The organism is Streptomyces durocortorensis (assembly GCF_031760065.1).
Classification (GTDB): Bacteria; Actinomycetota; Actinomycetes; order Streptomycetales; family Streptomycetaceae; genus Streptomyces.
Genome location: NZ_CP134500.1, coordinates 1,936,198 through 2,166,883 on the forward strand (window position 1 = coordinate 1,936,198; position 230,686 = coordinate 2,166,883).

Consider the following 230,686-nt stretch of genomic DNA (forward strand, 5'->3'; position numbering starts at 1 on the left):
CGTTTGTCGAAGACCACCGCGGTGACCCGGCGGTCCAGGGTCGCGCGGTGGTCCTCACCGATCTTTCCGGCGAGGACGTAGGCCACCAGGGCGAGAGACGCGCCGACGAACAGGGAGACGAGACCCATCAGCGCCGTCAGCACACGATCGGCGGACGGTTTGCGCATGCTGCTCCTCCAGGGCTTGTCCGGCTTGCGCACGATCTGCTCGCTGTTCGGCGTCGCGCCTCTGGGTCCCAAGGACCCGCTCCGGGGACCTGGTCGCCGTGTCCGAGCGGCGCCTGGGCTACTCCACACCGTGGTGGCCACCGAGAACGACACCGTCATGAACGGGGTGCCGGAGGGCCGGCCCGGCGGCGGCACGGCGATCGTCGTCCCGGCCGTAGCCAGAACGCAGGACCGTCGTCGTCATCTCATCTGCCGGGCTCGGCCCGCTGCCTGTACCGGGGGCCCGCCACCGCACCGGCCGCACCACGGAGCGGGAGATCGCCCCTTCTCGGACGCCACGTCGAAGACGCCCAGCAGGGCCGGTCCCGGAGCGCCGCGCCCCGGCACCTCCGGCGCACGTCCGGCGTGGCCGCAAGAGCGCTGCGGCGGAGCCCGCCCTGCACACCGATGTCGTCAGCCCGCCGCCACACCCCATCCGGGGTCTCCTCGTCGGCCGTGCGGGGGCCGGCACGTACGGTGATATCGCCCAGAGGTTGCTGTCATGCCTCGCAGCGTACGGTCGGCCCTTCTGCGAGAACACCCCTCCGAGTTCGTTCTCACGAAGCGCAATCCACCACGCCTGCCATGACCTAAGCGGTCGGTTCGTCAGTTGATGCCCGTTTCTGGCGGCTAGTCCATCAGGGGTCGGTGGCGGCCGATTTCTCTGCGCGCGGTGGAGTCGGCAGACTCGGGAACTGCGAGACGGGCTGTGGCGTCCGACCTGTCGTGAAGGAAGAAATCAAGGGTCTTGCTGGTTTCCTTGTCGCCGGTCTGGGTTCCTCAGTGGCGCTGCTGGCCTGGGCACCGCTGGCGAGGGTCAGTGTGGAGGGCGGATTCGATGGGCGTCATCAGGACCTCAGCGTGCTCTACGTGGACCTACCGCTCGTCGCCGCGGGGGGCGCCCTGGTGGCGCTCGCCTTCTGGTCGCTCGCCTTGCGCCGGTTCCATCGCCCGTGGCTCGCCGCCCTGGTCTCGGTCACCGCGATCGCCCTGGGGATCTGGGGTCTGACGAGCTGGTGGGCTCCCTATCAGGCACCCGAGTTCGCCTACTGAGGCCGTGATTCATGTTCCTTTGTGCCTATTTTGACCTCGCCTGACTGTGTGGGTTCGGGCGGACTCTGCCGGTCCGCAGCCGAAGCCGTGAAGGGACGAGCAGGCCTACGGGATCCTGATACTGCACCGGCGCCTGGTCCACGACTACGAGCACCGCCCGGCCTCCTCCACCTCCCACGCCTACTGGGCGATGACCCACGTCACGGCCCGCCGTCTCACCGGCGCGAACACCCCACCTGGCGCGACGCGCGCAGACGGTGACCGTGAACATCCAGCCCCTGCTCGACGCGTCGGCATCCAGGAAGACGCCGCCCGGGCCATGGCCGACGACCTCCACCCCCGGATCGGCGAGCTTCAGGCCCGGCTGCGGAAGGCCGAGATCCACCTCGAACACCTCGCGATCACACGGAAGACCGTCACCGCACTCCCGGACCGGCTCCCGGTCGCCCCGCCGGACCTGCCGAGCACCCGGACTACCCCCGCATCCTCGCCGTCTTCGATGAGGCCGGACCACTACGGGCCCGCGACGTCTGCGAGGCCCTCGACCACGAACTACTGCCGAAGAACATCGAAGGCACCCGCGCCGAACTGAAACGCCTGCTCAACCTCGACATCCTCACCGAGGCCGACACCGACAGCTTCACCAGGAAGCAGTAGCCGGCCGAATTTCGCGACGAGCGGCACTCCCGTTCAGATATCCCAGGGGAGGCCTGTAGAGGGGTCGAGGCCCTGGTCCAAGAGGTGGTCGTATTCGCGCCAATGCATGAACTGCATCGCTTCCTCGGTGAGGCCGGAGGCAGGGGTGCACCAACGTCGCACGTAGGCGGCGAACCCGTCTTCGTGGACAGTGAGGGGGCCGCCGTCCTCGTCGAGGTCGGCGATGGGCCAGGCGTCACTGTCGTTGCCTGTCATCAGCCAGAACAGGTGGGTGCCGTCCTCTATGAAACCCCACCGAAGCAGCATGTCGGCGCCTACTTCGGCGGGCAGCCAACGGGAGTAGAACTCGGGGGCCTGTTCCCAGAAGAGTTCGGCCATGGCGACCACACTGTCGCCTCCGGCTGCGCGGTACGGCGGGGGTATCCACAGCGAGTCTCCGCCGATCCCGCCAGCCCCGTAGGTCTCTATGAAGGCGATGTAGTCCGAGGGCAGCCGTATCCTGAGCCGCCGTTCAGCTTCTGCTACTCCGGCCACATCATGGGGGGCTCCTTCGCTGCTTTGTCTGCACGGCGTGAGCAGGCCTGACAGCGCGCGTACGCCGGGATGGCTGGACACTGAACCTCCGGTCGTTTGGTGTGCTGACCAGCCTACGAACCCTCTCCAAGGGCTGTTTCCCACGGAGTGCGCAGGCCATGTCGGGTTCGGTCACCGCATGCAGCCGCAGATCGTCCCCGCCCTGCGGCATCCGGAGGGGGTGTTACTCGTGGGCGGCCAGGAGGGTTTCCAGGCTGGCGTCGGGGAACTGCCGCTGGAAGGAGTTCGCCTGCCAGCGGTCGGGGAACAGCGCGAGCTGTGCCTTGTCGCGGATCCTGGTCAGCGCCTCCCCCTTGACGAGCTGGGAGCGGTTGAGGGTGTCCGCTCCGGCCGCGTCGGTGGCCCGCGCCAGGTGGTAGGGCAGCACTTCCAGGCGTACGGGTGCGGAGAACTCCCCCGCCATCCGGGCGGAGACGACGTCGAACTGCATCGGCCCCACCGCCGCCAGGACCGGGGCCTGGTCGCCGCGTGCGTCGCTGACGAGGACCTGCACGACGCCTTCCTCGTCGAGCTGGGCGATGCCACGGCGGAACTGCTTGGAGCGGCTGATGTCGACCGGTCGTGCGACCGCGAAGTGTTCGGGGGCGAAGGTCGGCATGGGCGGGAACAAGGCCGGCGGACCGTCGTAGAGGGTGTCCCCGACGCGCAGGGCCGCGGCGTTGACCAGTCCGACGACGTCGCCCGGGTAGGCGGTGTCGACCATGGAGCGGTCCTGGCCGAAGACGCTGTGGGCGTACTTGGTCGCGAACGGCTTCCCGGACGAAGCGCGGGTGACGGTCGCGCCTCTCTCGAAGACGCCCGAACACACGCGCAGGAAGGCGATCCGGTCCCGGTGGGCCGGGTCCATGTTCGCCTGCACCTTGAACACCAGCCCGGAGAACGGGGCGTCGACGGACCTGCTGCCACCGCCTTCGAGTTCTCGCGCCCCCGGTGGCGGGGCGAGGTCGACGATGGCGTCCAGGAGGAGCCGTACGCCGATGTTGGAGACCGCGGCGCCGAAGAACACCGGTGTGGAGCCGCCCGCCAGGAACGAGGCCCGGTCGAACTGGGCGCCGTCCGCCTCCAGCAACTGGAGCTCCTCCACGGCCTGTTCCCAGTCGGCACCCTCCTCGAACGCCGCCCGCTCGGCGGGAACCACCTCTTCGGAGGCTTCGTGCGCGCCGCCGGGGGTGCGGGTGTAACGCAGCATCCGCTCCGGCTCGCGTACGTCGACCAGACCGCGCAGGTAGCCTGCCGTGCCGACCGGCCAGTTCACCGGGGTGGGCCTGAGCCGGAACTCGCGCTCGATCTCGTCCAGCAGCTCAAGGGCCTCACGGCCGGGCCGGTCCCACTTGTTGATGAACGTGATCACGGGGATGCCGCGGTGGCGGCAGACGTCGAAGAGCTTGCGGGTCTGCTCCTCCAGGCCCTTGGCCGCGTCGATCAGCATGACCGCGCAGTCCACGGCCGCCAGCACCCGGTAGGTGTCCTCGGAGAAGTCCGCGTGCCCCGGAGTATCCAGCAGGTTCAGCACGCGGTCCCGATAGGCGAACTGCAGAACGGCGGAGGTCACGGAGATACCGCGGGTCTTCTCCATCTCCATCCAGTCCGACGCCACACCGCGCCGCCCGGACTTGCCGTGCACCGCCCCCGCCGACGTGATCGCGTGGGCGTGCAGCGCCAGCGCCTCGGTCAACGTCGACTTGCCCGCGTCCGGGTGACTGATCACCGCGAACGTACGCCGCCTGGCCGCCTCACCGGCGGCCCACTCACTCGTGGCGTTCACCGCGCCACCTCCGATCCTCATCAGCCGTTCGCCCACGGCTACGCCGCCTCGCGTCGCCCGTCCGGCATCTTCACCGTCCATAAATCTACCGTGACGTGAGAGTAGATTGGTGATCGCCGCAACGAGCGCTGCCCACGGGCCGCCACCGCTGTCACGTCGCCCCGCCCCGGCTGGGCCGAGGGCCGCGTTCGCCGCACCTCCGCCCAGCGTCCGTTGCGCGAGAACGTCCCGGAAAGCACGGCAAGCGGGACTCGACCCAGCAGGGTGGCGCCGCTCACCTGCGGTGACGTCGAAACGGCGGGCATAGCCGCCCGTTTCCGACCGGCTGCGTCCCCTTCCATCTCCACGCGGCACCTCAAAGCCGGCCACGTGGCGTTGAAGGGTCTCTTCCAGACGGTCACGCAGTTCGCTTCTGTGTAGCCATTACGGACCCGCAGTCGATTTCTGAGCGTACTTCCTGGCGCATGCAGATGAACCAGTTCCAAGCGACAGCCGTGCTGTTCGTCCAGCTCCGGTGGGAGTTCGGCCGCACCTCGGCCGATTCGCGGCCGTCCCGGTAGTGACTCCACAGGTCGTAGAGCGGGATCGACGCCTGGTCCCGTCCGGGTCGGTTTCACGGGATCGGTCCAGTGCACCAGCAGGGCCAGGGGTACGGCGGGGCGCACGATCCCACCCTCCCGCGCCTGGACACCCGGCGCCCAGGCGAACACCTCGGCCGGGATGGTTCGGTCGCCGGTGATGCCGCGCAGTTGGTGCAGGCTGGTATGGCGAAGGCCGGAAGTGACCATGAGGTAGTTCAAGGGCGCTTGTTCAGCGTCAGGTTTCATGTGTGGCGCGAGGGCACGTGCCGCGGGCAGTGCGGCGAAAGCTGTTGAGGAACGCGGTGGCCAAGTCGACGATGCCGTCGTCGGCCAGGAAGTACACGCCGCGTTTGGCCGACACGGAATGTCGTCCTCCTCGTTCAGGAATACCGGATCACGAATCGGGGTGCGGGGTGAGGGGTTCGCTGCGGTCGGCCTCGCGGGCGGCCGGGGTGCTGGGGACGGAGGCGGCGGCGTTCTTCCCGACCGGCACGATGGCCCAGCAGGTCGCCCTGCGGTGCTGGGCGGGGCGCACGCGCGACGCGACCGTGGCGCTGCATCCCCTGTCCCACCCGGAGCTGCACGAGGGCGGGGCGCTCGGCTCGGTGAGCGGGCTGCGCACGGTGCATCCGACGTCCGCGCCCCGGCTGCCGAGCGCCGAGGAGGTACGGGAGTTCCCCGAGCCGTTCGGGACGCTGATGCTGGAGCTTCCGTTGCGGGACGACCTCCTCACCGCCGGGGCCCAGCCCGCCGTGTCGCTCGGCACGATCCCGACCACCGCGTACCGCGAGCAGTGGCCGCGTGAGACGTTCCACGTCTACGACAACTCACTCGTCTCCGTCGAGCTGCTCTCCGCCCGGGTCCGCATCACCCAGCCCAGCGTGATCGCCCTGTACGCGAAGGCGTTCGAGGAGCTGCGGCAGACCGCCGTGTACGGCACGCCCTGATCGTGAAGGCCATCGACGCCCTCGGCTGACCCGGGGCACACACGAGCGCTGCTCCCACTCGGACCGGCCATGGTCGAGGCGCCGCGGGAGCACCGGGAGCGCCAGGCTCTGGAGCGGGCCGTGTGCGAGGAGAAGCGGCTGCCGTGGACGGAGACCCGAAGGGTGTTCGTCCAGGACGGGACGTGGCTGCGCCCGGAGAAGGCGCCGGACGTCTTCCGCCGGCTGACGCGGGAGGCGGACCTGCCGCCGATCAACCTGCGGGACCTGCGGCACGTGGCGGCCACGCTGACCCACGCGGGCGGCGGGGGCCTGCACGCGATCAAGGAGACGCTGCGGCGCGGGACGATCCAGCTGGCAGGTGACACGTGCACGGGCCTGCTGCCTCAGGTCGACCAGGAGGTGGCCAGGAAGGCCGAGTCGGCCGCTCCCCGCGCCCGCCCCGTTCGGGGGGGGGCTCCGACACAGCCGCTCACGCACCGCTCACGCACCGCTCACGCGGGGCCCCTGAAACGCGGAAGCGCCCCACCCTGGTCCAACCCAGTTGGGGCGCTCCGATGCTGGTGGGAACGTTCCTGCCAGCGACCGCTTGTGTGGGGCGGGTGGGACTCGAACCCACGGCCGACGGATTATGAGTCCGCTGCTCTAACCGGCTGAGCTACCGCCCCGTTTCGGCGTGGCGCGTACAAGTGTGCGCCCCGTCTGCCGCAGCATAGCCGGTCATACGATCTCTTGCTTCGGATGGCCGACTTCGCCTGATCTTGAGGACGGCGCTGCGTGCTGCCCGGTTCCGGGTGAGGGCGAGGTGACCCGAAAGTGTCATTCCGCGGGGCTCGGGGGTCGGCAGGCGGCGAGTGGGCACGCGAAAAAGGACCCCGAAGGGTCCTCTTCCGCATCGCTCCCCCGACTGGACTCGAACCAGTAACCCTCCGGTTAACAGCCGAATGCTCTGCCAATTGAGCTACAGGGGATCGCGCTCCCCCGACTGGACTCGAACCAGTAACCTGCCGGTTAACAGCCGGCTGCTCTGCCAATTGAGCTACAGGGGATTGCTGCGGTGCCTCGAATCGTACCTGCCTGGCGGCTGCCGGGCGGCGCGCGTTCGCTGCGACACATACATTAGCGCAAGCAGGGGGGTGCTCCGCCAATCGGTATCGCCCGGGATGATCTCGGGTGCTCACGGGTAGGCGGGCTGCACACGTCGCACCAAGCGCAGGAAGGGTGGCAGCCATGCGGTACCGGCTCACGTTCATCGCCGGAGTGGCGCTCGGATACGTGCTCGGCACGCGAGCCGGGCGCGAGCGTTACGAGCAGTTGAAGAAGTCGGTCCGGCAGTTCGCGGAGAACCCCGCCGTGCGCAACGCCGCCGAGAGTGCCGCGCACAGCGGCCGGGACATCGCGGGCAAGGCGTACCACTCGGTCAGCGACAAGGTCGGGGACAAGGTGCCCGCCTCCGTCGCCGACCGCGTCCGGTCGCTGCGGGACCGCAGCAGCCAGAACGGTGAGGACGACTGGGGGACCACCAACACCTAGCTCAGGGGCCCCGGGCCCGCGGCGGTCGTTACGGGAAACTCGCGGCGTGCGGCAGAATCTCCCCATGGGCATAGTCGCGGGGCTGGACAGTTCTTCCGCCTTCACTCACATCGTCGTCTGCGACACGGACACGGGCGCCGTGCTGCGGCAGGGGTATGCCGCGCATCCGGTCGAGGCCAAGGCCGCCGAGGTCGATCCGCAGGCCTGGCTGCTCTCACTCGGCGAGGCGGCCTCCGGCGGGCTGCTCGAAGGGGTGCAGGCCATCGGGGTCGCCGCCCAGCAGCACGGGCTCGTACCGCTGGACCAGCAGGGCAACCTCGTACGTCCCGCGCTGCTCGGCAACGACCGGCGGGCGCAGGTCGCGGCGGCCGATCTGGTCGACTCGCTGGGCGGGCGGCAGGCCTGGGCCGAGGCCGTCGGGGCCGTGCCGCAGGCCGCGCAGCCCGTGGCGAAGCTGCGGTGGCTGGCGCGGACCGAGCCGGAGAACGCCCAGCGGGTGGCCGCCGTGCTCCAGCCGCACGACTGGCTCGTGTGGCAGCTGCTCGGGCGGCCCGCCCGCCGGACCACCGACCGGGGCGCCGCCTCGGGTACGGGGTACTGGTCGGCCGGGTCCGCGTCCTACCGGCCCGATCTGGTGGAGCTCGCCCTCGGGCACTCCGCCGCGCTGCCCGAGGTGCTCGGGCCCGCCGACTCCGCCGGGACGACGCCCGAAGGGCTGCTGATCTCCGCGGGCACCGGCGAGATCATGGCCGCGGCCTTCGGGCTCGGGGTCGCGGTGGGCGACGCGGTCGTGTCGCTGGGGGCCTCCGGGTCCGTGATGGCCGTGCACCACGAGGCGCTCGCCGACTCCACCGGGATGATCACCTCGTTCGCCGACGCCACAGGGCTGCATCTGCCCGTCGTCCACACGTCCAACGCCGTACGTGCGCTGCGCGGGACCGCCGAGATGCTGGGGGTGGAGGGGCTGGACGAGCTGTCCGCGCTGGCGCTGAAGTCCACGCCCGGGGCTTCCGGGCTGGTGTTGCTGCCCTATCTGGAAGGCGAGCGCACCCCGCAGCTCCCCCACACCGCGGGCACCCTCAGCGGGCTGCGGCGCGAGTCGATGAAGCCCGAGCATCTGGCGCGGGCCGCGTTCGAGGGGATGCTCTGCTCGCTGGCCGACGCCATGGACGTCCTGCGCGGGCGGGGCGTGGAGGTGCGGCGCGTGTTCCTGCTGGGGGCCGCCGCCGAGCTGCCCGCCGTACAGGCGCTGGCTCCCGCCGTGTTCGGCACGCAGGTCGTCGTACCGCAGCCCGCCCAGTACGCGGCGATCGGCGCGGCCCGGCAGGCCGCCTGGGCGCTCGGCGTCTCGCAGGGCGCCCTCGATCCGCGTACGCCCCCGGCCTGGCAGGGCGCTGCCGCCCAGGTGCTGGAGCCGGGCGATGAGCTGGCGGTCGGCGGGGCCGTGCGTCAGCAGTACCGGGCCACCAGGGATCAGATCCACCCCGGGGCCTTCGGGGGTGCGCGCCCGGAGTGAGACCGGCGTGGGCACGCGGCCGTCCGCCCCGGGTTTGACCCCGGCTTGAGGAAAACGGCTCGCTCTCGGAGTACGGCGTACGCGAAACTGGGGCGGCCTCTGCCCTCCGCCGATTCCGAGAGACCCGCGTGCTCATAAAACTCCTGCGGGCCCATCTGGGCCCGTACAAGAAACCCATCGTGCTGCTGGTGCTCCTCCAGCTGCTCCAGACCTGCGCCACCCTGTATCTGCCCAGCCTCAACGCGGACATCATTGACAACGGTGTCGTCAAGGGCGATACCGGATACATCCTGGAATTCGGCGGTCTCATGATCGCCGTCAGCGTTCTTCAGGTCCTCGGCAACGTGGGGGCCGTGTACTACGGGGCCCGGACCGCCTCCGCCCTCGGGCGCGATGTGCGGGCCGCCGTCTTCGACCGGGTGCAGTCCTTCTCCGCGCGTGAGCTGGGGCGCTTCGGGGCGCCCTCGCTGATCACCCGGACCACCAACGACGTCCAGCAGGTCCAGATGCTGGTCCTGATGGCGTTCACCCTGATGGTGTCCGCGCCGATCATGTGCGTCGGCGGCATCGTCATGGCGCTCGGGCAGGACGTTCCGCTGTCGGCCGTCCTGCTGGCGGTCGTGCCGGTGCTCGGCGTCTCGGTGAGCCTCATCGTGAAGAAGATGCGGCCGCTGTTCCGCACGATGCAGGAGCGGCTCGACGGGGTGAACCGGGTGCTGCGTGAGCAGATCACGGGCAACCGGGTGATCCGCGCGTTCGTCCGTGACGGGTACGAGGCGAGGCGGTTCCGGGGGGCCAACACCGAACTGACCGATGTGTCGGTGGCGACCGGGCGGCTGATGGCGCTGATGTTCCCGACGGTGATGACGGTGGTCAACCTGTCGTCCGTCGCGGTGGTGTGGTTCGGCGCGCACCGCATCGACAGCGGCGGGATGCAGATCGGTGCGCTGACCGCGTTCCTCGCCTATCTGATGCAGATCGTGATGGCCGTGATGATGGCCACCTTCATGTTCATGATGGTGCCGCGCGCCGAGGTGTGCGCCGAGCGCATCGAGGAGGTGCTCGGCACCGATTCGAGTGTGGTGCCGCCGCTCTCCCCCGTCACGGAGCTGCGGCGCCACGGGCATCTGGAGGTGCGCGGCGCCGAGTTCCGCTATCCGGGGGCGGAGGAGCCGGTGCTGCGGGCGGTGGATCTGGTGGCCCGGCCCGGGGAGACCACCGCGATCATCGGGTCGACCGGCAGCGGGAAGTCCACGCTGCTCGGTCTCGTACCCCGGCTGTTCGATGTGACGGGCGGCGAGGTGCTGGTCGACGGCGAGGATGTGCGCGGGATCGATCCGGTGCTGCTGGCGAAGACCGTGAGCCTGGTGCCGCAGAAGCCGTATCTGTTCTCGGGGACGGTGGCGACGAACCTGCGGTACGGGAATCCGGACGCCACCGACGAGGAGCTGTGGCACGCGCTGGAGGTGGCGCAGGCCAAGGGGTTCGTGGAGGGGCTGGAGCACGGGCTCGACGCGCCGATCGCGCAGGGCGGCACCAATGTGTCGGGCGGTCAGCGGCAGCGGCTCGCCATCGCGCGGACACTGGTGCAGCGGCCGGAGATCTATCTCTTCGACGACTCGTTCTCGGCGCTGGACTACGCGACCGACGCCGCCCTGCGGGCCGCACTCGCGCGGGAGACCGCCGGGGCGACCGTGCTGATCGTGGCCCAGCGGGTCTCCACCATCCGCGAAGCGGACCGCATCCTGGTGCTGGACGAGGGGCGGGTCGTGGGCAGCGGTACCCATCACGAGCTGATGGACGGCAATGAGACGTACCGGGAGATCGTGCTCTCCCAGCTGACGGAAGCGGAGGCCGCGTGATGGCCGGTCCTGGCGGACGGATGATGGCCGGGGGCGCGCCCACCGAGCGGTCGATGGACTTCAAGGGGTCCACCAAGCGGCTGCTGAGACGCTTCGGCCGCGAGAAGGCCTCGCTGTGGCTGATGCTGGGCGCGGTGACGTTCAGCGTGGCGCTCTCGGTGGTGGGCCCGAAGATCCTCGGGAAAGCGACCGACCTGGTCTTCGCGGGGGTCGTCGGGCGCGGGATGCCGGAGGGCACCGGTAAGGAACAGGCGATCGAAGCGCTGCGCGAGGAGGGCAACGGCTCGATGGCCGACATGCTCTCGGGGGTGGACTTCACACCGGGCGAGGGCATCGACTTCGGCGCGGTGGCGGATGTCCTGCTGCTGGCGCTGACGGTCTACGTCGGGGCCGGGCTGCTGATGCTGGTCTCGACGCGGCTGTCGATCCGCGTGATCAACCGGATCGTGTTCCAGCTGCGCGAGGACCTCCAGACGAAGCTGGCTCGGCTGCCGCTGTCGTACTTCGACCGGGCCAAGCGCGGTGAGGTGCTCAGCCGGGCGACGAACGACATCGACAACATCTCGCAGACGCTCCAGCAGACGATGGGCCAGCTCATCAACTCCCTGCTGACCATCATCGGCGTACTGATCATGATGTTCTGGATCTCGCCGCTGCTGGCTCTGGTCGCCCTGGTGACCGTGCCGCTGTCGGTGGTCGTGGCCACGCAGGTCGGCAAGCGGTCGCAGCCGCAGTTCGTGCGGCAGTGGCGGGTGACGGGGAAGCTCAACGCCCACATCGAGGAGATGTACACCGGGCACAACCTCGTGAAGGTCTTCGGCCGGCAGGAGGAGTCCGCGCGGGACTTCGCCGAGCAGAACGACGCGTTGTACGAGGCCGGGTTCAAGGCTCAGTTCGCCAGCGGGCTCATGCAGCCGCTGATGTTCTTCATCTCGAACATCAACTACGTGCTGGTGGCCGTCGTCGGAGGTCTGCGGGTCGCCTCGGGCACCCTGTCGATCGGTGACGTGCAGGCGTTCATCCAGTACTCCCGGCAGTTCTCGATGCCGCTGACGCAGGTCGCCTCGATGGCCAACCTGGTGCAGTCCGGCGTCGCTTCGGCGGAGCGGGTCTTCGAGCTGCTGGACGCGGAGGAGCAGGGCCCGGACCCGGTGGACGCGGAGCGGCCCGAGGTGATGTCGGGGCGGGTCTCGCTGGAGAAGGTGTCCTTCCGCTACGAGCCGGACAAGCCGCTGATCGAGGACCTGTCGCTGAGTGTGGAGCCGGGGCAGACGGTCGCGATCGTGGGCCCGACGGGTGCGGGCAAGACGACGCTGGTCAATCTGCTGATGCGGTTCTACGAGGTGACCGGCGGGCGGATCGCACTCGACGGCGTCGATGTGGCGAAGATGTCCCGGGACGACCTGCGCTCATCGATCGGCATGGTGCTCCAGGACACCTGGCTGTTCGGGGGGACGATCGCGGAGAACATCGCGTACGGCGCTGCGCGCGAGGTCAGCCGGGAGGAGATCGAGGAGGCGGCCCGGGCGGCGCATGCCGACCGCTTCATCCGGACGCTGCCCGACGGGTACGACTCGGTGATCGACGACGAGGGCACCGGGGTCAGCGCGGGCGAGAAGCAGCTGATCACCATCGCGCGGGCGTTCCTGGCCGAGCCGGTGATCCTCGTCCTGGACGAGGCGACCAGCTCGGTGGACACCCGGACCGAGGTGCTGATCCAGAAGGCGATGGCCCGCCTGGCCCACGGGCGTACGTCGTTCGTGATCGCGCACCGGCTGTCCACGATCCGGGACGCGGACGTGATCCTGGTGATGGAGAGCGGGTCCATCGTCGAACAGGGCACGCATGACGAGCTGTTGGCGGCCGGGGGCGCCTATGCCCGGCTGTACGCCGCCCAGTTCGCGGATGCCCTGGCCGAGGTGGACTGAGGTGGCCGCGGAGGCCGGTCAGTCGAGATAGCCGCGGAGTTGGTCGGCGAAGGCGTGGTCCCGCAGCCTGCTGAGGGTCTTGGACTCGATCTGGCGGATGCGTTCGCGCGTCACGCCGAAGATCCGGCCGATCTCCTCCAGGGTGCGGGGCCGCCCGTCGTCCAGGCCGTAGCGGAGTTGGACGACCTTGCGTTCGCGTTCGCCGAGGGTCGAGAGGACCGCCTCCAGGTGCTGGCGCAGCAGCAGGAAGGCGGCGGACTCGACGGGGGAGGCGGCGTCGCCGTCCTCGATGAGGTCGCCGAAGGAGACGTCGTCCTCCTCGCCGACGGGGGCATGCAGCGAGACCGGTTCCTGGGCCAGGCGCAGGACTTCGGTGACCCGCTCCGGGGTCAGGTCGAGCTGGGCGGCGACATCCTCGGCGGTCGGCTCGAAGCCGCGTTCCTGGAGCATCCGGCGCTGCACCCGGACGACGCGGTTGATCAGCTCCACGACGTGGACCGGGACGCGTATGGTGCGGGCCTGGTCGGCGAGCGCGCGGGACATCGCCTGGCGGATCCACCAGGTCGCGTACGTGGAGAACTTGTAGCCCCGGGCGTAGTCGAACTTCTCCACCGCCCGGATCAGGCCGAGATTCCCCTCCTGGACCAGGTCGAGCATGGTCAGCCCGCGGCCGACGTAGCGTTTGGCCACGGAGACGACGAGGCGGAGGTTGGCCTCGATGAGGCGGCGTTTGGCCGTGCGGCCCATGACCACGAGGCGGTCCAGGTCCACGGCGAGCCGGGAGTCCAGGTCCGGGGTGGTGGCGAGGCGTTCCTCGGCGAAGAGCCCGGCCTCGACGCGGCGGGCCAGCTCGACCTCCTCGGCGGCGGTGAGCAGCGGAATGCGGCCGATCTCGCGCAGATACTGCCGGAAGAGGTCGGAGGTGGGGCCGCCGGAGTCCGCCCGGCCGCGGGGCTCCGGGGGGTCGGGGAGGTGCGCCGATTCCACCATGACTGCCTCGGGTGCGTCTCCGGGCGGGCGGGCCGCCGTCTCCGGATGGTGCAGGGCCCTGTGCTGCGCCGGGATGGCCGCGATGGGCTCGGTCGTGGTCGTCACGGTCCGGGTCTGCACGGGGGCGACCTCCAGGTGATCGCTGCCGGATGACGGGGTGGGGGCCGACCGGTCCGGGCCTCGGGGTCTCCCCCGCGGACCGCGTGCTCCGGGTGGCTCGGACACCGCCGGGTGTCGGGCACCCTCCAGTGTGGGGTACGACACACGACCGCCACGAGGGGCGTGCGGTGACTTTTTGAGTCCGGTCGGTTACCGGGTGATTACCCGACCGGGCGGACGGTGCGCCGGGTCAGAGCGCGGCGGCGCCGTGGGTACGCAGGGACTGGGCGTACTGCTGGAGCACCCAGACCTCGTTCTGCGCGGCGGCCAGCTCCGGGGGGGCCACGTGGCTGCCGAGGCGGGCGAGGCTGCCCTGCACGTCGTTGATGCGGCGGTCCACGGCGCGCAGCCGGACGTGGACGAGCTGGACGCCCGCGTAGGTCTCGTCGATGGTCCGGCCGTGGAAGATCTCGACGGCCAGCTCGGTGACGAGGTTGCGGACGGTGTCGTCGGGGGCGGCGTCCAGGACGGCGCCCAGGTAGGCCCGGTCGTCGACAAGGCCCTGCTCGGCGCCGCCCGCCTCCTCGATGCACCGGCGCACGGCCGCGTAGGGCGGGGCGGTGAACTCGTCAACGCCGTACGCGTCGAAGGCCGGGGAGACCAGGGCGGGCTTCTGGAGGGCGAGCTTGAGCAGCTCGCGCTCGGTGCGGTGGGCGGGGCTGCGGAGGTTGAGGGCGGGGCCGGAGAAGCCGGCGGGGGCGGCCGGAGCGGTGTGCTGCGGTGACCCGCCGCGTTGGCCCTGGGGTCCGCCGCGTGCGCCCTGGGGGCCGCCTCGGCCGCCTCGGTCCCCGTGGTCGCCGCCCCGGTCGCGGGCCCAGCGGGCGAGCTGGGCGACACGGCGGACGACGAACTCCTGATCGAGGATGCCGACGAACCCGGCGAGCTGGACGGCTACCTCGCGCTGCACGCTGCTGGTCTTGATCTTGGCGACGACGGCGGCGGCCTCGTCGAGCGCGGCCGCGCGGCCCGCCGGGGTCTCCAGGTCGTAGCGGCCGACGATCTGGCGCAGGGCGAACTCGAAGAGCGGGGTGCGCGGCTCGACCAGGTCGCGCACGGCGTCGTCGCCCTTGGCGAGCCGCAGGTCGCAGGGGTCCATGCCGTCCGGGGCGATGGCGATGTAGGTCTCGGCGGCGAACTTCTGGTCGTCCTCGAAGGCTCGCAGGGCGGCCTTCTGGCCCGCCGAGTCGCCGTCGAAGGTGAAGATCACCCGGGCGCTGCCGTTGTCCATGAGGAGGCGGCGCAGGATCTTGATGTGGTCGTTGCCGAAGGCGGTGCCGCAGGTGGCGATGGCGGTGGTGACCCCGGCCAGATGGCAGGCCATGACGTCGGTGTAGCCCTCGACGACGACGGCCCGGCTGGCCTTGGCGATGTCCTTCTTGGCCAGGTCGATGCCGTACAGCACCTGGGACTTCTTGTAGATCGGGGTCTCGGGGGTGTTCAGGTACTTCGGGCCGTTGTCGTCGTCGCGCAGCTTGCGGGCGCCGAAGCCGACGATCTCCCCCGCGGTATCGCTGATCGGCCACATCAGCCGGCCGCGGAAGCGGTCGATGGGGCCGCGGCGGCCGTCCTGGGAGAGCCCGGAGGTGATCAGCTCCTTGTCGCTGAAGCCCTTGCCGCGCAGATAGCGGGTGAGGTGGTCCCAGCCGGCCGGGCTGTAGCCGACGCCGAAGTGGGCGGCGGCGGCCTGGTCGAAGCCGCGCTCGGCGAGGAACTTCCGGCCGATCTCGGCCTCGGGGCCGTCCAGCTGGGCGACGTAGAACTCGGCGGCCGCCTTGTGGGCCTCGATCAGCCTGATGCGTTCGCCACGCTGGTGGGAGGGGTTGTAGCCGCCCTCCTCGTAGCGCAGGGTGATGCCCGCCTTGGCGGCGAGGCGCTCGACCGTCTCCGAGAAGGAGAGATGATCGATCTTCATCACGAAGGCGATCGTGTCGCCGCCCTCCTGGCAGCCGAAGCAGTGGAACAGGCCCTTGCCGGGGCTGACCTGGAAGGAGGGGGACTTCTCGTCGTGGAAGGGGCAGAGGCCTTTGAGGTTTCCGCCGCCCGCGTTGCGCAGCTGGAGGTATTCGGACACGACGGAGTCGATCGGGACCGCGTCCCGTACCGCCTTCACGTCGTCGTCATTGATCCTGCCAGCCACGCGTGAAGTCTACGGGTGGGCTCGGACAGCCGGACGCACGGCGGGCGGGCCGCCCGGGGTGCGGGCTCCGGGCCCGCACCCCGGGCGCCGTCCTCAGAGCAGGGAGCCCAGCGGGATCGACGGGTCGGCGAGGGCCTCCGGGTCGTGCTGCTGGCGGGCCCGGATCAGCTCCTGGATCGTCTCCGTGACATCCCACACGTTGACGTTCATCCCTGCGAGGACGCGGCGGTCCTTCAGCCAGAACGCGATGAACTCCCGCTTCCCGGCGTCGCCACGGATGATCACCTCGTCGTAGGAGCCGGGCGGGGCCCAGCCGGAGTACTCCAGGCCCACGTCGTACTGGTCGGAGAAGAAGTACGGCACCCGGTCGTACGTCACGTCCTGGCCGAGCATGGCGCGGGCGGCGGCCGGTCCGCCGTTCAGGGCGTTCGCCCAGTGCTCGACGCGCAGCCGGGTGCCCAGCAGCGGGTGCGCGGCCGCGGCGACGTCCCCGGCGGCGTAGATGTGCGGGTCGGAGGTGCGCAGCGAGGCGTCCACCGCGATGCCGCCGCCGTGGGCACGCTCGGCCATCTCCAGTCCGGCGGCCTCGGCGAGGGCGGAGCGCGGGGCGGCGCCGATCGCGGCGAGCACGTCGTGGGCGGGGTGCTCCTCGCCGTCGTCGGTGCGGGCCGCGAGGACCATGCCGTCCTGGCCGGTGATCTCGGTGAGGCGGACGCCGAAGTGGAAGCGGACGCCGTGCGCGCTGTGCAGTTCGGTGAAGATCTGGCCCACTTCGGGGCCGACGACCTGGTGCAGCGGGGTGGCTTCCGCCTCGATGACGGTCACCTCGGCCCCGTAGCCCCGGGCGGCGGCGGCGACCTCCAGACCGATCCAGCCCGCTCCGGCGATGACGAGGTGGCCGTTGTCGCGGCCGAGGGCGGCCAGCACGTTGCGCAGCCGGTCGGCGTGGGCGAGGCGGCGCAGATGGTGGACGCCCGCCAGGTCGGTGCCGGGGATGTCGAGGCGGCGCGGTTCGGAGCCGGTGGCCAGCAGCAGCTTGTCGTAGTGGATGACGGTGTTGTCGCCCAGCTGCACCGTCTTCGCGTAGCGGTCGAGCGCGGTGACCGGCTGGCCGAGGTGCAGCTCGATGTCGGCGCCCGCGTACCAGGGGCGCTCGTGGGTGAAGACGCTGTCGCGTTCGGACTTGCCCTCCAGGTAGCCCTTGGAGAGCGGCGGGCGTTCGTAGGGGTGGTCGCGCTCGTCGCCGATGAGGATCACTCTGCCGGTGAATCCTTCGGCACGCAGTGTTTCGGCCGCCTTCGCCCCTGCGAGTCCTGCTCCGACGATGACGAACGTCCGATGTGCGTCGACCACTTGATGCCTCCTCAGTACTGTGCTGCGCTGCGCCCCCGGCTGCGAGCGTCCCGCACGCAGCGTGATGGCGAAAGAGGGTGTGCCCCGGACAGGTCACACCCAGTGGTCAGATGTCCGGCCCCTTCCAGTCTGCCGGTCAGCGGTGGCGTGTGGTGAGCGCGGCGTGCAGGGATCGTGCGGAGGCGTCGGTGAGCGCGGCGATCTGGTCGACGAGGACCCGCTTGCGGGCGTGGTCGTCGGGCGCCTGGTCGAACAGGGCGCGGAAGTGCGGCTCCAGGCCCTCCGGGGCGCGGGCGGTGAGGGCGGCGGCCAGCTCGGCGATGACGATGCGCTGGTCGGCGCGGATGGCTTCCTGTTCGGCGCGCTGCATGACGTACCGGTCGGCGACCGCCTTGAGCACCGCGCACTCGTGGCGGACGGTGCGCGGGACGACCAGCTGCGCGCCGTACCGGCCGAGGCGGCCGGGGCCGTACACCGCGCGGGTGGCGGTCTCGGCCTCGGTGCAGAAACGGCCGATGAGCTGGCTGGTGGCGTCCTTCAGGCGGGCCTGGGCCACGGCGGAGCCGTCGTAGCCATGCGGCCACCACTCCTGGTCGATCAGCCGGTCCAGGGCCTCGGCCAGCTCCTGCGGGTCGGTGTCGGCGGGGACGTACCGGCCGATGGCGACGCCCCAGATCTCCTCGCGCTCCGGCTCCGCTTCGAGGCAGTTGGGGTCGATGTGCCCGGCGTGCAGGCCGTCCTCGAAGTCGTGCACCGAATACGCCACGTCGTCGGACCAGTCCATCACCTGGGCCTCGAAGCAGGTGCGGTCCTCGGGGGCGTCCTCGCGGGCCCAGGCGAAGACCGGGAGGTCGTCCTCGTACACCCCGAACTTCGCCGAGTGCGGGGCGGTGGGGTGCGCGCCGCGCGGCCAGGGGTACTTGGTGGCGGCGTCCAGGGCGGCCCGGGTCAGGTTGAGGCCGACGCTGACCAGCTCGCCGGTGCGCGGGTCGCGGACGAAGCGCTTGGGCTCCAGGCGGGTCAGCAGGCGCAGCGACTGGGCGTTGCCCTCGAAGCCGCCGCAGTCGGACGCGAAGTCGTTCAGGGCCTGTTCGCCGTTGTGGCCGAACGGGGGGTGGCCCATGTCGTGGGCGAGGCAGGCCGTCTCGACGAGGTCCGGGTCGCAGCCGAGGACGGCCCCCAGCTCCCGGCCGACCTGGGCGCACTCCAGGGAGTGGGTGAGGCGGGTGCGGGGGCTGGCGTCCCAGGCGAGGGAGCGGGTGCCGGGCGTGACCACCTGGGTCTTCCCGGCGAGCCTGCGCAGCGCGGCGGAGTGCAGGACCCGGGCCCGGTCGCGCTGGAAGGCGGTGCGGCCGGGGCGTTTGTCCGGCTCGGTGTCGAAGCGCTCGGTGTCGGCGGGGCCGTAGGGGCTCACCGGGCCTCCGCCCTGCGCCCCGCGCACCCCGGATGCCCGGTGCGTGCCGTGTGTCTGATCTGCCCCGTGCGCGCCCTGTGTGCCGTCCATGGTCCCGACAGTAGCGACCGCGACCGACAACGGCGGGTGAGCGGGCCCGCAAGTCAGGCGGAAGCGAGCAACCTCACCGCGTCGGCGGGGGCGGTCGCCGAGACCGCCTGGTCGTAGCGGTGCAGCAGCAGGCGGGCCATCGCGGGGTGGGCGCCGAGGGGAGCGGCGGCGATGCGGGGTGCGGCGTCCGTGGCGGCGGCGCTCGCGAAGCGGCCGGGGGCGGTGAAGTACGAGGCGACGGCGGTCCGGTGGCGGCCCCGGGCGGCCAGCGCGCGCAGCGCTGCGGGAACGGTGGGGGCGGCGGAGGCGTACGCCGGGACGACCGGGACCCCGAGGCGTTCGGCGAGCATCCGGGCGGTGCGACGGGTGTCCTGGGCGGAGTCGGGGTCGCGGGACCCGGCGGCGGCGAGGACCACGGCGGCACCCCGGCCGCCCCGGTCCGCGGGGTCCCAGCCCGCCTCGACGAGCCGTCCGTACAGCGCCTCCACCAGCAGCGGGTGCGGCCCGAGGGGGGCGGCGATCCGGGTGCGTACGGCGGGGGCGGCGGCGGTCGCCGCGGGCAGGTCGTGCTTGACGTGGTGGCCGCGCCCCAGGAGCAGCGGTACGAGGACGGCGTCGGCCCCGCGCAGGCCGTTCAGGGTGTCCGGGAGCAGGGGCTCGTTGAGCTCGATGTGGCCGAGGGTGACGTCGAGGCCGGGGCGCAGCTCGCGGACCCGGTCCAGGAGGGCCAGCACGGTGCCCAGGGCCGCCGGGTCGCGGCTGCCGTGCGCGACGGCGACCAGGGTGGGGGCGGTCGAACCGCCGTGCTCGCCCGGGGCGGGGCGGTGGGGCTGCCGGGTGCGGTGCATGGGCCTGCGGGTTCCGTTCCGGGAGACGAGGCTGAGCTGGGTGCCGAGCTGGGCGGTGATACGGGTGAGGAGTTGCGCCGTGCTGTCGAGGACAGGCCCGGGGGCGGGGAGGACTGGCGAGGCAGTTGCTTGGCCGGCTCCGTCATGGACCGATGGTGCCGGGCGGAGGTTGCGGGGCCGTTGCGCGAGGGTCACAGGGGTTTTCCGCCGCCTCACGGATGCGGCGGGAGTGGTGTGCGGTGTCGGACGCCACAGCTGGGGTGCCGGGCGAACCTTTGCGGCCCTCCGGTCGTCAGGTCAGGTGGGGACACGACGAACGGACGGACGAATGATCAGGGGGGCGCTTGTGCGCGCGAAGGCACGGAAGAGGCTCGGCCGACGGGGTCGGCGTCGGCTCGTACAGGGGCTGATGGTCGCCTGCGTGCTCGCGCTCGTGCCCGCCACCTGGATGCGCCTCGGCGCCGGTGACCGGGTGGGGACGACGGCCGACGCCCCGGAGCGGGAGGTCGCCGTGGTGTTCGGCGCCGGGCTGTGGAAGGGCCGCCCGACCCCGTATCTCGCCCACCGCCTGGACGCCGCGGCCGAGCTGTACCGGACGGGGAAGGTGAAGGTCGTCCTGGTCACCGGGGACAACAGCCGAGTGGAGTACGACGAGCCGGACGCGATGCGCACGTATCTCACCGAGCGCGGGGTGCCCGACGGGCGGATCGTGAGCGACTACGCCGGGTTCGACAGCTGGGACTCCTGTGTCCGGGCCCGGAAGATCTTCGGGGTGGACCGGGCGGTGCTGGTGACCCAGGGCTTCCACATCCACCGGGCGGTCACGCTGTGCCGTTCCGCCGGGATCGACGCGTACGGGGTCGCGGTCGACGAGCCACGGGACGCGACCTGGTATTACGGCGGGGCCCGGGAGCTGGCCGCCTCCGGCAAGGCGGCCCTGGACGCCCTGTTCCGGCCCGACCCGCGGTTCCTGGGGCCCGAGGAACCGGGCGTGGCGGAGGCGCTGGCCGCCGGGGGCCGTTGACGGCGGAAGCCGGGACGCGATGACGGCGGGCGGCGGTGCGCCCCGTCCGCCGCCCGGGTGACGTGCGCTGTCAGGGGGTGTCCGGGCCGCCCGGGGCTCGTCCGGTGATCCACCGCCCCTCGGGGATGAGGACGCCGCCGGTCCGCAGCGAGCGGGTGACGGCGGCCGCGGCGAGGTAGACCCAGGCCTGCACGGACTCCCCGGTCCCGCCGGTCGGCCCGCCCGCACCGCCCGCCGCCGGGTCGGGCGCCGACTCGACCTCGCGGACGACCCGTTCGTACAGGTTGCGCGGGTGGCCCGGGCCGAGGAACTCCTCCAGGTGGTCCAGGAGCCCGAGCAGCTCCCCGTACACCCCGGGCGCGGCGACGAGCAGCGTGCCGTGGACACGGCCGTGGCCGTCGATCGCGTACGGGTAGCCGGGCCCGTCGTAGAGCAGCGCCCGGGGCAGCACGGCCGGGCGCTCCCCCGTCGTACGGCCGCGGAGGAACAGGTCGTGGTTGGGTTCGCCGGGGAGCAGCGTCCCGTACACGAAGAAGGGCCGTTCGACGGCGGGCGGGGAGTCGGGGGCGGTCGCGCTCATGGCCGCCGTCACAGGGCGGCTTCGGGGGCCGTCTCCGCCGTCACCCAGCCGAGGTAACGGGCGCTGCCGCGGATCACCGGCAGGGCGATGATCTCCGGCGTGTCGTAGTCGTGCTCCCGCTCGATGAGCGCTTCCAGTTCGTCGTAGCGCTCGGCGGTCGTCTTGAGGAACACCTGCCACTCCTCGGTCGACTCGATGGCGTGCTGCCACCGGTAGACCGAGGTGACGGGGGCGGAGATCTGCGCACAGGCCGCCAGCCGGGCCTCCACCGCGGACCGGGCCAGCTGACGGGCCTTGTCCTCGCTGTCGGTCGTGGTCAGTACGGTCAGCCATGCCGGCGGCGCTGTCATCGTCGGTCTCCTCGGAGTACGGCGGGCCCCTGCCCCGGGGCCCTGACCCGATTGTCGGTCCCCTGCGGTTCAGCCGCCGTACGGACGGAGATTCCGGGCGTCCCGCAGCGCGGTTCCCCACCACACCAGCTGGTCCAGCATCGTCTTGGCCGCCGCGTCGGCGTCGGCCGGGTCCCGGTGGCGTCCCTCGTCGTCGAAGAGGGCGCCCGCGTTGTGGAAGGAGACGGTGTCGCGGACGGTGACGGTGTGCTGTTCGGCGAAGACCTGGCGGAGCTGCTCGACGGCCCGCAGGCCCCCCGAGACGCCTCCGTACGAGACGAAGGCGACGGGCTTGGCCTGCCACTCCTCGCGGTGCCAGTCGATCAGGTTCTTCAGCGGGGCGGGGAAGGAGTGGTTGTACTCGGGGGTGATCACGACGAAGGCGTCGGCCGCCGCCAGCCGGGTGGAGACCGCTTCGAGCCGGGAGGCTTCCTCGGGGCCGGGGCTGAAGGAGAGGGCGGTGGGGAGGTCGGCCTCCGCGACGTCCACGAGGTCGGTCCCGATGCCCGGGTGACGGGCCGCGCGGCCCAGGAACCAGTCGGCGATCACGGGTCCGAAGCGGCCCGTGCGGTTGCTGCCGAGGATGACGGCCACATTGAGGGGGGTCGGAGCGGATACGGGAGATACCGGTGTGGTGTTCATGAGGTCGAGCTTTCAGCCTCAACCACGGTTCAGGTCAAGCCCTCCGGTCGAACCCTGGCCGGAACGTTTTACCGTGGCCGGATGAGGACGCAACGATTCGCCGTCCGTGCCGAGTTCGACGGGCACCCGGCCACCGAGGACGATCTGCTGATTCCCGCACTCCACGGTTTCGGCCACTTCACCGCCCTACAGGTGCGGGACGGCGGAGTGCGGGGGCTCGGTCTGCATCTCGCCCGGCTGGACGCCGCGAACCGGGAGCTGTTCGGTCAGCCCCTGGACGGCGGCCGGGTGCGGGAGCTGATCCGGCACGCCCTGGACGGGGCGGGGGTGCGGGACGCCTCGGTGCGGGTGAACGGATACCTGTCGCCCGGGGGCGGCCGTACGCGGGTGATGGTGACCGTTGACGAGCCCGCGCGGCCGTCGACCGGGGCACGGAGCCTGAGGTCGGTGCCGTACGCGCGCACCGCCCCGCACATCAAGCGGCCCGGCGACTTCGGGCAGGCGTACCACGGGCTGCTGGCCGGGCGGGCGGGCTTCGACGAGGCGCTGCTGACGCTGCCCGGCGGGGTGGTGGCCGAGGGCGCGACCACCAGCATCGGCTTCTGGGACGGGGCCTCGGTGGTGTGGCCCGACGCCCCGGCGCTCACCGGCACCACGATGACGCTGCTGGATCAGGGGTTAGAGCGGGCCGGGCGGCCGTCGGTGCGCCGCCCGGTGACGCTGGAGGGCCCGGACGGCGTGGGCCGCTACCGGGCGGCCTTCGTCTGCAACGCTCGGGGCATCGCGCCGGTGGGGCGGATCGACGACCGGCGGTTCGCGGTCGACGAGGAGCTGCTGAAGCAGCTGGACCGGGCGTACGGGAGTGCCCCGCGGGACGCCCTGTGACGCCCGCGCTCCCGGGGTCGGGGCTGGTGTCCTGGGCGGTGCCGGACCATGGGGGCATGCAGATGCAGATCCATATCGAGGCGTCGGACCTTCCCGGCCGCGCCTGCGGCCCGGAAACCGACTTCCCCGGTTTCGCGAACATCCACGTCGGCGTCCAGCGCAAGGACCGGCCCGGCGAGCTGCTCGGCCTGCACCCGGGGGACGCCCCGTCGGCCGCGTGGACGCTCGACTGCACGGCCACCCCGACGGCCGACGGGATCGAGGTGTCGGGACCGTACGTGCAGAACCGGCTGGGCGGGCGGTTCGTCTATCTGTCCTGGGGCACGGTGGACGACGCCGGGGTCTTCACCATGTTCCGGCGCGCCAAGCTGATGTTCGGCGACATCGGTCCGGACGTCCTCGAAGCCGCCGCGCGCACCGGGCATCTCACCGGGCGACTCGGACTCACCGACGCCAAGGGGCAGCCGCTGTGCGCCCGGGTGCGCCCGCCGCAGATCACCTGGAGCGCCACGGACGGGACGTGACCACACCGGTGGTCGGCCGGAGGCGGATCCGGCCCCGCCCCCCACCGGACCCCGGGGGCAGAGGGTCCGGTGGGTGCGGGTGCCGTGGGGGGCGGGAATGAGTCCCATGGGGGGTTACTTGCGTGTGCCCGGACCCCGCGAGGCCATACATGTGAGCTGCGTCACACCCTGCCCGTCCAGTCGCCCACCCGGTCACCCGATCGGCACCCGGGCGGCCGGCGCGGACCGAACGGCCCAGTCGCACCCCCATGACCTGCGGTGATCCATTCCGGCAAGGGTGCCGCGCCGGTCCGTACGAGTGAAAGCTGATTCGACGTCAGAAGGCGCGGGCGGCCCGGCCCCCGTTGTCTCGGGGACAGGACACACCTGCTCGCGCCGTCTGCCCGGAGGATCCCCATGCGCAGTCCTGCCCGCCTTGTGACCGGCACCGTCGGTGCCGCGTTCACCGTCATCGCGCTCGGTCTCACCACCGCCGCCCCGTCCGCGTACGCAGGCGACGTCGGCCGGCTGGAGATCACCCCGTCGACCGCAACCCCGGGGGCCACCGTCACCGTGAACACCACCCTCTGCGGCCCGAAGGGGGGTGACGGCGACGCCAGCGACCTGAACGCCGAGGACTTCAGGGTGCGTCCCGGCACCCACAAGGAGGACTCGGTCGGCCAGTTCACCGTGCCGCACGACACCAGGCCCGGCACCTACGAGGTCTTCGTCTTCTGCCACAACGGCAAGGACGCGGCAGGCAGCCTCAAGGTGATCGGCGGCGGCAGGCACGAGAAGCCGTCCGGCCATGTGCGGACCGGGGTGGGCGGCAGCGTCGAGCCGGACTCCACACAGGTCGCACTCGGCGTCGGCGTGATCGGCCTGGCGGCCGTCGGGGGCCTGTGGCTGCTGCGTCGCCGCTCCGAGGGCACCGAAGGAAGCTGAACCACCGCTTCCCCACCGACCGGGCGGGGCACGTCCCCGAGCGCGCTCCGCCCGCCCTCCTAGCGCCGCCCTCGTCACGCAGAACGACGAAGAACGACGAAGAACGACGAAGAAGACGAAGGACCACCCGGGCAGACGAAGGACGACGACGTGTCCCAGAGCGCACAGAAGGCCAAGGGGTGGCTGGTGGGCATCGCCGTGCTGTGCGGCATCTGGCTCGTCCAGAACGGCTCCGGCGCCCAGCTGATCCCGCCGCAGCCCTCCAGCGCCCAGGCCTTCGCCGCCGGGCCCGAGCTCCAGCCCGGCTCCCCCGTCGCCGCGCCGCTGCCTTCCTCCGAGCCGGTCCGCATCCGCATCCCGAGCATCGAGGTGGACGCGCCGATGACGCGGCTGGGGCTGGCCGCCGACGGCAGCCTCGACGTGCCGTCGGACGAGGACCGCAACCTCGCGGGCTGGTACGGGGGCGGGGTGCCGCCCGGCGCGCAGGGCACCGCGATCGTGGCCGGGCACGTGGACAACGCCGAAGGCCCGTCCGTCTTCTACGCCCTGGGCGCCCTGACCAAGGGGGCCCGGGTCGAGGTGGTCCGCAGGGACGGGCGCGTCGCCGTCTTCTCGATCGACGCCATCGAGGTCTACGACAACGACGACTTCCCCGACCGGCGCGTCTACGGCGACTCGCCGCACGCCGCGCTGCGGCTGATCACCTGCGGCGGCGGCTTCTCCAAGGAGACCGGCTACCAGGGCAACGTGGTGGCGTACGCGCACCTGACCGACGTGCGCTGAACGCGACCCGCCCCCTACGCGTTCCACTGGTCGAAGCCGAGCTTGGCGACCAGCGAGAACACCACGGTCAGCAGCACCGCGCGAACGAAGCCGCTCCCCCGGCTCAACGCCATCCGGGCCCCGACCATCCCGCCCGCGAGGTTGAAGACGGCCATCACGGCCGCCAGCTGCCACAGCACCGTGCCCTGGTACGCGAACATCGCCAGCGCCCCGCCGTTGGTGCACACGTTGACGATCTTCGCGGTGGCCGACGCGGTCACCAGATCCAGGTGGAGCACGGCGGTCAGCGCCAGCACCAGGAAGGTGCCGGTGCCCGGCCCGAACAGGCCGTCGTAGAAGCCGATCCCGCCGCCGGCCAGCACGATCGCGGTGACGATCCGGGCTCGGCCGGCCGGCCGTCCGGTGCCGTCGCCCGCCGCGGCCGTGCCGAACGAGGGGCGCAGCATGACGAACGCCGCGACCCCGAGCAGCACCACCATGATCACCGGGCGGAGCGCCTCGCTGCTGATCCCGGCGGCGAAGAACGCCCCGGTCATCGACCCGGCGAGCGCCATCAACCCGACCCGTACCGCGAGCCCGACCCGTACCGGGGCCTTGCGTACGAACGTCACGGCCGCGCCCGTGGTCCCGACGATCGCGACGGCCTTGTTGGTCCCGAGGACGTGGGCCGCCGGTACGTTCGGCAGGCCGAGCAGGAGCGCGGGCAGGAGCAGCAGTCCGCCCCCGCCCACCACGGCGTCGACCCAGCCCGCCGCGGCCGCGGCCAGGCAGAGGAGAACGAGGACGGTCAGCGATATCTCGGGCACGGCCCGACACTAAGGGGTGTCTCGGACGGTCTTCGAGAAGACCCCCGCACACCCGGCCGGCCCGCCGAAGGCCCTCACACATCCCGGTCGGCCCTCCGAAGGCCTCCCACGCCCCCGGCCGGCACTCCGAAGGCCCCTCACACACCCCCGGCGGCGACGCTGAGCGCAAGGTTCCGCCCGGGAAACCGGAGGGATGCGGCCGGGTAACACCTGCCGCCCAGGCTCATGGCATGAGGACAACCGACGGAGGCCACTGAGATGCCGGAGCCCACCACCCCGAACTCCCCGGCGCACACCGCCGTACCGACGATCGTGGTCGTCGGGCACGGCATGGTCGGCCAGCGGTTCCTGGAGGCCCTGGCCGGGCGCGGACTGACCCCGGCGGCCGGCGGGGCCCGGGTCGTCGTGCTCTGCGAGGAGCCCCGGCCCGCCTACGACCGGGTACAGCTGACCTCGTACTTCACCGGGCGCAGCCCCGAGGACCTCTCCCTGGTGGAGCCGGGGTTCATGGAGCGGCACGGCTTCGAGCTGCGCGTGGGCGACCCGGCACAGAGCGTCGACCGGGCGGGGCGGACGGTGACCGCGCGGTCCGGGGCGGTGTTCCCGTACGACACGCTGGTGCTGGCGACGGGCTCGTACCCGTTCGTGCCGCCGGTGCCGGGGAAGGACGCCCGGGGCTGCTTCGTGTACCGGACCATCGAGGACCTGCTCGCGATCGAGGAGTACGCGAAGGGGGCGGCCACCGGTGCGGTGGTCGGCGGCGGACTGCTCGGCCTGGAGGCGGCGGGGGCGCTGAAGGGGCTCGGGCTGCGCACCCACGTGGTGGAGTTCGCGCCCCGGCTGATGCCGGTCCAGGTGGACGAGGGCGGGGGCGCGGCGCTGCTGCGGACGATCGAGGAGATGGGGCTGACCGTCCACACGGGGGTCGGTACTCAGGAGGTCCTCGCGGACGCGGACGGGGCGGTGAGCGGGATGGCGCTGTCGGACGGGTCCTCGCTCGCCACCGACCTGGTGGTCTTCTCGGCGGGCGTACGGCCCCGGGACCAGCTGGCCCGCGACTGCGGTCTGGCGGTCGGCGAGCGCGGCGGGATCGTCGTGGACGAGCAGTGCCGGACGTCGGACCCGGCGGTGCTCGCGATCGGTGAGTGCGCGCTCGCCGCCGACGGCCGGGTGTACGGGCTGGTGGCGCCCGGCTACGAGATGGCCGAGGCGGCGGCCGAGGCGCTGGTGGGCGGGCGGTCCGCGTTCACCGGGGCGGACCTGTCCACGAAGCTGAAGCTGCTCGGTGTGGACGTGGCCTCGTTCGGGGACGCGCACGGGGCGGCCGACGGCTCGCTGGACGTGGTGTACTCCGACGCCCGCTCGGGGGTGTACAAGAAGCTGGTGATCGCGCCGGACGGCACCCTGCTGGGCGGGGTGCTGGTCGGGGACGCGGACCAGTACGGCACCCTGCGGCCCATGACGGGCGCGGTGCTGCCGGTCGCCCCCGAGCAGCTGGTGCTGCCCGCCGGGGCGGGCGGTCCGGTGGCGCTCGGCCCGTCCGCGCTGCCGGACGAGGCGGTGATCTGCTCCTGCCACAACGTCACCAAGGGCGCGGTCTGCGAACACACCACGCTGCCCGAGGTGAAGAAGTGCACCAAGGCCGGTACGGGCTGCGGCGGCTGCCTCAAGGTGATCGGCCAGCTGCTGCCGCCACCCGAGGACGCGGGGCTGTGCGGCTGCTTCCCGTACAGCCGCAGCGAGCTGTACGAGATCGTCCGCACCCTGCGGGTCACCTCCTTCGACGAGCTGCTCGACTCGCACGGCCGCCAGGAGGCACGGGGCGGGGACGGCTGCGAGGTCTGCAAGCCGACGGTCGGCTCGGTCATCGCCTCGCTGGCCCCGGCGGTCGGCGCGAGCGGCTATGTGCTGGACGGCGAGCAGGCCGCGCTCCAGGACACCAACGACCACTTCCTCGCCAACCTCCAGCGCAACGGGTCGTACTCGATCGTGCCGCGCATCCCGGGCGGTGAGATCACCCCGGAGAAGCTCATCGTGATCGGCGAGGTGGCCCGTGACTTCGGCCTCTACACGAAGATCACCGGTGGCCAGCGCATCGACCTCTTCGGCGCCCGGGTCGACCAGCTCCCGCTGATCTGGACCCGGCTGGTGGACGCGGGCTTCGAGTCCGGCCACGCGTACGGGAAGTCCCTGCGCACGGTCAAGTCCTGCGTGGGGCAGACCTGGTGCCGCTACGGCGTCCAGGACTCGGTGAAGATGGCGATCGACCTGGAGCTGCGCTACCGGGGCCTGCGCTCCCCGCACAAGCTGAAGTCGGCGGTCTCCGGCTGCACCCGCGAGTGCGCGGAGGCCCGGGGCAAGGACTTCGGGATCATCGCCACCGCCCAGGGCTGGAACCTGTACGTCGGCGGCAACGGCGGGGCCACCCCGCGCCACGCCGACCTGCTGGCCCAGGACCTCTCGGACGCCGAACTGGTGCGGCTGATCGACCGGTTCCTGATGTTCTACATCCGTACGGCGGACCGGCTGGAGCGCACCTCGGCCTGGCTGGAGCGGATCGACGGCGGCCTGGAGCACGTCCGGGACGTGGTCGTCCACGACTCGCTGGGGATCTGCGAGGAGCTGGAGCGGCTGATGGCCGGGCATGTGGCGGGCTACCGCGACGAGTGGGCCGAGACCATCAACGACCCGGAGCGGCTGCGCCGCTTCGTCACCTTCGTCAACGCGCCCGAGGCCCCCGACCCCTCGGTGAGGTTCGTTCCGGAACGCGATCAGATCAAGCCGGATCTGGAGCTGCTGGCCGGTCCGGTGCTCGCCGTCCGCACCCTCGAAGGGACCGCATCCTGATGACCACGGAAACGATCACCACGAAGACGACGGCCTCGGAGGCGACGGCCTCGGGAACGGTCCGGCTGTCCTGCGCGGACGCGTGGCTGCCGGTCTGCGACCGGTCGCTGCTCACCCCCGGGCGGGGCGTCGCGGTGCTGCTGCCGGACGGCGACCAGGCGGCCCTGTTCATGGACCGCTCCGGGCAGGTGTACGCGATCGGCAACCGGGACCCGTTCACCGGGGCGTACGTCCTGGCGCGCGGGCTGCTCGGCTCGGTCGGCGGGCGGCCGTTCGTGGCCTCGCCCCTGCTCAAGCAGCGCTTCGACCTGGCCACGGGGGCCTGTCTGGACGACGAGGGGGCGGCGGTGCCGGTGTTCGCGGTGCGGACCGACTGAGGGTGCGGGGCGGGTGTGTACCGCTTCGCACCCGCCCCTCCCCGGACGTTCATCTGCCATTGACGGGCCGTCAACTCCGTACTCCTACAGTCGCGATGCGCGACCCGCCGGTCCGTCCGGAGCGGGGGGCCCTCAGTCATGCGTGGAGTGATCGTGGAACGTCGGACCTTCTTGCGCACCGCGGTGATCGGCAGCTCGGCGGCGGCCTTCGGCGGCACGCTGTGGCGAGGGGCCGCCTTCGCCGACCCGGCCCAGCCGGCCCCCGGCCCGTACGGCGCGCTCCAGTCGGCCAACGGCAACGGCATCCGGCTGCCGAGCGGCTTCACCAGCCGCATCGTGGCCCGTTCCGGGCAGACCGTGCCCGGCACCTCCTACCGCTGGCACAGCGCCCCCGACGGCGGGGCGGTGTACGCCGACGGCTCGGGCTGGATCTACGTCTCCAACGCCGAGGTGTCATCGTGGAGAGGCGGCGGGGCGAGCGCGGTGCGTTTCGACTCCTCGGGGACGGTGACCTCCGCCTACCGCATCCTGTCCGGGACGAACAACAACTGCGCGGGCGGCGCGACCCCGTGGAACACCTGGCTGTCCTGCGAGGAGGTCACCCGCGGATACGTCTACGAGACCGACCCGTGGGGGGTGAACGCGGCGGTGCGGCGGCCCGCGCTGGGCCGTTTCAAGCACGAGGCGGCCGCATCGGACCCGGACCACGGTTACGTCTACCTCACCGAGGACGAGTCGGACGGCCGCTTCTACCGCTTCCGGCCCACGACCTGGGGCGACCTGTCGAGCGGAACCCTTCAGGTGCTGGTGGCGGGCTCGGGCACCTCGACCCCGGTGACCTGGGCGGACGTGCCGGACCCGGCCGCCTCCTCCACCCAGACCCGGCACCAGGTGCCGGGGGCGAAGGTCTTCAAAGGCGGGGAGGGCTGCTTCTACGCGGCGGGCACCTGCTGGTTCACCACCAAGGGCGACAACCGGGTGTGGGCGTACGACGCGGACAACTCGTCGATCACGCTCGTCTACGACGACTCGCTGGTGACGGGCGGCTCGGCCCCGCTGACCGGGGTCGACAACGTCACCCGGTCCGACTCCGGCGACCTCTACGTGGCGGAGGACGGCGGCAACATGGAGATCTGCCTGATCACTCCGGACGACACGGTGGCGCCGTTCCTGCGGATCACCGGCCAGTCCGGTTCGGAGATCACCGGGCCCGCGTTCTCGCCGGACGGCAGCCGGCTCTACTTCTCCTCGCAGCGCGGCACGAGCGGAAGCTCGTCGGGCGGCATCACCTACGAGGTGACGGGCCCGTTCCGGGGCTGACCGCACCACCCCGACCCCTCCGGGCCCCGGAGGGGTCGGACACCCCCGGGCGGCCCGGGGTGTCAGGCGCCGCCCTCGACGGCCGACGGGTCCATCCACATGACCTCCCAGATGTGGTGGTCGGGGTCCTGGAACGAGCGGCCGTACATGAAGCCCATGTCCTGCGTCTCGCCCGCCGGGGAGCCGCCGGAGGCCAGGGCCGCTTCGACGATCCGGTCCACCTCCTCGCGGCTGTCGGCGCTCAGGGCGAGGATGGCCTCGGTCGTCTTCGAGGCGTCGGCGATGTCCTTCTTGGTGAACTCCTTGAAGCGCGGCTCCGTCAGCAGCATGACGAAGATCGTGTCGCTGATCACCACACACGCCGTCTTGTCGTCGGTGAACTGCGGGTTGGCCGTGAAGCCGAGCTTCTCGAAGAAGCCCTTCGCGGTCTCCAGGTCCTTCACCGGCAGGTTCACGAAGATCATCTGAGCCATGGTCGGTTCCTCTTCCCTCTGTCCCGTCGCGCCCCGGTCGATCCGTCCGGCGCTTTCGATGGTTAGACGACGGTGCCACGCGGAACTCATCGGTGTTCGGGGAAGCAGATTCCGCTCGCGTCCTCGCTCCCGTTCGCACCGGCCCCCCCGCGAGCCCGGCCTGACCCGAACGACAGGCCCCGGCGCCGAACCCCCGGGGCGCCCCGGGGCCCGGAGGCCCTTCGCTCAGGGCAGGGCCAGCGGCGCGCCGCCGCGGAGGAGGGAGCCGCCCAGCGGGGTCAGGGTGTGCAGCACCGAGCTGCCGTGGCGCAGGGTCAGGACCAGGCCCGCCTCGCGCAGCACGGAGGCGTGCTGGCTCGCGGAGGCCAGGGACACCCCGGCCCGGCGGGCCAGTTCACTCGTGGTGCAGCCGTTGCCGATGGACTGGAGGACGGCCGAGCGGGTGTGGCCGACGAGGCGGCCGAGCCAGGGGCCCGGCTCCGCGAACTCCGGGGCGCCGGGGTGCGTCACCGGGTAGACGAGCACCGGCGGGAGGGACGGGTCCCGGTAGACGACGGGCGTGCCCCGGCAGAAGAACGAGGGCTGGAGCAGCAGCCCGCGCCCGTCCAGATGCAGGTCGCGGTCGACCGGGTAGTCGGCCTCCAGCACGGGTGAGCGCCAGCGGATCATCGGCGGCAGGGTGGCCAGGAGCCCGTCCGCGCCGCCGTCCAGCAGCGCCCGGCCCCGGACGGCCCGGTCCGCCTCGATACTGGCCCTGACGTGCGGCCAGTACGGCTCGACGGCGGCGTGGTGGTAGCTGCGGAGGGCCCCGATCAGCCGGCCGAGCGGCTCGGCACGGCCCTCCAGGAGTGCGGCGGGCAGTGCCGCGCTCGCTCTCCCCGGGGGCCGTTGCCCGGCCGGGCGGCCCGCCCGCTGCCGCTGCCGCCCGGCGGCCAGCAGCTCCAGCTCCTCGCGGACACGGTCGGCGGGGGTGTCGCGCAGGGCCTCCATTCCGGTGTCGAGACCGAAAGGCTCGGCCCCCTCCTGGGAGGGCGTCAGAAAATCCGGGAAATAGCCGCGGGGCGGGACGACCGCCGCCAGCAGGTGTACTTCGCCATTCAACCGGGTCCGGGTTTCCGTACGCCATTTCCCGAAGATGGTCGAAGCACGCCGGTCCCTCAGCCGGTGAAAGCTGAGAATCGTTTCCCACAGCGCGTCCGGCCTCGTGGCCATCCGCACCCGCGAAAGGTCCAGCCTGGACACATGGATACGCAGCACTACTCCCCCACCTGTTGCATCCGCAATTGCCCCCACCGAAGGGTATGCGGGCCGTCACAGGAGGTCACCACGGGGTTTCGGCCAGAAGTGAAACGTCTCGCCCCGTTCCGCTTCACCCGAAAGGCTGTACGACGTCGGGTACGCATCCGGTGCCCACCGGATGAGCACGTGAAGGCCGTGGGGGGCTTTGTGTGTTCGGCGGCGGTGGGCGACGGTGCGGCTCCGTACCCGACGGGGGTAAGCCGGGTGCGGTCCATGGGTGGGGATCCATGGACCGCACCCCGGTCCATCGGCCCCCGGAGGGTCGCCCGTCACCCGAATTTCTTTGCGCATTAAACGAAGCAATGTGCTCTGCGCCACATTCTCCGGGCGGTATTCCGTGCTCGCTTCTGACGACTCTCCCCTACCGCCGGTCACATCCGTGCACGCCGGTCCCCGTACCCGCCGATCATTTCCGGGCATCCCGGCTCCCGGAGCGCCGATCGCTCCCGGGCGCCGGGGCCGCTTCCGCAGGGCAGGGCGAAGCGGCGGCACCCCCGCACAGGGTGCCGCCGCTTCCGGGTGCTCCGGGGCCGCCGTCGGGCCGGTCGAGCCGGTGAGGGTCCTGGCTCGGTCTTCGGCGGCGGCCCCGGAGGGACGGGCCGCTCTGCGGCCCTGGTCGGTGGGCAGGGCCGTTCGTGCGGCCCTGCCCAGGAGATCCGGGGTGTTCGTGCACCCCGGACCGGTGAGTCCGGGTCAGCGGCTGTCACTGCCCCGGGACTCGGCTGCGGCCCGGCCGGCCTCAAGGCGGGCGACCGGGATGCGGAACGGCGAGCAGGAGACGTAGTCCAGGCCCACTTCGTGGAAGAAGTGCACCGACTCCGGGTCACCGCCGTGCTCGCCGCAGACGCCGAGCTTGAGGTCCGGGCGGGTGGCCCGGCCCGCCTCGACGGCGCTGCGGACCAGCGCGCCGACGCCGTCCTTGTCGATCGTCTCGAACGGGGAGACCCCGAAGATGCCCTTCTCCAGGTACGCGGTGAAGAACGAGGCCTCCACGTCGTCGCGGGAGAAGCCCCACACCGTCTGGGTCAGGTCGTTGGTGCCGAACGAGAAGAACTGGGCGGCCTCCGCGATCTGGCCCGCCGTCAGCGCGGCGCGCGGCAGCTCGATCATGGTGCCGATGGTCAGCTTCAGGTCGGTGCCGGTGGCCGCCTGGACCTCCGCGATGACATGGTCGGCCTCCTCGCGGACGATCTCCAGCTCCTGGACCGTGCCCACCAGCGGGATCATGATCTCGGCGCGCGGGTCGCCCTTGGCGTTCTTGCGGTGGGCGGCGGCCTCGGCGATCGCCCGCACCTGCATGGCGAACAGGCCGGGGATGACCAGGCCCAGGCGCACCCCGCGCAGACCCAGCATCGGGTTCTGCTCGTGCAGCTTGTGGACGGCCTGGAGGAGGCGCAGGTCGTTCTCGTTGGCGTCCTTGCGCGACTCCGCGAGCGCGACGCGCACCGACAGCTCGGTGATGTCGGGCAGGAACTCGTGCAGCGGCGGGTCCAGCAGCCGTACGGTCACGGGCAGCCCGTCCATCGACTCGAACAGCTCGATGAAGTCGGCCTTCTGGAGCGGCAGAAGAGCGGCGAGCGCGCTCTCGCGCTCGTCGTCGGTGTCCGCCAGGATCAGCTTCTCGACCATCTCGCGGCGCTCACCGAGGAACATGTGCTCGGTGCGGCACAGGCCGATGCCCTGGGCGCCGAAGCGGCGGGCGCGCAGGGCGTCCTCGGCGTTGTCCGCGTTGGCCCGCACGCGCAGTCGGCGCACCCGGTCCGCGTACGCCATGATCCGGTGCACGGCGGCGACCAGCTCGTCGGCGTCGTCGGCGCCCGCGTGCATCCGGCCCTCGAAGTACTCGACGACCGGGGACGGTACGACGGGTACCTCGCCCAGGTAGACCTTGCCGGTGGAGCCGTCGATGGAGACGAGGTCGCCTTCCTCGATCACCGTGCCGCCGACGGTCATCCGGCGGCGCTTGGTGTCGACCTCCAGGTCCTCGGCGCCGCAGACGCAGGTCTTGCCCATGCCGCGCGCCACGACCGCCGCGTGCGAGGTCTTGCCGCCGCGCGAGGTGAGGATGCCCTCGGCGGCGATCATGCCTTCGAGGTCGTCGGGGTTGGTCTCGCGGCGGATCAGGATGACCTTCTCGCCGGAGCGGGACCACTTGATCGCGGTGTACGAGTCGAAGACGGCCTTGCCGACAGCGGCACCCGGCGAGGCGGCGATGCCCCGGCCGAGGAGCTCGGTCTTGGCGTCGTCGTCGAAGCGCGGGAACATCAGCTGCGCGAGCTGGGCGCCGTTGACCCGCTGGAGGGCCTCGGCCTCGTCGATCAGGCCCTGGTCCACGAGCTGGGTGGCGATCCGGAAGGCGGCACCGGCGGTGCGCTTGCCGACCCGGGTCTGGAGCATCCAGAGCTGGCCGCGCTCGATGGTGAACTCGATGTCGCAGAGATCCTTGTAGTGGTTCTCCAGCGTCTCCATGATCTGCATGAGCTGGTCGTACGACTTCTTGTCGATCGACTCCAGATCGGCGAGCGGCACCGTGTTGCGGATACCGGCGACGACGTCCTCGCCCTGCGCGTTCTGGAGGTAGTCGCCGTAGACGCCCTGGTGGCCGCTGGCCGGGTCGCGGGTGAAGGCGACGCCGGTGCCGGAGTCGGGGCCCAGGTTGCCGAAGACCATCGAGCAGACGTTGACGGCCGTGCCGAGGTCGCCGGGGATGCGCTCCTGGCGGCGGTAGAGCTTGGCCCGGTCGGTGTTCCACGAGTCGAAGACCGCGTTTATGGCCAGGTCCATCTGCTCCCGCGCGTCCTGCGGGAACTCCCGTCCGGCCTCGGTCTCGACGATCTTCTTGAACTGCTTGACGAGCTTCTTGAGGTCGGCCGCCGCCAGGTCGGTGTCGACCGTGACCTTCTTGGCGTGCTTGGCCGCCTCCAGGGCCTCCTCGAAGAGGTCGCCGTCGACCCCGAGGACGGTCTTGCCGAACATCTGGATGAGGCGGCGGTAGGAGTCCCAGGCGAAGCGCTCGTCACCGGACTGGGTGGCGAGGCCGGCCACCGAGGCGTCGGAGAGGCCGATGTTGAGGACCGTGTCCATCATCCCGGGCATGGAGAACTTGGCGCCGGAGCGGACGGAGACCAGCAGCGGGTCGTCCGCCTGGCCGAGCCGCTTGCCCATCCGCGCCTCCAGCGCGGCCAGGTGCGCACTCACCTCGTCGCGCAGCGCGGTCGGCGCCTCGCCGCTCTCCAGGTAGACCTTGCAGGCCTCGGTGGTGATCGTGAAGCCGGGAGGCACCGGCAACCCGAGGTTGGTCATCTCGGCGAGGTTCGCACCCTTGCCGCCCAGAAGATCCTTCAGATCCTTGTTGCCCTCGGTGAAGTCGTAGACGAACTTCTGGGGATCGTTGTTTTCCGACACGGGTCTCGACTCCTCGAGGACGCGGTGGCTGCCCTGACGGCGAGGAACATACCCAGATCGAAGGTGTCTGGGTACGTCCACTTGGTCGTCATGCGGCCGCAACCACCCGTCCGCCAGCAGATCGAAAGGACCGCTCTACGGAGACGAGCGAAGTCATTCATTCATCTCTTGAAGGCCGCATGGCCGAAACTTGACCATTCTCGCTCATCTGAGCTTCTCAAGTGGCAAGTGAGTCCACTTCTCGAAATCAGTGACGTGGCACTGAGTGCCAGGTCTTCCAGAAGTGCAGCCACTCATATTCCGCTCATCTGAGCGCAACCCCGATCAAGGGTGGCGCGAATCACGCTCGATTCGGACCCCGAATTTCAGGATTCGGACCTCATGAGCACCTCATCAGCACCTCATCCGGACCGCAGACAGCCGCTCAGCACTCCGAGGTCGACCTCTTCCAGGCTACGGGCGAAGGTGCGCCCCCGCGCGGGCTCCACCGGCAGCAACGAGGGCACCACCAGCACCGCACACCCCGCGGCATCGGCGGAGGCCGTGCCGTCCGGGGAGTCCTCCACGGCGACACAGGCCGAGGCCGGGACGCCGAACCGCAGCGCAGCCGCCCGGTAGGGATCGGGATGCGGCTTGGTCCGTACGGTGTCGTCGGCCGACAGAGTGAAGGCGAAGCCCGCCCCGGCCAGCGAGCCTCCCACCACGGCGTCCACGACACTCCGCGGCGAGGCGCTGACCAGGGCGTACGGCACTGCGGCGCCCTTCAGCGCGGCCAGCAGGGCGGCGGCCCCGGGGCGCAGCGGAGCGCCCGCGTCGACCTTGCGGAAGAACGAGCCGGTCAGTTCGACGGCGATGCCGGGGAGCGCGGACGCGGCCCGGTCCGTCACGGCGATCAGATGAGCGGCGGTGTCCTCGACGGCCCGGCCGACGACCTCGGGCGCATCGGCGGCGGTGAGCTCGTGGCCGAGCCCGGCGGCGACCTCCCGTGCCGTCTCCCACCAGAGCACCTCGGTGTCGACGAGGGTGCCGTCCATGTCGAAGAGCACGGCGGCGGGGGCGTTCACGCGTCCACCCGGCGCTCGCCGGCGTCCATGGCTTCCGGCGCCGCCGTTTCCCGTGCAGGCACGACCAGCACCGGGCGGCGGACCGGGGTGACCCGTGCCCGTACCCCGGGAGCAAGCTCCGTGGCGTCCCGGGAGGGGAGGTCGGCCTTGGCCGCGACGCCGTCCGGGAGGTCGAGGAGGACCCGGGTGACCGAGCCGAGGAAGGAGGCGGAGACGACCGTGGCGGTGCCGTCCGGGTCGGCGGTGACACCGATGCTCTCGGGCCGGATGAGGACCTCGACCGGGCCCCGGCCCGCGGGAACATCACCGTCGACCGGGAGGGCGGCCCCCGCGACCTCGACCGAACCGCCGCCCGTCAGCCGTCCCGGCAGCCGGTTCATGGTGCCGACGAACTCGGCGACGAACGCGGTGGCGGGGCGCTCGTACAGCTCGGCCGGGGGCGCGCACTGCTCCAGGCGGCCCGCGTTGAGGACGGCGACCCGGTCGGCCATCGAGAGGGCCTCCTCCTGGTCGTGGGTGACGAAGATGGTGGTGATGCCCAGCGAGAGCTGGAGGCGGCGGATCTCCTCGCGGAGGGAGAGCCGGACCTTGGCATCGAGTGCCGAGAGCGGTTCGTCGAGCAGCAGCACCCGGGGCCGCAGGGCGAGCGCGCGGGCCAGGGCGACCCGCTGCTGCTGGCCGCCGGACATCTGGTGCGGGAAGCGGCCGCCGTGGTCGGGGAGTCCGACGAGGTCGAGGAGTTCGGCGGCGGTGGCGTGCCGCTCGGCCGCGGGCACCTTCCGTACGCGCAGGCCGAAGGCCACGTTGTCGCGGGCGTTGAGGTGCGGGAAGAGGCTGTAGGACTGGAAGACCATGCCGGCGTCGCGCCGGTTGGCGGGGATGCGGGTGATGTCCTCGCCGTCCACGAGGACCTCGCCGGAGTCCGGCTGCTCGAATCCGGCCAGTACCCGCAGCGCGGTGGTCTTGCCGCAGCCGGAGGGGCCGAGGAGGGCGAGCAGTTCGCCGGGTTCGGCGGTGAGGTCGAGTCCGTCGAGGGCCACGGTCGGGCCGAACGCCCGGCGCAGCGAGCGGAACTCCACTCGCGCTCCGGTGGCGGCGCGCCCGTCGGCGGGCGACCCGGCCCCGGCGGTCCGGGGCGGCTCGGGGCGTTGGGCGGCGGCGGTGGGCAGGGCTGACATGGGTGGCTACTCCTTGCCGGGTACGGAGGTGGTGGAGGCGGCCGCCGGGACGGCGGTGGAGGACCCGGTTCCGGCGCGCGAGAGGACGAGCAGCAGGGCCCAGGTGATCAGCAGGGAGAGCAGGGACACGGCGACCGACATCCGGGCCTCGGCGCCGGAGACGGTGACGATCCACACCGCGAAGGGGCGGAAGCCCAGCAGCGAGGCGACCGTGTATTCGCCGAGCACCAGCGCGAGGGTCAGGAAGGAGGCCCCGGCGAGCGAGGAGCGCAGGTTGGGCAGGATGACGCGCGCGATGACGTACACCCGGCCCGCTCCGCAGTTCCGGGCCGCCTCCACCAGCGTGGGCACGTCGACCGCGCGCAGTCCGGCGTCCAGCGAGCGGTGGACGAACGGCAGTGCCAGCACGGTGTAGGCGAGCACCAGCACCACCGGGAACGACTCGTTCTGCACGGCGAGGAAGGTCTGGTAGAGCGGGGTGCGCGAGAAGTGTTCGGGCCCCCAGCGCAGCACCGTGGCGATCCCGGTGACCAGCGCGATCGGCGGCACCACCAGCGGCATCATGCAGACGATCTCGACGACGGCGCGCAGCCGGGGCGGCCCGAGCCGGACCGCGACGAGGGCGGGCACGACGAGCAGCAGGGCCAGGGCGATGGTGGCGACGGCGAGGGAGAGCGAGAGGAACAGGCTCTCGGTGAAGCCTTCGGCCGACAGAATCCCGCTGTACGCCTGGAAGGAGACGCCCTGCCCGGGGACGTGGACGGTGAAGACGAACGAGGAGACGAGGGGGGTGATGAAGTACAGCCCGGCGATCGCCAGCACGGCCCCGCGCCAGTAGCGCGGGCGCGGGCGGCGGGCCTTCTTCACCGTGGTGGGGACCGAAGCGGTGGAGACAGGGGTCAGTGCAGCCATCGGGAGCTCCGTCGCTGGAGGGGCAGGTAGACCGCCATCACCAGTCCGGCGATCACGATCATGTCGAGGCTCAGCGCGAGCGCCACGTTCTCCTGGCCGACCAGGACGTTCCCGGCGAGCGCATCGGCGATCTTGAGGGTGACCAGCGGGACGGAGCCGCCGACGAGGGCGGCGGCCGTGGCGTGCGCGGCGAAGGCGCTGCCGAAGAGCAGGACGAAGCCGCCGAGCAGCGAGGGCGCGAGGACCGGCAGGCCCACGTGGCGCCAGAACTGCCAGGTGCCGGCCCCGGTGTTGAGCGCGGCCTCCCGCCACTGCGGGCGCACCCCGTCCAGCGCCGGGACGACGACCAGCACCATGAGCGGGACCAGGAAGTAGAGGTAGATGACGGTGAGCCCGGTGAAGGAGTAGAGGTTCCAGCCGAGCGCCTCCAGGTGCCCGAGCTCCGTGACGACCCCGGAGATGCCGAGGGTCGCGACGAAGGCGAAGGCCAGGGGAACCCCGCCGAAGTTGGCGAGCACCCCGGAGGCGGTGAGTACCGCCCCGCGCAGTGCGCCACGCCGGGAGGTGACGACGGCCTGGGCGATCAGCACCCCGAGCACGGTGGCGAGCGCGGCGGTCAGCGCGGACAGCTGGACGCTGCCGGTGAGCGAGGTGAGGTAGGGCCCCTGGAGCGAGCGGGACAGGTGTTCGCCGGTGACCTCGGTGGTGCCGGCGACCGGGTCGGTGCGGGTGACGGCCCCGTACAGCAGGGCGCCCGCGGGCAGTCCGAAGCAGAGTCCGGCGAAGACGAGCAGCGGGAGCGCGCCGAGCCAGGCGCGGGGCGGCCGGCGGCGGGCGGTGCGGCCACCGGCCTTCACGGCGGCCGCCCCGGGTCCCGGGGCGGCGGACGGGTGGGGAACGGTCATCAGGAGACGGCCTTGTCCCAGTTCTCGGAGAGCGTGGTGTTCGCCTTGTCGAGCTCTTCGGAGCTCGGGAAGGTCGGGGTGCCCTCGACCTTCGGCAGCTTGGCGACGAAGGTCTTGTCGGCGGTGCCGTCCTCGGTCATCGCGGGCAGCAGCACGGGCCGGGCGTAGCCCTTGAGCCAGAGGTTCTGGCCCTCGGCGCTGTAGAGGTACTCCATCCACAGCCGGGCGGCGGCCGGGTGCGGGGCGTCCTTGTTGACGGCCTGCGAGTAGAACTGGGCGTAGACGCCGTCGCTCGGCACGGAGACCTGCCAGTCGACGCCCTTGCTCTTGAACTGGTCGGCGTACCCGGCGTTCAGGTAGTCCCAGTCGATGCTGATCGGCGTCTCGCCCTTCTCGACGGTCGCCGGGGTGGACTCGACGGGGATGAAGTTGCCGCTCTTCTTCAGCTTGCCGAAGAAGTCGATGCCGGGCTGGATGTCCCCGAACGAGCCCTTGTTGGCCAGGGAGGCCGCGTACACCCCGCCGAACGCGGAGCCGGACTTGGTCGGGTTGCCGTTGAGGGCGACCTTCCCCTTGTACTCGGGCTTCAGCAGGTCGGCGAAGGTCTCGGGGCAGTTCTTGATGCGGGCGGCGTCGCAGCCGATGGAGACGTAGCCGCCGTAGTCGTTGTACCAGCGGCCGTCCGCGTCCTTCTGGCTGTCGGGGATCTTGTCCCAGGAGGCGACCTTGTACGGGGCGAAGAGGTTCTCGGCCGCGCCGCTGCGGGCGAAGGCGATGCCGAGGTCGAGGACGTCGGGGGCGCGCTTCTGGCCCTTGCGGGACTTGACGGCGGCTATCTCGTCGGCGCTGGAGGCGTCCGGCGTCTCGCTCTTGATCTTGATCTTGTACTTCTCCTGGAAGGCCTTGATCAGCTCGCCGTAGTTGGCCCAGTCCGGCGGCAGAGCGATCACATTGAGCTCGCCCTCCTTCTCGGCGGCGGCGACCAGCTCCTCCAGCCCGCCGAAGTCGGCGGCCGAGGTGGCCTCGGTCCACTTCACCCCGTTCGCGCCGGTCTCGGCCTTCTCCTCGGGTGCGGCGCCGCAGGCGGTGAGCGCGGTGAGGGCGGCGGTGGAGAGGGCGAGGGCGGCAACGGCACGGCTGTTGGCGCGGATACGGGGGCGGGGTCGGGCTCTGCGCACGGTAGGTCTCCCAGGAGCGAAACGTGAGGGCCACTTGTTCATACAAGCTGGCACCAGTTCGCCCGGACCAGGTGTCCGGGAAGTAAACGTCCCATGTCCACTGCCGCAAGAGGGTGGGAAGAGGAAAGCCCGTCATCCAGGGGCTGTGCTAGATAACGACCGCGCATCGAAACGCTCCGCGACGACGTTAGAGTGAGCGGCAGGACCGTCACCGAAGAGCGGACCTGTACACAGCCACGATCCGCATCAGCCGGCCGAGGGGGGCGCGTGGGCCATTCGCGTTATCGGGAGATCGCCGAGTCGCTGCGCCAGGCGATCCGCAGCGGCGCCTATCCGCTGGGCTCCCGGCTGCCGTCCGAGAGCGACCTCGCCGCCCGCTGGGAGGCCTCGCGCGGCACGGTCCGCCAGGCGGTGGCGCTGCTCGCCTCGGAGGGCCTGATCGGCTCCAGGCAGGGGGCCCGGCGGGTGGTCCTGCGCCAGGAGCGCCGCCAGAGCTTCCAGCAGCTCAACAGCTTCGCTCAGTGGGCACAGGCGATGGGGTGCGAGGTCACCAGCCGCATCCTGACCCGCACGATGCGCACCGCGACCGCCGAGGAGGCCGAACGCCTGGACACCGAGCCGGACAGCGAAGTGCTGTACGTGCTGCGGCTGCGGCGGCTCGACGGCGAGCCGGTGATGGTCGAGCGGACCGTGTACGCGGACTGGGTGGCCCCGGTGGTCCTGGCGCTGCCGGAGGACTGCGTCTCGATCATGGACAGCATCGCGGAGCGGGCGGACATCGTCGCGCACTACGGCGAGCACCTGATCGACGCGGTCGCGGCGGGCAGCGAGGACGCCCGGCTGCTGAGGGTGCGCCGGGCCAGCCCGCTGCTGCGGCAGCGCCACCTGACGTACACGGCGGCGGGCCGGGCCATCGAGTGGACGGACGACCGCTACCGGGCGGGCAGCGTGGTCTTCAACGTGATGAACTCCGCGGCGGCGGCCCCGCTGGAGAGACGGGCGGGCCCGGACGTAGGGGGGTGAGGCCCTTCCCGTGCGGATTCGTACGGCGTCAGCCGCCCGATCCCATGCGGCTTCGTACGGCGTCAGCCGCCCGAGGTGTCCAGCTCCGCGTCGGCGCTGACGCCCGAGCAGTCGTACGGGTCCTTCAGCCAGCCGTCCGGCAGGACGACCCGGTTGTTGCCCGAGGTGCGCCCGCGCGGCCCGTCGGCGCCGTCCGGCCAGGGCTGGTCGAGGTCCAGCTCGTGCAGCTGTCCGGCCAGCTCCTCCAGCGAGGAGGTGACCGCCAGCTTCTTGCGCATCTCGGAACCGACCGCGAAGCCCTTCAGATACCAGGCGACGTGCTTGCGGAAGTCGATCACGCCGCGCGCCTCGTCACCGATCCACTCCCCCAGCAGCGTGGCGTGGCGCACCATGACGTCCGCGACCTCGCGCAGGGCGGGCGCGTGCCGGGTCGGGCGCCCCTCCATGGCGCTCACCAGATCGGCGAAGAGCCAGGGCCGCCCCAGGCACCCGCGCCCGACGACAACGCCGTCGCACCCGGTCTCGCGCATCATCCGCAGGGCGTCATCGGCGCACCAGATGTCCCCGTTGCCGAGGACGGGAATCTCGGGGACGTGTTCCTTGAGCCGGGCGATGGCGTCCCAGTCGGCGGTGCCGCCGTAGTGCTGGGCGGTGGTGCGGCCGTGCAGGGCGACGGCGGTGACGCCCTCCTCGACGGCGATGCGGCCCGCGTCGAGGAAGGTGAGGTGGTCGTCGTCGATGCCCTTGCGCATCTTGATGGTGACGGGCAGATCCCCGGCGTTGGAGACCGCCTGGTTCAGGATGGCCCGCAGCAGGGGCCGCTTGTACGGCAGCGCGGAGCCGCCGCCCTTGCGGGTGACCTTGGGAACCGGGCAGCCGAAGTTCAGGTCGATGTGGTCGGCGAGCCCCTCGTCGACGATCATGCGGACGGCCTTGCCGACGGTGACCGGGTCCACTCCGTACAGCTGGATCGAGCGCGGGGTCTCGGTGGCGTCGAAGTGGATCAGCTGCATGGTCTTCTCGTTGCGCTCGACCAGCGCCCGCGTGGTGATCATCTCGCTGACGAAGAGCCCCTTACCCCCGGAGAACTCCCGGCACAGCGTCCGGAACGGGGCATTGGTGATGCCGGCCATCGGGGCCAGCACGACCGGCGGCTGCACGGTGTGCGGGCCGATGCGGAGCTGCGGGAGGGCGGGGGCGAGCGTGGTCATTGCTCCATTGTCGCGTACGCCGGACGGGGGACGGCCCGGCTGCCGCGCACGGTGACCTGATGGGTGTGACCGGGTACCGCAGCCGACTTTCCGCAGGGGAAGACGCCGATGCCCGTCCACACCGCCCCCGCCACACGGTGCCGCCACGAGATCGTCAATAATCGAACATGCGCGAGTGCCGTATCCGTCATCGCGACCGCCAGCGGGGGGCCATGTCTTTCGAAGAGGAATGGGCTGGTCTCAAAGCAGACGCCACAGCCCGGATGCAGCTGAATCAGGTACCGATGTACGACCCGGGCGCGTCACCGACCGGCGCGGACCTCATCGTCCACGACGACGAGCTGGGAAAGATCGGTCACTTCGCCTTCCGGCTGCACAACGACCTGAAGGCCGACGGCACACATGCCCGGACCACGACCAACGCAGCAGGAACCAGTCTGACATCGGACGGGTTCGAGATGGGCGAAGCGCTCACCTCCGCAGCCACAGCGTGGGCGAAGCAGGTCGGAACGCTGCTCGACGCCTGTGCGCACATTTCCAATCATCTCGATTACACGCAGGCGTCGAGGAAGAAAGACGACGAGTGGGTCGTCGCCCAGGTCGGCGTGTCCAAGATCTCCGAATACTTCGACGTACCCGACAAGAACGCGGCGCCTTCGGTACCGAGACCACAAGGCCCGATCATCTGACTGATCTCCCTTCCCGTTCCTTCCCCACTCAGACGAGGTGCCCGGTGCTGGTGTTCCAGCAGCTCCTGAATCTCAGGACGAAACCACTCGACTCGGCGATCGACGACTGGGTCGCCATGACGAAGAAGCTCAAGGAACTGGCCAAGGACGCCGGAGACATGAGCGCCTTCGCGAAGGGGACAGCCTGGAAGGGGCAGAACGCCGGCGTCACCAAGCCGTTCGTCACGAGGACGGCGGGAGAGTTCCAGGACGCGGTGACCCAGGCCGAGAGCATCACCAACCTGCTCAAGGACGCCTACAGCGAGTTGACGAAGGCCAAGGCCGAACTCGTGGAGATCTACGAGAATCCGCCCTACGGCCTCAGGATCGACCCGTACGGGGTCGTCATCCATCTGGAGGTCTCCGGTCCCGGCAAGGGCGACGCCGATGCTCTCATCACCCGCATAAAGGCCGTACTGCAACGCGCGGCCGACGCGGATGCCCGCTGCGCCGGGGGTCTGGCGGTCCTCACCAAGGACCCGCGCCAGTTCAGCTCCGTGCACTACGAGTCCTTGAAGGACGCGAAGACGCTCAAGGAGCAGGCCGCGCAGACGAAACTGGACGTGGCCGAGTACGTGCGCCCCGAGAAGTGGGGCAGCAGCACCATCAAGCCGATCGCTGAATTCCTCAGCTACCGCTCCTGGATCGGCGGCGGCGAGGCGGCCCTGCGCGGAGACTTCAACGGGGCGGCTCAGGGACTCATCGGCGGCTCGCCCGCCTACGCTGCCGGCCAGGCGAGCAAATACCTTGAGAAGGGCTCGATCCTGAGCGACGTCAACGGAAAACACCACCGCCCCGGGGTCGTGAACACGGTCGGCAAGTTCGGGGGGAGAATATTCGGCGCGCCCGTCTCCATCGTGGCGACGATGGTCGACTACGGCTACACGCCCTCGGACCAGAAACCGGGTGACAGCCATGTGGAAGCGCCGGCAGCACCGGGAAAGGTGAGATACCGATGAAGCACCCCGGGAGCAGGCCGCCTTCCGGCCGCCGCCGCGCAGGCCCGCCGTCGCCCCGACGTCGGAGCCGGAGCAGGTGGTATGCGCAACCCCAAAGTTCGCAAGGGTTCGTCCTCGGTGGGATCATGTCTGTCGGTGGACTCATCGGCGGGGTGCGCGCCCTGCTGGACGGGACCGAGGCCCGGACGACCCTGGGGCTGTTCGGCATCGGGGCCCTGGGGCTCGCTATGACCATCTCGGGGGTCGTGGCGTACTTCCGCGAGCACTGAGATCGCCATCCACCGTCCGGCCCGGAGGTAGCGGCGGCCCGGACGGGCTGCGCGCATTCCCTGTCCTGCCGTTCGACCGCCCTGGTCAGAGACCTAAGGTGCCCGCGAGACCGCCGGTGGGGGCGCGGAGGAACTCTTCGGGGTCACGCAGCGTATCCGCCGCACACTGGCCGAGGGCGTGCTGTTCGACGTGGAGCACAACGCCTTCTGGTCACCGCACCGGGAGGACGAGTCCCGGCCGCGCTCGACCGTGGCCTGCTGGCGCGACCTGGTGGACTGAGCGAACCGGGTGGGCCAGGTGGGGTCGGGGGGGCGCGGCAGCCGGGCCGCCGCCGACCGGCCAGACGCCGTACGCCTCGACGAACCCCGCGCGGTCCCTCTCGCTGTGATCTAGGCCGAGCGGATCGTCTACACGGAACACCGGCTGCGGCGCGAGGGCTTCTCGCCGCGCCAGTCCTGGACCGAGTCGCCCCCGCAGCACATCAGAAGACGGACAGCCCGGTGAGCGTGGTGAAGCGGTCAAGGGCCGACACGCCCGCCACCGAGTTGCCGCGCCGGTCGAGGCCCGGGCTCCATACGCACAAGGTGCACACCCCGGGCACGATGGCGATGATCCCCCCGCCGACACCGCTCTTGCCCGGCAGCCCCACCCGATAGGCGAAATCTCCGGCGGCGTCGTACGTCCCGCAGGTGAGCATCACCGCGTTGACCTGCTTCGCCTGGCTGCGGGTCAGCAGCGCGGAACCGTCGGCCCGGACCCCGTGCCGGGCCAGGAACCCCGCCGACAGGGCCAGGTCCGCGCACGACGCCTCGATCGAGCACTGGCGGAAGTAGGCGGAGAGCAGCTCGGGCACCGGGAGCGTGATGTTGCCGTAGGCGGCCATGAAGTGAGCCAGAGCGGCGTTGCGGTCACCGTAGGCCGCTTCGGAGGCTGCGACTTCCGGCATGAAGTCGATGGCGGGATTGCCACTCTCCGAGCGCAGCAGCTCCCGCACCTGACCGGCGGCGTCCCCGGTCAGGGCCTGTAGCCGGTCGGTCACGACCAGAGCGCCGGCGTTGATGAACGGGTTCCGGGGGACACCGTTCTCGTATTCCAGCTGCACCAGGGAATTGAAGGGGTTGCCCGAGGGCTCGCGGCCCACGCCCCGCCAGAGCTGCTCGCCGTCCAGGGAGAGCGCCAGCGCCAGGGCGAACACCTTGGTGATGGACTGCGTCGAGAACGGCTGCTGCCAGTCGCCGACACCGTAGACCGTCCCGTCCGGCTCCGCGACGGCCATGCCGAACCGCCGGGGGTCGGCACCGGCGAGCATCGGTATGTAGTCGGCAGGGCTGCCGTGGTCGGTGAGGGTGGCCATCTCCTCGGCTATGCGGCTGATCACATCGCTGAAGCGGTGAGTGCCGGCGCGCTGGACCGGGCTGCCTGGCCGGGGGGCGGCGGAGGTGTGGGACACGGCAATTCCTGACGGGGAGAGAAAGCGAGGAGGCACGGCGGGCGGAGTCGAAGCGGAAGGTCGCCCATAGTCTGACCCGCCCACCGGAATCAGCCAACAAGACCCCCCGCGCTACGCGCCCCGGACGCTTCACGGGCCAGGCACACCTCGCCCTGGTCCACCACCAGGTCCCGCCCCGCGAGATCCGCCACCCGGACAGATCGGCCGGTCCCCCACTGTTCGCCAGCCAACCGCTGAATCCCACGGCGCGTGAGCGACCCGCCGGTACTCAGTGCATGCGCGATCCGTCGGCGCTCGGGCTCAAGCCCGCTGTGTCGATCGCGGCCACCAGAACGTTCCCCGCTCCCCGCCCCCGCTCCCCGAACAGCAGGATCGCCCCACCATGCACGGCACAGTGGGGCGGTCCTGGCTCGGCTCGTCAGACGGCGTCGAACTTCCCGGTCCGCACGCCCCCGACGAACGCGGAGAACGCGGCGACCGGAACGTCGACCACCGGGCCGTCCACGCTCTTGGAGTCACGGACCGGCACGATGCCGCGCGAGGCGACGAGGTTGGCGGCGACCTCGACGCAGTTGCCGCCGTTGTTGCTGTACGAGGACTTGAACCATCGGGGGGATTCGGTCGTCACTGGGTGCCCTTTCGCAACTGGCTGATCTTGGCCACAGACGCCGTCTGCGACAGCGACGCGCCCTGAAGCTGATGGTAGGCCGTCAACATGGGCAGCACGAACGAGCTTTCCCGGTCCAGATGGCCCTGGGTCTGCGATTCCGCGTAGCAGATCACGGACCGGTCCGGCAGCGTCAGGATGTTCACCGGCAGATCGAAGGTCCGCTGCTCGCCGATCTCGTACGGAGCCACCTGGAGCAGCGTGTTGGGCAGTTCGGAGAACTCGATCAGACGGTCCAGCTGAGCGTTCATGACGGCTGAACCACCCACAGGGCGACGGATGCAGCTCTCGTCCATGGTCACGAACAGCATGGGCGGTCTGGGCCTCACCAACGCCGCCTGCCGCTCCGCGAGGAAGGACACGCGTTCGTCGGCCTGCTCCGGCGTGATCGCCCCTCGCCGTACGGCGCTGTCGGCAAGTACCCGTGCGTACTCCGGGGTCTGCAACAGCCCCGGAATGATCCCAACTTCGTAGAGCCGGAGCTCAACCGCACGCCCCTCGTACCCCACGTACTCCGGGAAGCCCTCCAGCAAGCTCCCGTGTTTCATCTCCTGCCACTCGCGCTCGAACGATTCGGGCGATCCGATGAGATCAAATACCCGGTCAGTTTTCCTCGCGAATGGCAGAGTTGCCGGTTTGCGGCCAGTTTCGATCGCCGAGACATGCCTGCCCGAGCAGCCGACCAGCGTCGCCAGCTGATCCTGAATCCACCCACGTTCCTCACGCATCCTGCGTAAACGCGCGCCGAAGGCTGCCTGCGGGCTCGCCTCCGGATTCAGCTCCTTACGGTTTACCAACGTGCCCTCCCGTATCCCCACGTTGAAGACAACTCGACCCTAGGTCACGCTGAATCGCCCCGGTAGCCGAACAGCTACGGAGAGGAGCGATCGATGTACGGCGAGAACATGCGCCCGAATACTCAAGAGCCCCCAGAACCCCCCACCCCCGGAACCCTCCTGGTCGACACCAGCCGCGGCGACCGCGTCGGTGAGTTCCGTGGGGTCGCCGGTCCCTACTGGTCGCTCCGCCCCGTCGGCGGCGGCGCCGAATGGGAGGCCGAGCCCCGCCGACTACGGCCCGCGCTCGTCAGCGAGCAGCTTCGCGCCCGTACCGCACGGCTCAACGCCCGTAGCCGGGGCGAGGTCCTGTGAGGCCACTCGCCCGGTTACAGGTCCGACTCCCCCCGCCGCCTCCGGGCCCTGGTCCAGCACGGCGACCGCAGGCGTGCCATAGGACGCGAACCGCGACGGGTTACGCGGCCGAGGTCACCCTGTCCGACGGACAGCGGTCCGCCTCCCTCGGCGGGGTCAGCGTACGGAACCGACGGCTCGCCCTCCTGTGGCTGCGCCGACAAGCCCTCCGCCTCGCCAACGGGCACGGACTTCCTGACGCGGCCGACCGTTTCCGGCCGCCGACCGCCGACGTACGACCGGTTCGCTTCCACGGGTCCGGCGCTCCGGAGAGGCTGCGCCTCTGGGCCACCGACGCCGCGCACCAGGATCACGCGATACGGGCCCTGGAGGCGGGCCTTCCCGTGCTGTTCACGGCCCTCGACCCTGCCGTCGGGCTGAGTCTGACGCTCGCCGGGTGGCAGGAGACGACACGGAGATGAGCGACGTGCTCCAGTGCACCGCCGTAACCCCTGCCCCTCCGTACCTCACACACCACTTGCACCTCCCCTGCCTCTCGCACCTCTCGCACCTCTCGTACCTCCTCTGCGAACTCGGCGAGCACGACCAGCGCACCGAGCACGCCGCGCGCCTCGGAGCGGCCGAGACGCCGGACGCACCGGCCCCGTGGTTCTTCTGGACCGGCGCCGGACCGGAACGTGTCCACCGGGCCGAGGCCGTCCCGTGGTGTCCCGCCGTCCTCCGGCACCTCGGCACAGGCGTCGTGCGGCGGTGCACGTTCTTCGACCACCACACCTCGTCCCACTCCTGGGGCGTGACCGACCCGCTCGGTGATCTGATCGCCGAGGGGCTCGTATCCGGCGAGGACCCGAAGGGGTGGGCTCAACCGTGAACCAGCGCACGGCCGTTGCGCCGCTTGCCGGACCGGCTGCGCCGGTGGGCGGCAACGTGGAGGCGGCCCGACATGGGCAGGTCAGACCCCAGTGAGAGCGGCGGCGACGATCCGGCCGAGCCGTTCGGCCAGGCCGTCCGGGGAACGGTTCTGGAGGTAGACCGTGGCGAAGACCGGGCCGGCCACCAGCGCGTGGACAAGGTCGACGTCCGGAGAAGACGGGAGCTCACCGCGGGCGACCGCTCGGCCGAGCAGTTCGGCGAGGCCGGCCTGCTGGACGGTGACGAAGGCGTCGCGGAAGCGAGCGGCGAGCTCCGGCGAGCTGCGTATGTCGGCGAGCAGCCCGGGGATAGCGGCGGCGGCGACCGGTGTGGTGACGTGGTCCACGATCTCCTGGACGAGCACCGTCAGGTCCCCGAGCAGGCTTCCCGTATCGGGGGGCGGGGGCAGGTCCACGCTGTGCACGGCTGCCGCGAACACCATCTCCTGCTTCGTCGCATAGCGCCGGTAGATCGCCGCCTTGCCGATCCGCGCGCGCTCGGCGACAGCGTCAACCGTGAGCCCGGCGTATCCGCTTTCCGCCAGGAGGCTGCGGGTGGCGGCGAGGATCGCTTCGTCGACCCGGCTGTCTCTAGGTCGTCCCATGAGGCCATGTTACGGTACCCCCGGTTCCGAAACTCACGGTCTCGAAAAGGGGGAGCGGTAATGGGGCGCTGGGCAGGACGAATCCTGATGATCCTGGGAGCGATGCACCTCATCGGACTGGGCGTGCAGAACGTCCAGTACCTCGACGAGTGGTTCACCGGGGCACTGTGGGGGCTGCCGCGTGACGAGTTCGTTCACCCCCGTGGCGCGAACGGTGCCTTCTGGATCTCACTCGGCAGCTTCGCCGTGCCGATGATGCTGCTGGGTGCGCTCGTATCCGACCTGGCCCGGCGGAACATCGCGACGCCCGCGTCCATCGGCTGGGGGCTGGCGGCGTGGTCCGTGGTGTCGGCAGCTGTTCTGGAGCCGACGCCGCTGCTGCTGGGGCTGATCCCGGCGGTGCTGCTGATCCGAGGCGCGCGGGCCGCTCGTTCGGCCTGAGGCGCCTTCGGTCCCTCCGGCGCACCGACGCGCCCCACCTGAACCGGCCTGCCGGGGCACGCGGGGGGCCCGGATCACGGATGATCCGGGCCCCCGTCGTACGAGATGGAGCTCAGGTGTCAGCTCTGCGCGGGGCCGCCCTGCTCACCCGGCTCGGCAGTGGTGGCAGCCTGGGCCTCGGCGCGCTCGCGCATCTTGCGGACCAGCTCCTGCTTCTTGCTCTCGGCGGCCTTGCGGTCGGCGTCTCGCGCGGAACCCGCGCCCTGCTGTTCGGCGCGGGACAGCTTCTTGCGCTGTCCGCCGACACCGAGGAGGTTGTTGCGGCTCTTGGCCACGGCGTTCTCCCATTCGTGGTGAGAAGTGAGGAAGGAAGTGATCGGGTGATCGGTGATCGCAATCGATCCGATGGGCGGCGGGGGAAGTCGCACCCGCCGCGCTCTCACTCGTAGATCTGGAAGAACGAAGACATGCCGGAACCGTACCCCGCTCCCGGAGCGCGCCGCACCAGGTTTTCGGGCCGCCGGGGGAGCTCAGGCCGTCGGGTCGACCGTCGCCTGGTGGGCCTCGGTGAGGTGCTCCTCGGCCTTCAGCCACGGCAGGAACTGCGCCGAGCGCCGCCACCCGCAGGTGGCGCACGTCAACTGGCGCGTCATGCCCGACTTCCTTACCCGTACGACGTGTTCACGGCCGTGCTGGTCCCATCTGGTGACCTTGCTGGTGGTGATCGACGGCATCGCGTACCTCCCGGATCGGCGGGGCTCCGGTGGACGACGAAGCCCCCGGTTCCGTACCCGGAACCGGGGGCCTCACGCGCGTACGGAAGCGTACGGAGCCGTCAGCAGCCGAGCAGACGGGCGCCCAGGTACGCCTGGATCTGGTCCAGGGAGACGCGCTCCTGCTTCATGGTGTCGCGCTCGCGCACGGTCACCGCGTTGTCGTCGAGGGTGTCGAAGTCGACGGTGACGCAGAACGGGGTGCCGATCTCGTCCTGGCGGCGGTAGCGGCGGCCGATGGCGCCCGCGTCGTCGAACTCGATGTTCCAGTTCTTGCGCAGGTCGGCCGCCAGGCCCTTGGCCTTCGGCGAGAGCTGCGGGTTGCGGGAGAGCGGCAGGACCGCGACCTTGACCGGCGCCAGGCGCGGGTCGAGGCGCATCACGGTGCGCTTCTCCATGACGCCCTTGGCGTTGGGCGCCTCGTCCTCGACGTAGGCGTCCAGGAGGAACGCCAGCATCGCGCGGCCGACACCGGCCGCGGGCTCGATGACGTACGGCGTCCAGCGCTCGTTGGCCTCCTGGTCGTAGTACTGGAGGTCCGTGCCCGAGGCCTTGGAGTGCGCCTTGAGGTCGTAGTCGGTGCGGTTGGCGACGCCCTCCAGCTCACCCCACTCGCTGCCGCCGAAGCGGAAGCGGTACTCGATGTCGGCGGTGCGCTTGGAGTAGTGGGACAGCTTCTCCTGCGGGTGCTCGTACCAGCGCATGTTCTCCTCGCGCATGCCGAGGTCCGTGTACCAGTTCCAGCGCTGGTCCATCCAGTACTGCTGCCACTCCTCGTCCTCGCCCGGCTTGACGAAGAACTCCATCTCCATCTGCTCGAACTCGCGGGTCCGGAAGATGAAGTTGCCCGGAGTGATCTCGTTCCGGAAGGACTTGCCCATCTGCGCGATGCCGAACGGCGGCTTCTTGCGCGAGGTCTGCTGCACCTGGCCGAAGTTGGTGAAGATGCCCTGGGCGGTCTCGGGGCGCAGGTAGGCGACCGAGCCGGAGTCCTGGGTCGGGCCGAGGTGGGTGGAGAGCAGACCCGAGAACTGCTTGGGCTCGGTGAAGGTGCCCTTGTTGCCGCAGTTGGGGCAGTTGAGGTCGGCGAGGCCGTTGACCGGCGGCTTGCCGTGCTTCTCCTCGTACGCCTCCTCCAGGTGGTCGGCGCGGTAGCGCTTGTGGCAGGAGGTGCACTCGGTGAGCGGGTCCGAGAAAGTGGCGACGTGGCCGGAGGCGACCCAGACCTCGGGGGCCAGGATGACCGACGAGTCGATACCGACCACGTCCTCGCGCGCGGTGACCATGTAGCGCCACCACTGACGCTTCAGGTTCTCCTTCATCTCCACGCCCAGCGGCCCGTAGTCCCAGGCGGCCTTCTGGCCACCGTAGATCTCACTGCAGGGGTAGACGAAGCCACGGCGCTTGCTCAGGCTGACGATGGTGTCGATCTTGTCGGCGGCCACGGTGCTCTCTTCATTACGACGGCGAAATTGGACAGGTGCGGCGCGTAGCGCCTCGGTGGGGGGTGGTGGTCGGGAGACGGGCGGGCGAATGCTTCAGATTACCGGCGCGCGCACCCCCTGGATCAAATCGGTGGGGGCGCGCAGGACTCCGCCGCCTCCGCTATGTGATCTTCCGGGCATCTCATCTGCCTTGTTGACAATCGTTTCCACGTTTGTTGAAAATGACTGTCATGAACGTACGTCGTCTGATACCCACCACCGCCGTCGCCGGAGCAGTCGTCCTCGGTCTGACCGCTCTCTCGGCCTGCTCCACCTCCGACGCGGCGGACGGGGGCAGCGGCGGCAGCGGTGACAAGCTGAAGGTGACGGCGTCCTTCTACCCGATGCAGTTCCTGGCCGAGCGGATCGGCGGCGAGCACGTCGCCGTCACCAGCCTCACCAAGCCGGGCGTCGAACCGCACGACCTGGAACTCACCCCGCGCCAGATCGGCTCCATCAGCGACTCCGACTATGTGCTGTACCTCAAGGGCATCCAGCCCGTCGTGGACGACGCGATCAAGCAGTCCGGTGTGAAGAACACCGTCGACGCCGCGACCCTCACCGCGCTGGAGAACCACGGAGCCGAGGTCGGCGGCCACGACCACGGCCACGAAGGCGAAGAAGAGCACGGCCACGAGGACGAGCACGGGCACGAAGAAGACCACGGCCACGAAGAGGAAGCCCACGAGGAGCACTCCGAGGGCGACGGCCACAACCACGGCGAGGAGGGCGGCGACCCCCACGTCTGGCTGGACCCGGTGAAGTACGCCGAGGTCGCCAAGGGTGTCGGCAAGTCCCTGGAGAAGGCCGACCCCGACCACGCCGCCGACTACCGGAAGAACACCGAGGCCCTGGTCACCGAGCTGAACCAGCTGAACGCGGCGTACGAGACCGGGCTGAAGAACACCGCCACCAAGACCTTCATCACCACCCACTCCGCCTTCGGCTACCTCGCCGAGCGCTACGGGCTCACCCAGCAGGGCATCGCGGGCATCGACCCCGAGGCCGAGCCGACCCCGGCCCGTATCCAGGAGCTCCACACCATCGCGGAGAAGGAGAAGGCCACCACGGTCTTCTTCGAGACGCTCGCCAGCGACAAGACCGCCAAGACCCTCGCGAAGGACACCGGGCTGAAGACCGACGTCCTGGACCCGCTGGAGGGAATCACGAAGAAGTCCAAGGGCGCTGACTACTTCGAGGTCATGCAGTCCAACCTGACCGCGCTGAAGAAGGCGCTCGGCGCGAAGTGACCCGCACCACCACCGGGCCCGGCACCGCCACCGGGCCCCACACCACCATCAGGGCCCGCACCACCACCGGATCGGAGGCACTCATGGCAGAGGGTGAGAGCACCACCCGCGAGGCCGTCCTGAGCCTGCGCGGCGCCACGGCCACCCTCGGCGCGCGCCCCGTCCTGCGCGGGGTGGACGTCACCGTGCGCCGGGGCGAGGTCGTCGCGCTCCTCGGGGCCAACGGGTCCGGCAAGTCCACCGCCGTACGGTCCGCGATCGGCCAGGTCCCGCTGACCGGCGGCACCGTCGAGCTGTTCGGCACGGAGCTGCGCCGCTTCCGCCAGTGGGGCCGGGTCGGCTACGTCCCTCAGCGCACCACGGCCGCGGGCGGGGTGCCCGCCACGATCCGTGAGGTCGTCGCCTCCGGGCGGCTCGCCCGTACGAAGCTGCGGTGGCCGGGAAAGGCGGACCGGGCAGCCGTCGACCGGGCCATCGAGCTGGTGGGCCTGGCCGACCGCGCCAAGGACTCCGTGAGCGCCCTCTCCGGCGGCCAGCACCAGCGGGTCCTGATCGCCCGTGCCCTGGCCGCCGAGCCGGAGCTGCTGATCATGGACGAGCCGATGGCCGGGGTGGACCTGGCCAGCCAGGCGATCCTCGCCTCGACCCTGCGCGAGCAGGTGGCGCTGGGCACCTCCGTGCTGCTGGTGCTGCACGAGCTGGGCCCGCTGGAGCCCCTCATCGACCGGGCCGTCGTCCTGCGCGACGGCTGCGTCACGCACGACGGCCCGCCCCCCGAGGCACTCGGCCAGCACGCCCTGCCCGGCCACGACCACGTACACCCCCATGCGGCCGCCGAGCCGGTCCGGACGGGACTGCTGACCTGATGATGCTGGAATTCCTGAACCCTCCCTTCATGCAGCGGGCGCTCATCGCGGCCGTCCTGGTCGGCATCACCGCGCCCGCCATCGGCATCTACCTGGTGCAGCGCCGGCAGGCCCTGATGGGCGACGGCATCGGGCACATCGCGATGACCGGGGTCGGCCTCGGCTTCCTGCTCTCCACCAGCCCCGTGTGGATGGCCACCGCCGTCGCCGTGGCCGGTGCGGTCGTCATGGAGCTGATCCGCTGGTACGGACACACGCGCGGCGATCTCGCCCTGGCGATGCTGTTCTACGGCGGTATGGCGGGCGGCGTGATGCTGATCAACCTGTCCGACACGGGTTCCAACGCCAACCTGACCTCGTACCTCTTCGGATCGCTCTCCACGGTCTCCGACGAGGACGTCATCGCGATCTGCGCGCTGGCCGCCTTCGTGGTGCTGATCACCGTGGGGCTGCGGCGGCAGCTGTTCGCCGTCAGCCAGGACGAGGAGTTCGCCCGGGTGACCGGGCTGCCGGTGCGGGTGCTGAACCTGCTGGTCGCGGTCGTGGCCGCGGTGACCGTGACCGTCGCGATGCGGGTCGTCGGGCTGCTGCTGGTCAGCGCGCTGATGGTGGTGCCGGTGGCGGCCGCCCAGCAGATCACCAAGTCCTTCAAGGTGACCTTCGTGCTTTCCGTGGCGATCGGCACGGCGGTGACCCTGACCGGCACCGTGACCTCGTACTACCAGGACGTTCCGCCGGGGGCGACCATCGTGCTGCTGGCCATCGCGGTGTTCGTCGCGCTGACCGCGCTCGCCGCTCCGCTCGCGAAACACCGGGCCCGGGCGAGCGCGGCGAGGGAGGCAGAGTGCACCCTGGAGGTACCGGCCGCCCGCCGGGGCACGGACGACGTGCACGTGTGACGACGTCCCGCCGTGCACGTGTGACGGCGTCACACCGTACGTGTGCGCCTGAGGCACCCGGGCGGGCTGGCACAATGGCCCGACACATGTACGGGCGACACGAGGAGGCACCTGTGGCCACGGCGCCGATCAGTGGCACGAACGCAGCGCCGGTACGCGGCCGGTCCACCCGGCAGCGGGCGGCGGTGGCGGCGGCGCTCGACGAGGTCGACGAGTTCCGCAGCGCCCAGGAGCTGCACGACGTCCTCAAGCACCGCGGCGACTCCGTGGGCCTGACCACGGTCTACCGGACCCTTCAGTCCCTCGCCGACGCGGGCGAGGTCGATGTGCTGCGCACCACCGAGGGCGAGGCCGTCTACCGGCGCTGCTCGACCGGTGACCACCACCATCACCTGGTCTGCCGGCTCTGCGGCAAGGCGGTGGAGGTCGAGGGCCCGGCCGTCGAGCAGTGGGCCGAGACGATCGCCGCCCAGCACGGCTATGTCAACGTCGCGCACACTGTCGAGATCTTCGGGACGTGTGCGGAGTGCGCCGAGAAGAAGGCGTAGGAGACATCAGGAAGGGGCGGGCCCGGTACGCGTACCGGGCCCGCCCCTTTCCGTGATCACTTGGCGGCTTCTACCTGATCACTTGGCGGCTTCCGCCTCCACCGCACCGCCGAAGCGGCGGTCGCGCTGGGCGTACTCCAGGCAGGCCCGCCACAGGTCCCGACGGTCGAAATCCGGCCACAGAACGTCCTGGAAGACCATCTCGGCGTACGCGCTCTGCCAGATCAGGTAGTTCGAGGTGCGCTGCTCGCCGCTGGGGCGCACGAAGAGGTCCACGTCCGGCATGTCCGGGTAGTAGATGTACTTCTGGAACGTCTTCTCGTTGACCTTCGACGGGTCGAGCTTCCCGGCCGCCACGTCCTGCGCGATGCGCTGCGCGGCGTCCGCGATCTCGGCGCGGCCGCCGTAGTTGACGCAGAAGTACAGCGTCATCGCGTCGTTGTCCTTGGTCTGCTCCTGGGCGACCTGGAGCTCCTGGACGACGGACTTCCACAGCTTGGGCATCCGGCCCACCCAGCGGATGCGGATACCGAGCTCGTCCATCTCGTCGCGGCGGCGGCGGATCACATCGCGGTTGAAGTTCATCAGGAACTTCACCTCGTCCGGCGAGCGCTTCCAGTTCTCGGTGGAGAAGGCGTACAGCGAGAGGTTCTTGACGCCCATCTCGATACACCCCTTGAGAACGTCCATGACGACGCCCTCACCGACCTTGTGACCCTCGGTGCGGGGCAGACCCCGCTCCTTGGCCCAGCGGCCGTTGCCGTCCATCACGACGGCGACGTGCCGGGGCACCAGCTCTCCGGGGATCTTCGGAGGCGTCGCGCCCGAGGGGTGCGGCTCGGGGGTCTTGTACGTGCGCCGGTTACGGCCGCCGAGGATCCCGCGTACTGCCATGAGCTTCTCAGTCTCCCTGTGTCACTTGGACCCACCGGCAATTGAGGGGGTGGGTCCTATCCACGCACCGCGTCGTCCGCCCGACGCACCGCGTCACTTCTCCACGTACCGCAGCGAGCGCAGGCCGCGCTCCAGATGCCAGTGCAGATAGGCGGACACCAGCCCGCTCCCCTCCCTGACATGACGCGCCTCGCACGCGTCCGCCGTCGCCCAGTCGCCGCTGAGCAGCGCGCTCAGCAGGCCGAGGGCCTGTGCCGAGGGTACGACGCTGCCGGGGACCCGGCAGTCACCGCATATGACGCCCCCCGCCGCGACGGAGAAGAACCGGTTCGGACCGGGCATTCCGCACTTGGCGCAGTCCTCGAAGCTGGGCGCGTACCCGTTGACCGCGAGCGAGCGCAGCAGGAACGCGTCCAGGATGAGGTGGGGGGCGTGCTCGCCCCGGGCGAGGGTCCGCAGGCCGCCGACGAGCAGCAGATACTGCTGGATCGCCGGCTCCCCCTCGTGGTCGGTGAACCGCTCGGCGGTCTCCAGCATCGCGGTGCCCGCGGTGTAGCGGGCGTAGTCGGCGACGATGCCGCCGCCGTACGGGGCGATCGTCTCGCTCTGGGTGCAGAGCGGCAGCCCGCGGCCGACGAGCTCACTGCCGCGCGCGAAGAACTGGACGTCGACGTGGGAGAAGGGCTCAAGGCGGGCGCCGAACTTGGACTTGGTGCGGCGCACCCCCCGGGCGACGGCGCGGACCCGGCCGTGGCCGCGGGTCAGGATCGTGATGATCCGGTCGGCCTCGCCCAGTTTCTGCGTACGCAGCACGATGCCGTCGTCCCGGAACAAGCTCATGGGCCCATTGTCGCCCACCGGGGACCGGTGGCGGAGGCCCCTGGGCCGTTCTCCCGGTCCACGAGGGGTGTACGGGCGCTACGAGGGCGTGCGGGCGGCCGCGGCCAGCAGGCGGGCGGTGTCGTCGGCGGGGAGCTGGAGGGCGCGGCCGACCGTGGTCAGCACCTGGCGTTCGGCGGCGCAGTAGGGGCCGTCGGCGAGCGCGATCCGGGCTCCCTGGAGGAGTACGGACTCGCGGCCCGCGGTGGCCAGATGCGGGGCGAGGGGGGCCAGCACCTCGTGCAGCTCGATGGCGAGGGTCGGGCCGCACGCCTCGGCCGCCGGGTCGGCCCCGGAGCCGTGGCCGGTGTCGGCGGCCAGCACCTCCACCACGGTGTACAGCTGCTCCTGGGTGCAGTCGTCGAGCCCGGCGTCGCGCACGGTGGAGACCGCGGCCTCCAGGACCGTACGGGAGGTGGTGCCGCCGGCGGCGAGGACGGCCAGCGTGACCGTGTGGACGGCCTCGCGGAGCATCGCGGAGAACCGGGTGGTGGTGGGGTGGTCCAGCGCCTGGGGGGCGTGGTGGGCGCGGCAGGCGGCGCACTCGACGACGGGCCCGGTCTCGCCGCGGCGGAGCAGCGGGACGCCGAGGACGGTGAGGCGGCGGTGGCCGGTGAGCCGACGGTAGTTGCGGTCTCCCCCGCAGCCGGGGCAGAAGAAGGAGCCGTCGCCGACGGTGTTCCAGACGGTGCGAACGCCGCAGAGGACCGGCCTCAGAGCGCGTTGTCCTTTGACTGATCGCACGTCGCACACCTCCGTAACGCTCCGGCAACACTGCCGTGGGTTGGACGTGATGTTAGCCACATCCGTGATGTGGCGTCAGCCTCTCGGACGTCACAACCCTCGGACATGGCCGAACCCCGACCGCCCGGAGAGGGCGATCGGGGCTCGGCAATGCGGCCGTACAGGGTCGAACCGGACGTCCGTACGAGGAGGTCCTCAGCCGGTCAGCGGGCCGCGCGGTTGACTGCGGAGACGACCGCCTTGAGCGAGGCGCGGGTGGTGTTGGCGTCGATGCCGATGCCCCACAGGACCTTGCCGTCGATCGCGCACTCGATGTACGAGGCGGCCTGGGCGCTGGCGCCCTCGCTCATCGTGTGCTCGGTGTAGTCCAGCAGCCGGGCGTCGATGCCGATGGCCTGCAGCGCTTCGAAGAACGCGGAGATCGGGCCGTTGCCGGAGCCCGTCAGGACGGTGTCGGAGCCGTCCACGACCGCCTCGACGGTCAGGGTGTCGGTGCCGTCGGTGTCGGAGGTGGTCTGGCCGGAGCGCAGCTGGATGCGTCCCCAGCGGGCCTCGGCGTCGTCCGGGTTGGGCAGGTACTCGTCCTGGAAGGTGGTCCAGATCTGGGCCGGGGTGACTTCGCCGCCCTCGGCGTCGGTCTTGGCCTGAATGATCCGGGAGAACTCGATCTGCATCCGGCGCGGCAGGTCCAGCTTGTGGTCGTTCTTCAGGACGTACGCGATGCCGCCCTTGCCGGACTGCGAGTTGACGCGGATGACGGCCTCGTAGGAGCGGCCGACGTCCTTCGGGTCGATCGGCAGATACGGCACGGCCCACTCGATGTCGTCGACCGTCCTGCCCTGGGCGGCCGCGTCGGCCTCCATGGCGTCGAAGCCCTTCTTGATGGCGTCCTGGTGGGAGCCGGAGAAGGCCGTGTAGACTAGATCGCCCGCGTAGGGGTGGCGCGGGTGGATCTCCATCTGGTTGCAGTACTCGCTGGTGCGGCGGATCTCGTCGATCTGCGAGAAGTCGATCTGCGGGTCCACTCCCTGGCTGAACAGGTTCATGCCCAGGGTGACCAGGTCGACGTTGCCGGTGCGCTCGCCCTGCCCGAACAGGCAGCCCTCGATGCGGTCGGCACCCGCCATGATGGCCAGCTCGGCGGCGGCGACGGCGGTGCCCCGGTCGTTGTGCGGGTGGACCGACAGGCATACGTGCTCGCGGCGGGTCAGGTGGCGGGACATCCACTCGAAGCGGTCCGCGTGGGTGGAGGGCGTCGAACGCTCCACGGTGGCGGGCAGGTTGAGGATGATCTCGCGCCCCTCCTCCGGCTGCCACACGTCGCAGACGGCCTCGCAGACCTCCAGGGCGAAGTCCAGCTCGGTGTCGGTGAAGATCTCCGGGCTGTACTGGTAGCCGAAGACCGTCTCGGGGCCCAGGATCTTCTCGGCGTACTCCATGACCAGCCGGGTGCCGTCCACCGCGATCTGCTTGACCTGCTCCTTCGAACCCCGGAAGACGACCCGGCGGAACGTGGGGGCGGTGGCGTTGTACAGGTGCACGGTGGCCCGGCGGGCGCCCACCAGCGACTCGACGGTCCGCTCGATCAGCTCCTCACGGGCCTGCGTCAGGACGGAGATCGTCACGTCCTCGGGGATCGCGCCCTCTTCGATGATGGAGCGGACGAAGTTGAAGTCGGTCTCGCCGGAGGACGGGAAGCCGACCTCGATCTCCTTGTAGCCCATCTTGACCAGCAGGTCGAACATCTCGCGCTTGCGGGCCGGGGACATCGGGTCGATCAGCGCCTGGTTGCCGTCGCGCAGATCGGTGGACAGCCAGCGGGGCGCCACGGTGATCCGGTTGTCGGGCCAGGTGCGGTCGGGGATGTCGACGGCCTCGTATCGGCCGTACTTGTGGACCGGCATCCCGGAAGGCTTCTGCAGCTGCGTCGCGTTGGTGATCGGCGTGGGGCGGCCGACAGCGTTACCGGCGGGATTCACGGTGGTCATGACGTAGGGCTCCTCGGGGTCCGACAAGGGGTCGGCCGACTGTGTCGCTGCACACCAGACTCCGCGGGGAGGGGGTCGGCCTACGACTACAGGCCCTCGCCGCGGCAGCTAAGGAGAAGCAGCCCGAAACGCATGATGCGACGAGCGTAACCGAGTGTGGCCCGTGGTGTCGGTGCGTATCAGTATGCGGGACCGGCCGCCGATGACGGGTAAACAGTGACTCATCACTCCATTTCGTCAATCGTCGTCGCAACCAGTGACAGCATGGTGACGTACTGCCACAGTCGTAGGCATGCACCTTCGAACCGACGGCGAGCTCCACCCCGTCTTCTGCACCATCGTTCCGCCCCACGTCCTCGACCACCTGGCCCGGTCCGCCGACGCCCGGCTCGCGGAGCCGGCCCGCCGCACCCTGGAGGCCGACGGCCTGCGACGCGACCGCCGCCGGACGACGGCGCTGGCCGCCGCCCCCGCCGCCCCGAGCGCGGGCGCCGTCCCGACCAGGCCGCACCGCACGGTGTACGACTGCGAGAACCGCACCGCACTGCCGGGCGTCACGGTCCGCGACGAGGGCGACAAGCCCACCTCCGACGCCAGCGTCAACCGCGCGTACGCCGGGCTCGGCGCCACTTTCGAGCTGCTGCTCTCCGCATACGGCCGCAGCTCCATCGACGGCAAGGGCCTGCCGCTGATCGGCTCCGTGCACTACGGCCAGGAGTACAACAACGCGTTCTTCGACGGCGAGCAGATGGTCTTCGGGGACGGCGACGGCGAGATCTTCCTCGACTTCACCGTCGCGGTCGACGTGATCGCCCACGAACTGGCCCACGGACTCACGCAGTACACCGCCAACCTGCGCTACGAGGGCCAGTCCGGCGCGCTCAACGAGTCCGTGTCCGACGTCGTCGGCGCGCTGGTCAAGCAGTACTCGCTGGGCCAGAGCGCGGAACAGGCCGACTGGCTCATCGGGGCGGGGCTGCTCGCGCCCCGGGTGAGCGGCGTCGCGCTGCGCTCGATGAAGGCCCCGGGCACGGCCTACGACGACGACCTCCTCGGCAAGGACCCGCAGCCGGGCTCCATGGAGGACTACATCGAGACGGACCGGGACAACGGCGGCGTCCACCTGAACTCCGGCATCCCCAACCGCGCCTTCTACCTCCTGGCCACCGCCCTCGGCGGCAACTCCTGGGAGCGCGCCGGACAGATCTGGTTCGACGTGCTGACCGGCGGCGAGCTGACGGCCACCGCGGACTTCGCGGAGTTCGCCCGGCTGACGGTCGCGGCGGCGGGGAGTCGCTTCGGCGAGGGCGACGAGCGGGAGGCGGTCCTCAAGGCCTGGTCGGAGGTGGGCGTCCCGACCCGGGCCTGAGGAGCGCCGCGAGGCGGTCTTGAGCGTTCACCCGGCCCCGGCTAGACAGGACCCCATGCGTATTCAGGTCACCCGGACCGGCGGCTTCGCCGGCATCGCCCGCCGCCGCGAGGTCGACACGGAGGGCCGGGCGGACGCGGCGGAGTGGGAGTCGCTGGCCGAGGAGGCGCTCGCCGACGCCCCGGACGCGCCGCCGCCCGGGGTGCCGGACGGATTCCGGTACGAGATCACGGCCGGGGACCGCACCGTGTACTGCGCTGACCCCGATCTGACCGGGGCGCAGCGCACGCTGATCTCACGCGTCCTGAAGGAGGGCGCGTGAGATCGGCACCCGTGCCGTACGAGAGCGGGAACCCCAGCTCGCGCGGCTGCTTCGGGGCCATTTCCCGGGGCCGCACTCGCACCCTTCGGCCCCGGGGAGTCTCAGCGGCTCCGCACGGCCGCGGCGTCCTCCGAGCCCCGTGGCGTTGAGCCACCGGTCCCGGTCCGGCTCAGAACCCGAGCTTGCGCAGCTGCTTGGGGTCCCGCTGCCAGTCCTTGGCGACCTTCACATGCAGGTCCAGGAAGACGGGTGTGCCGAGCAGCGCCTCGATGTGCTTGCGCGACTTGGTGCCGACGTCCTTCAGACGCTTGCCCTTCGGGCCGATGATGATGCCCTTCTGGCTGGGCCGCTCGATGTAGACGTTGGCGTGGATGTCCAGCAGCGGCTTGTCCGCCGGCCGGTCCTCGCGCGGCAGCATCTCCTCGACGACGACCGCGATGGAGTGCGGCAGCTCGTCGCGTACGCCTTCCAGCGCGGCCTCGCGGATCAGCTCCGCGACCATGACCATCTCCGGCTCGTCGGTGAGGTCACCCTCCGGGTAGAGCGGCGGGCCCTCGGGCAGCAGCGGGGCGATGAGGTCGGCGAGCAGGGCCACCTGGCCCGCCCCTCGCCCGTCATCACCCTTGCCCTCGCCCGAGGGAGCGCGTCCGGCCCCCTGCTCCTCCTTGACCGCCGAGACCGGAATGATCTCGGTCCACTCGAAGCCCAGCTCCTCGGCGAGCGCGGAGACGGCGAGGAGCTGTTCGGCCAGCGCCTTGGACTCGACCAGGTCGGTCTTGGTGATGATGGCGATCTTGGGGGTCTTCTTGATCCCCGCGAGCTCCTTGACGATGTACTTGTCGCCGGGGCCGAGCTTCTGGTCGGCGGGCAGGCAGAAGCCGATCACGTCGACCTCGGCCCAGGTGGTCCGTACGACGTCGTTGAGCCGCTCGCCCAGCAGCGTGCGCGGCTTGTGGAGGCCGGGGGTGTCGACCAGGATCAGCTGCGCGTCGTCACGGTGCACGATGCCGCGCACCGTGTGCCGGGTGGTCTGGGGGCGGTTGGAGGTGATCGCCACCTTCTGACCGACGAGAGCGTTCGTGAGGGTGGACTTGCCCGCGTTGGGACGGCCCACGAAGCAGGCGAAACCGGCCCGGTGGGGGGAGGTGTTCTCCGCCTGCGGGGCAGCGGCTTCTTGGTTCGGTCGAGCGCTCATGGCGACCATTCTCCCCGATCGCGGCGGCGCTCCGGCACAGTGGGCCCGCGGGGGCGCGCCGGAGCACCGGGCGCGCCCGCCCCGAACCTCCTGTCTCAGCCCGCCGAGACCCGCAGCCGCAGGGTGCCGTCCGGGCCCGCGAGCAGCACCGGGGTCTCCGGTCCGCCCAGGTCGCGCACCGCGGCCCGGTCGTCGTCGGAGGGCGTCTCGGCGGCGGAGACGACCGCCGCGGCCTCCAGGGAGGTGGCGCCGCTGGCGACCGCCATGGCGACGGCGGTCTGCAAGGCACTGAGCTTCAGCGAGTCCAGCGCCACCGTGCCCGCCACATACGTACGCCCCGTCTCGTCCCGTACGGCGGCGCCCTCGGGCACCCCGTTGCGGGCCCGGGCGCTGCGCGCCAGTGTGACGATCTTGCGGTCCTCGGCGTCGAGGTCGGTGGTGCCGGTGGTGTCGGTCATGGCACGAGCATACGAAGGGCCCGGCGGGCCGGGCGCCCTCACCCCTGATCAGGGACCGCTTCTCCGGGGCGCTACGGGCGGTCCAGCCGCAGCCGGTCCGCCTTCGGGAGTCCGGCGACCACCAGGTCGTAGGAGTCCTCGATCATTTCGCGCAGCAGCTTGTCCGGGACTCCGGAGACGGTGACCGTGTTCCAGTGGCGCTTGTTCATGTGCCAGCCGGGCACGACGGCCGCCGGATGCACCCCGCGCAGCCGGATCGCCTCGTCCGGGTCGCATTTGAGGTTGACCGTCAGCGGGCGCGCGTCGAGCGCGGTGAGGGCGAACATCTTGCCGAGGACCTTGAAGACCGAGGTCTCGGGTCCGAACGGGAACTCCTCCACGCTCGCGTTGAACTCCAGGCAGAAGGCCCGCAGCCGCTCCGGCGTCATCCCGTCTCCCTGTCCTCGCCCTCGGGGCCCTTCTCCTGCGGCTCCACCAGCACCGTGACGATCTTGTTCCGGCGGCCGGCCGTGGACTCGGCGGTCAGCCGGAGCCCGCGTCCGTCGGGGAGGTCGACGACGGCCGACGCACCGGCGATCGGGACCCGGCCGAGCGCCTTGGCGAGCAGTCCGCCGACGGTCTCCACGTCCTCGTCGTCGTACTCGTCGAGCCCGAAGAGGTCGCCGAGGTCGCCGATGTCGAGGCGCGCGGTCACCCGGTAGCAGCCGTTCGCCAGCTCCTGGACGGGTGGCAGCTCGCGGTCGTACTCGTCGGTGATCTCGCCGACGATCTCCTCCAGGATGTCCTCGATCGTGACGATGCCCGCCGTGCCGCCGTACTCGTCGATGACGACGGCGACATGGCTGCGGTCCCGCTGCATCTCGCGCAGCAGGTTCCCGGCGTTCTTGGTGTCGGGGACGAAGGCGGCGGGGCGCATCGCGGTGGAGACCGGATCGGCCTCGGACTCGCGGTTGATGTGCGTCTTGCGGACCAGGTCCTTCAGATAGACGATGCCGACGATGTCGTCCTCGTTCTCGCCGGTGACCGGTATCCGGGAGAAGCCGGAGCGCAGGGCGAGGGTGAGGGCCTGACGGATCGTCTTGTAGCGCTCGATGGAGACCAGGTCGGTGCGCGGCACCATGACCTCGCGGACCAGGGTGTCACCCAGCTCGAAGACGGAGTGCACCATGCGGCGCTCGTCGTCCTCGATCAGCGACTCCGCCTCGGCGAGGTCGACCATGGCGCGCAACTCGGCCTCGCTGGCGAAAGGCCCCTTGCGGAACCCCTTGCCCGGGGTCAGGGCGTTGCCGACGAGGATCAGCAGCTGCGGGATCGGCCCCATGATCCGGGCCAGCGGCAGCAGGACGTACGCCGAGGCCGTGGCCGTGTTCAGCGGGTGCTGGCGGCCGATGGTGCGCGGGGAGACGCCGATGGCGACGTAACTGACGAGGACCATCACGCCCATCGCGACGGCCAGTGCCTCCCAGGTCTCCGGGAACTCCTGGAGGCAGACGTACGTCACCAGCACCCCGGCCGACATCTCGCAGGCGACCCGCACCAGCAGGGCGACGTTGAGATAGCGGGTCGGGTCGGCGGCGATCTGCGCCAGCCTCGCGCTGCCGCGCCGACCGGCCCGGACCGCCTCCGCCGCCCGGAAGCTGGAGGTGCGGGCGATGCCCGCCTCGGCGCAGGCGGCCAGCCAGCCGACCATCACCAGCAGCACGGCACCGGTGATCAGGGGCGCGCTCACGAGACGGTGGGGGCCGGGGACGCGCCGGTGAGCCCTTGCTCCCCGCGCCAGCCGTCCACGATCGCGGCCTGGAGACCGAACATCTCGGCCTTCTCGTCGGGCTCCTCGTGGTCGTACCCCAGCAGGTGCAGCACTCCGTGGACGGTCAGGAGCTGGAGCTCCTCGTCCATGGAGTGCTGGGTCGGCGCCTCCTCACCCTGCTTCTTCGCGACCTCCGGGCAGAGCACGATGTCACCGAGGAGCCCCTGCGGGGGCTCTTCGTCGTTCTTCGCCGGCGGACGCAGCTCGTCCATCGGGAAGGACATGACATCGGTCGGACCCGGGAGGTCCATCCACTGGATGTGCAGCTGCTCCATGGCGTCGCTGTCCACCACGATCACCGAGAGCTCGGACAGCGGGTGAATCCGCATCCGGGCCAGTGCGTAGCGGGCGATGTCGAGGATCGCCTGCTCGTCGACCTCGGTTCCGGACTCGTTGTTGACGTCGATCGACATGGTGCGCTGCGACTACTTCCCTTTTCGGCGGTCACGTCGGCCGTCGGCCCGGCCCTCTGCCCGGCCGTCCGACTCACCGTCCCGTTGACCGTTTCGGCTGTCGTACTTCTCGTACGCGTCGACGATACGGCCGACGAGCCTGTGCCTGACGACATCCTGGGAGGTGAGCCGGGAGAAGTGCACGTCGTCCAGGCCCTCCAGGATCTCCTGGACCTGCCGCAGCCCGCTCTTGGTACCGCTCGGCAGGTCGACCTGGGTGATGTCACCGGTGATGACGATCTTGGAGTCGAAGCCGAGACGGGTGAGGAACATCTTCATCTGCTCGGCGCTGGTGTTCTGCGCCTCGTCGAGGATGATGAAGGCGTCGTTGAGGGTGCGGCCCCTCATGTACGCCAGCGGCGCCACCTCGATCGTGCCCGCCGCCATCAGCCGCGGGATCGAGTCGGGGTCGAGCATGTCGTGCAGGGCGTCGTAGAGCGGGCGCAGATACGGGTCGATCTTGTCGAACAGGGTGCCCGGCAGGAAGCCGAGCCGCTCCCCCGCCTCGACGGCGGGGCGGGTCAGGATGATGCGGCTGACCTGCTTGGACTGGAGTGCCTGGACCGCCTTGGCCATGGCGAGGTAGGTCTTGCCCGTACCGGCGGGGCCGATACCGAAGACGATCGTGTGCTGGTCGATCGCGTCGACGTACCGCTTCTGGTTGAGCGTCTTGGGGCGGATGGTGCGGCCGCGGTTGGAGAGGATGTTCTGTGTGAGCACCTCGGCGGGCGTCTCGCCCTGGGGCTCTCCCTGTCCGTTGCCGGCCGCCCTGAGCATGGCGATCGACCGTTCCACTGCGTCCTCCGTCATCGGCGCTCCGGTGCGGAGCACGAGCATCATCTCGTCGAACAGGCGCTGGATGAGAGCGACATCGGCCGCCTCGCCCGTGGCACTGATCTCATTGCCCCGGACATGGATGTCGGCCGCCGGGAAAGCCTCTTCGATCACGCGCAACAGCGAGTCACCCGATCCGAGGAGCATCACCATGGGGTGTGCGGCCGGGATCCTGATCTGGGCACGCGCCTGCGGCTGTGTGGGTGTCTGAGTCATGGGCCGGCCCTCGGGCCTGCGCATACCTCCCGTTGCAGGGTTCTCGCTGCTCGACAACCTCTGGATTACCAAGCCTACGACCTGCCGCTGACAACGCAGAGTGGTTTTACCGGCCGTGTGTGCGACACGGCCCGCGCCCGTTCACTGCCGGAAGTACCCGCTCACTGGCGGAAGCCGATCGTGGGCACCGCGCGCCGCAGGGGCCAGGCGCGGGCCGTGGTGGGCAGCAGGTCGTCCAGGAAGGCGTAGCGCTCCAGGGCGGCGGGGTCCTGGTCGTCGCAGGTGCGGATCTGCTGCCACCAGGCGGCGACCTCCGCCCAGCCGGGTGCGGAGAGCGAGCCGCCGAACTCCTGGACGGAGAGGGCGGCGGTGAGTCCGGCGAAGGCGAGCCGGTCGGCGAGCGGCCAGTCGGCGAGGGTGCCGGTGACGAACCCGGCGACGAAGACGTCCCCCGCGCCGGTGGGGTCGAGCGCCTCCACCTCGATGGCGGGCACCTGGGCACTGACGCCGGTGCGCCCGTCGACGGCGTACGCGCCCTCGGCGCCCAGGGTGACCACGGCGAGCGGGACGCGTCCGGCGAGCGCGTGGGCGGCGGCGAGCGGGCAGTCGGTGCGGGTGTAGCGCATCGCCTCCTCGGCGTTGGGCAGGAACGCCTCGCAGTGCGCCAGGTCGGGCAGGGCGTCCAGATCCCAGCGGCCGGTCTCGTCCCAGCCGACGTCGGCGAAGACCCGGGCACCGGCCTGGGCGGCGGTGGCGACCCAGGGCTCGCTCCGGCCCGGGGCGAGCGAGGCGATCGCGGCGCGGGCGCGCGGCGGGCACTGCGGGAAGGCCGGGCCGGGCGCCCCGGTTCCGGTGGGCGGCGGAGCCTCGTGGCCGTGCGAGACCATCGTGCGCTCGCCCTCGTACGCCATGGAGACGGTGACCGGGGAGTGCCAGCCGGGGACGGTGTGCGACATCGACAGGTCGATGCCCTCGCCCTGTTCGAGGGCGTCCCAGCAGTATTCGCCGTAGTGGTCGTCGCCGAAGGCGGCGGCGAGCGAGGTACGCAGGCCGAGCCGGGCGAGCGCGGTGGCCATGTTGGCGACGCCTCCGGGGCTGGAGCCCATGCCCCGCGCCCAGGACTCGGTGCCGCGCACGGGGGCGCTGTCCAGGCCGGTGAAGATGATGTCGAGGAAGACCGGGCCTGTCAGGAAGACGTCGCAGAAGGGGTCCCGGGGGGCGCGCAGCGCCAGCAGCGGGTCGATGCCCGGAGTGTCTGTGCTCACCGTGCGCTCCCGGTCGTGCGGCGGATCTCGGGGTGATCCGGACAGTGTGAGGTGCGGCCAGTCTGCCCGATCGGGCGCCGCGAACGGGGGTGCCGTCGCCGATCCGCTCCGCCCGGTCCGACCTGCATAAACATGCGCGACTACCCCGGCCCCCCCTGCATAAACGCATAAGTGATCCAGATCACATCTGACGGGCTTTCGTGGGGCTGGAAGCGCTTGATACAAATTGCCCCGCGCGCACCTTCGGGGACGTTGTCCGACGAGAGCCGCATCTCCCAGCACCTCGCTGCGAACCTCCGCGTTCCGCATTCCCCGCTCGCTTCGCTGTGCCCTCCCCTGCCCTGCTCCGCCCTTCCGCTGTGCCCTCGCCGCTGTACCCCTCCCCTCCCCCTGCCTGCTCAGGCATGTCTTCAGGAACGCCCATGTCCTCGCGCCCCCGCGCCGCGTGGCCCCTGGTCGCCGTGTTCACCGCCGGTTACCTCGCCGCCTATCTGCTCCCCACCGTCGTCGGCCGGCTCAGCGCCCATCTCGGGCTGAGTCCCGCGCAGGCGGGCCTGGTCGGGAGCGCCCTGCTGCTGAGTTCGGCGAGTGCCGGGTTCACCCTGGCGGGCCGGGTGGAGCGGTACGGGGCCCGCACCCCGGCCCGGGTCGGCCTTGTGCTGGCCGCCGTGGGATACGGCTGCGCCGCGCTGGCCGGGTCCGTGCCGCTGGTGGTGGCCGGCGTGGTCGTCGGCGGCTTCGGCTCGGGGACCGCGACGGCGGTCGCCGCGGCCGGGATCGCCGCGCAGCGCGACCCGCACCGGACGTCCTCGCTCGGCCTGCTCACCGTGTCGGCCACGGCGGGAGCCCTCTACCTGACCATCCCCCATCTCGGCGGCGGGCACCGGCTTCCGTTCGCCTCGATCGCCCTGGCGGCCCTGCTCGTCTGGCCCGCGACCGCCCGGCTGGGCGGTGCGACGACGGCCGGGGAATCCCCCTCGCAGACCACCGGGCGGCTGCCGCACCGGCGCTCCGGTCTCGTACTGGCCGGCGGCATGCTCGTCTGGTCCATGGCACAGAACGCGCTGTGGGGCGTCAGCAGCCGCATCGGCGTGGTCCAGGCGGGGCTGTCCGAGGTCACCGTCGGCGCGGTGTTCGCGGCCGCGCTCGGCGCGGGGCTGCTCGGAGTGATGGGCGCCGGGATGCTCGGCGCGCGGCTCGGCCGGGCGGTGCCGATCGGGCTGGGGACGATGGTCATCGCGGGGAGCATCGTGCTCAGTTCCTCTGCCCGGGACCTCGCCTCCTTCGCGACCGGCGAGGTCCTGTGGAACTCCTTCTACCCGGTGGTCCTGTCCTATCTGATCGGTCTGGCCGCCTCGCTGGACGTCCGCGGCCGCTGGGCGGTCCTGGCGGGCTCCGCCTCCTCCCTGGGGGTGGCCTGCGGCCCGTTGCTGGGCAGCGTGCTCTCCGAGGAGGCGGGCTACCCGGTGATGGGGCTGATCCTGGGCGCGGCCACTCTGCTGGTCGCCGCGCCCGTCACCGCGGTGGCGCTGCACGTCGGTGGCCGTCCGTTGGTGCCCGGTTCGGTGCGCCGCCGCGGTGGCGCACCGGCCGCCCTGCTGGCCGCCACCACCGGCAGCCTGTCCGGCGCCGTACCGAAGCTCGGTTCGCCGGAGCAGCCCGTCACGGAGCTTCGCGTACCGGCCCTGCGGCGCAGGCGGCTGGTGCGCAGCGCGATCCGGACGGCCGGTCCGGACGGCGGGCCCGGTCAGTCGAACGCGTACGCCTCGACTTCGGAGAGGTAGCGCGCCCGGCGCTCCTCGTCGTGGTCGAGGAAGGCCGCCTCGAAGGAGTTGCGGGCCAGGGTGCGCAGCTGCTCCCGGTCCAGGGCGAGCGCGTCCCGTACGGCGTCGAAGTTGTCCCCGGCGTACCCGCCGAAGTAGGCGGGGTCGTCGGAGTTCACCGTGCACAGCAGGCCCGCCGCCATCATGTCCGGCAGCGGATGGTCCTTCAGCGTGTCGACCGTCCGCAGCCTTACGTTGGAGAGCGGGCAGAGCGTGAGCGGCACCCGGTCGGCGACCAGCCGCGCCACCAGCTCCGGGTCCTCCAGGCAGCGCAGCCCGTGGTCGATGCGCTCGACGCCGAGGACGTCGAGGGCCTCGCGGATGTACGCGGGCGGGCCCTCCTCCCCGGCGTGGGCGACCTTGCGCAGGCCGAGCGCGGCGGCCGCCTCGTACACCTCGCGGAACTTGGCGGGCGGGTGGCCGACCTCGGCGGAGTCCAGGCCGATCGCGCTGATCCGGTGCAGATACGGCTTCGCGGCGTCCAGGGTGCCGAGGGCCGATGCGGCGGAGAGGTCGCGCAGGAAGCACATGATCAGCTGGGTGGAGACGCCGTGGGTCTCCTCGCTGCGCTCCAGCGCCCGGCCGAGGCCCTCGATGACCGTGCCGATCGGGACGCCCCGGGCGGTGTGGGCCTGCGGGTCGAAGAAGATCTCGGCATGCCGCACGCCCTGGGCGGCCGCGCGGGCGAGGTAGGCGTCGGCGAGTTCGGCGAAGTCCTCCTCGGTGCGCAGGACGGCCATCAGCGCGTAGTAGAGGTCCAGGAAGGACTGGAGGTCCTCGAAGCGGTAGGCGGTGCGCAGCTCGTCGGCGGTGGCGTACGGCAGGGTCACCCCGTTGCGTTCCGCGAGGGCGAAGGCCAGCTCGGGTTCGAGGGTGCCTTCGATGTGGAGGTGGAGTTCTGCCTTGGGGAGGTGCACGGTGTCTCGCAAACGGTGGTGCGGGTGTTCTCAGTGGTGGTGCGGTTGATCTCAGTGGTGGTGCCGGGTGGGGAGCGGGACCCTGATCAGGTCCTGCGCGACGGTGAGTTCGCCGTCGAACCCGGCCGCGCGGGCCTGGGTTTCGAAGAGATCCGGGTCGCTGTAGCGCTGGGAGAAGTGGGTCAGCACGAGGTGGCGTACGCCCGACTCCTTCGCCACCCCGGCGGCCTGTCCGGCGGTCAGGTGGCCGTGGTCCGCGGCCAGTTTCGCGTCCTCGTCGAGGAAGGTCGACTCGATGACGAGCATGTCGCAGCCCGCGGCGAGCGCGTACACCCCGTCACAGAGCCGGGTGTCCATGACGAACGCGAACCGCTGCCCGCGCCGGTGTTCGGAGACCTCCTCCAGCGTGACGCCGCCGAGCGCGCCCTCACGCTGGAGGCGGCCGACATCCGGTCCGGTGATGCCGTGCTCCTTGAGGAGGGCGGGCAGCATGCGGCGGGTGTCGGGCTCGGTGAGGCGGTAGCCGTAGGACTCGACGGGGTGCGAGAGCTTGTGGCTGTCCAGGGTGTACGAGCCGGCGGTGGCGAGGACTCCGCCCGCTCCGGCGGCCGGGGCCTCGGTCAGCTCGACGGCCTCGCGGTAGGCCGTGGCGTACCGCAGCCGGTCGAAGAAGTGCTGCCCGCTCGCCGGATAGTGCGCGGTGACGGGGTGCGGCACCTGGTCGAGGTTGATCCGCTGGATCACCCCGGCGAGCCCGAGGGAGTGGTCGCCGTGGAAGTGGGTGACGCAGATCCGGTTGATGTCGTGCGCGGCGACTCCGGCCCGCAGCATCTGGCGCTGGGTGCCCTCGCCGGGATCGAAGAGGATGCCCTCGCCGTCCCAGCGCAGCAGATAGCCGTTGTGGTTGCGGTGCCGGGTGGGGACCTGGCTGGCGGTGCCGAGCACCACCAGCTCGCGTACGGACATGGCGAGAGACTCCTACGGGGCGGGCGTTATCCGGGGGGCCACTGGAGGCCGCGGCCGCCCAGGACGTGGGCGTGGGCGTGGAAGACGGTCTGTCCCGCGCCGGAGCCCGTGTTGAGGATGATCCGGTAGCCGCTGCCGTCGACCTTCTCGTCGGCCGCGACCGCTCCGGCCTCACGCAGGACGTCGGCGGCGATCTGCGGTTCGGCGGCGGCCAGCGAGGCGGCGTCCGGGTAGTGGACCTTGGGGATGACCAGGACGTGGGTGGGGGCCTGGGGGTTGATGTCGCGGAAGGCGACGGTGGTCTCGCTCTCGCGGACGATGGTCGCCGGGATGTCTCCCGAGACGATCTTGCAGAACAGGCAGTCGGTCTGCGGCTCTCCCGCCATGGCCGGGGCCTCCTCGTTCGCTCGTGGTCGGTTCGCTTCTCCGAAGATCAGTACACGGGCATGCTAACGCCGGGCGCCCGGCACCGAAGGTGGTCCGGCCGACGGGGCGCGGTTCAGCGCTTGCGCGGGCGGTCGGACCGGACCGTCAGGAGGACGGGTATGAGACCGGTCCGGAACAGCACCTGCGGCAGGCCGCGTTCGCTCCACGGGACCAGGGCGATCACGACGGCGAGCAGCGGCCCCCAGACCGCCTGGGCCAGCACCACCGGACGCCGGGGGCGGCGGCCTGGATCGCGGCGAGCTCCTGCCGCGCCCAGGTGCTGTCGGGTTCCAGGCGGACACCGCTTCGGTCGGCGCTCCTGCCAGGCGGACACCGCTTCGGCCGGCGCGATGTGGGCGGCCCCTCGGGCCCGGCCCCGGGCGCGCCCGGCCCCGACGGCCTTGCCGTCAGGGCCTGTTCGCCCCCCGGCGCCCCGTTCACCCCCAGCGGCCCGTGCGTCCCAGCAGCAGCGCCGTCGCGGCCGTCCCCGCGGTAGAGGTACGCAGCACGCTGCGGCCGAGACGGTAGGGGCGGGCGCCCGCCTCGGCGAAGGCGGTCAGTTCCTGCGGGGAGACGCCGCCCTCGGGGCCGACCACGAGCACGATCGTGCCCTCGGCGGGGAGTTCGGCGGTGGCCAACGGGGTGCTGTCGTGGTCGCGGTCCTCGTGCAGGACCCCGGCGAAGTCGGCGTCGGCCAACAGGGCGGCGACCTGCTTGGTCGTCAGGGCCTCGGCCACCTCGGGGAAGCGCACCCGGCGGGACTGCTTGCCCGCCTCGCGTGCCGTACTGCGCCATTTCGCCAGGGATTTGGCGCCCCGATCGCCCTTCCACTGGGTGATGCAGCGGGCGGCCTGCCACGGCACGATCGCGTCGACGCCGGTCTCGGTCATGGTCTCCACGGCCAGCTCGCCGCGGTCGCCCTTGGGGAGCGCCTGGACGACGGTGATCCGGGGTGTGGGCTCCGGCTCCTCGTGGATGCTCTCCAGACCGGTGACCGTGAGGCGGTCCTTGCCCTCGGCGGCGCGTACGACACCCTCCGCCCAGTGGCCGAGGCCGTCGGTGAGGACGACGTCCTCGCCGGGCTGGAGGCGCTTCACGGAGACGGCGTGCCGCCCTTCGGGTCCTTCCAGGACGAACTCCGGCCCGGTGGGCATCCGTTCGACGACGAAGACCGGTGCGGTCACCGGGGGCTCCTCATGCTCAGGGCCGACCGGGCGGCCTCCAGTTCGGCGGCGAGCAGTTCGACCAGCTCGCCCGCGGGCAGTTCACGGGCCATCCGGTGGCCCTGCCCCGCCCACAGGGCCATGCCCTGCGCGTCCCCGGCCTTGGCGGCGGCCTGGCGCAGCCCGCTGGTGACGTAGTGGACCTGGGGGTAGGCGGCGGGGGCGTACGGGCCGTGCTCGCGGATGAAACGGTTGACCAGGCCGCGTGCGGGCCGCCCGGAGAAGGCGCGGGTCAGCTCGGTGCGGACGAACAGCGGGTTGGTCAGGGCCTGCTTGTGGAGCAGGTGCGCCCCGGACTCGGGGCAGATCAGGAAGGCGGTGCCGAACTGGGCGGCGTCCGCGCCCGCCGCGAGGACGGCGGCGATCTGGGCGCCGCGCATCAGGCCGCCGGCGGCGACGAGGGGGATCTGCACGGTCTCGCGGACCTGGGTGACCAGGGAGAGCAGCCCGGTGCCGGTGTGGTCGGCCTGCGGGTCGTCACGGTGGGTGGACTGGTGGCCGCCCGCCTCGACGCCCTGGACGCAGACGGCGTCGGCGCCCGCCCACTGCGCCGCCTGGGCCTCTTCGGCGGAGGTGACCGTGACGATGGTCAGCGTGCCCGCCCTGGCGAACGCGTCGAGGGTGTCGCGGGTCGGGCAGCCGAAGGCGAAGGAGACGACGGGGACCGGGTCCTCCAGCAGGATCGCGACCTTCGCCTCGTAGCCGTCGTCGCCGCTGCTGTCCGGGTCGCCGAGCGGCGTCTCGTACCAGGCGGCCTCACCGGCGAGCTGCTGGCGGTAGACGTCCACGGCGCTGGGGTCGGCGAGCGCGGGCTGCGGCATGAAGAGGTTGACGCCGAACGGCCGGGAGGTGAGCCGCCGCAGCTGTTTGATCTCGTTGTACATCCCGTCCGCCGTTTTGTACCCGGCGGCCAGAAACCCGAGCCCGCCCGCTTCGGCGACGGCTCCGGCGAGCTGAGGTCCGGACGCGCCGCCCGCCATCGGGGCCTGCACGATCGGATACCGGCAGAGATCGGTCAACTCGGAGGACATGACCGCATCGTGCCACGTCCCGTGCACAGGGCCGAATCAGCCAGCCGACGACCTGACCGGTTCTTCCGCCGCACGCCGCACCGCCCGCCGGAAGAAGACCGGCGGGCGGTGCGGTGAAAGGCGAAAAGCGGCTCAGCGACCGTTGAACGCGTCCTTCAGACGGGAGAACAGACCCTGCTGACCTGGCTGGAACTGGCCGGTGGGCCGCTCCTCACCCCGCAGCTTCGCCAGCTCCCTCAGCAGCCGCTCCTGCTCCGGGTCGAGCTTGGACGGGGTGATCACCTCGACGTGCACGATCAGGTCGCCCCGGCCGCCGCCGCGCAGATGTGTGATCCCGCGCCCGTGCAGCGGCACGGACTGGCCGGACTGGGTGCCGGGCCGGATGTCGATCTCCTCCAGGCCGTCCAGCGTCTCCAGCGGGCACTTGGTGCCCAGGGCCGCCGCCGTCATGGGGATGGTGACCGTGCAGTGCAGGTCGTCGCCGCGCCGCTGGAACACGGAGTGCGGCAGCTCGTGGATCTCGACGTAGAGGTCGCCGGGCGGGCCGCCGCCGGGGCCGACCTCGCCCTCACCGGCGAGCTGGATACGGGTGCCGTTGTCGACGCCCGCGGGGATCTTGACCGTGAGCGTGCGGCGCGAGCGGATGCGGCCGTCACCGGCGCACTCCGGGCACGGCGTCGGCACGACCGTACCGAAGCCCTGGCACTGCGGGCAGGGCCGCGAGGTCATGACCTGGCCCAGGAAGGACCGGGTGACCTGCGAGACCTCGCCGCGGCCGCGGCACATGTCACAGGTCTGGGCGGAGGTGCCGGGGGCCGCGCCCTCGCCGCTGCACGTGTTGCAGACGACCGCCGTGTCGACCTGGATGTCCTTGGTGGTGCCGAAGGCCGCCTCGGCGAGGTCGATCTCCAGCCGGATCATGGCGTCCTGGCCGCGCCGGGTGCGCGAGCGGGGCCCGCGCTGCGAGGCCGTTCCGAAGAACGCGTCCATGATGTCGGAGAAGTTGCCGAAGCCTCCGGCACCGAAACCGCCCGCGCCGCCGCCACCGCCGTTGGCGGAGAGCGGGTCGCCGCCGAGGTCGTAGACCTGCTTCTTCTGCGGGTCCGACAGCACCTCGTAAGCGGCGTTGATCTCCTTGAACCGCTCCTGGGTCTTCGGGTCCGGGTTGACATCCGGATGCAGCTCGCGGGCGAGCCGACGGAATGCCTTCTTGATCTCGTCCTGCGATGCGTCGCGGCGTACGCCGAGTACGGCGTAGTAGTCGGTGGCCACTTACGACTCCGCCAGGATCTGTCCGACGTAACGTGCCACTGCGCGTACCGCTCCCATCGTTCCGGGGTAGTCCATGCGGGTCGGTCCGACCACGCCGAGTTTGGCGACTGCTTCGTCGCCCGAACCGTAGCCGACCGCGACGACGGACGTGGAGTTGAGCCCCTCGTGGGCGTTCTCGTGCCCGATCCGTACGGTCATGCCCGAGTCCGTGGCCTCACCCAGCAGCTTCAGCAGGACGACCTGTTCCTCCAGTGCTTCCAGCACCGGCCGGATCATCACCGGGAAGTCGTGTCCGAAGCGGGTGAGGTTGGAGGTGCCGCCGATCATCAGCCGCTCCTCCGTCTCCTCGACCAGGGTTTCGAGAAGAGTGGAGAGAACCGTGGAGACCGTCCCCCGGTCCTCGCTGTCGAAGGATTCCGGCAGCTCCCGCACCAGCCGCGGGACATCCGCGAAGCGTCGTCCGACGACCCGGCTGTTGAGCCGGGCCCGCAGATCCGCGAGCGATGCCTCACCGAACGGCGCGGGACAGTCGATCATACGCTGCTCGACCCGGCCGGTGTCCGTGATCAGGACCAGCATCAGCCGGGCGGGGGCCAGCGACAGCAGCTCCACGTGCCGCACCGTCGAGCGGGTCAGCGAGGGGTACTGCACGACGGCGACCTGCCGGGTCAGCTGCGCGAGCAGCCGCACGGTCCGGCCGACGACATCGTCGAGGTCGACCGCGCCGTCCAGGAAATTCTGGATGGCCCGGCGCTCGGGCGAGGACAGCGGCTTGACGCCCGCGAGCTTGTCGACGAAGAGGCGATACCCCTTGTCGGTCGGGATGCGTCCCGCGCTCGTGTGCGGCTGCGCGATGAAGCCCTCGTCCTCCAGCACCGCCATGTCGTTGCGGACGGTGGCCGGGGAGACGCCCAGCCGGTGCCGCTCGGTGAGCGCCTTGGAGCCGACGGGCTCCTCGGTGCCGACATAGTCCTGGACGATGGCGCGCAGCACTTCGAGTCTGCGTTCGCTGAGCATCGCGCACACCTCCAGCTGTCGTTCTCCGGTCCCTGTCTGGCACTCGGTGCGTACGAGTGCCAGCAATCCCCCGGTCAGTGTACGGGGGCGGGGTGGGGCGTGGGCAAGGGCGACCGGCCAGGTCCCGGCGGGAGACCGCAGGTCGTTGCCGATAGCGTCGCCGTATGGACGTCGCTTGGGAAGACTTCGGCTGGGAGCGGTTGGGCAACGGTATCGGCCGACGGCGGCTCCCCGGCTGGGACGCCACCGTCGCGCTGGTCGCCGGGACGGAGGGCGTGCTGCTCCACGACACGGGTTCGACGCTGCGCGAGGGCGTCGAGCTGCGGCGGCAGGCCGAGGCGCTGCTCGGTCGCAGGGTGACGCATATCGCACTGAGCCACCCTCATTTCGATCACGTACTGGGCACGGCGGCGTTCGCCGGGGCCCAGGTGTACGGGTCGGCGGGCCTCACGGCCCTGCTGCGGGACAGGGGGCAGGAGCTGTACGCGTCGGCGGTGCACCACGGGGTGCCGGAGGACGAGGCGGCCGGGTCGGCGGACACGCTGGTGGCCCCGCGCCACGAGGTGCACGGCGAGCGGACGCTGGATCTGGGCGGCGGCCGCCGGGTGCTGCTGGCCGACCTGGGCCCCGCGCACAGCAGCCACGACCTCGCGGTGCTGGTGCCGGGGGCGGGCCCGGACCCGGCGGTGGTGCTCTGCGGTGATCTGGTCGAGGAGTCGGGCGAACCGCAGGCGGGCCCGGACGCGGTCACCTCGCGCTGGCCGGCCGCGCTGGACCGGCTGCTGGAGCTGGGCGGCGAGGACGCGGTGTACGTACCGGGGCACGGGGCGGCTGTCGACGCGGCGTTCGTCCGGGCGCAACGGGCGGCACTGGCGGAGCGGTTCGCGGTGGCGTGAGGTCGTGGCATGCGGCTGCGGCGTGAGGATTCCCACGGTGGCGGAACGGCTCCCTGAGGGTCGCGGCGTGAGGTTTGTCGCGCCGGTGTGACGATTATCGTCGGGGCATGCGCAGCTACCAGCCGGACCTGACCCCGCCGTGGAAGCGGTCCGCCCCCGTGCCCGAGGTCCCCGCCGAGCCCGATCTGGTCGTGGAGGAGGTCGCCACCGGCTTCTGCGGGGCGGTGATCCGCTGCGAGAAGACGGCCCAGGGGCCCACGGTCACCCTGGAGGACCGCTTCGGCAAGCACCGGGTGTTCCCGATGGAGGCCCGCGGCTTCCTGCTGGAGGGCAAGGTCGTCACACTGGTACGCCCGTCGGCGGGCGGTCCGGTGCGCCCCGCCCGTACGGCCTCCGGTTCGGTGGCGGTGCCCGGTGCGCGGGCCCGGGTGGCGCGGGCCGGGCGGATCTATGTGGAGGGCCGGCACGACGCGGAGCTGGTCGAGCGGGTGTGGGGCGACGACCTGCGCATCGAGGGCGTGGTCGTGGAGTACCTGGAGGGCATCGACGACCTTCCCGCGATCGTCGGGGAGTTCGCACCGGGTCCTGACGCGCGGCTGGGGGTGCTGGTGGACCATCTGGTGCCCGGCTCCAAGGAGTCCCGGATCGCCGAGCGGGTGACCGGTGCTCATGTGCTGGTGGTGGGGCACCCGTACATCGACGTGTGGGAGGCGGTGAAGCCGTCCTCGGTCGGGATCGGCGCCTGGCCGGTCGTACCGCGCGGGCAGGACTGGAAGACGGGGGTGTGCCGGGCGCTGGGGTGGCCGGAGAACACCGGGGCGGCCTGGCAGCACATTCTGTCGAAGGTGCACAGCTACAAGGATCTTGAACCACAACTCCTGGGCCGCGTGGAGGAATTGATCGACTTCGTCACCCTTCCGGCCTGATGTCCAGGGCCTGACACCGGTCTGATGTGGGCCTGACCGCGCCCCCTCCAGGACGATCATGTGCCGATCCCTGTGAATGCCTGCGCCCCACGCGCACCATCGGTTATTGAGGGTGGGGACACGGGCTCATGGACACACGGGGGAAGGGCACGGGGCGATGGCGCGCGAGGTCTGGCGGGACAGTGCGGACAATGAGGCGGCCTCCGCCGTCTTCCACCTGATGCAGCAGCTGATCGACCGGTACCGGGTGAACCGGCCGGTGATGCCGCTCGTGGTCGCCCAGGCGGCGGACGCCGGGGCCGGGCCGGAGATCGACGCCCGGGTCGAGCGGCTCGTCCACCAGGTGCATCAGGCCAACGAGCTGCGCCGGGTGCCGGTGCGGCTGCTGGACGGCGACGGGGCCACACCGTACGAAGCGGCGCTCGACATGGTGCGCACGCTGTCCGAGAAGCCGTGGGAGACCCGCGAGAACGCCCAGTACAAGCCGTTCCCCTTTCCGCGCTCCCGGCTGCTCGGGGCGGTCGAGCAGGCGACCGCGACGGTGGTCGAGCAGTCCGGCGGCGGCGCGGAGGGGGTGCGCGAGGAAAGGATTCTGGAGCAGCTGAGCCGGTTGCGCTGGCGGGCGGACCGGCCGCGCCGGGGCAACTGGTGGGACTCGCTGCGGGATTCGGTGCGGCCGGAGACCTTCGTCGGCGCGCTGTTCATCGCGCTGCTCAGTGTGCTGTTCGGGGAGATCGACTGGCTGCTGACGGCCCTGGTGGCGGCGGGCGCGCTGATCGCCCTGGCCGTCGCGGGGCTGCTGACCCGGGCCGCGCCGCCGCTGCTGTGGCTGCGCCGGGCCAGCCGCTGGTTCGCCACCACCTCCTCACTGGCTGCCTCCAGCACCGGCTATCCCTCGGACGGCTGGTCGTGGTTCTCGCCGAGCGGTTCGTGGCGGGTGATCCGGGCTCGGGCGGCGGCGGTCGCGGAGCGGGTGGCGGACGCGGGGGCGGGCGACGAGCACGCGCGCCAGTTCCATCTGGAGCTGCGGGTGCAGGCGCTGCTGGAGGACCTGCGGCACGCCTACCGGCCGCACGCGCTGGACTGGCGGCGCAGCAAGCGCACGGTGCCGCCGGTGGTGTTCCTGCCCCGGGCCACCCAGGACGACGGCGGCATCCTGCTGATCAACGCGATCAACAACGTACGGTCGCGGCGCAGTGAGGTCGATCCGCTGCTGCTGCTCGCCTCGCTGCCGGCCGCCGAGATCATGCGGCACACTCCGCCGCTGCCCCCGGAGCGGCCGGGTCCCGGCGCGCCGACCGGTGCGTCGGGGGCCCGGGCCAGATACGAGCGATGGGTCGACGATCTGAGCCTGGGGCAGTCGCCGGTGGCGGCCGCGACGCTGGCGTGGGTGCTGCGGCTGCCGCTGTCCACGGAGAAGCTGACCCACGAGCACGCCCACGCCCAGCTGGTGACCTACCGGGTGCGGCGCACCTGGGCGTGGTGGGTGATGTCGCGGGCGAGCATCGCGCTGGTCGTGGTGGGCAGCCTGCTGGGGGCGTTCCTGTGGGCCGGGCACTGGCGGGAGACGTACTGCCACGGCCCGCTGACCGACCGCAACACGGACGCGATCTGGGCCGGGGCCGACGGGGACCGGGAGTGCGTCGGGGTGGCGACCGCGCCCGAGGTGCGGTTCGCACGCGGCAACGGCCTGGAGCTGAACGGGGCCGGGAAGGGGATCACGTTCGACCGGATCGAGCGGGCGATCCGCGAGGAGAACGCGGACATCGAGCCGGGCGACCGGTACGTCACGGTCATCTACGCCGGTCCGCTCACCTCCACGGGCAGGGACCGCGAGGAGACCCGCAAGGGCCTGGAGGAGCTGACCGGCGTCTACCTCCAGCAGCGGGCGGTGAACAAGACCGTGCGGCGGTCGGTCAAGCTGCGGGTGCTCACCGCCAACGGCGGCGAGGACATGCTGCGGCAGCTCACCGCCGTCCGCAAGATCATCGAGGTGGCGGAGCGTGACCCCACGGTGGTCGGCGTGGTGGGCCTGGGCCGTAACACCGACGAGAGCGACGACGCGGCGGCGCTGCTGCGCGACGCCGGGCTGCCGCTGGTCAACACGACGAACTCCAGCAGCGACCTCCCCCGCCGGTACCCCAACTACTTCGGTCTCGCGGCGACGGACGAGGAGCAGACGTACGCGCTGGGGCTGGTCGCCGGGCAGATCGCGAAGACCATGGAGGCCCCGCACTCGATCGTGCTGTCGCGCCGGGCCCGGAACGGGGACAAGGACCGCTACACCGCCGAGCAGCGGGCCGCGGGCAAGGAGATGCTCCGGGACGCGGGCTTCACGCTGGGCCGGGACGTGGAGTACGGCCTCGCGGGCGGCGCCAGTCTCAACGCCCCGCTGACCACCATCTGCCAGGCCGAGCGGGTCCCGGACGCGCTGTACTTCGCGGGGCGCGTCGAGGACGTACGGACCCTGATGCGGGGCCTGTCGGAGACCACCGGGTGCTCGGACCGGCGGATGACGGTGTTCACGGGCGACGATCTAACGAAGAGCACGTTCAGCGACAGCACGTCCATCGCGACGAACGTCACGCTCTACCACAGCTCGCTCGCCCCGCTGGACCGGGGAAAGAACCTCGGCTTCTACGGGGACGCGCACCGCACCCTGCGGGCCCTGCACCCGGAGGGCCAGGTCACGAGCCTGGCCTCGGGGCGGCCTGCGTACGAGGACGAGCTGTTCGCCAGCGGGCAGACCGTCATCGCCTACAGCGCGACGGCGGCCCTGTACGACGCCGCCGCACGCGGGGACGCCCCCCGGAGCGCCGCCGAGACGTGGGCGACGCTGCACACGGTGGACCTGAACAACATGCCCACGGGAACGATCTCGTTCAGCCGGGCGAAGGCCTCGGTCTCCGACAACGTGCACGGCCTGAACATAGTCAAGGTGGTCCGCCCCGGGCCGACCGCCGAGCGGACCCTCGTCTGCGGCAAGCCCGCCGGGGTCGCACCGCCGCTGACGGCGAAGGACTGCAAGCCGTGAGAGGGCGCGCCGGGATCAGTCGACGAGGTCGCGGACGACGGCGTCGGCCAGGAGCCGCCCGCGCAGGGTGAGGACCGCGCGGCCCTCTTCGTACGGCCGCGGCTCCAGCAGGCCGTCGGCCAGGGCACGGTGGGAGGCGGCGAGGCCGTCGGGTTTCAGGAGGGAGAGCGGGCAGCCCTCGCGAAGCCGCAGCTCCAGCAGGATGCGCTCGACCCTGCGGTCCTCATCGGCGAGGATCTCGCGGCCCGCGCCGGGCGACCTGCCCTCGGCGAGCGCCTGCGCGTACGCGCCCGGGTGCTTCACGTTCCACCAGCGGACCCCGCCGACGTGGCTGTGGGCTCCGGGGCCCGCGCCCCACCAGTCGGCGCCGCGCCAGTACAGCTCGTTGTGGAGGCAGCGGCCCGCCTCGGTGGTGGCCCAGTTGGAGACCTCGTACCAGTCGAACCCGGCGGCGGCGAAGGCCTCGTCCGCGATCAGATAGCGGTCGGCGTGGGCGTCGTCGTCGGTCATGGGGATCTCGCCGCGCCGGATGCGGCGGGCGAGCTGGGTGCCCTCCTCGACGATGAGCGCGTACGCGGAGACGTGGTCGGGGCCCGCGCCGATCGCCGCGTCCAGGGTGGCCCGCCAGTCGTCGTCCGACTCGCCGGGGGTGCCGTAGATCAGATCGAGGTTGACGTGGTCGAAGCCCGCGGCCCGCGCCTCGGCGACACAGGCCTCGGGGCGGCCGGGGGTGTGCGTGCGGTCCAGGATCTTCAGGACGTGCTGCTTGGCGCTCTGCATTCCGAAGGAGACCCGGTTGAAGCCGCCCTCGCGCAGCGCGGAGAGATAGGCCGGATCGACGGACTCCGGATTGGCCTCGGTGGTGATCTCCGCGTCCTCGGCGAGCCCGAACTCGTCCCTGATCGCCGCCAGCATCCGTACGAGGTCGGCGGCGGGCAGCAGGGTGGGGGTGCCGCCGCCGACGAAGACCGTACGGACAGGGCGGAGGTCGTCGCCGAGGACCTCGCGAGCCTGGCGGACCTCCTCGATCAGGTGGGCGGCGTAGTTGTCCCGGGAGGCCAGGGCGCCGCCGGAGCCGCGCAGCTCGGTGGCGGTGTAGGTGTTGAAGTCGCAGTAGCCGCAGCGGGTGGCGCAGTACGGAACGTGCAGGTAGAAGCCGAGCGGGCGGTCGGCTGCGCCTTCCAGGGCATGGCGGGGCAGCGCCCCGTCGTCGGGCACGGGCTCACCATCGGGCAGTACGGAAGGCATAGGGACCATTGTCGCTCGCCGCGGGAGTCCGCCGGACCGGGCCGCCTTTCACCGGCACGCTTCAGTCCGCGTGCAGCACCAGCAGGGCCACGTCGTCGTCCGGCGGCTGCTCGGCGAACTCGTGAACCGCACGTCGGATGCGCTCGGCCGTCGCGTCGGCGGGCAGCCCGGCGCACCCTGCGAGCACCCGGGCCAGCCCGTCCCCGTCGTCGAACATCAGCGGGCCCGACCGCCGCTCGGTCACCCCGTCGGTGACGCAGAGCAGGCTGTCCCCGGGCGCCAGGTCGAAGGTCTGGCTCTCGTACGCCACCTCCTCCAGCACCCCCAGCAGCACCTGCGGCTCGGCCGCCGGGCGTACGGAGCCGTCGGGCCGCAGCAGCAGGGGCAGCGGATGCCCGGCGCTGGCCACCGTGCAGCGGACCCCGCCGCCGGCCAGCGGCACGACCTCCCCGTACAGCAGGGACAGGAACCGGGACTGCGAGCCGTCGTGGAGCTGCTGTCCCCCGGCGGCGGCGACCATCAGGGCGGCTGCCTCGGCGGCCTCCATGGCGTCGTCGAGGAGCAGCCGGTTGAGCCGGTCCAGCACCTCTCCGACGCCGAAGCCCTCCCGGGAGAGCAGCCGCAGCCAGGGGCGGGCGAGGCCGGTGACGACGGCGGCCTCGGGGCCTGAGCCCTGGACGTCGCCGAGGACGAAGCACCAGCGGTCGCCGGGGCACGGGAAGACGTCGTAGAAGTCGCCGCCGACCACTCCGTCGTCGCTCGGTTCGTAGACGAGGGCGCTGGTGACGCCGGGGATGTCGGCGACCTTGCTGGGGAGCAGGCCGCGCTGGAGGATGCGGCTGATGGTGGCCTGCCGGGTGTACGCGCGGGCCGCGCCGACGGCGAGGCCGAGGCGACGTACGAAGTCCTCGATGAGTGACGCGACCGCCTCCGGGACCTGGGCGACGCCTTCACGCCCGACTAGGACGGTCCCGAGCGCGCGGCCGCCGGCGGTGATCCGGAAGGCGAGCGCGGCGCCGTCGCGGCTGCCGGGGTGCGAGGGCGGGGTGTACTCGCGGACCGCCTCGGCGTGGTGGGCGTCCCAGGCGTGGTGGATGTCGTCGCCGTGACGGGCGTCCTCGGTGTGGCGGGCGTCCCCGGCATGGTGGATGCCTTCGCCGTGACGGGCGTCTTCGCCGCGGTGGGCGGGCCAGGGCACGGGGACGGATACAGGGCCGGAGCCTATACCGGCCGGGAGGCGTAGGGGTTCCCTCTCCAGGGCCGTACGCAAGGGCTCGGCGCCGGTCTCGTCGCTGTGCCAGACCCGGGCGAGCCGGGGTTCGGCGGCCGGTCCCCCGCCCTCGGCCTCCAGCCAGATCGCGCACCAGTCCGCGAGGCGGGGCACCAGCAGCTGGCCCGCTATGGCGGCCACCAGGTCCTCGTCGAGCTGCCCGGCGAGCAGGTCGGACGCCTCGGCGAGGAAGGCCGGGGCGCCCCGGCCGTCCCAGACCGCGTCGTCGCGTTCGGTGCGCCGGGCGGCGGGGGCGAGGATCCGGGCGGCGCGCAGACCACGCCGGAGGGCGTCCTGGTCGGGCCGGGCGGGCGGGCCACTCCAGTCGTCGACGGGGAGGCGGGCCCAGACGGTCTTGAGGCCGGTGCGGTAGGTGATGCCCCAGGACTCGGCGAGGGAGGCGACGAGCTGGAGCCCCCGGCCGTACTCGGCGGGGTCGGGCGGGGCGGCGGGGGCCTCGACGGGCGGTTCGTCGCCGCTCACCGGGCGGGCCGGGTGGTGGTCGGTGACCTCCAGCACGAGGGCGGCCGTCGGCTCCTCGCCACCCGCCACCTCCGGCCCGGGGACCTCAAACCTCAGCACGAGGTCGACCGTGGTCCCGGCGTGCACGACGGCGTTGGTGACCAGCTCATTGGTGACGGTCACGGCATCGTCCGCGAGCCGGTCGTTGAAGCCCACGGCAGCGGGCACCCCGAGCCCGGTCCACTCCGCGAGCGCCGCCCGCACGAACCGGCGGGCGGCGGACGGGGCGAGGGGTGTTCCGGGCAGGCTGGTGCGGCTGACCGGGCACGGGCCGTGTGCGTACCCGGCACGAGTGGTACCGGGACGCTGCACGGTGTCCCGCTGCAAGGGGATGGGTGCCACAGTGCGGCTCCTACGGGTCCGACGACTCCGACAGAGTGACAGACCGGACGCACCCATAAGCACCGAGTTACCGAAGTGGTCGGAAAATCGAGCGGGGTCGAACGCAAGGCTTCGCGAAAGCTCGCACGGCCGAACACCGGAGCAGCAGCCGCGCGGCTTTCGGCGACCCTCGGCCGCACTCGCCGCGGCGCGCGCAGGATGCCCGCACGCCAAAGCCGGTACGGGCGGGGTCGCCGCACGTGGACCGTCGTGCGAGCGGTGCCGCGCGTGGCCGGTCTCACCGTCCCCGCCGGGCCTGAAGCGCCTCGGGGGACCGTGCGGTGCACGTGCAGCGGGCGGGGAACCCGGGCCCGTGAGGGTCCGGACTCCCCGCCCGTGCCGGTCCGGGGCCGAGCCCCCGGACGGTTCGTGGTGGAGCCGACGGCTCCTACGCCTCGCGCGAGCCCGCGTACATCTCGTCGATGAGCCCCTGGTACTCCCGCTCGACGACCGGCCGCTTCAGCTTGAGGCTGGGGGTCAGCTCGCCGTGCTCGACGTCCAGGTCACGCGGCAGGAGGCGGAACTTCTTGATGGTCTGCCAGCGCTGAAGGCCCTCGTTGAGACGCTTGACGTAGCCGTCGATGAGCTCGACGGTCTTCGGGGCGGCGACGACCTCCGCGTACGACTTGCCCTCCAGGCCGTTCTCGGCGGCCCAGCCGAGGATGGTGGGGCCGTCGAGGGCGATGAGCGCGGTGCAGAAGTTCCGGTCCGCGCCGTGCACCAGGATGTTGGAGACGAACGGGCAGACCGCCTTGAACTGGCCCTCGACCTCCGCCGGGGCGACGTACTTGCCGCCCGACGTCTTGATCAGGTCCTTCTTGCGGTCGGTGATGCGCAGGTAGCCGTCGGCCGAGAGCTCGCCGATGTCCCCGGTGTGGATCCAGCCGTCCGACTCCAGGACCTCGTCGGTCTTGTCGGGCAGCTTGTGGTAGCCCTCCATGACGCCGGGGCCGCGCAGCAGGATCTCGCCGTCGTCCGCGATGCGCACCTCGGTGCCGGGGAGCGGCTTGCCGACGGTGCCGGTGCGGTAGGCCTCGCCCGGGTTGACGAAGGAGGCGGCGCTGGTCTCGGTGAGGCCGTAGCCCTCCAGGATGTGGACCCCGGCGCCCGCGAAGAAGTAGCCGATGTCCGGGGCGAGGGCGGCGGAGCCGGAGACGCAGGCGCGCAGCCGGCCGCCGAAGGCCTCGCGGATCTTGGAGTAGACGAGCGCGTCGGCGACCTTGTGCTTGGCACCGAGCGCGAAGGGGACGGACGCCTTGCCGGTGCGGCGGAAGTTGTCCTGGGAGACCTTGGCGTACTCGCGGGCGACCCCGGCCGCCCACTGGAAGATCTTGTACTTGGCGGCGCCGCCCGCACGGGCCTTGGAGGCGACCCCGTTGTAGACCTTCTCGAAGATCCGGGGCACGGCGGCCATGTAGGTCGGCTGGACGACCGGCAGATTCTCGATGATCTTGTCGATGCGGCCGTCGACGGCGGTGACGTGGCCGACCTCGATCTGCCCGGAGGTGAGGACCTTGCCGAAGACGTGGGCGAGCGGCAGCCAGAGGTACTGCACGTCCCCCGCGGTGATCAGCCCGGTCGCCACGGTGGCCTTGGCCATGTACGACCAGTTGTCGTGCGGCAGCCGTACGCCCTTGGGGCGACCGGTGGTGCCCGAGGTGTAGATGAGGGTGGCCAGCTGGTCGGACGTGATGGCGGCGACCCGCTCGGTGACCGCGTCCGGCGTCTTGGCGAGAAGCTCGGCGCCCCGGGCCTCCAGGTCGGCGAGCGTGATGATCCAGCCCTCGGGGTCGCCCTCGGCCGGCTCGACCCCGGCCGGGTCGATGACCACGACATGGGCGAGGTTCGGCAGGTCGGCGCGGGTCTCCCGGGCCTTGGCCAGCTGCTCGGCGTCCTCCGCGATGAGCACCCGGCTCTCGGAGTCGGCCAGGATGAACGCGGACTCCTCCGCGTTCGTGGACGGGTAGATCGTGGTGGTCGCGGCGCCCGCGCACATCACCCCGAGGTCGATGAGGATCCACTCCACCCGGGTGGCGGAGGAGAGGGCGACCCGCTCCTCCGACCGTACGCCGAGCGTGATCAGACCGGCGGCGATGGCGTAGACCCGCTCGGCGGCCTGTCCCCAGGTCAACGACTTCCAGTCGTCGGGACCCTCGCCCGAAGCGGACGGCACCGGATAGCGGTACGCCTCCCCGTCGGGGGTGGCCGCCACGCGGTCGATGAAGAGGGCCGCCACGGAGGGCGGCCGGTTATCGATCAAAGTCTGTGTGTCGCTCACGACGTCCTCCGGGCCTGCGGCATTGCTACGACCGGCTTCTTTGATACGGCGACTGCTGATGTTCCTGTGCTGCGCAACCTGCTTGTTCGGCTTGTTTAACTGGCCAGTAACCATCGAGTCGTGATCAGAGTAGAGCGCACTCGTCCACCACGTAAGAGGCAACGGGCCGCCGCTTTCATAACGAAAGGGCCCTCACCACCGCACGGTACTGCGGTGATGAGGACCCTCGGGCTTCGACGCGGGGCCGCATTCCTGCCTTGTCCCCGGCTGCTTCCCGCCCTTGCTCTCCCGGCTTCTTCGTGCCTTGCTCTCCCGGGCTACTTCTTGCCCTTGCTCTCCCCGGCGGACTCGTCGGTGGACAGGACGGAGATGAAGGCATCCTGCGGCACCTCCACGTTGCCGACCATCTTCATCCGCTTCTTGCCCTCCTTCTGCTTCTCCAGCAGCTTCCGCTTACGGGAGATGTCACCGCCGTAGCACTTGGCGAGGACGTCCTTGCGGATGGCGCGGACGGTCTCACGGGCGATGACCCGGGAGCCGATGGCCGCCTGGATCGGCACCTCGAAGTTCTGCCGCGGGATGAGCTTCTGGAGCTTGGCGACGAGCCGGACACCGTACGCGTACGCCTTGTCCTTGTGGGTGACCGCGGAGAACGCGTCCACCTTGTCGCCGTGCAGCAGGATGTCGACCTTGACGAGGTGGGCCGACTGCTCGCCGGTGGGCTCGTAGTCGAGGGAGGCGTAACCCCGCGTCTTGGACTTCAGCTGGTCGAAGAAGTCGAAGACGATCTCGGCGAGCGGCAGGGTGTAGCGGATCTCGACCCGGTCCTCGGAGAGGTAGTCCATGCCGAGCAGGGTGCCGCGCCGGCTCTGGCACAGCTCCATGATCGCGCCGATGAACTCGCTGGGGGCCAGCACCGTGGCGCGCACGACCGGCTCGTGCACCTTGTCGATCTTCCCCTCGGGGAACTCGCTCGGGTTGGTGACGATGTGCTCGGTGCCGTCCTCCATCTCGACCCGGTAGACCACGTTGGGCGCGGTGGCGATCAGGTCGAGGCCGAACTCGCGCTCCAGCCGCTCGCGGACCACGTCCAGGTGGAGCAGGCCGAGAAAGCCGACGCGGAAGCCGAAGCCGAGCGCGGCGGAGGTCTCCGGCTCGTAGACCAGGGCGGCGTCGTTGAGCTGGAGCTTGTCGAGCGCCTCGCGCAGGTCGGGGTAGTCCGAGCCGTCCAGCGGATACAGCCCCGAGAAGACCATCGGCTTCGGGTCCTTGTAACCGCCCAGCGCCTCGGTCGCCCCGTTGCTCAGCGAGGTGATCGTGTCACCGACCTTGGACTGCCGTACGTCCTTCACACCGGTGATGATGTAGCCGACCTCGCCCACGCCGATGCCGTCGGCCGGGGTCATCTCCGGGGAGGAGACGCCGATCTCCAGCAGCTCGTGGGTGGCGCCGGTCGACATCATCCTGATGCGCTCGCGCTTGTTGAGCTGACCGTCGACGACACGGACGTAGGTGACGACACCGCGATACGGGTCGTAGACCGAGTCGAAGATCATCGCGCGGGCGGCGGCGTCCGCGACCCCGACCGGGGCCGGAACATCCCGCACGACCCGGTCGAGCAGCGCGTCCACGCCCACGCCGGTCTTGGCGGAGACCTTGAGCACGTCCTCGGGCTGGCAGCCGATGAGGTTGGCCAGCTCCTCGGAGAACTTCTCCGGCTGTGCGGCCGGCAGGTCGATCTTGTTGAGCACCGGGACGATGGTGAGGTCGTTCTCCATCGCCAGGTAGAGGTTGGCCAGTGTCTGGGCCTCGATGCCCTGAGCGGCGTCGACCAGCAGGACCGTGCCCTCGCAGGCCGCGAGCGAACGGGAGACCTCGTAGGTGAAGTCCACGTGGCCCGGGGTGTCGATCATGTTGAGGACATGGGTCCGGCTCTGGTCCTCGCCCTCGGTGGGCGCCCAGGGCAGCCGGACCGCCTGGGACTTGATGGTGATGCCGCGCTCGCGCTCGATGTCCATCCGGTCGAGGTACTGAGCACGCATCTGCCGCTGGTCGACCACTCCGGTCAGCTGAAGCATCCGGTCGGCGAGGGTCGACTTGCCGTGGTCGATGTGCGCGATGATGCAGAAATTGCGGATCAGCGCCGGGTCGGTACGGCTCGGCTCTGGCACGTTGGAAGGAGTCGCGGGCACGCAGGGTCCTGATTCTTGAGACGCCGAACGCCGTGTCTCGGGTCGATGTCGGGTCGGTCGGATCGATACGTAGGCTCCATCGTCCCACGCCTGCGGGACAGCGACCGGTTTGGGCCGGTCCGAGGGCGACTGCTACCGTGGACAGCTGTGCCTCGTGGCTCTCATCAGCGGCGTGGCGCACATAGAAGATCCAACGAACCTGAAAAGGCTCTTTCGTGGCGAACATCAAGTCCCAGATCAAGCGGAACAAGACCAACGAGAAGGCGCGCCTGCGCAACAAGGCCGTCAAGTCGTCGCTCAAGACCGCGATCCGCAAGGCCCGCGAGGCCGTCGTCGCGGGTGACGTCGAGAAGGCCACCACGGCCGTCCGCGACGCCTCCCGTCAGCTCGACAAGGCTGTCTCGAAGGGTGTCATCCACAAGAACGCCGCCGCCAACAAGAAGTCGGCGCTGGCGTCCAAGGTTGCCTCCCTGCAGGCCTGAGCTTCATCCCGAAGCTCACTGATGTGACCGCCGGAACGGACTCGACGGGCCCTCTCTCCCGTCCCTGACCGGCACCCCGCGCCGCACACCGAACCTGCGTTCGCCACGCGGGTGCGGCGCACCAAGAGTGTGACCCGAAGCCCCGGTCTTCGATCTCCCCAGATCAAGGACCGGGGCTTCGGCATGTGCATATCGGGCCCCGGGGTTGCCCCGGGATATACCTCCGGGGCAACCCCGGGGGGATATCCAGGCCGTCCGGGGGGCCTCCGGACGACGCGGGGACACCCAGCCCGCCCCGGGACACCCAGCCCACTCGGGGCATGCCCAGCCCGTCCGGCGCTTGAGGACGGAACCGGCGCTCACACGAGAGCCCGCACGCAACGGCGAACCCTATGGCGAACCGCCCACCGCGCCCCGAGAGGGCTACCGCCCCGACCTCGCCGCGCGGGCGACCACGACGACGGCCTTCTCCAGGGCGTACTCGGGATCGTCCCCTCCACCCTTCACTCCCGCATCCGCCGCCGCCACGGCCCGCAGGGCCACCGCGACCCCGTCCGGCGTCCACCCCCGCATCTGCTGCCGCACCCGGTCGATCTTCCACGGAGGCATCCCCAGCTCCCGCGCGAGGTCGGCCGGCCGCCCGCCCCGCGCCGAGGACAGCTTCCCGATCGCCCGCACCCCCTGTGCCAGCGCACTGGTGATCAGCACGGGCGCGACCCCGGTCGACAACGACCACCGCAGTGCTTCCAGCGCCTCCGCCGCCCGTCCCTCGACCGCCCGGTCGGCGACGGTGAACGACGACGCCTCCGCCCGCCCCGTGTAGTAACGCCCGACGACCGCCTCGTCGATCGTGCCCTCGACATCCGCGATCAGCTGGGACACCGCACTGGCCAGCTCCCGCAGGTCGCTGCCGATGGAGTCGACCAGCGCCTGACAGGCCTCCGGTGTCGCGGACCGCCCATGGGTCCGGAACTCCGACCGTACGAACGAGAGCCGCTCGGCGGGCTTCGTGGTCTTCGGGCAGGCGACCTCCCGGGCACCCGCCTTGCGCGCCGCGTCCAGGAGCCCCTTGCCCTTGGCCCCGCCCGCGTGCAGCAGGACGAGCGTGATCTCCTCGACCGGCGCACCGAGATACGCCTTGACGTCCTTGACCGTGTCCGCCGCGAGGTCCTGCGCATTGCGCACGATCACGACCTTGCGCTCGGCGAAGAGCGAGGGGCTGGTGAGCTCGGCGAGCGTGCCGGGCTGCAACTGGTCGGACGCCAGATCCCGTACGTCCGTATCGGCATCGGCAGCGCGCGCGGCCGCCACCACCTGCTGCACGGCACGGTCCAGGAGGAGGTCCTCCTGGCCCACAGCGAGCGTGACGGGGGCGAGCGGATCGTCGGTGGAATTCTTCCTGGTGGCCATCGCGATCCAGCATCCCACGGCCCACTGACAGCCGGGGCGCCCCGTCGCCCGGGGGCCCGTGTCCGAGAATGGGCGGGTGAGCGATGTGAGACACGTACTGGTGCTGCCCGACCGCGACGCCGCGGAGGAGGTGGCCGGGGAGCTGGCCGACCGCTTCGGGGTCACCGAGGAGCCTCAGCTCGTACGGGATGCCCTGGCCGGTGAGGACGACGCCGAGGACGCCCAGTGGCTGGTGGTCGTGGAGGACGCGGCCGGGCGCCTGGACCCGGCCGCGCTGGACGCGTTCGTCGCGGAGTACGAGGGGTGGCTGGAGGCCCCGTAACCGGAGCCCCCGTAAGACCTCCCCGGGACTCCGCAGGGCCCGGCCCTCACCCCCTGCCCGCACCCCGGCCCCTCACCCCCGGGGAACGGTCTGGATGTCCAGGTCGATGGCGATGCTGGAGCCCACCGCGGCGATCCCGCGCGCCAGCATCGTCTGCCAGGTGAGCGTGAAGTCCTCGCGGTGCAGTTCGGTGGTGGCCCGGCAGGCGGCGCGCGGATCACCCTCCAAACCGTTGCCGAGACCGAGGTACCTCGTGTCCAGCGTCACCGTGCGGCTGACCCCGTGCAGGGTCAGCGCCCCGGTCACCCCCCAGCGGTTGCCGCCGCGGTGGACGAAGCGCTCGCTGTAGAACTCCAGCGTCGGGTAGCGGCCGACGTCGAGGAAGTCGCCGGAGCGCAGGTGGTCGTCGCGCATCTGCACATTGGTGTCGATCGACGCCGCGTCGATGATCACGTGCATGGCGGAGTCCTCCATGCGGTCGGCGATCCGGACCGCACCGGCGAAGGTGTTGAACCGGCCGTGGATGCGCGCCAGGCCGATGTGCCGGGCGGTGAAGCCGATCTGCGAGTGGTTCGGGTCGATGTCCCATTCGCCGGGAGCGGGCAGCTGCTGAGGCTGGGCCACTTGAAGGGTCACATCTCCCAGGGTGGCGTGCGCCCCTTGGCCGACCGTCGCCGCTCCGTGGAACGGGGTGAAGCCCTCGGCCGTGACCGCGAGCCGGTACTCGCCCGCCGGGACCGTGGCCAGCACGCTGCCGAAGGGGTCCGTCTCGCCACCCACCACCTTGCGCCCCGCCCCGTCCGTGACGACGAACTCGGCCTGCTGGACAGGTTCGTTGACCGGGTCCAGCACCCGGCAACTGAGAACGCCCGCGGAACGGTGCACCCGGACTCCCGCGAGCGCCCCACCGCGCCCCGCGCCTGCCTGGCTCCGGCTTCCCTTGCTTCCCAGCCAACGGCCGAACATCTTCTCCGTACCCCCAGGGGCGCTTCGCACTTCAGGGCCCCTGACAGATGGACGTCGTTGTCGGAGCAGCGGCCCGCCGACGAGCATGCATTCGATCACTGTTGCGGCGTTCGAGGCAAACGGAGTGCATCGTAAGGTCTTGTGCCGAGCTGTACGCAGGTGTTACCTAAGGTCCGAATTTCCGTCCCCCAGGAAGCGTCCCCGGACCTCGGGAACCCGGGAGAGCCGCAGCCCGAAGTGGTCCCGGTAGGCGGCCAGCACCTCCTCGTCCGTGGCCAGCTCCGTACGGTGCCGCTCGCCGCCGACCGTGGTGATCAGGGCCCGTCGGCTCAAGGTCACCCGCCCGGTATCCGTGCACCGTGAGCACACCAGGGAGCGGGTGAAGTGGGAGTCCGGCGAGGTGCGGTGGTACCAGGCCCCGCCCCGGAACTCCGTCAGCGTCCGCGGCCGCAGGTCCAGCCGGAACTGCCGCGAGCCGCCGCGCAGCAGATCCAGGTCCCCCTCCGGCGCCGCCCGGAACCGGAACACACCCCGGGGGTCCTCCTGTTCCGTCAAGTCCGCCAGCGCCAGCGGCCTCAGCGCGTGGTCGCCGAACCCGACGTCCGCCAGCCAGGGCCCCGTACCGTCCTCGGTCTCCACCCGCAGCGCCATGTGGTCGTACGGGATGCCCAGGCGGCCGCCGTCACCGAAGACGCGGGCCTGGAGCAGGCTCACCCGGAAGCCGAGCGCCCGCAGCAACGCGCCGAACGCGCCGTTCAGTTCGTAGCAGAAGCCGCCCCTCCCACCGATCACCTTGTCCAGAAGCGCCTGTTCCTCCAGCACGATGTCCTCACCGAGGTGAATCGACAGATTCTCGAAGGGCACGGACAGCAGGTGCCTGCGCTGGAGCTCGCGCAGCGCCTCGATGTCGGCCCGCGCCGGCCGGTCCGCGCCGATCCGGTCGAGATAGGCGCGGACCGTGCCGTCCGTGACACCGTCGGCCCCGGAGCGGTCGGGGCCCCTGGTCGACGCGAGCGAGGCTGCCGAGGCAGTCGAGGCATCGGAAGCGGCTGAGGTGGTCGACGCAGCTGAGGCGCCTGAGGTGATCGAGGCATCAGAGGCAGCTGAGGTGGTCGAGGCATCGGAGGCCGGGTGTGGCTGTGGCAAGGTCATGGTCCCAGTCTGGTCCGTCCAGAACTCGCGCGCTCGCCTGGTGCTCCGGTCCTAGGCCCCCCCGCCCGAGGCGCCGCACGGTGATCGCTGTCTAGCGTGTCGGCCATGACCGACCACGATCCCGCACGCACCCGGGAACAGCGCAAACAGGACGTCTTCGACCACCTCCGGCAGGACGAGGACGCGTGGGTGGCTACGGCGTCCTCGGACGGCGTCCCCACGCTGGTGCCGTTGTCGTTCCTCTGGGACGACGCCACCGGCACGCTGGTGATGTCGACACGACGGACCAACCCGACCGCCGTCAACGTGACCCCCGGCGGCCCGGTCAGGGTGACCCTCGGCCCCACCCGCGACGTGGTGCTCATCGAAGGCGAGGCGGAGATCGTGGAGGGGGCAGACCTCCCCACAGCCGTGGGCGACGCCTTCGCCACGAAGCTCCGGTGGGACCCGCGCCCCCGCTCCCCCTGGGTGTTCCTGCGCATCACCCCCCAGACCGTGCGCGCCTGGCGCGAGGTGAACGAACTCGCCGACCGCGACCTCATGCTCGCCGGGAAGTGGCTGGTCTGACCCGCACGGTCCGGCCCCGCAGGCGGCGCGGGGGCACAACGCGCGAGCGGAGCGGCGGGCGGACGGCCGACGAACGGCGGGCGGCGGGCGAACAGCGGGTGGGCGGCAGGCGGACGGCGGGACAGACTCCGGCGGTGTCATGACCGGCCCACCGCCCGCAGCTCCTTCCCGGCGCCCGTCACCGCGATCGGGCCGTCGGTGTCGGTGCGCAGGACCCGGGCCCCGGCGACCCTGAGCGCATCGACCGTACGGGGCGCGGGGTGGCCGTACGGGTTGTCCGCCCCGCAGGAGATGAGCGCCAGTCTCGGCCGTGCTCTGTGCAACAGCCCCGCGTCCTGGAACGCCGAACCGTGGTGGGCCACCTTGAGGACATCCACTCGGCCCGGTACCGCCCGGCTGCGCAGCAATTCCCGCTGGGCCGGGGGCTCCAGGTCCCCCAGGAGCAACAGGGTCAGCCCTCCTGCCGCCCGTACGTGCAGGGTGACGCTGGAGTCGTTCGGTTCGCGCACGGCAACTGCCCCGGCCCCCTTCCGCCCCGCTCCCCCGGGTCCGTCGCGCGGCCACAGCACCCGCCAGTCGACCGGGCCCGCCCGGCGGTGCTCACCGGCCACAGCCCGCACCGTCTTGACCCGTGCCGCGGCCGCTGCCCGCCGCACGAACGCGGCCTGTTCGGGCGGTTCTTCGAGGCTCGTCGTCTGGATCGCGCCCACCGTCCTGCCCCGGAGCACACCGGGCAGCCCACGCACATGGTCGGCGTGGAAGTGGGTGAGAACCACGAGCGGCACCCGGGTGACTCCGAGATCGCGCAAACACCTGTCGACCGCACGGGGGTCGGGCCCGGCGTCGACGACCACTCCCGTGCCCTCCCCCGCCGCGAGCACCATCGCATCGCCCTGCCCGACATCGCAGAGCGCGAACGCCCAGTCCGGCGGCGGCCATCCGGTCATGATCCGGGTGAGAGGGACTGGTCGAAGCACCACCAGGACGAGGAGCAGCCCGACGGCCGCACACAGCCAGGGGCGACGGGCAAGCCGGGGTAGCACGAGCACTGTCAGGACCGTGAGACCGGCCAGCAGCGCCGCGCCGGTCCAGCCTCCGGGCCACTCCGCCTCGGCCCCGGGCAGGCCCGCCCCCGTACGGGCGACCGTGGCGATCCAGCCGACCGGCCAGGCCGCGACCTCGGCCAGCAACTCGGCCACCGGCATGGAGACCGGGGCGACCGCGAGGGCCGCGAACCCGAGCACCGTCGCGGGCGCCACCGCGAACTCCGCCAGCAGGTTGCACGGAACCGCCACCAGGCTGACCCGCGAGGCCAGGACCACCACCACCGGCGCGCACACGGCCTGCGCGGCCGCCGCGGCTGCCAGCACCTCGGCGAGCCGGCCCGGCACCCGCCGGGCCTGGAGTGCGGCACTCCACCGGGGCGCGAGCGTCAACAACGCGCCGGTCGCCAGGACCGACAGCAGGAACCCATAACTCCGGGCCAGCCACGGGTCGTACAACACCAGAAGGACAACCGCCGCCGCCAGAGCGGGGATCAGGGACCTCCGGCGCCCGGTCCCGATCGCGAGAAGGGTGATGAGGCCGCACGTGGCCGCGCGCAGCACGCTCGGCTCCGGGCGGCACACCACGATGAACATCAGCGTCAGCGCACCGCCGATCACTGCGGTCCCCCGCAAGGTGATGCCCAACCTGGGTGCCAGGCCACGCCGTTCACTGCTCAGCGCCGCCCCCGGAGGACCGATGAGGAGGAAGAGGAGAATCGAGAGATTCGCCCCGGAAACGGAGAGCAGGTGCGTCAGGTCGGTCGCCTTGAAGGCGTCGTGCAGCTCGGGCGAGACCCTGGAGGTGTCACCGACGACCAGCCCCGGCAGCAACGCCCGCGCGTCCGTGTCGAGACCGTCCGCCGCCTCCCGCAGTCCGGCGCGCAGCTCCCCCGCCGCGCGCTGGATCCATGTCGGCGGCCCCGTGATCCGCGGCACGCCCGCACCGTCCACCCTCAGGACGGCGGCGAGGCGTTCACCCTCGTGCAACGGTGGCGAGAGCCGACCGCTGACCCGGAGCCGGGTGGACGGCAACACCTGCTGCCAGTCCTCCCGGTGGTCACCCGCCGGAACCATGAGCAGCACCGGCGTACGTACCCGGGAGCCCCGGCCGTCGGGCGCCACCATCTCAATGACATCGGCGTCGATCAGGAGAAGGGCCGGGGCGCTGTGGTTGCCCCGCACCGCCGGACGGGCCGGGCGCGGATCGGCGGTCACCCGCACTTCGGCCTCGACCCGCGCGTCCTTCTGCGCCAGCCCCGGAACGGGACCGCGCCGCACATCGGCCCCATGGAACCCCGCCACTGCCGCGCCCGCCGCCGCACAGAGCAGAACGGCCCCGGCAGCGGCCCCTGGCCCAACGCCCCTCCCCTCCCGAGAAGGCGCCCGAAAGGCGACCACCAGCAGAGCGAGCGCCGGTACGGCACAGGCGACGACCACCACGGCCACCCAGCGCCCCGGCAGCCCCAGGGCCCACGCCGCGGCCGCCCAGGTCGCCAGGGCGGGCGGGACGAGCCGCAGGTCCACGGGCCCCTCCGCCCGAGAAGCCTCCTCCCCCGGCACCCCCACGGCACCGCCACTCGCGGCCGCATCAGCAGCCGTGTCCGCACCACTCTCCGTGCGGGAACCCTCATCGCGATCCGTACCCGGAACCGGACTCGAACCCGGGCCCGGAACCGGACTCGAACCCGGGCCCGGAACCGGAACCGGAACCGGAACCGGACTCCAGCCAAGGGGCCTCTGCCGGGCCCACAGGCCACTCATGGCCGTACTAGCGGTTGGATGTCGGCGAATCGGCGGTCGCCGATTCCTGTGACTTGGCGAAGCTCGTCGACGGACCGGAATCCACCGTTCTCCGTGCGGTAGTCGATCATGCGCTGGGCCAGCACGGGCCCGACCCCCGGCAGGGTTTCGAGCTGATCCGCGGTCGCCGTGTTCAGGCTCAGCGGTGCCGCGGGGCCGGGCAGCCCCGGCGCACCCGCCGCCCCTTGCGATCCGCCTCCGCCGCCGGTCGCGCCGGGGGCGGTGAGGCCGGGCGGAAGACCGACGACGACCTGCTCACCGTCGGCCAGGACCCGCGCCCGGTTGAGCCCGGTGACATCGGTGCCGTCCCTCACACCACCGGCCGCACGGAGCGCGTCCGCCACCCGCGAGCCCGCCGGGAGCCGACGAACGCCCGGCCGGTGCACCTTGCCGCTCACATCGACCACGACCTCCCCGCCCGCGGCCGGGCCCTGCGCTTCCCCGGCAACCGGGCGGGGCACCGGGTCGGGGCCGCCGGACCGTAACGGCTCCTGCGGCAGCGTGAGGTCCGTCGCGTCCCCCTCCGCGGCGACCGGCTCCGGCGCACGCACCGCCTGGGGCCGCGCGGACCAGAAGTGGAACGCGCCAAGAGCCACGGCGGCGAGCAGCACGAGGCCCAGCACCAGCGGCGTCCGCGGGGCCAGACCGCACCGGAGCCGCACCCACAACGGCAGCCGCTCCCGGACCGCCGACACAAGACGACGGGCACGCGACGGCTCGCCGGACACCTCCGGGACATTCGCGCCGTCGTCGCGCCCCGCATCCCGCTCGGGAGCGGCGACGGGGACGGAGGCGGGGACGGAGGCAGGGACGACAGGGACGGAAGCAGGCCCGGGGTCCACTCCGCCGTCAGCCCCGGGGACGCCCGCCATCAGCGCATCCGCCCGCCGTCGACCCGCCGCAGCGGCAAGGGCGGCATGCCCCCGCGCGGAGTGGCGCCCACCCCTGCGGTGGCGCGGGCGGGCAGCGTGTCGAGACCCGGGCCGGATGCCCGCCCGACCGCTCGGGCGAGTGCCGGAACCGTGCCGCGGCCACCCGGGCGGCCGCCCCGGCACAGGATCAGGATCAGGATCAGGCAGAAGATCGTTCAGCTGAGCTGACGAATGGATGGACGACTGGACGGAAAAGGCATCGGGAGCGGACACCCGAGGAGTTCGAAGGGCCATGCCTCACGACGTTAGGCACATCCGTCCGAACCTGCTGAGCAGCCCCGATTCCTGTGGAAAGACCGCCAGTTGTGGATAACTCGACCACTCCTCGGGGTGAAAAACAGCCCCGCCCCGAAGAATGACGGAACCACAATCACGGAACCACGAGCCACGAGCCACGAGCCACGCGCCACGAACCTCGATCACCGCACCGAGATCACCGCACCCAGCAGCCCCGGCCCCGTGTGCGCACCGATCACCGCGCCGACCTCGCTGACGTGCAGGTCGACCAGACCGGGGACACGTTCGCGCAGCCGCTCCGCCAGGCGGTCGGCGCGGTCCGGAGCAGCGAGGTGGTGGACGGCGATGTCCACCGCCGCTTCGCCCGCACGCTCGGCCACGATCTCCTCCAGGCGGGCAATCGCCTTGGACGCCGTCCTTACCTTCTCCAGCAGCTCGATCCGGCCTCCGTCGAGCTCCAGGATCGGCTTCACCGCCAGGGCGGACCCCAGCAGGGCCTGGGCCGTGCCGATACGGCCGCCCCGGCGCAGATAGTCCAGCGTGTCGACATAGAAGTAGGCGGACGTCCCGGCCGCCCGCTTCTCCGCGGCCGCCGCCACCTCGTCCAGGCCGCCCCCCGCCTCCGCCGCCTCCGCCGCCGCGAGGGCGCAGAATCCGAGGGCCATGGCTACCATGCCGGTGTCCACCACCCGTACCGGGATGGGGGCGTCCTTCGCCGCGAGCAGCGCCGCGTCGTACGTGCCTGAGAACTCCGCCGAAAGGTGCAGCGACACCACGGCGTCGGCCCCGCCAACTGCCGCCGCCCGGTAGGCCGCCGCGAAGACCTCGGGGCTCGGGCGGGACGTGGTCACGGAGTGGCGTTTCTGCAGCGCCAGGGCGAGTGAACGGGCCGAGATCTCCGTGCCCTCCTCCAGCGCCTGATCGCCCAGGACGACGGTCAGCGGCACCGCGGTGATGCCGTGCCGTTCCATCGTCGGGCGCGGCAGATAGGCCGTGGAATCGGTGACGACAGCGACATGGCGGGACATGTGCCGGAGGTTACCTGGCGTACCGGGAGTGCGGCAGCCCGGCCCCGGGCCTCTGATCATTCATGGTCACTTCGGAACGTATGCGGTCGGAGCGCTTCCCGGATCGCGTACGTCAGTTCGTCGTTTCCGGCCGGGCGGACTTCTCCCACGGGTAGCTCGTGCGCTTCCGCGGGTCCGGTGCGGTGATCGCCTGCGGGGCCTCTTCGCCGGCCTGACCGGCCCAGGCCTCGTCGGCCGTGCTGCTGCTTCCGGCCGAGGCGGCCGGTTCGGGCCAGTCCGTTCCGGGGCCGTGGCCGGGGGTCGTGGACGTCCCGGGGCCGTGGCCCGGGGTCGCGGACGCCCCGGCACCCGGTGCACGCGACGGCTCCTCGACGGTCCAGTGCCGCAGCGCACCGGCCTCGACGTCGATCTGTGCGTTCAGCGCGTCCAGGTCGTCGTCGGCGAACTGCCGCGCCCGGTCCCGCGCCGCCCAGCGCAGCGACTCCGCCGAGTGCGTGATCCGCTGGGTCCGCTCCTTCAGCTGGGGCAGCAGGGCCGCGACCGTCGACCGGTCCGGCTCGCGCTCCAGCCGCTTCAGCTCGTCGTCCAGCTCAAGGCCGTGCGCGCTCAGCCGCCGGAAGAGCGCCACCGACTCCGAGAGCGAGGCGTCCTCCGCCACACCGGCGTGCAGGGCGTCCTGGGTGGCGCGCATCGACGTCCGCAGGGCGAGCCGGAGCTGTGCGAGCTCGCCGACGACACCGGGCTGGCCGAAGCTCTTGGCCCGGAGCGTGGTGTCCTCCACGGTGCGGCGGGCCTGCGTGATCGTGCGGTCCACGCCCCGCTTGGCCGCGCCGACGACCTTCACGGTCACGTAGACGCCCAGCGCGATGAACGCGACGAAGAGCAGCGCCAGGATCGTGATCGCGGCTTCCATGAATGCCCCTCGGTTTCTCGATGCGGCCCGCCGATACCGGTCGCCCCCTCCACCGTAAACGGAACGGGCAGGCCGAGGGTTCCTTCGGAACCCCCAACCTGCCCGTAGGGGATGGCCCTAACCATCCGCAAAGGCCATCACGCCACCCGCAAGAACCGTCACGCGGGGACGATGTTCACCAGCTTCGGGGCACGCACGATCACCTTGCGGATGCCCGCCCCGCCCAGCGCCGCCACGACCGCGTCGTCAGCCAGGGCCAGCGCCTCCAGCTCCTCGTCCGTGACAGACGGGGAGATCTCCAGACGGGCCCGGACCTTGCCCTTGATCTGGACGACGCAGGTGACCGTCTCGTCCACGACGTACGCCGGGTCCGCCACGGGGAAGTCCTGGTGGACGACCGACTCGGTGTGGCCCAGCCGGCGCCACAGCTCCTCGGCCACATGCGGGGCCAGCGGGGCGATCAGCAGGACCAGCCGCTCGGCGACCGAGCGCGACAGCGGGCCGCCGGCCTTCGTCAGGTGGTTGTTCAGTTCGGTGATCTTGGCGATGGCGGTGTTGAACCGCATGCCGGCCAGGTCCTGGCCGACCCCGTCGATGGCCTTGTGCAGGGCCCGCAGAGTGTCCTCGCCGGGCTCCGTGTCGACGACGGTGACCTCGCCGGTCTCCTCGTCGACCACATTGCGCCACAGCCGCTGCAACAGCCGGTACTGACCGACGACGGCCCGCGTGTCCCAGGGACGCGACACGTCCAGGGGGCCCATCGCCATCTCGTACAGGCGCAGGGTGTCCGCACCGTACTCGGCGCAGATCTCGTCCGGCGTGACCGCGTTCTTCAGGGACTTGCCCATCTTGCCCAGGACGCGGCTGACCTTCTCGCCCTCGTAGTAGAAGCCGCCGTCGCGCTCCTCCACCTCGGCGGCCGGGACGGCGATGCCCCGGCTGTCGCGGTAGACGAAAGCCTGGATCATGCCCTGGTTGTACAGCTTGTGGAACGGCTCGGCCGACGAGATGTGGCCCAGGTCGTGCAGCACCTTGGACCAGAAGCGCGCGTACAGCAGGTGCAGCACGGCGTGCTCGGCGCCGCCGACGTACAGGTCGACACCGCCGGTGGGCTGGCCCTCGCGCGGGCCCATCCAGTACTGCTCGATCTCCGGGTCGACCAGCTGCCGGTCGTTGTTCGGGTCCAGGTAGCGCAGCTCGTACCAGCAGGAACCGGCCCAGTTGGGCATGGTGTTGGTCTCGCGGCGGTACTTTCGCGGACCGGCCCCGTCGCCCAGGTCCAGCGTGACGTTGACCCAGTCGGCGTTGCGTGACAGCGGGGTCTCGGGCTGCGCGCTCGCGTCCTCCGGGTCGAAGGTGCGCGGCGAGTAGTCCTCGACCTCCGGCAGCTCCAGCGGCAGCATCGACTCGGGCAGCGGGTGGGCGATGCCGTCCTCGTCGTAGACGATCGGGAAGGGCTCGCCCCAGTAGCGCTGGCGGCTGAACAGCCAGTCGCGCAGCCGGAAGTTGACGGTGCCCTCGCCGACACCGTGCTCCTTCAGCCACTCGGTGATCGTCGCCTTGGCCTCGACGACGCCCAGGCCGTCCAGCGAGATCTCGTCGTTCGCGGAGTTGACCAGCTTCGCGTCGTACGAACTGAAGGCGTCGTCCCACGTGGAGGGGTCGGTTCCGCGGTCGTCGGACGGCTGGACGACACAGCGCATCGGCAGCTCGAAGGCGCGCGCGAAGGCGAAGTCGCGCGCGTCGTGCGCCGGTACGGCCATGATCGCGCCGGTGCCGTAGCCCATCAGGACGTAGTCCGCGATGAAGACGGGGACCTTCTCGCCGCTGACCGGGTTGGTGGCGTACGCGCCGGTGAAGACACCGGTCTTGTCCTTGGCCTCGGCCTGCCGCTCGACGTCGGACTTGGCGGCGGCCTGCTTGCGGTACGCGGTGACGGCCTCGGCCGGGCTCGCGTGTCCGCCGGTCCACACCGGGTGGGTGCCCTCGGGCCAGGCGGCCGGAATGATCCGCTCGACCATGTCGTGCTCGGGGGCCAGCACCATGTACGTGGCGCCGAACAGGGTGTCCTGACGGGTGGTGAAGACGGTGATGCCGCCCGCGGTGTCGACCGGGAACTCGACCCGGGCACCCTCGGAGCGCCCGATCCAGTTGCGCTGCTGCAACTTGATGGCCTCGGGCCAGTCCAGCCCGTCCAGGTCGTTCAGCAGCCGGTCGGCGTAGGCGGTGATGCGCATGTTCCACTGGCGCAGCTTGGCCTTGAAGACGGGGAAGTTGCCGCGCTCGGAGCGACCGTCGGCGGTGACCTCCTCGTTGGCCAGCACGGTGCCCAGACCGGGCGACCAGTTGACGGGCGCGTCGGAGGCGTACGCCAGGCGGTACTGGCCCAGCAGGTCCGCGCGCTCGGCGGCGGTCAGCTCGCTCCACTCACGACCGTCGGGGGTCGCGCGGGTGCCGTTCTCGAACTGCTCGACCAGCTCGGCGATCGGGCGGGCCCGGTCGGCCTCGGTGTCGTACCAGGAATTGAAGATCTGCAGGAAGATCCACTGCGTCCACTTGTAGTACTCGGACTCGATCGTCGCGAAGGAGCGGCGGTTGTCGTGTCCCAGCCCCAGACGGCGCAGCTGGACCTTCATGTTCTCCATGTTGGCCTCGGTGGAGACCCGGGGGTGCGTGCCCGTCTGGACCGCGTACTGCTCGGCGGGCAGGCCGAAGGCGTCGAAGCCCAGGGTGTGCAGCACGTTGTGGCCGGTCATCCGCTGGTGGCGGGCGTAGACATCGGTGGCGATGTAGCCCAGGGGGTGCCCGACGTGCAGCCCGGCCCCCGAGGGGTACGGGAACATGTCCATGATGAACTTCTTCGGCCTGGCGGCCAGCTCCGGGTCGCCCGCCAGGTCACCGGTGGGGTTCGGCGCCTCGTACGTCCCCTCGGCGTCCCAGAAGTCCTGCCAGCGTGCCTCGATGTCGGCGGCCATCGCCGCCGTGTAGCGGTGCGGCGCAGCCGTCTCGGCAGCGGAATTCGTCTCGCTCATGATCCTCAAAGCTCCATCGATCGTCATCTGCCGGGAAACGAAAAAACCCCTCGCACAGGAGGGGACGCCGCGCTGACTCCGACCAGGCGTTCTCACCGGTCGGAACTGTTCAGCGCGGCTCGCTAAGCAGAAGGCGTACGGCACGCATGGCGTCAGGGTACCGCACGGGCCCGGAAGGGAGCGGGGAGCGACCGGAGAGCGGACACGGCGCGCGAGAGCCGGGACCCCACCCTTCCCCCGTCGCCCTCCGTAGTCGGCGCGTGATGTTTCCGTGGGTGCGCGGTGTGCGTTCCGCGGACTTCCCGTGGGTATTCCACTGAGTCCTGGGGCGACTCACGGGACGGAGGGAACTCCCGGGAAGCGGAGGTTACTCGGCGTACCCACTTCTATCGGGGCAACCACGCAAAGCCCGTACTGGTTGGTATGGGGCGTCCTAGCATGCGGCAACGGGACCGCTTTGCCGAACTATTCGGAGTCGCCCCCATGAACCCTCATCGCAAGATCCGCGTATCCCCCACCATGAGCCCCGGAATGAGTCGGCCGGTACAGGGCGGCCTCACTGTCGCCGCCCTGGTCTTCGTCCCCCTACTCGCCGTCGCAGGGAGCGACGGCTTGCGCACCACCCTCGATTTCACCACCGGCGTCCTGTCGCTGGTGTCGCTCAGCGCGGCCGTCGCCTGGGGCCTGCTGGCCACGGACCGGCTGTTCCTCTCCACCCGCCAGCGGATCGTCTGCCAGGGCATCCACCGGGCCACCGCCGTGGCCTCGCTCGGCTTTCTGCTGCTGCACGGCACCGTGAAGGTCGCCCTCGGGCATGTCGATCTGATCGGTGCCCTCATACCCTTCGGCCTCGGCGTCACCGGCACGGCGGGACTGATCGGCTTCGGCTCGCTGGCCGGTCTGCTGATGGTCGTCACGGCCGCGACCGGCGCCCTGCGCAGCGCGTTCGCCCAGCCCTCCCCCACGGCCACCCGACTCGGCCAGTCGCTCGGGTCCCCCCGGGAGGCGGGCGGGATCGCGGGCCGGTGGCGCGCCCTGCACGGGCTGTCCTATCCGGCCTGGTGCGCCGCGCTGGTCCACGGCCTGTACGCGGGCCGCGCGCCCGCGACCTGGGTGGTCGTGATGTACGGCCTGTGCCTGGCCGGTGTCGCGGGCGTGCTGTGCCTGCGGCTGCTGCCCCGCCCGACGAAGCGGCGGATCGCCGACCGGATCGCGGAGCTGCTGGGCCAGGGCCCGCCGCCCGCCCCGGACCCGGTCCTGCGCGAGTCCCCGTCCTCCGGTGCGGAGCCCTGGTCCGACCCGGTCGGCTGGAGCGAGCCGGGCGGGGACGTACGGGGCACGCCCGTGCGCCCGCGCACCCTGTCGGCGCCGATACCCCCGGCGGAGTCCCCGCCGTCGGCGATCCCCGGCTCGCTGCACGAGGCACCGACGGAGACGCTGTACGGCAGCCGGGCACCCCTGTACGAGCCCCCGCCCCGCAGCGCCGACCGCATCACCTTCGACCCTCCCGGGGACACGCCGGTTCAGGGGTGGCGGAAGGGGCCCGGTCCGGGGATAGCGGCCGGATATCGCGCTGTCTCGCTCGGCGGTGGCCCCTCGCTCCCGTCGGAGAGCCGCTGGCCCTCGCCGTCCCCCGCACCTCCCGCACAGGCGCACTCCACATCCCCCGCGCCGGCGCACCCCAGTCCGTCCCACGCGGCCGAGCACACCTACGCGCCGCCCCAGGAACCACCTCTGTACGCATCCCGGTTCGACACGACACCTACTTATGGCACTCCGGAATACGACACCGGCGCGCCGACTCCGTACGCCCCGCCCTCCGCCCCGCTGCCTTCCGAAGGCGCCCACGGACCGGCGCCCACCGGCGGCATACAGGCTGACGCGACGTCTTCTTACGCAGCACCTCCTTACGGCACGCCTTCTTCTGGCACGCCGCCCCATTCCTACGGCACGCCGGAGTACGACAGCGGCCCCCCGACGCCGGACAGCACCACCACGACCACTCCCTTCGCCTCCCCCTTCACCGCCCCCGGCGCCGAGCCGCATGCCGAGCCGTTCGCCGCTCCCCCGGCAGGCGAGCCCTGGCACGCACCCGCAGGAGACCGACCGTGAACGTCCCCCTCCCCGATGTTCCCGAGGTCCGCGTCGTCGGCCTGCCGCAGCTGACCACCGGCTTCGACCTCGTGGAACGGCTCGACCTCGCCATGCACCTGAAGGTCCACGGGCCACTCGAACCGATGACGGGCGAGCGGCTGGCCGAACTGGCCGAGGCGATTTCCCTACGCGGAAGGGGAGGTGCCGGTTTCCCCTTCGGCAGGAAGCTGCGGGCGGTGGCGAAGGCGTCCATCCGCCGCGGTGTGCGGCCTGTCGTCGTGATCAACGGCAGTGAGGGCGAACCCGCCTGCCGCAAGGACACCGTGCTCCTCAACCGCGCCCCCCACCTCATCCTGGACGGCGCCCTGCTGGCCGCGGAGGCACTCGGCGCACGCACCCTGGTTGTCGCCGTCACCCGCAACTCCACAGAGGTGTCCGTGCGGGCGGCTCTCGCCGAGCGCGGCCTCTCCGACCGGCGCGGCCTGCCGCTGCGCGCCCGGGTGGTCCGCACCCCGGAACGCATGGTCTCCGGCGAGGCATCCTCGGTGATCCGGGCGGCGAACGGCGGGCCCGCCCTGCCGCCGGGCCGGCGCGAGCGGGCGGCGGAGACCGGGGTGGGCGGCGCCCCTACCCTGCTGTCGAACGCGGAGACGTACGCACAGCTCGCCGTCGCCGCCCGGATCGGCCCGCGCCGCTACGGGCACACCGGCCTGCCGAACGAACCGGGCACCGTCCTGCTCACCGTCTCCGGAGCGGTGGCGCGGCCGATGGTCATCGAGGTGCCGACCGGGGTGCCGCTGCGGTACATCCTGCAACTGGCCGACGCTCCCCCGCTGCCGCAGGGCGTCCTGACGGGCGGCTATCACGGCAACTGGATCGACGCGGTCTCCTCGCACAACGCCGTGGTCTCCCGCGAGTCCCTGGCCACCGTGGGCGGCGCGCTCGGGGCCGGCGCCATCCTGCCGATCGGGCCGGACACCTGCCCGCTCGGCGAGTCCCTCCGGATCGCCAACTGGCTGGCCGCCGAGACCGCCGGGCAGTGCGGTCCGTGCAAGCTGGGGCTCCCCGCCGCCGCGGGCGGCCTCTCCGACCTGCTGAACGGGGGCGGGCCCGCGGCCCTGGAGGCCCTGCGCGAGGTCACCCAGGCCGTGAAGGGCCGGGGGGCGTGCAAACACCCGGACGGTTCGGCGCGGTTCCTGCTCTCCACCTTGTCGGCGTTCACGGACGACCTCGCCGCACACGTCCTGGACGGCGGCTGCGGGCGGGAGACGGCCGGGGTGCTGCCGCTGCCCGGACCTGGCTACCAGGATCTGGAGGAGTCGATTCCGAGCGGTGAGAAGCTGGCCGTGGACTGGACGCTCTGCCAGGGCCACGGCCTGTGCGCGGACATCGTCCCCGAGCTCATCAGGCTGGGCCCCGACGGCTATCCGGCGCTGGCGGACGCCGCCGTACCAATGCATCTGCGCGGGCGGGCCCAGCGGGCCGTACGGCGCTGCCCCGCCCTGGCGCTCAGGATCGAGCAGCCGCCCGCCGAGACGCGCCCCGCCCTCCCGGCCGCCAACCGGCGGGCGCTGGGCAGCGGGCGCGGCTGACCAGGCAGCCGGACAGAAGGTCGGAACAAAAATAGCGGGCCACCCGATCCGGGTGGCCCGCTACTTCACTGTGGAGCTAAGGAGAATTGAACTCCTGACCTCCTGCATGCCATGCAGGCGCTCTACCAACTGAGCTATAGCCCCTTGTTGTTTGCCGCTCGGTTTCCCTTGGCGACATCGAGAACATTACACGGTCCCCCCGGTGCTTCACCAAATCGTTTCCGGTCCGTACCGAGATGCCCGATTCATCCCGGGTGAGTGATGAGCCGACCACAGGCCAGACGGTCGCGATCAGGCAGTCGCGAACGAGTAGAAGCGCTTGAGGGTGCAGTGCTCTTCCAGGAGCCTCCCGTAGATCGGCTCCCCCTCCAGCTCCCGGTACGTCTCGATGGGGTCGCCTTTTATGATCAGCGCCCGCGCGCATTCCTCGCACCAGTACTGGTACTCCGCGTTGACCGGGTCCATGTCCCTGACAATGGGCGTACCGCTGTCGCACCAGTCGCACTTACGCCTGTGTGCACCCATCAGTCAGCTCCAGCTGTGGCCGCAGGCCGTGCACACGTAGGAGACCCCTCCGTTGTCACCCAGAACCTGGGCGACATGGGACGAACCGCAGGACGGACAGCCGAGCCGGGATCGATCTTCGGACGTTGGAGAGCCGGAGCGCAGGGCGGCGACAAGCGGCAGGTCGGGGACGTGTTCGCGAGTCGCAGGCATCGCGCTCCCTCCCGATCGGTCCGTCGCCCCCTCCGGCGTTCCGATTCTGCCATGACCCCGCAAGAGGGTCAGCCCGCCGTGCGTCCTCCACGCAGAAGATCCCGCCCCCTGGTGGGGGCGGGATCCTAATTGTGGAGCTAAGGAGAATTGAACTCCTGACCTCCTGCATGCCATGCAGGCGCTCTACCAACTGAGCTATAGCCCCGCTGTTCGCTGTGTTTCCCTGCGTTTCCGCGCTGCGAACAAGAAGAACTTTAGCCTGTGACCTGCCGGAAAGTGAAATCCGGCCCGGTGCCGCCCGTGGACGGCCGGGAACGGCGCCCGGTCCGGCCCGATCCGAACGAGGCCCTAGTCGTCGTCGCCGAGCACCGGCTCGGGCAGCGTTCCGGCGTTGTGCTCCAGCAGCCGCCAGCCACGCGCTCCCTCACCGAGAACGGACCAGCAGCAGTTGGACAGCCCGCCGAGCCCTTCCCAGTGATGCGACTCCAGACCCAGCAGGCGGCCGATCGTCGTCCTGATCGTGCCGCCGTGGCTGACCACGACCAGCGTGCCATTGGCGGGGAGCTTCTCGGCGTGCTCCAGGACGACCGGAGCGGCCCGGTCGGCGACCTCGGTCTCCAGCTCGCCGCCGCCCCGGCGCACGGGCTCGCCGCGCTTCCACGCGGCGTACTGCTCCCCGTAGCGCTCGACGATCTCGTGGTGCGTCAGCCCCTGCCAGGCGCCTGCGTACGTCTCGCGAAGAGCCGCGTCATGAGCGACGGTCAGGCCGCTGACTGCGGCCAGCTCGGCGGCCGTGGCCGCCGCCCGCCGGAGGTCGGAGGCCACGATGGCGTCCGGCTTCAGCGAGGCGAGCAGCCGGGCGGCCCGGCGGGCCTGCCCGAGGCCGGCCTCGGTGAGCTCGATGTCCGTGGAGCCCTGGAAGCGACGCTCCAGATTCCATGCCGTCTGGCCGTGCCGCCAGAGGACGATCCTGCGGCCCCTGCCGCTGCTGCTGCCGTTCAGCTCTGGTCACCTTCCGTGCCGCCGTTGAGCTGCGCGTGCTCCTCGGCCTTGCCGCGGGTCTTGATCGCGTCCTCGGGGAGGGCGATCTCCGGGCAGTCCTTCCACAGGCGCTCCAGCGCGTAGAAAACGCGCTCCTCGCTGTGCTGGACGTGGATGACGATGTCGACGTAGTCGAGGAGGATCCAGCGGGCGTCGCGGTCGCCCTCGCGGCGCACCGGCTTGGCGCCGAGCTCCTTCTGGAGCCGCTCCTCGATCTCGTCGACGATCGACTTGACCTGGCGGTCGTTGGGGGCCGAGGCCAGCAGGAAGGCGTCGGTGATCGACAGCACATCGCTGACGTCGTAGGCGATGATGTCGTGCGCGAGCCGGTCGGCGGCCGCCTGAGCGGCGGCGTTGATGAGCTCGATGGAGCGGTCCGTGGCGGTCACATGCAGGCTTTCGTCGGCGGTCGGATACAACCTCTAGGGTCTCACGGACCGCCGACAGAGCTTTACTACGTTTCACCCGGAGCTTTGCCGCGCTTCACCGGCCGACGTCCGAGGCCTCGGAGGAACGTCGGCCGGTGAACCCGTAGCGGCTACTTGATCTCGTAGTCCTGGCCGAGGACGGCGGACACGTCGGCGTTCGCGGCCGGCTCGCCCTTCTTCACGTCGTCGTCGGACAGCCCCAGGGTCTTGGCCACCTCGACGGCCTTCTCCTTGTCCTCGGCGGACCGGTAGAGCACGACGGAAGAGGACTCGGCCTCGGCCTTGCCGCTGTCCACGAAGGCGTAGCCGCCGTTGATCAGCTGGACCCGGGCCGCCTCTGCGGCCTTGTCGTCACCCGTGGCGTTGCGAACGGCGACCCGGAGGGGCGCACCCTCTTCGGGGGCCTTCACCGCACCGCCCAGGACGTCCTTGACGACGCTGCGGGTGGCCTCCTCGGTGAGCGTGCCGTCCTCCTGGACCGGCAGGAGGACCGTTTTGTAGTCGCCGACCTTGGCATGCGCGGCAAGCTTGGCGAGCGAGGCCCCGAGGTCCTTCTCGGGCAGCGACGGGTCGAGCACCTGGAGCAGCGTCTCGATGGTGATGGTCGCGGCCTTGGGATCCCCGGAGATCTTGCGCAGCGTGGCCCGCATGACCTCGCCGAACCGCATCAGCTGCTTGGCCTCGGGCTCGCCCGGTGCGCGGTACGTGGCGTACGCGACGGCCATCGGGCCGCTGAGCGTCTGCGCCTCGCCCTTGTTCACCAGGGGCGAGGCGCCCTTCTTGGTGTCGGGCACCTCGGTGTCGGTGTCGACCTCGATGTTGCCGACCAGCTCGACGAGGTTCTCCAGGTAGGGAGTGTCCAGCCGCCAGGTGCCGGTGATCCGGGTGCCCAGGAGGGTGTCGATCGCCTCCCGGGTGCCGGTCCTGCCGTCGTCGTCGACGGACTTGCCGAGCGTGGTGGTGGTCCCGTCGTCGCCCGCGACGGCGAGGGAGTTGGGCAGCAGAACGGTGGTGCCCTGCTTGGTGGTGGTGTTGTCGACGAGGAGCGCCGTGGAGGTGGCGCCCTTCTTGGTGTCGTGCAGGTGCACCACGATCATGTCGCGCTGCTGGGCTCCGGCGGCGACGGCCTTCTTGTCGTCCGGACCGGAGAGGCCGGGGATCATGTCGGCGGACCAGAGGTACCCGACTCCGCCGACGACCACGAGAACGGCCACGACGATCAGGGCGATCATCCGGTTGCGGCCCTTGCGGCGCGCTTCCTCGCGCCGCTCGCTGCGGCTCTCGGTGAACTTCAGCCAGTCGATGACGTCTTCGGAGTCCTCGTCGGGCTCCTCGATGAACGAGAACTGCTCGGTTCGGTAGTCGGGAGCGGGCTTGCGCTGCCCCGGAACGGCCGCGTCGGCCTCCGCTTCGGCTTCCGCGGCTTCCGCTGTGTGCGACTGCGGGGCCTGCTCCGGCGCGGGGGCGGCGCCCTGCTGCGGGACGCTCCAGTGCTGACCGGTGTCGACCGCGGCGGGCTGCTGCCCGGCGGCGTAGCCGTATTCGGTGTAGGAGCCGTACCCGTACCCCTGCTCGGCGCCCTGTCCCTGCTGGGCCTGGCCCTGGTACGTCTGACCCGGGTACGTCTGGCTCTGGTGCGTCTGGCTCTGGTGCGTCTGCTCCGGGTGCTGGCCCTGGTACTGGCCTGCGTAGGGGTCGTACGGGGGCTGCTGCTGGGGGTTGCCGTACGCGTCGTAGCCGTACCCCGCCTCGGGGGCCTGGTGCGCGTGGCCCTGCTCCTGGCCCTGGTGCGCGGCGTAGGGGTCGTACTGCTGCCCCTGCTGGTCGTACGGCTGCTGCGCCTGCTGCTGGTACACCGGCTGCCCGTAAGCGTCGTAGCCGATGACCTGCGGCTCCTGGTAATACGGATCGTACGGGTTCTGTCGGTCGTTCACCGGTGCCCCTCTCCGTGGCTCATTCGCCGCGGTACAGCTGGCGCTTGTCGATGTAGCGGACCACGCCGTCCGGCACCAGGTACCAGACCGGTTCCCCCTGCGCGACCCTCTCACGGCAGTCCGTGGACGAGATCGCCAGCGCGGGTACCTCCACGAGGGAGACACCGCCCTCGGGCAGCCCGTCGTCCGTGAGCACGTGACCCGGGCGGGTCACACCGATGAAGTGGGAGAGCGAGAACAGCTCCTCCGCGTCGCGCCAGGTGAGAATCTGGGAGAGCGCGTCGGCGCCGGTGATGAAGAAGAGGTCCGCGTCGCCGTGGACCTCGCGCAGGTCCCGCAGCGTATCGATGGTGTACGTCGGTCCGCCACGGTCGATGTCACTGCGACTTACGGAGAACTGCGGGTTGGACGCGGTGGCGATGACCGTCATCAGATAGCGGTCCTCGGCCGGGGAGACCTTCTTGTGGCTCTTCTGCCACGGCTGCCCGGTCGGAACGAAGACGACCTCGTCCAGATGGAACTGGGCGGCCACTTCACTGGCCGCCACCAGGTGTCCATGATGGATCGGGTCGAATGTCCCGCCCATGACGCCGAGCCGGCGCTTGCCGGGGCCGGTAGGCACTTCCTGCTCTCCCATGCGTGCAGAGCCTACTGGCACAGCTGTACGCCTCTGACTCAGCGGTCTCAGACTCAGCGGTCGCGGTTGAAGCGGGTGGTGACCCACAGCAGGAACATCAGCGCGAGGAAGGCGCCGGCGCCGATGAGGTAGGGGTTGAGGCTTTCGTGGTTGCCACCGCCCTCGCCGCCCCCGGAGGCGATGGTGACCAGCTGGTGTGCGGTGCTCGTGAGGCTCATCTTCGGCAGGACCTATCGATCGTGAATCGGAAGGAAGACGTCGGGCACATCGTATGCGGGCCCCCCGGGCACGCTCACGCCGACTCAGTCGTTGTTGTCATCGTTGCGGTATCCGCGCAGCAGGAACCAGGCCAGGAGCACCGCTCCGAGGATCGCGACGAGCAGCACGATCCTCAGGGTGCTGCCGGGTCCCTGCTCCTCGGACGCGGCGGCGAGCAGTACGGCGGTGTGCGGCATTTCGGGCGCTCCTCAAAGTTATCCACAGCCCCCCGCACACCGTAGCGCCAGCGCATAGGCTGGTTTTTGTCCGGGGGACGAGCAACGTCTCGTACGAACAGGGGGCCATCCATGACCGACAACAGTCACGAGAACGTGCCGAGCAGGCAGCGCAGGCGATTTGCCGGGATCTCCTCCCGGGCCTACGAGCACCCCGCCGACCGCTCGGCCCTGGTGGCCCTGCGCAAGCTGACCGGGTTCGACACCGTGTTCAAGGCGCTCAGCGGGCTGCTCCCGGAGCGCAGCCTGCGGCTGCTGTTCCTCTCCGACTCCGTCCGGGTGAGCGAAGCGCAGTTCACCCACCTCAACGACATGCTGCGGGACGCCTGTTACATCCTGGACCTGGAGAAGGTCCCGCCGATGTACGTCAAGCAGGACCCGCAGCCCAACGCCATGTGCATCGGTCTTGACGAACCGATCATCGTGGTCACCACCGGCCTGGTCGAGCTGCTCGACGAGGAGGAGATGCGGGCGGTGGTGGGCCACGAGGTGGGCCACGCGCTCTCTGGTCACTCGGTGTACCGGACGATACTGCTCTTCCTCACCAATCTGGCCGTGAAGGTCGCCTGGATCCCGCTGGGCAATGTCGCGATCATGGCGATAGTGACGGCGCTGCGCGAGTGGTTCCGCAAGTCGGAGCTGTCCGCGGACCGGGCCGGGCTCCTGGTGGGCCAGGACACCAAGGCCTCGATGCGCGGCCTGATGAAGATCGCCGGCGGCAATCACCTCCACGAGATGAACGTGGACGCCTTCCTCGCCCAGGCCGACGAGTACGAGAAGGCCGGAGACCTGCGCGACTCCGTCCTCAAGATCCTCAATGTGCTGCCCCGGACACACCCGTTCACCGCGGTGCGGGCCGCCGAGCTGAAGAAGTGGTCGGAGAGCCGCGACTTCCAGCGGATCATGGACGGCCACTACCCGCGCCGCGAGGAGGACAAGGACACCTCGGTGACGGACTCGTTCCGGGAGTCCGCCTCGCACTACGCCGACACGGTGCGCACCAGCAAGGACCCGCTGATGAAGCTGGTCGGCGACATCGCCGGAGGCGCCGGGGACCTGGGCGGCAAGCTGCGCGACAAGTTCACCGGCGCCGCGGGCGGAGGCACGAAGGGCGGGGCGCAGGGCCCGGCCGGGGGCTCCGCCACGGGCGAGAAGGGCACATCCGGCCGCCCTCAGGACCCGGAGGACTGAGGGCCTGAGGACCGGGGCCTGACTACTGCGAGGGGCTGCTCGGGGAGCTCCGGCCGGCCGCCGAGTCCGTCGGGGTCGTCGTGGCTGCCGCCGAGGCCGTCGGGGAGCTGACGGCCGCCAGGGTCCCGCACAGCGCCGCCGTGGGCCGGCCCGTGGCATACGGGTCGGTGGCGGCGGGCCCGCGGTCGTCCGCCCGCTCCCCGGCGAGAAGCGGGCGGAGCGTCCCGGCCGCATCGGCCGAGCATGAGTGCGGCCCGGCCTGGACGTAGGCGGTGCGCAGCTCCAGCCGGTGCAGCCGCAGATCCTCCCGGTCGAAGCGGAAGTGCAGCTCGCGACGCACGGTGAACAGGGAGGCGCCGTCCTCCCCGTGGGGTCCGTCGGCCGGGCGCACGGCGTAGGTGAACGTGTGGTCCGAGACGACCCCCAGTGCGCCCGTTCCCTCCTCCTCGTAGCGGAGCGTGCCCTGGACCCGGACGTGCGGGTCCGCGAGTTCCACGTGGGCCGGGTCGAAGCGCACCAGCCAGCCGGTGGCGGCGTTCCGCCCGTCGTCCGCCGGGGTGCTCAGGCTCTGTTCGAACTGGGCCCGCTGGTCGGGGGCGAGGAGGTGCTCGACGGGCCTGCGGACATCGCCGGTGAGGACGTCGGGGTTCAGGGAGGACTCCACCAGGTAGTCCTTGACCGTGGCGAGAGCGGCGGTGATCTGGCTGTCGGAGAAGTTCCGCGTACGCCGCACGGCGGGGAAGTTGATCCCTTCCGCGCCGGTGCGGAGACCGGCGACCGGCTCGGACGCGTACAGCCGCTCGGGGGAGCCGCCGGGGACGGCCCCCGGAGGGGCGAGGGGGACGACAGTGGTCCTCAGGGGTTCGGCCCGTCGGGTGGGCGGCTGGGGGTAGGGGCTGCGGAAGCCTATGTAGACGGCGAGGGCGAAGGCCAGGGCAATCAGGACGATCAGCGCTATGGCGGTCCGGGAGCCGCCTCCGCTGCGGAGGGCGGCCGGTGGCTCGGGCAGGGCGCGCACCGCGCGGGCGTGCTCGCCCATCCGCTCCTGGGCCGAGAACTCCTGCATCCGGGCAGCCTGGACGAACGATTCGTCGAAGACGAGGGAGCGGTATTCGTCCTCGCCGCCCGCGGGGTTCTCGGGCGGGCCGTCCGGCGGTTCTGAGCGGCCTGTCATGACTTCTCTCCCGATCTCCACACCGGTCGGTTCGGTGCGCAACGGTCTGCTTCGGACGAGCGGTGTCCGGCAAGCGAGAAGCCCCCCTGGGAACGAGGGGTCACATCTTGAGGGTAGGTCGATTGCCGCGTGCGTAAACGCGGAGAGCTGGGGGAGCTGCCGGTGCGGGCACCGGCGAACGGGTGACGGGAGGGCCGGGCGAGGACCCGGAACCGGGCCGTGGCACACGGAGGGCGAGGGACGAAGCGAACAGCTGCCGATACCGGCGTACGGGGGTTACGACAGCCGGGCGAACGGCTGCCGGAACGCACCGGCACGAGGGCCCTGCTTCCGAGCGGTCAGGGGAGGCCGGGTTCGGCCGAGACCGCTGGCCGGGAGTGGTCGGCGGAGGCCGAGGGGGCGGCTCCGGGCTTGTCGACGCCGCTGGTGACGGGGGGCGGCACCTGGTCCTGGCGATTGGCCGACGCGCCCCGGTAGACGGCGCTGAAGGCGAGGGCGACCATGCCGATGCCCATCATCAGCGCCAGCAGCCAGGCGACGGGACGGTGCCAGCGGGCGGAGTTGCGGTAGGGCCGCAGGGAGCCGCCGTGGCGGCCGTAGGGGCCCGGGGCGGTGGCGTCGTGCCCGTCGCCGTGGTCCGGGTCGTAGTCGAGGTCCTGCGGGTCGTGGTAGCCGCGGGGGCGGCCGTAGGGTCCGTGCTCGTCGTAACGGTCGTCGTCGGGGCGGCGGCTGCGGCGGGCGCGGGCCGCATCGGCCTCGGCGCGGGCCTCGGCGGCGGCGAGCAGGCGCTCCACGGCGGTGGGCTCGTGGACGGCCGCGGCCCGGACGAAGTCCTCGTCGAACACCACGGTGGCGAAATCCTCGTCCGCGCCCCCGCGGTCGTCGTCGGGCTCCCAGCCGTCCGGGAACGGCTTGCCCCCCACGTCGTCCGGCACGGATTCAGCGTAGCCCTGTCGGGACCTTTTCGGCAGGGACCCCGCGAACTCCCCCGGTCGGGGGGAGGGGAACGCGCGGCCGGGCTCAGCGGCCGCGCCCGCCCCGGCCGGGGCGGGCGGGAGCGCCCGCGAGCCCGCATGATCCGAACGACAGGCCCTAACGGACGTGGCCGTCGCCGGTGACGATGTACTTCGTCGAGGTCAGCTCCGGCAGGCCCATCGGGCCCCGGGCGTGCAGCTTCTGCGTGGAGATGCCGATCTCAGCGCCGAAGCCGAACTGCCCGCCGTCCGTGAAGCGCGTGGAGGCATTCACGGCGACCGTCGTCGAATCGACCAGTTGGGTGAACCGGCGGGCGGCCGCCTGGGAGGTCGTGACGATCGCCTCGGTGTGGCCGGAGGACCAGAGGCGGATGTGCGCGACCGCGGCGTCCAGGGAGTCGACGACCGCCGCCGCGATGTCGTACGAGAGGTATTCGGTCTCCCAGTCCTCCGTCGTCGCCGCGACCACGGTGGCCTTGGTGCCCTCCGCCCGGGCGAGGACGTGCTCGTCGCCGTGGACGGTGACCCCGGCCTCGGCCAGCGCGTCCAGGGCGAGCGGCAGGAAGGTGTCGGCGATGTCCTTGTGGACGAGCAGGGTCTCGGCCGCGTTGCAGACGCTGGGGCGCTGCGCCTTGGAGTTGATCAGGATGTCGACGGCCATGGCGAGGTCCGTCTGCGCGTCGACGTAGACGTGGCAGTTGCCGGTGCCGGTCTCGATGACGGGGACGGTGGACTCCTCGACGACCGTGCGGATCAGCGAGGCGCCGCCGCGCGGGATGAGGACGTCGACCAGACCGCGGGCCCGCATCAGCTCGCGTACGGAGTCACGGCTCTCGCCCGGGACGAGCTGGACCGCGTCGGCGGGGAGGCCCGAGCCGCCCACCGCGTCGCGCAGGACCCGGACGAGGGCGGTGTTGGAGGCGTAGGCGGAGGCGGAGCCGCGCAGCAGGACCGCGTTGCCGGACTTCAGGCAGAGGGCGGCGGCGTCGACGGTGACGTTGGGACGGGCCTCGTAGATGATGCCGACCACGCCGAGCGGGACCCGCACCTGGCGCAGGTCGATGCCGTTGGGCAGGGTCGAGCCGCGCACCACTTCACCGACCGGGTCGGGCAGGGCCGCCACGTCCCGGACGTCCGCGGCGATGGCGCGGATGCGTTCCGGGGTGAGGGTGAGGCGGTCGATGATGCCTTCGCTCGTCCCGGCCTCGCGGGCGCGCTCGACGTCCTTCGCGTTGGCCTCGACGATCTCGCTCGTCCGCACTTCGAGGGCGTCGGCGATGGCAAGCAGGGCGTCGTCCTTGGCCGCACGCGGCAGTGGCGCGATGTCGGCGGCGGCCGCGCGGGCCCGGTAGGCGGTCTGCGCGACCGGGGAGAGGTTGTCGTAGGGCGAGAGCGTGGTCATGCCCGCAGAGTAATGCGCGCTCTGCGGGCATCCGTCACGTATCCCGTGATGCGAGACGGCCGACCCGAGGGGCGGACGTCCCCCGGAGCACCCCGGGGGTCAGTAGGGGTGCACGCCCACGGGGGCGGCGGGCGGCGGCCCGTAGCCCTCGGCGATGCGCAGGTGGTAGGTCTCGCGGTCGATGACTTCCAGGCCGACGATCTCCCAGGGCGGGAGCTGGGCGCTGGAGCGGTGCTCCCCCCACAGCCGCAGGGCGACCGCGGCCGCGTCGTGCAGATCGCGGGCCTCTTCCCAGTAGCGGATCTCCGCGTGGTCGTTGGCATAGCGGCTGGTCAGCAGGAAGGGATGGTCGTGCGCGAGCTGTTCCAGGCCGCGTCTGACCTCTCCCAGCGGAGTCTCGGTGCCCGAGACGCTGAGGGTGATGTGCCAGAGCTTCGACTGCGGGAACTCCTCCTTCGCCGTCGTGACCGGCTCCTGCGCGGCGGTGTCGGCCGGGAGTGGATTCCGGTCGAGATCCGCCCCCGGTCCGACACTCGTCAGGGCGCGGCTGGCCGTGCCTCGGGGCGGCGCCCCCGGGCGCGCTCGTCTCACCGGCGGCCTCCTGTGATGTGTTGCTGTGCGATACCCCTGTTTCCCCACTACAAAGTGGACCAGTCCACAGCCGCGAGTGGGGCCGTTTTGGTAAAGGTCACTGCTGGAGGGCGGGACTTTCAGCCGTTTCAGGGGGTGAGGCGAGGCGTGAGAATGACCAGATCGTCCCTGTGTACGATCTCGCGCTCGTAGGCGGGCCCCAGCTCACGGGCCAGATCCCGGGTGGAGCGGCCGAGCAGCTGGGGGATCTCCTTCGCGTCGAAGTTGACGAGCCCGCGGGCGACGGGGGCGCCGCGCAGATCGCGCAGTTCCACCGGGTCGCCGGCGCTGAACTCGCCCTCGACGGCGGAGATCCCGGCGGGCAGCAGCGAGGTGCGCCGCTCCACCACGGCCCGTACGGCGCCGTCGTCGAGGGTGAGCGAGCCCTGCGGGGTGGAGGCGTGGGCCAGCCACAGGAGGCGGCCGGCGGAGCGGCGGCCGGTGCGGTGGAAGTACGTGCCGGTGTCACGGCCCGCGAGCGCGTCGGCGGCCCGGCTGGCGGAGGTGAGGACGACGGGGACTCCGGCGGCGGTGGCGATACGGGCGGCCTCGACCTTGGTGACCATGCCACCGGTGCCGACGCCCGCCTTTCCGGCGCTGCCGATGGTGACGCCGGTCAGGTCGTCGGGGCCGGTGACCTCGGCGATGCGGGAGGCGCCGGGGGTGCCGGGCGGGCCGTCGTAGAGGCCGTCGACATCGGAGAGCAGGACGAGGAGGTCGGCGTGGACGAGATGGGCGACGAGGGCGGCGAGCCGGTCGTTGTCGCCGAAGCGGATCTCGTCCGTGGCGACGGTGTCGTTCTCGTTGACGACGGGGACGGCGCCCATATCCAGGAGCTTGTCCAGGGTGCTGTAGGCGTTGCGGTAGTGGCCGCGGCGGCTGGTGTCGTCGGCGGTCAGGAGCACCTGGCCGACGCGGACGCCGTAGCGGGCGAACGAGGCGGTGTAGCGGGCCACCAGGAGGCCCTGGCCGACGCTGGCGGCGGCCTGCTGGCGGGCCAGGTCCTTGGGCCTGCGGACCAGGCCGAGCGGGGCGAGCCCGGCGGCGATGGCCCCGCTGGAGACGAGGACGACTTCGCGTTCGCCGCCGTCCCTGACCTTGGCCAGGACGTCGACGAGGGCGTCGACCCGGTCGGCGTCGAGGCCGCCGGAGGCCGTGGTGAGCGAGGAGGAGCCGACCTTGACGACGATCCGGCGGGCGCCGGTCACTCCGGTGCGGCGCTCCGAGGGCCCGCGCTCCGACGGCCTGTGCTCTGACACGTGCTTCCTCGCTCTGCTTCGCCCCGGTGGTTCGGTGGGGGACGTGGAGCCGCACCACTGCCGTCGCGACCGCCCCCGGCACGTCACAGTACGCGAGCGGCCGCCCCCGCCGCCCGCCCGTTCCGTCCGGTGGACAGTCCGGGCGAGCAGTTCGGCGTACCGGTGTGCTCAGCCCTGCTGCTCGTCCTTGATCGCGAGCATCCGGTCCACGACCCGGGCGGCGGCGCGGCCGTCGGACGGTTCGCAGAAGTCGACCCGGAACTGGGCGTACTTCTCCTTGTACTCCTCGCTCACCGCGTCGATGTTCCGGATCGCGGCGACCAGGTCCTCGGAGGTCTTGATCAGCGGGCCGGGGGCGCGGGAGGTGAAGTCGAAGTAGAAGCCGCGCAGGGTGTCGCGGTAGTGCTCCAGGTCGTACGTGAAGAAGAGCATCGGCCGGCCGGAGTGGGCGAAGTCGAACAGCACCGAGGAGTAGTCCGTGATCAGCACGTCGGCGATCAGGTAGAGGTCGGCGATGTCCGGGTAGTACGTGACGTCGTAGACGAAGCCCTGGCCGGCGCCGGGGATGGAGTCGAGGACCTTGTGGTGCTTGCGGTAGAGCAGCACGTGGTCCTCGCCGAGCTCGCGCTGGGCGGCCTCGACGTCGATCTGGTTGTCCAGCTTGAACCGGCGGCCGCCGTAGCGCTGGTCGTCGCGCCAGGTGGGGGCGTACAGCACGACCTTCTTGCCCGCCGGGATGCCGAGCTTCTCGCGTACGGCCGCGGCGCGCTTGACGCGGTCGGGGGCGTGGAAGACGTCGTTGCGCGGGTAGCCCGCCTCCAGGACCTCGCACTGGAGGCGGAAGGAGTTGGTCATGATCGGGGTGGTGAAGGCGTTCGGCGTGATGAACAGGCTGTACTGGCGCGAGCGCTGCGGGAGGCTCGCGATGTAGGCCAGGTTCGCCTTGGGGGTGCCGAGGAGGTCGGCGCCGATGCGCTTGAGCGGGGTGCCGTGCCAGGTCTGGACGACGACCTGGCCCTCGCGGCGGACGAACCACTCGCGGATGCCGCCGTTGGTCACGACGTACCGGCTGCGGGCCAGTGCCTCGTACCACTCCTTGCTGCCCCACTCGACGCCCCGGACGCCGGGCGGCAGCACGACCTGCTGGTCGTGGACCATCGCGATGTGCTCGACCTCGGTGCCGCGCCGCTTGAGCTCCTCGTAGACCGCGCGGGGCGAGTCGGAGAACTGCTTGCCGCCGAAGCTGTTGTAGAGCACGGCCTCGCGCAGCGGCAGCTCGCGCTGCTCGGGGGTGTAGACGTCGCGCATCAGGCGCTGGCGGTAGGCGCCGCGCAGCTCCGGGTCGAGGACCGGGCCCGACTCCACGAAGATCCGGTCGAAGTCGACCCGCTCGACGGTGTACGTGCGGTGCTCGCCGCGGTGGACCAGCGGGAGTGTGCCGACGAGGTCGGGGCGGATGGTGACGGGGAGGTCGTGGGTGTGGTCCCACTCGGTGCGCAGGCGCAGCCGGGGCATCCACCGCCCGGCGCGCAGCGGCACGGTGCCCTCGTAGGTGGGCATGGTGTCCGGGCGCAGGCGCGCGGTGAAGCGGCCCTCGGTGAACTCGACGGGCAGCGGGCGGTCCTCGTTGCGGCCGGTGTGGCGCAGGACCATCTTCATCTGCTCGGCCGGGCCGGTGTAGGCGCCGGACAGCACCAGTTCGCCGTCGGCGCTCCACTCGACGCCGTCGACGACCGGCTGGACCGTGCGGACCTGCGGGGTGAAGTTCCCGGCGCCGTCGGTGAGGATCGCGAACTCGCGTCCGCCGGGCAGCGGGTGAACGCCGGTGACGGGTCCGGTGCCGTTGGTGGCGCGGCGGGTGGTGCCGTCGGCGAAGACGATCAGTGCGCGGTACTTGACGGCCTTGCCGGGCTGTACGTCGTCGACGGGCAGGTCGGCGAAGTCGAGGCGGGCGGTGTGGCGGAGCCAGCCGTCGGGGCCGGTCTCGCCCTGCTGGAGGGGGAGGTCGGTGGCGAAGCCGCTGGGCTCGTGGTCGATGCGCAGGGCGGTGGGGTACTTGCCCGCGGGGGTGGTGACGCGGGAGCGCAGGGTGACGGTGAGGGTGTCGCCGTCGGCTTCCTGGGCGATGACCTCGGCGGGGACGACGTCCACGGAGAGCTTGAGCCGGTTGCGGTCGAAGCCGGCGACGAGGCGGACGCCGTCGTCCAGGACGCGGGTGCAGCTGTGTCCGGCCGCGCCCGCGTTGTTCTTGGTGATGCTGCCCACCGACATGCCGCCGGGGCGCGGGATGCCGATGCCGAGCCGCCAGGTGCCGGGCTGCCACTGGCCGCGTACGCGGAGCCGGGACGGGTCGATGCCGATCTCGAAGCCGGACCAGTCGTAGTTGTGCAGGGCGCCTTTGGCCTCGGCGGTGGCGAGGGGTTCCAGGACCGTGCGCATCCGCAGCGGGAGGGTGGAGCGGCTGCCCTGGCGGCGGAGCACGGCGACGCGCAGCGAGCGCTTGCCGGTGGCCGAGGGAACGTTGGGGATGTAGGCGTAGCCCTTGACGAGGAGCTTGCCGTCCTCCCAGACGAGGTCGAGGAGCTTGCCGCGCACGGGCAGCTCGCTGCGGTTGAAGTTGCGCACCGAGGAGGGGAGGGAGGAGCTCTCGACGCCGGGGAGCTCGATGCGGGCGCGCCGCAGGCCACGGACGGAGAAGGCGCCCGGGTTCTCGCGCTCGTAGTGCAGCAGGTCCACCAGTTCGTCGCCGCGTCCGCTGGCCGCCAGGTGCCACTTGACCCGGGCCATCGGGGAGAACTTGCGGACGAGCTTGGGGGCGGCCCGGTCCAGGAAGTCCTTGGCCGCGCTGTGGAAGGCGGGGCGCTCCTCGACCGGAGTCTCCGGGAAGTACTTCATGAGCCGGCTGAGCTCGTCGGGGATCGCTTCGAGGGACGCCACGGGTGAGGGCCTTTCCGGGGGGACGTGCAGATGGTGAACCCCAGGAGGACGGGGCGTTAATGAGACCTCTCCAACGGTCTCACGGTTGCCCAACAGTATGACGTGACACCGCGCACGGGAACGACCCGCCCCGGTCGCTGTCCGGGGCGGGTGTGCGCGGCTGCCGGGCTTCCCGGCCGGGCGGTCAGACCCGGTGGGCCCGGGGGGTACGCAGGGCGCTGAGCACCGTACGGCGGGCCTTGCGGACCAGGCGCCGGGCGAAGGAGGCCCGGGGCTTCGCCCTCGGCGCCTCGATCCGCCGACCGCCGATCCACTCGGTGACGGTCACCTCGAAGGCCCGGTCGGGGAGCACGGAGCTCTCGCCGAAGTGCGGGTAGGCCAGCATGAGGCGGTCGCCCCGGCGGACGACCGCGGGCTCCTTCTTGTCGCGCAGGAAGGCCGCGATGTCCAGGAGCAGGTCGAGACGCCCCTCGGCGAGGCACATCAGCCGCAGCCGTTCGTTGACCTTGAGGTTGCGGCCGACCTCCGGGGTCCAGTAGGCCTTCATCAGGGGGGCGGCGAGCGCCGCCTTCCGCTCGCGGACCTCGCCCTTCTGCTTCACCAGTCCGGGGCCGAACTGCGGCAGCAGCGTGATGACGAAGGGGCGCACCATCAGGAAGTCGCGCCGGGGCCCCGGGGGGACGTGCTCGGCGATGAGCCCCATGAGGGCGCGGGCCGAGTCGAAGCGGCGCGTATAGCTGCCCTTCTTGGTCATCTGGTTGCGGTCCTCGCGGCCCACCAGGTAGTAGCAGGTGTAGTCGGCGACGACGGAGATTCCGTTGCCGCGCAGGTACGCCTCCATGGTGAACAGGGCGTCCTCGCCGGTCTTCAGCTTCTCGTCGAAGCTCATGCCGAGGCGTACGAGAAGGTCGCGCCGGAAGAGTTTCTGTGCGCTGAGGGTGAATTTGATGTTCGAGGAATACAGGTCGGCGCGTTCGACGGTCTCTTTCCACATCGACTTCGCGGCACCGCGATTGACGCCGACGATCTTTCCGAGCACCACGTCCGTGCCCGCCCGGTCCCCCATGGCGACCATGCGCTCCAGGGCTTCCTCGCCGAAATAGTCGTCGGCGTCGAGAAAGAAGACGTACCGGCCGCGGGCGAGACCGAGTCCGCGATTGCGCGGGCCGCTGGGTCCGCCGGAATTCTCCTGCCGGACGACCCTCATGGGAACGGCGGTCCGGGCGGCGAACTTCTCCAGATACTCGCCGGTGCCGTCGGTGGAACCGTCGTCGATCGCGACGATCTCCATGCGGGCCGGGCCGATGGTCTGCGCCTCGACGGACTCCAGGCAACGGACCAGGTAGGGCATAGCGTCATAAGCTCCGATGATCACACTGACATCGGGCTCGTGGTTCTTCCTGGGCATGTCGGCCATGTGCACCTGTCGATTGGATCACGAAAGAAGGCAGATTGCCCGACTCTGCACCTTTTGCGCATCGACATGCCGAACGACCCGTACATCCCTCCCGAAGGGGAGACGTACGGGTCGCAATCGGGGTTGCCTGGTTTTCGGCCAGTTCGATCAGTTGTACGTCGGCCAGCCGGATGCCGGTCAGCGCACGGACGAGGTGCCCTCGGTGACGGCGGCCTCCGCCCGCACCTCCGCCTCGGCGCCGGGCACGGCCGGAGCGTCCGGGTCCGCGGCGGCGTCCGCCTCGGCGGCCGCCTGCGGATCCCCGGCGCCGGCGCCGCTGGTCGCGGCCTCCGCGTCCGGGACTGCCACGGCCTGCTCACCGACCCGCTGGGCGACGCCCTGGTTGCGGGCCTCGGCCTTGGCGGCCAGCGCCCGTACGGCGGCGTTGAACTGCTCCATGGACGTCGGCTCGTCCGGCCCCAGGAGGTAGGTCTTCAGCTCACGACGGGCCTGGGCCTGCGTGTCCGCCGCCGGGTCGGCCACCGCGGCCAGCAGCTCGTCGAGCTCCTCGGCGCTGTTGGACAGGATGACCGCGGCCCGTACGGCGGTGTTCTGCCGCTTGAACTCCTCGGGGCCGAGGGCGGCGGAGTCGGTGACCGCGTACGGCTTGCCGCTCGCGATGAAGTCGGAGACCACACTGGAAATGTCCGAAACCATGGCGTCGGACTGGTTGAAGCAGTCGTACAGCTTGGGCTGCGGCCCCGTCACCGTACGGTGCTCCCACCAGCCGAAGGAGCGCCAGTAGGCGTCGTTCCACTCGGCCCGCAGCTGTGCGGTCTCCGCCTCGCGGGCGGGGTCGGCGAGCGAGACCCGCGACTCCTCCGCGTCGTCGCCGCCGGAGCGGCCGGTGGCCGTCAGCTCCGCGAGCCGTGCCTCGATGCGGACCAGCTCGGCCTTGGCCGCGCCCTGTCCGGCGGCGGCCGATGCGGCCTCCTTCGCCCAGCGGGGCTCGGCGGCGCGCTCGGCGGCCGCCTTGTCCAGCATCGCCCGGATCCGGGCGTTGACGGCCTTGGCCTTGGCGCTGCGGATGCCGGTGAAGGGGTGCGGCTTGTAGATGATCCGGACCGGGTCGGCGGCGTTCAGCAGCCGCCGCACGATGTTCTCGCCCGCCAGCAGCAGCGAGGTGTTGCCCGGGTTGTCGTCCCAGCCCTCCCAGGTGGGCGCGTACAGCACGGTCGGGATGGGGTTCTTGACGGTGCCCGTCCAGCCCCTGATGGGCTCCAGCTGCGGACGCCCGACCTCGACGATGTCCTCGTCGCGGACGCCCACGTCGGCCAGCGCGTAGCGGTCCCGCCCGGCCCGGCCCGCGGTCCACACCTCGTCGTAGACCTTGGAGTACGGGTTGACGCTGGCGAGCTTGTCGCTGTCGCCGTGGCCGATGAAGACGTGCTTCATGGTCGGAACGCGCAGGCTGTGGATGTTCTTGCCGACGTTGGCCGGATACAGACAGACCCGGACGGTGGAGAGGTCCAGGTTCATCAGGTGGGTGCCCGCGGGCACGCAGATGACCGGGACGGACGTCTCGGCCAGCTGCGGAACGAGACCGCGCTCGCGCATGATGATCAGCGGCCGTCCGTCGATCCGGGCCATGGTCTCCAGCCACATGTTGCCCTGGTAGGCCGACTCGTTGGAGCCGGAGAAGTAGAGCACCACCGTCGGCTGGTACTCGCGCAGCCAGCCGTCGACGGCCTTGAGCACGGCGGAGGCCGGGGGCGCCAGACGGCTGCGGCGCACATACGGGAGGAGCACCGCGATGGAGAGCAGGGCGAGCAGCAGCGTGAGGGCCGCGCCCGCGTAGCCGATGGCGTCCACGCCGGTCTCGGCGGCGATCAGGATGCCCGCCACCGCCGGGATGTCCAGGTGCAGCATCTTCTCGGCCGAGCGCCGCAGCAGCACGCCCGGCGGGGCGTCGGGGATGCGGACGGCGTGCAGGTCCACGTTGCGGGTGACGACCGGCATGGTGCGGCGGAGCCGGATCAGGGTCACCAGAGCGCCGTGCGGTGCCTGGAGGCCGTAGAAGAGCAGGAAGCAGGCGGCGGCCGTGTAGAACAGCGGCTCCTCCGCGAGGTCCAGCCGGGCCAGCAGCAGGATGAGCATCAGCTGGCGCAGCAGGAAGCGGATCGGCAGCCCGGCCCGCACCCTGCTGAGCCGGTTGATCAGATAGCTCCCCCGCTGGTGCAGATACCAGTCCGCGGCATACGTGACAGCGGCGGCCGCCGCAAAGAACCAGATGTGGGGAACGAGCGCGGCGATCATGACGCAGGGATATCCCAGCCCCATCAACAACGCTGCCGCCAGTTCCGACCTGCTGCCCACACGGGCCAGGCGAATGGCTGTCGAGATCACGAAGAACCTGCTCCAGGGGGTGCCGGTTAATTCACCTATTGGGGGAAATGTGAAGGTGCGGCTTCACGCATTCGGGCCCCTGTGCTCGCTCTAAGCGATAACAGAGGCCCGAATAAGCACTTTTGTCAAGAATTATTACACATCTTCCTGACGGTCCAGCACCGAGGCCAGCGCCTGCTCGAACCCGGAGGACTCGGAGGCACCCGCGGTCGGGTCCTGCTGCCGTACGTCGATGACGTGACCGGTCAGCGCGGAGAGCAGGACGTCCAGCGAGGTCCGCGCCACGGCCTCCGAGGAGAGCAGCGACCCCTCGGGCTCCTGGCCGAACGCCTTGGTACGCATGGGGGTCGCGGTGCGCTCCGGGTTCACGCAGTTGACCCGGATGCCCTCGCCCGCCCACTCGTCGGCGAGCGCCTGGGTGAGGTTGACCATGGCGGCCTTGGTCGAGGAGTACAGGCTGTACTCGGCGCGGCCGCGGGTGTAGCTGCTGGAGGTGTAGAGCAGCAACTGCCCCTGGGTCTCGGCGAGATACTTGTACGAGGCACGGGCGATCTGGACGGGCGCCAGGTAGTTGACGTTCAGCGCCTCCTGGATCGTCGTGTTGTCGGTCTCGGCCAGCCTGCCGATCCGCAGCACGCCCGCGGTGTTGATGACGTAGTCGATACGTCCGGTCTCGCCGTACGCCTTGGAGAGCGCGTCGTCCACGTGCTCCGGGTTCTCCACGTGCGTACCGGTGGTGGAGCGGCCCAGGGCGTACACCTTCGCGCCGTAGCTCTCGGCCAGGGCCGCGATGTCGGCGCCGATGCCGTACGAACCGCCGAAGACGACGAGGGTCTTGCCGGTGAGGAGCTCCCGGTAGGCGGCCCTGTCGGCCTGGCGCGGGGCGGCGGTGGAGGCCAGCTGGAAGAGCTTGTCCGTGATGAAGACGTCGACCGGCTGGGTCACCTTCATGTTGTACTCGTCGCCCGCGACCACGTAGATCGGCACGTCGGGGAGGTACTTGAGGACCACCGAACAGTCGTCGGTGGCCTGGAAGTTGGGGTCCCCCGCCGCAACCTCGTACGCCTTGCGGATGGTCGAGAGCTTGAAGGCCTGCGGCGTCTGGCCGCGGCGCAGCCGGGAGCGGTCGGGCACGTCGGTGATGAACTCGCCGTCCTCACCGTGCGTACGGGTCACGATGATCGTGTCCGCGGACGGGATGGCGACGTCGACGGCCTGGTAGCGCTCCAGCGCGTCGACGCAGTCCTTGATCACACGCTGTGACAGCAGGGGGCGAACCGCATCATGGAAGAGGACGTTGCGGTCCTCGCCCTCGGCGAGGCCCTCGCCGAGGGCCGCGATGGCGCGCTCGGTGGTCTCGTTGCGGGTGGTGCCGCCCTCGATGATCCGGGTGACCTTGGACAGTCCGGCCTTGGCGACGATCTTCTCGACGTCGGACACGAATCCGGGCGCCATCAGCACGATGACGTCGTCGATGTCCTCGGCGTTCTCGAAGATCGTCAGCGTGTGCTCGATGACGGCCTTGCCGGCGATCTTCAGCAGCTGCTTGGGGATCGACAGGCCCACGCGCTGTCCGGTACCACCGGCGAGCACGACCGCTGTGGTCCGGGGCTTGGCTTCGTGCGGCACAGACACAGACGACCTACCTTGCTATGACGGGGGAACAGTGTGATGGTCGCACTCTCCGTGACCGTCTCGCAAGGTGGACGTCGTCCGCCGCTAGGCCTGCGGAAACCCGCAGTTCACCATCTGGCCAGGGAGGTTGGGCGCCGCCGGGTCGGCACGCGGGGTGACCGAATCCACAGACTTGTTGCGTAATCCGCACATCTGAAGCACGCGCACCCGGCGTGACCGGCGGGAACCGTCCGGCACCCGGGCCCGAGGCTACCGGACGGCCCGCCTCCGCAAGGACGGGCCGTGGGGGTGGCGCCGCCGGCAGCTGGGGGCCCGGGAGCCGGGATGCCGTACGGCGGGGCTCGGAGGGTTCTTCGGCGGGCGGGCCCGGAATGCTCCCAGACCGGAGGGCCGGGAAGGCCCTCCGGCACGCGGGCCTAGAAGGGGTCAAACTCGTCGTATTCCTTCTGCGCGTCGTCGCGCTCGGCCTCCCGGTCCCGGCGGCGCTGCGCCGCCGGGCGCGGGGCCTCCAGGCGGTGGTCCTCGCCGCGGCGGCCCAGCATCTCGGCACCGGCCATCACGGTCGGCTCCCAGTCGAAGACGACCGCGTTCTCCTCGGGGCCGATGGCGACGCCGTCGCCCGCCCGGGCGCCCGCCTTCATCAGGGCCTCCTCGACCCCGAGGCGGTTGAGCCGGTCCGCGAGGTAGCCGACGGCCTCGTCGTTGTTGAAGTCGGTCTGCCGCACCCAGCGCTCGGGCTTCTCGCCGCGCACCCGGTAGAGGTCCTGGTCCTCCGCGGTGACCGTGAAGCCGGTGTCGTCGACGGCCTTGGGGCGGATGACGATGCGGGTCGCCTCCTCCTTCGGCTTGGCGGCACGCGCCTCGGCGATGATCCCGGCGAGGGCGTAGCTGAGCTCGTTGAGGCCCTTGTGCGCGATGGCGGAGACCTCGAAGACGCGGTAGCCGCGGGCCTCCAGGTCGGGGCGGATCATGTCGGCCAGGTCCTGGCCGTCGGGGATGTCGACCTTGTTGAGGGCGACGATGCGGGGCCGGTTCTCCAGGCCGCCGTACAGCCGCAGCTCCTCCTCGATCATGTCGAGGTCGGAGACGGGGTCGCGGTCGGACTCCAGGGTCGCGGTGTCCAGGACGTGCACGAGCACCGAGCAGCGCTCGACGTGGCGCAGGAACTCCAGGCCGAGGCCCTTGCCCTGGCTGGCGCCGGGGATGAGCCCGGGGACGTCGGCGATGGTGTAGACGGTCGAGCCGGCGGTGACGACTCCGAGGTTCGGTACGAGGGTGGTGAAGGGGTAGTCCGCGATCTTCGGCTTGGCCGCGGAGAGCACCGAGATCAGCGATGACTTGCCCGCGCTCGGGTAGCCGACGAGGGCCACGTCGGCGACGGTCTTGAGCTCCAGGACGATGTCCCGGCTCTCCCCCGGCTCACCGAGCAGCGCGAAACCGGGCGCCTTGCGGCGGGCGGAGGCCAGCGCCGCGTTGCCGAGGCCGCCGCGGCCGCCCTGACCGGCGACGAAGGTGGTGCCCTGGCCGACGAGGTCGGCGAGCACGTTCCCGGCCTTGTCGAGGACCACGGTGCCGTCGGGCACGGGCAGGACGAGGTCCTGGCCGTCCTTGCCGGAACGGTTGTCGCCGGCGCCCGGCTGGCCGTTGGTGGCCTTGCGGTGGGGGCTGTGGTGGTAGTCCAGCAGCGTGGTCACGGACTGCTCGACGACGAGGATCACATCGCCGCCGCGTCCGCCGTTGCCCCCGTCGGGGCCGCCCAGCGGCTTGAACTTCTCACGGTGTACGGAGGCGCAGCCGTGGCCTCCGTTACCCGCGGCGGCATGCAGCTCGACGCGGTCCACGAAGGTGGTCATGGTTGGTGCCTCCAGGTACAGCAGGAAAATACGGGATTGTCTCTGTCGTAACACGCCGAGGGCGGACCCGCTTCCCCGTTCGCCGGGAAAGCTGAGATCCGCCCTCGGAAGGTGCTGTGTGTCGTTCTGCGCGCGTCGAAAGAACTCAGACGGCGAGCGGAACGATGTTCACGACCTTGCGGCCACGGTGCGTACCGAACTCCACCGCACCGGCGGTCAGCGCGAACAGCGTGTCGTCGCCGCCACGGCCGACGCCCGCGCCGGGGTGGAAGTGGGTGCCGCGCTGGCGGACCAGGATCTCACCGGCGTTGACGGCCTGACCGCCGAAGCGCTTCACGCCGAGCCGCTGAGCATTGGAATCGCGCCCGTTCCGAGTGGACGATGCGCCCTTCTTGTGTGCCATGTGTTCTCAGTCCCTTACTTCGCAGCCGCGGGGATACCGGTGACCTTGATCGCCGTGTACTGCTGGCGGTGACCCTGGCGACGGCGGTAGCCGGTCTTGTTCTTGTAGCGAAGGATGTCGATCTTCGCGCCCTTGTGGTGGTCCACGATCTCGGCCTGGACCTTGATCCCGGCCAGCACCCACGGGTCGCTGGTCACGGCGTCGCCGTCGACAACGAGCAGGGTCGAGAGCTCGACCGTGTCGCCAACCTTGGCAGTGGAAATCTTGTCAACCTCAACGATGTCGCCGACAGCAACCTTGTGCTGGCGACCACCGCTGCGCACGATGGCGTACACGCGGATCTCTCTCTCGCTCGGAACGGATCCCCTGATGCCAGCCGCTCGCACGGGCCGGGGCCCGTGTCGATCCGGAAGGATGAGCGGCCTCTCCTGGCGGACGGCGCGAACACCGACCGTTACCGGGAGGGATGTGCTCAGGGGTAGGTGCGTACGGAAACACACCGAGGGTCAAGGTTACGGGGCGGGGTGACGGGGGTCAAACCGGGTCCGACCGCCGCCTTGGAGGCCTTGGACGTCCCGGATGCCCGATGGGGCTTCACGCTCAGGGCAGACCCTCGCCCGGGTCCACGTGTTCCGCCTCCTCGCCCTCGGGGTCAAGGGGGTCCGCACCGGTCAGGGCGAGGATCAGGTAGGCACCGCAGGGCGGGCCCTCACCCTCGCCCCGCACGTTCAGCACCCCGCCGACGCCGTCCTCGTCGGCCACGAACCCCGCCGGGTCCAGGCCGAGCCTCCGGGCCAGCGTGCCCACCGAGGCGAGCAGCCGGTCCGGCGCGGCCCCGTCGCCCGCGGCCCCGCCTTCCGGGAGGGGGTGCACCACGAGGAGGTCGGCCAGGAAGCCCCCGCGCAGCCCGTCCGGGTGGGCCGCCTCTACCGCCACCGATACCGGCTGGAGCTCGGAGATCAGCGGCAGCCAGGTGCGCAGCGCTTCCTCGACTGTGCGCACGCGTTCCAGGTTGAGCCGGACGCGGCAAACCACTTCGCCGGGAGAGAACCGCATCAGCGCGACACGTACCCCTTCTCCTTCGGGTCGCCGGGGCCCGTACCGCCCCGGCCGCGATCCCCATTGTGGCTTTGCGGAGAAGGTTTTGACGAACCATGAACGATTGTGCTGAGGCAGGTAATGTTCCCGTGGAATCACAGGACACGCCGCGTTTCCCTCCAACACCACAAGTAACAGGCGCAGTTGGGGGATGCGTGCAGTTCTGTACCGACGTATCCCGAACGGGAAGGATGCACGTCTTGTCGCCTTCGTTGTGGAGCAGACGCCGGATACTCGCCACCGTCGCCGGAGCCGCGGCGGTCCCCGCCCTGCCATCGATCCTCACGCTCAGCGCCTCCCCCGCCCACGCGGCTCCGACCGCGCCCGGTGATCCGGAGAACGGCCTCCCCGCCACCGATCAGGGCAAGGCCGTCTGGGCCTACAAGACCGGCGGGCGCGCTGTTCGTGAGGGGGCAGCGGCCGCGCTCGTCGGCACGCCGGCCGCGCTGACCGCCTTCCTCACCACCGAACTGCCCGCCGCTCGCGCGGAGGACAACCGCTTCGCCATCCTGACCAGCCTCTCCGAGGCGGGCCGGTCCGTGACGGACAGCGCGAACGCGGCGCTGTCCGGCGGGGACGAGGCGATCGCCGAGTTCCTGAGCGACGGCTTCGTCGCACCGGTCAAGGAAGACCTGCGGGTCGCGGTGTTCTCCGCCCTCAACAACGGTGGCACCGCGGTGAAGCGCGAAGCCTCCAAGGCCCTGGACGCCAACACCGAGGAAGCGTTCGAGACCTTCCTGAGGACGACCCAGTACACGGCGCAGGAGGAGGACGACCGGGTAGCGGTCTTCACCATCCTCAGCACCGCGTCGCCCGAGGTGAAGAAGTACGCGCAGCGCGCCCTGGAGGACGGGTCCCCCGAGGCGATCCGCCTCTTCCTCTCCTCCGGCCAGCACATCGCCCGTGCCCGCGACGAGGAAGCCGCCACGATCGAGCAGCTCGTCGCGATCGTGGAGCGCGAGGGCAAGCGCGCCAAGCAGACGACGGACAAGGCCGTCGCCTACTCCGAGCGCGCCAAGGAGGCCGCCGAGAAGGCCAAGACCGCCGCCCTGAAGGCGGCGGAGGAAGCCAAGGCCGCCCAGCAGGACGTCCGCAAGTCGGCCAGAGCCGCGAACAACGCCGCGAGCGCCGCGCGCGGGGCCGCGTCCGCCGCCAATACGGCCATCGCCGCCTCGCGTACGGCCCAGGCCGCCTCCAGCCGCGCCGCCCAGGCCGCACAGGCCGCGGCCGCTGCCGCCGCCTCGGCCGGAAACGCCGCGGCCCGCGCCTACAACGCCGCGATCGCCGCGTCCAAGGACGCCTCGAAGGCCTCCGCGGCACGGTCGGCCGCCGTGGGCGCCCGGAACGCCGCCGCCCGTGCCCGTACCGCGGCCAAGGCCGCCGACCACGCCGCCACCGCCTCCAGCCAGGCGTCGGCCGCCGGATCGGCCGCCGCGAGCGCCGCCCGCAACGCCGCCGCGGCCGCCAACGCCTCGGCCGACGCCGCCGCTTCCGCGGGCGCCGCGCAGTCCCAGGCCGCCAAGGCCCGCCAGGCCGCGGCCGAGGCCAACGCCGCAGCCGCCCGGGCGACCCGCGCCGCGGGCACCGCTCAGGCCCTGGCGAACCGCGCCGCCGCAGCCGCCCGGGTGGCCCGCGACGCGGCCAACAGCGCCGCCGCCCACGCCGACAAGGCAGCAGCCGCGGCGGAGGAGGCTGCTGCCAACGCGGGCAAGGCGATCGAGTACGCCAAGCGCTCCACCCAGTACGGCAAGCAGGCGGTCGAGGCGGCCAACACCGCGGCCGACGCCGTCAAGGAAGCCCAGGAGGTCGAGGCGGCGGCCCGGAAGGCGGAGACCGACCGGATCGCCGAGGAGACCGAGCTCGGCATCCTGGAGGCCCGGGTGCGGGCGGAGGCCGAGATCGCGGACGCCGAACGGGTGGAGAAGCAGCTCACCCAGGCGGCCCAGACCTCGGACGAGATCAAGGGGCTCATTTCCACCGCCGAGGCGGCGCTGGCGGCCGGGAACACCGCGTCCGCCGTTACGGTCGGCCGCAAGGCCGCCGTACGGCTCCTCGACTCCAGCGGCACCTGGACCCGGGGGGCCGCCGAGTTCGCCCTGGCCGGTTCCGACCACGACGTGGCCAACTGGATCGACGCCGACCGCCTGCTCGCCCAGCAGCAGGACGACCGGGAGAACGTTCTCGCGCTGGCTCAGGCCTCGACCGCCGGGGTCGCCGAGGGTGCCGAGCGGGCGCTGGCGGACAGCGACCCGAACGCGGCCACCGCCTTCCTGGAGTCCGGGGCCATCGAAGCGGCGGCCGTGGAGAACCGGGTCATGGTGTTCAAGATCCTCGCCCAGGACCCGGGCCGGGCCGTCAAGGCGAAGGCCCAGGCGGCACTGGACGCCGGAACGCCCCAGGCGCTCCACCACTTCCTCACCGTCGAGCTCACGGCGGCGACGAAGGAGGACGACCAGGTCGAGATATTCCGCCTCCTGGAGACCGGCGGCCCCTACATGCGTTCGGCCGCGCAGATCGTCCTGGAGGGCTCCGCGCGGATGCGGCGCGCCTTCGTCGTCCGCGACAAGTTCAACATCGCCCGCCTCGACCACGACCACGCCACCCACGTCTCCGCGATCCGGGCGACCCTCGCACATGCGGCGAAGGTCGCGGCGAAGGCCCTGGAGGACGCGGCCCGGGCCTCCAAGGCGGCCGCGGACGCCCGGAAGGCCGCCAAGGAGGCGGCCGAGTGGGCGGCCAAGGCCGACGACTACGCCCAGGACGCCGCGAACTCCGCCACCCAGGCCAGGGCGAACGCGGATGCCGCCGACAAGTCCGCGGCGTCCGCTGCCCAGTCGGCCAAGGCCGCGAGCGCCGCCGCGCTGACCGCGCGGGGTGCGGCGCGTTCGGCGAACTACTCGATGCGCCGGGCCTCGGCCTCCGCCAAGCAGGCTGTGGCGTACGCGGTGGACGCCCAGGCCTCAGCCGCCCGGGCGGCGGCCTCCGCCCAGCAGGCCGGCCAGGACGCGCGGGCCGCCGCTGCGGCGGCCAGCCAGGCCCGCGCGATCGCCGCGCAGAAGCGGCGGGCCGAGGCGGCAGCGGCGGCGAAGAAGGCCGCCGAGGAGGCGAAGAAGCACCAGGAGAACGGCACCAACCCCTCGGACAAGCCGGAGAACGACGACACCGGCGACACCAAATGGCTCGGCCTGTGGCCCGAGGACATGAAGGACCCCAAGGACTGGGCGGCGGCCACCGGCCACTGGAGCACCGTCTTCGGCACGGCCTCGGTCGTGCTCGGCGTGGCGGCCCTGTTCCCGACGCCCGCCTCGCCGGTCCTCGGCGGGCTGGCCTTCGGGGCCGGTCTCATCTCCTGGGGCCTGCAGGGTGTCAGCGCGGGCCTGAGCGGCTGGGGCTACGGCTGGGACAGCAGCCAGTTCCACCAGGCTCTCGGGCTGTTCGTGGTCGGCGGCGTCTTCTTCGGCAAGGGACGGCTGTTCAGCAAGTTCGGTGTGGCGGAGGAGATCGGCGCGAAGGTCTCCGGCGTCGTGAGCGACGCGGCGACCACGGTCGTCGGCTGGCTCACCTGGTAGGCGACGGGAAGCCCCTTGCTCACCTCTTCGTTCTCCACCACGCACTGGTGGATCGCCGCTGCCGTCTCCGGCATCGCCCTCGCCGTGGCGGCCCAGTTCCTGGCCGCCACGGCGAAGGGCCGCGTACTCACCGCCCTGCTGCCGATGGCGGGAGCCGCGTCCGTGGTCGTGGACTCGGCCGTGCGCGACTACGAGGGGAACACCCCGCTGGCGCTGTACACGGCCACCATGCTGGGTCTGACCCTCTGCCGGATCATTTTCGCCGGCTATCTCCGGAGGCAGCGCGAAGTGGTGCGTTCGGGGCAGCAGATGGAACCGCTCACGGGGAAGCAGACCGCGCTCTTCTTCCTCACCTTCACAGCCGTCGTGACGGCGATGGCGGTCGTGCTGTGAAAAACCCCTGAGCATTCCCCGCCACCCATTCGCCACCGACCATTCGCCGCTTCCCGCTTCCCGCTTCCCGCTTCCCGCTTCCCGCTTCCGAAAGGAGCTCTCGTGGCCCTCCCCCTGTGGGTGCTCGTGGCACTGATTCCCGAAGTAGTGCTCACCTGCTCGCTGCTGCGCTGGCTGCCGGTGAAGCGGGAGCGGTGGATGGCGGCCATGCCGCTTCCGGTGACCGTCGTACTGGCCCTGACGCTGCGGCTTCTCGCCGAGGTGTCGTGGCCGACCGTCCTCGCCACCTGCGCGGGGTTCCTCTGGGGTGCCGTGCTCGCGTTGGCACCCTTCCGCGGGTGGGTGTCGTCCTGGACGCTCCCGCTGCGTGGCGAGGCGCGGCTGCGGTGGCCGGAGGCGGCGCTCGTGGTGGTGGGGGTGGTCACCCCCCTGTCGGGCAAGCGGACGGACGCGGCGCTGGAGAAGGCGTTCGCGGTACGTCAGGTGGTACGGGCCCGGGGGCCTTTTCCCGCGGCCCTGGGAATGGCGCTGCTGGTGCTTCCGACGGCGGCCGCGGTGGTTGCCGGGTGGGTCACCCGATAGGCGCCGGGCACGGGCACCGCACGACAACTCGTGTTTGAATACGCAGACTTGAGCCGGAAATTCGGCGAGAGAAACAAAGAGACACCGCACACATATCCATGAACGGAAAGGCAATCATCATGAAGCTTGCGCGACGCGTGGTCGCCACGGGCGTGGCAACCGCCGCCTGCATCGCGGCGGTCGTCACCGTGGCCCACGCCGACGAGGCTCGGACCAGACCTGCGGCAGCCGCCGCGGACGAGCTTCCCCCGCACGCCGTCGAGGACTTCGCCTACCCGGGAGCGGACCGGATCGAGGCGGAGCTCGGCATCGTCCTCAAGCGCGGCAACGGCCACATCACCCTCGCGGACTGCGCCTCCGACGGCAGCTTCCTGGAGGTGTACTCGCGCACCAAGGGCCGGATCTGCTTCCGCGTGACGGGCACGACCGGCTACCTCAGCGTGGAGATACCCACGGTCTACGGCGTCAAGGGCGCGGCCTCGCACGAGGCCGACGTGAAGCTGACCGCCGAGGACGACGAGCAGAACATCTCCGTCGCCAAGAACGAGTGGAAGGGCGTCGGGGAGGCCGCGGACCCGGAGGGCCGCGACCACGTGTTGGTCGAGCTCTCCACCTCCGCGTGATCTCCGCGTAGCTCAGTCTCCGTAGGCCCCGTGCCTCGCACGCGCAGTCCGTCCCACGCGTACGAGGCACGGGGCCGTTCCGAAGCGTGCCTTTATGCTTTCCGGGCACATCGGCTCTCCGGAAGGCGCACAACGTGAACTACAGGGTCCAGCCCACAGCCCAGGTCGACGAGACCGCCGAGATCGGGGCAGGCTCCAGCGTCTGGGAGCTGGCACAGATCCGCGAGGGCGCCCGGCTCGGCGAGGGCTGCGTCGTCGGCCGCGGCGCTTACGTCGGTACCGGTGTGCGCATCGGCGACAACGTGAAGCTGCAGAACTACGCCCTCGTCTACGAGCCGGCGGAGCTCGGCGACGGCGTCTTCGTCGGCCCCGCGGTCGTCCTCACCAACGACCACAACCCTCGCTCGGTCGACCCCGACGGCAAGCAGAAGCGCGGGGGTGACTGGGAGGCCGTGGGTGTCAAGGTAGCCGAGGGGGCCTCGCTCGGCGCGCGCTCGGTCTGTGTCGCTCCGGTCCGGATCGGCCGATGGGCGATGGTCGCTGCGGGTGCTGTGGTCACCAAGGACGTACCGGACTTCGCGCTGGTCGTCGGCGTACCGGCCCGGCAGATCGGCTGGGTCGGACGGGCCGGAGTACGACTGACCGAGCGCACGGGCGAGCCGGGCGTGTGGGAGTGCCCGCAGAGCGGAACGGTCTACGACGAGACGGACGGCGTGCTGTCCGAGCGCTGAGAGGCATTCCGTCCGAAGACGCGGAGAGGGCGGGCGCCCGGCCTGGGCGCCCGCCCTCTCCGCGTCTTCGGACGGCTCAGCCGCCGATGACCACGCGGCGCACGCCCGCCCAGTTGGCCGGGTCCGTGGTGCGGCGGCCGTCGACGAGGACGCGCACGTCCGGGAGGTCGGCGGCGGACAGCTCGCGGTACTCGGCGTGGTCCGCCTGGAGGATCGCGGCGGTGACGGCCTGGCCCTCGTGCGGGATGAGGCCGAGGGCGGTCAGCTCCTCGGGGGTGTACATCGGGTCCGAGACGAACGGCACCGCGCCACGCGCCTTGAGGGACTCGACGACTCCGAAGACGCCGGAGAACGCGGTCTCCTTGACGCCACCGCGGTAGGCCGCGCCCAGCACCAGGACTCCGACGCCGTCCAGGTCGCCGTAGGCGGCGGCCAGCAGGTCGACGGCGTACGCGGGCATCGCGGCGTTGGCCTCGCGGGCCGAGCGTACGACGGTGGCCTCCGGGTCGTTCCACAGGTACATCCGCGGGTAGATCGGGATGCAGTGGCCGCCGACGGCGATGCCCGGCTGGTGGATGTGGCTGTAGGGCTGGCTGTTGCAGGCCTCGATGACCTTCTTGACGTCGATGTCGTTCCGGTCGGCGAACCGGGCGAACTGGTTGGCCAGGCCGATGTTGACGTCGCGGTAGGTGGTCTCGGCGAGCTTCGCGAGCTCGGAGGCCTCCGCCGTGCCGAGGTCCCAGACACCGTTCGGGCGCGGCAGGTCCTCACGCTCGTCGAAGTCGAGCACGGACTCGTAGAAGGTGACGCCCGCCGCGGCGGACGCCTCGTCGATGCCGCCGACAAGCTTGGGGTAGCGGCGCAGGTCGGCGAAGACCCGGCCGGTGAGGACGCGCTCCGGCGAGAAGACGAGGTGGAAGTCCTCGCCCGGGGTGAGACCCGAGCCCTCGGCCAGCATCGGCGCCCAGCGGGTACGGGTCGTGCCGACCGGCAGCGTGGTCTCGTAGCTGACCAGCGTGCCGGGCTTGAGGCCCGCCGCGATGGCCTTGGTCGCGGCGTCCATCCAGCCGAAGTCGGGGGTGCCCTCGGCGTCCACGAAGAGGGGGACGACGACCACGACGGCGTCGGACGCGGCGACCGCGGCCGTGGTGTCCGTCGTGGCGGAAAGCAGACCGGCGCCGACCGTCTCCTTCAGCTTGACGTCCAGGTCGTGCTCACCGGGGAACGGCTCGGTGGCCGCGTTGACCAGCTCGACGACCTTCTCGTTGACGTCCGCGCCGATGACCTTGTGGCCCTTGGCGGCGAACTGCACGGCGAGCGGAAGTCCGATCTTGCCGAGCGCGACTACACAGATGTTCATCGGGTTACTTCCTCTTCGACCTGGACAGTGTGCGGCGCAGCCGTGCGCCCACGCTCTTCGACCTGGACAGCGTTCGGCGCAGCCGTGCGCCCACGCTGGGCTTCGGTTCCCACAGCGGGGCCGTCGTGATCACGAGACGGCCCTTCGTGTTCGGGTTCGCCGCGACACGGTGGGGGGCGGTGCTCCCCCAGCGGCGTGCCAGCGGCAGCGGCTGCCCTTCGGTGCGGACCGGGATCTCGTACGTCGAACCCGCCACGTCCGCGTAGAGGCGGACGCCCCTCTTGGCGCGCGCGGCGGCGAGCGGGATGCGGGCGGTCAGCAGGGTACCGCCGTCCTCGGCGGTCCCGGCCGTGAGCGTGCCGGTCCTCTTCGGGCGCGGGGCGTCCTTGGGGAGCTTGCGCGCACCGGGCTTGTCCGCGCTCTGCGGCATGGCTCCCTGGGCCAGGGCGACGACGGCCGAGGCCGTGTCGCCGGTGACGCCGACGCGCAGCTTCACGGTGAGCGCGAGCTCCTCGCCGTGCTGCTCCCAGTCGGCCGACTCCAGTCGCGTACCGGCGGAGAGGCGTCCCGCCACCGTCTCGCCGAGCACCTCGTAGTACCGCTCGTCGAGGCCGACGGCCGCGTCCCGGAATCCGGGGTAGACGGCGAAGGCCCGGTCGCCCTCCAGCAGGAAGGGCGGCGCTCCGTGGTCGGTCTCCTCCGCGATGGCGCGGGTGAGCTCCTCGACGGCGCCGCGCCGGGCCAGGCCGAAGCGCACGCGGCGCTTGACTCCGGTGCCGTCGCGCAGGCCGTCGGTGAAGTAGGTGTCCACCAGCGCGCCGACGCCCTCGCACACCTGGCGGCGGGTGTCCGGGTCGAGGGCGGGGAAGTCCTTCTGGAGGAGCTTGGAGAGCTCCCAGTCGAAGTGGCGCTTGAGCACCGCGTCACGCTGCGGACCCGCGGGGATCAGAGCGGCTGTGTGCTCCATGATCCTTGCGGTGCACCGGAGCCGGGCCAGGTGGTTCGCCCGGTAGGTGATGTTGCTGGCGTCGCCGCGCTTGACCGCGTAGTAGCAGGTGTAGTCGGAGATCACGGAGATCTTCCGGGCCCGGACGCACGCCTCGATGGTGAACGGCTGGTCGCTGCCGACCGGCAGGTCCTCGGGGAAGCGGAGTCCGTGCTTCTCCACCAGTTCACGGCGGAAGAGCTTGGTGTTGGCCAGCGTGAAGGGAAGCGCCGAGTCGTAGAGGCTGATGCTGGGATGGTTCCCGTCGTACAGCTTCTGGTGGACGTAGCGCCCGTTCGTGCCGACCATCCTGCCGACGACCACGTCCGACTCGTTGGCGTCGGCACAGGCGACCATCCGCTCCAGCGCCTCTTCGCCGAGATAGTCGTCCGCACCTATGAAATAGACGAAACGGCCTGTGGCCACGCCCAGCGCCCGGTTACTCGGCGCGGCAGGGCCCCCGGAGTTCGGCTGGTGGATCACCTTCACCACGTCGGGGTAGCGCTCGGCGAACCGGTCGAGCTCCGCACCGCTCCCGTCGGTCGACCCGTCGTCGACGGCCACGACCTCCAGCCGCTCCGGGCCGATGCTCTGCCGGACCAGGGAGTTCAGACACTCCGTGAGGTAGGGCATGGTGTTGTAGACGGCGACGACGACGGTGACATCGGGGTCTCGTGTCATGCCATCACCTGGGAGCCCGGCTGTTCCGCGTCCACCGGTGCCGCTCCGGTGAGCCGCGTGTACACGCCGTCCAGGACCTCGGCCTGAGCCTCCCAGGTCCAGTTCTCCAGCAGCCCCTCGCGTCCGTAGGCAGCGCGGTACTTCGCCGGGTCTGCGAGCACCGACTTGACCGCCCGTACGTAGTCGGACACGTCCTCAGCGGTGAAGACCTCGCCCTGGCCGGTCCGGGCGACCATCTCCCCCATCGTCTTGACGTCGCTCACCACGAACGGCAGGCGGGCGTGGGAGTACTCGAAGAACTTGGTGATCAGGGCGATCTCGTGGTTCGGCCAGTGGTGGATGGGGATGACGCCCACGTCCGCCGCTGACAGGAAGGGGACCACCTGGTAGTGAGGCACGTACGGCAGGATGTGCAGCCGGTCGGAGACACCCAGTTCGGCGGCGCGCTCCTTGAGCTCCTGCATGTACGCCGAGTTGGGCCGCAGGACGACGAAGGCCACGTGCGTGCCGGGGAGCTGGGGCAGTCCCTCGACCATGACGTCGAGGCCCCGCTGCGGCGCCGCAGCGCCGCTGTAGACCGCCAGCGGGACGTCCGGACCGATGCCGCACAGTTCACGCAGGTCGGGCACCGGCTCCGCGGCCTGCTCCGGAGAGATCTCGGCGTCCGGGGCGTTGAGCACCACCTCCGGCAGGGCCTTCAGGCCGTGACGCTCGACCAGCATCTCCGCCAGGGTGCTGGAGACGGTGGTGACGGCGTCGGCGTACTTCGCGTACTCCCGCTCGTGCCCGCACTGCGCGACGTGCCAGCGCGGGTGCGGGCTCCACGGCTTGATGCCGGGCAGGAACTCGTGCACGTCCCAGAGGAGCTTGACCGTCCGCCCCTTGGCCTCGGCGCGCAGCTTCGCCCGCGCGGCCACGCCGAGCATGCGGAAGTCGTTGGCGTGGATCACGTCGGGTTCGAGCCGGTCGATGACCTTCCCGTACGCCAGCTCGAAGTCCCACAGGGCCGGGTCGAGGCGTCGCCAGGCCCGGTCACCCATGGTGCGAATCCAGAAAGCCGTGGTGAAACGGTCCAGCCGCGAATCCATGCTCTTGCGACGCTGTGCGAGCGCCTCAGTGCGACCGGCCCGGAGGTGCACCCACTTGCTCAGCGTCTTCGCCAGCAGACGGGGAGGCAGCAGACGTGCGGTGCCCAGCGGCGACCCGCTGCGCCTGGCTTCGACGCTCCGGACGTTCAGCTCGGCGCGCCAGGCCTTCATCCGCTGCTTGCGGTACTCGGCGAGCGGGCCGGGCGGATACGCGAGAGGCGAACGCAGCACGGCCCTGCGGTACTCGTGACGGCGGCGATGCATGGGCGTCGGCACATGCAACAGGCGGACCTGGGCGTCGCCGAGCCACCACTTCTGGTTCTTCTTGGTGGGCGACTTGCCCAGAAGCACCACGTCCCAGCCGGCCTCCGCCGCTGAGCGGGCTTCCTTCTGCACCCGGGAATCGCCGTTGACGCCGTTGTCGACGAGCATGACGATCTTTCCCCGGGAACTGCGCTCCGGCCCCGCGGCCGAGCTGTCAATCGCCATGACGAGCGTGCTCTCCTGTCTCAAATACGACGGTCCGGCCACTGTTGGCCGAGTCGAGCAGCGATGTCGCCACCTCGACGGTACGAAGCCCCTGGCGCAGCGTGCAGATGTCGGCGGGCTTGCCCTGTACAGCGTCGCGGAAGAGCTCGTGCTCGACAAGCAGCGGCTCGCGCTTGGGGATGGCGTAGCGGATCATGTCGCCCTCGGCGACCCCGCGGAACGCGCGCAGCGCCTCCCACTCGGTGGTGACGGCGGCGTTGGAGTGGAACGTGAGGTCGGCGGTGAGGGTGTCGGCGATGAAACAGCCGCGCTCACCGGTGACCGAGGTGAAGCGCTCCTTGAGCGGGCTCAGCCAGTTGACCAGGTGGTTGACCATCGTGCCGTCGGACAGCTGGCCGACCGCGGAGACCATGTCCTCGTGCGGGCGGCCGGACTTGGAGACGGTGTGGGCGGCGATCGAGGTGTACGCCTGGCCGGTGACCCAGCTGGTCAGGTCGATGTCGTGGGTGGCCAGGTCCTTGACCACGCCGACGTCCGCGATGCGGTGCGGGAAGGGGCCCTGGCGGCGGGTGACGACCTGGTAGACGTCGCCCAGCTCGCCGGCCTCCAGGCGGGCGCGGAGGGAGAGGAGGGCCGGGTTGCAGCGCTCGATGTGGCCGACGCCGGCGACCAGGTCGCGGGATTCGAAGGCCTCGACGAGGCGGCGGGAGCCTTCGACGGTGTCGGCGAGCGGCTTCTCGATCAGGGCGCAGACACCGGCGTCGGCGAGCTGGAGGCCGACCTCCTCGTGCAGGCCGGTGGGGCAGGCCACGACGGCGTAGTCGATGCCGAGGGCGATGAGCTCCTCGACGGTGGAGAGCACGGGGGCGCCCTGGGCCCAGCCGTTCTTGTCGCCCATCGGGTCGACGACGCCGACCAGCTCGACGCCCTCAAGGCTCGCGAGGACACGGGCGTGGTGGCGGCCCATGGAGCCGAGGCCGACGAGCCCGGCCTTCAGTACGGCGCTCACAGGTTCTCCCCCAGGGAGTTCACGGCGGCGACGATCCGCTCCAGGTCGCCCTCGGTGAGGGAGGGGTGGACGGGCAGCGAGACGACCTCGGCGGCGGCCTTCTCGGTTTCCGGCAGGTCCCAGGTGCGGCCCGCCTTCTGGTCCGGCTCCCAGTAGGGCTTCAGGCGGTGGATCGGCGTCGGGTAGTAGACCGCGTTGCCGACGCCAGCCTCGGTGAGCCTGGCCATCGCGGCGTCCCGGTCGCCCCGGATCCGCACGGTGTACTGGTGGTAGATGTGGCGCGCGCCCTCGGCCACCGGCGGGGTGGTGACGCTCGGGGCGGTGATGTTGGCGTCGAGGTAGGCAGCGTTGGCTCGGCGCTGCTCGGTCCAGCCCTCCAGCTTGCCGAGCTGTACGCGGCCGACGGCGGCGGACACGTCGGTCATCCGCATGTTGGCGCCGACGATCTCGTTGGCGTACCGCTGCTCCATGCCCTGGTTGCGCAGCAGGCGCAGGGTGCGGGCCAGTTCGGCGTCGGCCGTTGTGACCATGCCGCCTTCGAGGGAGTGCATGTTCTTGGTCGGGTAGAAGCTGAAGGTGCCGCCCGCGCCGAACGCGCCGACGGGGGTGCCGTTCAGGGCCGCCGCGTGCGCCTGGCAGGCGTCCTCGACCACGGCGAGCTTGTGCTTGTCGGCGATCGGCATGAGCTTGTCCATCGCCGCCGGGTGGCCGTAGAGGTGCACCGGCATGATCGCGGCGGTGCGCGGCGTGATCGCGGCCTCGACCGCCGCCGGGTCGAGGCCGAAGCTGCCCGGCTCGATGTCGGCGAACACCACGTCGGCACCGACCAGGCGGACCGCGTTCGCGGAGGCCGCGAAGGAGAAGGACGGGACGATCACCTCGTCGCCGGGGCCGATGCCCAGGGCGAGCAGCAGCAGGTGCAGGGCCGAGGTGCCCGAGTTGACCGCGACGCAGTGCCGGTCGTCGACCAGCCGCGAGAACCCTTCCTCGAAGGCCGCCACCTCCGGGCCCTGCACGACGCGACCGCTGCGCAGCACCCGTACGGCTGCCTCGATCTCGTCTTCTCCGATGACCGGACGGGCAGCAGGAATCGGCTGCTCGTTGATGCTCGTCATGGACGTCCTCCTTGAACACCGCAAGAGCTCGTTACCAGGCAGAGCTCTGAGGTGCGGGACGTCTTACGAGGTCGCGCGTAACCCCACCGGCGCGATGCCGACGCCCTGCCGAGGAATCTGGTCCGGCCGCCAACACCGCCGGGACCTGTCACCGCCTGTAGTTTTCATGAAGAACGCTCACAGGCATGGCAACCGTCGTCACATTATCAGGGATTTCTGGCCCAATTTCGGGCTCGTTAACCGGCGCTTGCATCAGTTCCGAAACAAAGCAGGTGCCCCGCCCCGATGCGCTCGGGGCGGGGCACCTGAAGGTGAACAACCGGTTACGAATTCATCAGCCGGCCGACGGCGCGCCCTCTGCGGAGGGCGCAGAAGCGGTCACGGAGGGCGACGACTGCTCGGCGGCGACGGTCTTCTTCGTCGCCTTCTTCGCGGCCGTCTTCGCCGTGGTCTTCTTCGCGGCCGTCTTCTTGGCGGCGGTCTTCTTGGCCGCCGTCTTCTTCGCCGGTGCCTTCTTGGCGGCGGCCTTGCGGGCCGTCTTCTTCGCCGGGGCCGGTTCCGTGGATTCCGGGGCCTCCGCGGACTCCGGGGCCTTCGCCTCGGGCTCCTCAGGAGACTCTGGAGCCTTGGAAGCGTCGGGCGCCTCGGGAGTCGACACGACCACGACCACCGCTGCCTCGTCCGACCCCGTGGGCGAGCCCGCCGGAGCGGTGACCTTGCGGGTCACCCGGCGCCGGGCACGCGGCGGGGCGGCCACGGGAGCCTCGGCCTCGGGGGCCTTCTCCGCCGGAGCCTGGGGGGCCGGAGCCTCGGGGGCCTCGGGGGCCTCGACGACCGGGTCCTCCACCGCGACCGGGTCCGTGGCGGGCTCGGCGGGCCGGACCGGCTCGGCGGCCTCGGCCTGCTTCGGCGAGCCCGCCGGGGCGGACGCCTTGCGGGTGGCCCGGCGGCGCGTACGGCCCTGGGGCGCGGCCTCGGCCGGAGCCTCGGGGGCCGGTGCGGGCTCGGCCGCCTCGGCGACCGGGGCTTCCGCTACGGGGGTTTCGACCACCGGGGACTCCGCGACCGGCCCGGGTGCGGCCTCGGCCACGGGAGCCTCGGCGGGCGCCTCCGTCTTCGGCGTGCCGGCCGGGGCCGACGCCTTGCGGGAGGACCGACGGCGGCCACGGCCGCGCGAGGCGGCCGCCTCGGCCTCGGCCGGGCTGCTGTAGAACTCCTCGTCCGCGGTGACCTCGGGCTCCACCGCCACCGGGGCGGCGACCTCGGCGGCCAGCTCGGCCTCGGTCTCCGTCTCGGTGTCGATGACCGCCTGGTCGTCGTGGCCGTGCTCGTGGTCCTGGCCGGAGCCGCCGCGGCCGCGCTTGCGGGACTTCTTGCCGCCGCCACCGCCGCCCACGGACGTCGGCTGCTCCATGTGGACGATGACACCGCGCCCGTTGCAGTGGACGCAGGTCTCGGAGAATGACTCCAACAGGCCCTGGCCCACCCGCTTGCGGGTCATCTGGACCAGGCCCAGCGAGGTGACCTCGGCGACCTGGTGCTTGGTGCGGTCGCGGCCCAGGCACTCCAGCAGGCGCCGCAGCACCAGGTCCCGGTTGGACTCCAGGACCATGTCGATGAAGTCGACGACGACGATGCCGCCGAGGTCGCGCAGCCTCAGCTGGCGCACGATCTCCTCGGCCGCCTCCAGGTTGTTCCTGGTGACGGTCTCCTCCAGGTTGCCGCCCTGGCCGGTGAACTTGCCGGTGTTGACGTCGACGACGACCATCGCCTCGGTCTTGTCGATCACCAGCGAACCGCCGCTGGGCAGGTAGACCTTGCGGTCCAGCGCCTTCATCAGCTGCTCGTCGATGCGGTACGTCGCGAAGACGTCCACCTCGGAGGTCCAGCGCGAGAGCCGCTCGGTGAGGTCGGGCGCCACGTGCGAGACGTAACCGTGGATGGTCTCCCAGGCGTCGTCACCGCTGACGATGACCTTGGAGAAGTCCTCGTTGAAGATGTCGCGGACGACCCGGACGGTCATGTCCGGCTCGCCGTAGAGCAGCGTCGGCGCGTTGGAGCCGCTGGTGCCCTTCGCCTTCTTCTGGATGTCCTCCCACTGCTGCTGGAGCCGCTCGACGTCACGGCGCAGCTCGTCCTCGCTCGCGCCCTCGGCGGCGGTGCGCACGATGACGCCCGCGTCCTCGGGGACGATCTTCTTGAGGATGGTCTTGAGGCGGGAGCGCTCGGTGTCGGGCAGCTTGCGGCTGATCCCGGTCATCGAGCCCTCGGGCACGTAGACGAGGTAGCGGCCGGGCAGCGAGACCTGGCTCGTCAGACGCGCGCCCTTGTGGCCGATCGGGTCCTTGGTGACCTGCACCAGGACCGACTGGCCGGACTTGAGGGCGGTCTCGATGCGGCGCGGCCCGTGGGCCATGCCGAGCGCCTCGAAGTTGACCTCACCGGCGTACAGGACGGCGTTGCGGCCCTTGCCGATGTCGACGAAGGCGGCCTCCATGGACGGCAGTACGTTCTGGACCTTGCCCAGGTAGACGTTGCCGACGTAGCTGGTGGCCTGCTCCTTGTTGACGTAATGCTCGACGAGCACGTTGTCCTCAAGGACGCCGATCTGGGTGCGCTCGCCGTTCTGGCGGACGACCATCACGCGCTCGACGGCCTCGCGGCGTGCCAGGAACTCCGCCTCGGTGATGATCGGGACCCGGCGGCGGCCCTGCTCGCGGCCCTCGCGGCGGCGCTGCTTCTTGGCCTCCATACGGGTCGAGCCCTTGATGGACTGGACCTCGTCGAAGCCGGTGCCCGGCTCGCGCTCCTCCTTCTTGCGGGGCTCACGGACCTTGACGACCGTACGCTCCGGGTCGTCGGCGGTGCCGTGGTCGGCCTCGCCGGCGTCACCGCTACGGCGACGGCGACGGCGACGGCGACGGCTGCTGCTCGACCCGGAGGCCGAGGAGTCCTCGTCCTCGTCGATCTCGTCGGCGTCCTGCACCGGGGCGGGCTCGTCCTCGGCGGGGGCCTCGCCGGAACGGGACGCGGTCCGCGCCTCGTCCCCGTTCTGCTCGGCCTCGTCCGTGTCACCGGCCTCGCCGCGACGACGGCGTCGGCCACCGCGACGACGGCGGCGCGAGGGACGGTCGCCGTACTCGTCGGTGTCCTCGCCCTCCTGCTCGGCATCCGCCTCGGCCTCGGCGGCCTGCCGCTCGGCGGGCTCCTCCACCGGGGCCGCCGGGGCGGCGGGCTCGGCGGCCTGCTCGGCCTCGACGGCCTCGCCACGGCGACGGCGACGGCGACGCGAGCCGCCCTGCGGCGCGGCCTCGGCGGGTGCGGCCTCAGCGGGCGCGGTGCTCTGCTCGGCCTCGGCGGTCTGCTGCTCCTCGGCCTCGTCGACCTCGTCGTACGGCGAGGTCGAACCGGCCGCCGCAGCGGCGGCCGCCGTCTCGGGGGTCTGGAACATGGGCTCGGCGAAGACCGGGGCCTGGAAGACGGCGACCGCGGGGCGGGTCGCACGGCGGCCCTTACGGGTGGGCTCCTCGGTCTTGGCGGTGAACTCGGGGCGGCCCGCGGCGGAGGTGGCGCGGCGGCGCTGGCGTCCGCGCGGAGCCGCCTCCTCGACCTCGTCGGCCTCGGCGGCGAGCTCCTCGGCCACGGCGGCGGGCAGGCTCTCGCCGGTCTCGGCGGCCTCCTCCGCCGGGGCCGCGGTCTCGGCCTCGTCGCCGGCCTGCGGGGCTCCGGCGGGCGCGGTGGCCTTACGGGACGCGCGACGGCGGGTGCGCGGGGAGGGGGTCTCCTCGGCCTCGGCAGCGGGGGCGGCGACGGGCGCCGACTCGGCAGCCGTTTCGGCGGCAGGCGTGACGGGCGCGGCGGCCTGCGGCGTACCGGCGGGGGCCGAGGCACGGCGGCGGGTGCGGCCACGAGGGGCCTCGGCGACGGGCTCGGCGGCCTCGGCGGGCTCGACCACGACGGCGGCCTCGGCGGGCTGCGGGGACCCCGCGGGGGCGGTGGCCTTGCGGGACGCGCGACGGCGGCGGGGCGCCGGGGACTCCTCGACGGTCTCCACCGCGGCCACGGTCTCGTCCTCGGGGTCGGCCTCCGGGGCCGGCTCGGCCGGGGTCTCGACGACCGGGGCGGCGGCCTCGGCGGGCTGCGGCGCACCGGCGGGCGCTGTCGCCTTGCGGACCGCACGGCGGCGGGTGCGCGGCGCGGGCGCGGCGGACTCCTCCTCCACGACGGGCTCCGCGACGGACTCGGCGGCGGCCGGGGCCGCGGTCTCGACGGCCTCGGTGCTCTCCACCGGCGCCGGGGCGCCGGCGGGGGCGGTGGCCTTGCGCACGGCGCGGCGGCGCGTACGGGCGGGAGGGGCGGTCTCGGTGACCGTTTCCTCGGGTGTGTCGTCCGGGGCCGGGGCGGCGGACTCGGCGGCCGGTATGGCCGACGTGACGTCCTCGACGGGCGTCACGGCAGCGCCCGGCGGGCCCGCCGGGCGGGAGGCGGCGCGGCGCCTGCGGCGCGGCGGCAGCTTGTCCCCGGGGGTGTTCTCGTCGTTGTTCCCGGTCGTGCCGGGTTCGTTCGGCTGAGGCATGCGGGCGGTTCTCCCGTCGTGCTCCCGGGCGCCGCGTCTGATTCCGGTCCGGCTCGGTCCGCAGTGGTGCGATACCGCCGTCCGGGGCGCGGGCGCCGCACGGGAGCTGATGTCTGGCTCGCCGGTTCCGTATGCGGTGTGCGTACGGCCTGGCGAAAGTCTTGTGGGTCAGTGCGCGGCCCGACCCAGGTGGCTCCCGAGTCGGAGGGCTGCGCTACAACGACCGCCTTACGCGGAACCTGCACCTTCCGGCGCCGTCGCGACGGCTGCCCCGGCGACCGCGGGATGTGCGGTCGGGGCGGCCTCGCGGTCGGGCGCGAGCGGGTCGGTCACCGTGCCGGACTCCTCGTCGAAGAGCCCCTGCGCCAGCCTCGTCACCGCAGCGGGGACGGGCGGCGCCAGGTCGGCCACAGCTCGGAGACCGGACAGGACGTCGTCGGGTCGCACAGCAGGTGTCACGTGCCGCACAACCAGGCGCAGTATCGCACAGGGCCGCTCGCCCGGCCTATCGGCCGGGGCGTCGACGACCCGCAGATCGGCGACGGCTGCGCGGGCGTCGAAGGTCCGGATGCCGTTCTTCGCCTTGCGCTGGACCTCGACGGTCTCGGCGTCGTTGAACGCGGCCACGGCCGTGCGGACGTCCTCGGGGTCGACGCCGTCCAGGCGCATCTCCCAGACGGACGCGGTGAGCCGTTCGGCCAGGCCCGAGGTGCGGGCCTCCACCGCGTCGACGATGTCGAGGCCGTCCGGCAGCGACTCGTCGAGCAGGGCCCGCAGGACGTCGGGGTCACGCGCCTCGGTGAGGGCGATCTCCAGGAACTCGGCCTCGCTGCCCGTGCCGGTGGGTGCGGCATTGGCGTAGCTGACCTTGGGGTGCGGGGTGAAGCCCGCCGAATACGCCATCGGTACCTCGGAGCGGCGCAGTGCCCGCTCGAAGGCCCGCTGGAAGTCGCGGTGGCTGGTGAACCGGAGGCGGCCGCGCTTGGTGTAGCGCAGGCGGATGCGCTGCACTGCCGGTGCGGGCGGCGGGCCTTCGGGCTGTCGCTTGCCCAGTGGTTCTTCTCCTCGGTGCGGGGCGGGCGCGGTGACACGCCGCCCACGAAATACGGGTGGCCCCCGGGGTGCCGCTCCGGCTCACACCCGCTTGACGAGTTTCTCGCCGAGCGGGGCGCTCTCGGATGCCTGCGCCGCGCTGGGGACAGTCGTTGTACTACCCAGAGTACGCGCAGGGGCCTCCACCGGTTCCCCGGACCGCGCGCCGCTCGCGGCACCGGCCAGTGTGCGCCAGGCGTCCCGGCGGGCCTGGCGCACGGTTTCCCGGGCCGTGGCGAGGGCCGAGCGGGCGGCGCGGCCCGCCTCGACGGCGGCGCGGCGCGCCGGGGCCCACAAGGCGTCGCGCACGAAGTGGCCGACCGGGGTGCACACGGTGCGGTACGCCCAGGAGGCCGGGGCGCCGATCAGGTGCCGGGCGAGCCAGGCGAGGCCCCGGCCGACCGCGCGGGAGAGGTATCCGGCGATGCGCCAGGCGACCTCGGCGGCGTCCGCGATCTCCCGGCCGACGGGGGTGAGGACGCGGCGGTAGGTCCAGCGGGCCGGGGCCACGATCAACGTCATGACCAGCCATACGGCGACGGCTCCCAGGCCCCGGCCGACCGCCGCGATCCCCTGCCACAGGAGCCCGGCGGTCCAGGCGACGCCCCGCCCGAGGGCTGCGAGGAGCCAGGCCGCGCCGTGGCCGATCGGGGTCAGGACGTTGCCGTACAGCCAGACCAGCGCGACGACCACGCCGTACCGGACCACCGGGACGAGTACGTACCGCCACAGGACGGCCGAGGGCAGGACAAGGAGCACGGCGAGCAGCCAGACGGCGCCCCGGCCCGCCTTCGTGAGCAGCCAGCCGGTGCCCTGGCCGGCCTTCGTGAGCAGCCAGACCACGCCGGTCCCGAAGCCGCGTGCCACCGGGGCCAGCAGGGCGGTGCCGATCCAGCGCAGGCCGTGCCCGAGCGGGGTGAGGACCGAGGTGTACAGCCACCTCAGCGGCTTGAGCACCAAGGTCCCGATCAGCCACCCCACAGCCCAGCCGATGGAGCCGAACAGCCACTCCAGGCCCCGCCCCAGGGCACCGGCCGAGGCTTCGAGCGCCCGCCGGACCGGGGGCAGCACGGTCCGGTCGAGGGCGTGCCAGCCGGCGGCCAGCAGGTCCCAGGCCATGCGGACGGGCAGGACCACGACCAGCACCACGATGCGCACCGGAATCCTGATCAGCCGGGTCAGGGCGGTCTCGGGCGCGTACCGGTCGAGTGCCTGGTCGTGGCTGCTGTCGTCCATGCCGTGAATGACGCACAGGCCCGGTCGGCGGTTGCCGGACCGGGCCGGCTCCGGTGCTCGGGGACGCGTTACTTGTTGACCACGCTCAGCGGGAGCAGCTTCTTGCCCGTCGGGCCGATCTGGATGTCCAGGTCGAGCTGCGGGCAGACGCCGCAGTCGAAGCAGGGGGTCCAGCGGCAGTCCTCGACCTCGGTCTCGTCGAGCGCGTCCTGCCAGTCCTCCCACAGCCAGTCCTTGTCGAGGCCGGAGTCGAGGTGGTCCCAGGGCAGGACCTCCTCGTAGGTGCGCTCGCGGGTGGTGTACCAGGCGACGTCGACGCCGTACTCGGGGAGCGTCTTCTCCGCGCAGTTCATCCAGAGGTCGTAGCTGAAGTGCTCGCGCCAGCCGTCGAAGCGGCCGCCGGACTCGTAGACCGCGCGGATGACGGAGCCGACCCGGCGGTCGCCGCGCGAGAGGAGTCCCTCGACGACGCCGGGCTTGCCGTCGTGGTAGCGGAAGCCGATGGAGCGGCCGTACTTCTTGTCCCCGCGGATCTTGTCCCGGAGCTTCTTCAGCCGGGCGTCGGTCTCCTCGGCGGAGAGCTGCGGGGCCCACTGGAAGGGGGTGTGCGGCTTGGGCACGAAGCCGCCGATGGAGACGGTGCAGCGGATGTCGTTCTGCCCGGAGACCTCGCGGCCCTTGGCGATGACGTTGACCGCCATGTCGCCGATCTGGAGGACGTCCTCGTCGGTCTCGGTGGGCAGGCCGCACATGAAGTACAGCTTCACCTGACGCCAGCCGTTGCCGTACGCCGTGGAGACCGTGCGGATCAGGTCCTCCTCCGAGACCATCTTGTTGATGACCTTGCGCATGCGCTCGGAGCCGCCCTCGGGGGCGAAGGTGAGACCGGAGCGGCGGCCGTTGCGGGTCAGCTCGTTGGCCAGGTCCACGTTGAACGCGTCGACGCGGGTGGAGGGCAGTGAGAGGCCGACCTTGTCCTCGGTGTAGCGGTCGGCGAGGCCCTTGGCGATGTCGCCGATCTCGCTGTGGTCCGCGGAGGAGAGGGAGAGCAGGCCGACCTCTTCGAAGCCGGTCGCCTTGAGGCCCTTGTCGACCATCTCGCCGATGCCGGTGATGCTTCGCTCCCGCACGGGGCGCGTGATCATGCCGGCCTGGCAGAAACGGCAGCCGCGGGTGCAGCCGCGGAAGATCTCCACGGACATCCGCTCGTGCACGGTCTCCGCGAGCGGGACGAGGGGCTGCTTGGGGTAGGGCCACTCGTCGAGGTCCATCACCGTGTGCTTGGAGACCCGCCACGGCACGCCGGACCGGTTGGGCACGACGCGGCCGATGCGGCCGTCGGGGAGGTACTCGACGTCGTAGAAGCGCGGGACGTAGACGCCGCCGGTCTTCGACAGCCGGAAGAGCACCTCGTCGCGGCCGCCGGGGCGGCCCTCGGCCTTCCAGGCGCGGATGATCTCGGTGATCTCCAGGACGGCCTGCTCGCCGTCGCCGATGACCGCGCAGTCGATGAAGTCCGCGATCGGCTCGGGGTTGAACGCGGCATGGCCGCCCGCGAGGACGATCGGGTGGTCCACGTCACGGTCCTTGGCCTCCAGCGGGATGCCCGCGAGGTCCAGGGCGGTGAGCATGTTGGTGTAGCCGAGCTCGGTGGAGAAGCTCAGCCCGAAGACGTCGAACGCGCCGACGGGGCGGTGGCTGTCCACGGTGAACTGCGGCACGCCGTGCTCGCGCATCAGCGCTTCGAGGTCCGGCCAGACGCTGTACGTGCGCTCGGCGAGGACGCCCTCGCGTTCGTTGAGTACCTCGTAGAGGATCATGACGCCCTGGTTGGGGAGTCCGACCTCGTAGGCGTCGGGGTACATGAGGGTCCAGCGGACGTCGCAGCTGTCCCACTCCTTGACGGTGGAGTTCAGCTCACCGCCGACGTACTGGATGGGCTTCTGCACATGCGGGAGCAGAGCTTCGAGCTGTGGGAAGACCGATGCGGCAGACATCTCGCGAACCTTCGTGAGCCGGCAGGGGTGACCATCCAGCGTACCCCGGTCAGCGGTGCCCCAGATCCGCCCGCAGTACCGGGGCCGAGGCCCGGGCCCACACCTCGGGCAGCTCGCGCTCCCTGGCGTCGGCGGCCGCCTCCTCCTGGCCGTACAGGAGGCCCCAGGTGAAGGCGGACTCTCCCGCCGCATGTGCCTGGATGCCGAGGGTGCGCAGGGCCTCGCGGGCGACGACGCTGTCCTGGTGGTCGCCGAGGACGGTCTGCACGGCCTTCATCCGTTCGGCGAAGCGCTTGGCGGGGCCGCCGAGCGCGCATCTGGCCGCCTCCCCCGCGTACCGGGCGCGTTTGGCGGCCTTGCGGGCCTCGTGCATCGCGGTGTCCCGCTCGGGCCCCGGCGGCTGGTCGAGGGCGTGGCCGATGCGGGTGGCGAGGCGGCCGTAGTCCTTGAGCAGGGCGCGGGGCAGCGCCTTGTCGGGATTGCGGGACGCGGCGGGGCGCAGGGGCGGGTCGGCGGCGAGCGCGTCGAGGGTGTCCAGGAGCGCCAGATACCGCTTCCCGTCCAGTACGTCGATGATCCTGCGGCGCGATCCGGTGCGGCGGGCGGCCGACCAGGCGCGGAGCCGGCCGCGCACCGGCCCGAGGGTCAGGGGGCCGGGCAGGGCCTCGATCCGGCTGCTGAGCCGGTCGTCCAGGACCTCCTGGTCGCGGTCGACGCCGAGTTCGGCGGCCAGCCACTTGAGCTCGGCGCCGACGGGGTCGGTGACCTCGCGGTCGAGGACCTTCCCGTACGTCTTGAAGGCGCTGCGCAGCCGCCGGGTGGCGACGCGCATCCTGTGCACGGAGTCGGGCAGGTCGCGGCGGACGGCGGGGTCGAGGTCGACGATCGCGCGGATCTGTTTCCGTACGTAGACGAGGACGTGGTCGCCCGTGGTCCGGGGCTCGTCCCGCTCCGGCCGCTTCCCCTGGCGTACGGGACCCGTCTCGGCCAGGGCGCGGGCCAGTTTGGAGGCGGATTCCGCGGGGCGCACCCCGGCCTTGCGGAGCCGCTTCTCGACGGCGTCCAGGAAGGCCGGGTCACCGTCGTCGGCCAGCTCGACCTCGATCTCGGTCCAGGTGGCCGTGGTGCCGCTCCCCTCCCCCGCGAGGCGTTCGGCGAGCACCGTGTCGACGCTGACCTCGGCGAGAAGCGTGCCGTCGGCGGCCAGCAGGTGGTGGACGTCACGGGAGGACAGCAGACGGACGACGGGGGCGAGCTCGGCGTGGCGGACCCGGGAGCGGAGCAGGGCGGCCAGCGGGCGGGGCAGGGTGTCGGCGAGGGGTTCGTGGATCTCGTCCCGGATGCCGGTGGCGACGGGGAACTTCAGGTGCCAGCCCGCGTCGGACCCGCCGGTCCTGCGGCGCAGGGTGAGGGCATCGGCGGCGAGGCGGAGGTCTGCGGTGTCGTAGTAGACGGCGTCCAGCTCGGTCCGGCCGCGCGGGACCACCCGGCCGACTCCGGCCGCCCGGCCGAGGTCGGGCAGCCGGGTGGCGTCGGTGGCCTCGTACTTCCGCTCGATCTCGCGCTTGGTGTCCGCCATATACCGGCTCCTACCCCTTGCGGGGCCGGTTCAGGCAGACATCGGCCGTTGCACCCTGATCGACTGGAGGAGTCCGATCGCGATCCAGACGGCGAACATCGAGGACCCTCCGTAGGAGACGAAGGGCAGCGGCAGTCCGGCGACCGGCATGATGCCGAGCGTCATGCCGATGTTCTCGAAGGCCTGGAAGGCGAACCAGGCGATGATCCCGGCGGCGACGACCGTGCCGTACAGCTCCGTCGTCTCGCGGGCGATCCGGCAGGCGCGCCACAGGACGACGCCCAGGAGCAGGATGATCAGCCCGGCGCCGAGGAAGCCCAGCTCCTCACCGGCGACGGTGAAGACGAAGTCGGTCTGCTGCTCGGGGACGAACTGGCCGGTGGTCTGGGTGCCCTGGAAGAGCCCCGTACCGGTGAGTCCGCCGGAGCCGATCGCGATCCGGGCCTGGTTGGTGTTGTAGCCGACGCCCGCCGGGTCGAGCGCCGGGTTGGCGAAGGCGGCGAAGCGGGCGATCTGGTAGTCGTCGAGCAGCCCCAGCTGCCAGACGGCGACGGCCCCGCCCGCGCCCGCGCCGAGGAGGCCGAAGACCCAGCGGTTGGAGGCGCCGGAGGCCAGCAGCACGCCGAGGACGATGACGGCCATGACCATCACCGAGCCGAGGTCCGGCATCAGCATGACGACGGCCATGGGGATCGCCGCGAGGCCGAGCGCCTTGGCGACGGTGCGGTGGTCGGGGTGGGCCTGGTCGCCCGCGTCGACGCGGGCGGCCAGCAGCATCGCCATCACCAGAATGATGGTGATCTTGGTGAACTCGGAGGGCTGGATCGAGAAGCCCGCCGGGAGCTTGATCCACGCGTGGGCGCCGTTGATCGTGGTGCCGAGCGGGGTGAGGACGGCCATGACCAGCAGCACGGAGGTGCCGTAGAGGACCGGGACGGCGCCGCGCAGGGTGCGGTGGCCGAGCCAGATCGTGGCGGTCATCAGGATGAGGCCGATGCCGGTGTTCAGGGCGTGCCGGAGGAGGAAGAAGTACGGGTCGCCCTGGGTGAGGTGGTCGCGGTTGCGGGTCGCGGACCAGACCAGCAGCGCACCGAGGAAGGAGAGCGCGAGCGATGCCCCGAGCAGCGGCCAGTCCAGCCGCCGTGCGAGGGAGTCGCGGGCGGTCAGCTTGGCCCAGGAGCCCTCGTCGGGGCCGTAGCGGGAGACGGAGAATCCACCTGCCATCAGGGCTGCCTCCCCGTGGTCGCCGGTGATCCGGTGAGTCCCGGCTGGCCCGTGGGCTGCACGGGCAGTTGTTCTTCCGGCTCCACCGGCTGTCCTTCCGGCTCGACCGGAGTGGGGTCGTAGGGCTCGACCTTCGGGGCGTGGATCGAGCCGTCCGGCTCGATCTTGGGCAGCGCTTTCTGGGGCTTCGGCAGCAGGGCCCTCTTCAGGTCCTGGTTGCCCTCGGCGTCGAGGCCGTAGAGCGCGTCGTAGATCTTGCGGACGGCGGGCCCGGAGGCACCGGAGCCGGTGCCGGCCTGGGAGATCGTCATGACGATCGTGTAGTCGTCGGTGTAGGTCGCGAACCACGAGGTGGTCTGCTTGCCGTACACCTGGGCGGTGCCCGTCTTGGCCCGCATCGGGATCTTGTCCTGCGGCCAGCCGCCGAACCGCCAGGCGGCGGTGCCGCCGGGCTCGACCACCGAGCGCAGGCCCTTGTCGAGGTCCTTGATGGTCTGGGCGTTGACCGGCAGCTTCCCGGTGACCTTGGGCTTGATCTCCTGGACGTTCTTGCCGTCGGGGCTGATCACGGCTTTGCCGACGGTGGGGGCGTGGAGGGTGCCGCCGTTGCTGATGGCGGCGTAGGCGGTGGCCATCTGGATGGGGGTGACGAGGACGTCCCCCTGCCCGATCGCGTAGTTGATGCTGTCGTAGGCCTTGAGCTGGTTGCCTTCGAGGCAGTTCTCGTAGGCGATCTGCTGGACGTAGGTGCCGCCCTTCTTGCCCTGCTTGCACCAGGCGTCCTTGTTCGCCTTCCAGAAGTCCTGCTTCCACTCGCGGTCGGGGATGCGCCCCTTGACCTCGTTGGGCAGGTCGATGCCGGTCTCGGAGCCGAGCCCGAAGTCACGGGCGGTGCGGTAGAACCAGTCCTTGGCGTCCTTCTTCGGCTTTATGCCGCCGTCCCGCACCCACTCCTCGTGGCCGAGGCGGTAGAAGACGGTGTTGCAGGAGTACTTGAGCGCGTCGCCGAGGGTGATGGGGCCGTGCCCCTTGGACTCGAAGTTGGCGAAGGTCTGGCTGCCGAGGCTGTAGGAGCTGCTGCAGTTGTAGCGGTCGTTGAAGTCGTGCCCGGCCCGCACGGCGGCGCTGGCCGACACCACCTTGAAGATCGATCCGGCGGGCGCCTGGCCCTGGATGCCCCGGTTGAGCAGCGGGTAGTTGGACTTCTCGCTGGTGAGCTTGGCGTACTCCTTGCCGGAGATGCCGCCGACCCAGGCGTTGGGGTCGTAGTCGGGCTGGGAGGCCATCGACACGATGCGGCCGGTCTTCGACTCCATGACGACGACGGCGCCGGAGTCGGCCTCGTACTTCCGTCCGGTGATCTTGTCGGTCTCGCCGCGCATCTTCTTCATGGCGGCGGCGAGCTCGTACTCGGCCACCGCCTGAACGCGGGCGTCGAGGCTCGTGACGAGGCTGGAGCCGGACACCGCCGGGTCGTTCTCCGCCTCGCCCAGGACGCGGCCGAGGTTGTCGACCTCGTAGCGGGTGACGCCCGCCTTGCCGCGCAGTTCCTTGTCGTACGTGCGCTCCAGGCCGGAGCGGCCGACCTGGTCGGAGCGGAGGTAGGGCGACGGGCCGTCCTGCGCCTCCTGGATCTCCTCGTCGGTGACGGGCGACAGATAGCCGAGGACCTGCGCGGTCCTCGCCTTGCCGGGTGCGGTGTAGCGGCGTACGGCGGTGGGTTCGGCGGTGATGCCGGGGAAGTCCTCGGCCCGCTCGCGGATCTGGAGTGCCTGCTGGGTGGTGGCCTCGTCGGTGACCGGGATCGGCTGGTAGGGCGAGCCGTTCCAGCAGGGCTGGGGGGTCTTGGAGTCGCAGAGGCGGATCTTGTCCTGGACGTCCTTCGGCTTCATGTTCAGGACGTCGGCGAGCCGGGTGAGGACCTCGACGCCGTCGTCCTTCATCTTCAGCAGCTCGGTACGGCTGGCGGAGACGACGAGCCGGGTCTCGTTGTCGGCGAGCGGTACGCCCCGGGCGTCGAGGATCGAGCCGCGTACGGCGGGCTGGACGACCTGCTGCACCCCGTTGCCCGCGGCTTCGGCGGTGTACTCGTCGCCGTTGCGGATCTGGAGGTACCAGAGGCGGCCGCCGAGGGTGAGCAGCAGGGAGAAGACGAGGACCTGGATGACGATGAGCCGGATCTGGACCCGCTGGGTCCGCCCGGTCTCGGGGATGTTGCTCACAGGACGCCCCCGGTGGTGGTTCGGCTGGGGGTACGGGAGGCGTCCCCCGGGAAGCACAGCCTCACGCGGCACCCCCGGTGCCCTCCGGTCGCGTACGGCTTCACAGTCGCTTGACCCCCTTGATGCGGCCCGCGCGGGAGGCCCGGTTGCGGGCGGCCTTGACGCGCAGCCCGCCGCGCTGGTTGCCGATCCGCAGCCCGGTGCCGGAGGAGAGCCAGCCCGCGGCGACGTCGTTGCTGCCACCGGAGGCCTCGGAGACCGGGTCGTTCTCCGTACGTCTGGCCAGCGCCATGATCAGCGGCACGGTGAAGGGCGCCAGCAGCAGATCGTAGACGGCGGCGGTGAACAGCAGGCTGCCCAGGCCCACATGGCGGGCGGACGTGTCGCCGACGAGCGCGCCGACGCCCGCGTAGAGCAGGGTCGAGCCGATCGCGGCTGCGACGACCACCGCCATCGGGGCGAAGGCCGACTTGAGCTGCCCGTTCTCCGGCCGGGCCAGGCCCGCGAGGTAGCCGATGACGCAGAGCACCAGGGCATAGCGCCCGGCGGCGTGGTCGGCGGGCGGGGCCAGGTCGGCGAGGAGGCCCGCGCCGAAGCCGATGAGCGCGCCGCTGACGTGCCCGTACACGAAGGCGAGTCCGAGGACGGTGAGGAGCAGCAGGTCGGGGACGGCGCCCGGGAGCTGGAGGCGGGCGAGGACGGAGACCTGGAGGACCAGGGCGACGACGACCAGGGCGGTGGAGAGCAGAGTCCGGTTGAGGCGCATGGGGATCAGCTCTATTCCTCGTTGTCCGCGGTGCCGGGCTGGTTGTCGCCCGCCTGGTCTCCGGCGGCGTCACCGCCCTGCTGCTCGTTGATGTTGCCGACGACCTTGCCCGAGCCGTCGACGAGGTCCCCGTTGGGCTGGACGGTGACGGTGACGGTGGGGGTCGGCTTCGGCTTCGCCTTGACGGGCTGCTTGGGCAGGACCATGTCGCGGGGGTCCTCGCGCGGGGCCTGGACGACGACGCCGACGATGTCGAGTTTGGTGAACCCGACGTACGGCTTCACATAGGCGGTCCGGGTCAGCGCGCCGCCGGAGGGGTCGACGCGGACCACCTCGCCGACCGGGACGCCGGGCACGAAGGGCTTGTCCTTGCTGGAGCCGAAGGTGACGAGCCGGTCGCCCTTCTTCACCTTCGCCTTGCCGTTGAGGAACTGCACCGACAGCGGGCGCGTGCCCTGGCCGGTGGCGAAGCCGAGCTCGTCGGTCTTCTCCATCCGGGTGCCGACGGTGAAGTCGGGGTCGTTGGCGAGCAGGACCGTCGCGGTGCCGGGGCCCACGGTGGTGACCCGGCCGACCAGCCCCTCCCCGTTGAGGACGGTCATGTCGCGGCGGATGCCGTCGTCGGAGCCGGCGTCGATGGTGATCGTCCAGGAGAAGCCCTGGGCCGCTCCTATGGCGATGACCTGGGCGCCCTTGATGCCGTACTGTCCGGCGCCGGCGTTCTTCAGCATGGCGTCGAGCTGGCGCACCCGGCTGTTGGTGCGGTCGTCGCTGCCGAGCCTGGCCTTCAGCGCGGCGTTCTCCTGCTCCAGGGTGGAGATCCGGTCGTGCCGGTTGCCGGAGTCCCGCACCGCGCCTATGGCGTTGCCCACCGGGTTGACCGCCGCCGCCACACCGTTCTCGACCGGGCCGAAGACCCTGGCGGCGGCGTGCCGCGCGCCGTCGACCGGTGACCCCTCGCCGCCCCGGATGTCCACCGTGATCAGGGCGAATGCGATGGCGATCAGCAGCACCAGGAGCAGCCGGCTCTCTCGTGTGTCCCTCACGTGCGGCGGCCGTGCCTTCCTCATCGGAATGTTCGTACCCGTCTGTACGCCTCCGCGGATGCCTCTGCGTCAGCACACGTACGGCAACGATCTGTATCAACGATCCGGCGTGCGGAGCAGTAGCGTCCGCACACCGGATCGGGTGGTGTTTCTGCCCGCCCTAGCGGCGGGGCTGGGCGTCCAGCACCTGCTGGAGCGCCTCGAACTCCTCGACGCACTTGCCGGAGCCGAGCGCCACCGAGTCCAGCGGGTCCTCGGCGATGTGGATCGGCATGCCGGTCTCGCGGCGCAGCCGTTCGTCCAGGCCGCGCAGCATCGCGCCGCCGCCGGTGAGGACGATGCCACGGTCCATGATGTCGCCGGAGAGCTCGGGCGGGCACTTGTCGAGCGTCGTCTTCACGGCGTCGACGATCGCGTTGACCGGCTCCTCGATGGCCTTGCGGACCTCGGCGGCCGAGATGACGACCGTCTTGGGCAGCCCGGAGACCAGGTCGCGGCCGCGGATCTCGGTGTGCTCGTCCTTGTCCAGGTCGTACGCCGAACCGATGGTGATCTTGATCTGTTCGGCGGTCCGCTCACCGAGGAGGAGCGAGTACTCCTTCTTGATGTGCTGGATGATCGCGTTGTCCAGCTCGTCACCGGCGGTCCGGATCGACTGGGCAGTGACGATTCCGCCGAGCGAGATCACGGCGACCTCGGTGGTGCCGCCACCGATGTCGACGACCATGTTGCCGGTGGCCTCGTGGACCGGCAGACCGGAGCCGATCGCCGCCGCCATGGGCTCCTCGATGATGTGCACCTGGCGCGCGCCGGCCTGCGTGGACGCCTCGATGACCGCGCGGCGCTCGACCCCGGTGATACCGGAGGGCACACAGACGACGACGCGGGGGCGCGCCAGGTAGCGACGCTTGTGGATCTTGAGGATGAAGTAGCGGAGCATCCGCTCCGTGATCTCGAAGTCGGCGATCACGCCGTCCTTCAACGGCCGCACGGCAACGATGTTGCCCGGCGTGCGCCCGATCATCTTCTTGGCCTCGGAGCCGACCGCCAGAATTCCGCCGGTGTTGGTGTTGATGGCCACGACGGACGGCTCGTTCAGGACGATGCCGCGCCCCCTGACGTACACCAGCGTGTTGGCAGTCCCGAGGTCGATAGCCATGTCACGGCCGATGAACGACATTGAGTTCCCCTTGTTCCCCATGAGGATGCGTCGGGCCTTCCCAGGAAGCGGTGATGGCTTGTTCTGGTAGGCGAGGTGGCGCTGCGGGCGTGGAAGCTTCCATCGTAGTGCCGTATGCACGGACACAGCGCGAGGGTCCTTCGCCAGTGTGAGCGGAACGGGTGCCCGTCCTACCCATGGTGACGTTATGTCGGAGGGATGCGTTCCCGCGATACCGAACCCTATGCCGAGGGGCGACCGAATTACTTCGGTCGCCCCAGGCGAACAGCGCTGTTTGGCCGATCGAGTCAGGAAAGTCCGGGGAAGAAAAGCTTCAGTTCTCGCTCTGCGGACTCCTCGGAGTCCGAGGCGTGGATGAGGTTCTCCCGGGTGATCGTGCCGAAGTCCCCGCGGATGGACCCGGGCGCGGCGGCGATCGGGTCGGTGGGGCCGGCCAGGGCGCGGACGCCCTCGATGACCCGCTCACCTTCGGCCACCAGGGCGACGACCGGGCCGGAGGCCATGAACTCCACGAGCGGCTCGTAGAAGGGGCGGCCCTTGTGCTCGCCGTAGTGCTGCTCCAGCGTCTCCTGGTCCAGGGTGCGCAGCTCCAGCGCGGTGATGCGCCAGCCGGCCTTCCGCTCGATGCGACCGACGATCTCGCCGATCAGGCCACGGCGGACGGCGTCGGGCTTGAGCAGGACGAGGGTGCGCTGAGTCATGTGTGGCTCCTTGCAAGGCCAGGCATTACGGGTGCGGTGAGGGCGAGATTACAGGGGTACGGGAACGGCTCGGCGCCCGGGTTCACCCAGGGTCACCTTCGGGCCCCGGGTCGAGTCGCCTCAGGCCGTGGCCTCGCCGGCCTCCTGCTGGGCGGCCCAGCGGGCCTTCGCCTCGTCGACCTTGCGGCCGTAGTGGACCGAGGCCCACCACAGCCCGCCGAAGACCAGCCCCAGGATGAACATCATCGGGACCACGAAGCCGCTGAGGACCAGCGCGATCTGGAGCGCCCAGCCCAGCTGGACACCGCCGGGGCGGGTGATCACTCCGCACAGCAGCACGGACAGCGCCATGCCGACGCCGCACACCGTCCAGACCGCGGCCATGGAGACGTCGTCCAGCTTCATCGCCACGAGACCGGCGAAGCCGATCACGAAGAACTCACCGATCAGCGTCGAGGCGCAGAGCGTACGCATCCTTCTCCTCAGCCCCTTCCCAGCAGCAGCCGGGCCTCGCCGACCGTGATCACCGATCCGGTCACCAGCACTCCGGCGCCCGCGTACTCGTCGTCCTCCTCGGCCAGCGTGATCGCCGCCTCCAGGGCGTCGTCGAGGCGCGGCTCGACCTGGACGCGGTCGTCGCCGAAGACCTCGACGGCGATCGCGGCCAGCTCGTCCGCGTCCATCGCGCGGTCGGTGGAGTTCTGCGTGACGACGATCTCGGCGAAGATCGGCTCGAAGGCCTCAAGCAGCCCGCGCACGTCCTTGTCGCCGCTCGTGCCGACCACACCGATCAGCCGGGAGAAGCTGAACGCCTCGGAGATCCCCTCGGAAGCCGCCCTGGCCCCGGCCGGGTTGTGCGCGGCGTCCAGCACGACGGTCGGGCTGGAGCGCACGACCTCCAGGCGGCCGGGCGAGAGCACCGAGGCGAACGCCTTGCGGATCGCGTCGACGTCGAGCGAGCGGGCCTGCTCGGCGCCGATGCCGAAGAACGCCTCGACGGCGGCGAGCGCGACGGCCGCGTTGTGCGCCTGGTGCGCCCCGTACAGCGGGAGGAAGACGTCCTCGTACTCGCCACCGAGTCCGCGCAGGGTGAGCAACTGTCCGCCGACCGCGATCTCGCGGGAGGCGACGCCGAACTCCATGCCCTCGCGGGCCACGGTGGCGTCCACCTCGACGGCCTTCTTCAGCATGACCTGCGCGGCGTCCACCGGCTGCTGGGCCAGGATGACCGTGGCGCCCTGCTTGATGACCCCGGCCTTCTCCCCGGCGATCTCGGCGGGCGTGGTGCCGAGCCGGTCGGTGTGGTCCAGCGAGATCGGGGTGACGACGGCGACGGTGGAATCGATGACGTTGGTGGCGTCCCAGGTGCCGCCCATGCCGACCTCGACGACCGCGACGTCGACGGGCGCGTCGGCGAAGGCCGCGTACGCCATGCCGGTGAGCACCTCGAAGAAGGAGAGCCGGTAGGGCTGCTGGGCGTCGACCATCTCGACGTACGGCTTGATGTCCTCGTACGTCTCGATGAACCGCTCGGGCTCGATCGGGGAACCGTCCAGGCTGATCCGCTCGGTGATCGACTGGACGTGCGGGGAGGTGTAGCGGCCGGTGCGCAGCTCGAAGGCGTTGAGCAGGGCCTCGATCATGCGGGCCGTGCTGGTCTTGCCGTTCGTGCCGGTGATGTGGATGGAGGGGTAGGCGCGCTGCGGCTCGCCGAGGACGTCCATCAGCGCGGCGATGCGCGTGACGGACGGCTCCAGCTTGGTCTCGCCCCAGCGTCCGGCGAGCTCCTGCTCCACGGCGCGCAGCGCCTTGTCGGTCTCGGGGTCGGCGGGGCGGGCAGGGACCGCTTCGCCCTGGGGGTGGCCCGAGTGGGTGCGCAGCGTGCGGCTCCCGGCCTCGATCACCGCCAGGTCGGGGTCGCGCTGGGTCGCCTCGTCGACGATCCCCTCGAAGGTGTCGTCGGGATCGGGCGCGTCGTGCCGGTCTGAAGGGCGGGGCTCACTCACGGGGCCAGTCTACGGATGGCCACCGACATCGCACGCAGCGCCCGGCACGGTAAGCCCTGAGGGAGCGGCGGGGCGCCGAAGGCGTACGGCGAAGCCCCCGCATCCCGGTCGGTCGGGGTGCGGGGGCTTCGCGGTCAGCACATCAGCTCTGCGGGAGGGCCGCCAGCTGGGCGCCGATCCGCTCGATGTCGGCCTCGGCCTTGGCGAGCCGGCCGCGGATCTTGTCGACCACGTTGTCCGGGGCCTTGGCCAGGAAGGCCTCGTTGCCGAGCTTGCCCTCCGCCTGGGCCTTCTCCTTGCGGGCCGCCTCCAGGTCCTTCGTGAGGCGCTTGCGCTCGGCCGCCACGTCGATCGTGCCGGACAGGTCCAGGGCGACGGTGGCCCCGGCGACCGGGAGGGACGCGGTGGCGCTGAAGCCGTCCCCGGGAGCCTCCAGGCGCAGCACCTGACGGATGGCCGCCTCGTGCGGCACGAGCGCGGTGCCGGTCAGGGTCAGCTCGGCCGGGACCTTCTGGCCGGGCTTGAGCCCCTGGTCGCCCTTGAAGCGGCGGACCTCGGTGACGACCTGCTGGACGAGCTCGATCTCCTTCTCGGCCGCCTCGTCACGGAAGCCGGAGTCCGCGGGCCACTCGGCGACGACGACGGACTCGCCTCCGGTCAGCGTGGTCCACAGGGTCTCCGTGACGAAGGGGACGATCGGGTGAAGGAGGCGCAGGGTGACGTCGAGGACCTCGCCGAGGACCCGGCCGGAGACCTTGGCCTGCTCGCCTCCCGCGAAGAACGTCGTCTTGGACAGCTCGACGTACCAGTCGAAGACCTCGTCCCACGCGAAGTGGTAGAGCGCGTCGGAGATCTTCGCGAACTGGAAGTCGTCGTAGAAGCGGTCGACGTCGGAGACGGTCTCGTTGAGGCGGGACAGGATCCAGCGGTCGGTGGCCGTCATCGCGGAGGGGTCCGGGAGCGGTCCCTCGACCGTCGCGCCGTTCATCAGGGCGAACCGGGTGGCGTTCCAGATCTTGTTGGCGAAGTTCCGGGAGGCCTTGACCCAGTCCTCGCCGATCGGGACGTCGGCGCCCGGGTTGGCGCCGTTGGCCAGGGTGAAGCGGACGGCGTCGGAGCCGTAGGCGTCCATCCAGTCGATCGGGTCGACCGCGTTCGGGTTGGACTTCGACATCTTCTTGCCGAACTCGTCGCGGACGAGGCCGGTGAGGGCGACCGTCTTGAACGGGATCTCGCCGTCCATCGCGTACAGGCCGAACATCATCATCCGGACGACCCAGAAGAAGATGATGTCGTGGCCGGTGAGCAGGACGTCCGTGGAGTAGAACTTCTCCAGGTCCGGTGTCTGTTCCGGCCAGCCGAGCGTGGAGAACGGCCACAGGCCCGAGGAGAACCAGGTGTCGAGGACGTCCTCGTCCTGGATCCAGCCCTCGCCGGTGGGCGGCTCCTCGTCGGGGCCGACGCAGACGACCTCGCCGTTCGGGCCGTACCAGACAGGGATGCGGTGGCCCCACCAGAGCTGGCGCGAGATGCACCAGTCGTTGAGGTTGTCGACCCAGTCGAAGTAGCGGCGCTCCAGCTCCTTGGGGTGGATGTCGACCCGGCCGTCACGGACCGCGTCGCCCGCGGCCGCGGCGAGCGTCTCGACCTTGACCCACCACTGGAGTGAGAGCCGCGGCTCGATGGTGGTCTTGCAGCGGGAGCAGTGCCCGACGGAGTGCATGTACGGGCGCTTCTCCGCGACGACCCGGCCCTGCTCGCGCAGCGCCTCGACGATCGCGGAACGCGCCTCGAAGCGGTCCAGGCCCTCGAAGGGACCGGGGACCGTGATGACACCGCGTCCGTCCATGATCGTGACCGACTCCAGGCCGTGGCGCTGGCCGATGGCGAAGTCGTTGGGGTCGTGGGCCGGGGTGACCTTGACCGCGCCGGTGCCGAACTCCGGGTCGACGTGGGTGTCGGCGACGACCGGGATGGTCCGGTCGGTCAGCGGCAGCTTGATGCGCTTGCCGATGAGATGGGCGTAGCGCTCGTCGTCGGGGTGGACGGCGACTGCGGTGTCACCGAGCATCGTCTCGACGCGGGTGGTCGCGACGACCAGCGTCTCGTCCCCCTCGCCGTACTTCAGGGAGACCAGCTCGCCGGCGTCGTCCTGGTGGTCGACCTCCGCGTCCGAGAGGGCCGTCATACAGCGCGGGCACCAGTTGATGATGCGCTCGGCGCGGTAGATCATGCCGTCGTCGAACAGGTTCTTGAAGATCGTCTGGACGGCGCGGGACAGGCCTTCGTCCATGGTGAACCGCTCGCGCGACCAGTCCAGGCCCGCGCCGAGGCGCCGCAACTGGCCGAGGATGCGCCCGCCGTACTCTTCCTTCCACTGCCAGGTCCGCTCGACGAACGCCTCACGGCCGATGTCGTGCCGCGACTTGCCCTCCTCGGCGAGCTGCTGCTCGACCTTGTTCTGGGTGGCGATGCCCGCGTGGTCCATGCCGGGCAGCCACAGCGTCTCGAAGCCCTGCATCCGCTTGCGGCGGGTGAGTGCGTCCATCAGCGTGACCTGGAAGGCGTGGCCCAGGTGGAGGGCGCCGGTGACGTTGGGCGGCGGGATGACGATGGTGTACGGAGGCTTCTCGCTCTTCGCGTCGGCCTCGAAGTAACCGCGCTCCACCCAGCGCTCGTACAGCTTCCCCTCTACGTCGGCCGGCGTGTACGTGGTCGGCAGTTCGGGGTTGCTGGCTGGCTGCTGCGATGAGTTCTCGGTCACGGAGACAGTTTAGGGCCGTCACAGTCCTGCATTGAAACGGGTTGTTTCAGTAACGGTGTCGGGCCCGATCCCCCATGTCAGGACCGCTTCCGTCAGGATGTTCGCAACGCATAAGGATTCTGGAGGGGACACCTCGATGAGCTACAACCAGCCGGGCCCGTACGGCCAGCAGCCGCCACAGGGCCAGCCCGGACCGTACGGCCAGCAGCCGGGGCCGTACGGCGGCCCGCCGCCGCAGGGCCCCCCGCAGGGCCAGCCTGGTTACGGTTACCCGCAGCAGGCCCCCCAGGGTGTCCCGCCGCAGCAGCCGAACCCGTACGGTCAGCCCCAGCAGGGCTACGGCTACCCGCAGGCCCAGCAGCCGGGTCCGTACGGCCAGCAGCCGCCCGCGCCTCCGTACGGCGGTCAGCCGGGGTACGGCGAGCAGCCGCAGCAGCCGAAGAAGAAGACCGGGCTGATCGTCGGTGTCGCCGTGGTGGCGCTGGCGGTCATCGCGGGCGGGGTGTACTTCCTGACCTCCGGTGGCGGCAACAGTGACGTGGCGGACTCCACGAAGGGGTACAAGCTGACGCCCGCCGCTTCCGTGGACGACTACAAGCAGAACACGAAGGAGAAGGCGCCGACCGGGCCGCTGACGGGCAAGGAGAAGGCCGAGACGGAGGCCATGGGGATCAAGAACCCCAACCAGGCCGGCGCCCAGTACGTGAGCGGCGACATGGAGAAGAACCCGCTCACCGCGAAGATGCTCATGCTTATGGGCGTCTGGGGTGAGGTGGACGACCCCGACGCCGTCATCGACGGCTTCTTCAAGAACGCCGAGAAGGAAATGATGGCTGACGAGGGCTTTGAGGGCTCTCTGGTCGGCAGCCCGAAGAACGTCACACCGGACGGCTTCGAGGGCGCGCTGATGAAGTGCCAGGACATGAAGATCGTGAATGATAAGGCCGATGGCACGGTGCAGAACGGCCCCAAGGACATGACCATGCCGATCTGCGTCTGGGCCGACTACAGCACGGTCAGCGCGGTGATCGGTGTCGATATCGGCGGGGCCATGACCAACAAGCCAATGTCCCAGAACGAAGCAGCCACCCTCGCCGCCAAGCTCTACAACACCTCCCGCACCAAGATCTGACCGCGCAACGCCGAAGGGGCGTCCACCGCTGACCGGTGGACGCCCCTTCGGCGTACGTAACTACCGTTCCGCTACGCGGACTTCTCGTGGCGGCCGCCGTCGTTCTTGCCGATCGTGCGCGGCTCGCGCGGGACCAGCGTCGGGTTGACGTTGTCGCGGACCACGTCCGGGGTGATGACGACGCGGGCGACGTCCTTGCGGGACGGGACCTCGTACATCACGGACTGGAGGACTTCCTCCATGATCGCGCGCAGGCCGCGCGCGCCGGTCTGGCGCAGGATCGCCTGGTCGGCGATGGCCTCCAGCGCCTCGCGCTCGAAGTCCAGCTCCACGCCGTCGAGTTCGAAGAGGCGCTGGTACTGCTTGACGAGGGCGTTGCGCGGCTCACTGAGGATCTGGAGCAGCGCCTCGCGGTCCAGGTTGTGGACGGAGGTCAGCACGGGGAGACGGCCGATGAACTCGGGGATCATCCCGAACTTCACCAGGTCCTCCGGCATGACCTCCTGGAACTGGTCGCTCGCCTGGATCTCCCGCTTGGAGCGGATCGTGGCGCCGAAGCCGATGCCCTTGGCGCCGGCCCGGGACTCGATGATCTTCTCCAGGCCGGAGAACGCGCCGCCCACGATGAACAGCACGTTCGTCGTGTCGATCTGGATGAACTCCTGGTGGGGGTGCTTGCGTCCGCCCTGCGGCGGGACGGAGGCGGTGGTGCCCTCCAGGATCTTCAGCAGGGCCTGCTGGACGCCCTCGCCGGAGACATCCCGGGTGATCGACGGGTTTTCGCTCTTACGGGCGACCTTGTCGATCTCGTCGATGTAGATGATCCCGGTCTCGGCCTTCTTGACGTCGTAGTCGGCCGCCTGGATCAGCTTGAGCAGGATGTTCTCGACGTCCTCGCCGACATAGCCGGCCTCCGTCAGCGCGGTGGCGTCCGCGATGGCGAACGGGACGTTGAGCATGCGGGCCAGCGTCTGGGCGAGCAGCGTCTTGCCGGAACCCGTGGGGCCCAGCAGGAGGATGTTCGACTTGGCGAGCTCGATCGCGTCCTCGCGACCGGCGCCGCCGCCGTTCTCCCCGGCCTGGACCCGCTTGTAGTGGTTGTACACCGCGACGGAGAGGGCCTTCTTCGCGGGCTCCTGCCCGACGACGTACCCCTCCAGGAACTCGTAGATCTCGCGAGGCTTGGGAAGCTCCTCCCAGCGGACCTCGCTCGTCTCGGCGAGCTCCTCCTCGATGATCTCGTTGCAGAGATCGATGCACTCGTCGCAGATGTACACACCGGGTCCCGCGATGAGCTTCTTCACCTGCTTCTGGCTCTTTCCGCAGAACGAGCACTTGAGCAGGTCGCCGCCATCACCGATGCGTGCCACGAGGTGCTTCCCCTTCGCCTGGGAGACGCCTGGTTCAGCGGCTCCTGGTGCCTCTATCCGACGGTACCTTGCCTGGGCCCCGGTTCGGGCCCCCCTTGGCACGGTTCACACGGCCGTGGTCGTGCAAACGGAATGTGCCAAGGGGAAAGACCGACGTCAGAGCGATGCGCCCGCGGTGGTCTTGCGGGTGGAAACGATCTGGTCGACCAGCCCGTATGCCAGGGCGTCCTCGGCCGTGAGGATCTTGTCGCGCTCGATGTCCTCGCTGATCTTCTCCAGCGGGGTGGTCGAGTGCCGGGCCAGCAGCTCCTCCAGCTGCTTGCGCATACGGAGGATCTCGTTGGCCGCGATCTCCAGGTCGGAGAGCTGCTCGCGGCCCGTCTGCGAGGACGGCTGGTGGATGAGCACCCGGGCGTGCGGGAGCGCCATGCGCTTGCCCGGGGTGCCCGCGGCGAGCAGGACGGCGGCGGCGGAGGCGGCCTGGCCCATGCAGACCGTCTGGATGTCCGGCTTCACGAACTGCATCGTGTCGTAGATCGCGGTGAGCGCGGTGAACGAGCCGCCGGGGCTGTTGATGTAGATCGAGATGTCACGGTCGGGGTCCATCGACTCCAGGCACAGCAGCTGCGCCATGACGTCGTTGGCCGAGGCGTCGTCGATCTGGACGCCCAGGAAGATCACGCGCTCCTCGAAGAGCTTCGCGTACGGGTCGTACTCACGCACACCCTGCGAGGTGCGCTCCACGAAGCGCGGGACGACGTAGCGGTTGTCCACCTGCGGGCCGGTGTAGAGGCCGCTCGCGGAGGCGCCGGGGAAGTTGTTCATGTGGGTGTTCACCATCCTGGTGGCGTTCTGTGGGCTGGAGGTCTCGGCGTACGAGATGGGGGGCGGGAGTGGTGCCGCCGGTCCGCTGGGGACCGGGTCAGGCGCCGGTGCCGCCGCCGCCCGGGATGCCCGAAGCGACCGTGATGATCTCGTCGATGAGGCCGTACTCCTTGGCCTCCTCCGCCGTGTACCAGCGGTCGCGGTCGCCGTCGCGGATGATCGTCTCGACGGTCTGGCCGGAGTGGCGGGCGGTGATCTCCGCCATCCGCGTCTTGGTGCGGAGCAGGTACTCGGCCTGGATCTTGATGTCCGAGGCCGTGCCGCCGATGCCGGCCGAACCCTGGTGCATGAGGATGTCGGTGTTCGGGAGCGCGAAGCGCTTGCCCGCGGCGCCGCCGGTGAGCAGGAACTGGCCCATGGAGGCGGCCATGCCCATGCCGATGGTGACGACGTCGTTCGGGATGTACTGCATGGTGTCGTAGACCGCCATGCCGGCCGTCACCGAGCCACCGGGGCTGTTGATGTAGAGGTAGATGTCCTTGTCCGGGTCGGCGGCAAGGAGCAGGAGCTGTGCGGTGATCTTGTTGGCGATGTCATCGTCGACCTGCTGACCGAGGAAGATGATGCGCTCGCCGAGCAGTCGGCTGTAGACCTGGTCACCGAGGCCTCCACCGAGGGACGGCTCTCCGGCGGCGTAGGGCATCAGATTCGTCACGTATCCACCTGCTCGTCTCTGACGGCTCCGGCCGTCTCAGCGTCTTCGTACCGGGCGGGGTGAGTCACTCCCCCACCCTTCCTTCATGGACCCTAACGCGCAGGTGGGACAACGCCATCCCGCTTCCCCAACTGTTCGCTGGGAGCGCAAGGTCCGCAGGGGGCACAAGGGTTCCGGGGCCGCACAGCGGTACGGCGGCATGTGACGGTATGCCACGGGGATACGGCGACGGGCCCCGGACGCGTGGTGCGTCCGGGGCCCGTCGTGCCGATCAGGGCGAGGCTCAGGCCTCGTTCTTCTCCTCGGCCTTGCCCTCCGCCTTGTCCTCGGTGGCGGCCTCGGCCGTCTCCGTGGTCTCGGCGGCGGCCTCGTCCTCGTCCTCAAGGTCGACGATCTCACCGTTGGTGTCGACGACCTTGGCGGCCTCGACGACGACGGCGAGCGCCTTGCCGCGGGCGACCTCGCCGACGAGCATCGGCACCTGGCCGCCCTCGACGACGGCCTGGGCGAACTGGTCGGGGCTCATGCCGGAGGACTGCGCGCGCCGCATGAGGTGCTCGGTGAGCTCCTCCTGGTTGACGTTCAGCTTCTCCTTGTTGACGAGCTCGTCCAGGATGAACTGGGTCTTGATGCCCTTGATGGCCTGCTCGGAGGTCTCGTTCTCGAACTCCTCCAGGGTCTTGCCCTGGATCTCCAGGTACTTCTCCAGGTCGAGACCCATCTGACCGAGCTGGTGGTGCTCCAGGTTGTGCTTGCGGGTCTGGACCTCGTCCGCGAGCAGCTTCTCCGGGATCGGGACCTCGGCGAGCTTCAGCAGCTCCTCCAGGACGCGCTCCTGGGCCTGGGTGGCCTGGTCGTACTGCTTGGTGGTCTCCAGGCGCTTGCGGCTGTCGGCCTTCAGCTCCTCCAGCGTGTCGAACTCGCTGGCCATCTGGGCGAAGTCGTCGTCCAGCTCGGGGAGCTCACGGGCGGCGACGGCGGTGACCTTGACGGTGACCTCGGCGTCCTTGCCCTCGGCGGAGCCGCCCTTCAGCTGCGAGGTGAAGGTGGCCTCGCCGCCGGCCTCCAGGCCGGTCACGGCCTCGTCGATGCCGTCGAGGAGCTCGCCGGAACCGATGGTGTACGAGACACCGGCGGCCACGCCGTCCTCCAGGACCTCACCGTCGACCTTGGCCTCCAGGTCGATCGTGACGACGTCGCCGTCGGCGGCGGCGCGCTCGACCGGGTTGGTGGAGGCGAAGCGCTCGCGCAGCTGCTCCACGGCCTTCTCGACCTCTTCGTCGGTGACCTCAAGGGCGTCGACGGTGACCTCGATGCCGGAGTAGTCCGGGATCTCGATCTCGGGGCGTACGTCAACCTCGGCGGTGAAGGCCAGCAGCTCGCCGTCCTTCAGCTCGGTGATGTCGACCTCGGGCTGGCCGAGGACGTTCAGCTCACCCTCGTTGACCGCCTCTGTGTAGAACTTCGGGAGGGCGTCGTTGACGGCCTCCTCCAGCACCGCACCGCGGCCGAACCGCTGGTCGATGACCCGGGCGGGGATCTTGCCCTTGCGGAAGCCCTTCACCGTGACCTGCTGGTTGATCTTCTTGTACGCCGCGTCGAGGCTGTCCTTGAGCTCCTCGAAGGGCACCTCGATGCTGAGCCGAACCCGAGTCGGGTTCAGGGTCTCCACGGCGCTCTTCACGGTTCGGTCTCCTTGGTGGCTGACTTCTTTGGGTTCTGCTGGGCCGCCGATTGGCGGCTTCGCGGACCGAGCCCGGTACATCAGACACACGGGCACGCATTTTGCATAGTAACGGCAAGGGGGAGCTCTCCCACAATGCGATCTTGCTGGTGGTCGGGGTGGCCGGATTCGAACCGACGACCTTCCGCTCCCAAAGCGGACGCGCTACCAAGCTGCGCCACACCCCGTCGGTGCGACACGTAGGGTACATGCACGGGAGCAGCGCATCCGCCGCTTCACGAAGCGGTCGGGGGGTCCGGTCCGGCGGCCGCCGATACGGGTGTGCGGGCACCGCCGCCGACCCGCTACGATGCTCTTCGTGCCGCGGTCCACCGGACCTGCGGTGCGATGCTTGCGGGCGTAGCTCAATGGTAGAGCCCTAGTCTTCCAAACTAGCTACGCGGGTTCGATTCCCGTCGCCCGCTCCACGCAGTCGAGGGCCGAGCCGGAGGATCATCCTCCGGCCCGGCCCTCGCGCGTTGCGGCGATTCAGAAGCTGATCTGGTTGATGGTGTCGGCTATCGAGTTCATGAACCTGTTGATCGACGGGGCCATGCCGGTCGAGGCCAGGAAGAAGCCGAAGAGCACGGCGACGATCGCGGGGCCGGCCTTGATCGAGCCCCCGCGGATCATTACCACCAGGATGACCGCGAACAGCAGCACCATAGACAGTGAAATAGCCACGTCTGATCACACCCTCGGTCGGTCCGCCTTGCCGGCCCGGAAGCGTGCACCAGAGCGCGCCCCGTCGCTTCCATCGTGCCACCAACTCCCCCCTGGTCGCTGCCGGGTGACGGAACGGAGTGACCGGATCTCGCCACCCTCACCACCGGGCCGGCTCCGCTCCCACCTGTGCGCCTGCTGTGAAATCAGGGCGGCCGGATATCCGTAACGGCGATCGTTCCCGTATCCCCACACTTCGTTCACAGGAAATTACAAGGTACGCATGCGACGTAATTCACCCCGCTCACCCCTCTGTCGTTATGCCCCATTTGAGCGGGACCAAATGGGCCATAGCGGGCGGTGTTCGACGGTTTCACATTCGAATAGAGAGGAACACGCGATATCTCATCGCAGTTTTACGCGAGGCAATCGACCGGTCTAAAGTCCCTGAGATGTTCCAAGCTCCGAGCGCATTTCAGAGGGCCCCGCTCCCCCCGGCGACCCGGGAGTCGGAGCCCAGACACGAGCAGGCACTCACCGCCACCGCTCCGCCGCCCGCGGGGGCGAAGAAGCGTGATCCCTACTTCGACAACGTGAAGTATCTGGCCATCGTCCTCGTCGCGGTGGCGCACGCCTGGGAACCCGTGATGGACGGCAGCCGGGCGACCCGGGCGCTGTACATGATCGTGTACACGTTCCACATGCCGGCGTTCATCCTCATCTCCGGCTACTTCTCCCGCTCGTTCGACATGACGCCGAGCAAGGTGAAGCGGCTGATCGCCTCGGTCGTCGTGCCGTACGTGCTGTTCGAGACGGCGTATTCGCTCTTCAAGCGGTACGCGGGCGATTCGCCCGACATGGCGCTCAGCCTGACCGACCCGTTCTACCTGACCTGGTTCCTGGTCGCCCTGTTCGTCTGGCGGGTGACCACGCCGATCTGGCAGAGCCTGCGCCATCCGCTGCCGGTGGCCCTCGGCATCGCCGTGCTTGCCTCCGTATCCCCCGAGATCGGCAACGACCTCGACCTTCAACGGGTGTTTCAGTTCCTCCCGTTCTTCGTCCTCGGTCTGCTGGTGAAGCCCGAGCACTTCCAGGTGGTGGGGCGGCGCGAGGTGCGGCTGCTGTCCGTGCCGCTGGTCGTGGGCGCGCTGCTGTTCGCGTACTGGATCGCCCCGCGTATGCAGCTCGGGTGGCTCTACCGCGCCAACAGCGCCCAGGAGATGGGCGCCCCGTGGTGGTCCGGCGCCGTGATGACCCTGGCCATGTTCGGCTGCGGCCTGGTGCTGACGGTCGCCTTCCTGGCCTGGGCGCCCCGCCGGAACCTGTGGTTCACGGTCCTGGGCGCCGGAACGATCTGCGGCTATCTGCTGCACGGGTTCCTGATCAAGGGAGCCGAGTACGCGGGCCTGTTCGACCGCTACACCTGGCTCTCCGGCCCCGCCGGACTGATCGTCGTCTCGGTCACCACCGCCGCGGCCGTGACGCTGATGTGTGCGCCGCCGGTGACCCGGGTGCTGAAGTTCGCCACCGATCCGGATCTGGCGTGGGCGTTCCGGAGGACCCCCGCCGCGAAACGCTGACTCCCGGCCCCTCCTGATCCACCCGTCGGCCCCGGCCTCGGGTGGATCAGCGCGTTCCGGGGTTGGCCGGATTCTTTCGCTCTGCGGAGGAAGCCGCGTCATCCAGCCCCAACAAGCCCCGCACCTGCGCGTACTTCGCCGCCAGCCGGGAACGCGTCGCCGGATCCAGGGCCGCGAGGCGGGCGGGGTCGCCGTTGTGGGCGAGGTCCGCCTCCTTGATCAGCAGGGCCCCGGGGGTGGCGAGAATCCGCCCGGTGTAGGAGGACAGCTCCTCGCCCGGCCGTTTGGTCACCGCCAGGACCAGGCCCTTCACCTCCTGGGGCAAGGCGGCCGCGGCCAGCCACTGCGGGGAGAGAGCACCGTCCTCGATCGCGTCGTGCAGCCATGCCGCGGCGATCTGCTCGTCGCTGCCGCCGCGCACCCGTACACCTTCGGCCACCGCGGCCAGGTGTTCAGCGTAGGGACGGCCCGCCTTGTCGGTCTGCGCCGCATGCGCCGCGCGAGCGATGGCCTCCACCTCGGCGAGGGTCAGATCGGGGTCGGTCACGGGCCGACTCTACGGCCACGAGGGGTCCTGCGGCCGGGTCCGCGCCCGGGCCCCCGAGGGGGCCCGCGTTCCACCTTTCGCCGCGTGCCCGGAAGTCGACGATCCGACCCAACTCGACCAGACAGACAAAAGCTGACAATCAGGCCGCCCTACAGTTGCAGAGTAAATTATTCGGTAAACTAATTACTGATGGTTCATTGACGCCCTGTTGACGCATCCTTGACGCCCTCTTGACCTAGCCCGAAGGACAGGCTCATCGGACACGCAGACACCCTCCTCGCCATGGGCGGCGCCTTCCTGGCCGCTGCCGTTCTCGCCCGCCTCGGTGGCCGTATCGGACTGCCGACGATCCCCCTGTTCATCCTGGCCGGGATACTCCTCGGCCCGCACACCCCCGGTTACACGCTCCTCTCCAACCCGCACGACCTGGAGATGCTCTCCGCGCTGGGACTCGTCCTCCTGCTCTTCTACCTGGGGCTTGAGTTCCACATGGACGACCTCAGGACGGGCGGCCGGAAGATGGCCGTCGCGGGCGGGACGTATCTCGCCCTGAACGTCGGCGCCGGTCTCGCCTTCGGCTTCGCGCTGGGCTGGGGCACCTCCGAGGCCCTCGTCCTCGCCGGTGTCCTCGGCATCTCCTCCTCGGCGATCGTCACCAAGATCCTGGTGGACCTGGGGCGCATCGGGAATCCGGAGACCCGGCCGATCCTCGGCATCATCGTCGTCGAGGACGTCTTCCTCGCCCTGTATCTGGCGGCGCTCCAGCCGATCCTGTCCGGTGCGGACAGCCTCTCGGCCGCGCTGATCGACGGTGGCAAGGCCTTCGGCTTCCTGCTGCTGCTCGCCCTCGCCGCCCGGTTCGGGACGAGGATCATCGGCAAGCTCATGAACACCAAGGACGACGAGCTGCTCGTCATCTCCTTCCTCGGCGCCGCGGTCTTCGTCGCGGGGGTCTCCGAGATGTTCGGGGTCGCCGACGCCATCGGTGCCTTCATGGTCGGTCTGATGCTCGGCTCGACCTCGGCCGGCGACCGCATCCTCAAGCTGGTCCACCCGCTGCGGGACGCGTTCGGCGCGATCTTCTTCTTCGCCTTCGGTCTCTCCATCGACCCGGGCGACCTGCCGAGCGTGCTGTGGCCGGTGCTGGCGGCCGTGGCGCTGACGCTCGCCATGAACGTCGCGGCCGGTCTGGCGGCCGCCAGGGTGTACTCCTTCGGAGCGCAGGCCACGGCGAACATCGCCACCACGCTGGTGGCCCGGGGTGAGTTCGCGCTGATCCTCGCCACGATGGCGGCTGCCGCCGGACTGGACGAGCGGCTCTCGCCGTTCATCGCCGGTTACGTCCTCCTGCTCGCCGTCCTCGCACCGCTGGCCGCCGGACGCTCGCACTGGCTGGCCCGCATCCTTCCGGGCGACCGCGAGAAGGACGGGAACCAGGATCAGGAGCAGATGCCGGCGCCGGTCTGAGACCGCCATCGGGTACGAAGCGGAAGCGGTTCGTACGGAATGCGCACGGAAGCGGAGAGGCGCCCGGCAGCCGAGGGGACCTTCGGGTGAGGGGCGCCTCTTCGTTGACGTACGTCAGGCCCGGCGCGAGATCAGCAGCAGCGCCCGGTCGTCGTTGACGTCCTTGGCGCAGGCCTCGATCAGATGCCAGGCCGCGCCCTCGAAGCCGGTCGGCACATAGCGGTTGGCCTCACCCGTGAGCCGGTCGATGCCCTCGGAGATGTCCCGGTCGGACGCCTCCACCAGGCCGTCCGTGAAGAGCATCAGCACGTCCCCCGGCGCGAGCGAGCCCTTGACCGCGTCGAACTCGGCCCCGTCGTAGACTCCGAGCAGGGGGCCCTCCCCGGACTTCTCCTCCCACCGGCCGCTGCCCGCGTGGAGCTGAAGGGCGGGCGGATGACCGGCCGAGAAGATCTCGTAGTCCCCGGAGTCCAGGTCCAGCACCAGGTGGATCGAGGTGGCGAAGCCCTCGTCCCAGTCCTGGCGCAGCAGATAGCCGTTGGCCGCGGACAGGAAGTCGTGCGGCGGCAGCGAGCCGAGCAGCCCGCCGAAGGCGCCCGACAGCAGCAGGGCCCGGGAGCCCGCGTCCATGCCCTTGCCGGAGACGTCGGTGAGGACGACCTCCAGGGTGCGACCGCCGTGGGTGCGGGCCGCGACGACGAAGTCCCCCGAGAACGACTGGCCGCCGGCCGGGCGCAGCGCCATCTCGCGGTGCCAGCCCTGGGGCAGCCGGGGCAGGGCGCTCTGGACCCGGATGCGTTCGCGCAGGTCGAAGAGCATCGTGCCGCCGCGCCGCCAGGGCACCCCGACGCGGGCCCGGAACTGGGCGAGGACCAGGCCGAAGAACCCGCAGGCGGCGACCACGAGCACGGTGCCGGGGGTGACCCGGGCCGGGCCCTCCGCGTACGGGCCCAGCGTGAGCGCCTCCACGATCAGGGCGGCCGCGGCCGTCGCGTACAGGCCCAGCAGGCTTGCCGGGCGCAGCAGCAGTCCGCCCGCCACGATGGGCAGGACGAGGGCGGTCGGGGCGACCCACACGGGGCTCACGACGGTGGCGAAGGTGATGGCGGGGATCGTCAGCAGCAGACCGGCCAGGGCGATCCAGTCGGAGCCGTCGCCGCGGAAGTAGTCGACCCCGGATTTGCGCAGCCCGATGCGGGCCCGGTGCAGCGTTCTGCGCCACCGGGCCCAGAAGTCGTCTGTTCCTCCGCTACGGGCCACTGCCGGGACCCTATCCACCCGGACGCCTCCGGTGCAGGGGACCCCGGTGACAATGCGCTCGAAACGGCGTCGGCGGCGTGCGTCTCCCGGCCTTCCTCGGTGCGCTTTCAGCCTTTTCCGCCGCTCGTCGGGCCCGGGAGCTGGCATCCGGGGCACCAGAAGAGGTTGCGGGCGGACAGGTCCGCGGTGCGGATCTCCGTACCGCAGATGTGGCAGGGCAGGTTGGCCCGGCGGTAGACGTAGACCTCGCCCCCGTGGTCGTCGACGCGGGGCGGGCGGCCCATCGCCTCGGGGAGGTGCTCGGGGCGGACGGTGTCGATCCGGTTGTTCCGTACGCCCTCGTGCATCAGCTCCACCAGGTCCGCCCAGATCGCGTCCCAGGCCGCGCGGGTGAGGTCCTTGCCCGCGCGGTACGGGTCGATGCAGTGGCGGAAGAGGACCTCGGCGCGGTAGACGTTGCCGACGCCCGCGATGACCTTCTGGTCCATCAGGAGGGCCGCGACGGTGGTCCGGCTGCGGGAGATCCGCCGCCAGGCGCGCTCCCCGTCCTCGTCGCCGCGCAGCGGGTCCGGGCCGAGGCGCTCGTGTATCGCGCGCTTCTCCGGCTCGGTGATCAGGGCGCAGGTGGTGGGCCCGCGCAGGTCGGCGTGGTGGTCCGCGTTGACCAGGCGGAGGCGGACCGTGTCGGTGGGCGGCGGGGCGGGGGCCGTGCCGAAGCCGAGCTTGCCGAAGAGGCCGAGGTGGATGTGGACCCAGCCGGTGCCGCCGAAGCCGAGGAAGAGGTGCTTGCCGTGGGCGTCGGTGGTGGTGAGGGTGTGCCCGTCGAGCAGGGCCGCGCTGTCGGAGAACTTGCCCTGCGGACTGCTCACCCGGACCGGGGCGCCCGCGAACCGTTCGGCGTGGTCCTGGGCGAGGCGGTGGATCGTGTGTCCCTCGGGCACGGTGTGGCTCCTGTGGCAGGCGGGCGGTGACATGGCCGTGCCGCCGGGTCCGGGACCCGGCGGCACGGGAAGGTGTGGTGGATCAGCCCTGCTGCGGGTGGTGGGCCGGGATCGGGGGGAGCTCGCCGGTGGTCTCGTACGCCGAGAGCATCTCGATGCGGCGCGTGTGGCGCTCCTCGTTCGAGTACGGCGTGGAGAGGAAGATCTCGACGAACTTCGTCGACTCCTCGACGGTGTGCATCCGGCCGCCGATCGCGATGACGTTCGCGTTGTTGTGCTCACGGCCGAGGGCGGCGGTCTGCTCGCTCCAGGCCAGTGCGGCACGGACGCCCTTGACCTTGTTGGCGGCGATCTGCTCGCCGTTGCCGGAGCCGCCGATCACGATGCCGAGGCTGTCCGGGTCGGCGGCCGTCTTCTCGGCGGCACGCAGGCAGAACGGCGGGTAGTCGTCCTGGGCGTCGTAGATGTGGGGGCCGCAGTCGACGGCCTCGTGCCCGTGGGCACCGAGCCACTCGACGAGGTGGTTCTTGAGTTCGTAACCGGCATGGTCGGATCCGAGGTACACGCGCATGGTGCGAAGTGTGGCACGAACGCCGCAAGATGGCCGCCAGCGGGGTGGGGGCCTGTCCCGTTGTTCGACCTGGGCGACGATCGCGATGAGTGAGAGGCGAGGCGGTGAAGCCGTAGCGCTACGTGCGGCCGTGGAGCTGTCGGCGTACGTGCTGCTGTGAAGTCGTAGCCGTACGTGCTGCTGCGGCCGTAGGCGTCGACGGGTACGAAGAGAGGCCCGCCGGTCCGGTTCTCCCGGAGCGGCGGGCCTCTTCGGTGGCCCGTCAAGTGGCCCTACGGCGTCAGCCGCGGCGGCCGAGGAGCTTCCAGGCGGCGGGCAGGGCGCCCATCGCCAGGGCCGCCTTGAGCGCGTCGCCGATCAGGAACGGGGTGAGCCCGGCCGCGACCGCGGCGCTCAGGGACATGCCGGTGGCGAGCGCGAGGTAGGGCACGCCGACGGCGTAGATGATCGCGGACCCGATCACCATCGTGCCCGCCGTGCGGAGCACCGAGCGGTCGCCGCCGCGCCGGGCGAGGGCGCCGACGACGGTGGCGGCGAGCAGCATCCCGAGGATGTAGCCGAGGGACGGCATCGCGTAGCCCGAGGTGCCCTCGGCGAACCACGGCATGCCGGCCATGCCGACGAGCGCGTACACCGCGAGGGAGAGGAAGCCGCGGCGGGCGCCGAGCGCGGTGCCGATGAGCAGCGCGGCGAAGGTCTGGCCGGTGACCGGGACCGGGGAGCCGGGGACCGGGACGGCGATCTGGGCCGCGATGCCGGTCAGGGCGGCGCCGCCCAGGACGAGGGCCGCGTCCACGGCGTAGCGGTGCCGGACTGCGGGCAGCAGGTCGGCGAGGACCGCTCCGGAACGGACGGGGGCGGCAGCAGTGCTCATCGGGACTCCGCGGGTGAGGGCAAGAAGGGGGGGGCGGGACTGGTGGAGACGTTAGCCCAGGGGTGAACGCTCGATCACCATCAGCCGCCCACAAAGCGGTGGTTGACGGGTTGGTGGGGTTCACACAAAGGCCGCCACGCAATCACCTGCGGGCGTGACACTCGTCACTGAGGTGAGGAGGCAGGTGACCCGTTTTGCCGGGAAGGGCATCGCGGCCTCAGACTGTAGGTTCCCCATAAATGACCCGAGAGTGACCCGCACCCATGCACGAGGCTCCCCCCGCCGCCCCCGCCGTCCCTCCGGAGCCCCTGGCGCCCGCTGTCGCGTCGGAGCCCCTGGTGCCCGCCGAGCCGCTCGCCCACGGGCTGAAGCAGCGCCACCTCACGATGCTCGGGCTCGGCGGGGTGATCGGGGCCGGGCTGTTCGTGGGCTCGGGCGCCGGGATCGCGGTGGCGGGGCCCGCGATCGTCGTCTCGTATCTGATCGCGGGGGCGCTCGCGATGCTGGTGATGCGGATGCTGGGCGAGATGTCCGCGGCGATGCCCGCATCCGGCTCCTTCTCCGTGCATGCCGAGCGGGCTCTCGGGCGGTGGGCCGGGTTCAGCGTCGGCTGGCTGTACTGGTTCCTGCTGGTGGTGGTCCTCGCCGTGGAGGCGACGGCGGCCGCGCAGATCGCCCACGGGTGGGTCCCGGCGGTCGAACCGTGGGCGTGGGTGCTGCTGTTCATGGTGGTCTTCACCGCGGCGAACCTGACGGCGGTGAAGAACTTCGGGGAGTTCGAGTTCTGGTTCGCCTCCTTGAAGGTCGGCGCGATCGTGGTCTTCCTGGTGCTCGGGCTGCTGGCGGTCTTCGGCCTGCTCCCGGACACCGCCCCGGTCGGGATGACCAACCTGACCGGGCAGGGCGGCTTTCTGCCGAACGGCTGGAGCGGGGTGGTCGCCGGGGTGCTGACCGTGGTCTTCGCCTTCGGCGGCCTGGAGGTCGTCACCATCGCCGCCGCCGAAACGAACGATCCGGCGCGTGCGGTGGGGCGGGCGGTGCGCAGCGCGGTGGTGCGCATCCTCTTCTTCTACGTGGGTTCGATGCTGGTCATCGTGGCCGTGCTGCCGTGGACCGCGCAGCAGGCCGGGCTGAGCCCCTACGTGAAGGTGCTGGACACGATCGGGGTGCCGTCGGCCGGGCAGGTCATGAACATCGTGGTGTTCGTGGCGCTGCTCTCCGCGCTGAACGCCAACCTTTACGGCTCGTCACGGATGGTGTTCTCGCTGGCGGAGCGCGGGGAGGCACCGCGCGGTCTGCTGAAGGTGTCGGGCAGCGGGAAGGGCGGCGGTGTGCCCCGGCGGGCGGTGCTGGCTTCGGTGGCCTTCGGCTTCGTCTCCGTACTGCTGAATCTGCTGTGGCCGGACACGGTGTTCCTGTACATGCTCAACTCGGTCGGCGCGGTGCTGCTGTTCGTGTGGGCGCTGATCGCCCTTTCGCAGCTGCGGCTGCGGGAGCGGCTGGAGCGGGAGGCCCCGGGGGCGCTGACCCTGCGGATGTGGTGCTTCCCGTATCTGTCCTGGCTGACGCTGGCCGGTCTGCTCGGGGTCCTGCTGCTGATGCTGACCGACGATGCGGCGCGCCCGCAGGTGCTGTGGTCGGCGGGGGCGACGGCGCTGGTGCTGATGGTGGCGGTGGGGCGTCAGCGACGGGAGCGGCGGGTGCGCAAGGGCTCGGCCGATGCTGAGGCTGGTGCCGGAGCTGAAGGCGATACTGAAGCTGACGTGTGAGTACCGATCGGTAGGCGAGTGTGCACCTTGTGTGAACCTCGTGACCGTATAGCGGACACTCGTTCCCTGTGAGCGGTACGGATGCTCAGACTGTGGGCTCGTCCCCTTGTCTCGGCTACCGAACAGAGCTCGTCCATGTCCCGGACCTCCGCCTCTCCCCCCACCGCTGACTCCGCAGCCCCCGCCACGGCGACGGCGACGGCAGACTCCGCGCTCACCCACGGTCTCAAGCAGCGGCACCTCTCGATGATCGCCCTCGGAGGGGTGATCGGCGCCGGTCTCTTCGTCGGCTCGGGCGCCGGAATCGCCGCCGCCGGGCCCTCGATCATCATCGCGTACGCCATCTCCGGCCTGCTCGTCATGATGGTGATGCGCATGCTCGGCGAGATGTCCGCCGCGAACCCGGCCTCCGGCTCCTTCTCGGTGCACGCCGAACGGGCGATCGGCCCCTGGGCCGGATTCACCGCCGGGTGGTCCTTCTGGTTCCTGCTCTGCGTCGCCGTCGGCCTGGAGGGCATCGGCGCGGCGCAGATCGTCAGCGGCTGGCTGCCGGGGACGCCGGAATGGGCGTGGGTCGCCCTGTTCATGGTGATCTTCCTCGGGACGAACCTGGCCGCGGTGAAGAACTTCGGCGAGTTCGAGTTCTGGTTCGCCGCGCTCAAGGTCATCGCGATCACGCTGTTCCTGGTGCTCGGCCTGCTGGCGATCCTCGGCGTACTGCCCGACACGGACGCGCCCGGCCTGTCGAACCTCACGGGTGACGGCGGCTTCCTGCCCAAGGGCATGGACGGCTTCATCATCGGACTCCTCGCCTCCGTCTTCGCGTACGGCGGTCTGGAGACCGTCACCATCGCCGCCGCCGAGTCGGAGAACCCGGTGCAGGGCGTCGCGAAGGCGGTCCGTACGGCGATGTGGCGCATCGCGGTCTTCTACATCGGCTCCATGGCGGTCATCGTCACGCTGGTGCCCTGGGACGACCCGAAGGTCGCGAAGGTCGGCCCGTTCTACGCGATGCTCGACCACCTCGGCGTCGGCAGTGCCGCGCAGATCATGAACGTGGTCATCCTCATCGCCCTGCTCTCCGCGATGAACGCCAACATCTACGGCGCTTCGCGCATGGCCCGGTCGCTGGTCGTCCGGGGCCAGGGTCCGACCGTGCTCGGGAAGATCTCGAACGGGGTGCCGCGCAACGCGGTGCTGTTCTCCTCGGTCTTCGGGTTCCTGTGCGTGCTGCTCAGCTACTGGCGGCCGGACGACGTCTTCCCCTGGCTGCTGAACATGATCGGCGCGGTGATCCTGGTGGTGTGGATCTTCATCGCCGTCTCCCAGCTGATCCTGCGCAGCCGGACCGAGCGGGAGGCCCCGGAGAAGCTGGTCGTCCGGATGTGGTTCTTCCCCATCGGCACGATCGTGGCCCTGGTGGCCATGGTGGGCATCTTCCTGCTGATGCTGCGCCAGCCGGACACCCGCGACCAGCTGCTCGCCACGGGGGCACTGACCGTGGGGCTGATCGGCATCGGGCTGGTACGTCAGCGGCGACGGGGCAGCGACGGCGACAGGGACAGCGACAGCGGGGACGAGGTCGCCGAGGTCCCCGCCCAGCGGCGGTAGGACTCCGCCGCGCACTACCGCGGTGACGCCGGGCTCCGGCCTCCGGCTCGTACACGTACGTACGGGGAGAGGTCGGAACCCGGCGTTCCGCGTTCCGGGAAGGGGCGGCTCCCCCAGGCGGGGCGGCGCGGGGCCGTGGGTGAGCGGACATGAACGGGCCAGACGCCGTACGCCGGGCTGTCACCCGTCCTCGCTTCGGTGGTGCTCTGCCGCCATCCGAGGAGCTGCCATGTCCCTTGCACCGAGGCGCCGTTCGATCCTCCTGGCCACCGCTTCCGCCGCCGTCACCGCGGCTGCCACCGCCCCGACCGCCGCGTCCGCCCCGGCGGGCCCGCGCCCGCCCCGTCCCTCCGGCCCGCTCGTCATCGGGCACCGCGGGGCGGCGGGCTGGCGGCCCGAGCACACCGCCGAGTCGTACATCCACGCCGTACGGACCGGGGCCGACTGGATCGAGCCGGACCTCGTCCCCACGAAGGACCACGTCCTGGTCGTACGGCACGAGAACGAGATCGGGGGCACGACGGACGTCGCGGCGCGGCCGGAGTTCGCGGGCCGCCGCACCACGAAGACGGTCGACGGCAAGGCGGTGACCGGCTGGTTCACCGAGGACTTCACCCTGCGCGAGCTGCGGACGCTGCGCACGGTGGAGCGGCTACCGCTCATCCGCAACCGCAACACCGTCTTCGACGGGCGGGGCCGGGTCCTGACGTTCCAGGAGGTCGTGGATCTCGCCCGGCGGCTGTCGCGGGAGTCGGGCCGGCGGATCGCGGTGTTCCCCGAGACCAAGCACCCGACGTACTTCCGCTCGATCGGACTGCCGCTGGAGGAGGAGCTGAGCCGGGTGATCCGCCGCAACCGGCTGACCGCCCGGGACTGCGTCGTCCAGTCCTTCGAGCCGTCCAGCCTGCGCCGGGTGGCCGCCGCGCGCCTCGGGCTGCCGCTCTGGCAGGCGCTGGGCACGAGCGGTGGTCCGTACGGCCACGCGGTCACGTACCGGGACATGATGAGCCCGGCCGGGCTGCGCGAGATCGCCTCGTACGCGCAGTGGATCGGCCCGGACAAGTCGTCGCTCGTCCCGCCGAACACCCTGTTGACGGACGCGCACGCGGCGGGCCTGAAGGTCGGGGCGTACACCTTCCGCACGGAGAACCGGTACCTCCCGGCCGCGTACCGCCGGGGCGGTGCCCCGAACGACTTCGGCGACGCGTTCGCCGAGTACGCCTTCCACTACGGACAGGGAGTGGACGCGGTCGTCACGGACTTCCCGGACCTCGCGGTGCGGGCCAGGGAGGACCTGCGGCCCCGGCGGGAGGACCGCCGGTCCTGACGTTGCCGGGCCGGCGCGTGATGCGCGAAGCCTTCGGAGGCTCGCCTCACGTCGCGCGTCGGTCCGATACGAGGAACTGAGCCCTCGCCGGATCGCGACTGGGACCGATTCTTTATGAAGATCATTACAACCATCCCAGCGCGTGAGGCACATCACGACAGGCGCCCGGAGGTTGCCCGGTTTCCGCCCGTTTTCTGAATTGGACGCCCCGCCAGGCCTCAGCTTCGATAAGGGACTTGAACCGCAGGGGAGGCGACGGAGTCTCCCCCGCCGCCGCCTGTCAAGGGTCGATTGTCCAGGACTGCGATGAAGCCACGGGGGCCCATGGGCGCGCACGTCCGGACACCGCGATCATCAGCGCTGCCCTGACAGGGGCCGTAGGAGCGAGTGCCGCTGCCTCTGCGCCACGGAAGGCCTCCCGAGCCTGGAGCTCGACCCGGTGCACCGCGGGCGGACCGAGGACTACGACAGTTCATCGACGCCCGGGAGCACGCCCTGGTCGAGATCCGAACCACCAAGTAGCCCTCTCGGCGCGGCCTCCACCAGGGTCTCGCCATTCGGCCTGCGGGTTCCACGGGGCGACCGGAGTACTAGGCCGAAGGACTGATCACGTTCGAACCCTCCTGCTGTTAGCCTGCTTCTGCACATAGATTGCAATAACAACTGGACGGCATTCCCAGCAGTCGGAGGGTTCGAACCATGGCCACGTACACGCTCCCGGAACTCCCGTACGACTACGCGGCGCTCGAACCGGTCATCAACCCGCAGATCATCGAGCTCCACCACGACAAGCACCACGCCGCATACGTCAAGGGCGCGAACGACACCCTGGAGCAGCTGGAAGAGGCCCGCGACAAGGAGGCCTGGGGCGCGATCAACGGCCTCCAGAAGAACCTCGCGTTCCACCTCTCCGGCCACATCCTGCACTCGATCTACTGGCACAACATGACCGGCGACGGCGGCGGCGAGCCCCTCGCGGCGGACGGCGTGGGCGACCTCGCCGACGCGATCACCGAGTCCTTCGGCTCTTTCGCGGGCTTCAAGGCCCAGCTGACGAAGGCCTCGGCCACCACGCAGGGCTCCGGCTGGGGCGTGCTCGCGTACGAGCCCCTCAGCGGCAAGCTCATCGTCGAGCAGGTCTACGACCACCAGGGCAACGTCGGCCAGGGTTCGGTCCCGATCCTCGTCTTCGACGCCTGGGAGCACGCCTTCTACCTTCAGTACAAGAACCAGAAGGTGGACTTCATCGAGGCGATGTGGCAGGTCGTCAACTGGCAGGACGTGGCGAAGCGTTACGCCGCCGCCAAGGAGCGCGCGGACGTACTGCTGCTCGCCCCCTGATTCCGGCCCCCGCCTCCGCCCCGGCGGACAGCGCGTCCTGCCTCGTGATCGTCTTCTCAACCTTCACTTCGGCAGGCGGATGAACGGAAAGCCCTCGCGAGGACGTGACTCACGAGGGCTTTCCCATGCCCGAGAACCAGCCCCACCTGCATTGTTAGCCATTTAGCTCATATGCTAAACATGACGCATGGAACCACCCGCCGACCCGGCCGACGACGAGGCGAGCGCCTTCCGCGCCCTCGCCGACCCCACCCGCCGCCAGATCCTGGAGGACCTGCGCGACGGCGAGCTGGCCGCCGGGGAGATCGCGAGCCGGTTCTCGATCAGCGCTCCGTCCATCTCCCGCCATCTGGGCGTGCTCAAGGGCGCCGGGCTCGTCACCGAGCGCCGCGACGCCAACCGCATCCTCTACTCGCTCGCCGAGGAGCGTCTCGCCATGTGCGTGGGGCGGTTCCTGAGCGCCGTGTGCCCCGAACAGATCGTGCTCCGCCACACGAAGTGGCGCTCCTCCCCGGAAGGCGATGCCTCATGATCCGGTCGCCTCTCCTCAGCGTCATCGAGCGCCGCCTCCTGGTGAACTACCGGGTCGACCCGCATATCGCCGCCGCGCTGCTGCCCGCGCCACTGCGCCCCCAACTGGTGCGCGGCCAGGCGGTCGCGGGGATCTGCCTGCTGCGGATCGGCGGCGTCCGCCCCGGCTGGGCCCCGGCCGTGACCGGGCTGAGCAGCGAGAACGCGGCGCACCGGATCGCCGTCGAGTGGGACGGCCCCGACGGTGTCGAGCGCGGCGTCTACATCCCGCGCCGCGACACCGCCTCCCGCCTCAACGCCTTCGCGGGCGGCCGGATCTACCCGGGCGAGCACGGGCGCGCGGACTTCACGGTGCGCGAGGAGGCCGACGCGGTGCGGGTGGCGTTCGCGACCCGGGACGGCGCGGTGGAGGTCGACGCGACGGTGGAGAGCGCCGAGGAACTGCACGGCAGCGAGCTGTTCACGGACCTGGCGGAGGCCTCGGAGTTCTTCCGCCTCGGCAGCCGGGGCCTCTCCCCCAGCGCCGCGGGCGACCACCTGGACGTCCTCGAACTGTCCACGGACGCCTGGAAGGTGACGGCGGGCCGCCCCCGTACCGTACGCTCCACGTTCTTCGAGGACCTGGACCGCTTTCCGCCGGGCAGCGCGGTGCTGGACAGTGCGCTGGTGATGCGGGGCGTGGCGGCGGAGTGGTCGCAGGGGGAACCGTTCCGGGTGGGGTGCGGGGGACGGCCCGGGTGACACGATGGTCTTCGCCCCCGTCCACGAGCCCGGAAGCCTGTCCATGAGCCTCGGTCCCACCCCCGTCCCGGCCGACCCCACCGTGCTGCACCCGATGCCCGGCCAGCCGCGCGTGGTGCAGCTGAAGCCGCTTGTCACCTCGCCGCTGGTGGAGGTCGGTGACTACTCGTACTACGACGACCCCGAGCACGCCACGGAGTTCGAGAGCCGGAACGTGCTCTACCACTACGGGCCGGAGCGCCTGGTGATCGGGAAGTTCTGCGCCCTGGGAACGGGCGTGCGGTTCATCATGAACGGCGCCAACCACCGTATGGACGGCCCGTCCACCTTCCCGTTCCCCACCCTCGGCGGCTCCTGGGCCGACCACTTCGACCTGCTGACGGGCCTGCCCAACCGGGGCGACACGGTCATCGGCAACGACGTCTGGATCGGCTACGAGGCGGTCGTCATGCCGGGCGTCCGCATCGGACACGGCGCGATCATCAGCTCCCGCTCGGTGGTCGTCTCGGACGTCCCGGACTACGGCGTCGTCGGCGGCAACCCCGCGCGGCTGATCCGTACCCGGTACGAGGAGGCGGACATCGCGCGGCTGTTGGCAGTGGCCTGGTGGGACTGGCCCGCCGATCACCTCACACGCCACATCCGTACGGTGATGTCCGGGACGGTCGACGAGCTGGAGGCGGCGGCTCCGGGGCGAGGTGAAGGCCCATGACGCGGCCCTTGCCCTCGCCGCCGGTCAGGCCGTGGCGGCTGGTTGCCGGTCAGGCCGTGGCGGTTGCCGGCCGGCCGGCCGACCGCCGGACGACAGTGGCGCCACCGAGGTCGACGGAGTTCGGCAGCATCGCCTGCGGACGCAGGAGGTCCTTGAGGAGGAACTGCATCAGGTCGTTCCCGGACATGGCCTTGAGCTCCTCGGCGAGCCGGGGATTGACGTCCATGAGGCGCTGGATCTCCAGAACGGCCCGCTCCACGAGGCCCGGCACGATGTCGCGGCCCATCAGCGTGTTGGAACGCAGCCGCTCGGAATAGACCTTGGCCTCCGGCCCGGGGGCCCCATAGGTCATGGCGCTGTGCTGGTCGGCCGCCACCTGGGCCATGACGAACATGATCTGGCTTCTGCGCTCGGCGTCCTGCTCGGCCTGCATCTCCTCCATGGCCTGCTCCATATCGAACTCGGCACGGTTCGCTCCGCTGTCGAACTTCCGTACCGGCAAAGAGAAGTCGGCGGAGAACCCGTCCTCGCGCGTGGGCAGCTTGCTCTCCGTCCGCGCCGGGTCCCCGGGCTGCGCACGCACGGTCGGGTAGTCGCGCTGGGCGAAGTCGCTGAGCATCAGCCATCCCTGGTTCATGAGGGGGGACGCGGTCAGCGGAATCTCGATACGGGCCGCGTCGCCGCCGCCGAAGCGTGTCTCGCGGAACGGACTCCCCGGCACCTCCAGGAAGAAGAAGACGAAGCCCTCGTTGGCCAGGCCGTGCTTGTCGTACGGCTCCGAGTTGTTCGCCGCGTCCGGGTTCTCCCGGAGCAGTTCGCTCTTCGACTTCATCCGCCCCTGGTTCACCATCTGATCGGCCCGGGGAGCAGTCGTGTAGTGGCACAGCACGCTCTGGTTCAGCGCGGTCGTCAGCCTGCTCTCGACCCCGGGGACCCACTCCTGTGCGCCCCGCCCGGCGATCTCCTTGGCCATCCCCGCCCGGTTCAGCTCCGACAGCTCGCGGAAGTAGGTGGCGCCCTTCATGCCGAACACGGCGGCGCTGTCGGCCCATTCCTCGCGGTTCCAGAGCATGCCGGTGTCGGTCATCGCGCTGAACGGGCCCCGTGCCTCGTCCGGGAGGCTGTCGTCGCGCTGAAGCTGGTTCGCGACCACATCCATTTCAGCCTCGACGGCCTTCCTGGCGGCCTCCAGGAAGGCCAGGGCAGCACCGGTGGCCTGCGTCTGGGCCGGGGCGATCTTCTGCTGGATGTCCGAAAGCTTCATCAGGCAGTGCATGGGGTCGCGCTTCGTATCACCGTCGTATGCGACCACGGCGGCCCGCACCTCCGCCACGACGGCGTCGCCCGGCTCCGGCTGAGTGCGGGTCAGCGCCTTCCACCTGCCCAGCAGCCCGTCGGCACGGCGCTCCTCGGCGGGGAGGGACGGCCCGAGAGGATCGCTCCCCTTGCGTTGGACGACTGCCCCCGTACCGGAGGCGGGTGACGGGGCGGCCCCCGCCTCCGCGTCGGCACACCGCACGGGCGCGGCCATGACCCGTGTCGCGTTGGCCTCGGCCTCGCGCTCGAAGCGGTCGCCGGGGTCGCTGACCCGCAGCCCCCCACCCGTGTCCGTGCCCTCGACCGGGCCCTGCCGCTGCTGGATGACATGGGTCAGCTCATGGGCGAGGGTGCGCTTGTCCTGCCCGCCGTCCGTGAGGACCACGTGGTCGCCCGAGGTGTAGGCCCGCGCCCCGATCTCGGCGGCGGACCTCTGCGCCACGGAATCCGCGTGAATGCGTACGGCGGAGAAGTCCGCGCCGAGCCTGCCCTCCATCTCCCGCCGCAGAGGCTCCTGCATCGGCCGCCCGGGCGACCGGAGCACCTGGTGGGCGGTCGAGCGCTGCACCGGCAGGTCCTCGTGGCCGGATCGGGCCTCCCGTTCCCCGGTGAGCAGGTGCGCCACCGCCGCGTTGCCCAGGGTCCGCTGGAGATCGTGCAGCGCCCCCGGGAGGCCGGACGGGGGCCTGTCGTGGTCCCCACCCGTCCGCCGGGAACGCGCCGCGCGGTCCGCGGTGCCGCCATCGGCCGATCTGTCACGTGCGGGCATCTGCATGACGGAGCCTCTCGGGACGCGCGGCAGGACGTGCTCCTGGATATCGCCGAGCGCCTCTGCGCGAAAGGGCAGTCCGGACATGACCGGGGGAAGAAAGGCCTGCCCCCCAGGTGATGTCCGGGCAGTGAACACGGCCGCGCGGAAGCCCCCGGAGAAGCCAGGGGGTGGGGTGGGGCCGCGCGGGGCCGTGGGCCGTGCCCGCGACGGCATCGGACCAGTGATCGCGGGCTCCCGGATGACCGCAGCGAACCGTGCACCCGTCTCCTCGAAGTAGCGGCGACGCTCCTGTCTGACCTCGACGACGAGGTCAGCCGCTTCCTCACTGATGACGTCCGCCTGCCCACGACCTCGGGGGACGTATGCCCGGGCCCACGGGCAGCAAGAGGTTCCTGGCTCGCAGGGACTCCGTTCCCGCCGCTCGGCGGCATGTGAGAACGGTCCTGGTCGGATGGAAGCTCGGCGGCCTGGTGGACGACGAGACGTCCGGCCGGGGGCTGTTCATCGTCGACGCGCTCGCCGCGCGGTGGGGCGTACGCCCACGCTGTCCCGGCAGGACCGTCTGGGCCCACCTGGCCATCGAGGCCGGGCGCCGGTGAAGGCGCTCCCGCGCCACCCGCGCACCCCTCCTCCGTACCCGTACACGCACCCGCCCTTCACCGAGTTGGTGCGCATCGAGTCCGACCCCGTCCACCGGACTCGGCGCTTCCCCGGACTGGATGCGGCGATCGCACAGCGGGGTCACTGGCGCTCGGCCGAGGTGGACGCGGTGCTCCGGCGGCTGAGGTCGCCGCCGTAGAACGTGCGGATGACCGCTGCTCCCCGTCGGTCAGTTCGATCGGGCAGCTCCCGGGTGATTCACGCCTTGCCGAGTGATCCGCGCCCGGCCGTCAGTGTTCCCCTCCCTCGACGCAGAACTCGTTCCCCTCGGGGTCCTTGAGGATCGTCCAGGTCAACCCCTTCATGGTCTGCTCGCTGACCACGCTCGCGCCCAGCTTCACCAGGCGCTCCACGTCAGCCGCACGGTCGGCGGACGTGAAGTCGATGTGGACCCGGTTCTTGACGGCCTTGGGCTCGGGCACCCGCTGGAAGCCGATCACCAGCGGGGTCGCCGACAGGACCACGAAATCGTCGTAGTCCTTCGTTTCCTTCACGTCCAGCGCCTTCGCCCACCAGGCGGCCAGCGCCTGAGGGTCTGCGCAGTCGATCGTGATCATCTCCGGTGTCATTCCCATGTCCCTCACCGTACGACCCGCCACTGACAACGGGCCGGGACCACACGCGTTCCCGGCCCGGGCGGTCCCGCCGGAAGACCCGTCGAAGGCCCGTCGAGGGTCAGTCGAAGAGCAGTTGGAGATCAGTCGGAGATCAGTCGAAGATCGGGCCCTGCGTCCGGGTCCGCTTGATCTCGTAGAAGCCCGGAATGGAGGCGACCAGCAGCGTGCCGTCCCAGAGCTTCGCCGCTTCCTCCCCCTTGGGGGCGGGAGTGACGACCGGGCCGAAGAAGGCGACCTGCTCGCCGTCCGCGCCGGGCACCGCGATGACCGGGGTGCCGACCTCCTGGCCCACCTTGTCGATGCCCTCCTTGTGGGAGGCGCGCAGCTCGGTGTCGTACGCGTCGGAGTCGGCGTAGTCGGCCAGCTCGGCGGGGAGGCCGACGTCCTTGAGGGCGGCGGCCACGGCCTCGGGGGTGGGGCCCTCGCCGTTGTTGTGGAAGCGGGTGCCGAGCGCGGTGTAGAGGGGGCCCACGACCTCGTCGCCGTGCTTCTGCCGGGCGGCGACGACGACCCGGACCGGGCCCCAGGCCTTGTTCTCCAGGAGGTCGCGGTACTCCTCGGGAAGGTCGTCCAGCTTGTCCTCGTTCAGGACGGCCAGGCTCATCACGTGCCAGCGGACCTCGACATCACGGACCTTCTCCACTTCCAGCATCCAGCGCGAGGTCATCCACGCCCAGGGGCACAGCGGATCGAACCAGAAGTCGACCGGGGTCTTGCCGTTCGCCGGGGTGTTCTCGGGCATGTCTCTCCTCAGAAGGACGTGTTACAGCTCACAGGGGCGTGTTGCAGCTGCGGGCGAGAACGCCCCTTCGGGGCCACTCATTCCCTGTATGCCACCGCCAGGGGACGCATGCAAGGATCAATGGGTTCGAACACGACACATGACGCGCGTCACGAAGGAGTGCCCGTGCCCGGTGAAAACCTGTCCCGCGACGAGGCCCAGAAGAGGGCCGAGCTGCTGACCGTCGACGGATACGAGGTCGCTCTCGACCTACGGTCCGCCGTCGGCGAGCCCGAGGGGGCCGACGGGGGCGACGGGGACGGCGGTCCACGGACGTTCCGGTCGCTGACCACCATCCGGTTCCGCTCCGCGCGTGCGGGCGCATCGACCTTCGCCGACCTGGTGGCCCCGGCCGTGGACGCGGTGACGCTGAACGGGAAGGCGCTCGACCCCGCCCTCGTGTTCGACGGGGCGCGGGTCACGCTGGACGAGCTGCTGGAGGGCGAGAACGTCCTCGTGGTCGACGCCCGCTGCGCGTACAGCCGGACCGGTGAGGGCCTGCACCGCTTCGTCGACCCGGAGGACGGCGAGGTCTACCTCTACACGCAGTACGAGCCGGCCGACGCCCGCCGCGTCTTCGCCAACTTCGAACAGCCGGACCTCAAGGCCCCCTACCGCTTCCAGGTGACCGCCCCCGAGGACTGGCGGGTCTGGTCCAACGGGGCCGAGGAGTTCCACGAGGGCGAGGTGTGGCGGTTCGCGGAGACCCAGCCGATCTCCACGTACATCACGGCCGTCGTCGCCGGGCCGTACCACTGGGTGACCGACCACTACACCCGTACGTTCGACGACGGCTCCACGCTGGAGATCCCGCTCGGCGCGATGTGCCGCAAGGGACTCGCCAAGCACTTCGACGCGGACGACGTCTTCCTGATCACCAAGCAGGGCCTGGACTTCTTCCACGACAACTTCGACTTCCCCTACCCCTTCGGGAAGTACGACCAGGCGTTCGTGCCCGAGTACAACCTCGGGGCCATGGAGAATCCGGGGATGGTCACCTTCCGCGAGGAGTACGTCTTCCGCGGCAAGGTCACCTCGGCCGCCTACGAGCGGCGCGCCAACGTCATCCTGCACGAGATGGCGCACATGTGGTTCGGCGACCTGGTCACCATGGAGTGGTGGGACGACCTGTGGCTGAAGGAGTCGTTCGCGGACTTCATGGGCTCCTTCTCGATGGTCGAGGCGACGCGCTTCACCAACGGCTGGATCACCTTCGCCAACAACCGCAAGGCCTGGGCCTACCGCGCCGACCAGCTGCCCTCCACCCACCCCATCACGGCCGACATCCGTGACCTGGAGGACGCCAAGCTGAACTTCGACGGCATCACGTACGCCAAGGGCGCCTCCGTGCTCAAGCAGCTCGTGGCGTACGTGGGCCGCGACGCGTTCCTCGAAGGCGCGCGGCGCTACTTCAAGCAGCACGCCTACGGCAACACGCGCCTGGGCGACCTGCTCTCCGTGCTCGCCGAGACCTCCGGGCGCGACATGAGCGCCTGGTCGCGCTCCTGGCTCCAGACCGCGGGCGTCAACGTGCTGACCCCGGTGCTCACGTACGGCGCGGACGGAACGCTGACCGAGCTGGCCGTCATCCAGGAGGCCGGCGCCGCGCACCCGGAGCTGCGCCCGCACCGGGTCGCGGTCGGCCTGTACCGGCGTACACCGGAGGGCGAGCTGACGCGTTACGCGCGGGCCGAGGTGGACGTGGCCGGCGAGCGGACCGTGGTGGACGCCCTCGCCGGGTCGGAGCGGCCAGATCTGGTCCTGGTCAACGACGACGACCTCACCTACTGCAAGGTCCGCTTCGACGCGGGTTCGCTGGCCGTCCTGCGCGATCACCTGGGCGGGATCACCGATCCGCTGGCCCGCGCCCTGTGCTGGTCGGCCCTGTGGAACCTGACCCGGGACGCACTGATGCCCGCCCGGGACTTCGTCGCGCTGGTGCTGGCGCACGCCGGCCGCGAGAGCGACATCGGTGTGCTCCAGATGCTGCACACCTGGGCTCAGTCCGCACTGGTCCACTACGCCGCCCCGGCCTGGCGCGAGGAGGGCGGCCGGGCGCTGGCCGAGGGCGCGCTCCGTGAGCTGCGGCTCGCCGAGCCGGGCAGCCAGCACCAGCTGACCTGGGCCCGCTTCTTCGCGGCGGTCGCCTCGTCCGACGAGGACTTCCAGCTGCTGGGCGGGCTGCTGGACGGCACGGCCCGGGTGGACGGTCTCGATGTCGACCAGGAGCTGCGCTGGTCGTTCCTGTCCCCGCTCGCCTCTCACGGGGTGGCGAACGAGGCGGCCATCGACGCCGAACTGGCCCGCGACGACACGGCTTCCGGCAAGCGCCACCACGTACGGTGCCTGGCCTCGCGCCCCTCGGAAGCGGTGAAGGCCCAGGCGTGGGCGGCGGTCGTGGAATCGGACAAGCTGTCCAACGCACTGGTCGAGGCGACGATCGCGGGCTTCCAGCAGCCCTCGCAGCGGGAGCTGCTGGCTCCGTACGAGAACCGCTACTTCGAGGTGATCGAGCGGATCTGGGCGGAGCGGTCCATTCAGATCGGCATGCACGTGGTGCGGGGGATGTTCCCCGGTCTCCGGGACAGCCCGGGAACGCTCGCGGCGACCGACGCCTGGCTGAGCGAGCACGAGAACGCGGCCCCGGCGCTGCGGCGGCTGGTGCTGGAGTCCTGGGACGATCTCGCGCGGGCGCTGCGCGGCCAGGAGTGCGACCGGGCGGCGTAGCGCCGGAGTGAGAGGGGGCGCCCGGACAGGGCGTGTGCGCGGCGCGAAAGCGGCGCTCGCACATCCGGCCGGGCGCCCCTCTCCGAATCCCGGCGTGACAGCCCTCTTCGGTCGTCGAACGCCCGTACTTTAGGGCGGTGTTGTCCGGGTACGTCGACGGGCTTGTAACAGGAGGTTAGGGCACCCTCGCCGGACGGGAAACCCCGGGACATGACCCAGAACACCCCACTCTCCCGCCGCCTCCCGCTTCCCGTCCAGGAGGTCACCCAGCGTGTCCTGTCCGCCGCCCAGTTGAGGGCACGGGGCGTCTCCGCCGCACAGACGTCCGCGCAGTGCCTGCCGGGCGGCCCCTGGCAGCAGATGCTGCCGGGGGTCTACCTCCTGCACCCCGGACCGCCTACCGGCCAGGAGCGGTTGCACGGCGCGCTGCTGTACGCGGGCCGCCCCCCGGGCTCCGCGCGCCGCGCGCCCGCCGGGCCGGAGGACCCGGGGTACGGCGAGGCGATGGTCACCGGGGTCGCGGCCCTCGCGCTGTACGGCTTCGCCACCGTGCCGGACCTGGGGGCGCTGCACCGGATCGACGTGCTGGTCCCGCGCACCCGGCGGCTGCGCTCCACCCGGTTCGTCGAGGTGCTGCGGGCCGCCGCGCTGCCGACAGCGGTGCGGGTGGGCCAGGTGCCCGTCGCCCCGGTCGAGCGGGCGCTGGCCGACGCGGTGGCGGGGCTGGACGAGGCGGCGGACGTCCAGCGGCTGCTGACCGAGGCGGTGCGCGGCGGCCACAGCGAACCGGCTGCTGTGGTACGCGAGTTGAGCGCGGCGAAGCTGCTGGGGCGGCCCGCCGTGGTGGGCGCGGTGGACGCGCTGCTGGCCGAGGGCCGGGCGGTGGCGGAGGGGCGGCTGTACGCGATGGTCCGCGAGCACGGGCTCCCGGAGCCGCTGTGGAACGTGGAGCTGCGGCTGCCGGGCGGTCCCCGGCTGGGCGGGATCGACGCGTACTGGCCGGATCACGCCGTCGCGGTGGAGCTGGACACCAGGGCACCCCGGCACGGCGCGCCGAACCGGGGCGGCCGGGCCGGGGAGGACCCGCAGTGGTCCGCGTACGCCGCGAAGCGGGAGCACCTGGAGCGGCTCGGGGTGACGGTCGTCCACCTCACGCCGAGGAAGCTGCGCGAGGCGGCCGAGCAGCAGGCGACGGTGGTCCGGACGGCCCTGATGGCGGCGGCCGACCGGGAGCCCGCCGCGTACGTGATGGTGCTGCCGCGCTGAGCGGCCGCGAGCCACCCACGGCCCCACCGGCCCGGACGCCCCCGGTGCCACTGGTCCGGACGCCCCCGGTGCCACTGGTCCGGACGTTCTCGGTGCCACTGGTCCGGACCACGGGCCCGAACTCACGCTTCCCGCGTCCCCTTTCGCCTCATTCATCCCTCGTGGCGCATTACCCCCAGTGGCGGATCTCTGCCATGTCGCCAACTCGTCTCCGTCAACTCTCCACAAACCTCTGTCATTTACGACAGGGTGAGCGGTCATCCGGTACCGAATTCCGGACTCTCTCTTTCAATTAACAGGGATGCTGATGACCAAGGAATCCCCCAGTTCCATACCCGGAGCGAGACGCGCTGCCCGCATCGCGGCCGCAGCAGGCCTGGCGGCCGCGATCGCCGCCACCGGTGCCGCTCCGGTGTTCGCCGCCGACGACCCGGCTCCGGCACCCGTCAAACCGGCCGCCACGAGCGACCGGGGCGACAAGCTCGGCACCGCCGACGCCGAGGTTCTCGCCAAGGCCGAGGCCAAGGGCGAGAAGAACGTCACGATGATGATCGCCACCAAGCCGGGGGCGACCGAGCAGGTCACCGAGCAGCTGGACGCCGTCAAGGGCTCCGTGCTCGGCCAGACCTACGACAAGCTCGGTTACGTACGGGCGACGGTGCCGACCAGCACCGCCGAGACGACCATCGCGAAGGCGTCCAAGCTCAAGTCCGTCCTCGGCATCGATCTCAAGCAGGAGATCAAGCTGGACGACCCGACGCCCTCGGGCGACCGGGCCGCGGGGGCCAAGCAGCAAAAGGCCAGCGGCAGTTACCCGGCGCCGAGCAAGAAGACCCCGGCGGCCAACCCGTACAACCCGTCCTTCGAGACGGGCGCGGTCTCCTTCGTCAAGAAGAACCCGAAGGCCGACGGCCGCGGGATCACCATCGGTGTCCTGGACTCCGGTGTCGACCTCGGCCACCCGGCCCTGAAGAAGACCACCACCGGCGAGCGCAAGATCGTCGACTGGGTGACCGCGACCGACCCGGTGAACGACGGCGACGGCACCTGGCTGCGGATGTCGCAGACCGTCACCGGCCCGACGTTCACGTCCGGCGGGAAGACCTACGCGGCCCCTGAGGGCAGCTTCAAGTTCGCCACCTTCGCCGAGTCGGCCACCACCGGCGGCGACATGGCGGGCGACCTCAACCGCGACGGTGACACCACCGACGTCTGGGGCGTGCTGTACGACCCGGTCAAGGGCACCGTACGGGTGGACCTGAACGAGAACGCGGACTTCTCGGACGACAAGGCCCTCAAGCCGTACAAGGACAAGTTCCAGGTCGCCCACTTCGGTGAGGACGACCCGCGCACCAAGATCGTCGAGCGCATCCCGTTCGTCGTCGAGACCCGTAAGGACGTGGTCTACAACGCTTCGGGCGCCAAGGCCGACTACGTCAACATCGGCGTGATCGAGGGCTCGCACGGGACGCACGTCGCGGGCATCACCGCGGCCAACGGCCTGTTCGGCGGCAAGATGAACGGCGCGGCGCCCGGCGCCAAGGTCGTCTCCTCGCGCGCCTGCACCTGGTCCGGAGGCTGCACCAACATCGCGCTGACCGAGGGCATGATCGACCTCGTCGTCAACCGCGGTGTCGACATCGTCAACATGTCGATCGGCGGCCTGCCGCCGCTGAACGACGGCAACAACGCCCGCGCCGAGCTCTACAAGCGCCTCGTCGACATCTACGGCGTCCAGCTCGTCATCTCGGCCGGCAACAGCGGCCCGGGCCTCAACACCATCGGTGACCCGGCCCTGGCCGACCACGTCATCTCGGTGGGCGCGTCGATCTCCAAGGAGACGTGGGCCGCGAACTACGGCTCCAGGGTCACCAAGAAGTACGACATGCTCCCCTTCTCCTCGCGCGGTCCGCGTGAGGACGGCGGCTTCACGCCGACCATCTCGGCCCCTGGCGCGGCGATCAACACCACCCAGACCTGGGCCGCGGGCGGTCCGGTCAAGGAGGCGGGCTACGCCCTGCCGCCCGGCTACTCGATGCTCCAGGGCACCTCGATGGCCTCGCCGCAGGCCGCGGGCGCAGCCGCCCTGCTGCTCTCGGCCGCGAAGCAGAAGAACCTGGAGCTGCCCCCGGCCGACCTGCGGGTCGCGCTGACCAGCTCGGCGACCCACATCAAGGGCGTGCCCGCGCACGCCCAGGGTTCCGGTCTGATGAACATCCTCGGCGCCTGGAAGCTCATCACCAAGAAGGGCAACCCGGCGCACGAGTACAAGGTGAAGGCCCCGGTCGACACCGCGATCGACTTCGCGCTCAAGGACCCGGGCTTCGGCACCGGCCTCTACGACCGCGAGGGCGGCCTCAAGGTCGGCGAGACGAAGGTCTACGAGATCACCGTCACCCGCACCACGGGTCCGGACCGCAACGTCCGGCACAAGCTGTCGTGGAAGAACAACGACGGCACCTTCAAGCTGAGCAGCCCCAAGTACGTCTCGCTGCCGCTCGACGTGCCGGTGAAGCTGAAGGTCACGGCGAAGGCCAAGAAGGCGGGCGTGCACAGCGCCATCCTGCGGCTGGACGACAAGAAGACCGTCGGCATCGACCACCAGGTCCTCTCCACGGTCGTCGTCGCCCACGAGCTGACCGAGCCCGGTTACGCGTTCAAGTCGTCGAGCTCGGTGCAGCGCAACGGCACCACCTCGTACTTCATCAACGTGCCGAAGGGCGCCAAGACCCTTGAGGTCGCCCTCAGCGCCCTGCGTTCGGGCAGCCAGACCCGGTTCATCGCCCTGCACCCGTACGGGACGCCGGTCGACCCGACCTCCACGATCAACTGCTACCCGAACTACGAGAACCCGGCCAACACCTGCCGCCCGGACGTGCGCTCCTACAAGGACCCGTACCCCGGCGTGTGGGAGATCGAGGTCGAGTCGCGCCGTACGTCGCCGCTGCTGGCCAACCCGTTCAAGCTGGACGTCTCGCTGCTCGGCGCCTCCTTCGACCCGGCGGTGCAGACCATCGCCGAGGCGAAGATCGGCACCCCGGCCGCGGTGGACTGGAAGGTCACCAACGGCGCGGCGCCCCTTGAGGGCAAGCTCAAGGGCGGCGCGCTCGGCTCGGCCAAGGTCGAGAAGCCGTCGATCTCCACGGGCCAGACCCGGCAGACCACGGTCACCATCGGTGCGGGCGTCGAGCGCCTCGACTTCGCCATCGGCGGCCCGTCGGACGCCAACGCCGACCTCGACCTGTACGTCTTCCGGGGCGCCACCCAGGTCGGCAGCGGGACCTCCGCCGGTTCCGAGGAGAAGGTCAGCCTGACCAAGCCGGCCGCGGGTACGTACACGGTGATCGTCGAGGGTTACTCGGTCCCGTCCGGGTCGACCACGTACGACTACCGCGACGTGTACTACGCGGCCTCGCTCGGCACCCTGAAGGTCGACACCTCGAAGACCTACAGCCTGGCGAACGGCGCCTCGGCGCAGATCGGCGCCGAGGTCGTGGTCGCCGGTGCGGCTCCCGAGGGGCGGCAGTTCTTCGGTGAGGTCCAGCTGGTGAACGGCCGCGGCACCGCCGCGGGCACCGGCAGCGTCGTGATCGAGAAGGTCACGCCGTAACGGATCGCTCCTGGGAAGTTCTGATCGGCGGCGGGGCGGGCGCTCTTCACGAGCACCCGCCCCGCTGTGCGTGTTCCTTGTCACAGCGCGGAGAGTCCGCAGGTCGGACAATGGATTGGACAAGGCGTGCCGGGACATACGCATCATGGAGCGGCATACGGACCGCACAGACGCACAGGTGTACAGAACAGAGGAGTCCCCGTGAAGGTCGGAATCGTCGGAGCCACCGGTCAGGTCGGCACAGTCATGCTCAGGATCCTGGCCGAGCGGAACTTCCCGGTCGACGAGCTGCGGCTGTTCGCCTCCGCTCGGTCCGCGGGCTCCACGATCGACTGGCAGGGCACCGGTGTCACCGTCGAGGACGCCGCCGCGGCCGACTACACCGGCCTGGACATCGTGCTGTTCTCCGCGGGCGGCGCGACCTCGAAGGCGCTGGCCGAGAAGGTCGCCTCCCAGGGCGCCGTGGTGATCGACAACTCCTCCGCCTGGCGTAAGGACCCCGAGGTCCCGCTCGTCGTCTCCGAGGTCAACCCGCACGCGGCCCGGGTCCGCCCCAAGGGGATCATCGCCAACCCGAACTGCACCACGATGGCCGCCATGCCCGTGCTGCGCCCGCTGCACGCGGAGGCCGGTCTCGAAACGCTGACCGTCGCCACCTACCAGGCCGTCTCCGGTTCCGGCGTGGCCGGCGTCGCCGAGCTGCACGGCCAGGCGTCCAAGGTCGTCGCCGAGGCGGAGAAGCTGGCCCACGACGGCGAGGCCGTGGACTTCCCCGAGCCCGCGGTCTACAAGCGCCCGATCGCCTTCAACGTGCTGCCGCTGGCCGGTTCGATCGTGGACGACGGTTCGTTCGAGACGGACGAGGAGCAGAAGCTCCGCAACGAGTCCCGCAAGATCCTGGAGATCCCGGAGCTGAAGGTCTCCGGCACCTGCGTCCGGGTCCCGGTCTTCTCCGGCCACTCGCTCCAGATCAACGCCCGCTTCGCCCGCCCGATCGGCGTCGAGCGCGCCTACGAGCTGCTGAAGGACGCCGAGGGCGTCGAGCTCTCCGAGATCCCGACCCCGCTCCAGGCGGCGGGCAAGGACGCCTCGTACGTCGGCCGTATCCGGGTCGACGAGACCGTCGAGAACGGCCTCGCGCTCTTCGTCTCCGGCGACAACCTCCGCAAGGGCGCGGCGCTGAACGCCGTGCAGATCGCGGAGCTGGTGGCGGCCGAGCTGAAGGGCTGACCAGAAGTCGTACGCGTACGGGAAGGGGCGGCCACCGGACAGACCGGTGGCCGCCCCTTCCGTATGCCCTCAGAGGGCGAGGTGCCGCCTGAGCGCCACGTCCACCTCGGCCATGCGCTGCCGGGGGGCCTTGCCGATGCGGCGCATCAGCCGCTGCGGCGAGACGGCGCGCACCTGCTCGCACTGCGCCTTGCTGTCCACCGGAAGGTGGCACTCGGCCGCCGACAGGAGGACCTGGAAGGGAAAGACGCGCGCCGTGTTGGAGGTGATGGGCACGACCGTCAGGACACCGCGCTCCGTCCGCTCCACGGTGGCGTTGGCGCCGTCGTTCGACACGATCAGCGCCGGGCGGGCCTTGTTCGCCTCACTGCCCCGGACCGGCTCGAAGTCGATCAGGTAGATGTCACCGCGCCGCATCGGTGAGCCCGTCGCCCGAGACCCGGTCCCAGAAGTCGGCGTCCTCGCTCTTGTCCCACTCGGCGAAGGCCTCCTCGTATTCGGCCTCCAGGTTCGAGGCGCGCAACAGCTCGATCGCGGCGTGTATCACCGCGGAGCGGGAATCCGCGTCGGTCTTCGCGGCGTACTCGTCGACGAAGGCGACATCCTCCTGCGGCAGACTCACACTGATTTTCATACCCTCAATGCTACCCATGGTGGCACAGGGGTGCTACCCCCGGCGAGGAAGCCCTCACGGCCTCCGCACCTCGAAGAGCAGGCACCCGTACTCCACCGCCCGGACATGCACCAGCACCACCGCAGGGTCCGCGAACGCCTCGTCGAACGCCGTGTCGAAGCCCTTCTCCGCGTCGGCCGGGGTCTCCAGCAGCCGACCGCCGGCGATGTGCCCGCGTGCGTCGTAGCGGCGCACCGTGCGCAGGGCGCCGGGGCGTGAGAACGGGTAGCCCCGGCGCGCGGGGTCCGGGCCCGCGCACTCCTCGGCGTGGACGAAGACGGGGCCCTGCTCGTCGTACGCCCCCGGGCTCGCCCCGGTCCCGGCCGCCCAGCGGCGCAGCGGGGCGTAGGAGACCAGGGCGATGCGCTCCCCCGGCTCGCTGCCGCGCAGGCAGCAGCGGAGGGGGGCGCCGCCTTCCGTCTCCGGGTACGGGGCGCAGGGGCGGCCCGCGTCGTCGGTGGCGCGGAGTTCGGCGAGGGCGGCGGGGGTGATGGGGCGAGGCTCGTATCCGGTCATGGTTCGAGCCTGTCCCCCGGAGCCGTCCGCGTCCGGCGGAAAACGGACATCGCGCTGGGAGCGCGGCACGTGGAAGGATGGCCGGAAACGCCGCATATCAAGTAGCACACCAAGGAGATGACCGCGTGCCTGGCACGAATCTGACCCGCGAAGAGGCACAGGAGCGGGCGCGCCTGCTGACCGTGGACGCGTACGAGATCGATCTCGACCTCTCCGGAGCGCAGGAGGGCGGCACCTACCGGTCCGTGACCACCGTGCGCTTCGACTCCGCGGAGGCCGGTGCGGAGTCCTTCATCGACCTGGTCGCCCCCGCCGTCCACGACGTCGTACTCAACGGCGAGGCGCTGGACGTGGCCGCCGTGTTCCACGACTCCCGGATCGCGCTGCCGCAGCTGCGCGAGGGCGCCAACGAGCTGAAGGTCGTCGCGGACTGCGCGTACACCAACAGCGGTGAGGGTCTGCACCGGTTCGTCGACCCGGTCGACGAGCAGGCCTACCTGTACACGCAGTTCGAGGTCCCGGACGCCCGCCGGGTGTTCGCCTCGTTCGAGCAGCCGGACCTGAAGGCGACGTTCCAGTTCACCGTGAAGGCCCCCTCCGGCTGGACGGTCATCTCGAACTCGCCGACGCCGGAACCGAAGGGCGACGTCTGGACGTTCGAGCCGACGCCGCGCATCTCCACGTACATCACGGCTCTCATCGTCGGCCCGTACCACTCGGTGCACAGCAGCTACGAGAAGGACGGCCAGTCCGTTCCGCTGGGCATCTACTGCCGCCCCTCGCTGGCGGAGTACCTGGACGCGGACGAGATCTTCGCCGTCACCCGGCAGGGCTTCGACTGGTTCCAGGAGAAGTTCGACTACGCGTACCCGTTCGCCAAGTACGACCAGCTCTTCGTCCCGGAGTTCAACGCGGGCGCGATGGAGAACGCGGGCGCGGTGACCATCCGCGACCAGTACGTCTTCCGTTCCAAGGTGACGGACGCGGCGTACGAGGTGCGCGCCGAGACCATCCTGCACGAGCTGGCCCACATGTGGTTCGGCGACCTCGTGACGATGGAGTGGTGGAACGACCTCTGGCTGAACGAGTCGTTCGCCACCTACACCTCGATCGCCTGCCAGGCGTACGCCGAGGGCTCCAAGTGGCCGCACGCCTGGACCACGTTCGCCAACTCCATGAAGACCTGGGCGTACCGGCAGGACCAGCTGCCCTCCACGCACCCGATCATGGCGGACATCCGGGACCTGGACGACGTCCTCGTCAACTTCGACGGGATCACGTACGCCAAGGGCGCATCCGTGCTCAAGCAGCTCGTGGCGTACGTCGGCATGGACGCGTTCTTCCAGGGCGTACAGGCGTACTTCAAGGCGCACGCCTTCGGCAACACCCGTCTGTCCGACCTGCTGGGCGCGCTGGAGGAGACCTCCGGCCGTGACCTGAAGACCTGGTCGAAGGCGTGGCTGGAGACCGCGGGCATCAATATCCTGCGCCCGGTGGTCGAGACCGACACCGAGGGCCGCGTCACCTCCTTCACCGTGCTCCAGGAGGCCCCGGCCCTGCCCGCCGGCGCCAAGGGCGAGCCGACGCTGCGCCCGCACCGGATCGCTGTCGGCTGCTACGACCTGAACGCGGACGGCAAGCTCGTCCGCACCGACCGGATCGAGCTGGACGTCGAGGGCGAGCGCACCACCGTGCCGTTCCCGGAGGGCAAGGCACGCCCGGCCGTCATCCTGCTCAACGACGACGACCTCTCCTACGCCAAGGTCCGCCTGGACGAGGAGTCCCTGCGGGTCGTCACCGAGCACCTGGGCGACTTCACCGAGTCGCTGCCGCGCGCCCTGTGCTGGGCCTCGGCCTGGGACATGACGCGCGACGGCGAGCTGGCGACCCGCGACTACCTCGCACTGGTGCTCTCCGGCATCGGCAAGGAGTCGGACATCGGCGTCGTCCAGTCGCTGCACCGCCAGGTGAAGCTGGCCCTGGACCTGTATGCGGCCCCGGAGACCCGTGAGGCCGCGCTCAACCAGTGGACGGACGCGACACTGGCGCACCTGCGGGCGGCGGAGCCGGGCAGCGACCACCAGCTGGCGTGGGCCCGCGCGTTCGCGGCGACCGCCCGCAACCCGCAGCAGCTGGATCTGCTCCAGTCGCTGCTGGACGGCACGGAGGCCGTCGAGGGCCTGACCGTCGACACCGAGCTGCGGTGGGCGTTCGTGCAGCGGCTCGCGGCCGTCGGCCTGCTCGACGAGGAGGAGATCGCCGCCGAGTACGAGCGCGACAAGACGGCGGCGGGCGAGCGCCACGCGGCCTCGGCGCGGGCGGCCCAGCCCTCGGAGGAGGCCAAGGCGCAGGCGTGGGCCTCGGTCGTGGAGTCCGACAAGCTGCCGAACTCGCTCCAGGAAGCAGTCATCAGCGGCTTCGTCCAGACGGACCAGCGCGAGCTGCTCACCCCGTACACGGAGAGGTTCTTCGCCGCGGTGAAGGACGTCTGGGACTCGCGCAGCCACGAGATGGCACAGCAGATCGCGGTGGGCCTCTACCCGGCCCTCCAGGTCTCGCAGGAGACGCTGGACGCCACCGACGCCTGGCTGGCCTCGGCCGAGCCGAGCGCGGGCCTGCGCCGGCTGATGTCGGAGTCCCGGGCGGGCGTGGAGCGCGCGCTGAAGGCCCAGGCCGCGGACGCGGCGGCGGCCACCGCGTAGCGGTACGTACGGCCCTGGGGGCGTCCTCTTCGTCGCGGTGAATGCGTCGCGGCGAAGGGGCGCCCCTTTGCCGTACGCCCACACGTTCGCTGTGTGTCCGTACGCGATGGGGTCTCCCGTGGCCCACGGTCCGAAGGGTCGTCGCAAGCTTCGGGCGCTGACCACGGGAGGGTCGATGCCCGGCCAGGCCCTGAGCGCCTGTCGGGTTGGAACCCGCCCGGCGGGCGGGCGCAGGAGCGCAACCGTCCGCCGGGCGGAGCAGGGGGTGCCGGCAGGCCCTACGGGGTCACGCGCCCGACTCCTCGTAGCGGCGGGTCAGCTCGGCCGTGCCGGACTCCGTGAGGCTGCCGTGGAGCCTCATCCGGGCCACGCCGCCGTCGGGGAAGGCGTCGAGGCGGACGTGGGTGACGACGGCCTGGGCGCGCAGCACGAAGCGGTGCAGGGTGTCGGGCTGGAGGCGGGTGCGCGGGATGATCTCGAACCACTCGCCGGTGTCGCCGTTGCGGCCCTGGAGGGCGATCCAGCCCGCGGAGTTGCCCTTGAGGTAGGCGGTGTCGATCTCGACCGCGCGGACCGCGCCCTGGGCGGGCAGGCGGAAGCGGACCCAGTCGTTGGTGTCGCGGACCCGGCGGCGGCGGTTCTCCCAGCCGTCGTCCATCTTGCGGGACGTGCCCGGCAGGATGATCTGGGTGGGCGAGGAGTAGAAGCGGTCGGAGGCGTCCTCGTACGTACCGCCGTTGAGCACGGAGATCAGGTCGACGGTGCCGAGCGCGGCGATCCAGGCGGGGTCCGGGACGACTTCGCCGTGCACGCGGAGGCGGGCGATGCCGCCGTCGGGGTGCTGGCAGAGGCGGATGTGGGTGTAGCGGCGGCCGCCGGTGATCTCGAAGGCGTTCGCGGCGTGGCCGCGTACGGGGGTGGGCGGAAGGATCTCCTCCCACTTCACGTCGTCGGCGAGCAGCCGCTCAGGGCTCGGGGCGCCTTCGACGGAGGCGGCCTGCACCGATACGCGCTGCGGGTAGTTGCCGCGGAAGTGGGCGGTGTCCACGATCAGGCCGCGAATGACGCCGGGGGCACCGAGGCGGACGATCGCCCAGTCGTGGTCCTCGGGGGCCGGGAAGGGGGTCTCGGCGTCCGCGCCGCGGCGGCGGCGGGTCTCCCAGCCGTCCATGATCTTGCCCTTGTGCCCGAAGTGCTCCGGGTCGAAGACTGCGCGCTCGCGGATCAGGAGGTTCTCGCGCTCTGCGAAGAACTCGTCGTTGGCGGCGATCACGCCCGCGCCCAGGCGGCGGTCGGCGAGGTCGACCAGCTCGATGAAGGGAAGGTCCCCGGCCTCGCGGTAGTCCGCGTAGGGGTCGCCGCCGCCGTAGGGCGCGGCGTCATTGGCATGGGGGTCGGTGTCGGAGTTCTGGAATGTGGTCTCGCTCGCGTCGAAGGTCATGCCCCTACCCTCGCGCGACCGGAACCATCAGGTCCATCGAAAGTTTCCGCAGATACTGTTCAGCTCAACTGAACGTACGGGCTACCTGTGTGAGCGCCGCGAGCACCCGCGCCACCGCCGGGCCGCTCTCCGCCCCGTGCCGGACCGCGGCCACCACATGGCGGCGCGGCTGGTCCGCCTCCAGCACCCGCATCACCACGCCCTCGCTCCGCTCCCGGGCGGCCATCCGGGGGACCAGCGCGATCCCCATGCCCGCCTCGACGAGGGCGAGGATGGCGGTCCATCCGGCGGCGCTGTGGGCCTGCTCGGGGACGAAGCCCGCGGCTTCACAGGCGGCGGTGGTGATCTCCGACCAGGGCCCCGAGCCGCCGAAGATCCAGCGGTCGGCGGCCAGGTCCGCCAGGCGCAGCGCGGGCGCGTCGGCCAGCGGGTGACCGGCCGGGAGCGCCACGTCCAGCGGGTCGGCGAGCAGCGGGAAGAGGGAGAAGCGGGGGTCGCGGGCGGTCGGCGCGTGCGCGGCCAGCGACAGGGCCAGATCCACCTCGCCCGCGGTGAGCAGCTCGTACGCCTGGGCGGCCTCGGCCTCCCGTACGCGTACGTCGGGTCCCGGGCGCTCCTCGGCGCGCAGCAGCCGGACGGCGGGTACGACGAGGGCGGGCACCGCGGTGGAGAACGCGCCGACCCTGACCTCACCGGCCTCGCCGCGCAGATAGCCGGTCAGTTCGGCCTCGGCCCGCTCCAGCTGGGCGAAGACCGCCTCCGCGTGACGCAGGACGAGGTGGGCGGCGTCGGTGAGGCGGACGCGGCGGCCCTGGGGCTCCAGCAGCTCCACGCCGAGCTGCCTGGCCAGGTTGGTGAGCTGCTGGGAGACGGCGGAGGGGGTCATCAGGAGCGCCTCGGCAGTCGCCGTCACCGTGCCGCGGTCGCGCAGGGTGCGCAGGATGCGGAGCTTCTTGACGTCCCACTCGGTCATGGGCGCAACCTACCGGCCCCGCCCGGAGCCGGACGCACGGATGCGCCGCGCGGTAGCTCCTACCGGCGGCGCACCCGTCGTACGTGTGCGGGTCAGACCTGCTTCTTGGACTTGTCCAGGACCATGACCAGGCCCGTGATCACCAGGAACAGGGCGATGGGCGCGACGACGTAGAGACCGATGGTCTCCATCGCGCTGAGGCCCGGACCCGGATCGTCACCGTCGTCGGGCGTGAGCGCGAGTGCCGGGGCCGACATGAGCAGCATCATCAGCGTCGTCCCGGCCGCAACGACGCCGGCGCGCATAGCGTTCTTCTTGTCCACGGTGCCAACGTAGCGAACGCCTAGGCGGGGCGCTCGCCCGGGGGTGCCGTACGGGGCTTCCGGGGCCCGAGGACTGCCATCAGGGCGTGCAGGCGGGGCGAGGCGGTGATCTCCTCCAGGGTGACGGGGTGGCCCTCCGGGTCGGCGATCGGGAGGCGCCAGTTGGGGTACTGGTCCCAGGTGCCGGGGAGATTCTGCGGGCGGCGGTCGCCGACGGTGTCGGGGAGCCAGACGCCGGTCAGCCGGGCGGGGGTGCGCAGCAGGAAGCGGTGGACGGCGCGGACGGCGGCCTCCTCGTCGCCGTCGCCCTCGGGGAGCATCCGCAGCCGGGCGAGGAGGGCCAGCCACTCGGCGGTGTCGGTGGCGTCCTCGGTCAGCTCCTCCTCCAGAGGGCGGGTGAGCAGGCCGAGGCGGTGGCGCAGGGTCATGTGATCGCCGGTCAGCCGGGCGGCGGTGGAGGGCAGATCATGGGTGGTGGCGGTGGCGAGGCAGTCCCGGCGCCACTTCTCCGGGGCGAGCGGGCGGCCGTCGCCGTCCCAGTCGCGCTCGAACCAGAGCACGGAGGTGCCGAGCACCCCGCGCCGGGCAAGCGCCTCACGGACGCCGGGCGCGACGGTGCCGAGGTCCTCGCCGACGACGACGGCACCGGCCCGGTGGGCCTCCAGGACGAGCACGGCGAGCATCGCCTCGGCGTCGTACGCGACATACGTGCCGTCGGTGGGCGGGCGGCCCTCGGGCACCCACCAGAGCCGGAACAGGCCCATGACGTGGTCGATGCGCAGAGCCCCGGCGTGGGCCAGCAGCCCGCGCAGCAGGCCCCGGTAGGCGGCGTAGCCGGTGGCGGCGAGGGTGTCGGGGCGCCAGGGCGGCAGGCCCCAGTCCTGGCCGCGCGCGTTGAAGGCGTCCGGGGGCGCGCCGACGGACATGCCGTGGGCGAAGGCCTCCTGCTGGGCCCAGGTGTCGGCCCCGGTCGGGTGCACGCCGACGGCGAGGTCGTGGACGATCCCGACGCCCATTCCGGCGTCCTCGGCGGCCCGTTGGGCGGCGGCGAGCTGGGTGGCGGTGAGCCAGGCGAGGCGGCAGTGGAAGTCGACCCGGTCCAGCAGCTCGGAGCGGGCACGGGCGGTGCCCGGGGAGCGGGGGTCGCGCAGGGCGGCGGGCCAGCCGTGCCAGTCGGGCCCGTGCACCTCGGCGAGCGCGCACCACAGGGCGTGGTCCTCCAGCGCCTGGCCCTGCTCGGCGAGGAAGTCGCAGTAGGCGGCGCGCCGGCCGGGGGTCAGCGGCACCTCGACGACGAGCTCCAGGGCCTGGCGCTTCAGCTCCCAGACGGCGTCCCGGTCGATGAGGGCGCCCTTGTTCAGCACGGCCTCGCTGAGCGCGGCGGCGTCCTGGCGGAGGTCGTCCAGGGTGGCCCGGTCGCGTACGTGCCCGTACTCCGGGATGGACTCGACGTGCAGGTGCACCGGGTCGGGGAAGCGGCGCGAGGAGGGGCGGTAGGGCGACGGGTCGGTGGGCCGCCCCGGAACGGCCGCGTGCAACGGGTTGACCTGGACGAACCCGCACCCGAGCGTGCGCCCGGCCCAGGCGGCGAGGTCGGCCAGGTCCCCGAGGTCGCCCATGCCCCAGGAGCGGGCGGACAGCAGGGAGTAGAGCTGCACCAGGAACCCGTGCGCGCGCCCGGCCGGCTGCGGCGCCCGGGCCGGAGCGACGACGAGGGTGGCGGTGGCCCGGCGGTGGTCCGGCGTACGGACGTGGAGGCGATGGACACCGTGAGGCGGCGCGACCCACCAGGCGGGGGCGGGCGGAGGCTCCACCCCACCCGTGCCGCCCGGCTCCGCGACGGCACGCTCGGCGCTCCGGGGCGCGGCGGTGAGCGCGGGCGCATCGGAGGGCGCGGGCCCGGCGGAAGGCGCGGGCGCACCCGGCCCCGCCCCCCGCACCCGCATGCTCAGCGGGGCCGGAGCACGGCCCGGGCGCCGCCCCCGGGGCGTCGACGACTCCGGCTCGACCGTGACGGTCGAGCCGGAGGGGAGACGGGTCAGGGCGGGCGGCAGGGGCTCGCCCGACCAGACCACCACCGTCGGCGGCAGCAGGTGCGAGCGGGACTCCGCGGCGACGAGGCACTTCCGTACGTCCGCCGGGGTGCCGGCGTCCACGCCCAGCGCGGCGAGCACGGCGATGACCGTGTCGTCGGGGACGGACACCGTGACATCCGGCGACGGGGAGTAGGAGGTGGCGACACCGTGCAGTGCGGCGAGCCGGGACAAGCCCATTCAGACTCCTGGGAACTCCAAGCCCCCTGCGGTGCCGGGTGCGGTCGGCTCGCTGGTCAGAGGGGCGACGGCGGCGAGCGGCGGCTCGCTCGTGAGCGGGGTGGCATCGGCGAGCGGCGGCTCGCTGGTCAGGGGTGCGGCGTCGGCGAACGTGGACCCGCCGAGCAGCAGGGAGACATCGGCGAGCGGCGGCCCGCTGATCAGGTGGGCGACATCGGTGAGCGGAGGTTCACTGGTCAGCGGCGCGGAAACGGCCTGGGCGGGCACCTGTTTGGAGAGGGCGGAGAGCAGAAGCTGCGCGGAAGCGGGCATGGTGGCCTCCTGGCCATGGAGAACAGGACACAGCAGACCTACCCAGGCCTCGCGACCGCAGACGTGGACGTGATGCAGGCGTTATGACAACGAGCCCAACGTGCTCTGGGTCACATCCGGTTCCCCCGTCCGGCAGGTATGGGCCGTTTTCGGCCACTCCCGGCAGCCACACCAGCCCCATCCGGCCCGAAGGTGTCATGATTCCCGGCAAATGCGACAGAGCGGCCGTGCGCATTGACACCCCCGCGCCCGGGTGGTGGGCTCGGACCCCGCTACGAGCAGTCGGTACGGACGAAGGAGAGCGCAGCGTGCGGATCGGGCGCAGAAGGCAGGCGACGGCCGTGGCCGCCGCCGTGATCGGCGGACTCCTCGGCTCCGTCTCCGTGGCACCGGCCGCGACGGCCGCCCCCGTCGACCCCGCCATCCCCGTCACCGGGTCGGCCGAACGCTCCGACGGCGCGCAGCCGCCCTCGGTGTGGCCCCGGCCGCAGAGCATCAGGAGCACCGGACCCGCCGTGCCGCTGGGCGCCGAGGCCACCCTCGTCGCCGCACCGGACGCCGATCCGTACGCCGTGGAGCAGACGCGCTCGCTGCTGCGCGGGGCGGGCGTCCGGACCCTGCACGAAAGTCTGCCGGGGAGCGGGCCCGTGGTCCGGCTCGGCGGCACCGGCGCGGGCGAGGCGCTGCGGGCCCTGCGCGCGCCCGACCGGGCCGACCTGCCCTCGGGCGGCTACCGGATCGCCGTCGGCCGGGTGGCCGGGCGCGGCACGGTCGCGCTGGACGGGCTGGGAGGGGACGGCCTGTTCCACGCCGTCCAGACGCTGCGTCAGCTGGTCTCCGGCGGTTCGGTGGCGGGCGTCACCGTGCGGGACTGGCCGGGAACCGCCGTACGCGGGCTGTCGGAGGGGTTCTACGGGCAGCCGTGGACCCGCGAGGAGCGGCTCGCCCAGATCTCCTTCATGGGCCGCACCAAGCAGAACAGGTACCTCTACGCGGCGGGCGACGACCCGTACCGGCTGGCGCGCTGGCGCGAGCCGTATCCGGCCGAACAGCGCGCCGACTTCCGGGCGCTGGCGGAGCGGGCGCGCGCCGAGCACGTCACGCTCGGCTGGGCGCTCTCCCCCGGCCAGGCGATGTGCATGGCATCCGACCAGGACGTCCGGGCGCTGACGAAGAAGATCGACGCCATGTGGGCGCTGGGCTTCCGGGTCTTCCAGCTCCAGTTCCAGGACGTCAGCTACAGCGAGTGGCACTGCGATCTGGACGCGGAGACCTTCGGCAGCGGTCCGAAGGCGGCGGCCCGTGCGCAGGCCCGGGTGGCGGGCGCGGTCGCCCGGCATCTGGCGGAACGGCACCCGGACGCGGCCCCGCTGTCCGTGCTGCCGACGGAGTTCTACCAGGACGGGGCCACCGACTACCGCACCGCGCTCGCCGCCGAACTGGACGACCGGGTGCAGGTGGCCTGGACCGGGGTCGGGGTGGTGCCGAAGACCATCACCGGGGGCGAACTGGCCGGGGCCCGCGCCGCGTTCCGCCATCCGCTGGTGACGATGGACAACTACCCCGTCAACGACTACGCCCAGGACCGCATCTTCCTCGGCCCGTACACCGGCCGGGACCCGGCGGTGGCGAGCGGTTCGGCGGCGCTGCTGGCCAATGCGATGGAGCAGCCGTCCGCCTCCCGCATCCCGCTGTTCACGGCCGCCGACTTCGCCTGGAACCCGAAGGGATACCGCCCGGACGAGTCCTGGCGGGCGGCGATCGACGATCTGGCGGGCGGGGACGCGGGGGCCCGGGACGCGCTGCGGGCGCTCGCGGGGAACAGCGCGGCCTCGGTGCTCGGAGCGCAGGAGTCCGCCTACCTCCAGCCCTTGTTCGACGGCTTCTGGAAGACCCGCGCGGCCGAGGCCCCCGCCCGCGGCCGGGCGGCCCGCGACCTGCGGGCGGCCTTCTCCGTGATGCGGCAGGCCCCCGAGCGGCTGAAGACCCCCGCCGATGGCCGGCTGACCGACGAGGTGCGCCCGTGGACCGAGCAGCTGGCCCGCTACGGCCGGGCCGGTGAGCTGGCCGTGGACCTGCTCCAGGCCCAGGCGGCCGGGGACGGTGCGGCGGCCTGGCGGGCCCAGCTGGCCCTGGAGCCGCTGCGCGAGGAGATCACGGCGAGCGGGGCGAGCGTCGGCAAGGGCGTCCTGGACCCGTTCCTGGACAAGGTGGCGAAGGCGTCCGCCGGGTGGAACGGCACCGACCGCGCACCGGGCCGGGTCTCGAAGGACGCGCACAGCTATACGGTCCGGCTGAACGGGGTCCGCCCGGTGGATGCCGTCACGGCGCTGGCCGAGCCCGGGTCCACCGGCACCGGCGCGGTCGTCGAGGCCCATGTGCCCGGTGAGGGCTGGCGGGCGCTGGGGCAGCTCTCGCCGAGCGGCTGGACCCAGACCGCGGCGAAGGGGCTGCGCGCCGACGCCGTACGGGTGACCGTGCCGGAGGCCGCCCGGAATGCCCCGCCCTCGTATCTGAACCCGCCCCTGCATCCCTCTCCCGCGGTGGTGGCGGGGGCCCCGCAGGTGCGCGCCCTGGTGCCGTGGTTCGGGGACGAGCCCGCCGCCACGCTCGACCTGGCGCGCCGCGAGACGGACGCCGAGATCGGCGGCGAACCCCAGCGGGTCGCGGCGCGGCTGGCCGGGCAGCGACCGGCCGAGGTGAAGGGCAGGCTCACCGCGAAGGCCCCCGAGGGCATCGAGGTGCGGGTCCCGAAGGAGACGACCGTGCCGCGCGGGTCACGTACGGAGGTACCCGTGGACATCACCGTCCCGGCGGACACCCCGGCGGGCGAGTACGAGGTGCCGCTGGCCTTCGGCGGCCAGGAGTCCACGCTGACCGTGCGGGCCTTCCCCCGTACCGGCGGCCCGGATCTGGCACGTACGGCGAAGGCGTCCTCGTCGGGCGACGAGACCCCGGACTTCCCGGCGTCGGCGGCCTCCGACGGCGATCCGGAGACCCGGTGGTCCTCACCGGTGGAGGACGGGGCCTGGTGGCAGGCGGAGCTGGAGCGGCCGGTACGCCTGGGTCAGGTCGTGCTGAACTGGCAGGACGCGTACGCCTCCCGCTACCGCATACAGGTCTCCGCCGACGGCCGCACCTGGCGCAGCGCCGCGACCGTCCGGGAGGGCCGGGGCGGGCGCGAGTCGGTGCGGATGGACGCGAAGGACACCCGGTTCGTCCGGGTGCAGGGCGAGGGCCGGGCGACCCAGTACGGCTACTCGCTCTGGTCGGTGGAGGCGTACGCGGTGGCGGACGACTGATACGTACGGCGGGCCGGGGGGGACTACCGCCCCGCACAGGCGGGCCCGGGGACGGCGAAGGCCCGGGTCTCAGGCAGAGACGCCGTCGATCCGGGCCATCACGTCGTCCGCGCCGAAGGGTTGCAGATACGGCAGCCAGCGCGGGTCTCGGTGCCCCGTCCCGATGATCCGCCAGGCCAGGCCGGTCGGCGGCGCGGGCTGATGGCGCAGCCGCCAGCCCAGCTCGGGCAGATGGCGGTCGGCCTTGACGTGGTTGCAGCGGCGGCAGGCCGCCACCACGTTGTCCCAGGCGTGCTGTCCACCGCGGCTGCGCGGGATGACGTGGTCGACGCTGGTCGCGGCGGCCCCGCAGTACATGCAGCGGCCCCCGTCCCGGGCGAACAGGGCCCGGCGCGTCAGGGGGACGGGCCCCCGGTAGGGGACCCGGACGAAGCGCTTGAGCCGGACCACGCTGGGCGCGGGCACGGCACGGGTGGCACTGTGCAGGAAGGCGCCGGACTCCTCCAGGCAGATGGCCTTGTTTTCGAGGACGAGGACGAGCGCGCGGCGGAGCGGTACGACGCCGAGCGGCTCGTACGACGCGTTGAGAACCAGGACGTGCGGCACGGTGGATGCCTCCTTGTACGCCGGCGGCGCGTGGCTCGCGCCGGGACGATCCGATCTCAGTCTCTCCTCATGCCTGGTCAAAGCGCCACCACGTACGGGTAACGGGCCGGGAGGATTTTCCTCACCCCGGGCGCCGCGTGCCGTTTCCGGGCACCGAGCGGGTGTCTTACCAGGGCGGCCGTCCGCGCTGTGCGATCGGCCACAGCCCAGGTATCCCCAATGAGACCTGTCTCTCCTCCCGCGACTGCAACGATCCACTCCCCCGGCTTCGTTAGTGTTATTGGTCAACCATCGTCAGCTCTGCCGGTCCGTCTTCGTCCTCCTGGAGGTCCCTGCCGTGTTCCTGTCCGCCCTCCTGGCCGCAGCCCCGTCGCCCGGGCCGGCCGACTCGCTGGGTGAAGCCGCCGAGCAGGCCGGGAACGCCGCGGGCTGGGTCGAGGAGAACTGGTCCACCTGGCTGAGCACCGGACTGCGGATCCTGCTGATCGTGGCTGTCGCGATCACGCTGCGCTATCTGATCCGACGTGCCCTGATCAACCTCATCGACCGGATGAACCGCAGCGCCCAGACGGTGCAGGGAACGGCGCTGGGCGGGCTGCTGGTGAACGCGGAGCGCAGACGCCAGCGCTCGGAGGCGATCGGCTCGGTGCTGCGCTCGGTGGCCTCGTTCCTGATCATGGGCACGGCCGCCCTGATGGTCCTGGGCGCCTTCAAGATCAACCTGGCACCGCTCCTGGCCTCGGCCGGCGTCGCCGGTGTGGCGCTCGGTTTCGGCGCCCGCAACCTGGTCACCGACTTCCTCTCGGGCGTCTTCATGATCCTGGAGGACCAGTACGGGGTCGGGGACTCCATCGACGCGGGGGTGGCCTCCGGTGAGGTCATCGAGGTGGGCCTGAGGGTCACCAAGCTGCGCGGCGAGAACGGCGCGATCTGGTACGTCCGCAATGGCGAGGTGAAGCGGATCGGCAACCTCAGTCAGGGCTGGTCCACCGCGGGGGTCGATGTCACCGTGCGCCCGACGGAGAATCTGGAGCGCGTGCGCGAGGCGATCACCGCCGCCGCGGACTCCCTGACGAAGGAAGAGCCCTGGTCGGAGCAGCTGTGGGGCCCGGTGGAGGTGCTGGGCCTGGACGAGGTCCTGCTGGACTCCATGACGGTCCGGGTCTCCGCGAAGACGATGCCGGGCAAGTCCACGGGCGTGGAGCGCGAGCTGCGCTGGCGAATCAAGCGGGCGCTGGACGACGCGGGAATCTCGATGATCGGCACGGTCCCGGCCCAGGCGGACGGCGGGAGCTCTCCTGACCCGACCGCCGGGATGGCCGCCCCCTCGGCTTACGCGTCCGCCACCTCCCCGCAGTCCCTGGCGGCCACACCGATACCGCCGGCCACGCTGACCAAGTAGGCCGTTCGCCCGACGCCCCCGGCCGACGCCCTGGACCCCAGGGCGTCGGCCGGGGGCGTTCGCGTGCGAGGCAACACTTTCGCAGCCGGACGGGCGGTCCCCATTGACGCCCAGGTGACCTGCGCCCTACGGTCCTCTCAACCGAATAGGAAACTTTCCTAACAGAGTCACGGACGCGAGTTCCTGACAGAGGGCGGTGCATCCACGATGGCGGGAACCACTCCGGGCCCACCCGGCTCCCCGGGCACTCCGGGCACCCCCCGGGTGCTGCGGGCCATGAACGACCGGGCCGCCCTCGATCTGCTGCTGGAGCACGGGCCGCTCTCGCGGACCCGGATCGGGAAGCTCACCGGACTCTCCAAGCCGACCGCCTCCCAGCTGCTCGCCCGGCTGGAGGCGGCCGGTCTGGTCGTCGCCACCGGGACCAGCGAGGGGCGGCCCGGGCCCAGCGCGCAGCTCTACACGGTGAACGCGCGGGCCGCCCATGTGGCAGGGCTCGACGTGAACGCGCGGCGCATCGTCGCCGCCGTCGCGGACGTGACCGGTCGGACCGTCGGACAGTTCGAGCTGGCCACCCCGGGGCGGCGCGCCGACAGCGTGGTGCGGCAGGTCGCCGACGCGCTGGACGGGGCGGCGAAGGACGCCGGGCTGACGCGGGCCGATGCCCACCGGGTCGTCATCGGCACCCCGGGCGCCTTCGACCCGGGCACCGGGCGGCTGCGGTACGCCTCGCACCTGCCCGGCTGGCACTCCCCCACCCTGCTGGACGAGCTGGCCGCGTTCCTGCCGATGCCGGTGGAGTACGAGAACGACGTCAACCTGGTCGCCGTCGCCGAGCAGCGGCTCGGCGCGGCCCGGGGCCACGAGGACTTCGTCCTGCTGTGGAACGAGGAAGGGCTCGGCGCCGCCCTCGTCATCAACGGGCGCCTGCACCGGGGCTTCACCGGCGGCGCGGGCGAGGTCGGCTTCCTGCCGGTGCCGGGCACCCCCCTCGTACGCCAGGTCGTCAAGGCCAACAGCGGAGGCTTCCAGGAGCTGGCGGGCGCCCAGGCCGTGCCCCGGCTCGCGAAGTCCCTGGGCATCGACACCCCGCAGCAGCCGTACGCCGGGGTCGCCGCCTCGCTGCTGGCGCGGGCGGCCGAGGCGTACGGGCAGGACGAGGCGCTGACCGAACTGCTGCGGCAGTACGCCCAGCGGCTGGCCACCGGGCTCGCCTCCGTCACCGCCGTCCTCGACCCCGGGCTGATCGTGCTGTCCGGCGGGGCGGTCGCGGCGGGCGGCGAGGTCCTGCGCTCCCTGATCCAGTCCGAGCTGGCCGAGCTCGCCGCCTCCCGGCCCCGGCTGGTGCTCGGCGAGATCGACCGCACCCCCGTCCTGCGTGGCGCCCTGGAACGGGCGCTCGCCGACACCCGCGACGAAGTGTTCGACACCTCGCGCTGAACCACCGCTCTCCCCTTCCACTTCTCCCCCCTTCCCCTCTCCCCCTGCCGTCTGTCACTTCCCCGTCCCTGGGAGTCTCGTCATGCGCACAAGCCGTCTCACCACCACCGCTGTCGCCGTCGCCGCGATATCGGTGCTCGCCACCGCGTGTACCGGCCAGTCCGGAACCGGGGCCACCGACGACCCCAAGGCGAACACCACGATCAACTTCTGGCACGGCTGGAACTCGCCCGCCGAAGTGAAGGCCGTCCAGGACAACATCGACCGGTTCGAGAAGGCCCACCCGAACATCAAGGTCAAGGTCTCCGGCAACATCAACGACGACAAACTCAACCAGGCGCTGCGCGCGGGCGGTTCGAACGGGCCCGACGTGGTCTCCTCGTTCACCACCGCCAACGTCGGCAAGTTCTGCTCGTCGGGCGCGTTCGCCGATCTGAAGCCGTTCATCGAGAAGTCGAAGCTCGACCTGGAGAAGACCTTCCCGAAGGTTCTCCTCGACTACACCCAGTTCGAGGGCAAGCGCTGCGCCCTGCCGCTGCTCACGGACGCCTACGGCCTCTACTACAACAAGGACGCGTTCAGGAAGGCCGGGATCACCGCTCCGCCGAAGACGATGTCCGAACTGGCGAGCGTGGCGAAGAAACTGACGGTCGAGAAGGGCGACAGCTACTCGCAGCTCGGGTTCATGCCGAACTTCCACGGCTACGAGACCGTCGCCAGCCACTACCTGTCCTCGTGGGACCACAAGTACTTCGACGAGAACGGCAAGTCCAACATCGCCAAGGACCCGGCGTTCGCGGAGATGTTCACGTATCAGAAGCAACTGGTGGACGATCTCGGCGGCTACGCCAAGCTGGAGAAGTACCGGGGCACCTTCGGTGACGAGTGGGGCGCCAAGCACCCCTTCCACACCGGCCAGGTGGCCATGCAGCTGGACGGCGAGTGGCGGCTCGGGATGGCCGAGGACGCCGGGGCCGACTTCGAGATCGGGGTCGCCCCGATGCCCGTCGCCGACGACGAGGCGGACAGCTACGGCAAGGGCTTCCTCTCCGGCACGGTCGTGGGCATCGCCCCCGCCAGCAAGAAGCAGAACGCCGCGTGGGAGCTGGTGAAGTACATGACCAGCGACACCGAGGCGGTCGTCAACTTCGCCAACGGCATCCGCAATGTTCCCTCCACCCTGGAGGCGCTGAAGTCGCCCGACCTGAAGTTCGACCCGCGCTTCCGGACCTTCCTGGACATCGCCCAGCACCCGAAGTCCAGCACCCCGGACGGGGCCGTCAACGGATCGACGTACCAGCTGACCCTTCAGGACTTCGGCTACCAGTACGAGAAGGGCGCGGTGAAGGACCTCCAGGCCGGCCTGGAGAAGACCGCCCGGCAGATCGACACCGACATCGCCAAGGCCAAGTAGCCCCCGATGACGACGCACACACTCCGCTCCAAGCGCCGCAGATCGGCGCTGCGGAACGCGGCCTTCATGTCGCCGTGGCTGATCGGGTTCTCGGTCTTCTTCGCCTACCCGATGGTCTCTACGGTCTACTTCTCGTTCACGGACTACGACGGGTTCGGGGCGCCGGTCTTCAACGGGCTGACGAACTGGACGTACGTCTTCCAGGACTATCCGATGTTCTGGCCGTCGCTGTGGAACACGCTCTGGCTGGTGGTCGTCGTGGTCACCTGCCGGGTCGTCTTCGGGCTCGGCATCGGTCTGCTGATCACCAAGATCAAGACGGGGACGGGAGTCTTCCGGACGCTGTTCTACCTGCCCTACCTGGCCCCGCCGGTCGCCGCGACGCTCGCCTTCGTCTTTCTGCTCAACCCCGGCACCGGGCCGGTCAACGCGATCCTCGGGGACCTGGGGCTGCCGACGCCCGGCTGGTTCAACGACGCCACCTGGTCCAAGCCCGCGCTCACCATGCTCGCGGTCTGGGGCATCGGGGACCTGATGGTGATCTTCATGGCCTCGCTGCTGGACGTACCGACCGAGCAGTACGAGGCGGCCGAGCTGGACGGCGCGTCCGCCTGGCAGAAGTTCCGCTTCGTGACCCTGCCGAACATCTCGCCGATCGTGCTGTTCGCCGTGGTGACGGGCGTCATCCAGGCCATGCAGTACTACACGCAGCCGCTGGTGGCGGGGAAGGTCGCCTCCGGGGTGATCGGCGGCTCAGGGCAGTCCTTCGAGCCCGGCTATCCCGACAAGTCGACACTCACGCTTCCCCAGCTCGTCTACAACCTCGGCTTCCAGCGTTTCGACTACGGCGCCGCCTGTGTCGTCGCCCTCATCCTGTTCGCCCTGGCCATGGCCTTCACCGCGCTGCTCATGCGGGGCCGCAACAACCTCATCCAGGCCGGTGACTGAGCCATGACCCAACTCCTCGACAAGCCCGCGGCCGGCACCGCCCCGGCGACCGGCCCGCGGACGCCCGCCGAGCGCACCGCCCGCCGCAAGGCGCTGCTGCACTGGATCGCCGTGCACTCCCTCGGGATCGCCGCCGCGCTCTTCTTCGTGCTGCCGTTCGTCTTCGTGGTGCTCACCTCGCTGATGAACGACCAGCAGGCGCTGACCCGTGACCTCACCCCGAACACCTGGGAGTGGGGCAACTACGAGCGGGTCTTCAACACCCCGGGCTTCCTCACCTGGTGGCGCAACACCCTGCTGTACGCGGGGCTCGGCACCGTCCTCACCCTCGTCTCGTCCATCCCGGTGGCGTACGCCCTGGCGAAGTTCCGCTTCCGGGGCCGCAAGCTGTCGCTGATGCTCGTCATCTCGATGATGATGCTGCCGCCGCAGGTCGTCATCATCCCGATGTACCTGTTCTGGGCGAAGCAGATGGACCTGTCAGGCACGCTGTGGCCGCTGATCATCCCGATGGCCTTCGGTGACGCGTTCTCCATCTTCCTGCTGCGGCAGTTCCTGCTGACCATTCCGAACGAGTACCTGGACGCGGCGAAGGTCGACGGCTGCGGCGAGTTCCGCACGCTGATCAAGGTCGTCCTGCCGATGGCCAGGCCCGGCATCGCGGCCGTCGCCCTCTTCCAGTTCTTCTATGCCTGGAACGACTACTTCGGACCACAGATCTACGCCTCCGAGAACCCGGCCGCCTGGACGCTCAGTTACGGCCTGGAGTCCTTCAAGGGCGCGCACCACACCGACTGGAACCTGACCATGGCCGCGACCGTTCTGGTCATGGCCCCCGTGATCGCCGTCTTCTTCTTTGCCCAGAAGGCATTCGTCGAGGGCGTCACACTGACCGGAGTAAAGGGCTGACAATGAAGCTCGCAGTAGTGGGTGGCGGGTCCACCTACACCCCTGAACTGATCGACGGATTCGCCCGGTTGCGGGACACGCTCCCGGTCGAGGAGCTGGTCCTCGTCGACCCCGCTGCCGACCGGCTGGAGCTGGTCGGCGGCCTCGCGCGGCGGATCTTCGCCAAGCAGGACCACGCCGGGAAGATCACCACGACCACCGACCTGGACGCGGGCGTCGCCGACGCCGACGCGGTCCTCCTCCAGCTGCGCGTCGGCGGACAGGCCGCGCGCGACCAGGACGAGACCTGGCCGCTGGAGTGCGGCTGCGTCGGCCAGGAGACCACCGGCGCGGGCGGTCTCGCCAAGGCGCTGCGGACCGTGCCGGTCGTCCTGGACATCGCCGAGCGGGTGCGCCGCACCAACCCGGACGCCTGGATCATCGACTTCACCAACCCGGTCGGCATCGTCACCCGCGCGCTGCTCCAGGCCGGGCACAAGGCGGTCGGCCTGTGCAACGTGGCGATCGGCTTCCAGCGCAAGTTCGCCCGCCTGCTGGAGGTGGAGCCGGGCGCGGTCCACCTCGACCACGTCGGGCTCAACCACCTCACCTGGGAGCTGGGCGTGCGTCTGGGCGGCCCGGACGGTGAGAACGTGCTGCCCAAGCTGCTGACCGAGCACGGCGACGCCATCGCGGACGACCTCCGCATGGACCGGCGGATCGTGGACCGGCTCGGCGTCGTCCCCTCGTACTACCTGCGCTACTTCTACGCCCACGACGAGGTCGTCCGGGAGCTCGGCACCAAGCCGTCCCGGGCCGCCGAGGTCGCGGCGATGGAGAAGGAGCTGCTGGCGATGTACGGCGACCCGGCGCTGGACGAGAAGCCCGAGCTGCTCGCCAAGCGCGGCGGCGCGTTCTACTCGGAGGCGGCGGTCGACCTCGCGGCCTCCCTGCTGGGCGGCGGCGGTTCGCCGGTCCAGGTGGTGAACACGTACAACAACGGGACGCTGCCGTTCCTCCCGGACGACGCGGTCATCGAGGTGCAGGCCCGGGTCGGCCACGACGGTGCGGCCCCGCTGGCCGTGCCCGCGCTGGACCCGCTGTACGCCGGTCTCATCGCCAACGTGACGGCGTACGAGGACCTCGCCCTGGAAGCGGCGCTGCGCGGCGGCCGGGACCGGGTCTTCAAGGCTCTGCTCGCCCATCCGCTGATCGGCCAGTACGAGTACGCCGAGGGCCTCACCGACCGGCTGATCGCCCACAACCGGGAGCACCTCGCGTGGGCGTGAACGTGTCGGTCGTCGCCGTCGACGCGGGCAACAGCAAGACCGATGTGGCGCTGATCGGCGCGGACGGCACGGTGCTGGCCTCGGCCCGGGGCGGCGGTTTCCAGCCCCCGGTCGTGGGGGTGGCGGCGGCGGTCGACGGGCTGGCCTCCGTACTGGAGCGGGCGGTGGCGGACCTGCCGGGCCCGGTCGGCTCGCTCGGGCATCTCTCCGCGTGTCTGGCCAACGCCGATCTGCCGGTCGAGGAGGCCGAGTTGGCGGCCGCCCTGGAGGCGCGCGCCTGGGGCACCTCGGTGGAGGTCCGCAACGACACCTTCGCGATCCTGCGCGCAGGGGTGGACGAGCCCCGGGGCGTGGCGGTGGTGTGCGGGGCCGGGATCAACTGCGTGGGCATGACCCCGGACGGCCGGGCCGCCCGCTTCCCCGCGATCGGGCGGATGTCCGGTGACTGGGGCGGCGGTTCGGGTCTGGCGGAGGAGGCCCTGTGGTTCGCCGCCCGCGCCGAGGACGGGCGCGGCGAGCCGACGGAGCTGGTCCGGGCGCTGCCGGGGCACTTCGGTCTCGGCTCGGTGTACGCGCTCATCGAGGCGCTGCACCGGGGCGCCGTCGAGCCGGGGCGGCGGCACGAGATGACGCCGGTGCTGTTCGCCACGGCGGCCGCCGGGGACGCGGTGGCGGCCGCGCTGGTGGAGCGGCAGGCGGCGGAGGTGGCGGCGATGGCCTCGGTGGCGCTGGCCCGCCTGGAGCTGCTGGAGGAGGAGGTTCCGGTGCTGTTGGGCGGCAGTGTGCTGGCCGCACGGCATCCGCAGCTGAACGACCGGATCGCCGATCTGCTGGCCGCCCGTGCACCGAAGGCCGACGTGCGTGTGGTGACCGAGCCGCCGGTGCTGGGTGCGGCGCTGCTGGGCCTGGACCGTACGGGTGCGGCGCCGGAGGTGCACCGCAGGCTGCGCGCGCAGTACGCCTGAGGCCGGAGCACACGGAACGCCAGGGGGCGCCCCACCGGAGACCGCGCGGTGGGGCGCCCCCTTGTACGCGGGAGCCGCCCCTCGTACGGGGGACAGGAGGGGGGCGAGGGAACCGATCGGCCTCGTGGAACGTGTACCTGATGGGGAGTCCGTTCGCTTATGGGGATGTTTCCGGGCACGTCGCACCGGTTGTCTTGATCGGCCGCGTCCGCACTGATCGAATGCGGGGGCCGATGGGGGATCTGGGCGTTCCTGGTGTGGATGCCCGTCCCCGCGGCCATACTTCTGGCCGGGCACGCGCCGTCCGGAAGGGGACGGGGGACCCGCCGTCCGTGACCGAGGGGGAGGTCGAGTGACACACCCGCCGAGCGGCGGCACGCCGCCGCTGCACGCGCCGGACCCGGTGTCCGCGCCCGTCGGCGTGCCCGCACCGCGTGGCGGCGGCTTGGGCGCACAGGCGCGGCGGCTGCGTGCCGTGGCGACGACCGAGCCCGGCCGACTCCAGATCATCGGGGCCGTCCTGGCCCTGCTCGTCGTGGCGTTCGGTGCGGTGACCACCCTGGAGATATCCCAGCGGGCCGCCGCCGCCGACGACGTGGTCGGGCGCAGCCAGCCGCTGAGCGCCGACGCGGCGGACATCTACCGCTTCCTCGCGGACGCGGACACCTCCGCGGCCAGTGGCTTCCTCGCGGGTGCGCAGGAGCCCGACGCCGTGCGCGAGCAGTACCGGAAGGACATCGAGGAAGCCGCGCGGCTGCTGGTGAAGGCCGCGGCGAACACGGACTCCGCCACCGCGTCCGGGCGGGAGATCACCACGCTCAACGAGCTTCTTCCGGTCTACACGGGCCTGATCGAGCGGGCCCGCGCCAACAACCGACAGGGCCTGCCGCTGGGTGGCGCCTATCTGCGGTACGCGAACCAGAAGATGACCGGCGAGATGCTGCCCGCCGCCGAACGGCTGTACGCGGCGGAGACCGGCCGGCTGGAGTCGGACTCCGCCGACGCCCGGCGGTGGCCGCTCCTGTCGCTCGGGGCCGGGTTCCTGGCGCTGGTCGCGCTGGCGTGGATGCAGCGACGCACCTACCGCCGGACGAACCGGGTGCTGAACCACGGGCTGCTGGCGGCGACCGCGGCCGCGTCGGTGGTGGTGCTCTGGCTCGCCGTGGGGCATGCCGTGGCCCGTACGGAGCTGCGGTCGGCGATGACGCACGGCCAGGCCTCGCTGGATGTGCTCAACGACGCCCGGATCAACTCCCTGAAGGCGCGCGCCAATGAGAATCTGACCCTGGTGGCGCGCGGTGCCGTGTTGACGGCCGACGGCTCCGCCGACCAGTACGAGACGGACTACACCACGGGTATGAAGGCGTTGAAGGACCGGCTGGAGAAGGCCGAACGGCTCGCCGACGACAGGAGCGGGAGCGAGCCGGTGGCCAGGGCCGCCACCGCCGTGTCCGAGTGGCAGAGCCGCCACCGTGCGGCGCGTGCCACGGACGACCAGGGCGACTACGGCAGCGCGTTGCAGCAGATCATCGGGGCCGAGGGGTCCACCGGCGAGTCCTTCCAGCAGGTGGACGCCGCGCTGAGGAAGGCGCTCGCCCATGAGCAGGGCGAGTTCACCGCGGCGGCGGAGGACGGGCGCGGGGCGCTGCGGGGCCTGCCGACAGGGGCCGCGGCGCTGGCGGTGCTGGGGGCGATCGCCGTGATCGTCGGGGTCAACCGCAGGCTCTCGGAGTACCGGTGAGAGGGGCAGCGATGACCAGGGCGAGGGGCCGGTCCGTGAAAGGCCGGTTCGCGGGCGGCCGGCTGCGTGGCTGGGGCGGCGTGACGGGGATGGCGGCGGCGTGCGCGGTGACCGCCGCGGTCACCCTGCTGCCGCTGTCCCACCACAGCGGCGGGCCGGCCGGTGCGGATGCGGCGGGCGGCGGGGCGGTCGCGGCCGTGCAGGCGCGGGCCGAGGCGTGCACGGAGCCGGAGGCGAGCCTGCCGCCGTCGGGGGCGGACGGGCCGAACATCGCGAAGATCAAGGCGCGCGGCAAGCTGATCGCGGGAGTCGACCAGAACAGCTTCCGCTGGGGCTACCGCAATCCGGCCAACGGTGAGCTGGAGGGGTTCGACATCGATCTGGTGCGGGCCGTCGCCGAGGACGTCCTGGGCGACCCGGACGCGGTGATCTTCCGTGCGATCCCCACCAACCAGCGCATCGCCGCCCTGGAGAGCGAGCGGGTCGACGTCGTCGTACGGACGATGACGATCAACTGCAAGCGGCTGGAGCAGGTCTCCTTCTCCACCGCCTACTTCCAGGCCGGACAGCAGGTCCTCGCCCCGAAGGAGTCCGCGATCACCGGCTACGACGCCTCGCTGAAGGGCAAGCGGGTCTGCTCGGCCGAGGGCTCCACCGCGTACGAGGCGCTGGAGAAGGAGTCCTTCGGGGCGGTCTACAAGGACGAGTTCGACGGCACCGAGCGCGACCGGGACCGGCTGACCGTGCCGAACCAGCTGGACTGCCTGGTGCGGCTCCAGCTCGGCGAGGTCGACGCGATCGTCACGGACAACGCCCTGGCGGCCGGTCAGGCGGCCCAGGACCCGGCGGTGGAGCTGAAGGGGAAGGCTCCGTTCACCACCGAGTACTACGGCGTCGCTACCAAGAAGGGCGCCGACGACCTGGTGGCCCGGGTCAACAAGGTCCTCGTCGACTACCGGGCGGGCGGCAGGAACAGCGCCTGGATGACGTCCTACGACAAGTGGCTGGCGACCGGCCTGCCCGGCATCACGGCACCGCCCGCACCCAAGTACCGCAACGACTGACCCCGTACCACCGGCAGGCGTACGGACCGGAGCAGACCGAAGCAAGCGATCCCGCCGGGCCGACGGCCGGCGGGGAGAGCGGAGAGGTGTTCGATGGGCGTCGCGGGATCCTTCCCCAGCTTCGCGGGGAGGCCTCCCGGCCCGGTCATGGACCGGGAGGAGGCGGACCGTGCGCTGGCCCGGCTCGGTGCGGAGCACGAGGCCATCGAGACCTCGCTCCTCGCCCTCCAGGACCATGCCGGCCGCCGGCTCCTGGAAGGTGCCGGGCTGACCGGTGTCACCCGGGAGCGCTGGGCCACGACCGAGCAGTCGATCACCCTGCTCTGGGGGTACTTCGACGCCTACGCGGGGGCGCTGGCCGAGGCCCGGGAGATACGGGCCCGCAGGCGCCAGCCGAACCGGGAGGACCTCGCCGCGCTGACCGAGCTCCTGCGCGGGGACGCGGTCCATGTGGCGAACCCGGGGGCGCTGCCGCCGCCCCCGGTCGCCGGCCCGGCACGGCTCTCCGAGCGGTTCTCGCTCCAGGAACTGGTCGCCCGGATGAACGAGCTGTACGCCCGTTCCCTGGACATGGTCGTCGCCGCCGACTCCGTCTGGTCGGCGCTGCCCGCCCGGATCGATCTGCTCGCGGCCGAGCTGCACCGGACGCGTTCCCTGGCCCACTCGGTGGGCGTGCGGCCCGGTGAGCATCCGGCGGGCGACGATCTCGCGGAGATCACCGAGGAGCTGACCACCCTGCGGACCCAGGTGATATCCGACCCACTGGCGTTCTGGCTGCCGGGGCCCGGCAGCGCGGCGCCCGGCGGCGGCCGCCCCGACACCTCGCGCTACGACCGGGCCGCCCGCGCCCTGGAGGACGTACGGCGGGAGATCGAGGCGGTCCTGGCGGTCCGCCAGGACGCCGAGGCCCGCCTGGTCCGGCTGCGGGACGTGCTCTCCCGGGCCGACCGCACCCTCACCGAGGCGCGGGCGGCACGCGGTGAGGTGCTGGCGAAGATCGCCGCCTCCGAGGTGCCCGCGGTCAGCGGTCCGCCGACCGCCCTCCAGGAGCGTCTGGCTGCCGCGTCGGACTACCGCAGGCACGCCCAGTGGCACCGGCTCTCGCCGCTGCTGGAGTCGCTGGAGCAGGAGGCCGAGGACGAACTGCTGCGCGCCCGCGAGTCGCTGACCTCGGTGACGGCCCCGCTGGCGGTCCGCGCGGAGCTGCGCGGCCGGCTCGACGCGTACAAGGCGAAGGTGGCCCGGCACGGCCTGGCGGAGGACCCGATGCTGATCGAGCGGTACGACGCGGCGCGCCGGATGCTGTGGAGCGCGCCGTGCGATCTGCGGGTCGCCGAGCAGGCCGTCCTGCGCTACCAGCACGCGGTCCAGGAACTGCTGGCGCCGCGTCGGCCCGACGGCCCCCAGGACCGGCGGGACGCGGGCGAACAGGGGGAGAGCCGATGAGTACGCAGTGCCAGCGCCCCGGTTGCGAGGGCGCCTACGAGGACATGGGCGGCGGCGAGCTGTACTGCGGCACCTGCGGCCTGGCCCCGGTCGTCTCGCCGACGGGCATGGTGAGTTCGCCGCCCACGGGGGTCGCCGGGGGCGGCCGGGCGAGCAGCCGGGACAGCTCCTCGCAGCGCTCCGGGTCCCGCGCCTCCTCGCGGTCCTCGTCGCGTTCGTCGACCTCGCGCCGCTCGGTCTCGGGGCGGCTGTCGCGCTCGCTGTCCGGGGCGTCCACCTCACGTTCGGTCTCGGTGCGCTCCTCGGGTTCCACGTCGGCGACCTCGGCCCGGGGCCGCCTCGGCGTCGGTCTGGTGGAGGTGCCGGACGTGCCCCGGCCCGATCCGCGTACGGCGGTGCTGGAGAACCCGGAGGTACCCGAGCGCAAGCGGTTCTGCTCCCGCTCGGACTGCGGGGCCCCGGTGGGCCGTTCGCGCGGGGACCGGCCGGGCCGCACGGAGGGGTTCTGCACCAAGTGCGGTCACCCCTACTCCTTCGTGCCGAAGCTGGGCGGCGGGGACATCGTGCACGGCCAGTACGAGGTCGTGGGCTGCCTGGCGCACGGCGGGCTCGGCTGGGTGTACCTCGCGGTGGACCGCGCCGTCTCGGACCGCTGGGTGGTCCTCAAGGGCCTGCTGGACACCGGCGACCAGGACGCGATGGCCGCCGCGATCTCCGAGCGCCGCTTCCTCGCCGAGATCGAGCACGCCAACATCGTCCGCATCTACAACTTCGTCGAGCACCTGGACCAGCGGACCGGCTCGCTCGACGGGTACATCGTCATGGAGTACGTCGGCGGCAAGGCGCTCAAGGAGATCGCCAACGAACGCCGTACCCCGGCCGGGAAGCGCGATCCGCTGCCGGTCGAGCAGGCGTGCGCGTACGGGATCGAGGCGCTGGAGGCGCTCGGCCATCTGCACAGCCGCAATCTCCTCTACTGCGACTTCAAGGTCGACAACGCGATCCAGACCGAGGGCCAGCTGAAGCTGATCGACATGGGCGCGGTGCGCCGGATGGACGACGACGAGTCGGCCATCTACGGCACGGTCGGCTATCAGGCCCCCGAGGTCGCGGAGCTGGGCCCCTCGGTCGCTTCCGACCTGTACACGGTGGCGCGGACGCTGGCGGTGCTCACCTTCGACTTCCAGGGGTACACGAACGTCTTCGTGGACTCGCTGCCGGACCCGGACACCATCGAGGTGCTGCGCACCTACGAGTCGTTCTACCGGCTGCTGGTACGGGCCACCGACCCGGACCCGGCCCGGCGCTTCGCCTCGGCCGCGGAGATGGCCGAGCAGCTGACGGGGGTGCTGCGGGAGGTCGTGGCGCTCCAGACGGGGCGGCCGAGGCCCGCGCTGTCGACGCTGTTCGGCACGGAACTGCGCGTGACAGACACGGAGTTGTTCGCCGAACAGAGGGGCGACGTGTCCGAGCTGGGCGCCCGCGCCGCCTCCGCTCGCGGCGGGCTCTTCGGCCGCCGCAGGGGCGGGGCGCGTCCGCTGTCCGGAATTCCGGCACAGGGAGGGGCGGCGCCCGCAGCGCCCCCGCCACCGGTCGCGGGGGCGCTGCCGTCAGGTGTCCAGCCTTCCGGTCCGGCTTCGGGCCCGGCGGGGGCCGTTCCGGTGGGCGCCCAGCCTTCCCATCCGGCTTCGGGCCCGGCGGGGGCCGACCCGCTGGGGGCGCCGCCGACCCATGTCCGGGGCGGTCCGCAGGGCGGTGCGCCGCTCGCGTACGCTCCCCCGGCGCACGCCCCGGTCCCGGCGCCCCGGACGGCGGAGCCCGCCCCCGGCACGGCGATGGGAGCGGCGTACGGGCCCACGAGCGGACCGGCGGTCCCCGGGGACGTCCGGCTCGTCGCGTTCGACGCCCGGGCCACCTCGCTGGCGCTGCCCGTCCCCCGGGTCGACGCGACGGACCCGAACGCCGGTTTCCTCGCCGGACTGATGGCCGCCGCCCCGGCCGAGCTGATCACGGCCCTGCGCGCGGTGCCCGCGCCCTCGCCGGAGACCCGGCTGCGGGAGCTGCGGGCCTGGCTGGAGATGCGGGAGCTGGATTCGGCCGCCCGTGCGCTGACCACCCTGGAGGGTGAACACCCGGACGACTGGCGGGTCGTCTGGTATCGCGGCGTCACCTCGCTGGTGACCGGTGACGACGAGAGTGCCGCGCTCTCCTTCGACGCGGTCTACGACGCCTTCCCCGGGGAGATGGCGCCCAAGCTGGCGCTGGGGATCTGCGCGGAGGTGCTGGGCCAGCTGGACAACGCCGCCGAGTACTACCGCCTGGTGTGGGCGACCGATCCGGGTTACGTCAGCGCCGCGTTCGGCCTGGCCCGGGTGCAGATGGCCGCCGGGGACCGGGACGCGGCGGTGCGCACTCTGGAGTCGGTGCCGGAGGCCTCGATCCACTACACGGCCGCCCGGGTCGCCGCCGTGCGGTCACGGCTGCGCGAGCGCTCCCCGCACGAGCCGCTGCTGACCGATCTGACGGCCGCCGCGAGCCAGGTGACGGCGCTGGCCGCCTTCGGTCTGGATCCGGTGCGCCGCGAGCAGTTGTCGACCGAGGTACTGGGCAAGGCGCTGGACTGGGTACTCTCCGGTAGTCCCGGTGCCCCGTCACCGGGCGGGCCGGAGACCGGGCCTCCGGGCTCCCGGAAGCTGCTCGGCGCCGAACGGGACGAGCGGGGACTGCGGTTCGGGCTGGAAAGCTCGTACCGGATGCTCGCCCGGCTCGCGCAGCGGGGCGACGAGAGGATCGAACTGGTGGAGCGGGCCAACCGTTTCCGCCCCCGGACGTGGGTGTGAAGATGTCTCAGAGCGACCAGCAGCCCGCCGTGTCGAGGTGCCCCGGCTGCGAGGAGCCGCTGGATGCGGGCGATCTGTTCTGCGGGGCGTGCGGCTACGACCTCTCGGCCGTGCCGGCGCGCCCCCACGACCGGCCCACGATGGCCATCACGGTGCCGGCGGGCGAGGCCGCCGGAGCCGTGCGCCACGACGAACGGACGGACCCGGGGGCCCGTGGCGGTGCGGACGACTCGGGGGACTTCGCGCTGGCGGCGCCCGATCCCCGTACGGCGGAGCACGCCGCCGCGCCCCTCGCCGCGCCCGCCGCCGGGGCGAAGGTGTGTGTGGCCTGCCGCTCGGGCCAGGTGGACCGGGACGGCTACTGCGAGAACTGCGGGCACGCGCAGCCCCGCGAGCGCGACCACATGGAGCAGGAGCTGGACGCGGTGGCCGCCGTCAGCGACCGGGGCCTGCGCCACCACCGCAACGAGGACTCCTTCGCGGTGTCCTCGACCGCGCTGCCGGACGGTTCGCCCGCCGTCGTCGCGATCGTCTGCGACGGCGTGTCCTCGGCGAGCCGGCCCGACGAGGCGTCGGCGGCCGCGGCGAGCGCCGCCAACGAGTCGCTCCTGGAGTCGCTGCCCCGGGGCACTCATCCGCAGCAGGCGATGCACGAGGCGATCGTCGCCGCGTCCGAGGCGGTCAACGCCCTGGCGCAGGAGCCCGCCGGGGCGATGGAGCACGACGCGCACCGCCATCAGAACGCCCCGGCCTGCACCCTGGTCGGCGCGATCATGGCGGGCGGGCTGCTGATCGTCGGCTGGGTCGGCGACAGCCGGGTCTACTGGGTGCCCGAGGACCGCACGGGCCCGCCCGCCCGGCTCACCGAGGACGACTCCTGGGCCGCGCAGATGGTGGCGGCGGGCCTGATGAACGAGGCGGAGGCGTACGCGGACGAGCGCGCCCACGCCATCACCGGCTGGCTCGGCGCCGACGCGTACGAACTGGAGCCGCACACCGCCGCGTTCAAGCCGGACCGGCCCG

The 230,686-nt window shown here is 71.2% G+C and carries 194 protein-coding genes, 7 tRNA genes and 2 pseudogenes (2 of these 203 running past the window's edge); 74 read left to right on the forward strand and 129 right to left on the reverse strand.

Annotation, left to right across the window (positions count from 1 at the left end; translation table 11 throughout):
• Positions 1-167, reverse strand: partial view of a DUF3592 domain-containing protein gene (locus RI138_RS08565; protein ID WP_311119430.1) — the start only. 304 nt of this gene lie to the left of the window's left edge; 167 of the gene's 471 nt are visible here — the first part of the coding sequence; the start codon lies at positions 165-167; its stop codon lies off the left edge, out of view.
• Positions 168-932: 765 nt separating this feature from the next.
• Between RI138_RS08565 and RI138_RS08570 the strand changes: the two genes are divergently transcribed.
• Together RI138_RS08570 and RI138_RS08575 are read left to right on the forward strand one after the other, a co-directional pair.
• Positions 933-1,259, forward strand: coding sequence for a hypothetical protein (locus RI138_RS08570; RefSeq protein ID WP_311119431.1), 327 nt, complete (start codon positions 933-935; stop codon positions 1,257-1,259).
• A gap of 91 nt (positions 1,260-1,350) precedes the next feature.
• Positions 1,351-1,520, forward strand: a pseudogene (locus RI138_RS08575) (IS5/IS1182 family transposase); the annotation flags it as partial.
• Between the two features lie 429 nt (positions 1,521-1,949).
• Here the strand turns inward: RI138_RS08575 and RI138_RS08580 are convergent.
• The 3 genes from RI138_RS08580 to RI138_RS08590 form a co-directional block, all read right to left on the reverse strand.
• Positions 1,950-2,450 (reverse strand): SMI1/KNR4 family protein, encoded by a 501-nt coding sequence (locus RI138_RS08580; RefSeq protein WP_311119432.1) that lies wholly within the window; start codon positions 2,448-2,450, stop codon positions 1,950-1,952.
• 223 nt (positions 2,451-2,673) lie between these two features.
• Positions 2,674-4,275 (reverse strand): peptide chain release factor 3, encoded by a 1,602-nt coding sequence (locus RI138_RS08585; RefSeq protein ID WP_311119433.1) that lies wholly within the window; start codon positions 4,273-4,275, stop codon positions 2,674-2,676.
• A gap of 816 nt (positions 4,276-5,091) precedes the next feature.
• On the reverse strand, positions 5,092-5,217 hold the full coding sequence (locus RI138_RS08590) for a hypothetical protein (protein WP_311119434.1): 126 nt from the start codon (positions 5,215-5,217) through the stop codon (positions 5,092-5,094).
• 79 nt (positions 5,218-5,296) lie between these two features.
• On the opposite strand from RI138_RS08590, the pseudogene RI138_RS08595 reads away from it, so the two are divergent.
• Positions 5,297-5,578 (forward strand): annotated as a pseudogene (locus RI138_RS08595) (beta-eliminating lyase-related protein); the annotation flags it as partial.
• 816 nt (positions 5,579-6,394) lie between these two features.
• On the opposite strand, the gene RI138_RS08600 reads toward RI138_RS08595, so the two are convergent.
• The 3 genes from RI138_RS08600 to RI138_RS08610 all read right to left on the reverse strand — a co-directional run bounded on the left by RI138_RS08600 (position 6,395) and on the right by RI138_RS08610 (position 6,849).
• Positions 6,395-6,468 (reverse strand) — tRNA-Ile (locus RI138_RS08600).
• A gap of 230 nt (positions 6,469-6,698) precedes the next feature.
• Positions 6,699-6,771: transfer RNA gene (locus RI138_RS08605), tRNA-Asn, on the reverse strand.
• Between the two features lie 5 nt (positions 6,772-6,776).
• Positions 6,777-6,849, reverse strand: a tRNA-Asn gene (locus RI138_RS08610).
• A 181-nt stretch (positions 6,850-7,030) separates the two neighbouring features.
• Between RI138_RS08610 and RI138_RS08615 the strand changes: the two genes are divergently transcribed.
• From RI138_RS08615 to RI138_RS08630, 4 genes are all read left to right on the forward strand, one after another.
• Positions 7,031-7,333, forward strand: coding sequence for a hypothetical protein (locus tag RI138_RS08615; protein ID WP_096623215.1), 303 nt, complete (start codon positions 7,031-7,033; stop codon positions 7,331-7,333).
• 64 nt (positions 7,334-7,397) lie between these two features.
• Positions 7,398-8,849, forward strand: a complete 1,452-nt coding sequence (locus RI138_RS08620) for an FGGY family carbohydrate kinase (protein WP_311119435.1) — start codon at positions 7,398-7,400, stop codon at positions 8,847-8,849.
• A 128-nt stretch (positions 8,850-8,977) separates the two neighbouring features.
• Positions 8,978-10,711: an ABC transporter ATP-binding protein gene (locus tag RI138_RS08625; RefSeq protein ID WP_311119436.1), complete on the forward strand. Its 1,734-nt coding sequence runs from the start codon at positions 8,978-8,980 to the stop codon at positions 10,709-10,711.
• A complete protein-coding gene (locus RI138_RS08630) occupies positions 10,711-12,639 on the forward strand; it encodes an ABC transporter ATP-binding protein (RefSeq protein ID WP_311122824.1) in 1,929 nt (642 codons plus the stop codon). The genes RI138_RS08625 and RI138_RS08630 overlap by 1 nt, the downstream gene beginning before the upstream one ends.
• An 18-nt stretch (positions 12,640-12,657) precedes the next feature.
• On the opposite strand, the gene RI138_RS08635 is transcribed toward RI138_RS08630, so the two are convergent.
• The 5 genes from RI138_RS08635 to RI138_RS08655 all read right to left on the reverse strand — a co-directional run bounded on the left by RI138_RS08635 (position 12,658) and on the right by RI138_RS08655 (position 19,630).
• Entirely contained in the window at positions 12,658-13,749 is a 1,092-nt protein-coding gene (locus tag RI138_RS08635; RefSeq protein WP_096623223.1) for an RNA polymerase sigma factor, read from the reverse strand.
• 229 nt (positions 13,750-13,978) lie between these two features.
• Positions 13,979-15,925: a DNA primase gene (gene dnaG, locus RI138_RS08640; RefSeq protein WP_311119437.1), complete on the reverse strand. Its 1,947-nt coding sequence runs from the start codon at positions 15,923-15,925 to the stop codon at positions 13,979-13,981.
• A gap of 93 nt (positions 15,926-16,018) precedes the next feature.
• A complete protein-coding gene (locus RI138_RS08645) occupies positions 16,019-17,278 on the reverse strand; it encodes an NAD(P)/FAD-dependent oxidoreductase (protein WP_311119438.1) in 1,260 nt (419 codons plus the stop codon).
• A gap of 136 nt (positions 17,279-17,414) precedes the next feature.
• Entirely contained in the window at positions 17,415-18,782 is a 1,368-nt protein-coding gene (locus RI138_RS08650; protein ID WP_311119439.1) for a deoxyguanosinetriphosphate triphosphohydrolase, read from the reverse strand.
• A gap of 53 nt (positions 18,783-18,835) precedes the next feature.
• Positions 18,836-19,630 (reverse strand): sirohydrochlorin chelatase, encoded by a 795-nt coding sequence (locus RI138_RS08655; protein ID WP_311119440.1) that lies wholly within the window; start codon positions 19,628-19,630, stop codon positions 18,836-18,838.
• A 328-nt stretch (positions 19,631-19,958) separates the two neighbouring features.
• Between RI138_RS08655 and RI138_RS08660 the strand changes: the two genes are divergently transcribed.
• Positions 19,959-20,654, forward strand: coding sequence for a SanA/YdcF family protein (locus RI138_RS08660; RefSeq protein ID WP_311119441.1), 696 nt, complete (start codon positions 19,959-19,961; stop codon positions 20,652-20,654).
• 70 nt (positions 20,655-20,724) lie between these two features.
• Here the strand turns inward: RI138_RS08660 and RI138_RS08665 are convergent, their stop codons facing one another.
• From RI138_RS08665 to RI138_RS08675, 3 genes are all read right to left on the reverse strand, one after another.
• Positions 20,725-21,246, reverse strand: coding sequence for a gamma-glutamylcyclotransferase (locus RI138_RS08665; RefSeq protein WP_398862625.1), 522 nt, complete (start codon positions 21,244-21,246; stop codon positions 20,725-20,727).
• Complete coding sequence (cutA, locus tag RI138_RS08670) at positions 21,243-21,584, reverse strand: divalent-cation tolerance protein CutA (protein ID WP_096623235.1); 342 nt, start codon at positions 21,582-21,584, stop codon at positions 21,243-21,245. The genes RI138_RS08665 and cutA overlap by 4 nt, the downstream gene beginning before the upstream one ends.
• A gap of 69 nt (positions 21,585-21,653) precedes the next feature.
• Positions 21,654-22,265, reverse strand: a complete 612-nt coding sequence (locus tag RI138_RS08675) for an NADPH-dependent FMN reductase (protein ID WP_311119443.1) — start codon at positions 22,263-22,265, stop codon at positions 21,654-21,656.
• A gap of 81 nt (positions 22,266-22,346) precedes the next feature.
• Between RI138_RS08675 and RI138_RS08680 the strand changes: the two genes are divergently transcribed.
• From RI138_RS08680 to RI138_RS08695, 4 genes are all read left to right on the forward strand, one after another.
• Positions 22,347-23,150 (forward strand): aminotransferase class IV, encoded by an 804-nt coding sequence (locus tag RI138_RS08680; RefSeq protein ID WP_311119444.1) that lies wholly within the window; start codon positions 22,347-22,349, stop codon positions 23,148-23,150.
• Positions 23,151-23,212: 62 nt separating this feature from the next.
• Positions 23,213-23,674, forward strand: a complete 462-nt coding sequence (locus tag RI138_RS08685) for a DUF5990 family protein (RefSeq protein ID WP_311122825.1) — start codon at positions 23,213-23,215, stop codon at positions 23,672-23,674.
• Between the two features lie 396 nt (positions 23,675-24,070).
• On the forward strand, positions 24,071-24,598 hold the full coding sequence (locus RI138_RS08690) for a hypothetical protein (RefSeq protein ID WP_096623241.1): 528 nt from the start codon (positions 24,071-24,073) through the stop codon (positions 24,596-24,598).
• A gap of 150 nt (positions 24,599-24,748) precedes the next feature.
• The gene (locus tag RI138_RS08695; RefSeq protein WP_311119445.1) at positions 24,749-25,381 is read left to right on the forward strand and encodes a class F sortase; all 633 of its coding nucleotides are present in this window, start codon (positions 24,749-24,751) and stop codon (positions 25,379-25,381) included.
• 14 nt (positions 25,382-25,395) lie between these two features.
• Here RI138_RS08695 and RI138_RS08700 read toward each other — a convergent pair whose 3' ends face one another.
• Complete coding sequence (locus tag RI138_RS08700; RefSeq protein ID WP_311119446.1) at positions 25,396-26,187, reverse strand: TSUP family transporter; 792 nt, start codon at positions 26,185-26,187, stop codon at positions 25,396-25,398.
• 258 nt (positions 26,188-26,445) lie between these two features.
• Between RI138_RS08700 and nirB the strand changes: the two genes are divergently transcribed.
• The 3 genes from nirB to RI138_RS08715 all read left to right on the forward strand — a co-directional run bounded on the left by nirB (position 26,446) and on the right by RI138_RS08715 (position 30,731).
• The gene (gene nirB / locus RI138_RS08705) at positions 26,446-29,034 is read left to right on the forward strand and encodes a nitrite reductase large subunit NirB (protein ID WP_311119447.1); all 2,589 of its coding nucleotides are present in this window, start codon (positions 26,446-26,448) and stop codon (positions 29,032-29,034) included.
• A complete protein-coding gene (gene nirD, locus RI138_RS08710; protein WP_311119448.1) occupies positions 29,034-29,411 on the forward strand; it encodes a nitrite reductase small subunit NirD in 378 nt (125 codons plus the stop codon). Before nirB ends, nirD begins: the two co-directional genes overlap by 1 nt.
• A 153-nt stretch (positions 29,412-29,564) precedes the next feature.
• A complete protein-coding gene (locus tag RI138_RS08715; protein WP_311119449.1) occupies positions 29,565-30,731 on the forward strand; it encodes an alkaline phosphatase PhoX in 1,167 nt (388 codons plus the stop codon).
• A 62-nt stretch (positions 30,732-30,793) separates the two neighbouring features.
• Here RI138_RS08715 and RI138_RS08720 read toward each other — a convergent pair whose 3' ends face one another.
• From RI138_RS08720 to RI138_RS08755, 8 genes are all read right to left on the reverse strand, one after another.
• Complete coding sequence (locus RI138_RS08720) at positions 30,794-31,204, reverse strand: VOC family protein (protein ID WP_096623251.1); 411 nt, start codon at positions 31,202-31,204, stop codon at positions 30,794-30,796.
• Between the two features lie 225 nt (positions 31,205-31,429).
• Entirely contained in the window at positions 31,430-32,461 is a 1,032-nt protein-coding gene (locus RI138_RS08725) for an ArsR/SmtB family transcription factor (protein ID WP_311119450.1), read from the reverse strand.
• A gap of 735 nt (positions 32,462-33,196) precedes the next feature.
• Positions 33,197-35,908, reverse strand: coding sequence for a pyruvate, phosphate dikinase (ppdK, locus tag RI138_RS08730; RefSeq protein ID WP_311119451.1), 2,712 nt, complete (start codon positions 35,906-35,908; stop codon positions 33,197-33,199).
• A gap of 401 nt (positions 35,909-36,309) precedes the next feature.
• Positions 36,310-36,972: an HAD family hydrolase gene (locus RI138_RS08735; RefSeq protein WP_311119452.1), complete on the reverse strand. Its 663-nt coding sequence runs from the start codon at positions 36,970-36,972 to the stop codon at positions 36,310-36,312.
• Positions 36,969-38,150, reverse strand: a complete 1,182-nt coding sequence (locus tag RI138_RS08740; RefSeq protein WP_311119453.1) for an ABC transporter ATP-binding protein — start codon at positions 38,148-38,150, stop codon at positions 36,969-36,971. The genes RI138_RS08735 and RI138_RS08740 overlap by 4 nt, the downstream gene beginning before the upstream one ends.
• A 6-nt stretch (positions 38,151-38,156) precedes the next feature.
• A complete protein-coding gene (locus tag RI138_RS08745; protein ID WP_311119454.1) occupies positions 38,157-39,062 on the reverse strand; it encodes an ABC transporter permease in 906 nt (301 codons plus the stop codon).
• Entirely contained in the window at positions 39,050-39,967 is a 918-nt protein-coding gene (locus tag RI138_RS08750) for an ABC transporter permease (RefSeq protein WP_311119455.1), read from the reverse strand. The genes RI138_RS08745 and RI138_RS08750 overlap by 13 nt, the downstream gene beginning before the upstream one ends.
• Positions 39,967-41,145: an ABC transporter substrate-binding protein gene (locus tag RI138_RS08755; RefSeq protein WP_096623259.1), complete on the reverse strand. Its 1,179-nt coding sequence runs from the start codon at positions 41,143-41,145 to the stop codon at positions 39,967-39,969. The genes RI138_RS08750 and RI138_RS08755 overlap by 1 nt, the downstream gene beginning before the upstream one ends.
• A gap of 267 nt (positions 41,146-41,412) precedes the next feature.
• On the opposite strand from RI138_RS08755, the gene RI138_RS08760 reads away from it, so the two are divergent.
• Positions 41,413-42,168, forward strand: a complete 756-nt coding sequence (locus RI138_RS08760) for a GntR family transcriptional regulator (protein ID WP_311119456.1) — start codon at positions 41,413-41,415, stop codon at positions 42,166-42,168.
• 62 nt (positions 42,169-42,230) lie between these two features.
• On the opposite strand, the gene dusB is transcribed toward RI138_RS08760, so the two are convergent.
• The gene (gene dusB, locus RI138_RS08765) at positions 42,231-43,379 is read right to left on the reverse strand and encodes a tRNA dihydrouridine synthase DusB (protein ID WP_311119457.1); all 1,149 of its coding nucleotides are present in this window, start codon (positions 43,377-43,379) and stop codon (positions 42,231-42,233) included.
• Between the two features lie 212 nt (positions 43,380-43,591).
• Here dusB and RI138_RS08770 point away from each other — a divergent pair, with 212 nt between their 5' ends.
• The 3 genes from RI138_RS08770 to RI138_RS08780 all read left to right on the forward strand — a co-directional run bounded on the left by RI138_RS08770 (position 43,592) and on the right by RI138_RS08780 (position 45,335).
• Positions 43,592-44,068: a hypothetical protein gene (locus tag RI138_RS08770; protein ID WP_311119458.1), complete on the forward strand. Its 477-nt coding sequence runs from the start codon at positions 43,592-43,594 to the stop codon at positions 44,066-44,068.
• A 50-nt stretch (positions 44,069-44,118) separates the two neighbouring features.
• The gene (locus RI138_RS08775; protein ID WP_311119459.1) at positions 44,119-45,066 is read left to right on the forward strand and encodes a hypothetical protein; all 948 of its coding nucleotides are present in this window, start codon (positions 44,119-44,121) and stop codon (positions 45,064-45,066) included.
• A 125-nt stretch (positions 45,067-45,191) separates the two neighbouring features.
• Positions 45,192-45,335 (forward strand): hypothetical protein, encoded by a 144-nt coding sequence (locus tag RI138_RS08780; protein WP_311119460.1) that lies wholly within the window; start codon positions 45,192-45,194, stop codon positions 45,333-45,335.
• A gap of 482 nt (positions 45,336-45,817) precedes the next feature.
• On the opposite strand, the gene RI138_RS08785 is transcribed toward RI138_RS08780, so the two are convergent.
• The 3 genes from RI138_RS08785 to RI138_RS08800 all read right to left on the reverse strand — a co-directional run bounded on the left by RI138_RS08785 (position 45,818) and on the right by RI138_RS08800 (position 48,250).
• A complete protein-coding gene (locus tag RI138_RS08785; RefSeq protein WP_096623267.1) occupies positions 45,818-46,786 on the reverse strand; it encodes a glutaminase in 969 nt (322 codons plus the stop codon).
• A 418-nt stretch (positions 46,787-47,204) separates the two neighbouring features.
• A complete protein-coding gene (locus RI138_RS08795; protein ID WP_096623269.1) occupies positions 47,205-47,414 on the reverse strand; it encodes a DUF397 domain-containing protein in 210 nt (69 codons plus the stop codon).
• Complete coding sequence (locus tag RI138_RS08800; protein ID WP_096623415.1) at positions 47,411-48,250, reverse strand: helix-turn-helix domain-containing protein; 840 nt, start codon at positions 48,248-48,250, stop codon at positions 47,411-47,413. The genes RI138_RS08795 and RI138_RS08800 overlap by 4 nt, the downstream gene beginning before the upstream one ends.
• Positions 48,251-48,343: 93 nt before the next feature.
• Between RI138_RS08800 and RI138_RS08805 the strand changes: the two genes are divergently transcribed.
• From RI138_RS08805 to RI138_RS08815, 3 genes are all read left to right on the forward strand, one after another.
• Entirely contained in the window at positions 48,344-48,604 is a 261-nt protein-coding gene (locus RI138_RS08805) for a hypothetical protein (RefSeq protein ID WP_311119461.1), read from the forward strand.
• Positions 48,605-48,723: 119 nt separating this feature from the next.
• On the forward strand, positions 48,724-49,065 hold the full coding sequence (locus RI138_RS08810) for a hypothetical protein (protein WP_311122826.1): 342 nt from the start codon (positions 48,724-48,726) through the stop codon (positions 49,063-49,065).
• Positions 49,041-49,475 (forward strand): hypothetical protein, encoded by a 435-nt coding sequence (locus tag RI138_RS08815; protein WP_311119462.1) that lies wholly within the window; start codon positions 49,041-49,043, stop codon positions 49,473-49,475. Before RI138_RS08810 ends, RI138_RS08815 begins: the two co-directional genes overlap by 25 nt.
• 81 nt (positions 49,476-49,556) lie before the next feature.
• On the opposite strand, the gene RI138_RS08820 is transcribed toward RI138_RS08815, so the two are convergent.
• Positions 49,557-50,120, reverse strand: a complete 564-nt coding sequence (locus RI138_RS08820; protein ID WP_311119463.1) for a TetR/AcrR family transcriptional regulator — start codon at positions 50,118-50,120, stop codon at positions 49,557-49,559.
• Positions 50,121-50,180: 60 nt separating this feature from the next.
• Here RI138_RS08820 and RI138_RS08825 point away from each other — a divergent pair, with 60 nt between their 5' ends.
• Complete coding sequence (locus RI138_RS08825) at positions 50,181-50,561, forward strand: DUF6463 family protein (protein ID WP_311119464.1); 381 nt, start codon at positions 50,181-50,183, stop codon at positions 50,559-50,561.
• Between the two features lie 119 nt (positions 50,562-50,680).
• Here RI138_RS08825 and RI138_RS08830 read toward each other — a convergent pair whose 3' ends face one another.
• The 3 genes from RI138_RS08830 to RI138_RS08840 form a co-directional block, all read right to left on the reverse strand.
• A complete protein-coding gene (locus tag RI138_RS08830) occupies positions 50,681-50,896 on the reverse strand; it encodes a DUF6243 family protein (RefSeq protein WP_311119465.1) in 216 nt (71 codons plus the stop codon).
• A gap of 195 nt (positions 50,897-51,091) precedes the next feature.
• Positions 51,092-51,295 carry a hypothetical protein gene (locus RI138_RS08835; protein ID WP_096623275.1) on the reverse strand — a complete coding sequence of 68 codons (204 nt, stop codon included), beginning with the start codon at positions 51,293-51,295 and terminating at the stop codon, positions 51,092-51,094.
• Positions 51,296-51,396: 101 nt separating this feature from the next.
• Positions 51,397-52,779 (reverse strand): glycine--tRNA ligase, encoded by a 1,383-nt coding sequence (locus tag RI138_RS08840; RefSeq protein WP_096623277.1) that lies wholly within the window; start codon positions 52,777-52,779, stop codon positions 51,397-51,399.
• Positions 52,780-53,009: 230 nt separating this feature from the next.
• On the opposite strand from RI138_RS08840, the gene RI138_RS08845 reads away from it, so the two are divergent.
• From RI138_RS08845 to RI138_RS08860, 4 genes are all read left to right on the forward strand, one after another.
• Entirely contained in the window at positions 53,010-54,068 is a 1,059-nt protein-coding gene (locus tag RI138_RS08845; RefSeq protein ID WP_311119466.1) for a metal ABC transporter substrate-binding protein, read from the forward strand.
• Between the two features lie 83 nt (positions 54,069-54,151).
• Positions 54,152-54,934, forward strand: a complete 783-nt coding sequence (locus tag RI138_RS08850) for a metal ABC transporter ATP-binding protein (RefSeq protein ID WP_311122827.1) — start codon at positions 54,152-54,154, stop codon at positions 54,932-54,934.
• The gene (locus RI138_RS08855) at positions 54,934-55,833 is read left to right on the forward strand and encodes a metal ABC transporter permease (RefSeq protein ID WP_311119467.1); all 900 of its coding nucleotides are present in this window, start codon (positions 54,934-54,936) and stop codon (positions 55,831-55,833) included. The genes RI138_RS08850 and RI138_RS08855 overlap by 1 nt, the downstream gene beginning before the upstream one ends.
• A 113-nt stretch (positions 55,834-55,946) precedes the next feature.
• Entirely contained in the window at positions 55,947-56,381 is a 435-nt protein-coding gene (locus RI138_RS08860) for a Fur family transcriptional regulator (RefSeq protein WP_096623283.1), read from the forward strand.
• Between the two features lie 78 nt (positions 56,382-56,459).
• Here RI138_RS08860 and RI138_RS08865 read toward each other — a convergent pair whose 3' ends face one another.
• From RI138_RS08865 to leuA, 4 genes are all read right to left on the reverse strand, one after another.
• On the reverse strand, positions 56,460-57,275 hold the full coding sequence (locus tag RI138_RS08865; protein WP_311119468.1) for an isoprenyl transferase: 816 nt from the start codon (positions 57,273-57,275) through the stop codon (positions 56,460-56,462).
• Positions 57,276-57,368: 93 nt separating this feature from the next.
• On the reverse strand, positions 57,369-58,115 hold the full coding sequence (gene recO / locus RI138_RS08870) for a DNA repair protein RecO (RefSeq protein ID WP_096623287.1): 747 nt from the start codon (positions 58,113-58,115) through the stop codon (positions 57,369-57,371).
• Positions 58,116-58,193: 78 nt separating this feature from the next.
• A complete protein-coding gene (locus RI138_RS08875; protein ID WP_096623289.1) occupies positions 58,194-58,898 on the reverse strand; it encodes a TerB family tellurite resistance protein in 705 nt (234 codons plus the stop codon).
• Positions 58,899-59,101: 203 nt separating this feature from the next.
• Complete coding sequence (leuA, locus tag RI138_RS08880) at positions 59,102-60,886, reverse strand: 2-isopropylmalate synthase (protein WP_311119469.1); 1,785 nt, start codon at positions 60,884-60,886, stop codon at positions 59,102-59,104.
• Between the two features lie 292 nt (positions 60,887-61,178).
• Between leuA and RI138_RS08885 the strand changes: the two genes are divergently transcribed.
• Complete coding sequence (locus RI138_RS08885) at positions 61,179-62,255, forward strand: M4 family metallopeptidase (protein WP_096623293.1); 1,077 nt, start codon at positions 61,179-61,181, stop codon at positions 62,253-62,255.
• A gap of 55 nt (positions 62,256-62,310) precedes the next feature.
• Entirely contained in the window at positions 62,311-62,577 is a 267-nt protein-coding gene (locus RI138_RS08890; RefSeq protein WP_096623295.1) for a protealysin inhibitor emfourin, read from the forward strand.
• A 169-nt stretch (positions 62,578-62,746) separates the two neighbouring features.
• Here the strand turns inward: RI138_RS08890 and RI138_RS08895 are convergent, their stop codons facing one another.
• From RI138_RS08895 to RI138_RS08925, 7 genes are all read right to left on the reverse strand, one after another.
• Complete coding sequence (locus tag RI138_RS08895; RefSeq protein WP_311119470.1) at positions 62,747-63,781, reverse strand: GTPase Era; 1,035 nt, start codon at positions 63,779-63,781, stop codon at positions 62,747-62,749.
• An 86-nt stretch (positions 63,782-63,867) separates the two neighbouring features.
• The gene (locus RI138_RS08900) at positions 63,868-64,230 is read right to left on the reverse strand and encodes a cytidine deaminase (protein ID WP_096623297.1); all 363 of its coding nucleotides are present in this window, start codon (positions 64,228-64,230) and stop codon (positions 63,868-63,870) included.
• 71 nt (positions 64,231-64,301) lie between these two features.
• Positions 64,302-64,658: an MmcQ/YjbR family DNA-binding protein gene (locus RI138_RS08905; protein ID WP_311119471.1), complete on the reverse strand. Its 357-nt coding sequence runs from the start codon at positions 64,656-64,658 to the stop codon at positions 64,302-64,304.
• On the reverse strand, positions 64,655-65,959 hold the full coding sequence (locus RI138_RS08910; RefSeq protein ID WP_311119472.1) for a hemolysin family protein: 1,305 nt from the start codon (positions 65,957-65,959) through the stop codon (positions 64,655-64,657). The genes RI138_RS08905 and RI138_RS08910 overlap by 4 nt, the downstream gene beginning before the upstream one ends.
• Positions 65,956-66,453: an rRNA maturation RNase YbeY gene (gene ybeY, locus RI138_RS08915; protein ID WP_096623303.1), complete on the reverse strand. Its 498-nt coding sequence runs from the start codon at positions 66,451-66,453 to the stop codon at positions 65,956-65,958. The genes RI138_RS08910 and ybeY overlap by 4 nt, the downstream gene beginning before the upstream one ends.
• A gap of 12 nt (positions 66,454-66,465) precedes the next feature.
• A complete protein-coding gene (locus RI138_RS08920; RefSeq protein WP_096623305.1) occupies positions 66,466-67,542 on the reverse strand; it encodes a PhoH family protein in 1,077 nt (358 codons plus the stop codon).
• Between the two features lie 161 nt (positions 67,543-67,703).
• Positions 67,704-68,807 (reverse strand): carbohydrate kinase family protein, encoded by a 1,104-nt coding sequence (locus RI138_RS08925; RefSeq protein WP_311119473.1) that lies wholly within the window; start codon positions 68,805-68,807, stop codon positions 67,704-67,706.
• Positions 68,808-69,229: 422 nt separating this feature from the next.
• Here RI138_RS08925 and RI138_RS08930 point away from each other — a divergent pair, with 422 nt between their 5' ends.
• Entirely contained in the window at positions 69,230-70,591 is a 1,362-nt protein-coding gene (locus tag RI138_RS08930) for an MFS transporter (RefSeq protein ID WP_311119474.1), read from the forward strand.
• Here RI138_RS08930 and RI138_RS08935 read toward each other — a convergent pair.
• The 8 genes from RI138_RS08935 to hrcA form a co-directional block, all read right to left on the reverse strand.
• On the reverse strand, positions 70,555-71,547 hold the full coding sequence (locus RI138_RS08935) for an adenosine deaminase (RefSeq protein ID WP_311119475.1): 993 nt from the start codon (positions 71,545-71,547) through the stop codon (positions 70,555-70,557). The genes RI138_RS08930 and RI138_RS08935 overlap by 37 nt on opposite strands.
• A gap of 51 nt (positions 71,548-71,598) precedes the next feature.
• Positions 71,599-72,513: a ribonuclease Z gene (locus tag RI138_RS08940; protein WP_311119476.1), complete on the reverse strand. Its 915-nt coding sequence runs from the start codon at positions 72,511-72,513 to the stop codon at positions 71,599-71,601.
• A gap of 26 nt (positions 72,514-72,539) precedes the next feature.
• The gene (locus RI138_RS08945) at positions 72,540-72,899 is read right to left on the reverse strand and encodes a histidine triad nucleotide-binding protein (protein ID WP_311119477.1); all 360 of its coding nucleotides are present in this window, start codon (positions 72,897-72,899) and stop codon (positions 72,540-72,542) included.
• A 113-nt stretch (positions 72,900-73,012) separates the two neighbouring features.
• The gene (locus tag RI138_RS08950; protein ID WP_311119478.1) at positions 73,013-73,162 is read right to left on the reverse strand and encodes a hypothetical protein; all 150 of its coding nucleotides are present in this window, start codon (positions 73,160-73,162) and stop codon (positions 73,013-73,015) included.
• 214 nt (positions 73,163-73,376) lie between these two features.
• Entirely contained in the window at positions 73,377-74,123 is a 747-nt protein-coding gene (locus RI138_RS08955; RefSeq protein ID WP_311119479.1) for a 16S rRNA (uracil(1498)-N(3))-methyltransferase, read from the reverse strand.
• Positions 74,120-75,193 (reverse strand): nitronate monooxygenase, encoded by a 1,074-nt coding sequence (locus tag RI138_RS08960; protein ID WP_096623319.1) that lies wholly within the window; start codon positions 75,191-75,193, stop codon positions 74,120-74,122. The genes RI138_RS08955 and RI138_RS08960 overlap by 4 nt, the downstream gene beginning before the upstream one ends.
• A 132-nt stretch (positions 75,194-75,325) precedes the next feature.
• Positions 75,326-76,465 (reverse strand): molecular chaperone DnaJ, encoded by a 1,140-nt coding sequence (gene dnaJ, locus RI138_RS08965; protein WP_311119480.1) that lies wholly within the window; start codon positions 76,463-76,465, stop codon positions 75,326-75,328.
• Positions 76,466-77,482: a heat-inducible transcriptional repressor HrcA gene (hrcA, locus tag RI138_RS08970; protein ID WP_096623323.1), complete on the reverse strand. Its 1,017-nt coding sequence runs from the start codon at positions 77,480-77,482 to the stop codon at positions 76,466-76,468.
• A 164-nt stretch (positions 77,483-77,646) separates the two neighbouring features.
• On the opposite strand from hrcA, the gene RI138_RS08975 reads away from it, so the two are divergent.
• The 3 genes from RI138_RS08975 to RI138_RS08985 all read left to right on the forward strand — a co-directional run bounded on the left by RI138_RS08975 (position 77,647) and on the right by RI138_RS08985 (position 82,338).
• Positions 77,647-78,378 carry an MBL fold metallo-hydrolase gene (locus tag RI138_RS08975; RefSeq protein WP_096623325.1) on the forward strand — a complete coding sequence of 244 codons (732 nt, stop codon included), beginning with the start codon at positions 77,647-77,649 and terminating at the stop codon, positions 78,376-78,378.
• Between the two features lie 107 nt (positions 78,379-78,485).
• Complete coding sequence (locus RI138_RS08980) at positions 78,486-79,304, forward strand: DUF3097 domain-containing protein (protein ID WP_096623326.1); 819 nt, start codon at positions 78,486-78,488, stop codon at positions 79,302-79,304.
• Between the two features lie 157 nt (positions 79,305-79,461).
• Complete coding sequence (locus tag RI138_RS08985; protein WP_311119481.1) at positions 79,462-82,338, forward strand: ABC transporter substrate-binding protein; 2,877 nt, start codon at positions 79,462-79,464, stop codon at positions 82,336-82,338.
• 15 nt (positions 82,339-82,353) lie between these two features.
• Here RI138_RS08985 and hemW read toward each other — a convergent pair whose 3' ends face one another.
• The 4 genes from hemW to lepA all read right to left on the reverse strand — a co-directional run bounded on the left by hemW (position 82,354) and on the right by lepA (position 90,229).
• On the reverse strand, positions 82,354-83,595 hold the full coding sequence (gene hemW, locus RI138_RS08990) for a radical SAM family heme chaperone HemW (protein ID WP_096623329.1): 1,242 nt from the start codon (positions 83,593-83,595) through the stop codon (positions 82,354-82,356).
• Positions 83,596-83,647: 52 nt separating this feature from the next.
• On the reverse strand, positions 83,648-85,720 hold the full coding sequence (locus RI138_RS08995) for a SpoIIE family protein phosphatase (protein WP_311119482.1): 2,073 nt from the start codon (positions 85,718-85,720) through the stop codon (positions 83,648-83,650).
• 427 nt (positions 85,721-86,147) lie between these two features.
• A complete protein-coding gene (locus tag RI138_RS09000) occupies positions 86,148-88,037 on the reverse strand; it encodes an AMP-dependent synthetase/ligase (protein WP_311119483.1) in 1,890 nt (629 codons plus the stop codon).
• Between the two features lie 317 nt (positions 88,038-88,354).
• Entirely contained in the window at positions 88,355-90,229 is a 1,875-nt protein-coding gene (lepA, locus tag RI138_RS09005; protein ID WP_311119484.1) for a translation elongation factor 4, read from the reverse strand.
• Positions 90,230-90,444: 215 nt separating this feature from the next.
• Between lepA and rpsT the strand changes: the two genes are divergently transcribed.
• Positions 90,445-90,711, forward strand: coding sequence for a 30S ribosomal protein S20 (gene rpsT, locus RI138_RS09010; RefSeq protein ID WP_003969243.1), 267 nt, complete (start codon positions 90,445-90,447; stop codon positions 90,709-90,711).
• A gap of 423 nt (positions 90,712-91,134) precedes the next feature.
• On the opposite strand, the gene holA is transcribed toward rpsT, so the two are convergent.
• Positions 91,135-92,121, reverse strand: a complete 987-nt coding sequence (gene holA / locus RI138_RS09015; RefSeq protein ID WP_096623337.1) for a DNA polymerase III subunit delta — start codon at positions 92,119-92,121, stop codon at positions 91,135-91,137.
• Between the two features lie 76 nt (positions 92,122-92,197).
• Here holA and RI138_RS09020 point away from each other — a divergent pair, with 76 nt between their 5' ends.
• Positions 92,198-92,443 (forward strand): hypothetical protein, encoded by a 246-nt coding sequence (locus RI138_RS09020; protein WP_096623339.1) that lies wholly within the window; start codon positions 92,198-92,200, stop codon positions 92,441-92,443.
• A 72-nt stretch (positions 92,444-92,515) separates the two neighbouring features.
• Here the strand turns inward: RI138_RS09020 and RI138_RS09025 are convergent, their stop codons facing one another.
• Both RI138_RS09025 and RI138_RS09030 read right to left on the reverse strand, forming a co-directional pair.
• Positions 92,516-93,409, reverse strand: a complete 894-nt coding sequence (locus RI138_RS09025) for a YceI family protein (protein WP_311122828.1) — start codon at positions 93,407-93,409, stop codon at positions 92,516-92,518.
• A gap of 162 nt (positions 93,410-93,571) precedes the next feature.
• Positions 93,572-94,561 carry an arylamine N-acetyltransferase family protein gene (locus RI138_RS09030; protein WP_311119485.1) on the reverse strand — a complete coding sequence of 330 codons (990 nt, stop codon included), beginning with the start codon at positions 94,559-94,561 and terminating at the stop codon, positions 93,572-93,574.
• 105 nt (positions 94,562-94,666) lie between these two features.
• Here RI138_RS09030 and RI138_RS09035 point away from each other — a divergent pair, with 105 nt between their 5' ends.
• The gene (locus RI138_RS09035) at positions 94,667-95,128 is read left to right on the forward strand and encodes a pyridoxamine 5'-phosphate oxidase family protein (protein ID WP_311119486.1); all 462 of its coding nucleotides are present in this window, start codon (positions 94,667-94,669) and stop codon (positions 95,126-95,128) included.
• Positions 95,129-95,265: 137 nt separating this feature from the next.
• On the opposite strand, the gene RI138_RS09040 is transcribed toward RI138_RS09035, so the two are convergent.
• The 5 genes from RI138_RS09040 to leuS form a co-directional block, all read right to left on the reverse strand.
• Positions 95,266-97,692: a ComEC/Rec2 family competence protein gene (locus tag RI138_RS09040; protein WP_398864226.1), complete on the reverse strand. Its 2,427-nt coding sequence runs from the start codon at positions 97,690-97,692 to the stop codon at positions 95,266-95,268.
• A gap of 239 nt (positions 97,693-97,931) precedes the next feature.
• Positions 97,932-98,846, reverse strand: a complete 915-nt coding sequence (locus tag RI138_RS09045) for a helix-hairpin-helix domain-containing protein (RefSeq protein ID WP_311119488.1) — start codon at positions 98,844-98,846, stop codon at positions 97,932-97,934.
• A gap of 479 nt (positions 98,847-99,325) precedes the next feature.
• A complete protein-coding gene (locus RI138_RS09050; protein WP_096623345.1) occupies positions 99,326-100,171 on the reverse strand; it encodes a DegV family protein in 846 nt (281 codons plus the stop codon).
• A gap of 112 nt (positions 100,172-100,283) precedes the next feature.
• The gene (locus RI138_RS09055) at positions 100,284-101,084 is read right to left on the reverse strand and encodes a hypothetical protein (RefSeq protein WP_311119489.1); all 801 of its coding nucleotides are present in this window, start codon (positions 101,082-101,084) and stop codon (positions 100,284-100,286) included.
• Positions 101,085-101,242: 158 nt separating this feature from the next.
• The gene (gene leuS / locus RI138_RS09060) at positions 101,243-104,116 is read right to left on the reverse strand and encodes a leucine--tRNA ligase (RefSeq protein WP_311119490.1); all 2,874 of its coding nucleotides are present in this window, start codon (positions 104,114-104,116) and stop codon (positions 101,243-101,245) included.
• Between the two features lie 531 nt (positions 104,117-104,647).
• Here leuS and RI138_RS09065 point away from each other — a divergent pair.
• Both RI138_RS09065 and RI138_RS09070 read left to right on the forward strand, forming a co-directional pair.
• The gene (locus tag RI138_RS09065) at positions 104,648-106,228 is read left to right on the forward strand and encodes a hypothetical protein (RefSeq protein ID WP_311119491.1); all 1,581 of its coding nucleotides are present in this window, start codon (positions 104,648-104,650) and stop codon (positions 106,226-106,228) included.
• Entirely contained in the window at positions 106,225-107,802 is a 1,578-nt protein-coding gene (locus RI138_RS09070; protein WP_096623353.1) for an NADH-quinone oxidoreductase subunit NuoF family protein, read from the forward strand. The genes RI138_RS09065 and RI138_RS09070 overlap by 4 nt, the downstream gene beginning before the upstream one ends.
• A gap of 71 nt (positions 107,803-107,873) precedes the next feature.
• Here the strand turns inward: RI138_RS09070 and RI138_RS09075 are convergent.
• The 10 genes from RI138_RS09075 to RI138_RS09120 form a co-directional block, all read right to left on the reverse strand.
• Positions 107,874-107,946 (reverse strand) — tRNA-Ala (locus RI138_RS09075).
• 147 nt (positions 107,947-108,093) lie between these two features.
• A complete protein-coding gene (locus tag RI138_RS09080; protein WP_096623355.1) occupies positions 108,094-108,327 on the reverse strand; it encodes a hypothetical protein in 234 nt (77 codons plus the stop codon).
• Positions 108,328-108,330: 3 nt separating this feature from the next.
• Positions 108,331-108,519, reverse strand: coding sequence for a hypothetical protein (locus RI138_RS09085; protein WP_096623357.1), 189 nt, complete (start codon positions 108,517-108,519; stop codon positions 108,331-108,333).
• Between the two features lie 132 nt (positions 108,520-108,651).
• Positions 108,652-108,724: transfer RNA gene (locus RI138_RS09090), tRNA-Ala, on the reverse strand.
• 143 nt (positions 108,725-108,867) lie between these two features.
• Positions 108,868-109,521, reverse strand: a complete 654-nt coding sequence (locus tag RI138_RS09095; RefSeq protein WP_096623359.1) for a histidine phosphatase family protein — start codon at positions 109,519-109,521, stop codon at positions 108,868-108,870.
• Positions 109,518-109,949 (reverse strand): ribosome silencing factor, encoded by a 432-nt coding sequence (gene rsfS / locus RI138_RS09100; RefSeq protein WP_010062919.1) that lies wholly within the window; start codon positions 109,947-109,949, stop codon positions 109,518-109,520. Before rsfS ends, RI138_RS09095 begins: the two co-directional genes overlap by 4 nt.
• Before the next feature lie 149 nt (positions 109,950-110,098).
• Positions 110,099-111,922, reverse strand: a complete 1,824-nt coding sequence (locus RI138_RS09105; RefSeq protein WP_311119492.1) for an LCP family protein — start codon at positions 111,920-111,922, stop codon at positions 110,099-110,101.
• Between the two features lie 19 nt (positions 111,923-111,941).
• Complete coding sequence (nadD, locus tag RI138_RS09110; RefSeq protein WP_047176562.1) at positions 111,942-112,559, reverse strand: nicotinate-nucleotide adenylyltransferase; 618 nt, start codon at positions 112,557-112,559, stop codon at positions 111,942-111,944.
• 53 nt (positions 112,560-112,612) lie between these two features.
• Entirely contained in the window at positions 112,613-112,777 is a 165-nt protein-coding gene (locus RI138_RS09115; protein WP_179499922.1) for a hypothetical protein, read from the reverse strand.
• 84 nt (positions 112,778-112,861) lie between these two features.
• Positions 112,862-113,014: a hypothetical protein gene (locus tag RI138_RS09120; RefSeq protein ID WP_179499923.1), complete on the reverse strand. Its 153-nt coding sequence runs from the start codon at positions 113,012-113,014 to the stop codon at positions 112,862-112,864.
• 111 nt (positions 113,015-113,125) lie between these two features.
• On the opposite strand from RI138_RS09120, the gene RI138_RS09125 reads away from it, so the two are divergent.
• Positions 113,126-114,244: a M48 family metallopeptidase gene (locus tag RI138_RS09125; protein ID WP_311119493.1), complete on the forward strand. Its 1,119-nt coding sequence runs from the start codon at positions 113,126-113,128 to the stop codon at positions 114,242-114,244.
• 22 nt (positions 114,245-114,266) lie between these two features.
• Here the strand turns inward: RI138_RS09125 and RI138_RS09130 are convergent, their stop codons facing one another.
• The 13 genes from RI138_RS09130 to RI138_RS09190 all read right to left on the reverse strand — a co-directional run bounded on the left by RI138_RS09130 (position 114,267) and on the right by RI138_RS09190 (position 131,315).
• Complete coding sequence (locus RI138_RS09130; RefSeq protein WP_311119494.1) at positions 114,267-115,418, reverse strand: SCO2583 family membrane protein; 1,152 nt, start codon at positions 115,416-115,418, stop codon at positions 114,267-114,269.
• Between the two features lie 338 nt (positions 115,419-115,756).
• On the reverse strand, positions 115,757-116,353 hold the full coding sequence (locus RI138_RS09135; protein WP_311119495.1) for an SCO2584 family spore wall biosynthesis protein: 597 nt from the start codon (positions 116,351-116,353) through the stop codon (positions 115,757-115,759).
• A gap of 157 nt (positions 116,354-116,510) precedes the next feature.
• Complete coding sequence (locus RI138_RS09140; RefSeq protein WP_311119496.1) at positions 116,511-117,794, reverse strand: glutamate-5-semialdehyde dehydrogenase; 1,284 nt, start codon at positions 117,792-117,794, stop codon at positions 116,511-116,513.
• A 99-nt stretch (positions 117,795-117,893) separates the two neighbouring features.
• Positions 117,894-118,385, reverse strand: coding sequence for a hypothetical protein (locus tag RI138_RS09145; RefSeq protein WP_311119497.1), 492 nt, complete (start codon positions 118,383-118,385; stop codon positions 117,894-117,896).
• A gap of 128 nt (positions 118,386-118,513) precedes the next feature.
• On the reverse strand, positions 118,514-119,632 hold the full coding sequence (gene proB / locus RI138_RS09150; RefSeq protein WP_311122829.1) for a glutamate 5-kinase: 1,119 nt from the start codon (positions 119,630-119,632) through the stop codon (positions 118,514-118,516).
• Between the two features lie 219 nt (positions 119,633-119,851).
• Complete coding sequence (locus tag RI138_RS09155) at positions 119,852-122,620, reverse strand: CDP-glycerol glycerophosphotransferase family protein (protein WP_311119498.1); 2,769 nt, start codon at positions 122,618-122,620, stop codon at positions 119,852-119,854.
• Between the two features lie 184 nt (positions 122,621-122,804).
• The gene (locus RI138_RS09160; protein ID WP_311119499.1) at positions 122,805-124,037 is read right to left on the reverse strand and encodes a glycosyltransferase family 2 protein; all 1,233 of its coding nucleotides are present in this window, start codon (positions 124,035-124,037) and stop codon (positions 122,805-122,807) included.
• 177 nt (positions 124,038-124,214) lie between these two features.
• Positions 124,215-126,332, reverse strand: a complete 2,118-nt coding sequence (locus RI138_RS09165; RefSeq protein ID WP_311119500.1) for a hypothetical protein — start codon at positions 126,330-126,332, stop codon at positions 124,215-124,217.
• Positions 126,333-126,557: 225 nt separating this feature from the next.
• Positions 126,558-128,057, reverse strand: a complete 1,500-nt coding sequence (locus tag RI138_RS09170) for a bifunctional cytidylyltransferase/SDR family oxidoreductase (RefSeq protein WP_311119501.1) — start codon at positions 128,055-128,057, stop codon at positions 126,558-126,560.
• A gap of 416 nt (positions 128,058-128,473) precedes the next feature.
• Entirely contained in the window at positions 128,474-129,910 is a 1,437-nt protein-coding gene (obgE, locus tag RI138_RS09175; protein WP_096623383.1) for a GTPase ObgE, read from the reverse strand.
• Positions 129,911-130,055: 145 nt separating this feature from the next.
• Positions 130,056-130,313 carry a 50S ribosomal protein L27 gene (gene rpmA / locus RI138_RS09180; protein WP_006124388.1) on the reverse strand — a complete coding sequence of 86 codons (258 nt, stop codon included), beginning with the start codon at positions 130,311-130,313 and terminating at the stop codon, positions 130,056-130,058.
• A 14-nt stretch (positions 130,314-130,327) separates the two neighbouring features.
• Positions 130,328-130,648, reverse strand: coding sequence for a 50S ribosomal protein L21 (rplU, locus tag RI138_RS09185; protein WP_008738952.1), 321 nt, complete (start codon positions 130,646-130,648; stop codon positions 130,328-130,330).
• 265 nt (positions 130,649-130,913) lie between these two features.
• Entirely contained in the window at positions 130,914-131,315 is a 402-nt protein-coding gene (locus RI138_RS09190; RefSeq protein ID WP_311119502.1) for a hypothetical protein, read from the reverse strand.
• 296 nt (positions 131,316-131,611) lie between these two features.
• Between RI138_RS09190 and RI138_RS09195 the strand changes: the two genes are divergently transcribed.
• The 5 genes from RI138_RS09195 (at position 131,612) to RI138_RS09215 (ending at position 137,309) form a co-directional block, all read left to right on the forward strand.
• The gene (locus tag RI138_RS09195; RefSeq protein WP_311119503.1) at positions 131,612-134,980 is read left to right on the forward strand and encodes a hypothetical protein; all 3,369 of its coding nucleotides are present in this window, start codon (positions 131,612-131,614) and stop codon (positions 134,978-134,980) included.
• 15 nt (positions 134,981-134,995) lie between these two features.
• Positions 134,996-135,373, forward strand: coding sequence for a hypothetical protein (locus RI138_RS09200; protein ID WP_096632924.1), 378 nt, complete (start codon positions 134,996-134,998; stop codon positions 135,371-135,373).
• A gap of 102 nt (positions 135,374-135,475) precedes the next feature.
• Positions 135,476-135,955: a hypothetical protein gene (locus tag RI138_RS09205; RefSeq protein WP_311119504.1), complete on the forward strand. Its 480-nt coding sequence runs from the start codon at positions 135,476-135,478 to the stop codon at positions 135,953-135,955.
• A gap of 119 nt (positions 135,956-136,074) precedes the next feature.
• Positions 136,075-136,578, forward strand: a complete 504-nt coding sequence (locus tag RI138_RS09210) for a hypothetical protein (RefSeq protein WP_311119505.1) — start codon at positions 136,075-136,077, stop codon at positions 136,576-136,578.
• 134 nt (positions 136,579-136,712) lie between these two features.
• Entirely contained in the window at positions 136,713-137,309 is a 597-nt protein-coding gene (locus RI138_RS09215) for an acyltransferase (protein WP_311119506.1), read from the forward strand.
• Between the two features lie 76 nt (positions 137,310-137,385).
• Here RI138_RS09215 and RI138_RS09220 read toward each other — a convergent pair whose 3' ends face one another.
• The 19 genes from RI138_RS09220 to RI138_RS09310 all read right to left on the reverse strand — a co-directional run bounded on the left by RI138_RS09220 (position 137,386) and on the right by RI138_RS09310 (position 166,425).
• Complete coding sequence (locus RI138_RS09220) at positions 137,386-138,669, reverse strand: nucleotide sugar dehydrogenase (protein WP_096632920.1); 1,284 nt, start codon at positions 138,667-138,669, stop codon at positions 137,386-137,388.
• 4 nt (positions 138,670-138,673) lie between these two features.
• Positions 138,674-140,335, reverse strand: coding sequence for a glycosyltransferase family 2 protein (locus RI138_RS09225; RefSeq protein ID WP_311119507.1), 1,662 nt, complete (start codon positions 140,333-140,335; stop codon positions 138,674-138,676).
• Complete coding sequence (locus RI138_RS09230; RefSeq protein ID WP_311119508.1) at positions 140,332-141,912, reverse strand: glycosyltransferase family 4 protein; 1,581 nt, start codon at positions 141,910-141,912, stop codon at positions 140,332-140,334. Before RI138_RS09230 ends, RI138_RS09225 begins: the two co-directional genes overlap by 4 nt.
• Positions 141,902-142,921: a Gfo/Idh/MocA family protein gene (locus tag RI138_RS09235; RefSeq protein WP_311119509.1), complete on the reverse strand. Its 1,020-nt coding sequence runs from the start codon at positions 142,919-142,921 to the stop codon at positions 141,902-141,904. Before RI138_RS09235 ends, RI138_RS09230 begins: the two co-directional genes overlap by 11 nt.
• Positions 142,918-144,036, reverse strand: coding sequence for a DegT/DnrJ/EryC1/StrS family aminotransferase (locus RI138_RS09240; RefSeq protein ID WP_311119510.1), 1,119 nt, complete (start codon positions 144,034-144,036; stop codon positions 142,918-142,920). The genes RI138_RS09235 and RI138_RS09240 overlap by 4 nt, the downstream gene beginning before the upstream one ends.
• A gap of 334 nt (positions 144,037-144,370) precedes the next feature.
• Positions 144,371-148,612, reverse strand: coding sequence for an Rne/Rng family ribonuclease (locus tag RI138_RS09245; RefSeq protein WP_311119511.1), 4,242 nt, complete (start codon positions 148,610-148,612; stop codon positions 144,371-144,373).
• A gap of 228 nt (positions 148,613-148,840) precedes the next feature.
• Complete coding sequence (locus RI138_RS09250) at positions 148,841-149,623, reverse strand: TIGR03936 family radical SAM-associated protein (RefSeq protein ID WP_311119512.1); 783 nt, start codon at positions 149,621-149,623, stop codon at positions 148,841-148,843.
• A gap of 123 nt (positions 149,624-149,746) precedes the next feature.
• A complete protein-coding gene (locus tag RI138_RS09255; RefSeq protein WP_311119513.1) occupies positions 149,747-150,940 on the reverse strand; it encodes a hypothetical protein in 1,194 nt (397 codons plus the stop codon).
• A 68-nt stretch (positions 150,941-151,008) separates the two neighbouring features.
• Positions 151,009-152,937: a TIGR03960 family B12-binding radical SAM protein gene (locus RI138_RS09260; protein WP_311119514.1), complete on the reverse strand. Its 1,929-nt coding sequence runs from the start codon at positions 152,935-152,937 to the stop codon at positions 151,009-151,011.
• A gap of 49 nt (positions 152,938-152,986) precedes the next feature.
• Positions 152,987-154,516 carry a CYTH and CHAD domain-containing protein gene (locus RI138_RS09265; protein WP_311119515.1) on the reverse strand — a complete coding sequence of 510 codons (1,530 nt, stop codon included), beginning with the start codon at positions 154,514-154,516 and terminating at the stop codon, positions 152,987-152,989.
• Between the two features lie 30 nt (positions 154,517-154,546).
• A complete protein-coding gene (gene rodA / locus RI138_RS09270; RefSeq protein WP_311119516.1) occupies positions 154,547-155,740 on the reverse strand; it encodes a rod shape-determining protein RodA in 1,194 nt (397 codons plus the stop codon).
• Positions 155,740-157,962, reverse strand: a complete 2,223-nt coding sequence (gene mrdA, locus RI138_RS09275; protein ID WP_311119517.1) for a penicillin-binding protein 2 — start codon at positions 157,960-157,962, stop codon at positions 155,740-155,742. Before mrdA ends, rodA begins: the two co-directional genes overlap by 1 nt.
• Before the next feature lie 100 nt (positions 157,963-158,062).
• Entirely contained in the window at positions 158,063-158,728 is a 666-nt protein-coding gene (mreD, locus tag RI138_RS09280) for a rod shape-determining protein MreD (protein WP_311119518.1), read from the reverse strand.
• Positions 158,729-158,739: 11 nt separating this feature from the next.
• Positions 158,740-159,774 carry a rod shape-determining protein MreC gene (gene mreC, locus RI138_RS09285; protein ID WP_096631749.1) on the reverse strand — a complete coding sequence of 345 codons (1,035 nt, stop codon included), beginning with the start codon at positions 159,772-159,774 and terminating at the stop codon, positions 158,740-158,742.
• Between the two features lie 160 nt (positions 159,775-159,934).
• Positions 159,935-160,954: a rod shape-determining protein gene (locus RI138_RS09290; RefSeq protein ID WP_018487160.1), complete on the reverse strand. Its 1,020-nt coding sequence runs from the start codon at positions 160,952-160,954 to the stop codon at positions 159,935-159,937.
• Between the two features lie 287 nt (positions 160,955-161,241).
• Entirely contained in the window at positions 161,242-161,655 is a 414-nt protein-coding gene (ndk, locus tag RI138_RS09295) for a nucleoside-diphosphate kinase (protein WP_311119519.1), read from the reverse strand.
• 120 nt (positions 161,656-161,775) lie between these two features.
• The gene (locus tag RI138_RS09300; RefSeq protein WP_311119520.1) at positions 161,776-162,129 is read right to left on the reverse strand and encodes a DUF4233 domain-containing protein; all 354 of its coding nucleotides are present in this window, start codon (positions 162,127-162,129) and stop codon (positions 161,776-161,778) included.
• 8 nt (positions 162,130-162,137) lie between these two features.
• Positions 162,138-163,661 carry a bifunctional tetrahydrofolate synthase/dihydrofolate synthase gene (gene folC / locus RI138_RS09305; RefSeq protein ID WP_096631744.1) on the reverse strand — a complete coding sequence of 508 codons (1,524 nt, stop codon included), beginning with the start codon at positions 163,659-163,661 and terminating at the stop codon, positions 162,138-162,140.
• A gap of 142 nt (positions 163,662-163,803) precedes the next feature.
• Complete coding sequence (locus RI138_RS09310) at positions 163,804-166,425, reverse strand: valine--tRNA ligase (protein ID WP_311119521.1); 2,622 nt, start codon at positions 166,423-166,425, stop codon at positions 163,804-163,806.
• Positions 166,426-166,561: 136 nt separating this feature from the next.
• Between RI138_RS09310 and RI138_RS09315 the strand changes: the two genes are divergently transcribed.
• Positions 166,562-167,557 (forward strand): hypothetical protein, encoded by a 996-nt coding sequence (locus tag RI138_RS09315; RefSeq protein WP_311119522.1) that lies wholly within the window; start codon positions 166,562-166,564, stop codon positions 167,555-167,557.
• A gap of 71 nt (positions 167,558-167,628) precedes the next feature.
• Here RI138_RS09315 and clpX read toward each other — a convergent pair whose 3' ends face one another.
• The 5 genes from clpX to RI138_RS09340 form a co-directional block, all read right to left on the reverse strand.
• Entirely contained in the window at positions 167,629-168,927 is a 1,299-nt protein-coding gene (gene clpX, locus RI138_RS09320; protein ID WP_096631740.1) for an ATP-dependent Clp protease ATP-binding subunit ClpX, read from the reverse strand.
• A gap of 156 nt (positions 168,928-169,083) precedes the next feature.
• Positions 169,084-169,767: an ATP-dependent Clp protease proteolytic subunit gene (locus RI138_RS09325; protein WP_096631738.1), complete on the reverse strand. Its 684-nt coding sequence runs from the start codon at positions 169,765-169,767 to the stop codon at positions 169,084-169,086.
• An 82-nt stretch (positions 169,768-169,849) separates the two neighbouring features.
• Positions 169,850-170,455 carry an ATP-dependent Clp protease proteolytic subunit gene (locus RI138_RS09330; protein WP_096631757.1) on the reverse strand — a complete coding sequence of 202 codons (606 nt, stop codon included), beginning with the start codon at positions 170,453-170,455 and terminating at the stop codon, positions 169,850-169,852.
• A gap of 295 nt (positions 170,456-170,750) precedes the next feature.
• On the reverse strand, positions 170,751-172,151 hold the full coding sequence (gene tig, locus RI138_RS09335) for a trigger factor (protein WP_096631737.1): 1,401 nt from the start codon (positions 172,149-172,151) through the stop codon (positions 170,751-170,753).
• Between the two features lie 150 nt (positions 172,152-172,301).
• A tRNA-Pro gene (locus RI138_RS09340) sits at positions 172,302-172,378 on the reverse strand.
• 166 nt (positions 172,379-172,544) lie between these two features.
• Between RI138_RS09340 and RI138_RS09345 the strand changes: the two genes are divergently transcribed.
• Positions 172,545-172,618 (forward strand) — tRNA-Gly (locus RI138_RS09345).
• A gap of 61 nt (positions 172,619-172,679) precedes the next feature.
• Here the strand turns inward: RI138_RS09345 and RI138_RS09350 are convergent.
• Entirely contained in the window at positions 172,680-172,874 is a 195-nt protein-coding gene (locus tag RI138_RS09350; RefSeq protein WP_026290750.1) for a hypothetical protein, read from the reverse strand.
• Between the two features lie 431 nt (positions 172,875-173,305).
• Between RI138_RS09350 and RI138_RS09355 the strand changes: the two genes are divergently transcribed.
• Positions 173,306-174,433, forward strand: a complete 1,128-nt coding sequence (locus RI138_RS09355) for an acyltransferase family protein (protein WP_311119523.1) — start codon at positions 173,306-173,308, stop codon at positions 174,431-174,433.
• Positions 174,434-174,479: 46 nt separating this feature from the next.
• Here the strand turns inward: RI138_RS09355 and RI138_RS09360 are convergent, their stop codons facing one another.
• Complete coding sequence (locus RI138_RS09360; protein WP_311119524.1) at positions 174,480-174,980, reverse strand: HD domain-containing protein; 501 nt, start codon at positions 174,978-174,980, stop codon at positions 174,480-174,482.
• A 282-nt stretch (positions 174,981-175,262) separates the two neighbouring features.
• Between RI138_RS09360 and RI138_RS09365 the strand changes: the two genes are divergently transcribed.
• Positions 175,263-176,447 (forward strand): cation:proton antiporter, encoded by a 1,185-nt coding sequence (locus RI138_RS09365; RefSeq protein ID WP_311119525.1) that lies wholly within the window; start codon positions 175,263-175,265, stop codon positions 176,445-176,447.
• Between the two features lie 114 nt (positions 176,448-176,561).
• Here RI138_RS09365 and RI138_RS09370 read toward each other — a convergent pair whose 3' ends face one another.
• From RI138_RS09370 to RI138_RS09385, 4 genes are all read right to left on the reverse strand, one after another.
• On the reverse strand, positions 176,562-177,707 hold the full coding sequence (locus tag RI138_RS09370) for a PP2C family protein-serine/threonine phosphatase (RefSeq protein ID WP_311119526.1): 1,146 nt from the start codon (positions 177,705-177,707) through the stop codon (positions 176,562-176,564).
• A 107-nt stretch (positions 177,708-177,814) separates the two neighbouring features.
• On the reverse strand, positions 177,815-178,648 hold the full coding sequence (locus tag RI138_RS09375) for an Fpg/Nei family DNA glycosylase (RefSeq protein WP_311119527.1): 834 nt from the start codon (positions 178,646-178,648) through the stop codon (positions 177,815-177,817).
• A gap of 82 nt (positions 178,649-178,730) precedes the next feature.
• Entirely contained in the window at positions 178,731-179,219 is a 489-nt protein-coding gene (locus RI138_RS09380) for a ribose-5-phosphate isomerase (protein ID WP_096631727.1), read from the reverse strand.
• A 280-nt stretch (positions 179,220-179,499) separates the two neighbouring features.
• Positions 179,500-180,093: a biotin transporter BioY gene (locus tag RI138_RS09385; RefSeq protein WP_311119528.1), complete on the reverse strand. Its 594-nt coding sequence runs from the start codon at positions 180,091-180,093 to the stop codon at positions 179,500-179,502.
• Positions 180,094-180,356: 263 nt separating this feature from the next.
• Here RI138_RS09385 and RI138_RS09390 point away from each other — a divergent pair, with 263 nt between their 5' ends.
• The 7 genes from RI138_RS09390 (at position 180,357) to RI138_RS09420 (ending at position 188,125) form a co-directional block, all read left to right on the forward strand.
• Positions 180,357-181,862 carry an amino acid permease gene (locus RI138_RS09390; RefSeq protein ID WP_311119529.1) on the forward strand — a complete coding sequence of 502 codons (1,506 nt, stop codon included), beginning with the start codon at positions 180,357-180,359 and terminating at the stop codon, positions 181,860-181,862.
• Between the two features lie 135 nt (positions 181,863-181,997).
• On the forward strand, positions 181,998-183,473 hold the full coding sequence (locus RI138_RS09395) for an amino acid permease (RefSeq protein WP_311119530.1): 1,476 nt from the start codon (positions 181,998-182,000) through the stop codon (positions 183,471-183,473).
• A 229-nt stretch (positions 183,474-183,702) separates the two neighbouring features.
• Positions 183,703-184,800 (forward strand): glycerophosphodiester phosphodiesterase family protein, encoded by a 1,098-nt coding sequence (locus RI138_RS09400; RefSeq protein ID WP_311119531.1) that lies wholly within the window; start codon positions 183,703-183,705, stop codon positions 184,798-184,800.
• 699 nt (positions 184,801-185,499) lie between these two features.
• Positions 185,500-186,141, forward strand: a complete 642-nt coding sequence (locus RI138_RS09405; RefSeq protein WP_084746144.1) for a superoxide dismutase — start codon at positions 185,500-185,502, stop codon at positions 186,139-186,141.
• 187 nt (positions 186,142-186,328) lie between these two features.
• Positions 186,329-186,673, forward strand: coding sequence for a metalloregulator ArsR/SmtB family transcription factor (locus tag RI138_RS09410; RefSeq protein WP_311119532.1), 345 nt, complete (start codon positions 186,329-186,331; stop codon positions 186,671-186,673).
• Complete coding sequence (locus RI138_RS09415) at positions 186,670-187,413, forward strand: DUF2071 domain-containing protein (RefSeq protein WP_311119533.1); 744 nt, start codon at positions 186,670-186,672, stop codon at positions 187,411-187,413. Before RI138_RS09410 ends, RI138_RS09415 begins: the two co-directional genes overlap by 4 nt.
• Positions 187,414-187,456: 43 nt before the next feature.
• Positions 187,457-188,125 carry a CatB-related O-acetyltransferase gene (locus tag RI138_RS09420; RefSeq protein WP_096633087.1) on the forward strand — a complete coding sequence of 223 codons (669 nt, stop codon included), beginning with the start codon at positions 187,457-187,459 and terminating at the stop codon, positions 188,123-188,125.
• Between the two features lie 49 nt (positions 188,126-188,174).
• On the opposite strand, the gene RI138_RS32375 is transcribed toward RI138_RS09420, so the two are convergent.
• Positions 188,175-190,211 (reverse strand): eCIS core domain-containing protein, encoded by a 2,037-nt coding sequence (locus RI138_RS32375; protein ID WP_398862671.1) that lies wholly within the window; start codon positions 190,209-190,211, stop codon positions 188,175-188,177.
• A 434-nt stretch (positions 190,212-190,645) separates the two neighbouring features.
• Here RI138_RS32375 and RI138_RS09430 point away from each other — a divergent pair, with 434 nt between their 5' ends.
• Positions 190,646-190,813: an ATP-binding protein gene (locus tag RI138_RS09430; protein ID WP_311119534.1), complete on the forward strand. Its 168-nt coding sequence runs from the start codon at positions 190,646-190,648 to the stop codon at positions 190,811-190,813.
• Between the two features lie 291 nt (positions 190,814-191,104).
• On the opposite strand, the gene RI138_RS09435 is transcribed toward RI138_RS09430, so the two are convergent.
• On the reverse strand, positions 191,105-191,449 hold the full coding sequence (locus RI138_RS09435) for a VOC family protein (RefSeq protein ID WP_311119535.1): 345 nt from the start codon (positions 191,447-191,449) through the stop codon (positions 191,105-191,107).
• Positions 191,450-191,582: 133 nt separating this feature from the next.
• Positions 191,583-192,233: a mycothiol-dependent nitroreductase Rv2466c family protein gene (locus RI138_RS09440; protein ID WP_311119536.1), complete on the reverse strand. Its 651-nt coding sequence runs from the start codon at positions 192,231-192,233 to the stop codon at positions 191,583-191,585.
• A gap of 165 nt (positions 192,234-192,398) precedes the next feature.
• On the opposite strand from RI138_RS09440, the gene pepN (RI138_RS09445) reads away from it, so the two are divergent.
• The 4 genes from pepN (RI138_RS09445) to RI138_RS09460 all read left to right on the forward strand — a co-directional run bounded on the left by pepN (RI138_RS09445) (position 192,399) and on the right by RI138_RS09460 (position 201,105).
• Positions 192,399-194,999, forward strand: coding sequence for an aminopeptidase N (pepN, locus tag RI138_RS09445; RefSeq protein WP_311119537.1), 2,601 nt, complete (start codon positions 192,399-192,401; stop codon positions 194,997-194,999).
• A 210-nt stretch (positions 195,000-195,209) separates the two neighbouring features.
• Positions 195,210-196,265, forward strand: coding sequence for a hypothetical protein (locus RI138_RS09450; RefSeq protein WP_311119538.1), 1,056 nt, complete (start codon positions 195,210-195,212; stop codon positions 196,263-196,265).
• A gap of 301 nt (positions 196,266-196,566) precedes the next feature.
• Positions 196,567-199,875: a S8 family serine peptidase gene (locus RI138_RS09455; RefSeq protein ID WP_311119539.1), complete on the forward strand. Its 3,309-nt coding sequence runs from the start codon at positions 196,567-196,569 to the stop codon at positions 199,873-199,875.
• A 201-nt stretch (positions 199,876-200,076) separates the two neighbouring features.
• The gene (locus RI138_RS09460; protein ID WP_096632823.1) at positions 200,077-201,105 is read left to right on the forward strand and encodes an aspartate-semialdehyde dehydrogenase; all 1,029 of its coding nucleotides are present in this window, start codon (positions 200,077-200,079) and stop codon (positions 201,103-201,105) included.
• A gap of 69 nt (positions 201,106-201,174) precedes the next feature.
• Here RI138_RS09460 and RI138_RS09465 read toward each other — a convergent pair whose 3' ends face one another.
• Genes RI138_RS09465 through RI138_RS09475 form a run of 3 tightly spaced genes read right to left on the reverse strand, consistent with a single transcriptional unit; the run spans position 201,175 to position 202,294 of the window.
• Positions 201,175-201,522 carry a type II toxin-antitoxin system PemK/MazF family toxin gene (locus RI138_RS09465; RefSeq protein WP_096632822.1) on the reverse strand — a complete coding sequence of 116 codons (348 nt, stop codon included), beginning with the start codon at positions 201,520-201,522 and terminating at the stop codon, positions 201,175-201,177.
• Positions 201,509-201,739 carry a ribbon-helix-helix domain-containing protein gene (locus RI138_RS09470; RefSeq protein WP_096632821.1) on the reverse strand — a complete coding sequence of 77 codons (231 nt, stop codon included), beginning with the start codon at positions 201,737-201,739 and terminating at the stop codon, positions 201,509-201,511. Before RI138_RS09470 ends, RI138_RS09465 begins: the two co-directional genes overlap by 14 nt.
• Before the next feature lie 54 nt (positions 201,740-201,793).
• On the reverse strand, positions 201,794-202,294 hold the full coding sequence (locus RI138_RS09475; protein ID WP_311119540.1) for a DUF1203 domain-containing protein: 501 nt from the start codon (positions 202,292-202,294) through the stop codon (positions 201,794-201,796).
• A gap of 125 nt (positions 202,295-202,419) precedes the next feature.
• On the opposite strand from RI138_RS09475, the gene pepN (RI138_RS09480) reads away from it, so the two are divergent.
• Positions 202,420-204,996 (forward strand): aminopeptidase N, encoded by a 2,577-nt coding sequence (pepN, locus tag RI138_RS09480; RefSeq protein WP_311119541.1) that lies wholly within the window; start codon positions 202,420-202,422, stop codon positions 204,994-204,996.
• A 286-nt stretch (positions 204,997-205,282) separates the two neighbouring features.
• Here the strand turns inward: pepN (RI138_RS09480) and alc are convergent, their stop codons facing one another.
• The 5 genes from alc to RI138_RS09505 all read right to left on the reverse strand — a co-directional run bounded on the left by alc (position 205,283) and on the right by RI138_RS09505 (position 210,318).
• A complete protein-coding gene (gene alc / locus RI138_RS09485; protein ID WP_311119542.1) occupies positions 205,283-206,437 on the reverse strand; it encodes an allantoicase in 1,155 nt (384 codons plus the stop codon).
• Positions 206,438-206,501: 64 nt separating this feature from the next.
• Entirely contained in the window at positions 206,502-207,410 is a 909-nt protein-coding gene (locus RI138_RS09490) for a LysR family transcriptional regulator (protein WP_096632817.1), read from the reverse strand.
• A gap of 92 nt (positions 207,411-207,502) precedes the next feature.
• A complete protein-coding gene (locus tag RI138_RS09495) occupies positions 207,503-207,715 on the reverse strand; it encodes a hypothetical protein (RefSeq protein ID WP_311122830.1) in 213 nt (70 codons plus the stop codon).
• 38 nt (positions 207,716-207,753) lie between these two features.
• Entirely contained in the window at positions 207,754-210,006 is a 2,253-nt protein-coding gene (gene malQ / locus RI138_RS09500) for a 4-alpha-glucanotransferase (protein ID WP_311119543.1), read from the reverse strand.
• The gene (locus RI138_RS09505) at positions 210,007-210,318 is read right to left on the reverse strand and encodes a hypothetical protein (protein WP_096631124.1); all 312 of its coding nucleotides are present in this window, start codon (positions 210,316-210,318) and stop codon (positions 210,007-210,009) included.
• A gap of 308 nt (positions 210,319-210,626) precedes the next feature.
• Between RI138_RS09505 and RI138_RS09510 the strand changes: the two genes are divergently transcribed.
• Positions 210,627-213,620, forward strand: a complete 2,994-nt coding sequence (locus RI138_RS09510; RefSeq protein WP_311119544.1) for a beta-N-acetylglucosaminidase domain-containing protein — start codon at positions 210,627-210,629, stop codon at positions 213,618-213,620.
• A 69-nt stretch (positions 213,621-213,689) separates the two neighbouring features.
• Here the strand turns inward: RI138_RS09510 and RI138_RS09515 are convergent, their stop codons facing one another.
• On the reverse strand, positions 213,690-214,226 hold the full coding sequence (locus RI138_RS09515; protein ID WP_006124472.1) for an HNH endonuclease: 537 nt from the start codon (positions 214,224-214,226) through the stop codon (positions 213,690-213,692).
• 337 nt (positions 214,227-214,563) lie between these two features.
• Here RI138_RS09515 and RI138_RS09520 point away from each other — a divergent pair, with 337 nt between their 5' ends.
• The 10 genes from RI138_RS09520 to RI138_RS09565 all read left to right on the forward strand — a co-directional run bounded on the left by RI138_RS09520 (position 214,564) and on the right by RI138_RS09565 (position 226,823).
• Positions 214,564-215,628: a mechanosensitive ion channel family protein gene (locus RI138_RS09520; RefSeq protein ID WP_311122831.1), complete on the forward strand. Its 1,065-nt coding sequence runs from the start codon at positions 214,564-214,566 to the stop codon at positions 215,626-215,628.
• A gap of 207 nt (positions 215,629-215,835) precedes the next feature.
• Positions 215,836-217,068 carry an ROK family transcriptional regulator gene (locus tag RI138_RS09525; RefSeq protein WP_311119545.1) on the forward strand — a complete coding sequence of 411 codons (1,233 nt, stop codon included), beginning with the start codon at positions 215,836-215,838 and terminating at the stop codon, positions 217,066-217,068.
• A gap of 82 nt (positions 217,069-217,150) precedes the next feature.
• Positions 217,151-218,482 (forward strand): ABC transporter substrate-binding protein, encoded by a 1,332-nt coding sequence (locus tag RI138_RS09530; RefSeq protein WP_311119546.1) that lies wholly within the window; start codon positions 217,151-217,153, stop codon positions 218,480-218,482.
• Positions 218,483-218,488: 6 nt separating this feature from the next.
• Positions 218,489-219,430, forward strand: coding sequence for a carbohydrate ABC transporter permease (locus tag RI138_RS09535; protein WP_311119547.1), 942 nt, complete (start codon positions 218,489-218,491; stop codon positions 219,428-219,430).
• Positions 219,431-219,433: 3 nt separating this feature from the next.
• Positions 219,434-220,339, forward strand: a complete 906-nt coding sequence (locus RI138_RS09540; RefSeq protein WP_311119548.1) for a carbohydrate ABC transporter permease — start codon at positions 219,434-219,436, stop codon at positions 220,337-220,339.
• Positions 220,340-220,341: 2 nt separating this feature from the next.
• The gene (locus RI138_RS09545; RefSeq protein ID WP_311119549.1) at positions 220,342-221,607 is read left to right on the forward strand and encodes a 6-phospho-beta-glucosidase; all 1,266 of its coding nucleotides are present in this window, start codon (positions 220,342-220,344) and stop codon (positions 221,605-221,607) included.
• Positions 221,598-222,572 (forward strand): N-acetylglucosamine kinase, encoded by a 975-nt coding sequence (locus tag RI138_RS09550; RefSeq protein ID WP_311119550.1) that lies wholly within the window; start codon positions 221,598-221,600, stop codon positions 222,570-222,572. Before RI138_RS09545 ends, RI138_RS09550 begins: the two co-directional genes overlap by 10 nt.
• Before the next feature lie 352 nt (positions 222,573-222,924).
• Positions 222,925-224,313, forward strand: a complete 1,389-nt coding sequence (locus RI138_RS09555; RefSeq protein WP_311119551.1) for a hypothetical protein — start codon at positions 222,925-222,927, stop codon at positions 224,311-224,313.
• An 11-nt stretch (positions 224,314-224,324) separates the two neighbouring features.
• A complete protein-coding gene (locus RI138_RS09560; RefSeq protein ID WP_311119552.1) occupies positions 224,325-225,377 on the forward strand; it encodes a glutamate ABC transporter substrate-binding protein in 1,053 nt (350 codons plus the stop codon).
• Positions 225,378-225,470: 93 nt separating this feature from the next.
• Complete coding sequence (locus tag RI138_RS09565) at positions 225,471-226,823, forward strand: coiled-coil domain-containing protein (RefSeq protein WP_311119553.1); 1,353 nt, start codon at positions 225,471-225,473, stop codon at positions 226,821-226,823.
• Positions 226,824-226,857: 34 nt separating this feature from the next.
• Here the strand turns inward: RI138_RS09565 and RI138_RS32540 are convergent, their stop codons facing one another.
• On the reverse strand, positions 226,858-227,136 hold the full coding sequence (locus tag RI138_RS32540; RefSeq protein ID WP_449343292.1) for a hypothetical protein: 279 nt from the start codon (positions 227,134-227,136) through the stop codon (positions 226,858-226,860).
• Between RI138_RS32540 and RI138_RS09570 the strand changes: the two genes are divergently transcribed.
• Both RI138_RS09570 and RI138_RS09575 read left to right on the forward strand, forming a co-directional pair.
• Positions 227,117-229,663 (forward strand): tetratricopeptide repeat protein, encoded by a 2,547-nt coding sequence (locus RI138_RS09570; protein WP_449343293.1) that lies wholly within the window; start codon positions 227,117-227,119, stop codon positions 229,661-229,663. The two genes, RI138_RS32540 and RI138_RS09570, sit on opposite strands and share 20 nt — an antisense overlap.
• Before the next feature lie 2 nt (positions 229,664-229,665).
• Positions 229,666-230,686, forward strand: partial view of a PP2C family serine/threonine-protein phosphatase gene (locus tag RI138_RS09575; RefSeq protein WP_311119555.1) — the 5' portion only. Its footprint extends 221 nt past the window's final position; the window shows 1,021 of its 1,242 coding nt (coding positions 1-1,021); it begins with the start codon at positions 229,666-229,668; its stop codon lies off the right edge, out of view.

Coding starts and splice junctions, on each gene's coding strand:
- RI138_RS09410 (WP_311119532.1), top strand. CDS start 186,329: ATGGAACCACCCGCCGACCCGGCCGACGACGAGGCGAGCGCCTTCCGC.
- RI138_RS08630 (WP_311122824.1), top strand. CDS start 10,711: ATGGCCGGTCCTGGCGGACGGATGATGGCCGGGGGCGCGCCCACCGAG.
- RI138_RS09080 (WP_096623355.1), bottom strand. CDS start 108,327: ATGGGTGCACACAGGCGTAAGTGCGACTGGTGCGACAGCGGTACGCCC.
- RI138_RS08895 (WP_311119470.1), bottom strand. CDS start 63,781: ATGGTCGCCATGAGCGCTCGACCGAACCAAGAAGCCGCTGCCCCGCAG.
- RI138_RS09240 (WP_311119510.1), bottom strand. CDS start 144,036: ATGACGAGCATCAACGAGCAGCCGATTCCTGCTGCCCGTCCGGTCATC.
- RI138_RS09455 (WP_311119539.1), top strand. CDS start 196,567: ATGCTGATGACCAAGGAATCCCCCAGTTCCATACCCGGAGCGAGACGC.
- RI138_RS09420 (WP_096633087.1), top strand. CDS start 187,457: ATGAGCCTCGGTCCCACCCCCGTCCCGGCCGACCCCACCGTGCTGCAC.
- RI138_RS08690 (WP_096623241.1), top strand. CDS start 24,071: ATGCGCAGTCCTGCCCGCCTTGTGACCGGCACCGTCGGTGCCGCGTTC.
- RI138_RS09140 (WP_311119496.1), bottom strand. CDS start 117,794: ATGACCACGCTCTCGCCCTACGACAACCTCTCCCCGGTCGCGCAGACC.
- RI138_RS08615 (WP_096623215.1), top strand. CDS start 7,031: ATGCGGTACCGGCTCACGTTCATCGCCGGAGTGGCGCTCGGATACGTG.
- RI138_RS09505 (WP_096631124.1), bottom strand. CDS start 210,318: ATGCCCGCTTCCGCGCAGCTTCTGCTCTCCGCCCTCTCCAAACAGGTG.
- RI138_RS09540 (WP_311119548.1), top strand. CDS start 219,434: ATGACCCAACTCCTCGACAAGCCCGCGGCCGGCACCGCCCCGGCGACC.
- RI138_RS08960 (WP_096623319.1), bottom strand. CDS start 75,193: ATGTCCTCCGAGTTGACCGATCTCTGCCGGTATCCGATCGTGCAGGCC.
- RI138_RS09535 (WP_311119547.1), top strand. CDS start 218,489: ATGACGACGCACACACTCCGCTCCAAGCGCCGCAGATCGGCGCTGCGG.
- rodA (WP_311119516.1), bottom strand. CDS start 155,740: ATGGCAGGTGGATTCTCCGTCTCCCGCTACGGCCCCGACGAGGGCTCC.
- holA (WP_096623337.1), bottom strand. CDS start 92,121: ATGGCCACCAGGAAGAATTCCACCGACGATCCGCTCGCCCCCGTCACG.
- RI138_RS08825 (WP_311119464.1), top strand. CDS start 50,181: ATGGGGCGCTGGGCAGGACGAATCCTGATGATCCTGGGAGCGATGCAC.
- RI138_RS09130 (WP_311119494.1), bottom strand. CDS start 115,418: ATGACAGGCCGCTCAGAACCGCCGGACGGCCCGCCCGAGAACCCCGCG.
- RI138_RS09230 (WP_311119508.1), bottom strand. CDS start 141,912: ATGGCGATTGACAGCTCGGCCGCGGGGCCGGAGCGCAGTTCCCGGGGA.
- RI138_RS08855 (WP_311119467.1), top strand. CDS start 54,934: ATGATGCTGGAATTCCTGAACCCTCCCTTCATGCAGCGGGCGCTCATC.
- cutA (WP_096623235.1), bottom strand. CDS start 21,584: ATGACAGCGCCGCCGGCATGGCTGACCGTACTGACCACGACCGACAGC.
- RI138_RS09330 (WP_096631757.1), bottom strand. CDS start 170,455: ATGCCCTACGCCGCCGGAGAGCCGTCCCTCGGTGGAGGCCTCGGTGAC.
- malQ (WP_311119543.1), bottom strand. CDS start 210,006: ATGGGCTTGTCCCGGCTCGCCGCACTGCACGGTGTCGCCACCTCCTAC.
- hemW (WP_096623329.1), bottom strand. CDS start 83,595: ATGGTCCCTATGCCTTCCGTACTGCCCGATGGTGAGCCCGTGCCCGAC.
- RI138_RS08920 (WP_096623305.1), bottom strand. CDS start 67,542: ATGACTCAGACACCCACACAGCCGCAGGCGCGTGCCCAGATCAGGATC.
- RI138_RS09300 (WP_311119520.1), bottom strand. CDS start 162,129: ATGCGTACGCTCTGCGCCTCGACGCTGATCGGTGAGTTCTTCGTGATC.
- dusB (WP_311119457.1), bottom strand. CDS start 43,379: ATGACCACGCTCGCCCCCGCCCTCCCGCAGCTCCGCATCGGCCCGCAC.
- RI138_RS08685 (WP_311122825.1), top strand. CDS start 23,213: ATGCAGATCCATATCGAGGCGTCGGACCTTCCCGGCCGCGCCTGCGGC.
- RI138_RS09465 (WP_096632822.1), bottom strand. CDS start 201,522: ATGCGGCGCGGTGACATCTACCTGATCGACTTCGAGCCGGTCCGGGGC.
- RI138_RS08985 (WP_311119481.1), top strand. CDS start 79,462: ATGGCGCGCGAGGTCTGGCGGGACAGTGCGGACAATGAGGCGGCCTCC.
- RI138_RS09245 (WP_311119511.1), bottom strand. CDS start 148,612: ATGCCTCAGCCGAACGAACCCGGCACGACCGGGAACAACGACGAGAAC.
- RI138_RS08975 (WP_096623325.1), top strand. CDS start 77,647: ATGGACGTCGCTTGGGAAGACTTCGGCTGGGAGCGGTTGGGCAACGGT.
- RI138_RS09055 (WP_311119489.1), bottom strand. CDS start 101,084: ATGGAAGCCGCGATCACGATCCTGGCGCTGCTCTTCGTCGCGTTCATC.
- RI138_RS08835 (WP_096623275.1), bottom strand. CDS start 51,295: ATGCCGTCGATCACCACCAGCAAGGTCACCAGATGGGACCAGCACGGC.
- RI138_RS08750 (WP_311119455.1), bottom strand. CDS start 39,967: ATGACCGTTCCCCACCCGTCCGCCGCCCCGGGACCCGGGGCGGCCGCC.
- RI138_RS08620 (WP_311119435.1), top strand. CDS start 7,398: ATGGGCATAGTCGCGGGGCTGGACAGTTCTTCCGCCTTCACTCACATC.
- RI138_RS09225 (WP_311119507.1), bottom strand. CDS start 140,335: ATGACACGAGACCCCGATGTCACCGTCGTCGTCGCCGTCTACAACACC.
- RI138_RS08945 (WP_311119477.1), bottom strand. CDS start 72,899: ATGGCGGGAGAGCCGCAGACCGACTGCCTGTTCTGCAAGATCGTCTCG.
- RI138_RS32375 (WP_398862671.1), bottom strand. CDS start 190,211: ATGCCCGCACGTGACAGATCGGCCGATGGCGGCACCGCGGACCGCGCG.
- RI138_RS09290 (WP_018487160.1), bottom strand. CDS start 160,954: ATGTCGTTCATCGGCCGTGACATGGCTATCGACCTCGGGACTGCCAAC.
- RI138_RS09085 (WP_096623357.1), bottom strand. CDS start 108,519: ATGCCTGCGACTCGCGAACACGTCCCCGACCTGCCGCTTGTCGCCGCC.
- ndk (WP_311119519.1), bottom strand. CDS start 161,655: ATGACTCAGCGCACCCTCGTCCTGCTCAAGCCCGACGCCGTCCGCCGT.
- RI138_RS09525 (WP_311119545.1), top strand. CDS start 215,836: ATGGCGGGAACCACTCCGGGCCCACCCGGCTCCCCGGGCACTCCGGGC.
- RI138_RS08845 (WP_311119466.1), top strand. CDS start 53,010: ATGAACGTACGTCGTCTGATACCCACCACCGCCGTCGCCGGAGCAGTC.
- RI138_RS08650 (WP_311119439.1), bottom strand. CDS start 18,782: ATGGACGGCACACAGGGCGCGCACGGGGCAGATCAGACACACGGCACG.
- RI138_RS09405 (WP_084746144.1), top strand. CDS start 185,500: ATGGCCACGTACACGCTCCCGGAACTCCCGTACGACTACGCGGCGCTC.
- RI138_RS09440 (WP_311119536.1), bottom strand. CDS start 192,233: ATGCCCGAGAACACCCCGGCGAACGGCAAGACCCCGGTCGACTTCTGG.
- RI138_RS09530 (WP_311119546.1), top strand. CDS start 217,151: ATGCGCACAAGCCGTCTCACCACCACCGCTGTCGCCGTCGCCGCGATA.
- leuS (WP_311119490.1), bottom strand. CDS start 104,116: ATGAGCGAGACGAATTCCGCTGCCGAGACGGCTGCGCCGCACCGCTAC.
- RI138_RS09435 (WP_311119535.1), bottom strand. CDS start 191,449: ATGGGAATGACACCGGAGATGATCACGATCGACTGCGCAGACCCTCAG.
- RI138_RS09025 (WP_311122828.1), bottom strand. CDS start 93,409: ATGTTCGGCCGTTGGCTGGGAAGCAAGGGAAGCCGGAGCCAGGCAGGC.
- hrcA (WP_096623323.1), bottom strand. CDS start 77,482: ATGCTCAGCGAACGCAGACTCGAAGTGCTGCGCGCCATCGTCCAGGAC.
- RI138_RS09395 (WP_311119530.1), top strand. CDS start 181,998: ATGTCCCGGACCTCCGCCTCTCCCCCCACCGCTGACTCCGCAGCCCCC.
- leuA (WP_311119469.1), bottom strand. CDS start 60,886: ATGACCACCGTGAATCCCGCCGGTAACGCTGTCGGCCGCCCCACGCCG.
- RI138_RS09415 (WP_311119533.1), top strand. CDS start 186,670: ATGATCCGGTCGCCTCTCCTCAGCGTCATCGAGCGCCGCCTCCTGGTG.
- RI138_RS08675 (WP_311119443.1), bottom strand. CDS start 22,265: ATGAACACCACACCGGTATCTCCCGTATCCGCTCCGACCCCCCTCAAT.
- RI138_RS09315 (WP_311119522.1), top strand. CDS start 166,562: ATGAGCTACAACCAGCCGGGCCCGTACGGCCAGCAGCCGCCACAGGGC.
- RI138_RS08940 (WP_311119476.1), bottom strand. CDS start 72,513: ATGTCCGTACGCGAGCTGGTGGTGCTCGGCACCGCCAGCCAGGTCCCC.
- alc (WP_311119542.1), bottom strand. CDS start 206,437: ATGACCTTCGACGCGAGCGAGACCACATTCCAGAACTCCGACACCGAC.
- nadD (WP_047176562.1), bottom strand. CDS start 112,559: ATGGGAGAGCAGGAAGTGCCTACCGGCCCCGGCAAGCGCCGGCTCGGC.
- RI138_RS09365 (WP_311119525.1), top strand. CDS start 175,263: ATGGGCGGCGCCTTCCTGGCCGCTGCCGTTCTCGCCCGCCTCGGTGGC.
- RI138_RS08890 (WP_096623295.1), top strand. CDS start 62,311: ATGCGTATTCAGGTCACCCGGACCGGCGGCTTCGCCGGCATCGCCCGC.
- RI138_RS09220 (WP_096632920.1), bottom strand. CDS start 138,669: ATGAACATCTGTGTAGTCGCGCTCGGCAAGATCGGACTTCCGCTCGCC.
- RI138_RS08745 (WP_311119454.1), bottom strand. CDS start 39,062: ATGGCTGCACTGACCCCTGTCTCCACCGCTTCGGTCCCCACCACGGTG.
- RI138_RS08805 (WP_311119461.1), top strand. CDS start 48,344: ATGTACGGCGAGAACATGCGCCCGAATACTCAAGAGCCCCCAGAACCC.
- RI138_RS08740 (WP_311119453.1), bottom strand. CDS start 38,150: ATGTCAGCCCTGCCCACCGCCGCCGCCCAACGCCCCGAGCCGCCCCGG.
- recO (WP_096623287.1), bottom strand. CDS start 58,115: ATGAGCTTGTTCCGGGACGACGGCATCGTGCTGCGTACGCAGAAACTG.
- RI138_RS08865 (WP_311119468.1), bottom strand. CDS start 57,275: ATGGCAGTACGCGGGATCCTCGGCGGCCGTAACCGGCGCACGTACAAG.
- nirD (WP_311119448.1), top strand. CDS start 29,034: ATGACCACGGAAACGATCACCACGAAGACGACGGCCTCGGAGGCGACG.
- RI138_RS09565 (WP_311119553.1), top strand. CDS start 225,471: ATGGGCGTCGCGGGATCCTTCCCCAGCTTCGCGGGGAGGCCTCCCGGC.
- obgE (WP_096623383.1), bottom strand. CDS start 129,910: ATGACCACCTTCGTGGACCGCGTCGAGCTGCATGCCGCCGCGGGTAAC.
- RI138_RS08850 (WP_311122827.1), top strand. CDS start 54,152: ATGGCAGAGGGTGAGAGCACCACCCGCGAGGCCGTCCTGAGCCTGCGC.
- rpmA (WP_006124388.1), bottom strand. CDS start 130,313: ATGGCACACAAGAAGGGCGCATCGTCCACTCGGAACGGGCGCGATTCC.
- RI138_RS08720 (WP_096623251.1), bottom strand. CDS start 31,204: ATGGCTCAGATGATCTTCGTGAACCTGCCGGTGAAGGACCTGGAGACC.
- RI138_RS08900 (WP_096623297.1), bottom strand. CDS start 64,230: ATGACCGACACCACCGGCACCACCGACCTCGACGCCGAGGACCGCAAG.
- RI138_RS09390 (WP_311119529.1), top strand. CDS start 180,357: ATGCACGAGGCTCCCCCCGCCGCCCCCGCCGTCCCTCCGGAGCCCCTG.
- mreD (WP_311119518.1), bottom strand. CDS start 158,728: ATGCGCCTCAACCGGACTCTGCTCTCCACCGCCCTGGTCGTCGTCGCC.
- RI138_RS09115 (WP_179499922.1), bottom strand. CDS start 112,777: ATGAGCCTCACGAGCACCGCACACCAGCTGGTCACCATCGCCTCCGGG.
- RI138_RS09050 (WP_096623345.1), bottom strand. CDS start 100,171: ATGTCCCGCCATGTCGCTGTCGTCACCGATTCCACGGCCTATCTGCCG.
- RI138_RS08780 (WP_311119460.1), top strand. CDS start 45,192: ATGTCTGTCGGTGGACTCATCGGCGGGGTGCGCGCCCTGCTGGACGGG.
- RI138_RS09160 (WP_311119499.1), bottom strand. CDS start 124,037: ATGGCCGACATGCCCAGGAAGAACCACGAGCCCGATGTCAGTGTGATC.
- RI138_RS08660 (WP_311119441.1), top strand. CDS start 19,959: ATGATCAGGGGGGCGCTTGTGCGCGCGAAGGCACGGAAGAGGCTCGGC.
- RI138_RS08905 (WP_311119471.1), bottom strand. CDS start 64,658: ATGACGCCGGAGCGGCTGCGGGCCTTCTGCCTGGAGTTCAACGCGAGC.
- RI138_RS09120 (WP_179499923.1), bottom strand. CDS start 113,014: ATGCCGCACACCGCCGTACTGCTCGCCGCCGCGTCCGAGGAGCAGGGA.
- RI138_RS09125 (WP_311119493.1), top strand. CDS start 113,126: ATGACCGACAACAGTCACGAGAACGTGCCGAGCAGGCAGCGCAGGCGA.
- nirB (WP_311119447.1), top strand. CDS start 26,446: ATGCCGGAGCCCACCACCCCGAACTCCCCGGCGCACACCGCCGTACCG.
- RI138_RS09355 (WP_311119523.1), top strand. CDS start 173,306: ATGTTCCAAGCTCCGAGCGCATTTCAGAGGGCCCCGCTCCCCCCGGCG.
- RI138_RS09065 (WP_311119491.1), top strand. CDS start 104,648: ATGAGTCGGCCGGTACAGGGCGGCCTCACTGTCGCCGCCCTGGTCTTC.
- RI138_RS08980 (WP_096623326.1), top strand. CDS start 78,486: ATGCGCAGCTACCAGCCGGACCTGACCCCGCCGTGGAAGCGGTCCGCC.
- RI138_RS09165 (WP_311119500.1), bottom strand. CDS start 126,332: ATGATCGCCGCGCTCGTTCCCCACATCTGGTTCTTTGCGGCGGCCGCC.
- RI138_RS09265 (WP_311119515.1), bottom strand. CDS start 154,516: ATGGCGGACACCAAGCGCGAGATCGAGCGGAAGTACGAGGCCACCGAC.
- RI138_RS09255 (WP_311119513.1), bottom strand. CDS start 150,940: ATGGACGACAGCAGCCACGACCAGGCACTCGACCGGTACGCGCCCGAG.
- RI138_RS09045 (WP_311119488.1), bottom strand. CDS start 98,846: ATGGCGGGCGTCCCCGGGGCTGACGGCGGAGTGGACCCCGGGCCTGCT.
- RI138_RS09400 (WP_311119531.1), top strand. CDS start 183,703: ATGTCCCTTGCACCGAGGCGCCGTTCGATCCTCCTGGCCACCGCTTCC.
- RI138_RS08930 (WP_311119474.1), top strand. CDS start 69,230: ATGTCCTCGCGCCCCCGCGCCGCGTGGCCCCTGGTCGCCGTGTTCACC.
- RI138_RS09545 (WP_311119549.1), top strand. CDS start 220,342: ATGAAGCTCGCAGTAGTGGGTGGCGGGTCCACCTACACCCCTGAACTG.
- RI138_RS09470 (WP_096632821.1), bottom strand. CDS start 201,739: ATGAAAATCAGTGTGAGTCTGCCGCAGGAGGATGTCGCCTTCGTCGAC.
- RI138_RS08820 (WP_311119463.1), bottom strand. CDS start 50,120: ATGGGACGACCTAGAGACAGCCGGGTCGACGAAGCGATCCTCGCCGCC.
- RI138_RS09560 (WP_311119552.1), top strand. CDS start 224,325: ATGACCAGGGCGAGGGGCCGGTCCGTGAAAGGCCGGTTCGCGGGCGGC.
- RI138_RS09035 (WP_311119486.1), top strand. CDS start 94,667: ATGACCGACCACGATCCCGCACGCACCCGGGAACAGCGCAAACAGGAC.
- RI138_RS08885 (WP_096623293.1), top strand. CDS start 61,179: ATGCACCTTCGAACCGACGGCGAGCTCCACCCCGTCTTCTGCACCATC.
- RI138_RS09030 (WP_311119485.1), bottom strand. CDS start 94,561: ATGACCTTGCCACAGCCACACCCGGCCTCCGATGCCTCGACCACCTCA.
- RI138_RS09475 (WP_311119540.1), bottom strand. CDS start 202,294: ATGACCGGATACGAGCCTCGCCCCATCACCCCCGCCGCCCTCGCCGAA.
- RI138_RS08655 (WP_311119440.1), bottom strand. CDS start 19,630: ATGCACCGCACCCGGCAGCCCCACCGCCCCGCCCCGGGCGAGCACGGC.
- RI138_RS09490 (WP_096632817.1), bottom strand. CDS start 207,410: ATGACCGAGTGGGACGTCAAGAAGCTCCGCATCCTGCGCACCCTGCGC.
- RI138_RS09495 (WP_311122830.1), bottom strand. CDS start 207,715: ATGCGCGCCGGCGTCGTTGCGGCCGGGACGACGCTGATGATGCTGCTC.
- ybeY (WP_096623303.1), bottom strand. CDS start 66,453: ATGTCGATCGACGTCAACAACGAGTCCGGAACCGAGGTCGACGAGCAG.
- RI138_RS09325 (WP_096631738.1), bottom strand. CDS start 169,767: ATGGTGAACACCCACATGAACAACTTCCCCGGCGCCTCCGCGAGCGGC.
- RI138_RS09380 (WP_096631727.1), bottom strand. CDS start 179,219: ATGCGCGTGTACCTCGGATCCGACCATGCCGGTTACGAACTCAAGAAC.
- RI138_RS09210 (WP_311119505.1), top strand. CDS start 136,075: ATGAAGCTTGCGCGACGCGTGGTCGCCACGGGCGTGGCAACCGCCGCC.
- RI138_RS08770 (WP_311119458.1), top strand. CDS start 43,592: ATGTCTTTCGAAGAGGAATGGGCTGGTCTCAAAGCAGACGCCACAGCC.
- RI138_RS09385 (WP_311119528.1), bottom strand. CDS start 180,093: ATGAGCACTGCTGCCGCCCCCGTCCGTTCCGGAGCGGTCCTCGCCGAC.
- RI138_RS09260 (WP_311119514.1), bottom strand. CDS start 152,937: ATGTCTGCCGCATCGGTCTTCCCACAGCTCGAAGCTCTGCTCCCGCAT.
- RI138_RS08680 (WP_311119444.1), top strand. CDS start 22,347: ATGAGGACGCAACGATTCGCCGTCCGTGCCGAGTTCGACGGGCACCCG.
- RI138_RS09450 (WP_311119538.1), top strand. CDS start 195,210: ATGACCCAGAACACCCCACTCTCCCGCCGCCTCCCGCTTCCCGTCCAG.